This is a genomic window from Rhizobium sp. Root1204 (assembly GCF_001424965.1).
GTDB lineage: Bacteria > Pseudomonadota > Alphaproteobacteria > Rhizobiales > Rhizobiaceae > Pararhizobium.
This window is the reverse complement of sequence record NZ_LMCZ01000034.1, coordinates 109513-331213: the sequence shown is the minus strand read 5'-3', so window position 1 is coordinate 331213 and position 221701 is coordinate 109513. Positions and strand designations below refer to the sequence as shown.

The 221701-nt window shown below is 58.4% G+C and carries 238 protein-coding genes, 6 tRNA genes and 2 pseudogenes (2 of these 246 running past the window's edge); 88 read left to right on the top strand and 158 right to left on the bottom strand.

Annotated elements, in window-relative coordinates:
- From glmS to ASC96_RS22830, 10 genes are all read right to left on the bottom strand, one after another.
- A protein-coding gene (glmS, locus tag ASC96_RS22875; protein ID WP_060505387.1) for a glutamine--fructose-6-phosphate transaminase (isomerizing) crosses the window boundary here: on the bottom strand, positions 1-1095 show its 5' portion. 732 nt of this gene lie to the left of the window's left edge; only the first 1095 of its 1827 coding nucleotides appear in the window; the start codon lies at positions 1093-1095; its stop codon lies off the left edge, out of view.
- 158 nt (positions 1096-1253) lie between these two features.
- The gene (gene glmU, locus ASC96_RS22870) at positions 1254-2609 is read right to left on the bottom strand and encodes a bifunctional UDP-N-acetylglucosamine diphosphorylase/glucosamine-1-phosphate N-acetyltransferase GlmU (RefSeq protein ID WP_060505386.1); all 1356 of its coding nucleotides are present in this window, start codon (positions 2607-2609) and stop codon (positions 1254-1256) included.
- Between the two features lie 155 nt (positions 2610-2764).
- A complete protein-coding gene (locus tag ASC96_RS22865) occupies positions 2765-3058 on the bottom strand; it encodes a hypothetical protein (RefSeq protein WP_060505385.1) in 294 nt (97 codons plus the stop codon).
- Positions 3058-3561, bottom strand: coding sequence for a hypothetical protein (locus tag ASC96_RS22860; RefSeq protein ID WP_156393873.1), 504 nt, complete (start codon positions 3559-3561; stop codon positions 3058-3060). Before ASC96_RS22860 ends, ASC96_RS22865 begins: the two co-directional genes overlap by 1 nt.
- Entirely contained in the window at positions 3554-4081 is a 528-nt protein-coding gene (locus tag ASC96_RS22855; RefSeq protein WP_060505383.1) for a 3TM-type holin, read from the bottom strand. The genes ASC96_RS22860 and ASC96_RS22855 overlap by 8 nt, the downstream gene beginning before the upstream one ends.
- Positions 4078-4557 (bottom strand): hypothetical protein, encoded by a 480-nt coding sequence (locus ASC96_RS22850; protein WP_060641736.1) that lies wholly within the window; start codon positions 4555-4557, stop codon positions 4078-4080. Before ASC96_RS22850 ends, ASC96_RS22855 begins: the two co-directional genes overlap by 4 nt.
- A 60-nt stretch (positions 4558-4617) precedes the next feature.
- Positions 4618-4827, bottom strand: coding sequence for a glycosyl hydrolase 108 family protein (locus ASC96_RS22845; RefSeq protein ID WP_060505381.1), 210 nt, complete (start codon positions 4825-4827; stop codon positions 4618-4620).
- 86 nt (positions 4828-4913) lie between these two features.
- Positions 4914-5621, bottom strand: coding sequence for an FkbM family methyltransferase (locus tag ASC96_RS22840; protein ID WP_156397707.1), 708 nt, complete (start codon positions 5619-5621; stop codon positions 4914-4916).
- An 84-nt stretch (positions 5622-5705) separates the two neighbouring features.
- Complete coding sequence (locus ASC96_RS22835) at positions 5706-5975, bottom strand: hypothetical protein (protein ID WP_060505379.1); 270 nt, start codon at positions 5973-5975, stop codon at positions 5706-5708.
- 9 nt (positions 5976-5984) lie between these two features.
- A complete protein-coding gene (locus ASC96_RS22830; RefSeq protein WP_060505378.1) occupies positions 5985-6329 on the bottom strand; it encodes a hypothetical protein in 345 nt (114 codons plus the stop codon).
- Between the two features lie 209 nt (positions 6330-6538).
- On the opposite strand from ASC96_RS22830, the gene ASC96_RS22825 reads away from it, so the two are divergent.
- Positions 6539-8287, top strand: a complete 1749-nt coding sequence (locus ASC96_RS22825) for a hypothetical protein (RefSeq protein ID WP_060505631.1) — start codon at positions 6539-6541, stop codon at positions 8285-8287.
- A 3-nt stretch (positions 8288-8290) separates the two neighbouring features.
- On the opposite strand, the gene ASC96_RS22820 is transcribed toward ASC96_RS22825, so the two are convergent.
- The gene (locus tag ASC96_RS22820; RefSeq protein WP_060505377.1) at positions 8291-9937 is read right to left on the bottom strand and encodes a Na/Pi cotransporter family protein; all 1647 of its coding nucleotides are present in this window, start codon (positions 9935-9937) and stop codon (positions 8291-8293) included.
- 380 nt (positions 9938-10317) lie between these two features.
- On the opposite strand from ASC96_RS22820, the gene ASC96_RS22815 reads away from it, so the two are divergent.
- From ASC96_RS22815 to ASC96_RS32960, 6 genes are all read left to right on the top strand, one after another.
- On the top strand, positions 10318-12213 hold the full coding sequence (locus tag ASC96_RS22815) for a peptidylprolyl isomerase (protein ID WP_060505376.1): 1896 nt from the start codon (positions 10318-10320) through the stop codon (positions 12211-12213).
- Positions 12214-12229: 16 nt separating this feature from the next.
- Entirely contained in the window at positions 12230-13243 is a 1014-nt protein-coding gene (gene trpD / locus ASC96_RS22810; protein ID WP_060505375.1) for an anthranilate phosphoribosyltransferase, read from the top strand.
- Between the two features lie 11 nt (positions 13244-13254).
- Positions 13255-14070 carry an indole-3-glycerol phosphate synthase TrpC gene (trpC, locus tag ASC96_RS22805; RefSeq protein ID WP_060505374.1) on the top strand — a complete coding sequence of 272 codons (816 nt, stop codon included), beginning with the start codon at positions 13255-13257 and terminating at the stop codon, positions 14068-14070.
- Positions 14070-14564 (top strand): cyclic pyranopterin monophosphate synthase MoaC, encoded by a 495-nt coding sequence (gene moaC / locus ASC96_RS22800; RefSeq protein WP_060505373.1) that lies wholly within the window; start codon positions 14070-14072, stop codon positions 14562-14564. The genes trpC and moaC overlap by 1 nt, the downstream gene beginning before the upstream one ends.
- The gene (gene glp, locus ASC96_RS22795; protein WP_060505372.1) at positions 14564-15787 is read left to right on the top strand and encodes a gephyrin-like molybdotransferase Glp; all 1224 of its coding nucleotides are present in this window, start codon (positions 14564-14566) and stop codon (positions 15785-15787) included. Before moaC ends, glp begins: the two co-directional genes overlap by 1 nt.
- 78 nt (positions 15788-15865) lie before the next feature.
- On the top strand, positions 15866-16018 hold the full coding sequence (locus tag ASC96_RS32960) for a hypothetical protein (protein ID WP_156393874.1): 153 nt from the start codon (positions 15866-15868) through the stop codon (positions 16016-16018).
- 165 nt (positions 16019-16183) lie between these two features.
- Here the strand turns inward: ASC96_RS32960 and ASC96_RS22790 are convergent, their stop codons facing one another.
- From ASC96_RS22790 to pcsA, 12 genes are all read right to left on the bottom strand, one after another.
- Complete coding sequence (locus ASC96_RS22790; protein WP_060505371.1) at positions 16184-17461, bottom strand: hemolysin family protein; 1278 nt, start codon at positions 17459-17461, stop codon at positions 16184-16186.
- Positions 17462-17658: 197 nt separating this feature from the next.
- A complete protein-coding gene (locus ASC96_RS22785; RefSeq protein ID WP_060505370.1) occupies positions 17659-18423 on the bottom strand; it encodes a FadR/GntR family transcriptional regulator in 765 nt (254 codons plus the stop codon).
- Positions 18424-18435: 12 nt separating this feature from the next.
- Positions 18436-19404 carry a galactofuranose ABC transporter, permease protein YjfF gene (gene yjfF, locus ASC96_RS22780; RefSeq protein ID WP_060505369.1) on the bottom strand — a complete coding sequence of 323 codons (969 nt, stop codon included), beginning with the start codon at positions 19402-19404 and terminating at the stop codon, positions 18436-18438.
- Positions 19401-20426, bottom strand: a complete 1026-nt coding sequence (locus ASC96_RS22775; protein ID WP_060505368.1) for an ABC transporter permease — start codon at positions 20424-20426, stop codon at positions 19401-19403. Before ASC96_RS22775 ends, yjfF begins: the two co-directional genes overlap by 4 nt.
- Positions 20423-21946, bottom strand: a complete 1524-nt coding sequence (ytfR, locus tag ASC96_RS22770; protein WP_060505630.1) for a galactofuranose ABC transporter, ATP-binding protein YtfR — start codon at positions 21944-21946, stop codon at positions 20423-20425. Before ytfR ends, ASC96_RS22775 begins: the two co-directional genes overlap by 4 nt.
- 208 nt (positions 21947-22154) lie before the next feature.
- Positions 22155-23117: a galactofuranose ABC transporter, galactofuranose-binding protein YtfQ gene (gene ytfQ, locus ASC96_RS22765; RefSeq protein ID WP_060505367.1), complete on the bottom strand. Its 963-nt coding sequence runs from the start codon at positions 23115-23117 to the stop codon at positions 22155-22157.
- A gap of 163 nt (positions 23118-23280) precedes the next feature.
- The gene (locus ASC96_RS22760) at positions 23281-24351 is read right to left on the bottom strand and encodes a BMP family ABC transporter substrate-binding protein (protein ID WP_060505366.1); all 1071 of its coding nucleotides are present in this window, start codon (positions 24349-24351) and stop codon (positions 23281-23283) included.
- A gap of 39 nt (positions 24352-24390) precedes the next feature.
- Positions 24391-25311 (bottom strand): ABC transporter permease, encoded by a 921-nt coding sequence (locus ASC96_RS22755; protein ID WP_060505365.1) that lies wholly within the window; start codon positions 25309-25311, stop codon positions 24391-24393.
- On the bottom strand, positions 25311-26405 hold the full coding sequence (locus ASC96_RS22750) for an ABC transporter permease (RefSeq protein WP_060505364.1): 1095 nt from the start codon (positions 26403-26405) through the stop codon (positions 25311-25313). Before ASC96_RS22750 ends, ASC96_RS22755 begins: the two co-directional genes overlap by 1 nt.
- The gene (locus ASC96_RS22745; protein WP_060505363.1) at positions 26395-27969 is read right to left on the bottom strand and encodes an ABC transporter ATP-binding protein; all 1575 of its coding nucleotides are present in this window, start codon (positions 27967-27969) and stop codon (positions 26395-26397) included. Before ASC96_RS22745 ends, ASC96_RS22750 begins: the two co-directional genes overlap by 11 nt.
- A gap of 52 nt (positions 27970-28021) precedes the next feature.
- Entirely contained in the window at positions 28022-28999 is a 978-nt protein-coding gene (locus ASC96_RS22740) for a quinone oxidoreductase (RefSeq protein ID WP_060505362.1), read from the bottom strand.
- Between the two features lie 9 nt (positions 29000-29008).
- Entirely contained in the window at positions 29009-29734 is a 726-nt protein-coding gene (gene pcsA / locus ASC96_RS22735) for a phosphatidylcholine synthase (protein ID WP_060505361.1), read from the bottom strand.
- Between the two features lie 279 nt (positions 29735-30013).
- Here pcsA and ASC96_RS22730 point away from each other — a divergent pair, with 279 nt between their 5' ends.
- Positions 30014-31219: a UbiH/UbiF family hydroxylase gene (locus tag ASC96_RS22730; protein ID WP_060505360.1), complete on the top strand. Its 1206-nt coding sequence runs from the start codon at positions 30014-30016 to the stop codon at positions 31217-31219.
- Here the strand turns inward: ASC96_RS22730 and ASC96_RS22725 are convergent.
- A complete protein-coding gene (locus tag ASC96_RS22725) occupies positions 31187-32164 on the bottom strand; it encodes an AEC family transporter (RefSeq protein ID WP_060505359.1) in 978 nt (325 codons plus the stop codon). The two genes, ASC96_RS22730 and ASC96_RS22725, sit on opposite strands and share 33 nt — an antisense overlap.
- Before the next feature lie 31 nt (positions 32165-32195).
- Positions 32196-32945 carry a cytochrome c biogenesis CcdA family protein gene (locus ASC96_RS22720; RefSeq protein WP_060505358.1) on the bottom strand — a complete coding sequence of 250 codons (750 nt, stop codon included), beginning with the start codon at positions 32943-32945 and terminating at the stop codon, positions 32196-32198.
- 191 nt (positions 32946-33136) lie between these two features.
- Here ASC96_RS22720 and ASC96_RS22715 point away from each other — a divergent pair.
- Positions 33137-33212: transfer RNA gene (locus tag ASC96_RS22715), tRNA-Lys, on the top strand.
- Between the two features lie 272 nt (positions 33213-33484).
- Positions 33485-33736 (top strand): YMGG-like glycine zipper-containing protein, encoded by a 252-nt coding sequence (locus tag ASC96_RS22710; RefSeq protein ID WP_060505357.1) that lies wholly within the window; start codon positions 33485-33487, stop codon positions 33734-33736.
- A gap of 324 nt (positions 33737-34060) precedes the next feature.
- Here ASC96_RS22710 and ASC96_RS22705 read toward each other — a convergent pair whose 3' ends face one another.
- The 3 genes from ASC96_RS22705 to ASC96_RS22695 form a co-directional block, all read right to left on the bottom strand.
- The gene (locus ASC96_RS22705) at positions 34061-34393 is read right to left on the bottom strand and encodes a hypothetical protein (protein WP_060505356.1); all 333 of its coding nucleotides are present in this window, start codon (positions 34391-34393) and stop codon (positions 34061-34063) included.
- 160 nt (positions 34394-34553) lie between these two features.
- Positions 34554-35543 carry a GlxA family transcriptional regulator gene (locus ASC96_RS22700; RefSeq protein WP_060505355.1) on the bottom strand — a complete coding sequence of 330 codons (990 nt, stop codon included), beginning with the start codon at positions 35541-35543 and terminating at the stop codon, positions 34554-34556.
- Between the two features lie 180 nt (positions 35544-35723).
- Complete coding sequence (locus ASC96_RS22695) at positions 35724-36248, bottom strand: MgtC/SapB family protein (RefSeq protein ID WP_082512224.1); 525 nt, start codon at positions 36246-36248, stop codon at positions 35724-35726.
- Positions 36249-36495: 247 nt separating this feature from the next.
- On the opposite strand from ASC96_RS22695, the gene ASC96_RS32955 reads away from it, so the two are divergent.
- The 10 genes and pseudogenes from ASC96_RS32955 to ASC96_RS22665 all read left to right on the top strand — a co-directional run bounded on the left by ASC96_RS32955 (position 36496) and on the right by ASC96_RS22665 (position 43282).
- Positions 36496-36639 carry a hypothetical protein gene (locus ASC96_RS32955; protein WP_156393875.1) on the top strand — a complete coding sequence of 48 codons (144 nt, stop codon included), beginning with the start codon at positions 36496-36498 and terminating at the stop codon, positions 36637-36639.
- Between the two features lie 81 nt (positions 36640-36720).
- Positions 36721-37026: a hypothetical protein gene (locus ASC96_RS22690; protein WP_060505354.1), complete on the top strand. Its 306-nt coding sequence runs from the start codon at positions 36721-36723 to the stop codon at positions 37024-37026.
- Positions 37027-37149: 123 nt separating this feature from the next.
- Positions 37150-37269: pseudogene (locus tag ASC96_RS32200) on the top strand (IS5/IS1182 family transposase); the annotation flags it as partial.
- Between the two features lie 339 nt (positions 37270-37608).
- Positions 37609-37797 (top strand): periplasmic nitrate reductase, NapE protein, encoded by a 189-nt coding sequence (napE, locus tag ASC96_RS32195; RefSeq protein ID WP_082512222.1) that lies wholly within the window; start codon positions 37609-37611, stop codon positions 37795-37797.
- A 5-nt stretch (positions 37798-37802) separates the two neighbouring features.
- A complete protein-coding gene (locus ASC96_RS32190; RefSeq protein ID WP_082512243.1) occupies positions 37803-38303 on the top strand; it encodes a ferredoxin-type protein NapF in 501 nt (166 codons plus the stop codon).
- Entirely contained in the window at positions 38296-38559 is a 264-nt protein-coding gene (locus tag ASC96_RS22685; protein WP_060505353.1) for a chaperone NapD, read from the top strand. Before ASC96_RS32190 ends, ASC96_RS22685 begins: the two co-directional genes overlap by 8 nt.
- Positions 38556-41060, top strand: coding sequence for a periplasmic nitrate reductase subunit alpha (gene napA / locus ASC96_RS22680; protein WP_060505352.1), 2505 nt, complete (start codon positions 38556-38558; stop codon positions 41058-41060). The genes ASC96_RS22685 and napA overlap by 4 nt, the downstream gene beginning before the upstream one ends.
- Positions 41030-41530: a nitrate reductase cytochrome c-type subunit gene (locus tag ASC96_RS22675; RefSeq protein WP_060505351.1), complete on the top strand. Its 501-nt coding sequence runs from the start codon at positions 41030-41032 to the stop codon at positions 41528-41530. The genes napA and ASC96_RS22675 overlap by 31 nt, the downstream gene beginning before the upstream one ends.
- 3 nt (positions 41531-41533) lie before the next feature.
- A complete protein-coding gene (locus ASC96_RS22670; protein ID WP_060505350.1) occupies positions 41534-42232 on the top strand; it encodes a NapC/NirT family cytochrome c in 699 nt (232 codons plus the stop codon).
- 738 nt (positions 42233-42970) lie between these two features.
- Positions 42971-43282, top strand: a complete 312-nt coding sequence (locus ASC96_RS22665) for a hypothetical protein (RefSeq protein ID WP_060505349.1) — start codon at positions 42971-42973, stop codon at positions 43280-43282.
- 166 nt (positions 43283-43448) lie between these two features.
- On the opposite strand, the gene ASC96_RS22660 is transcribed toward ASC96_RS22665, so the two are convergent.
- Both ASC96_RS22660 and ASC96_RS22655 read right to left on the bottom strand, forming a co-directional pair.
- Positions 43449-43679, bottom strand: a complete 231-nt coding sequence (locus tag ASC96_RS22660) for a hypothetical protein (RefSeq protein WP_060505348.1) — start codon at positions 43677-43679, stop codon at positions 43449-43451.
- Positions 43676-44005 (bottom strand): hypothetical protein, encoded by a 330-nt coding sequence (locus ASC96_RS22655; RefSeq protein WP_060505347.1) that lies wholly within the window; start codon positions 44003-44005, stop codon positions 43676-43678. Before ASC96_RS22655 ends, ASC96_RS22660 begins: the two co-directional genes overlap by 4 nt.
- A 167-nt stretch (positions 44006-44172) precedes the next feature.
- Between ASC96_RS22655 and ASC96_RS22650 the strand changes: the two genes are divergently transcribed.
- The 6 genes from ASC96_RS22650 (at position 44173) to ASC96_RS22625 (ending at position 48389) form a co-directional block, all read left to right on the top strand.
- On the top strand, positions 44173-45030 hold the full coding sequence (locus ASC96_RS22650) for a Ku protein (RefSeq protein ID WP_060505346.1): 858 nt from the start codon (positions 44173-44175) through the stop codon (positions 45028-45030).
- A 3-nt stretch (positions 45031-45033) separates the two neighbouring features.
- Positions 45034-45837, top strand: coding sequence for a Ku protein (locus ASC96_RS22645; RefSeq protein WP_060505345.1), 804 nt, complete (start codon positions 45034-45036; stop codon positions 45835-45837).
- Positions 45838-45887: 50 nt separating this feature from the next.
- Positions 45888-46187, top strand: a complete 300-nt coding sequence (locus ASC96_RS22640; protein ID WP_060505344.1) for a hypothetical protein — start codon at positions 45888-45890, stop codon at positions 46185-46187.
- Positions 46184-46426: a hypothetical protein gene (locus tag ASC96_RS22635; RefSeq protein ID WP_060505343.1), complete on the top strand. Its 243-nt coding sequence runs from the start codon at positions 46184-46186 to the stop codon at positions 46424-46426. Before ASC96_RS22640 ends, ASC96_RS22635 begins: the two co-directional genes overlap by 4 nt.
- Positions 46427-46566: 140 nt before the next feature.
- A complete protein-coding gene (locus ASC96_RS34315) occupies positions 46567-47370 on the top strand; it encodes a hypothetical protein (protein ID WP_060505342.1) in 804 nt (267 codons plus the stop codon).
- Positions 47371-48002: 632 nt separating this feature from the next.
- The gene (locus ASC96_RS22625) at positions 48003-48389 is read left to right on the top strand and encodes a hypothetical protein (RefSeq protein ID WP_060505341.1); all 387 of its coding nucleotides are present in this window, start codon (positions 48003-48005) and stop codon (positions 48387-48389) included.
- Between the two features lie 17 nt (positions 48390-48406).
- On the opposite strand, the gene ASC96_RS22620 is transcribed toward ASC96_RS22625, so the two are convergent.
- The 11 genes from ASC96_RS22620 to ASC96_RS22570 all read right to left on the bottom strand — a co-directional run bounded on the left by ASC96_RS22620 (position 48407) and on the right by ASC96_RS22570 (position 60069).
- A complete protein-coding gene (locus tag ASC96_RS22620) occupies positions 48407-48814 on the bottom strand; it encodes a hypothetical protein (protein WP_060505340.1) in 408 nt (135 codons plus the stop codon).
- A 135-nt stretch (positions 48815-48949) separates the two neighbouring features.
- Positions 48950-49216 (bottom strand): hypothetical protein, encoded by a 267-nt coding sequence (locus ASC96_RS22615; protein WP_060505339.1) that lies wholly within the window; start codon positions 49214-49216, stop codon positions 48950-48952.
- Entirely contained in the window at positions 49213-50082 is an 870-nt protein-coding gene (locus ASC96_RS22610; RefSeq protein WP_060505338.1) for a hypothetical protein, read from the bottom strand. The genes ASC96_RS22615 and ASC96_RS22610 overlap by 4 nt, the downstream gene beginning before the upstream one ends.
- Before the next feature lie 207 nt (positions 50083-50289).
- On the bottom strand, positions 50290-50517 hold the full coding sequence (locus ASC96_RS22605) for a hypothetical protein (protein ID WP_060505337.1): 228 nt from the start codon (positions 50515-50517) through the stop codon (positions 50290-50292).
- Positions 50514-50768, bottom strand: a complete 255-nt coding sequence (locus ASC96_RS22600; protein WP_060505336.1) for a hypothetical protein — start codon at positions 50766-50768, stop codon at positions 50514-50516. Before ASC96_RS22600 ends, ASC96_RS22605 begins: the two co-directional genes overlap by 4 nt.
- Positions 50765-51454 carry a hypothetical protein gene (locus tag ASC96_RS22595; RefSeq protein ID WP_060505335.1) on the bottom strand — a complete coding sequence of 230 codons (690 nt, stop codon included), beginning with the start codon at positions 51452-51454 and terminating at the stop codon, positions 50765-50767. Before ASC96_RS22595 ends, ASC96_RS22600 begins: the two co-directional genes overlap by 4 nt.
- Positions 51455-51469: 15 nt before the next feature.
- Positions 51470-56515, bottom strand: a complete 5046-nt coding sequence (locus tag ASC96_RS22590) for a phage tail protein (protein WP_060505334.1) — start codon at positions 56513-56515, stop codon at positions 51470-51472.
- A 5-nt stretch (positions 56516-56520) separates the two neighbouring features.
- Positions 56521-56931, bottom strand: coding sequence for a hypothetical protein (locus ASC96_RS22585; RefSeq protein WP_060505333.1), 411 nt, complete (start codon positions 56929-56931; stop codon positions 56521-56523).
- Complete coding sequence (locus tag ASC96_RS22580) at positions 56931-57608, bottom strand: hypothetical protein (RefSeq protein WP_060505332.1); 678 nt, start codon at positions 57606-57608, stop codon at positions 56931-56933. Before ASC96_RS22580 ends, ASC96_RS22585 begins: the two co-directional genes overlap by 1 nt.
- Positions 57609-57616: 8 nt before the next feature.
- Positions 57617-58276 (bottom strand): hypothetical protein, encoded by a 660-nt coding sequence (locus ASC96_RS22575; RefSeq protein WP_060505331.1) that lies wholly within the window; start codon positions 58274-58276, stop codon positions 57617-57619.
- A gap of 2 nt (positions 58277-58278) precedes the next feature.
- Positions 58279-60069, bottom strand: coding sequence for a phage tail tape-measure protein (locus tag ASC96_RS22570; protein ID WP_156397706.1), 1791 nt, complete (start codon positions 60067-60069; stop codon positions 58279-58281).
- 386 nt (positions 60070-60455) lie between these two features.
- On the opposite strand from ASC96_RS22570, the gene ASC96_RS22565 reads away from it, so the two are divergent.
- Both ASC96_RS22565 and ASC96_RS22560 read left to right on the top strand, forming a co-directional pair.
- Positions 60456-60848 carry a hypothetical protein gene (locus tag ASC96_RS22565; RefSeq protein ID WP_060505329.1) on the top strand — a complete coding sequence of 131 codons (393 nt, stop codon included), beginning with the start codon at positions 60456-60458 and terminating at the stop codon, positions 60846-60848.
- Positions 60845-61201 (top strand): hypothetical protein, encoded by a 357-nt coding sequence (locus ASC96_RS22560; RefSeq protein WP_060505328.1) that lies wholly within the window; start codon positions 60845-60847, stop codon positions 61199-61201. The genes ASC96_RS22565 and ASC96_RS22560 overlap by 4 nt, the downstream gene beginning before the upstream one ends.
- Before the next feature lie 90 nt (positions 61202-61291).
- Here the strand turns inward: ASC96_RS22560 and ASC96_RS34310 are convergent, their stop codons facing one another.
- Genes ASC96_RS34310 through ASC96_RS22535 form a run of 5 tightly spaced genes read right to left on the bottom strand, consistent with a single transcriptional unit; the run spans position 61292 to position 64095 of the window.
- The gene (locus tag ASC96_RS34310) at positions 61292-62407 is read right to left on the bottom strand and encodes a M10 family metallopeptidase C-terminal domain-containing protein (RefSeq protein WP_060505327.1); all 1116 of its coding nucleotides are present in this window, start codon (positions 62405-62407) and stop codon (positions 61292-61294) included.
- Between the two features lie 57 nt (positions 62408-62464).
- Positions 62465-62770: a hypothetical protein gene (locus ASC96_RS22550; protein WP_060505326.1), complete on the bottom strand. Its 306-nt coding sequence runs from the start codon at positions 62768-62770 to the stop codon at positions 62465-62467.
- A 23-nt stretch (positions 62771-62793) separates the two neighbouring features.
- On the bottom strand, positions 62794-63195 hold the full coding sequence (locus ASC96_RS22545; RefSeq protein ID WP_060505325.1) for a hypothetical protein: 402 nt from the start codon (positions 63193-63195) through the stop codon (positions 62794-62796).
- 10 nt (positions 63196-63205) lie between these two features.
- Positions 63206-63688 (bottom strand): hypothetical protein, encoded by a 483-nt coding sequence (locus ASC96_RS22540; RefSeq protein WP_060505324.1) that lies wholly within the window; start codon positions 63686-63688, stop codon positions 63206-63208.
- A gap of 2 nt (positions 63689-63690) precedes the next feature.
- A complete protein-coding gene (locus ASC96_RS22535; RefSeq protein ID WP_244482269.1) occupies positions 63691-64095 on the bottom strand; it encodes a phage tail terminator-like protein in 405 nt (134 codons plus the stop codon).
- Between ASC96_RS22535 and ASC96_RS22530 the strand changes: the two genes are divergently transcribed.
- The gene (locus tag ASC96_RS22530; protein ID WP_210171874.1) at positions 64085-64345 is read left to right on the top strand and encodes a hypothetical protein; all 261 of its coding nucleotides are present in this window, start codon (positions 64085-64087) and stop codon (positions 64343-64345) included. The genes ASC96_RS22535 and ASC96_RS22530 overlap by 11 nt on opposite strands.
- Here ASC96_RS22530 and ASC96_RS22525 read toward each other — a convergent pair.
- Together ASC96_RS22525 and ASC96_RS22520 are read right to left on the bottom strand one after the other, a co-directional pair.
- A complete protein-coding gene (locus ASC96_RS22525) occupies positions 64302-64748 on the bottom strand; it encodes a hypothetical protein (protein ID WP_060505321.1) in 447 nt (148 codons plus the stop codon). The genes ASC96_RS22530 and ASC96_RS22525 overlap by 44 nt on opposite strands.
- Entirely contained in the window at positions 64748-65788 is a 1041-nt protein-coding gene (locus ASC96_RS22520) for a hypothetical protein (protein WP_060505320.1), read from the bottom strand. The genes ASC96_RS22525 and ASC96_RS22520 overlap by 1 nt, the downstream gene beginning before the upstream one ends.
- Positions 65789-65873: 85 nt before the next feature.
- Between ASC96_RS22520 and ASC96_RS22515 the strand changes: the two genes are divergently transcribed.
- Positions 65874-66518 carry an SLATT domain-containing protein gene (locus ASC96_RS22515; RefSeq protein ID WP_060505319.1) on the top strand — a complete coding sequence of 215 codons (645 nt, stop codon included), beginning with the start codon at positions 65874-65876 and terminating at the stop codon, positions 66516-66518.
- A gap of 4 nt (positions 66519-66522) precedes the next feature.
- Here ASC96_RS22515 and ASC96_RS22510 read toward each other — a convergent pair whose 3' ends face one another.
- The 9 genes from ASC96_RS22510 to ASC96_RS22470 form a co-directional block, all read right to left on the bottom strand.
- Complete coding sequence (locus ASC96_RS22510) at positions 66523-66879, bottom strand: hypothetical protein (protein WP_060505318.1); 357 nt, start codon at positions 66877-66879, stop codon at positions 66523-66525.
- A complete protein-coding gene (locus ASC96_RS22505; RefSeq protein WP_060505317.1) occupies positions 66879-67379 on the bottom strand; it encodes a DnaT-like ssDNA-binding protein in 501 nt (166 codons plus the stop codon). Before ASC96_RS22505 ends, ASC96_RS22510 begins: the two co-directional genes overlap by 1 nt.
- Before the next feature lie 3 nt (positions 67380-67382).
- A complete protein-coding gene (locus ASC96_RS22500; protein ID WP_060505316.1) occupies positions 67383-67724 on the bottom strand; it encodes a hypothetical protein in 342 nt (113 codons plus the stop codon).
- Positions 67725-67797: 73 nt separating this feature from the next.
- The gene (locus ASC96_RS22495) at positions 67798-68841 is read right to left on the bottom strand and encodes a major capsid protein (RefSeq protein WP_060505315.1); all 1044 of its coding nucleotides are present in this window, start codon (positions 68839-68841) and stop codon (positions 67798-67800) included.
- 11 nt (positions 68842-68852) lie between these two features.
- Positions 68853-69302, bottom strand: coding sequence for a hypothetical protein (locus ASC96_RS22490; protein ID WP_060505314.1), 450 nt, complete (start codon positions 69300-69302; stop codon positions 68853-68855).
- Between the two features lie 3 nt (positions 69303-69305).
- The gene (locus ASC96_RS22485; RefSeq protein ID WP_060505313.1) at positions 69306-70421 is read right to left on the bottom strand and encodes a hypothetical protein; all 1116 of its coding nucleotides are present in this window, start codon (positions 70419-70421) and stop codon (positions 69306-69308) included.
- Between the two features lie 6 nt (positions 70422-70427).
- A complete protein-coding gene (locus ASC96_RS22480) occupies positions 70428-71843 on the bottom strand; it encodes a phage portal protein (protein ID WP_060505312.1) in 1416 nt (471 codons plus the stop codon).
- On the bottom strand, positions 71840-73294 hold the full coding sequence (locus ASC96_RS22475) for a PBSX family phage terminase large subunit (RefSeq protein WP_082512220.1): 1455 nt from the start codon (positions 73292-73294) through the stop codon (positions 71840-71842). The genes ASC96_RS22480 and ASC96_RS22475 overlap by 4 nt, the downstream gene beginning before the upstream one ends.
- Positions 73258-73872: a terminase small subunit gene (locus tag ASC96_RS22470; protein ID WP_060505311.1), complete on the bottom strand. Its 615-nt coding sequence runs from the start codon at positions 73870-73872 to the stop codon at positions 73258-73260. The genes ASC96_RS22475 and ASC96_RS22470 overlap by 37 nt, the downstream gene beginning before the upstream one ends.
- A 557-nt stretch (positions 73873-74429) precedes the next feature.
- Between ASC96_RS22470 and ASC96_RS22465 the strand changes: the two genes are divergently transcribed.
- Positions 74430-74828: a hypothetical protein gene (locus tag ASC96_RS22465; RefSeq protein ID WP_060505310.1), complete on the top strand. Its 399-nt coding sequence runs from the start codon at positions 74430-74432 to the stop codon at positions 74826-74828.
- 501 nt (positions 74829-75329) lie between these two features.
- Here the strand turns inward: ASC96_RS22465 and ASC96_RS22460 are convergent.
- From ASC96_RS22460 to ASC96_RS22430, 7 genes are read right to left on the bottom strand one after another with little or no spacing between them, the layout of a single operon-like run.
- Positions 75330-75878, bottom strand: coding sequence for a transcription termination/antitermination NusG family protein (locus ASC96_RS22460; protein WP_060505309.1), 549 nt, complete (start codon positions 75876-75878; stop codon positions 75330-75332).
- 56 nt (positions 75879-75934) lie between these two features.
- The gene (locus ASC96_RS22455; RefSeq protein WP_060505308.1) at positions 75935-76150 is read right to left on the bottom strand and encodes a LuxR C-terminal-related transcriptional regulator; all 216 of its coding nucleotides are present in this window, start codon (positions 76148-76150) and stop codon (positions 75935-75937) included.
- On the bottom strand, positions 76147-76791 hold the full coding sequence (locus tag ASC96_RS22450) for a hypothetical protein (protein WP_060505307.1): 645 nt from the start codon (positions 76789-76791) through the stop codon (positions 76147-76149). The genes ASC96_RS22455 and ASC96_RS22450 overlap by 4 nt, the downstream gene beginning before the upstream one ends.
- The gene (locus ASC96_RS22445; RefSeq protein ID WP_060505306.1) at positions 76784-77254 is read right to left on the bottom strand and encodes a DUF1376 domain-containing protein; all 471 of its coding nucleotides are present in this window, start codon (positions 77252-77254) and stop codon (positions 76784-76786) included. Before ASC96_RS22445 ends, ASC96_RS22450 begins: the two co-directional genes overlap by 8 nt.
- A complete protein-coding gene (locus ASC96_RS22440) occupies positions 77247-77630 on the bottom strand; it encodes a DUF1064 domain-containing protein (protein WP_060505305.1) in 384 nt (127 codons plus the stop codon). Before ASC96_RS22440 ends, ASC96_RS22445 begins: the two co-directional genes overlap by 8 nt.
- Entirely contained in the window at positions 77627-77989 is a 363-nt protein-coding gene (locus ASC96_RS34060) for a hypothetical protein (RefSeq protein WP_060505304.1), read from the bottom strand. The genes ASC96_RS22440 and ASC96_RS34060 overlap by 4 nt, the downstream gene beginning before the upstream one ends.
- Positions 77986-78564, bottom strand: a complete 579-nt coding sequence (locus tag ASC96_RS22430; protein WP_060505303.1) for an MT-A70 family methyltransferase — start codon at positions 78562-78564, stop codon at positions 77986-77988. The genes ASC96_RS34060 and ASC96_RS22430 overlap by 4 nt, the downstream gene beginning before the upstream one ends.
- Positions 78565-78653: 89 nt before the next feature.
- Between ASC96_RS22430 and ASC96_RS22425 the strand changes: the two genes are divergently transcribed.
- Positions 78654-78887, top strand: coding sequence for a DUF982 domain-containing protein (locus ASC96_RS22425; RefSeq protein WP_060505302.1), 234 nt, complete (start codon positions 78654-78656; stop codon positions 78885-78887).
- Positions 78888-78922: 35 nt separating this feature from the next.
- On the opposite strand, the gene ASC96_RS22420 is transcribed toward ASC96_RS22425, so the two are convergent.
- Entirely contained in the window at positions 78923-79123 is a 201-nt protein-coding gene (locus tag ASC96_RS22420) for a hypothetical protein (protein WP_060505301.1), read from the bottom strand.
- Between the two features lie 65 nt (positions 79124-79188).
- Between ASC96_RS22420 and ASC96_RS33470 the strand changes: the two genes are divergently transcribed.
- Positions 79189-79365, top strand: coding sequence for a hypothetical protein (locus ASC96_RS33470; protein WP_200956647.1), 177 nt, complete (start codon positions 79189-79191; stop codon positions 79363-79365).
- A gap of 5 nt (positions 79366-79370) precedes the next feature.
- On the opposite strand, the gene ASC96_RS22415 is transcribed toward ASC96_RS33470, so the two are convergent.
- The 6 genes and pseudogenes from ASC96_RS22415 to ASC96_RS22390 all read right to left on the bottom strand — a co-directional run.
- Complete coding sequence (locus ASC96_RS22415) at positions 79371-81452, bottom strand: DNA cytosine methyltransferase (protein WP_060505300.1); 2082 nt, start codon at positions 81450-81452, stop codon at positions 79371-79373.
- Positions 81453-81576: 124 nt separating this feature from the next.
- Positions 81577-81966, bottom strand: a complete 390-nt coding sequence (locus tag ASC96_RS22410) for a hypothetical protein (protein ID WP_060505299.1) — start codon at positions 81964-81966, stop codon at positions 81577-81579.
- A 166-nt stretch (positions 81967-82132) separates the two neighbouring features.
- Entirely contained in the window at positions 82133-82351 is a 219-nt protein-coding gene (locus ASC96_RS22405; RefSeq protein ID WP_060505298.1) for a hypothetical protein, read from the bottom strand.
- Positions 82348-82551, bottom strand: coding sequence for a hypothetical protein (locus ASC96_RS22400; RefSeq protein ID WP_060505297.1), 204 nt, complete (start codon positions 82549-82551; stop codon positions 82348-82350). The genes ASC96_RS22405 and ASC96_RS22400 overlap by 4 nt, the downstream gene beginning before the upstream one ends.
- Positions 82552-82554: 3 nt before the next feature.
- Positions 82555-82902, bottom strand: a complete 348-nt coding sequence (locus ASC96_RS22395; RefSeq protein ID WP_060505296.1) for a hypothetical protein — start codon at positions 82900-82902, stop codon at positions 82555-82557.
- A 656-nt stretch (positions 82903-83558) separates the two neighbouring features.
- Positions 83559-83810: pseudogene (locus ASC96_RS22390) on the bottom strand (DUF2312 domain-containing protein); the annotation flags it as partial.
- A gap of 315 nt (positions 83811-84125) precedes the next feature.
- Here ASC96_RS22390 and ASC96_RS22380 point away from each other — a divergent pair.
- Together ASC96_RS22380 and ASC96_RS22375 are read left to right on the top strand one after the other, a co-directional pair.
- Complete coding sequence (locus ASC96_RS22380) at positions 84126-84866, top strand: S24 family peptidase (RefSeq protein ID WP_060505294.1); 741 nt, start codon at positions 84126-84128, stop codon at positions 84864-84866.
- Between the two features lie 3 nt (positions 84867-84869).
- Positions 84870-85940: a RelA/SpoT domain-containing protein gene (locus ASC96_RS22375; RefSeq protein WP_060505293.1), complete on the top strand. Its 1071-nt coding sequence runs from the start codon at positions 84870-84872 to the stop codon at positions 85938-85940.
- A gap of 37 nt (positions 85941-85977) precedes the next feature.
- Here ASC96_RS22375 and ASC96_RS22370 read toward each other — a convergent pair whose 3' ends face one another.
- Both ASC96_RS22370 and ASC96_RS22365 read right to left on the bottom strand, forming a co-directional pair.
- Positions 85978-86286, bottom strand: coding sequence for a hypothetical protein (locus ASC96_RS22370; protein WP_060505292.1), 309 nt, complete (start codon positions 86284-86286; stop codon positions 85978-85980).
- A complete protein-coding gene (locus ASC96_RS22365) occupies positions 86276-86515 on the bottom strand; it encodes a hypothetical protein (protein ID WP_060505291.1) in 240 nt (79 codons plus the stop codon). Before ASC96_RS22365 ends, ASC96_RS22370 begins: the two co-directional genes overlap by 11 nt.
- Positions 86516-86682: 167 nt before the next feature.
- Here ASC96_RS22365 and ASC96_RS22360 point away from each other — a divergent pair, with 167 nt between their 5' ends.
- The 23 genes from ASC96_RS22360 to ASC96_RS22265 are packed head-to-tail and all read left to right on the top strand — an operon-like array spanning position 86683 to position 95821.
- Positions 86683-86913, top strand: a complete 231-nt coding sequence (locus tag ASC96_RS22360) for a hypothetical protein (RefSeq protein ID WP_060505290.1) — start codon at positions 86683-86685, stop codon at positions 86911-86913.
- Positions 86910-87101 (top strand): hypothetical protein, encoded by a 192-nt coding sequence (locus tag ASC96_RS22355; protein WP_060505289.1) that lies wholly within the window; start codon positions 86910-86912, stop codon positions 87099-87101. Before ASC96_RS22360 ends, ASC96_RS22355 begins: the two co-directional genes overlap by 4 nt.
- Before the next feature lie 5 nt (positions 87102-87106).
- Positions 87107-87247 (top strand): hypothetical protein, encoded by a 141-nt coding sequence (locus tag ASC96_RS32945; protein ID WP_156397703.1) that lies wholly within the window; start codon positions 87107-87109, stop codon positions 87245-87247.
- Between the two features lie 18 nt (positions 87248-87265).
- Positions 87266-88285: a hypothetical protein gene (locus ASC96_RS22350; protein WP_060505288.1), complete on the top strand. Its 1020-nt coding sequence runs from the start codon at positions 87266-87268 to the stop codon at positions 88283-88285.
- Positions 88285-88539 carry a hypothetical protein gene (locus ASC96_RS22345; RefSeq protein WP_060505287.1) on the top strand — a complete coding sequence of 85 codons (255 nt, stop codon included), beginning with the start codon at positions 88285-88287 and terminating at the stop codon, positions 88537-88539. Before ASC96_RS22350 ends, ASC96_RS22345 begins: the two co-directional genes overlap by 1 nt.
- On the top strand, positions 88536-89498 hold the full coding sequence (locus ASC96_RS22340; protein WP_060505286.1) for a recombinase RecT: 963 nt from the start codon (positions 88536-88538) through the stop codon (positions 89496-89498). Before ASC96_RS22345 ends, ASC96_RS22340 begins: the two co-directional genes overlap by 4 nt.
- 2 nt (positions 89499-89500) lie before the next feature.
- The gene (locus tag ASC96_RS22335) at positions 89501-89911 is read left to right on the top strand and encodes a recombination protein NinB (protein ID WP_060505285.1); all 411 of its coding nucleotides are present in this window, start codon (positions 89501-89503) and stop codon (positions 89909-89911) included.
- Positions 89908-90204: a hypothetical protein gene (locus tag ASC96_RS22330; protein ID WP_060505284.1), complete on the top strand. Its 297-nt coding sequence runs from the start codon at positions 89908-89910 to the stop codon at positions 90202-90204. The genes ASC96_RS22335 and ASC96_RS22330 overlap by 4 nt, the downstream gene beginning before the upstream one ends.
- On the top strand, positions 90201-90377 hold the full coding sequence (locus ASC96_RS32940; protein WP_156397702.1) for a hypothetical protein: 177 nt from the start codon (positions 90201-90203) through the stop codon (positions 90375-90377). The genes ASC96_RS22330 and ASC96_RS32940 overlap by 4 nt, the downstream gene beginning before the upstream one ends.
- Positions 90374-90721 carry a hypothetical protein gene (locus ASC96_RS22325; protein ID WP_060505283.1) on the top strand — a complete coding sequence of 116 codons (348 nt, stop codon included), beginning with the start codon at positions 90374-90376 and terminating at the stop codon, positions 90719-90721. The genes ASC96_RS32940 and ASC96_RS22325 overlap by 4 nt, the downstream gene beginning before the upstream one ends.
- Entirely contained in the window at positions 90718-90906 is a 189-nt protein-coding gene (locus ASC96_RS22320) for a hypothetical protein (RefSeq protein WP_060505282.1), read from the top strand. Before ASC96_RS22325 ends, ASC96_RS22320 begins: the two co-directional genes overlap by 4 nt.
- A complete protein-coding gene (locus tag ASC96_RS22315; protein WP_060505281.1) occupies positions 90903-91109 on the top strand; it encodes a hypothetical protein in 207 nt (68 codons plus the stop codon). Before ASC96_RS22320 ends, ASC96_RS22315 begins: the two co-directional genes overlap by 4 nt.
- Positions 91106-91483: a hypothetical protein gene (locus ASC96_RS22310; RefSeq protein ID WP_060505280.1), complete on the top strand. Its 378-nt coding sequence runs from the start codon at positions 91106-91108 to the stop codon at positions 91481-91483. Before ASC96_RS22315 ends, ASC96_RS22310 begins: the two co-directional genes overlap by 4 nt.
- The gene (locus ASC96_RS22305; RefSeq protein ID WP_060505279.1) at positions 91480-91674 is read left to right on the top strand and encodes a hypothetical protein; all 195 of its coding nucleotides are present in this window, start codon (positions 91480-91482) and stop codon (positions 91672-91674) included. Before ASC96_RS22310 ends, ASC96_RS22305 begins: the two co-directional genes overlap by 4 nt.
- A 2-nt stretch (positions 91675-91676) precedes the next feature.
- Positions 91677-92012, top strand: coding sequence for a hypothetical protein (locus ASC96_RS22300; RefSeq protein ID WP_060505278.1), 336 nt, complete (start codon positions 91677-91679; stop codon positions 92010-92012).
- Positions 92009-92347, top strand: coding sequence for a hypothetical protein (locus ASC96_RS22295; RefSeq protein WP_244482264.1), 339 nt, complete (start codon positions 92009-92011; stop codon positions 92345-92347). The genes ASC96_RS22300 and ASC96_RS22295 overlap by 4 nt, the downstream gene beginning before the upstream one ends.
- Complete coding sequence (locus tag ASC96_RS22290; protein WP_060505277.1) at positions 92344-92760, top strand: hypothetical protein; 417 nt, start codon at positions 92344-92346, stop codon at positions 92758-92760. The genes ASC96_RS22295 and ASC96_RS22290 overlap by 4 nt, the downstream gene beginning before the upstream one ends.
- A complete protein-coding gene (locus ASC96_RS22285; protein WP_060505276.1) occupies positions 92757-93236 on the top strand; it encodes a hypothetical protein in 480 nt (159 codons plus the stop codon). Before ASC96_RS22290 ends, ASC96_RS22285 begins: the two co-directional genes overlap by 4 nt.
- Positions 93236-93640 (top strand): HNH endonuclease signature motif containing protein, encoded by a 405-nt coding sequence (locus ASC96_RS22280; RefSeq protein WP_060505275.1) that lies wholly within the window; start codon positions 93236-93238, stop codon positions 93638-93640. The genes ASC96_RS22285 and ASC96_RS22280 overlap by 1 nt, the downstream gene beginning before the upstream one ends.
- Positions 93633-93848, top strand: a complete 216-nt coding sequence (locus tag ASC96_RS22275; RefSeq protein WP_060505274.1) for a hypothetical protein — start codon at positions 93633-93635, stop codon at positions 93846-93848. Before ASC96_RS22280 ends, ASC96_RS22275 begins: the two co-directional genes overlap by 8 nt.
- The gene (locus tag ASC96_RS34055; protein WP_244482263.1) at positions 93841-94614 is read left to right on the top strand and encodes a hypothetical protein; all 774 of its coding nucleotides are present in this window, start codon (positions 93841-93843) and stop codon (positions 94612-94614) included. Before ASC96_RS22275 ends, ASC96_RS34055 begins: the two co-directional genes overlap by 8 nt.
- Positions 94611-94787 carry a hypothetical protein gene (locus ASC96_RS32935; RefSeq protein WP_156397701.1) on the top strand — a complete coding sequence of 59 codons (177 nt, stop codon included), beginning with the start codon at positions 94611-94613 and terminating at the stop codon, positions 94785-94787. Before ASC96_RS34055 ends, ASC96_RS32935 begins: the two co-directional genes overlap by 4 nt.
- Positions 94787-95821 (top strand): tyrosine-type recombinase/integrase, encoded by a 1035-nt coding sequence (locus ASC96_RS22265; protein WP_244482261.1) that lies wholly within the window; start codon positions 94787-94789, stop codon positions 95819-95821. Before ASC96_RS32935 ends, ASC96_RS22265 begins: the two co-directional genes overlap by 1 nt.
- Before the next feature lie 61 nt (positions 95822-95882).
- Here ASC96_RS22265 and ASC96_RS22260 read toward each other — a convergent pair.
- The 5 genes from ASC96_RS22260 to ASC96_RS22240 all read right to left on the bottom strand — a co-directional run bounded on the left by ASC96_RS22260 (position 95883) and on the right by ASC96_RS22240 (position 97774).
- Positions 95883-95959: transfer RNA gene (locus tag ASC96_RS22260), tRNA-Arg, on the bottom strand.
- A gap of 38 nt (positions 95960-95997) precedes the next feature.
- The gene (locus tag ASC96_RS22255) at positions 95998-96303 is read right to left on the bottom strand and encodes an ETC complex I subunit (RefSeq protein WP_060505628.1); all 306 of its coding nucleotides are present in this window, start codon (positions 96301-96303) and stop codon (positions 95998-96000) included.
- Positions 96304-96537: 234 nt separating this feature from the next.
- Positions 96538-96614: transfer RNA gene (locus ASC96_RS22250), tRNA-Pro, on the bottom strand.
- Positions 96615-96710: 96 nt separating this feature from the next.
- Positions 96711-97196, bottom strand: a complete 486-nt coding sequence (locus ASC96_RS22245) for a DUF192 domain-containing protein (RefSeq protein ID WP_060505272.1) — start codon at positions 97194-97196, stop codon at positions 96711-96713.
- On the bottom strand, positions 97196-97774 hold the full coding sequence (locus ASC96_RS22240) for a cold-shock protein (RefSeq protein ID WP_060505271.1): 579 nt from the start codon (positions 97772-97774) through the stop codon (positions 97196-97198). Before ASC96_RS22240 ends, ASC96_RS22245 begins: the two co-directional genes overlap by 1 nt.
- 196 nt (positions 97775-97970) lie before the next feature.
- Between ASC96_RS22240 and ASC96_RS22235 the strand changes: the two genes are divergently transcribed.
- The 4 genes from ASC96_RS22235 to ASC96_RS22220 all read left to right on the top strand — a co-directional run bounded on the left by ASC96_RS22235 (position 97971) and on the right by ASC96_RS22220 (position 100577).
- Positions 97971-98411, top strand: coding sequence for a VOC family protein (locus ASC96_RS22235; RefSeq protein ID WP_060505270.1), 441 nt, complete (start codon positions 97971-97973; stop codon positions 98409-98411).
- A 274-nt stretch (positions 98412-98685) separates the two neighbouring features.
- Entirely contained in the window at positions 98686-100101 is a 1416-nt protein-coding gene (locus ASC96_RS22230) for a D-Ala-D-Ala carboxypeptidase family metallohydrolase (RefSeq protein WP_060505269.1), read from the top strand.
- A 137-nt stretch (positions 100102-100238) separates the two neighbouring features.
- A tRNA-Glu gene (locus ASC96_RS22225) sits at positions 100239-100313 on the top strand.
- A 189-nt stretch (positions 100314-100502) separates the two neighbouring features.
- A tRNA-Glu gene (locus ASC96_RS22220) sits at positions 100503-100577 on the top strand.
- Positions 100578-100653: 76 nt separating this feature from the next.
- On the opposite strand, the gene recJ is transcribed toward ASC96_RS22220, so the two are convergent.
- The 4 genes from recJ to ASC96_RS22200 form a co-directional block, all read right to left on the bottom strand.
- Entirely contained in the window at positions 100654-102456 is a 1803-nt protein-coding gene (recJ, locus tag ASC96_RS22215; protein WP_060505268.1) for a single-stranded-DNA-specific exonuclease RecJ, read from the bottom strand.
- Positions 102457-102579: 123 nt separating this feature from the next.
- On the bottom strand, positions 102580-103902 hold the full coding sequence (locus ASC96_RS22210) for a homoserine dehydrogenase (protein WP_060505267.1): 1323 nt from the start codon (positions 103900-103902) through the stop codon (positions 102580-102582).
- 84 nt (positions 103903-103986) lie between these two features.
- Positions 103987-105204, bottom strand: coding sequence for an LL-diaminopimelate aminotransferase (locus ASC96_RS22205; RefSeq protein WP_037101088.1), 1218 nt, complete (start codon positions 105202-105204; stop codon positions 103987-103989).
- A gap of 122 nt (positions 105205-105326) precedes the next feature.
- Positions 105327-105665, bottom strand: a complete 339-nt coding sequence (locus ASC96_RS22200) for a hypothetical protein (RefSeq protein ID WP_060505266.1) — start codon at positions 105663-105665, stop codon at positions 105327-105329.
- 173 nt (positions 105666-105838) lie between these two features.
- On the opposite strand from ASC96_RS22200, the gene phaC reads away from it, so the two are divergent.
- From phaC to radC, 4 genes are read left to right on the top strand one after another with little or no spacing between them, the layout of a single operon-like run.
- Complete coding sequence (gene phaC / locus ASC96_RS22195; protein WP_060505265.1) at positions 105839-107692, top strand: poly(3-hydroxyalkanoate) polymerase subunit PhaC; 1854 nt, start codon at positions 105839-105841, stop codon at positions 107690-107692.
- A gap of 18 nt (positions 107693-107710) precedes the next feature.
- Positions 107711-108430 (top strand): DNA/RNA nuclease SfsA, encoded by a 720-nt coding sequence (sfsA, locus tag ASC96_RS22190; protein WP_060505264.1) that lies wholly within the window; start codon positions 107711-107713, stop codon positions 108428-108430.
- 30 nt (positions 108431-108460) lie between these two features.
- Entirely contained in the window at positions 108461-109288 is an 828-nt protein-coding gene (map, locus tag ASC96_RS22185; protein WP_060505263.1) for a type I methionyl aminopeptidase, read from the top strand.
- 8 nt (positions 109289-109296) lie between these two features.
- Positions 109297-110088 carry a DNA repair protein RadC gene (gene radC / locus ASC96_RS22180; RefSeq protein ID WP_060505262.1) on the top strand — a complete coding sequence of 264 codons (792 nt, stop codon included), beginning with the start codon at positions 109297-109299 and terminating at the stop codon, positions 110086-110088.
- A 12-nt stretch (positions 110089-110100) separates the two neighbouring features.
- Here radC and ASC96_RS22175 read toward each other — a convergent pair whose 3' ends face one another.
- Entirely contained in the window at positions 110101-111096 is a 996-nt protein-coding gene (locus ASC96_RS22175) for a magnesium and cobalt transport protein CorA (protein WP_060505627.1), read from the bottom strand.
- Positions 111097-111384: 288 nt separating this feature from the next.
- Here ASC96_RS22175 and sthA point away from each other — a divergent pair, with 288 nt between their 5' ends.
- Entirely contained in the window at positions 111385-112791 is a 1407-nt protein-coding gene (gene sthA, locus ASC96_RS22170) for a Si-specific NAD(P)(+) transhydrogenase (RefSeq protein ID WP_060505261.1), read from the top strand.
- A gap of 112 nt (positions 112792-112903) precedes the next feature.
- On the opposite strand, the gene ASC96_RS22165 is transcribed toward sthA, so the two are convergent.
- From ASC96_RS22165 to ASC96_RS22140, 6 genes are all read right to left on the bottom strand, one after another.
- Positions 112904-116044 (bottom strand): multidrug efflux RND transporter permease subunit, encoded by a 3141-nt coding sequence (locus ASC96_RS22165; protein ID WP_060505260.1) that lies wholly within the window; start codon positions 116042-116044, stop codon positions 112904-112906.
- A gap of 3 nt (positions 116045-116047) precedes the next feature.
- Entirely contained in the window at positions 116048-117190 is a 1143-nt protein-coding gene (locus ASC96_RS22160) for an efflux RND transporter periplasmic adaptor subunit (protein ID WP_060505259.1), read from the bottom strand.
- Between the two features lie 240 nt (positions 117191-117430).
- Positions 117431-118897 (bottom strand): trigger factor, encoded by a 1467-nt coding sequence (tig, locus tag ASC96_RS22155; RefSeq protein WP_060505258.1) that lies wholly within the window; start codon positions 118895-118897, stop codon positions 117431-117433.
- Positions 118898-119069: 172 nt separating this feature from the next.
- Positions 119070-119154: transfer RNA gene (locus tag ASC96_RS22150), tRNA-Leu, on the bottom strand.
- Between the two features lie 211 nt (positions 119155-119365).
- On the bottom strand, positions 119366-119947 hold the full coding sequence (locus ASC96_RS22145; protein ID WP_060505257.1) for a GDYXXLXY domain-containing protein: 582 nt from the start codon (positions 119945-119947) through the stop codon (positions 119366-119368).
- Complete coding sequence (locus tag ASC96_RS22140; protein ID WP_060505256.1) at positions 119944-121056, bottom strand: DUF2157 domain-containing protein; 1113 nt, start codon at positions 121054-121056, stop codon at positions 119944-119946. Before ASC96_RS22140 ends, ASC96_RS22145 begins: the two co-directional genes overlap by 4 nt.
- Positions 121057-122060: 1004 nt before the next feature.
- Between ASC96_RS22140 and ASC96_RS32180 the strand changes: the two genes are divergently transcribed.
- From ASC96_RS32180 to trmFO, 3 genes are all read left to right on the top strand, one after another.
- Complete coding sequence (locus tag ASC96_RS32180) at positions 122061-122204, top strand: DUF1127 domain-containing protein (protein ID WP_018325257.1); 144 nt, start codon at positions 122061-122063, stop codon at positions 122202-122204.
- 495 nt (positions 122205-122699) lie between these two features.
- Complete coding sequence (locus ASC96_RS34455) at positions 122700-122843, top strand: DUF1127 domain-containing protein (RefSeq protein ID WP_081927849.1); 144 nt, start codon at positions 122700-122702, stop codon at positions 122841-122843.
- Positions 122844-122988: 145 nt separating this feature from the next.
- On the top strand, positions 122989-124401 hold the full coding sequence (gene trmFO / locus ASC96_RS22130) for a methylenetetrahydrofolate--tRNA-(uracil(54)-C(5))-methyltransferase (FADH(2)-oxidizing) TrmFO (protein WP_060505254.1): 1413 nt from the start codon (positions 122989-122991) through the stop codon (positions 124399-124401).
- Here the strand turns inward: trmFO and ASC96_RS22125 are convergent.
- The 5 genes from ASC96_RS22125 to yajC all read right to left on the bottom strand — a co-directional run bounded on the left by ASC96_RS22125 (position 124398) and on the right by yajC (position 129180).
- Positions 124398-124838 (bottom strand): hypothetical protein, encoded by a 441-nt coding sequence (locus tag ASC96_RS22125; RefSeq protein WP_060505253.1) that lies wholly within the window; start codon positions 124836-124838, stop codon positions 124398-124400. The genes trmFO and ASC96_RS22125 overlap by 4 nt on opposite strands.
- Before the next feature lie 121 nt (positions 124839-124959).
- Complete coding sequence (locus ASC96_RS22120; protein ID WP_244482259.1) at positions 124960-125811, bottom strand: phytoene/squalene synthase family protein; 852 nt, start codon at positions 125809-125811, stop codon at positions 124960-124962.
- A gap of 27 nt (positions 125812-125838) precedes the next feature.
- Positions 125839-126225: an Mth938-like domain-containing protein gene (locus tag ASC96_RS22115; protein WP_060505251.1), complete on the bottom strand. Its 387-nt coding sequence runs from the start codon at positions 126223-126225 to the stop codon at positions 125839-125841.
- A 1-nt stretch (position 126226) separates the two neighbouring features.
- Positions 126227-128785 (bottom strand): protein translocase subunit SecDF, encoded by a 2559-nt coding sequence (gene secDF, locus ASC96_RS22110; protein WP_060505250.1) that lies wholly within the window; start codon positions 128783-128785, stop codon positions 126227-126229.
- 59 nt (positions 128786-128844) lie between these two features.
- Positions 128845-129180: a preprotein translocase subunit YajC gene (gene yajC / locus ASC96_RS22105; RefSeq protein WP_060505249.1), complete on the bottom strand. Its 336-nt coding sequence runs from the start codon at positions 129178-129180 to the stop codon at positions 128845-128847.
- A gap of 242 nt (positions 129181-129422) precedes the next feature.
- Here yajC and ASC96_RS22100 point away from each other — a divergent pair, with 242 nt between their 5' ends.
- Positions 129423-130295, top strand: a complete 873-nt coding sequence (locus tag ASC96_RS22100) for an ATP-binding protein (protein WP_060505248.1) — start codon at positions 129423-129425, stop codon at positions 130293-130295.
- Between the two features lie 55 nt (positions 130296-130350).
- Here ASC96_RS22100 and ASC96_RS22095 read toward each other — a convergent pair whose 3' ends face one another.
- From ASC96_RS22095 to ASC96_RS22030, 14 genes are all read right to left on the bottom strand, one after another.
- A complete protein-coding gene (locus ASC96_RS22095; protein WP_060505247.1) occupies positions 130351-131883 on the bottom strand; it encodes a LysM peptidoglycan-binding domain-containing M23 family metallopeptidase in 1533 nt (510 codons plus the stop codon).
- A 292-nt stretch (positions 131884-132175) separates the two neighbouring features.
- Entirely contained in the window at positions 132176-132832 is a 657-nt protein-coding gene (locus ASC96_RS22090) for a hypothetical protein (protein ID WP_060505246.1), read from the bottom strand.
- A 294-nt stretch (positions 132833-133126) separates the two neighbouring features.
- A complete protein-coding gene (locus ASC96_RS22085) occupies positions 133127-133780 on the bottom strand; it encodes a protein-L-isoaspartate(D-aspartate) O-methyltransferase (protein WP_060505245.1) in 654 nt (217 codons plus the stop codon).
- Entirely contained in the window at positions 133777-134547 is a 771-nt protein-coding gene (surE, locus tag ASC96_RS22080) for a 5'/3'-nucleotidase SurE (RefSeq protein ID WP_060505244.1), read from the bottom strand. Before surE ends, ASC96_RS22085 begins: the two co-directional genes overlap by 4 nt.
- 25 nt (positions 134548-134572) lie before the next feature.
- The gene (serS, locus tag ASC96_RS22075) at positions 134573-135856 is read right to left on the bottom strand and encodes a serine--tRNA ligase (RefSeq protein ID WP_060505243.1); all 1284 of its coding nucleotides are present in this window, start codon (positions 135854-135856) and stop codon (positions 134573-134575) included.
- Between the two features lie 69 nt (positions 135857-135925).
- Positions 135926-136744 carry a twin-arginine translocase subunit TatC gene (gene tatC / locus ASC96_RS22070; protein WP_037101031.1) on the bottom strand — a complete coding sequence of 273 codons (819 nt, stop codon included), beginning with the start codon at positions 136742-136744 and terminating at the stop codon, positions 135926-135928.
- The gene (tatB, locus tag ASC96_RS22065; RefSeq protein ID WP_060505242.1) at positions 136741-137364 is read right to left on the bottom strand and encodes a Sec-independent protein translocase protein TatB; all 624 of its coding nucleotides are present in this window, start codon (positions 137362-137364) and stop codon (positions 136741-136743) included. Before tatB ends, tatC begins: the two co-directional genes overlap by 4 nt.
- A 72-nt stretch (positions 137365-137436) precedes the next feature.
- A complete protein-coding gene (locus ASC96_RS22060; protein WP_060505241.1) occupies positions 137437-137643 on the bottom strand; it encodes a twin-arginine translocase TatA/TatE family subunit in 207 nt (68 codons plus the stop codon).
- Positions 137644-137876: 233 nt separating this feature from the next.
- On the bottom strand, positions 137877-138611 hold the full coding sequence (gene scpB, locus ASC96_RS22055) for an SMC-Scp complex subunit ScpB (protein WP_112834674.1): 735 nt from the start codon (positions 138609-138611) through the stop codon (positions 137877-137879).
- Positions 138604-139422, bottom strand: a complete 819-nt coding sequence (locus tag ASC96_RS22050; RefSeq protein WP_060505239.1) for a ScpA family protein — start codon at positions 139420-139422, stop codon at positions 138604-138606. The genes scpB and ASC96_RS22050 overlap by 8 nt, the downstream gene beginning before the upstream one ends.
- An 81-nt stretch (positions 139423-139503) precedes the next feature.
- Complete coding sequence (gene nagZ, locus ASC96_RS22045) at positions 139504-140538, bottom strand: beta-N-acetylhexosaminidase (RefSeq protein ID WP_112834675.1); 1035 nt, start codon at positions 140536-140538, stop codon at positions 139504-139506.
- 125 nt (positions 140539-140663) lie between these two features.
- On the bottom strand, positions 140664-143618 hold the full coding sequence (locus ASC96_RS22040) for an SPOR domain-containing protein (protein ID WP_060505237.1): 2955 nt from the start codon (positions 143616-143618) through the stop codon (positions 140664-140666).
- Positions 143619-143680: 62 nt separating this feature from the next.
- Positions 143681-145441: an arginine--tRNA ligase gene (gene argS, locus ASC96_RS22035; protein WP_060505626.1), complete on the bottom strand. Its 1761-nt coding sequence runs from the start codon at positions 145439-145441 to the stop codon at positions 143681-143683.
- Between the two features lie 105 nt (positions 145442-145546).
- Entirely contained in the window at positions 145547-146764 is a 1218-nt protein-coding gene (locus ASC96_RS22030; RefSeq protein WP_060505236.1) for a deoxyguanosinetriphosphate triphosphohydrolase, read from the bottom strand.
- 211 nt (positions 146765-146975) lie between these two features.
- On the opposite strand from ASC96_RS22030, the gene erpA reads away from it, so the two are divergent.
- Positions 146976-147308: an iron-sulfur cluster insertion protein ErpA gene (gene erpA / locus ASC96_RS22025; protein WP_060505235.1), complete on the top strand. Its 333-nt coding sequence runs from the start codon at positions 146976-146978 to the stop codon at positions 147306-147308.
- Positions 147309-147316: 8 nt separating this feature from the next.
- Here erpA and ASC96_RS22020 read toward each other — a convergent pair whose 3' ends face one another.
- Complete coding sequence (locus ASC96_RS22020) at positions 147317-148777, bottom strand: phospholipase D-like domain-containing protein (protein WP_060505625.1); 1461 nt, start codon at positions 148775-148777, stop codon at positions 147317-147319.
- Positions 148778-148922: 145 nt separating this feature from the next.
- Here ASC96_RS22020 and xth point away from each other — a divergent pair, with 145 nt between their 5' ends.
- Positions 148923-149711: an exodeoxyribonuclease III gene (gene xth, locus ASC96_RS22015; protein WP_060505234.1), complete on the top strand. Its 789-nt coding sequence runs from the start codon at positions 148923-148925 to the stop codon at positions 149709-149711.
- A gap of 18 nt (positions 149712-149729) precedes the next feature.
- On the opposite strand, the gene exoR is transcribed toward xth, so the two are convergent.
- The 6 genes from exoR to ASC96_RS21985 all read right to left on the bottom strand — a co-directional run bounded on the left by exoR (position 149730) and on the right by ASC96_RS21985 (position 159187).
- Complete coding sequence (gene exoR, locus ASC96_RS22010; RefSeq protein WP_060505233.1) at positions 149730-150533, bottom strand: exopolysaccharide production regulator ExoR; 804 nt, start codon at positions 150531-150533, stop codon at positions 149730-149732.
- 614 nt (positions 150534-151147) lie between these two features.
- Positions 151148-152374 (bottom strand): OmpP1/FadL family transporter, encoded by a 1227-nt coding sequence (locus tag ASC96_RS22005; protein WP_060505232.1) that lies wholly within the window; start codon positions 152372-152374, stop codon positions 151148-151150.
- A 475-nt stretch (positions 152375-152849) separates the two neighbouring features.
- The gene (locus ASC96_RS22000; RefSeq protein ID WP_060505231.1) at positions 152850-155690 is read right to left on the bottom strand and encodes a valine--tRNA ligase; all 2841 of its coding nucleotides are present in this window, start codon (positions 155688-155690) and stop codon (positions 152850-152852) included.
- Between the two features lie 127 nt (positions 155691-155817).
- Positions 155818-156663, bottom strand: a complete 846-nt coding sequence (locus ASC96_RS21995; protein ID WP_060505624.1) for a PopZ family protein — start codon at positions 156661-156663, stop codon at positions 155818-155820.
- A gap of 218 nt (positions 156664-156881) precedes the next feature.
- Complete coding sequence (locus ASC96_RS21990) at positions 156882-158213, bottom strand: TolC family outer membrane protein (protein ID WP_060505230.1); 1332 nt, start codon at positions 158211-158213, stop codon at positions 156882-156884.
- Positions 158214-158521: 308 nt separating this feature from the next.
- Positions 158522-159187 carry a protein-L-isoaspartate O-methyltransferase gene (locus ASC96_RS21985; protein WP_060505229.1) on the bottom strand — a complete coding sequence of 222 codons (666 nt, stop codon included), beginning with the start codon at positions 159185-159187 and terminating at the stop codon, positions 158522-158524.
- A 36-nt stretch (positions 159188-159223) separates the two neighbouring features.
- Here ASC96_RS21985 and ASC96_RS21980 point away from each other — a divergent pair, with 36 nt between their 5' ends.
- Positions 159224-160048, top strand: coding sequence for an acyloxyacyl hydrolase (locus tag ASC96_RS21980; protein ID WP_244482255.1), 825 nt, complete (start codon positions 159224-159226; stop codon positions 160046-160048).
- A 14-nt stretch (positions 160049-160062) separates the two neighbouring features.
- On the opposite strand, the gene exbD is transcribed toward ASC96_RS21980, so the two are convergent.
- The 3 genes from exbD to ASC96_RS21965 form a co-directional block, all read right to left on the bottom strand.
- Positions 160063-160488 carry a TonB system transport protein ExbD gene (exbD, locus tag ASC96_RS21975; RefSeq protein ID WP_060505228.1) on the bottom strand — a complete coding sequence of 142 codons (426 nt, stop codon included), beginning with the start codon at positions 160486-160488 and terminating at the stop codon, positions 160063-160065.
- A gap of 4 nt (positions 160489-160492) precedes the next feature.
- Positions 160493-161500, bottom strand: coding sequence for a tonB-system energizer ExbB (exbB, locus tag ASC96_RS21970; RefSeq protein ID WP_060505227.1), 1008 nt, complete (start codon positions 161498-161500; stop codon positions 160493-160495).
- A gap of 225 nt (positions 161501-161725) precedes the next feature.
- Positions 161726-164224, bottom strand: coding sequence for a ComEC/Rec2 family competence protein (locus tag ASC96_RS21965; protein ID WP_244482253.1), 2499 nt, complete (start codon positions 164222-164224; stop codon positions 161726-161728).
- A 312-nt stretch (positions 164225-164536) separates the two neighbouring features.
- Here ASC96_RS21965 and gltA point away from each other — a divergent pair, with 312 nt between their 5' ends.
- A complete protein-coding gene (gltA, locus tag ASC96_RS21960; protein ID WP_060505225.1) occupies positions 164537-165826 on the top strand; it encodes a citrate synthase in 1290 nt (429 codons plus the stop codon).
- 30 nt (positions 165827-165856) lie between these two features.
- Here gltA and lpxB read toward each other — a convergent pair whose 3' ends face one another.
- From lpxB to ASC96_RS21890, 14 genes are all read right to left on the bottom strand, one after another.
- On the bottom strand, positions 165857-167032 hold the full coding sequence (lpxB, locus tag ASC96_RS21955; RefSeq protein ID WP_060505224.1) for a lipid-A-disaccharide synthase: 1176 nt from the start codon (positions 167030-167032) through the stop codon (positions 165857-165859).
- Entirely contained in the window at positions 167029-167910 is an 882-nt protein-coding gene (locus ASC96_RS21950) for an LpxI family protein (RefSeq protein ID WP_060505223.1), read from the bottom strand. The genes lpxB and ASC96_RS21950 overlap by 4 nt, the downstream gene beginning before the upstream one ends.
- A 5-nt stretch (positions 167911-167915) precedes the next feature.
- On the bottom strand, positions 167916-168734 hold the full coding sequence (gene lpxA, locus ASC96_RS21945) for an acyl-ACP--UDP-N-acetylglucosamine O-acyltransferase (RefSeq protein WP_060505222.1): 819 nt from the start codon (positions 168732-168734) through the stop codon (positions 167916-167918).
- The gene (gene fabZ, locus ASC96_RS21940) at positions 168731-169198 is read right to left on the bottom strand and encodes a 3-hydroxyacyl-ACP dehydratase FabZ (RefSeq protein ID WP_060505221.1); all 468 of its coding nucleotides are present in this window, start codon (positions 169196-169198) and stop codon (positions 168731-168733) included. Before fabZ ends, lpxA begins: the two co-directional genes overlap by 4 nt.
- Complete coding sequence (gene lpxD / locus ASC96_RS21935; RefSeq protein ID WP_060505220.1) at positions 169191-170258, bottom strand: UDP-3-O-(3-hydroxymyristoyl)glucosamine N-acyltransferase; 1068 nt, start codon at positions 170256-170258, stop codon at positions 169191-169193. The genes fabZ and lpxD overlap by 8 nt, the downstream gene beginning before the upstream one ends.
- Before the next feature lie 48 nt (positions 170259-170306).
- Complete coding sequence (bamA, locus tag ASC96_RS21930) at positions 170307-172640, bottom strand: outer membrane protein assembly factor BamA (protein WP_060505219.1); 2334 nt, start codon at positions 172638-172640, stop codon at positions 170307-170309.
- A 247-nt stretch (positions 172641-172887) separates the two neighbouring features.
- Positions 172888-174021 carry an RIP metalloprotease RseP gene (gene rseP, locus ASC96_RS21925; protein ID WP_060505218.1) on the bottom strand — a complete coding sequence of 378 codons (1134 nt, stop codon included), beginning with the start codon at positions 174019-174021 and terminating at the stop codon, positions 172888-172890.
- A 28-nt stretch (positions 174022-174049) separates the two neighbouring features.
- On the bottom strand, positions 174050-174883 hold the full coding sequence (locus ASC96_RS21920) for a phosphatidate cytidylyltransferase (protein ID WP_060505217.1): 834 nt from the start codon (positions 174881-174883) through the stop codon (positions 174050-174052).
- Complete coding sequence (locus ASC96_RS21915; RefSeq protein ID WP_060505216.1) at positions 174883-175626, bottom strand: isoprenyl transferase; 744 nt, start codon at positions 175624-175626, stop codon at positions 174883-174885. The genes ASC96_RS21920 and ASC96_RS21915 overlap by 1 nt, the downstream gene beginning before the upstream one ends.
- A gap of 37 nt (positions 175627-175663) precedes the next feature.
- Positions 175664-176224, bottom strand: coding sequence for a ribosome recycling factor (gene frr, locus ASC96_RS21910; RefSeq protein WP_060505215.1), 561 nt, complete (start codon positions 176222-176224; stop codon positions 175664-175666).
- Between the two features lie 51 nt (positions 176225-176275).
- The gene (gene pyrH / locus ASC96_RS21905) at positions 176276-176998 is read right to left on the bottom strand and encodes a UMP kinase (protein ID WP_060505214.1); all 723 of its coding nucleotides are present in this window, start codon (positions 176996-176998) and stop codon (positions 176276-176278) included.
- A 189-nt stretch (positions 176999-177187) separates the two neighbouring features.
- Entirely contained in the window at positions 177188-178114 is a 927-nt protein-coding gene (gene tsf, locus ASC96_RS21900; RefSeq protein WP_060505622.1) for a translation elongation factor Ts, read from the bottom strand.
- A 256-nt stretch (positions 178115-178370) separates the two neighbouring features.
- Positions 178371-179138: a 30S ribosomal protein S2 gene (gene rpsB / locus ASC96_RS21895; protein ID WP_037100951.1), complete on the bottom strand. Its 768-nt coding sequence runs from the start codon at positions 179136-179138 to the stop codon at positions 178371-178373.
- Positions 179139-179332: 194 nt separating this feature from the next.
- Positions 179333-180160 carry a cell envelope integrity EipB family protein gene (locus ASC96_RS21890; protein WP_060505213.1) on the bottom strand — a complete coding sequence of 276 codons (828 nt, stop codon included), beginning with the start codon at positions 180158-180160 and terminating at the stop codon, positions 179333-179335.
- A 154-nt stretch (positions 180161-180314) separates the two neighbouring features.
- Here ASC96_RS21890 and ASC96_RS21885 point away from each other — a divergent pair, with 154 nt between their 5' ends.
- Genes ASC96_RS21885 through ASC96_RS21870 form a run of 4 tightly spaced genes read left to right on the top strand, consistent with a single transcriptional unit; the run spans position 180315 to position 183169 of the window.
- Positions 180315-180782, top strand: coding sequence for a RidA family protein (locus ASC96_RS21885; protein ID WP_060505212.1), 468 nt, complete (start codon positions 180315-180317; stop codon positions 180780-180782).
- Between the two features lie 14 nt (positions 180783-180796).
- The gene (locus ASC96_RS21880) at positions 180797-181522 is read left to right on the top strand and encodes a glycerophosphodiester phosphodiesterase (protein ID WP_060505211.1); all 726 of its coding nucleotides are present in this window, start codon (positions 180797-180799) and stop codon (positions 181520-181522) included.
- Between the two features lie 3 nt (positions 181523-181525).
- The gene (locus ASC96_RS21875; RefSeq protein ID WP_060505210.1) at positions 181526-182719 is read left to right on the top strand and encodes a GNAT family N-acetyltransferase; all 1194 of its coding nucleotides are present in this window, start codon (positions 181526-181528) and stop codon (positions 182717-182719) included.
- A 24-nt stretch (positions 182720-182743) separates the two neighbouring features.
- Positions 182744-183169, top strand: a complete 426-nt coding sequence (locus ASC96_RS21870; RefSeq protein ID WP_060505621.1) for an HIT family protein — start codon at positions 182744-182746, stop codon at positions 183167-183169.
- Between the two features lie 9 nt (positions 183170-183178).
- Here the strand turns inward: ASC96_RS21870 and ASC96_RS21865 are convergent, their stop codons facing one another.
- From ASC96_RS21865 to ASC96_RS21825, 9 genes are all read right to left on the bottom strand, one after another.
- Positions 183179-184108: a phosphatase PAP2 family protein gene (locus tag ASC96_RS21865; RefSeq protein ID WP_060505209.1), complete on the bottom strand. Its 930-nt coding sequence runs from the start codon at positions 184106-184108 to the stop codon at positions 183179-183181.
- 81 nt (positions 184109-184189) lie between these two features.
- Positions 184190-184534: an AzlD domain-containing protein gene (locus ASC96_RS21860; RefSeq protein ID WP_060505208.1), complete on the bottom strand. Its 345-nt coding sequence runs from the start codon at positions 184532-184534 to the stop codon at positions 184190-184192.
- On the bottom strand, positions 184521-185267 hold the full coding sequence (locus ASC96_RS21855; RefSeq protein WP_060505207.1) for an AzlC family ABC transporter permease: 747 nt from the start codon (positions 185265-185267) through the stop codon (positions 184521-184523). The genes ASC96_RS21860 and ASC96_RS21855 overlap by 14 nt, the downstream gene beginning before the upstream one ends.
- Before the next feature lie 80 nt (positions 185268-185347).
- The gene (gene clpA, locus ASC96_RS21850; protein WP_060505206.1) at positions 185348-187867 is read right to left on the bottom strand and encodes an ATP-dependent Clp protease ATP-binding subunit ClpA; all 2520 of its coding nucleotides are present in this window, start codon (positions 187865-187867) and stop codon (positions 185348-185350) included.
- Positions 187868-187876: 9 nt separating this feature from the next.
- The gene (gene clpS, locus ASC96_RS21845) at positions 187877-188230 is read right to left on the bottom strand and encodes an ATP-dependent Clp protease adapter ClpS (protein ID WP_060505205.1); all 354 of its coding nucleotides are present in this window, start codon (positions 188228-188230) and stop codon (positions 187877-187879) included.
- Positions 188231-188479: 249 nt separating this feature from the next.
- Positions 188480-188833, bottom strand: coding sequence for a phasin family protein (locus ASC96_RS21840; RefSeq protein WP_060505204.1), 354 nt, complete (start codon positions 188831-188833; stop codon positions 188480-188482).
- Between the two features lie 239 nt (positions 188834-189072).
- Positions 189073-189276: a DUF3126 family protein gene (locus tag ASC96_RS21835; protein ID WP_037100924.1), complete on the bottom strand. Its 204-nt coding sequence runs from the start codon at positions 189274-189276 to the stop codon at positions 189073-189075.
- A 97-nt stretch (positions 189277-189373) separates the two neighbouring features.
- Positions 189374-190201, bottom strand: coding sequence for a serine O-acetyltransferase (gene cysE / locus ASC96_RS21830; protein ID WP_060505203.1), 828 nt, complete (start codon positions 190199-190201; stop codon positions 189374-189376).
- A gap of 102 nt (positions 190202-190303) precedes the next feature.
- Positions 190304-191089: an alpha/beta hydrolase gene (locus ASC96_RS21825; protein ID WP_060505202.1), complete on the bottom strand. Its 786-nt coding sequence runs from the start codon at positions 191087-191089 to the stop codon at positions 190304-190306.
- Positions 191090-191253: 164 nt separating this feature from the next.
- Between ASC96_RS21825 and ASC96_RS21820 the strand changes: the two genes are divergently transcribed.
- Together ASC96_RS21820 and ASC96_RS21815 are read left to right on the top strand one after the other, a co-directional pair.
- Positions 191254-191499, top strand: a complete 246-nt coding sequence (locus ASC96_RS21820) for a zinc-finger domain-containing protein (RefSeq protein ID WP_018325189.1) — start codon at positions 191254-191256, stop codon at positions 191497-191499.
- A gap of 18 nt (positions 191500-191517) precedes the next feature.
- Entirely contained in the window at positions 191518-192678 is a 1161-nt protein-coding gene (locus ASC96_RS21815) for an FAD-dependent monooxygenase (RefSeq protein ID WP_060505201.1), read from the top strand.
- A gap of 3 nt (positions 192679-192681) precedes the next feature.
- Here the strand turns inward: ASC96_RS21815 and ASC96_RS21810 are convergent, their stop codons facing one another.
- Entirely contained in the window at positions 192682-193872 is a 1191-nt protein-coding gene (locus tag ASC96_RS21810; RefSeq protein ID WP_060505200.1) for a cystathionine beta-lyase, read from the bottom strand.
- Between the two features lie 346 nt (positions 193873-194218).
- Here ASC96_RS21810 and ASC96_RS21805 point away from each other — a divergent pair, with 346 nt between their 5' ends.
- The 4 genes from ASC96_RS21805 (at position 194219) to ASC96_RS21790 (ending at position 198491) form a co-directional block, all read left to right on the top strand.
- On the top strand, positions 194219-195244 hold the full coding sequence (locus ASC96_RS21805; RefSeq protein ID WP_060505199.1) for an amino acid ABC transporter substrate-binding protein: 1026 nt from the start codon (positions 194219-194221) through the stop codon (positions 195242-195244).
- Between the two features lie 97 nt (positions 195245-195341).
- Positions 195342-196535 carry an amino acid ABC transporter permease gene (locus ASC96_RS21800; RefSeq protein ID WP_060505198.1) on the top strand — a complete coding sequence of 398 codons (1194 nt, stop codon included), beginning with the start codon at positions 195342-195344 and terminating at the stop codon, positions 196533-196535.
- Positions 196536-196539: 4 nt separating this feature from the next.
- Positions 196540-197697, top strand: coding sequence for an amino acid ABC transporter permease (locus tag ASC96_RS21795; protein ID WP_060505197.1), 1158 nt, complete (start codon positions 196540-196542; stop codon positions 197695-197697).
- Positions 197698-197714: 17 nt separating this feature from the next.
- Positions 197715-198491, top strand: coding sequence for an amino acid ABC transporter ATP-binding protein (locus tag ASC96_RS21790; RefSeq protein WP_037100902.1), 777 nt, complete (start codon positions 197715-197717; stop codon positions 198489-198491).
- Between the two features lie 83 nt (positions 198492-198574).
- Here ASC96_RS21790 and ASC96_RS21785 read toward each other — a convergent pair whose 3' ends face one another.
- The 6 genes from ASC96_RS21785 to ASC96_RS21760 all read right to left on the bottom strand — a co-directional run bounded on the left by ASC96_RS21785 (position 198575) and on the right by ASC96_RS21760 (position 207657).
- On the bottom strand, positions 198575-200131 hold the full coding sequence (locus ASC96_RS21785; RefSeq protein WP_060505196.1) for a caspase family protein: 1557 nt from the start codon (positions 200129-200131) through the stop codon (positions 198575-198577).
- Positions 200131-201669, bottom strand: a complete 1539-nt coding sequence (locus ASC96_RS21780) for a caspase family protein (protein ID WP_060505195.1) — start codon at positions 201667-201669, stop codon at positions 200131-200133. Before ASC96_RS21780 ends, ASC96_RS21785 begins: the two co-directional genes overlap by 1 nt.
- On the bottom strand, positions 201670-202566 hold the full coding sequence (locus tag ASC96_RS21775) for an OmpA family protein (RefSeq protein WP_060505194.1): 897 nt from the start codon (positions 202564-202566) through the stop codon (positions 201670-201672).
- Positions 202567-202636: 70 nt separating this feature from the next.
- The gene (locus ASC96_RS21770; RefSeq protein WP_060505193.1) at positions 202637-205891 is read right to left on the bottom strand and encodes a c-type cytochrome; all 3255 of its coding nucleotides are present in this window, start codon (positions 205889-205891) and stop codon (positions 202637-202639) included.
- Between the two features lie 43 nt (positions 205892-205934).
- The gene (locus tag ASC96_RS21765) at positions 205935-207266 is read right to left on the bottom strand and encodes a ferric reductase-like transmembrane domain-containing protein (RefSeq protein WP_244482251.1); all 1332 of its coding nucleotides are present in this window, start codon (positions 207264-207266) and stop codon (positions 205935-205937) included.
- A 115-nt stretch (positions 207267-207381) separates the two neighbouring features.
- Positions 207382-207657 carry a hypothetical protein gene (locus tag ASC96_RS21760; RefSeq protein ID WP_060505192.1) on the bottom strand — a complete coding sequence of 92 codons (276 nt, stop codon included), beginning with the start codon at positions 207655-207657 and terminating at the stop codon, positions 207382-207384.
- Positions 207658-207792: 135 nt separating this feature from the next.
- Here ASC96_RS21760 and ASC96_RS21755 point away from each other — a divergent pair, with 135 nt between their 5' ends.
- Positions 207793-209274, top strand: coding sequence for a M10 family metallopeptidase (locus ASC96_RS21755; protein WP_060505191.1), 1482 nt, complete (start codon positions 207793-207795; stop codon positions 209272-209274).
- A gap of 108 nt (positions 209275-209382) precedes the next feature.
- Here ASC96_RS21755 and ASC96_RS21750 read toward each other — a convergent pair whose 3' ends face one another.
- From ASC96_RS21750 to cysG, 5 genes are all read right to left on the bottom strand, one after another.
- Positions 209383-210195 (bottom strand): ferredoxin--NADP reductase, encoded by an 813-nt coding sequence (locus ASC96_RS21750; RefSeq protein WP_060505190.1) that lies wholly within the window; start codon positions 210193-210195, stop codon positions 209383-209385.
- A 138-nt stretch (positions 210196-210333) separates the two neighbouring features.
- Complete coding sequence (locus tag ASC96_RS21745; RefSeq protein ID WP_060505189.1) at positions 210334-210831, bottom strand: DUF934 domain-containing protein; 498 nt, start codon at positions 210829-210831, stop codon at positions 210334-210336.
- 18 nt (positions 210832-210849) lie between these two features.
- The gene (locus tag ASC96_RS21740) at positions 210850-212523 is read right to left on the bottom strand and encodes a nitrite/sulfite reductase (protein WP_060505188.1); all 1674 of its coding nucleotides are present in this window, start codon (positions 212521-212523) and stop codon (positions 210850-210852) included.
- Positions 212524-212537: 14 nt separating this feature from the next.
- Positions 212538-212852 carry a DUF2849 domain-containing protein gene (locus tag ASC96_RS21735; protein WP_060505187.1) on the bottom strand — a complete coding sequence of 105 codons (315 nt, stop codon included), beginning with the start codon at positions 212850-212852 and terminating at the stop codon, positions 212538-212540.
- Between the two features lies 1 nt (position 212853).
- Positions 212854-214308, bottom strand: coding sequence for a siroheme synthase CysG (gene cysG, locus ASC96_RS21730; RefSeq protein ID WP_060505186.1), 1455 nt, complete (start codon positions 214306-214308; stop codon positions 212854-212856).
- 244 nt (positions 214309-214552) lie between these two features.
- Here cysG and ASC96_RS21725 point away from each other — a divergent pair, with 244 nt between their 5' ends.
- A complete protein-coding gene (locus tag ASC96_RS21725) occupies positions 214553-215140 on the top strand; it encodes a nucleoside deaminase (RefSeq protein ID WP_060505185.1) in 588 nt (195 codons plus the stop codon).
- Positions 215141-215145: 5 nt separating this feature from the next.
- Positions 215146-215979 carry a nucleoside triphosphate pyrophosphohydrolase gene (mazG, locus tag ASC96_RS21720; protein WP_060505184.1) on the top strand — a complete coding sequence of 278 codons (834 nt, stop codon included), beginning with the start codon at positions 215146-215148 and terminating at the stop codon, positions 215977-215979.
- A 62-nt stretch (positions 215980-216041) separates the two neighbouring features.
- Here the strand turns inward: mazG and hflX are convergent, their stop codons facing one another.
- The 5 genes from hflX to ASC96_RS21695 all read right to left on the bottom strand — a co-directional run.
- Entirely contained in the window at positions 216042-217367 is a 1326-nt protein-coding gene (gene hflX / locus ASC96_RS21715) for a GTPase HflX (protein WP_060505183.1), read from the bottom strand.
- Between the two features lie 78 nt (positions 217368-217445).
- Complete coding sequence (gene hfq / locus ASC96_RS21710; protein WP_018325164.1) at positions 217446-217688, bottom strand: RNA chaperone Hfq; 243 nt, start codon at positions 217686-217688, stop codon at positions 217446-217448.
- 111 nt (positions 217689-217799) lie between these two features.
- Complete coding sequence (locus ASC96_RS21705; protein WP_060505182.1) at positions 217800-218663, bottom strand: D-amino-acid transaminase; 864 nt, start codon at positions 218661-218663, stop codon at positions 217800-217802.
- A 37-nt stretch (positions 218664-218700) separates the two neighbouring features.
- Positions 218701-220065, bottom strand: coding sequence for a sigma-54 dependent transcriptional regulator (locus ASC96_RS21700; protein ID WP_060505181.1), 1365 nt, complete (start codon positions 220063-220065; stop codon positions 218701-218703).
- Positions 220055-221701, bottom strand: the 3' portion of a protein-coding gene (locus ASC96_RS21695; protein ID WP_060505180.1) for a PAS domain-containing sensor histidine kinase. The gene runs 627 nt beyond the window's last position; the window shows 1647 of its 2274 coding nt (coding positions 628-2274); the start codon falls outside the window, past its right edge — the gene reads right to left on this strand; the stop codon is at positions 220055-220057. Before ASC96_RS21695 ends, ASC96_RS21700 begins: the two co-directional genes overlap by 11 nt.

The following is a 221701-nucleotide window of genomic DNA, read 5'->3' as shown; positions in this document are numbered from 1 at the left end:
CAGGCCGTTTTCCTTGCAATAGCGCAGCGAAGCCAGCGTGTCGGCAGTTTCGCCGGACTGGGAGATGAAGAGTGCCGCCGATTGCGGCGACAGCGGGATATCGCGGTAACGGAATTCCGAAGCCACGTCGATTTCGACCGGCAGGCGGGCATAACGTTCGAACCAGTATTTGCCGACCAGGCCGGCGAGATAGGCGGTGCCGCAAGCCGAGATGGCAAGGCTCGGCACCTTGGCAAAATCGATCGCGGCGGCGATCGGATTGACCTTGTTCTCAATGAAATCGACGTAGTGACCGAGCGCGTGCGAAATCACCTCGGGCTGCTCGTAGATTTCTTTTTCCATGAAATGCCGGTGATTGCCCTTGTCGACCATATAGGCTGCGGCAACCGACACCTGACGCGGACGCGACACCGGATTACCGCTGTGATCAAGGATTTCGATACTGGTAGCTGTCAGGACGGCCCAATCGCCATCGATCAGATAGGTGATTTCGTTGGTGAACGGCGACAGCGCTATGGCGTCGGAACCGAGGAACATTTCACCCTTGCCGAAACCGACAGCAAGCGGCGGGCCGCTGCGGGCGGCCATAATCGTGTCCGGCGCATCCTGAAAGATGACGGCCAGAGCATAGGCGCCAGTCACACGTCGCAGCATCGCCTGCATGGCGTCCCTGTGGCTCATGCCGTCGCGGATCAGCTTCGCCAGCAATTGTGCGACGACCTCGGTGTCGGTTTGCGTCTTGAAGGTCGCGCCGGCAGCGGCAAGCTCGTCCTTCAATTCGGAAAAATTCTCGATGATGCCATTATGGACGACAGCCACGCCGTCAGTGAAATGCGGATGGGCATTGTTTTCTGTGGGGGCGCCATGCGTTGCCCATCGTGTGTGGGCAATGCCGGTCTGGCCGGCCAGCGGCTCGCCGCGCAGCCTGGTTTCAAGGTTGACCAGCTTGCCTTCGGCACGGCGGCGCTCGAGCACACCGTCATGGATCGTCGCGACGCCGGCGGAATCATAACCGCGATATTCGAGCCGCTTCAGCGCATCGACAAGACGCTCGGAGACGGGCTGGTTTCCAACGATACCGACGATGCCGCACATATATCTCTTCTCCGCAATTTTTTCGTGAGACCGGGACAGGCGTGACGCCGATCCAAATTCATTCTTCAGATGCCGCCTTGGTATCGAATTTCCAAAAATGCGCAATCGGCCCGAACCTCACTTTCGGTTTCAGGCTTTAACCGTGGCGCGACGGCAGGCTACTTCTTTTTGGCAGCCTTTTCCGCCTGATAGCGCTCACGCAGGATTTTCGCCCGCCCAGGCTTGATCTCCTGGCGCGCGCGCCCGAAAGCGACCGCGTCCGAGGGTACATCTTCGGTAATGACGCTGCCAGAAGCAACAAGTGCGCCATCCCCCACCGATACCGGCGCCACCAGCGACGAATTCGAGCCGATAAAGGCGTTCGCACCGATGCGGGTGATGTGCTTGTTGACGCCATCATAGTTGCAGGTGATCGTGCCTGCGCCGATATTGGTTTTCTCGCCGACGAATGCGTCGCCGATATAAGTCAGATGATTGACCTTGGCCCCGGCGCCGATCTCGGCCTTCTTCACCTCGCAGAAATTGCCGACCTTCGAATCCGGGCCGAGATTGGCGCCCGGGCGCAGCCGCGCGTAGGGACCGACGGCTGCCTCTGCTCCGACATGCGCACCTTCGAGATGCGAGAAAGCATGGATCACAGCGCCACTTTCAATGGTGACGCCCGGACCGAAGACGACGTTCGGCTCGATCAGGACATCCTGTGCAATTTGCGTATCAAAGGCCAGGAAAACGGTTTCCGGCGCGATCATCGAAACACCGGAGACCATCATCTCGTGACGGCGGCGTTTCTGCCAGATAGCCTCGATCGCGGCCAGTTCCGCCCGGTTGTTACAGCCGGTCAGTTCCGTCTCCGGTGCCTCAACGGCGATTGCCTTGCCGCCTTTGGCGCGAACGATTTCGACGATATCGGTGAGGTAGTATTCGCCCTTGGCATTGGCATTGCCGATCTTACCAAGCAATTCCAGCGCCTTGGCACCGTTGATCGCCATCAGGCCACCGTTGCAATAGGTGATCTTTCGTTCGTCCTCGCTCGCATCCTTCTGCTCGCGGATCGCCACAAGCGCGCCATCCTCGACGATGAGCCTGCCGTAACCGGTGGGATCAGCGGTCTGAAAGCCTATTACGACAACATCGTTGCCGTCGGCCAGCCCCTGACGTGCGGCCAGAAGCGGCGCCGCCGTGATCAGAGGGGTATCGCCGAACACGACGAGAATATCGTCATAGCCCTTCGCGATGGCTTCCTTTGCCGCAAGAACGGCATGGCCCGTCCCGAGGCGTTCGGTCTGGAGAAATGCTGCCGTGTCGATATCGTTGCGGGCGGCAGCGGCTTGAACCGCTTCGGCATCACGGCCAAGGACAAGCGCCACGGAGGAAATCGAAGCGTTGACCAGAGATTCCACCACATGCGCAATCATCGGCCGGCCGGCGACCGGGTGCAGCACCTTCGACATGGACGACTTCATCCGGGTGCTTTCTCCCGCCGCCAAGACAATCGCCAGGCATGTGCGCTTCATTCACGTTCTCCCGCTTTGGTGGCTGCCAGTTTCGAAACCGGCACGATTCCGCCCGCTACATAACAGGAAGTTCTTACCAAAACAAGTAAAAACAAATAGTTAGCAAAATGTCATGACTTGCGTTGGCGCCTACCTGCGTTGGCGAGCGGTGCCTGTCACTGTACGCTGACTTTGGCTGTCGGCGCTGTCGATCCAGTGAGCGTGACGAAGATATTACCCGATGTCCTGAACACGAGTTGGCGAATAATATCGCCATTGCTATCGACCTTGGCGACAGTCAATTTCGTGTCCGGAAGAGCGGTTTTATCTCCGTCGGAAACTTGCGAAAGGATCTGCAGCGTTCCGCCGCCAAGGCTGCCAGAGTAGGACAACGTGCGGTACCCCGCATCCGTCTGCCCTTGCAATCCAACATTCCATTCGGCATCAGCAGTAAATGACTTGACGGGCATCAACGTGTCTCCCTTGTCGCGTTGTTGGACTGGCGCTGCAGCAATTCCCGCACCACCTTCATGTCGCCAGCAAGATCGGTGACCGACTTCTGGACTTCGCGGATCGCCGCACTGTCGCCGACACGCCCCTGTTCGAGCACCTGGACGCGGTAGATCGCGTTATCGACCTTACGGCCGTCCGCCTCTGCATTTTGCTCGATCGCCACCAGGCGGGCGTTAATGGCCCCTTCCCGCTCGCGAACCTCTCCGTTGCGATCGGTGTGCATTTGCAGATGGCTTTCGCGCCATTTGTTTTCGTCGGCGAGCAGATCAGCGAGCGCCTTGGTCACCGATACCGAAAGAGCGGTGATCGCCTGGGCATTGCCCTCGATGCCGCGATCGGTGGCCTCCATGTAGCCGCCGCCTTTCCAGATCAAGCCTAGCGCACCAGCCACCAGCAGGCAGGTGTTGATCAGCGAACCGAACTCCTTCACGTATCCCAAAGCACGATTAGGCTCAGCCATCTTTTTTCACCGCCCGGATAACCGTGTTGCCGCCCATATAGAGGCCGGAATAGGTCATGAAGATCGTGAGGAAGGTAGGCATATCGATCCCCAGATCAACGGCCACCCGGCTACCCAGGGCCGCTAGCGTCGCGTTCACCAGCGGCCGCAAGACGACGTACCAGGCTACACAGGCAAGCATCAACCACATGCCGGCCGGACGCCAAAGCCAGCCAAAGCCGGTCTCCTTGTTCATTTCGGCAAGCATCAGCTCGTTGGCCATCCGCTGCCGGTCGTTATAGGCCAGGACCAGCTCCGGCGTCTCCGCCTCCACGGCCGCCACGGCCGCCTCAATCCGCGGAGCAGGCAAACTTGGCAATTCCTCCGGAGGAACGCCCGCCCTTGTCGCGATCGCGTCGATCACCGTTCCGCCGAGATCGCCGGCAACGCCGCCGACTTTCTCCTGCAGAATCCGCTTAACGAGCGGTGCGCCGACTTTTGCGGCAACGTCGATCAGAATGGATGTGAGGATCGCGCTCATGCGGCCACTCCCGCGTATGCTTCGGCCCGGGCCGTCGCAGCCCTTTGGCGAATGACGAGCAACACGGCGGCGATCGCCAGCACCACCGCCAGGCCGCCGAGGACCCAGAGCGCCGAGGCATCGACAGCCGAGGGATCGATGACGGGCGCGCCGGCGGATCCTGCGGCACCTGTCGCAGTCGTCTTTGCGGCCCTGTCGGCCGATCCCGCCGCTGTCTTCGCCGCTGCCGCTTCGCTCCTCGCATCAGCCTGGATCCGGCCGGGTGTGGCACCCATCGCCGCAAGCGCCATGGCAACGCCCCGAACCTCAATATCCGCCACGCGGCGGCCCCAGCCTTTGCCGAAGGTTTTCCAGATCTTCAAAGACTGCATGAACGAGAGACGCGCCCGGCAGATCTTTTTCACTGTGACAGAATGATCGTTACTGCCAGACGCGGCCTTCAGCCATTTGAGACCGCGCGAAACGCCGGAATTCACCGACGCATCATGAGTGGAGAGATCCACACCGGGAAAAAGCTGATCGCCGTTGATCTTGTCCTAGAATTCGGAGCGGTAAAATTTCAGCGCCTGGTCGCGCGTGATCAGACGGACAGGGGTACGTTTCCACCCCATCTTGTCCTGGTACTCGTGCCAGCGGGTTTCTGTGACGCCGTACATCGTCTTGCCGCCCGGGTCGGCCTTGTGATTGCTCCATCCGCCCTCCCAGGCGCCGGTGATGGACTGGCAGATTTCAAAGCGGTCGGACATAAAAAAGCTCCAGCATGGTCGATGCTGAAGCCTAGAGCCTTTCGGGTTGCGTCAAGTGCGGGCCGCGTAAAGCGAAATGCTCCCCGTTACCGGCGGAGCGCGCGCCTATCGATAAAGATGCAAGAGAAGTCCAACCGGGACACGAACGCGTAGTCCCTCGCTGTCATCAATCCATAGATTGGACTGGAAAGAACACTCACGACATCGGGATAGCCGAGCGTTTCTGTGATGATCATTTTCGGCCGATGTTTCTCCGCCATGCTTCGGATGATCCGATAATCCAGACCTTCCACGTCGATGCTCATCAGATCAATCGGCTGCTTGGCATGGGTCTCGATGATGTCATTGACGGTGCGACACTCAATCGTCTTTTGCTCTACGAGCACTTGTCCATTGTTGAGGTGGTGCTGCACATCCTTTTCACTGAGGAAACCATTCAGGCCCGGGTCAGTGAAGATCGAGAACAGCAGGCTTCCCGGCTCGTCGGAAACGCCAGCTTCGATATTCGTATCCTCGGGGCGAAGTGCATGGAATTCGTCCATCGCACCCGGCATCGCATCAACGTTCAGGCCGCGCCAGCCCTTCCGGTAAAAGTATGCTGTATTTGAAAGGTTGAAAGGGTGATGAGCCCCGACGTCAAGGTAATATCCGGTTTCGATCCCGAATGTGTCCATGAGGATTTTATTGGCAACAATGTCCTCCCCTTCCCACGAAAAACACGGCTGCAAGTTGAATCCCCCCCCCATAAGTTGCAAACTTGGATAACCCTCGCATGTAGTGTAAATATCGGTCAAGCTCCTGATAGAGGTTTTATTCTTACCTAACCCTTCTTCGAGGAAATTTCTTCGCCGCCGCCCTCTCTGGCCCGCAGGGAATGGCTAGGTAGGGTTGTTGACTGCATCCACGAAGGCAATGATTTCATTCGAAATAAGTCGCCACTTCACCTCGCCAACGCGCCAAGTGACAAAGCCGCATTCAGCGTCCTCTAATGTAAGAGCGTGATCTGCCGCCTCGATCACATCCAACACCTTGATACCGGTTCTGACCTGATCGATCGAATAACCGTGGTCAGGAGAAGCGACAACTAGTGATTTTAGCATCCCCTTAAATTCGTCGGATTTGTCCGAGGGGAAAGAGATGGTTTTCATATTGGCTCCTTATGCCACTCTTTGCTGGATTGCTGATCCATTTCGATAGAATTCACCCACAGCAACGCTGGCTGCTGCCGCTGCTGCATCATTTGCGTAGGAGTTTGCTGGCACGCCCATCTTCAGACCGAGGCCATTGCCCGGCGCATTTTTGATGCGAAACTTCTCGGCAGCGTTCGTCCCCAGGAGGAGGTCATAGGCCCCAGAGGTCATTACCTGACCGTAGTTGAGGCCATCCGTACTGAGAAACATCTTCGATGCGCCCGAAACCTGCAAATCCAGGCCGGGGTTGCCAGTTACCGCATTGATGGAACCTACCCGCCCCAGGGCCAACGGATTGCCGCCATCGCCCACATACAGATCTCCTGCAGTCGTCACCGCGTCCGTAGCAGTACGCACACCGATCGAAGTTTTACCTGTGTTAACGTTGAAGAGAGCGAAGATATTGCACAGAACATAATTCTTGCGCGAGCCGCCATGTTAACCCCGATAAAACCCGATCCTGTCATAAGCGGGAAATGACCGCGTTTGATGGCTCCGACGGCCGGGGAATGATACCGACAATGCAGGGTTTGAGCGAGACAGTGCCTTTGGGCAGGCGAAGCGGTATCGGAGCGATACTCGCACGGAAGCCCCTAATCGTCCTGGCATTGACTGTCGCCTGTTTACCGCTGGCACTATTGGTGACCGTGACCATGCCGATCGGCCCGATGTATTGGGATCATTACATCTACCTTGACGCAGCAAATCGTATCTTCGACGGCCAGATCCCTTCCGTCGATTTCTTTGCGCCCGTGGGTGGCCTCGGTTACTATCTCTTTGCCGGATGGCTTTATCTTTTCCCCAATGGCCACCCGCTGCTGCTTTCCAGCTGGTCGTTAATGACAGTAACGGCGCCCCTGATAGCGCTGGTCGTCCTGGACGTACAGAAACGCTCCCCGGCCATCGCGTATGGCTTGTTGCTGCCGTTCCTGTTCTTTTCTCTGCTGCCGTTCAACACCGGCGACTTCTACCCCTATCCGGGTTCCGATGGTTTCGGCATCTACAACCGCCAGATCTGCCAGCTGCTGTATGTACTGGCTGCCGCGCTGGTCTTCGTGCGCGGATGGAAAACACTGGCCGCGGTGACGGCGTTCGCCATGCTTGCGCTGCTGTTCATCAAGGTCACCGGGGTGGTTGCGGGCCTCGTCTTGTGCCTGATGGCCTTTCTGACTGGACGCCTGCCGCTTCGTGCGGCCCTTGTTGGCGGCGGCGTTTTCTTTGCCGCTATCGGATTTATTGAACTCACATCCGGCACGGTTTCAGCCTACGCCACCGATATTCTGTCGCTGGTTGTGATCAACGACACCAGCCTGTTGCCCCGCCTTCTGCAAGCCGCATCGATCAATTTCAGCGTAGTCCTGGCCGGCGGCCTGCTCGGCCTTGTCCTGCTCGGCAGTGAATTTCCCGCATTTTCAGCGGCAACCCGCGCCTTTGTCGCCAAGCCCAGCTTTCGGGCTATCGGCCGGATTGCCGATCAGTCCTTTCTGTGGATGGGGAGCTTCATTGCAGCCGGCCTGCTGTTTGAAAGCCAGAACACCGGTAGCCAGGCGTTCATCTTTCTGTGGCCGCTGCTACTTGCCATTCTCATCGAAACCTATCGCCACAAGGGATCGTCGGCATCATTTGCCATCGTTGCGTTTCTTGCTTTCAGCGCCGCCATTCCTCCCGTCGCCACAGTCACGCAAAAGGCAGCGCGCGCCTGGATCGGCAGCGTCAACAACAGGCCACTCGAACACGACAACCTGAAGAGCATGGGCGCTGTCAGCATCCGCGACATCCTGAGCCAGCGGGCACAGCGCCTGCAGACCAACTACGTAGCTTACCGTCCAGCCTATGATGCCTTAGCTGAAGCCGGTGAATTGCCATCTTTCCTGCTTTACAGCGACTTCGAGTTTCAGTCGCTATGGCTGCAGAGTGCCGATGATGCGGTCTCAGCAATCCGGGCGTTCGAAAGCGCCAACAAAGTACGGTTCGAGACGATCATGACGATCGATTTCACCAATCCCTTTCCCTGGCTGATGGATCGTCACGCGCCAAAATATATCGCAATCGGTGCCGATCCATACCGGGCCGTGCCGCAGCCGGGGCCACGCGTCAACGAGGCCGTAGCTGCCGTCGATCTGGCGCTTTATCCGACATGCCCGCCGACCACCGCGCGGCTGAAGCTTCTCGGTCTCTACCAGCCGGCACTTGCACCCGGCCATCACCGCATCACGTTGACACCATGCTACGATGCCTTCGTACGCAACGGTATTGCCACTGCACCTTAGGCGTCAGTGCGGCATCCGCAGCCGGCTTTCCGTCAGAAGGCCACTCTCATCGAGAATCGGATGCGCGACGGAAACGATATGGGCGTTGATCCGCTTCAGATCGCGCAAGATGTCCAAATGCAGGGAACTCGTCTGCAGGCTATCGGTGCGGCCGTCGCGTAGACGCTCCAGATGACGCTCGGACGAGCGTTTCTCCATATGGCGGACATCAACCTTTACCTCCATCAGATGGCGGGCAAGCTCGGCGTCGCGGGTGACAAAAATGGTCTGCGCGATGCGCAGATTGTCGATGGTCAGATTAAACAGTGTTGTCAGCTCCTGGTAGCCGTCCTCGGAGAATTTGAGTCCGTTGTCGATCTTCTTCTTGATCTCTTCTGTCAGGCCCTTTTCAATGATGTCACCGATATGTTCGAGGTTGATGGCATAGTCGATGATCACGATAGAACGGCGGCCATTGTCGTCGCTGAGACCGCTGCGCCCAAGCCGTGACAAGTAGAGTTTGACTTCCTGCTGCAGCAGATCCACCTGCTTTTCCAGTTTTCCGATATCCTGAAGCTGGAGACGATCATTGCTGTTGAACGCAGTCATCGTCGCGATCAGCATTTTCTCGATCAGATCACCGACGCGCAGCACTTCCCGGGTCGCGCCGGACAGAGCGATGACCGGTGTCGTCAGCGCCCGGTCGTCGAGATAGAGCGGCCCCGTCTCGGCCTTTGGCTCATCCGGAATAAGCCGCAACATGGCCGTTGAGAGCAGCGAGGAGAACGGCCACGCCAAAATGGCAAGCACAACATTGAAGATCAGGTGGATATCGACTGGAAGCTTTGCCGGTGAAAGCGGCAGTGTCTGGAGAAAAGCTGCAACTGGCGCTGCCACCGACAGCGCCAGCAGACAGCCGATGGCGCGAACAACCAGATTGCCCGCAGTGACCCGCTTGGCAGAGGCGGAAGCCGACAATGTCGCCATGACCGGCGGCACGGCCCCACCCAGGTTAGCGCCCAGCACGAGCGCGATCGTCAGGCCGGGCGAAAGAATACCAGCCGCTGCCAGCGACAGGATGAGAACGACCACGGCAAGGCTGGAGGATGAGACGAAGGCGAGCACCGAGGCGAAGATCATCGCGACAGGCCAGGCACTGTCGAGCATGGTGAGAAAACTTGCAAGTGCAGGCGATTCGCGCATCGGCTCGGTCGCGAGCCCGAGCAAGTGGAGCGACAACAACATCAAGCCGATCCCGACCAGGGCTGTGCCCGCGCCCTGCTTGGCGCTTGACCGCCCTGCCCGGTTAAGCATCACGCCAGCGAGAATGAGCAGTGGCGACAGCCAGTCGACACCGGTCGCGACGATCCAGGCCGTCACGGCTGTTCCGACATTTGCCCCGAGCAGGACGATCTGGGCCATGCGGGCACGAACCAGCCCCTTTTCAACAAACGACGCGATCATCAGTGCAGTCGCAGTCGAGCTTTGAAGCGCGACGGTTGCGACGAACCCACCCACGAACGAGCGCACCGGCCCACGGGTCCCTTGCGCCAATCCGGTTCGCAGCCTGATCCCGAAAGCGCGCGTCGCACCGTCCTTGACCTGCGACAGGCCAAAGAGCAGCAACGCGACGGCTCCGAACAGATTGACCATGACGATGATGGATTCCATGTCTGCACTCCGGCTTTCCCGCCAAGATTGCTGCTGATCAAGCGAGTCGGCATGTTCTGGCGGATCGATGCTAGCATTTCCATGGGCGAAATGACCCGCGTCACATCGATAGTGACAGATATTTTTTGATTGCCGGCTAACATTTCCGACATGTTTCAGCCTTCGAACGGCACCCGTCAGAACTGCGCGCGTTCCCCTCCTGCACCAAGCGGCACGGCATCACGAACAAATGACCGCCCGGTGCGCGCCGGTGCCGTCGTCCCGCTGATTTCCTCGACTTTTTGCGTGTTTGAACCCTTCAATTCCGCCGCGGATTGCTCTAAGGAACGACACCGGTTGCCATCCGGCGACCACGAAATTGCGACGAGGTATGCAGACCCATGCTTGAATTCCTGAGAAGAGGCTCCCGGACCTGGGTTGTCAAAGGACTGATGGTCCTTCTTGTTCTTTCCTTCGGTGTCTGGGGTGTGTCCACGTCGCTGGTAACGGGAACGGCCGACGCCGTTGTGACGGTCGGGGACGTAAAAGTATCTCCGAGCGATTTCCGTCTTGCCTATGAGCGCCAGCTCGCCCAGCTTTCCCGGCAGTTCGGTACGCGGCTGAGCCGTGAACAGGCCAAGGCCTTCGGTGTCGAAGCGCAGGTCTATTCCCAGCTCGTCGCTGGTGCGACGCTTGATCAGCTGTCGGAAAACATGAACCTCGGCCTGTCGCAGGACCGCCTCGCCTCGCTGATCAGTGAAGACCCGGCATTCAAGGGTGTCAACGGTCAGTTCGACCGGGGAACTTTCTCGAGCGTGCTGCGCAATGCGGGCTTGCGCGAACAGGATTACATCAACAACCGCAGCCAGGTTGCCGTACGCTCGCAAGTCGTCGAAGCCCTGTCGGATGGCTACACGCCGCCAAAGGTTCTGGGCGACGCCCTGCGCCAGTATCGCAACGAAACGCGTTCCATCGACTATCTGCTTTTGTCGAATGCCAATGTCGATCCGGTCAAGGCCCCCTCGGATGAGGTGCTCAAGCCCTGGTTCGAAACACACAAGGCCGAATACCGCGCGCCGGAATTCCGCAAGATCAGCTATGTGAAGCTGGAACCCACCGACATCGCCGATCCTGCGTCGGTCACGGAAGACGAAGTGCGGGCCGACTACGAAAAGCGCAAGAACAGCTTCAGCACGCCGGAAACCCGCACCGTCGAACAGCTCTCCTTCCCTTCGCGTGAAGAAGCTGACGCGGCGGCAGTCAAACTGTCCACCGGCACGACGTTCGACGCTCTGGTCACCGCTTCCGGCAAGACGGCAAGCGACGTGCTGCTCGGCGATTTCACCCGCGACCGCATGCCTGATGCCAAGCTGGGCGACGCTGCCTTTGCGCTTGTCGCCGATGGGCAGACGACGCCGGTCATCGATGGCGCCTTCGGTGCCGTTATCCTGCGTGTCACCAATATCAAGCCACAAACGGTTCGGGCCTATGACGAGGTTAAGGACGAACTGCGCCAGGAACTGGCGCTGAGCAATGCCGCCAACGAGATCATGGGGATCCACGACAAATTCGAGGATGCCCGCGTCTCTGGCGCCCCGATGAAGGAAGCGGCCGAACAGACCAACCTGAAGCTTGTGGTCCTCAACGCGGTCGATGCACGCGGCAATGACACGAATGGCGATGAAATCACCGGTATCCCCGAGGCAAAGACCCTGCTTGAAGAAGCCTTCAAGGCTGAAGTCGGCGGAGAAACCTTGCCAGTCAACCTTGGTCGCGACGGTTATGTCTGGTTCGATGTCGACGAAGTCACACCGGCACGCGATCGCACGCTGGACGAAGCCCGCGAAAAGGTCGTCGCAGACTGGACAGCGGAACAGCAGCGCAACGAGTTGGCTGCAAAGGCTGTCGAGCTGAAGGGCCGGGTCGAAAAGGGCGAAACACTCGCGGACATTGCGGCAGAACTCGGTATCGCCGTCGAAACCAAATCGGGACTTCGCCGCTCTGCAGAAGATGCAGCGCTTAGCCCCGCGGCGGTCGCAGCTGCCTTTGGCGGCGCAAATGGATTGGTTGCGAATGCACCGGGGATCGGCGGCGAAGGCCAGATCCTTCTGAAGGTTACCGAAGTCGATAACGACAACCCAGGCGATGCGCTTGACAATGACGATCGTCAGATCAATGCCATCGCCCAGGCCAGCGGCGACGACATACTCGATCAGATGGTCAGCGAGTTGCAGAAGGGCTACGGTGTTACGATCAACCAGCAGCTCGCCGAGCTTGCTCTGTCGCAGCAGCGGTAACGCAAAAGGGATCAGCATGCCGGACTTGAAGCCTTTCGTCGCTAAGGCCGCAACAGGTGAAGCGCTCAACCGCGATGACGCCCGCGCAGCCTTCGAAATCATCATGTCCGGCGAAGCGACCCCCTCGCAGATCGGCGGCTTTCTGATGGCGTTGCGCGTGCGCGGCGAAACGGTGGATGAGATCGTCGGGGCCGTCGGGGCCATGCGGGCACGCATGCTGACGGTCGAGGCACCGGCTGACGCCATCGACATCGTCGGAACCGGCGGTGATGGCGCCGGGACCTACAATATCTCGACGCTCGCAGCACTGATCGTCGCCGGTGCCGGTGTACCGGTCGCCAAGCATGGCAATCGCGCGCTCAGCTCTAAGTCGGGAACGGCCGACGCGCTCTCCTGCCTCGGCGTCAAGCTCGATATCGGGCCGGATGCCATTGCACGCTGCATTTCAGAAGCCGGACTCGGCTTCATGTTCGCCCAGCAGCACCATTCCGCCATGCGCCATGTCGGTCCAACCCGCGTCGAGCTGGGGACGCGGACGATCTTCAATCTGCTCGGCCCCCTGTCGAACCCGGCCGGCGTGACCCAGCAGCTTGTCGGTGTTTATTCGCCGCATTGGCTGTTGCCGGTCGCCGAAGTGCTACGCGATCTCGGCTCGAAGAGCGTCTGGGTCGTGCATGGCGAAGGACTGGACGAAATCACCACGACCGGCGTCACGCAGGTGGCGGCGCTTGAAAATGGCCAGATCAGAACATTCGAACTGACGCCATCCGATTTTGGTTTGGAAACCGTTCTGCTTGCCGATCTCAAGGGCGGCGATGGCGCGCACAATGCCGTGGCGCTGAAGGGCGTTCTGCAGGGTGATGCGACGCCCTACCGCGACATTTCGCTTGCCAATGCCGCGGCCTCGTTGCTGATCGCGGGACGCGCCGGTGATCTTCGCGAGGGCATGGAGCTTGCCCGCCGGTCGCTGACCAGTGGCAATGCCAATGCTACGCTCGAACGGCTCATCCGCGTTTCCAACGCGGCGTAAGGAGAAAATCGATGGCTGACATTTTGCAGAAGATCGAAATCTACAAGCGCGAGGAAATCGCCGCTGCAAAATCGCGCGTCAGCCTCGCAGACCTGAAGGCGAAGGCCGCCGGACAGGAAGCACCGCGTGGCTTTCTGAACGCCCTGAGAGCCAAGCAGGCGGAAGACCGTTTCGGCCTCATTGCCGAAATTAAGAAGGCCAGCCCTTCCAAAGGATTGATTCGGCCGGATTTCGATCCGCCACTTCTGGCAAAGGCCTATGAAATCGGCGGCGCGGCCTGCCTGTCCGTCCTGACCGACGGCCCGAGTTTTCAAGGCGCGCCAGAATTTCTGACGGCAGCACGCAACGCCTGTTCCCTTCCCGCCCTGCGCAAAGATTTCATGTTCGAAACCTACCAGGTCCATGAAGCTCGTGCCTGGGGTGCCGATTGCATCCTGTTGATCATGGCGTCGCTGAATGACAGCGATGCACAGAGGCTCGAGCACGAGGCGTTTTCGCTCGGCATGGATGTCCTGGTCGAAGTGCATGACGAGGAAGAACTCGAGCGGGCGCTGAAACTGAGTTCGCCGCTACTTGGTATCAACAACCGTAATCTGAAAACGTTCGAAGTCGATATCGCCCTGTCCGAAAAACTGGCACCGATGGTCCCGGCCGACCGGCTACTGGTCGGCGAGAGCGGCATCTTCAGCCATGACGACTGCGTGCGGCTGGCAAAGAGCGGCATTTCGACATTCCTCGTCGGTGAAAGCCTGATGCGCAAGGACGATGTGACCGCCGCAACCCGCATCCTTTTGACCGGATCCGCCGCAATTCTGGCTGCTGAATAATGGCTGCACCGTCCCTCACCCATGTTGGCTCGGACGGTCAGGCCAATATGGTCGATGTCGGAGACAAGGCAGAGACCGTGCGCATTGCCGTTGCCGAAGGCTTTGTGCGGATGCTGCCGGAGACGCTCGACCTCATTCTCAAGGGTAATGCCAAGAAGGGCGACGTGCTCGCCACCGCGCGCCTCGCCGGCATCATGGCCGCGAAGCAGACGGCCAATCTGATACCGCTTTGCCATCCGCTGATGCTGTCGAAGGTTTCCGTCGATATTTCCGCCGATGCCGCCTTGCCGGGCTTGCGGGTCGAGGCAATGGCCAAGCTCACCGGCCGCACAGGCGTTGAGATGGAAGCGCTTACCGCTGCCAGTGTTGCGTGCCTGACGATCTACGACATGGCCAAGGCCGCTGACCGGGAGATGGAGATCGGCGGCATCCGGCTCGTTCAAAAATCGGGTGGGCGTTCCGGCGACTATGCCCGCAAGGAAAGTCAGAGCTGATGGCATTGCTTCCGGTTTCAGATGCGCTCGACAGGCTGTTGAAAATCTCTGCACCGGTAGCTCGCTCGGAAATGGTTGATCTGCACGACGCAATGGGCCGCGTTCTGGCAAATGATATCTCTGCCCTCGTCACCCACCCTGCCTTCGACAACTCGGCCATGGACGGATATGCCGGACACCATGAGGATTTTGCCGAAGCTGGTACGGAGCTTGTTGTTATCGGCGAATCGGCGGCAGGCCGTGGTTTTGACGGTCAAGTTGCCCGCGGCGAGGCTGTCCGCATCTTCACTGGCGCGCCTGTCCCTGAGGGCGCGGATACAGTTCTTATTCAGGAAGATGCGGAAAAACTCCCGGATGGCCGTATCCGGACGACATTCGCTCTGGCCAAGGGCCGCCATATTCGCCCTAAGGGGCAGGATTTTACCCTTGGCGACATCGTTTTGCACGCCGGGCAGGTACTGGATGCCGGGCGTTTGACGGTCGCCGCCGGCATGAACCATCCGCAACTACCAACTCTCGCGCGGCCGAAGGTGGCGATCCTGGCAACCGGTGATGAATTGCGGCTTCCCGGCAGTGTTCCAGGGCCTGACCAGATTATTGCCTCGAACACCTATGGCGTTGCGGCAATTGCCCATGACAACGGTGCCGAAATTATCGATCTGGGGATCGTGCGCGATGACAAGGCGGCTATTGCGGCCGCAGTCTCCAGGGCGCAGGCCGCTGGCGCGGACGTGCTGGTGACACTTGGCGGCGCCTCAGTCGGCGATCACGACCTCGTCCAATCAACGCTGGTCGAAAGCGGCATGGTGCTGGATTTCTGGCAGATCGCCATGCGCCCTGGGAAACCGCTGATGGTTGGATCTCTTCAGCGCATGACAGTGCTTGGCTTGCCAGGAAACCCGGTCTCCAGCCTCGTCTGCTCGCTGTTGTTCCTGGAACCGCTGTTGCGCCATCTCGGCTCTCTGCCCCCGCGTGATCGCAGCGGCAAGGCAAAAACGCTGAGTGCGCTGGTAGCCAACGACAAACGGCAGGACTATGTTCGTGCCCGGTTGACGCGCGCCAATGATGGATCGTTGCAAGCCGAGACTTTTTCGCGCCAGGATTCCTCGATGATGCAGGTCTTTGCCCAATCCGACTGCCTGATCATCCGGCCGCCGCATGCGCCGGCGCTAGAGGCTGGCGCCCCTTGTGACCTGATGATTCTCCGCTCCCCAGGCAGCTGACCACTCGGCCGGGTACCCTTCCCAAACACCACTTCGCGCCTATCTATCCCTCGGCAAAACTGCCGTTGATGGAAGGGAATGAAATTGAATCGCAATGCGCTCTACATGCTTATCGGAGGCCTCGTCGTTCTGGTCGTTGGATTGGGCATCTATATCTACGACAAGGAATCCAAGCCCGACGGCGTTGAGGTGAAGATCGGCGAAGGCGGCATTTCGATCGAGGAAAACTGAGTTGAACGCAGTGGCTTTCACACCCGTCGCCATATTAACCATTTATTAACCAAAACAACCGATTATTCACCTCAGTTGACCTGACTACGGATGTACTAGCAGGCCAAGCATAGGACGACAGGCCGGGTAATCCCGGCCTTTTCGTTTTTCAGATGATCTTCAGAATCAGTGCGAAGCCCGCGAGACAAGGATTTTGTCGATACGGCGGCCGTCCATGTCGATGACTTCGAAACGATAGCCATAGGCTTCCGTAACGTCACCTTCCTCGGGGTTCTTGCGCAATTGCTGCACAAGGAAGCCGGAGATGGTTTCGTAGCTACCATCCGAATCGATTTCGTCGATACCGATCGTCAGGTGGATTTCATCGATCGGCGTGCGGCCGTCGACCAGATAGGATCCATCGTCGCGCTGGCGAATCAAAGCATGCTCGATATCGTCATAGTTCGACGGCAGAACGCCAACGATCGCTTCAAGAATGTCAGCGATGGTTATGATGCCTTCGATACTGCCGTATTCATCGACGATCATTGCCATGTTGATATGCGATGCCTTGAAGGCTTCAAGCGCCTTCAAGCAGGAAGCCGTTTCCGGCAAGGTATGGATATCCTTGACGAAGTTGCGGACCTGAAAGCCAGCCTTCACCGGCGCGTTCAAGATTTCCTTGACCTGTACCGCGCCGAGCACTTCACCCGCCGCATCCATGACCGGATAGCGGGAATGGGCGGTTTGCTCGACCTTGGCACGGATGGTCTCGAGCGTGTCGTTGACGTCGATGAAGCTGACTTCGGTGCGATGGGTCATGATCGACTTCACGTTGCGGTCGCCCAACCGGATGATTCGCCGCAGCATTTCGTGCTCTGACTTCTCGATCGCGCCACTTTCGACGCCCTCGGCCATGATCGCCTGGACCTCTTCTTCCGTGACATGGTCGCTATCGCTGGAAACACCAAAGATCCGCATGAACAGCGATGCCGACATCTCGAACAGATAGACGATCGGCGCGGCAAGGCGCGACAGAAACGACATCGGACCCGCGACGAACATTGCCACGCCTTCCGAGTTTTTCAGCGCCAGTTGCTTGGGAATGAGCTCGCCGATCACAACGGACAGGTAGGTAATCAGAGTGACGACCAGTGCGACGGCAACTGTGCTGCCATAGGGATTGATCCAGCTGATCGTGTCGAGCGTCGGCGCCAGCTTGTCGGCGATGGTGGCACCACCATAGGCACCGGCAAGCGTACCCACGAGAGTAATGCCGACCTGTACAGTGGACAGAAACTTGCCCGGATCTTCGGCCAACCGTAGCGCCAATTCGGCGCGGCTGTTGCCTTGTTTTGCCATCTGCCGCAACAGTGGCCGGCTTGCCGATACAATTGCCATTTCCGAAAGCGCGAAAAACGCATTGATCAAAAGAAGAACGAAAATAACAATCAGTTCGGACATAACCCTCGGACACCGTTGATGGGAGATACGCGCATCGGAAGCGATGCACGTCAGTTTCAGCCCTATCAAATAGGCGGAAGACGCAGTTGCAGCAAGGCGGCAACTGCAGATTTACGGTAGTTTTGGCTATGAGCGCGGTTTACCGGGCCCCAGATGCAGCGCAAATTTCGATCAAAGCGCCAGATAGAACGGCGGAATTACCGGGATGGAGCCTGGACGTCATCAAGTTCCTTGAGGGCGATCCGAACGCGCTCACGCCCGACGCGGATGACATTCTGCATCGCTGCCCTCGCCCCCGCCTCATCGCGCCGGCTGATCTGCTCGACGATCTTGATATGCGAACGCGACACCTCGTCAATGCCTTCGCGGCCCGATGCGGGCGAGCTTAACTTGAATATACCGACCAGTGCCGCCTCGATCAGGCTGCCGACGGTGCGCATGAATGGATTTCCCGAAGCTTCGACGACGGCAAGATGAAAGCGCAGATCGGCCATCGCCAGCGTTTCAGCGGTATGGTCGGGATCGCCCATCGCAACCGCCAGCCGCATCATGCCGCTGATCTCGGCTTCCGTGGCGTTGACGGCGGCAAGAGCTGCAGCGTGAGGTTCGAAGGCGAGGCGTATCTCGCTGAGATGATAGAGGAACTCTTCGTCGACGCCGCGATGGAAATGCCAAGTCAGAACATCGCCGTCGAACAGATTCCATTGATTTTTCGCCGTCACCCGGGTGCCGATACGGGCGCGCGGTACGATTAATCCCTTGGCAGCCAGCGTCTTCATTGCCTCGCGCAGAACCGTGCGCGATACCTTGAAACGTATCGCCAACTCCGGGTCGCCGGGCAAAATGGCGCCCACAGGAAATTCGCCGGACACGATGGCCTTGCCCAGTTCATCCACCACTTGCGCGTGGCTCGTGCGCGTTCGCGCACCGGTCAGGACGGTTTCGAGCAGACCTTTACGCAAGCAACTCCCCCCTCAGGAATACCTTCTGTTTTGGCGCGACAAAAACAGGATGGCCTTTTGCATCAATATGAAAGCAAACAGCAAGGCACCGATCAAAATTTTCGTCCACCAACTCGACAGCGAACCGTCGAAGGTGATGTAGGTCTGGATCAGTCCCTGAATCAAGACGCCGACGAGTGTTCCTCCGACAAACCCGGCGCCTCCTGTCAGAAGCGTTCCTCCAATCACCACCGCAGCAATCGCATCCAGCTCGACACCCACGGTGGCGAGCGAATAACCTGCTGATGTATATAGGGAATAAACGATTCCCGAAAGCCCGGCCAGAAAACCGGAAAGACCATAGATCATCATGGTCGTGCGGCCGACGGGAACGCCCATCAGGGCCGACGTCTGGGCACCACCGCCAAGCGCATAGACATTGGTACCGAAGCGGGTGCGCTGGGCAATGAGGATACCCGCCGCAAAGACCAGCAGCATCAGTCCGCCGATCAGCGTGATGCGGCCACCGCCCGGCAGCTTGTAGTAAAACGTCTTCATCGTTGCGTAGAACGGATGTTTGATCGGGATCGAATCGACCGACAGAACAAAGGCCATACCACGGGCCAGGAACATACCGGCCAGCGTAACGATGAAGGCCGGCATTTCAAGATAGTAGATGATCGCCCCCATGATCGCACCGAACAGCGTCGTGATCACGAGCACGAGCGCGAAGGCTGCGAGCGGATGGATGCCGGTATTCTGCAAGAGAACAGCCAGGAAAATACCCGTGAAGGCAATGACCGAACCGATCGACAGGTCGATACCGCCCGACAGGATCACGAAGGTCATGCCGACTGCTGCAATCCCAAGAAAAGCGTTATCTGTCAGAAGGTTGCCGATCACGCGGGTCGATAGGATGTTCGGATACTGCGCGGCACACGCCGCGTAGGAAACGACGAAGATGACGATGGTGGCGATGAGCGGGAGATATTTCTGGTTCATTGGGCGGACTGCTCTGCGGTCTCTCTACGGACGGATTTCCGGCCAAGGAACGTCAACCCGGCCTGCACGCGCGGCGACTGGATGACGAGGATGATGACGATGATCGCCGCCTTGATGATCAGGTTGAATTCCGGCGGAAAGCCCGAAGACAGGATGCCGGTATTGACCGCCTGAATGATCATGGCGCCAATCAGCGAGGCAACGATACTGAACCGGCCACCGAGCAGTGACGTGCCGCCGACGACGACGGCGAGAATGGCATCGAGTTCAAGCCAGAGACCCGCATTGTTGGCGTCGGCGCCCCTGATATCTGCCGTGACGATCAACCCGGCGACGGCGGCACACAGCCCCGACAGCATGTAAGCCGCCATCAAAAGCAGAGGCGTCTGTATTCCTGACAGCGTGCTGGCACGGCGATTGATACCGACGGCCTCGATCAGCATGCCAAGCGCGGTGCGCCGCACCAGCAAAGCCACAGCGATGCCGAACGCAAGCCAGATGACGACCGGCATCGGCAGGCCAAGGAAGGAGCCACTGCCGATGAAAATCAACCCGGGATCGTTGAAGGTCAGGATCGCGCCTTCCGTCACCAATTGGGCGATCCCTCTCCCGGCGACCATCAGCACCAGCGTGGCGATAATCGGCTGGATATTGAGCACCGAAACCAGAAACCCGTTCCAGACGCCGCAGATCAGGCCTGTGCCGACCGCCAAAAGCAAGGTCACTAGCAATGGATCCCCGCGTACGCTGGATGCGGCGGCCACGGCGCCGCAAATGGCCATGACCGCGCCCACAGAAAGATCGATGCCTTTCGTGGCGATCACCACAGTCATGCCGACAGCCAGAAGAGCGACCGGGGCGCCGCGATTGAGAATATCGATCAGGCTGCCATAAAGCCTCCCGTTCTGGATTTCGATCGAGAAGAAATCGGGAAAGACCAACCGGATCAACGCCAGAATCAGCGCTAGCGCAACGAATTGCGGCAACAGGCGGCGGCCGAGACGTTTTGCGTTGTCGATCATTGGGCGCCTCCTGCAACCGTTGCCGCAGCAATGGCATTGACGATATGTTCGGTGGTGATCTCGCTGCCAGTCAACTCCGCCACATGGGCGCGATCGCGCAGAACGATAATCCTCGAACTGTAAGCCACGAGTTCCTCAAGCTCGGACGAAATGACGATGAGCGACATGCCTTGTGCGCAGAGTTCACCGATCAGCCGGATGATTTCCGCATGGGCTCCAACATCGATACCGCGTGTCGGTTCGTCGAGAATGAGAAACTGCGGGTTGGTGGCCAGCCAGCGCGCCAGAATGGCCTTCTGCTGATTGCCACCGGAAAGCAACCGGATCGGCTTCTCCCGGTCGCTGGTGCGAATGTCCAGCGCCTTGATGTAGCGGTCGGCCAAGGCATTCTGCTCGGAGGCGGCAAGCGGCCTTGCCCAGCCACGCCGCGCCTGCAAGGCGAGAGCGATGTTTTCGCGCACGGACAATTCGCCAATGATTCCGTCAAGCTTGCGATCCTCGGGGCAAAACCCGAAGCCTTCGGCAATGGCAGCGCGTGGTGATGAGAGATTCGCCGTCTTGCCGCCGATATCGGCGCTACCACTGTCGGCCTTGTGCACACCGAACATCAATTCTGCGGTTTCGGTGCGGCCGGAACCAAGAAGGCCGGCAATACCGACGACCTCGCCCTTGCGGACATCCAGATCGAATGGGTTGATCTTGCCTGTCTTGCCGTATTTCGAAAACCGGAAATGAACAGGGCCGCTTGCCGTCTCAACCGCACCAACGGCCTTTTCGACAAACTGCAACTCATGGCCGAGCATCATCGTCACGAGTTCGCGGCGCGGCAAGGATGCGATGTCGCGGGTGCCGACCAACTGGCCGTTGCGCAGCACGGTGATCCGGTCCGAGAGATCGTAGACCTGTTCGAGAAAATGGGTGATGAAGACGATACCAAGTCCCCTCGCCCGCAAATCGCGGACAATGCGAAACAGCATTTCCACTTCCTGGGCATCGAGACTGGCAGTCGGCTCGTCGAGGATCAGCACCTTGCCAGAGAGATCGACAGCACGGGCGATGGCTACGACCTGCTGGATGGCCACGGAGTAACTCTCAAGCGCCGCGGAGACGTTGATATCGATGCCATATTGCGCAAGCAGAGCGTTTGCCCGCCTTTTCATTTCCCCGTTCTGAATGAGACCGAAACGACGAGGCTGACGCCCGAGAAAGAGGTTTTCGGCAACGCTCAGATTTCCAAGGAGATTGACTTCCTGGTAGACGGTGCCGATCCCCAGTTTCTGGGCATCGAGCGTGTCTCGTGGGTCGATCTCAGTGCCATCGAGGCTCAACTGACCAGCGTCGCGGCGGTAGGCGCCCGTCATGCATTTGATCAGCGTCGATTTTCCGGCGCCGTTTTCGCCCAGCAGCGCATGCACTTCGCCGCGCCGCAGCGAAAAATCGACCTTATTGAGCGCAATGGCGCCCGGAAAGGTTTTCACGATCCCGGCGGCGACAAGAATATCGTTTGAGCTGTTCTGCATGAAACCGGATTCTTCAACAAATGAGGTCAGCCATAGCTTACGGATTTGCGCCAGTTGCACCAGCGTCCGCATAAGGTGTGGATTGCCACGGTGCCGGGCATTCGGACGTAAGCAGTCCATCTGACAGTGACGTGCCGGCATCGCCTCGCGATCCACATCAACCGTCCAAAGACAGCGGATGTGCCCCTCGTGCAATGCCGGCAATCAATCAGTAGCCGAGGCCCTTCTTTTCTTCGTAGACCTTCTGCGGATCGTCAGCCTGGGTGTAGAGCTTCGATTCCGTCTGGATCCACTTGGCCGGCTTGGTGCCATCCTTCAGGAACGCATCGAGTGCATCGAATGCCGGACCGGCCATGTTCGGCGTCAACTCAACTGTGGCGTTGGCTTCACCAGCTGCCATCGCCTGGAAGATATCCGGAACCGCGTCGATGGAGACGACGAGAATATCCGTTCCCGGCTTCAAGCCGGCTTCCTTGATCGCCTGGATGGCGCCGACGGCCATATCGTCATTGTGGGCGTAGAGCGCGCAGATATTCTTGCCGCCGTCTTCCGCCTTCAGGAAGCTTTCCATGACTTCCTTGCCCTTGGTACGCGTAAAGTCGCCGGTCTGGCTGCGGACGATCTTGAGGTTGTCATAGCCTTTCAGCGCCTCTTCGAAGCCCTTCTTGCGGTCGATAGCCGGAGAGGAACCTGTGGTGCCCTGCAGCTCGACGACGTTGCATTGCTTGCCGCCGACCTTGTCGACCAGGAACTTGCCGGCAACGTTGCCCTCATGAACAAGATCGGATGTGACGGCCGTGAGGTAGAGATCGTCCTTCGAATCCACCGTGCGATCGAGAAGGATGACCGGGATTTCGGCATCCTTGGCTTCCGTCAGGACTTCATCCCAACCGGTGGCGACAACCGGGGCGATCAATATGGCATCAACGCCCTGTGCGATGAATGACCGCAAGGCTTTGATCTGGTTTTCCTGTTTCTGTTGCGCATCGGCGAATTTCAGGTCGATGCCGCGCTTTTCCGCCTGTTGCTTGGTCAAGGTGGTTTCGGCCGCGCGCCAGCCGGATTCGGAGCCGATCTGCGAAAAGCCGATCGTCAGGTCGGCGGCAGAGGCCGAACCGAACATGCAGGCAGCCAGAACCGTGGCACAGCTAAGTGCAGTCTTGATTTTCATGATTTCCTCCCAAAAAGCTGCTCCTCAGCAGCTTGAATAAAAAATCATACTATATTATTTATGTAAACAGTTTTTGCGCGTCTTTAAGCAAATTCACATAGTCCAGAATCGAAAAAGGGCGGCCTTGCGGCCACCCTTTCCGATTGCAACGATGGGTGCCGGATTATTGCGGCAGTTTGTCGTCAACGCCTTCGACGTAAAAGTTCATGCCGAGCAGCGTGCCGTCATCCGAGGATGCGCCGGCGGCCAGCCATTCGGAACCGTCCTGCTTCTTCAGCGGGCCGGTGAAAGGCTTCAGTTCACCCGACTCGATCTTCTTCTGGGTCTCTTCCGCCATCGCCTTCACGTCATCCGGCATGTTGGTATAGGGCGCCATGCTCAGGATGCCGTCCTTCAGGCCGTCCCAGCTCGACTGGGTTTCCCACTTACCGTCGAGGAAGAGCTGCGTGCGCTTGATGTAATAGGCGCCCCAGGTATCAACGATCGCGGTCAACTGTGTTTCCGGACCAGCCTTGATCATATCGGAGGCCTGGCCGAAAGCCTTGATGCCGCGTTCGGCAGCAACCTGCATCGGTGCGGTCGTGTCGGTGTGCTGCGTCAATACGTCGACGCCCTGGTCGATCAGCGCCTTTGCAGCATCAGCTTCCTTGCCGGGGTCGAACCAGGTGTTTGCCCATACGACCTTGATCTTGAAATCCGGGTTAATCGAGCGGGCGCCGGTGACGAAGGCATTGATGCCCATGACCACTTCCGGGATCGGGAAGGAAGCGATGTAACCGGCAACGCCCTTCTGAGAGATCTTTGCGGCGATCTGACCCTGAATATAACGGCCCTCGTAGAAACGGCTGTTATAGGTCGCAAGGTTTGGCGCCGTCTTGTAGCCGGTCGCATGTTCGAACTTAACATCCGGGAATTTTGCGGCAACCTTGACGGTCGCATCCATGAAGCCGAACGACGTGGTGTAGATCAGGCCGCAGCCGGAGCGTGCCAGGCGCTCGATGGCGCGCTCGGCATCCGGGCCTTCCGGAACGCTTTCGAGGAACTGGGTTTCGATCTTGTCGCCGAGCGCCTTTTCAAGCTCCAAACGGCCAATATCGTGTGCCTGAGTCCAGCCGCCGTCGGTCTTTGAGCCGACATAGACGAAGCAGACCTTTGCCTTGTCGGCAGCGTAGGCGCCGGCGGAAAAGCCGATGACCGCTGCTGTCGTGGCGAGTGCGAAAAGTAGTTTTTTCATTTTGACCTCTGTAGGTTTGGTTTACGTCGTTGTTCTTGTTTACCGGTCCGGCACAAAGGACTTGCCGAGCGACGCCGGCGTATTGATCAATGTCATGCGTCGATTGTGCGAGATGAGAATGAGTACGATAATTGTCGCCAGATAGGGAAGAGCGGAAAGAAACTGCGAGGGAATGCCGATGCCGAAGGCCTGGGCATAGAGCTGACTGATCGATACGGCGCCAAACAGATAACCGCCGGCCACGATCCGCCATGGCCGCCAGGAGGCAAATACCACTAGCGCCAGCGCGATCCAGCCACGCCCGGCCGACATGTTTTCCGCCCATTGCGGCGTATAGACCAGCGATAACTGAGCGCCGGCCAGACCGGCGCAGGCACCGCCGAACATCACGGCCAGATAGCGCGTGCGGATGACATTGATGCCGAGCGCATGCGCTGAAGCGTGGCTATCGCCGACGGACCGGAGTTTCAGGCCAGCACGGCTTTTGAACAGGAACCAGTTGACGCCGGCGACCAGCGCTATCGACAGATAGAAGATCAGATCCTGCTTGAACAGGACGGGGCCCAGAAACGGGATATCCGAGAGGACCGGAAAGACGATCTGCGGCAGTTTGATCCCGGATTGCCCGAGATAGGGTTCGGCGATCATGCTGGAAACACCGAGCCCCAGGATGGTCAAGGCCAGCCCTGTCGCCACCTGATTGGCAACCAACGTCAAGGTGAGGAAACCGAACAGCAGCGAAAACAGCGCGCCCGCCGCGATACCGGCGAGAATGCCGATATAGGGAGATCCGGTGACCTGCGTGGCGATGAAGCCGCAGGCCGCCCCCATGACCATCATGCCCTCGACGCCAAGATTGAGGACGCCGGACCGCTCGGTGACCAGTTCGCCGATCGCCGCGAGGACCAAGGGAGTCGCCGCCGTGATAATGGTCAGCAGCATCGCTTCGAAAATTCCCATCAGCGTATCCCCTTACCGGCCGTCTCGCTCAGGTCGTACCACATCATCCTGATCTTGTAGTGGATGAGCGTGTCGCAGGAGAGCACGAAGAACAGCAGGAGCCCCTGGAATACCCGGATCGGCTTGTCGGAAATCTGCAGCGAAACCTGCACCGCCTCGCCACCGAGATAGGTCAGCGCCAGCACAAGCCCGGCAACCACAATCCCGAGTGGATTGAGGCGTCCGAGGAAGGCAACAATGATCGCAGTAAAGCCGTAGCCGGGTGAAATCACCGGCCGTAGCTGCTGGATCGCGCCGCTGACCTCAGCAATGCCCGCAAGACCCGCCAGAGCGCCAGAGAGCAGCATGGAAAACCAGATCATCTTGCGCGACGAAAAACCGGCGAAACGCCCTGCCCGCTGCGATTGGCCAAGCACGGTGATCTCGAAACCCTTCAGCGTGTAGCGCATCATGAACCAGACCAGGATCGCCGCGATAATCGCGAAGCCAAAGCCCCAATGCGCCCGTCCGGACGCGATCATTTCAGGCAGGATGGCGGTTGCGTCGAAGGTCCGGGTTTCCGGAAAATTCATGCCGCCCGGATTGCGCCAGGGGCCGCGCACCAGCCAATCGAGAAACAGCTGCGCGACGTAGACCAGCATCAGGCTGGTGAGGATTTCGTTGGTGTTCAGATGTGCCTTGAGGAAAGCCGGAATGCCCGCAAACAGCGCACCGCCCAGCATGCCGAGCAGCATCATCAGCGGCAGAACCAGCGGCGATTGCCATTCATAGAACACGACGGGCAGGATCGACCCGGCGATCGCCCCCATGATGAACTGACCTTCGGCGCCGATATTCCAGTTGTTCGAACGATAGCAAACGGAAAGACCGACAGCGATGAGTATGAGCGGCGCTGCCTTGATCGCCAGTTCGTGCAGCGACCAGACCTCCGTCAGAGGCTCGATGAAGAAGCTGTAAAGGGCGGCGATCGGGTCCTTGCCGAGCATCATGAACATGATGCCGCCGAAAATGAGCGTCAGCCCGAGCGCGATGAACGGCGACAGGATGGAAAACAGCTTGGAGACGTCAGGGCGCCGTTCCAGTTCAATGCGCATGCGCCGTCTCCGCAGTCTCGGTCTTGCCATACATGCCGCCCATCAACAGTCCGATTTTTTCGCGCGACAGTTCCGATGCCGGATAGATATCGGAAAGTTTGCCTTCGCTGATCACCGCAATTTCCGTCGCCACTTCGAAGATTTCATCAAGGTCCTGGCTGATAACAAGGACTGCGGAACCGGATTTAGCCAGATCGACAAGCGCCTGCCGGATACGGCTGGCCGCACCTGCATCCACCCCCCAAGTCGGCTGATTGACGATCAACACCGTCGGCTGACGGTCGAGTTCGCGGCCGACAATGAATTTCTGCAGATTGCCACCCGACAGGGAACCGGCTGGTGGATTTTCGCCGCTCTTGCGCACATCCATTGCTGAGGAAATACGCTTCGCCGCCATTTTGACTGCATCCTGGCGGATCAGCCCGAGCGGACCGCCGCCGAGAAAGGCGCGCCGGTCGGACTGGCTACGGGCAAGGATGAGGTTGTCGGAGAGCGACAGCGCCGAAACGGCAGCATGTCCATGCCGCTCCTCCGGCACGAAACTCGCCCCCATCAGCCGGCGGGCATTGATGCCGCGCGTACCGACCGGTTTGTCCGAGATCAGAATGACATCATCGCTGGCGACAGGATATTCGCCGGACAGCGCGTCGAAAAGCTCTCCCTGCCCGTTGCCCGCAACACCGGCAATCGCCAGCACTTCTCCGGCATGCACCTTCAGACAGATGTTCTTCAGGGCAACGGCAAAAGGCGTTCTGGCAGCGGCGGACAGATGGCGAGCCTCAAGCTTGACGGTACCCTTTGAATTTGTGCCTTCGGCACTGACATGCGCGACATCACTGCCGACCATCATACGGGCCAGCGAGGATGGAGTTTCCTGGCGTGGATCGCAGGCGCCGGTCACCTTGCCATGGCGCAGAACAGTGGCGCGGTCGCAGATGCGCTGCACCTCTTCCAGCCGGTGGCTGATATAAAGCACCGAGCGCCCCTCGGCTTTCAGCTTGTTCAATGTTTCGAACAGCCGGTCGGCCTCCTGCGGCGTCAGCACCGAAGTCGGCTCGTCGAGAATGATCAGCTTCGGGTTCTGCAGCAAGGCGCGGACGATTTCGATTCTCTGGCGCTCGCCTACCGACAAGTCGGCCACATGCGCATGCGGATCGAGCGGAAGTCCATAGGCATGCGAAAGGTCGGACGCTTCCTTGGCGATCTTTGCCAACGACACGCCGGGATCCATCGACAGGGCAATATTTTCAGCGACGGTCAGTGCTTCAAACAGCGAAAAATGCTGAAACACCATGCCGATGCCGAGCTTGCGGGCGGCACTGGGGCTGGTGATGCGCACCGGCTGCCCCTGCCAGACGATCTGGCCGCTGGTGGGCGCAAGCACACCGAACAGCATCTTGACCAGTGTCGACTTGCCGGCGCCATTCTCGCCGAGAAGTGCGTGAATTTCGCCCGGTCTAATATCGAGATTGATTCCGTTACAGGCCGCGAATGTGCCGAACAGTTTTGTCAGTTGGCCAACAGCCAGCAATAGACTGTTGGCGGGTTGTCCCTCAGCCGACACGCCGCCCCTCTTTTCTCATTCTCTGCTGCCCTGGCTGCCTCTCCGGCTTGTCTCAGGGAATCAGCAATGTTGTTCCGCTCGTTTTTCTTGCTTCCAGATCTGCATGCGCCTGACTTGCATCGGCAAGCGCATACGTCTGGTTGATATTGATACGCACTTTGCTGCTTTGCACAACATCAAACAAGGAGTTTGCACATGCCTCCAGCGCCGCCCGTGTGGAAACATAGCTGAACAGGGTCGGCCGTGTTGCAAACAGCGAGCCCTTTTGCGCCAGGATGCCGATATTGACGCCCTCCACCGGGCCTGAAGAATTGCCAAAACTCACCCAGAGGCCGCGCGGCTTGATGCAATCGAGCGAGGCCGGATAGGTATCCTTGCCGACAGAATCATAAACCACGTCGACACCCTTGCCGCCGGTGATCTCCTTGACCGCGCTGACAAAATTGTCGGTGCGGTAGTTGATGACATGGTCGTATCCATGAGCCAGCGCCAGATCGATCTTGTCCTGCGAACCCGCAGTTCCGATGACCGTCGCACCGAGCGCCTTGGCCCATTGGCCAGCGATCAGGCCGACACCGCCCGCGGCCGCGTGAAACAGAAGCGTGGTTTCCGGCCCGACCTTGAAGGTCTGATTGAGCAGGTACTGCGCCGTCATGCCCTTCAGCATCATTGCCGCCGCCGTTTCCAGCGTGATGCCATCAGGCACCTTCACCAGCTGCGAAATCTCGATATTGCGCTCGCTCGCATAGGCTCCATCGGAGGATGCGTAGGCTACCCGGTCACCAACCGAAAAGCTGCTGACATTATCGCCGACCGCCGTGACAATGCCCGCGCCCTCTTTACCCGGAATGAAGGGAAGTCCTTCGGCCGACTTGTAGAGGCCTGTACGAAAATAGACGTCAATGAAATTCACGCCGACCGCGACCTGGCGGATCTGCACTTCGCCCGGCCCTGGGGCAGAAAGCGTTACACCTTCAATTTTGAGAACTTCCGGTCCGCCAAGTGTGCGCACCATGATGGCCTGTGCCATGAAACCTCCTCAACCCCGTCCAAGCCGGGGAAATATCTGCAAGACGAAACCGATGACATAGAGATAGATGCCGGTACCGACGACGCCGGCCACGACCCAGGCAGGAGTGTCGAAATGCAAAAGCAGCGCGTAGCCGCTGAGCACCGACCAGACAGCAAAGACGGCCAGATTGAGCGGCCGCAGGCGCTTGACGCGCACCGGGTGCAGGAAACTGATCGGCATGAAGGTCAGGACAACTGATACGGCGACGACGATCGAGGCCGCCAGTTCGCTGGCATCGATGACGAACAGCGTGAACACCACCATGTTCCAGACGACCGGGAAGCCGGAGAAGAAATACTCGTCCGTCTTCATACCCATGTCGGCATAATAAATCGCACTCGACATGACGATGGCACCGGCGGCAAAGAACGACCATGGTTCACCGATCATGCCGCTCTGATAGAGCGCAAAGGCAGGAAGAAGCACATAGGTGACATAGTCGATGACATTGTCGAGCGTATCGCCGGACCAGTTCGGCAGCACTTCCTTGACGCGAACCTTGCGGGCAATCGGCCCGTCGATGCCATCGACGGCAAGAGCCAGACCCAACCACCAGAACATATCGACGAATCGGTGCTCGGCTGCAGCAACCACGCCCAAAAAGGCGAGGAATGATCCGGATGCGGTGAGAATATGAACGGAAAATGCGCGAATTTCCGCGTAGGGCACGCGCTTGTAGTTAAAAAACTTCATCGGCAGACGCACCCTGTCCTTACTCTGCGCTTTCCTTGGAAGCATGCTGAACCGGCCGTTTCACTAGCCCACGCTCCCGTACCCGCACTGTTGCGCGGGTGTTGGCGGTAATATGCACCGTTTGCGTTTGGCTGCCAGCAAAAATCACCTAACGCCGCAAAAGCACAAGAATCAGCTGTGGATGCGACGTGCATCTGCGCCATTTCACCCCATTTCCTTCGCAGCCGCCGACAGTTAAGATCGAACCCTCAACAGATACATGCACGGGAAGCGGACGCCATGGAGCACTTTGAAATCGCAGTCGTCGGTGCGGGGCTCGCCGGATCTCTGGCAGCGCTTGCGGTTGCCGATACCGGCCGCAGCATCGCGCTGATTGCGCCGGTGGCTGGCAAAGCCGATGGACGGACTACGGCGCTGATGGATCAATCAATTGAGCTCGTGCGGAAACTTGGCCTCTGGCAGGCCGTTGCGCCATTGGCAGCCCCTCTTTCCAGCATGCGGATCATCGACGCAACAAACCGGCTGCTGCGCGCGCCGACAGTGACCTTTCACGCCGCAGAAGTCGGACTAGAGGCATTCGGATACAATATTCCCAACGCTCCCTTCCTTACCCTCCTGGAACAGGAAACAGCCAAACGGCCGACGTTCACGCGTCTTGTTGCGAGCCTGGCGCAGGTCGAATTTGAACCCGAGCGCGCCGTGCTGACGCTCGATGATGGGCGCACCATCACGGCCAGCCTTGTGATCGGCGCCGACGGCCGGAAATCCGGCGTACGCGCGGCCGCCGGTATCGAGGTGCGCAACTGGTCCTATCCGCAAAGTGCGCTTGTGCTCAATTTCTCCCATCAGGTGCCCCACCAGAACATCTCGACGGAATTCCACACACCGCACGGCCCGTTTACGCAGGTTCCATTGCCCGGTGGTTTGCGATCCAGCCTTGTCTGGGTTCAGAAACCGGAAGACACCGAAGCGGCGCTGGCCCTTTCGCCTGACGCTCTGGCATTGGCGGTGGAACAGCGCATGCAATCCATGCTCGGGAAAGTGGTTATAGAAGGTGCGGCCCAGTCATTCCCGCTCTCCGGCATGACTGCCCACGCCTTCGGCAAGGGCCGGGCGGTCCTGATCGGCGAAGCCGCCCACGCCTTCCCGCCTATTGGTGCACAGGGACTGAATCTCAGCCTGCGCGACATCATGGCCGCCCTATCGCTGCTCGGATACTCACCTGTTCCTGACGATTTTGGCGGCCGTTATGACCGCAAACGGCGCGCCGACATTCTCAGCCGCACCGTCAGCGTCGATCTGCTCAATCGCTCCCTCTTGTCTGACTTCCTGCCCGTACAGATGCTGCGTGCTGCAGGCCTGCAGGCTTTGGCAAGTGTAGCGCCGCTGCGCAATCTGATGATGCGCGAGGGGATCAATCCAGGCAGTGCGCTGCAATCCCTGCGTGGTGCGTTACGGGAAAAGATCGGCCGGAAGAGCGCCTGAACTGATCAGATAGAGCAGCATCGTCACCGTCGCCACCGAAAGGACGGTGGTGATCAGGATCGTTGCCGACGCCCGCTCCTGCCAGACTCCGTATTGCTGGCCGATGACAAAGACGTTGGTCGCCGTCGGCAACGCGGCCAGAAGCACAGCTGTCTGCACCCAGACCGGCTCGAAATTGCCGGCAAGGCTCATGACCAGATACATCAGCACCGGGTGCAGGATCAGCTTTGCGGGAACGATATAGCCAATCTCGGCAGGGATGCGTTTCAGCGGCCGCAGCGCCAGCGTCACGCCCATGGCAAACAGCGCGCAGGGTGCAGCCGCCTGCGCCAGATAATCGATCAGGCGTTGAACGGGCAGCGGCGGCTGAAACGCAAAATAGGCTGCAATCACGCCCGCAATTGTCGAGAGAATGAACGGGTGCAGCAGGATTTTTTTCGCAATCCCCAGCGTCAGCATGCCGGCTGGCCGTTTGTCGCCGCCAGCGAGCGCCATCATTGCCGGCGCCACCATGAAATGCAGCACGTTTTCGAAGCAGAAGATCAGCGCAACCGGCACTGCAGCCGGTTCACCCAGCGCCAGCAAGGTCAGCCCCGGCCCCATGTAGCCGATATTGCCATAGGCTCCAGCCAGCCCTTGAACGGTTGATTCCGCCAGCGAATTGCGGCGAATGAGGTAGCCTGCGCCGAAGACAAGCGCAAAAATCGTGTAGGTGACACCCATCGAGGTGAAGACGAAATCGAAGCGCGTCAACTGCTCGATCGGCGTCTTTGAAACCAGCTTGAAGAACAATGCCGGCAGCGACACGTAGATGATGAAGATATTGAGCCAGCCCATGGCATCGCCAGCGCCCTCGCCCGCCGGACGGCGAGCCAGCTTCGCAGTCAGATAGCCAACGAAGATCAGGCCGAAGAACGGCAGTACCAAACCCGCTATTTCAGCCATTCTACACTCGACCTCTGTTTGAGGTTCGTGCTTAACCGATTTGCATCAGGACTGGAAAGGTTTCCTGGAACCAGATCGCCATCGAACTGATGAAGCCGAAGACGAAGGCAAGGCCAGCGAGAATCAGCAGCACACCCATCAGCTTTTCCACCAGACCGAGATGGCGGCGGAAGCGCGACAGGAACTTCATGAAGGCGCCGGAAAACCCGGCGGCGATCCAGAACGGAATGGCCAGCCCCAGTGAATAGACCGCCAGAAGCATGGCGCCATCGGTCACCGTATCGCGCGCAGCAGCAACGCCAAGAATGGTGCCAAGCACCGGACCGATGCACGGCGTCCATCCGAACGCAAAGGCAAGCCCCATGATATAGGCGCCCGACAGCGTGGCCGGCTTGCCGTTGCCTTGAAAACGCGCCTCGCGCCCGAGAATGCCGATCCGGAACACACCGAGGAAATGCAGGCCCATAATGATGATGACGATACCGCCAATGCGCGAGAGGATGTCGATATGCTGGCGCAGTAGCAGGCCGATACTGGATGCCCCGGCCCCCAGCGCCACGAAAACAGTGGCAAACCCGAGCGTAAACAGAAATGCCGCACCAAACACCGCGCGCCGGGTGCCCGTGGACGCGACCTGCGTTTCGCCGCCACGGAACTGGTCGACCGATATGCCCGCCATATAACAGAGATAGGGCGGCACCAGCGGCAGAACGCATGGCGACAGAAAGGACAGCGCGCCCGCCAGAACGGCGGTCCAGATGGAAATATCAGCGATGGACACCAGTCAAAAACTCCAGCCTGCAATAAGCCCGGCCGTCTTAGCGCCGAAGCAGGTGTCAAACCAATCACCTTTTGGCGATCTCCTTGGAAAACATCGTTTTTGCACTTTTGCCCGTTTTTTTGGGTTGACCAAAACAAGCCCGCTGTGCATATGTCCGCCCACTTCCGCCGGACATAACAGACCGGTCTTGGGAGAGCGTAGCTCAGCCGGTAGAGCAACTGACTTTTAATCAGTAGGTCCAGGGTTCGAATCCCTGCGCTCTCACCATATTTTCCAAAATTATCAAGAGCATAAGTATTGGTGTTCGGATGTTTTCCCTCCGGATAACCTAGGTCGACGGTCCATAACCGGCGCGCCCGCCGATTGCTGCCGTGACGACATGCCGACCGCCCCCACGCCATAAGTGGTGCCTTCAGGATTCGCCCAAACTGAAAACCAAGCTTCGCCCCCAGCTTGCACCCGCACTGGACAATTGCACGCATTGCATGGATGCTGAGACCGTCTGGTGAAACTGTGAGTTTGGAGCAAAAGGAATTGCCATGAAGAAACTTGTCGCTGCGGTTGGAATCATTGTTGCTCTATCGTCCTGCACGGCGACGGAGCGGGGAACCGCGATCGGTGCAGGCTCCGGCGCCATCATCGGCGGCGCTGTCAGCAATAGCTGGGGCGGCGCGGCTATCGGCGCAGTGGCGGGTGGCGTTGTGGGCAACCTCATTGGCCGTTCCCAGGAACGTCAAGGCTATTGCATCTATCGTGACCGCAATGGACGGCGCTACGAGGCGCGCTGCTGATAGAAAATCGGCGTTTTTTTCTGGGCTTGCGCGAGCGGCGCCTCGAAGGGCGCCGCGCATGGCGTGAACAGTCCGCATGGACACTGTTGGGCTGGTGCTACCGCGATTTCGACCATGAGCCCACAGGCGAATGAAATCCAACCCTCCACCCACCGGCGTTCTTGGTAAAGGATCCGGCTATATAGCTTTGATCACTGACGACGCGATCCATGTCGCGTTTATAGACCCGTGAAAGAAAAACAGCGTCACCGGTAAGGTAACGCCGTTCATGTTTCCGTTGGCCTGTTTGACTGGGACAACTCCGGTCCGGGAACCTTTCGCCTGTCAGCCGCGGCGGTAGTAGCCCGGCCGTTCCGGGTTATATTCCGGAACTTCGCAGCGTGGATCATTGCGGCAGCGGCGGTCATCATCCCCCCGGCCCTCGCGGTCGCGCCAATCCGCGCGCCCTTCATTATTTCTGCGATCGCTACGGCGGTATTCCCGGTCTTCCGAATAGTCGGCTCTATCGCGCCAGCGCTCATTGCGGTTGTAGCGCTCGGAATAATCGCGCGGGCGTGAATAGTAGCCGTTGTCTTCGTAGGAAACGCCTTCGCTGACGCAGCCGGCAAGCATCAGGGTTGAAAGGCCGATTGCGGTGGCCACTATCAGTGTTTTCATTGTCGTTGCTCTCTCCATTCACGCGAGAGATATGGCCGCTGCAGGAGCACAGCAAGAGGCAATGATCATCGCCCCCTTTCTGTTTGAGCAATTCCCCAAAATTGGCGCAGCCTCCCAAGACGGCCAAGCGCGTGGATGGCCAAAGCAGACTACAGTCCCATCACCGGCGGCCTTGGCGCAATTTCATGGGGCTGCCGCCATATTGACGTTTGAAGGCGCGCGAGAAGGACGAAAGGCTGTCAAAACCGCAGCGAAGCGCGACTTCGCGGATACCGAGTTGCGTATCGCTGACCAGCCGGTGAGCCGTCTGCAGCCTCAGCCGCAGATAGTAACTTCCAGGACTGATGCCGAGCGCCCTGGCAAACCGCATTTCCAGCTGGCGCTGTGATTGCCCGGCCCGCAGCGCAAGGGCTGACATCGACAAGGGCCGGTCGAGTGTCCGTTCCATCAGGCGGATTGCCCGGGCAAGGTCCGGATCGCGCGCCTCCATGCGACCAAGCGACACCAGCGGCTGCGCATCCGTCGCAGCATGTGTCTCGTCGTAGACAAAGATGCTCGCCACATCGAGCGCGACCGATGAGCCAAATTGCTGCCGGATCAGGTGCAGCATCATATCGAAGGTCGGCGATGCACCGCCGGATGTCCAAAATTTTCCGTCGGTCACAAACCGGTCGGCCTTGACGGAAACATCCGGAAAAGTCAGAGCGAAATCCTCCAGTTCTTCCCAGTGGGCCGTCGCGGTGCGCCCATTGATCAGCCCGCAGCGCGCCAGGAGCCAGCATCCCGATTCGATGCCGGCGACGACCGAAAAATGCCGCGCGCTCGCCTGAAGGCTGGCGATGAACGGCTTTTGCGCATGGCGCTCCAGATTGAAGCCGCCGATGATCAAAAGGCAGTCCCCCTGTACCCGCGCCGAAAACGCCCCGGCCACAGCGATGACGACGCCGCAGGTGAGAAGAACAGGCTCGCCATCGGGAGACAGGATTTTCCAGTCGAACAGAGTTTTACCCGCCACCCGGTTGGCGGCGCGTATCGGGTCCAGCACAGAGGCCAGCGACATGATCGATGATTCGGGCAGCACCACGATCACGACCGTCACAGTGTGATCGGAATGCGCAGATGGTCGATCGGAAGTCGCAAGTGCAGACATCCGAAAAATGTCAAATTTTCTGCGCTTTATGTCAAATGAATTGGCATCACTCAGGCATGATGCCCATGTAAGACCTCCTGTCCGCAACACTAGCTGCGGATGCCTGGAAATTCCCCCTACCGACCTTTACCGGACGGGTCGAATGGCAGCGATGCCTTCGACCCGTTTTTTAACGTCATTTCACGGTTCGTCGTTTCCTTCGGTGGCCTTCTCCCGTTCCACGGCGGCCGGCTTCGACTTGACCGCGACCAGAATCTTGCCGACGGCAAAAAGCACCGTCAGTCCGGCAGCAAGCGCAAAGGCCGCGATCAACCAGTGGCCGAAGCCAAGAGCCAGGCCAATCGCACCGGCAAGCCACATGCCGGCCCCCGTCGTCAGGCCCCGCACCTCGCCGCGGGAAAGGACGATCGTTCCCGCAGCAAGGAAAGCCACGCCGGCGGTGACGGCCTCGACCACGCGCAGCGGATCAATGCGCACCTGCTCGTCTGAAAGACCGGGCATATGCACGCTCTCGATTGAAATGATGGCGAACACAGCCGATGCCAAGCTGATGAGAATGTGAGTCCGTAAACCGGCGGCCTTATCCTGCGCCTCGCGCTCAAAACCGATCAGCCCGCCGAAGAAGATCGCACCGCAAAAACGGGCGACGATTACCGGATAGGGAATTTGCGTGGCAGGAAACATGTCGGCGAAAATCTGGTCCATGCGGCCTCAACGCGTGACGCAAAACATGGTTCCGGAGGCCATCCGGCACGAAAGCGGTGTAAGAACGCGTCCCGGGCGTTGGATCGAGCATACCAGTGAAAGGAACGAATCCGGCGATAGCGCGTTACTGCACCGGTTCAACGGAGGAAATTCACATGCTGCGCGCTGGTCTTCTTTGGTTCATGGGGGTCCCCCTCGTCGTCGTCATCCTGATCTGGATGCTGTATTTTTAACGCTGGAGACCATGATGACCAATCCACCCGTCCAACTCCCCATGCCGGCACATCGCGACACATCGAGTTACCGCAATTTCATGGTGCGGGAATTGCTGATCTGGCTCGTCGGTGTTCCCGTCCCGATTGCAGCGATCATCGGCGTCTTTGTTCTTTAGCCCTCATAAGTTCGGACCGGATGACAGCGGGTTGACCTGTGAACACCCTTCGATCATCCTTGACCCAAAAGGAGGGCGATCATGATTACAGGATCCCAGTGCCGCGCCGCCCGCGCACTTGTTGAAATATCGCGCCAGCTCCTGGCAACACTATCCGGCATCGACGAAGACACGATCGCCCGCTTCGAACGAAAGCTGGAAACTCCGGCAGTGGAAACGATCGCTACACTTCAAACCACCCTGGAAAAAGCCGGAGCGATCTTCATACCGGAAGGTGAACGCGGCTTGGGTGTCCAGCTCAAATTCACCCGTTCGGAAGCCCGCCGTCTTTCCATTCTGGAAAGCGAAGGCGGCCTGGTCGCCAATGACGAGGTTCCCGGCGTTTAGATGAGTTGGCGCCCCCTCCAGGGCTCGAACGTGTGACAACCTGCTTAGAAGACCCGATAGATTAAGGGTCTTTCCAATTTGAGGTTTTTTATTCACTGGTGGCAGGAGGATTTGCCATGTGTGATCGAGTGCTGCTTTTGCAAACTCAAACAATTTCGGCGCATCGCCACACACGACGAGAAAACGGCGAGAAACTATCGGTCCATGATAGCGCTGGCGGTAACAATCCTATGGCTCAAATAACGATCCACACTTCCTAGGCCATCTTCTCTATCCGGGTGTGCCCAAAGGGATTCGCATCGCGCGGAGATTGCCCGGCGCCCTGCGACCATCACGGCCTTGGTGTGCCGAAGCGAGCGGGGGCCTTTGTCTTCGCACCATAAGCCAATTGCGGTCACCCATTCATCGGCGCATCGGATAACACCATATTCAATTGCTGTCTCACCGCCCAAACGGAAGTTGGAGACGGATTCTCACGACTGCGCCGATGAAAATAACATGAGTGTAAACTCCTAGTATTATTGTACTTTATTTACTCGGATACGTTGGTAGTATGAGCTAGGAATTGAACAGGGGCTGATTATGCAGGAGCCGTCCCACAGCAGTTCAGCGATAGTAAAATCGCCTACGAGGCGGCGTGAACTTCTGACGTTTTTTATTCTGGCGTTCGGCATATGGCCGATCATCGCGGTGGGTGTAGTGGCGAGTTACGGATTTGCCGTCTGGATATGGCAAATCATCTTCGGCCCACCCGGCCCCCTTGGGCATTGAAGGCGATGCGAACGGCGCCGACTACACGACGTTCGTTTCTGTTTGGCACATCGGCCAAGACAACCAACTTAATCTGTCCTCCAGGAACATCTCCACTCAGCCTTGAAGCGTGCACGGGCTGCGGCCTTTGTGTCGAACATTGTCCCACGCGGATCATCGTGTTGATCGATGACCTGCCAGCGCTCGACTTCTCGTCAGGCGAATGTACGTTTTGCGGTGAATGCAGTCTTGTCTGTCCTGAACCGGTCTTCGCTGCGGAGCCGCCGCATCGATTTCCCCATATTGCTGCCGTCACCGATGCCTGCCTTGCGAGGCGGGATATCGCTTGCCAGTCTTGCGGCGAGAGTTGCCCTGAGAGTGCCATCCGGTTTCGCCCGCGCCTCGGCAGCCCATTTTTACCTGAGATCAACGAGGAACTCTGCACGGGCTGCGGTGCGTGCATGCAGGTTTGCCCTGTGGGAGCATTCGAAACAAAGTCATGTGAACGGGACTCCGCCAATGCCTGAAGCACCCTCAAACTATCACATATCCAGTGCAGTGATCGCCACCTTGCCCAGGGCGACAGACCAACTCATCGCCGAACTGGCGAGAATGGAGAATGTCGAGGTTCACGGGCACGGAGGCGGAAAGATCATTCTTGTGATCGAAGGGACCAGCACCGGAATGATGGGTGATTGCCTAGCAAGGATATCGCTTCTCGACGGTGTCATATCCGCAAATATGGTTTTCGAGCATGTCGAAATGGAGAGCGTGGACAAATGACCGAAGGACTGACACGTCGTCACATTCTGAAGGCACATGCGGCCGGCATTGCCGCTGCCACCGCCGGCATCACCCTCCCCGCGGCCGCACAGCAAGTGCCCGGAGGGGTAGAGGCCTTGGAAATCAAATGGTCGAAGGCACCCTGCCGGTTTTGTGGAACCGGCTGCGGCGTGATGGTCGGCGTCAAGGAGGGGCAGGTTGTCGCCACCCACGGAGACATGCAAGCGGAGGTCAACCGTGGACTGAACTGCATCAAGGGCTATTTCCTTTCCAAGATCATGTACGGCGAGGACCGGTTGAAGACACCCCTGCTTCGCAAGAGTGGCGGGGTCTACGCCAAGGACGGCGAATTCGAGCCGGTGAGCTGGGACGAGGCTTTCGACGTGATGGCCCAGCAGGCCAAGCGCGTTTTGAAGGAAAAGGGCCCGACGGCGGTCGGCATGTTCGGCTCCGGCCAGTGGACGATTTTCGAAGGCTATGCCGCGACAAAGCTGATGCGCGCAGGCTTCCGCTCCAACAATCTTGATCCCAACGCTCGCCATTGTATGGCATCCGCCGCCGTCGCATTCATGCGAACGTTTGGCATGGACGAGCCGATGGGCTGCTATGACGACTTCGAAAACGCAGACGCATTCGTGCTTTGGGGCTCAAACATGGCCGAGATGCACCCGATTCTGTGGACCCGCATCGCCGATCGCCGCCTCGGCCACCCGCATGTTCGTGTCGCGGTTCTGTCGACGTTTACTCACCGCAGCATGGACCTCGCCGATATCCCGGTTGTCTTTACGCCCGGGACCGACCTTGTCATCCTGAACTACATTGCAAACCACATTATCCAGACCGGCCGGGTCAACGAAGCGTTCGTCCAGCAACACACCAAATTTGCCCGTGGCGCAACCGACATCGGCTATGGGCTGCGCCCGGACGATCCGGTGGAGGTGAACGCTGCCAATTCCTCCGATCCCGGCAAGACCGAACCGATGGATTTCGAGGCCTTCAAGGAATTCGTCGCCGATTACACGCTGAAGAAAGCCGCCAAGATGACCGGCGTGGAGCCGGAATTCCTCGAACAATTGGCAGAGCTCTACGCTGATCCGAAAACCAAGGTCATGTCGCTCTGGACCATGGGTTTCAACCAGCACGTCCGGGGCGTGTGGGCCAATCAGATGGTCTATAATATCCATCTGCTGACGGGCAAGATTTCTGAACCCGGCAACAGTCCGTTCTCGCTGACTGGCCAACCATCCGCTTGCGGCACGGCACGCGAAGTCGGGACTTTCGCCCACCGTCTGCCCGCCGACATGGTCGTCACCAATCCTGAGCATCGCAAACATACCGAGGAAATTTGGCGGATTCCTCATGGCATCATTCCCGAAAAGCCGGGATATCACGCTGTGCAGCAGGACCGGATGCTAAAGGACGGCAAGCTCAACTTTTACTGGGTGCAATGTAACAATAACGTCCAGGCCGCCCCCAACACCAGCAACGAGACCTATCAGGGCTATCGCAATCCGGAAAATTTCGTTGTCGTCTCAGACGCCTATCCGACAATCACGGCGATGAGCGCGGATCTCATATTGCCCGCGGCAATGTGGGTGGAAAAGGAAGGGGCATACGGCAACGCCGAACGGCGGACACATGTCTGGCATCAACTTGTGCAGGCATCTGGCGAGGCCCGTTCCGACCTCTGGCAGATGATGGAATTCTCCAAGCGGTTCACGACAGCCGATGTCTGGCCAGCCGAGATTCTCGAAACCAACCCCGGCTTTAAAGATAAGACGCTTTTCGATGTCTTGTTCCGCAACGGTGAAGTTGATCGCTTTCCTCTCAGCGAGGTCAATGCGGAGTACGACAATAACGAGGCAAAAGAGTTCGGCTTCTACGTGCAGAAAGGCCTGTTTGAGGAATATGCCGCATTCGGGCGTGGGCATGGTCATGACCTCGCGCCCTATGACGCCTATCACGAGGTCCGCGGGCTCCGTTGGCCCGTTGTGAATGGACAGGAGACAAAGTGGCGCTACCGCGAAGGGTATGACCCTTACGTGAAAGCTGGCGAAGGCGTGAACTTTTATGGTCAAAAGGACGGCAAAGCGATCATTCTTGCCGTACCGTACGAGCCGCCTGCGGAATCCCCCGACAAGGATTTCGATTTCTGGCTGGTGACGGGACGCGTGCTGGAACACTGGCATTCCGGATCGATGACCATGCGGGTACCGGAACTCTACAAGGCGTTTCCAGGCGCGCGCTGTTTCATGAATGCCGACGATGCGCGCAAGCGTGGCATAAATCAGGGCGCGGAAGTCCGCATCGTTTCCAGGCGCGGAGAAATCCGCACCCGCATCGACATCCGGGGCCGCAACAGGATGCCCGCGGGGGTTATCTTTGTCCCCTGGTTCGATGCCAGCCAGTTGATCAACAAAGTCACCCTCGACGCCACAGATCCCATCTCCAAACAGACGGATTTCAAAAAATGCGCGGTCAAGATTCAACTGGTCGTCTGATGCGGCCCGAATGGTTGGCAGTCATAGCCGGGATATTCGTGTTTATCGCGACGGCTGCGATTGCACAGGTTGCAACAAATAGCGTCCCGCAACTCCAGGGACAGACCCCTGCCATGGAGTCCGGAGCCGTCGCCGTCCTGCCCAAGTGGGTGGCGGACGACAAACGCAAGATGCGCGCCTATCCGGACCAGCCGCCGGTCATCCCCCATTCGATCGACGGCTACGAACTCTCGGTCAATGCGAACCGGTGCCTCACCTGCCACAAGCGGGAGTTCACTCAGGACTCCGGCGCGCCGATGATCAGCGTGACGCATTATATGACGCGGGATGGCCAGATGATCGCCGACGTTTCGCCCAGACGTTACTTTTGCACGGCCTGCCACGTCCCGCAGGCGGACGTACAGCCACTGGTACCTAACACCTTCAAAGACATGAGCGAGTTGGGATTCAAGCCGGCAGGAAGCGAGTAAGAAATGATCGCCTGGATCACGAAAATTGCCCAATGGGCACTGAGTATCATGACGACACCCGCCGGAACGCTCGGTCTTGGGTTCCTCACCTTGGGTGGCTTCATCGGCGGTGTCATGTTCTGGGGTGCGTTTAACACCGCTCTTGAAGTGACCAATACCGAGAAGTTCTGTACGGGCTGTCATGAAATGAAGACCAACGTGTATGAGGAACTGACGCGCACCGTCCACTTCTCCAACCGTTCTGGCGTGCGGGCGAGTTGTCCGGATTGTCACGTGCCACACAATTGGACGGACAAGATCGCCCGCAAGATGCAGGCGTCGAAGGAAGTCTGGGGCAAGATTTTCGGCACGATCAACACACGGTCGAAGTTTCTCGAACACCGTCTGGCGCTCGCGCAGAACGAATGGGCGCGGATGAAGGCCAACGACAGCCTCGAATGCCGCAACTGCCATTCATCCGTCGCGATGGACCTGCAGAAGCAGACCCAAAGAGCAGCGGACATCCATACCCAGTATCTGCTTACAGGAAAAGCAACGTGCATCGACTGCCATAAGGGTATCGCTCACGAGCTGCCCAACATGGAAGGTATCGACCCCGGCTGGAAAATGCCAAAGGAACTGGAGGGAAAGAAGATGGCCACAGATACGCCCGTCGAGGAGCTCCGGAAATTTGTGGCAGACGCACATGCCGGCTTGTTTTGAGCTTTTTATCTCCGCCGCTTGAGTATTACGAGAAGTTCGCTCGGAGAGCGTGCCACGGACGCCACAACTCGAATAGTAGACTGAGTGCTTCTAAGAACCGAAACTGTCGATATGAACGGCCAGCATGAAGGCGCGAGGCCGCCCGATCGAATTCCACACAAACATACCTTGTTCTGAGAAATGCGGCCCCGCTTTGCTGGATAACCATGGCGCGGGTTCGAATTTCCCGACCTGTGACGATGCTTCTATCGATTGCGAGATCGAACAGCGCGCGATCTCGCATACGGCCCCTCCCGGTCTCGGAAGAAGAAGGAGGAAGCTATGCTTAGGATCATCGATAAAACGAAGTCATACGCCGCGCGGGATTGGCGCAGAGCACTATTTGGCGACGCTGGAGGAAAGGGAAATTTCCGCTAGCAATTCAGACGCCGCCCAGACACATCGGCTCGCCAGGCGTTAGAAACGATCGGTGGATTGCCATCCCGTTCTATCCACCCACAAACAGCGCCACCAGCACCTCGTTGGTCACCGCAAATAGTCATTCAGATGCCGCGTTGCCTGTTGGCTACCCAGAAACTGCGGCTTGGTGGGCAATGCTAACAAACGCTTGAAATGAATGGCGACCCCTGCAGGTGTATGAGGATCGGCTGAAATCAATGGCTTAAAGAGTGGTGGGACTAAATACCGCCCCTTTGATTTTATTGACATCCCGGCAACAGCAAGTCTTACCTTTCCGGCATGACCGACTACCAGCCGAAATACAAATGGCACCGCACCCAGCTAGACGAGAACGACCCGCCTAGGGATACCGACTGGTGCGGCTTTGACGGTGACGCGCCGATCGGCAGAATCAGGAAAGAACTGCACGGCCCGACGAAGGGGCAATGGCACTGGGCTGGGAAGTTCCCGAAGCCCCACATAGGCACGCCACCGAAGCCTATCGCCGGCTATGCGGCCACGGCGCGACTTGCCACACAGAAGGTCGAGGAATACTGGGAGCTGTCTATGCGGGTGATGACGCCGCGCAACCCCAAAGGCACACAATCATGAGCGACGACAGAATGGTGCACCCAAACTCACCGGTGCATTTCGAACACTGGTGCGGGCATCCGGGATGCAAGCGCTGGGGATCGTTTGGTAAGGATCGCCGAGGCGTCATCGAGTGGCGGTGCAGCGAGCACTTGGCGGCGGACTATTGGGACAGCCGATCGCTGAATTAATGTGCAACGCCGCTTTGGCGGCTCGCCTGTTCTTGGATGGCTTCTGCGAGTGCCGCCCGGCGCCCATCTGGAAGCTTCAAGATGAAGGTATCCATGTCTCGCCCAAAATTCGACCACGCCTTGTCACCCGCTTGACCGCGATCTATCACGCCTGCCGTTTCCAGATCGGTACGATCCATGTTCACCCGGGCAAGCGAAATATGTAGGAGATCCGTTCCAGTGATCATTGCCCTACCCCTTGCTGGCTGAGATTCAGCGTTCCATGGCTCGACTGCCGGGGCGTCATGTCTGGCTCAGCGGCCTCTTCGTCCATGACTGCCTTGTGGTAGCAATCGCCGATATCCTGGGCGATGCCGTCCGCGTCATAAAGATACCCGTCCGTCCCGCCATCTGTCTCGATGATTTCGGCAATGGAGTTCATCATGACGCGACCAAGCTGTTGCAGGGCATCCCTGTGACGATCGGTGCCCCCGTTGGCGAATTCACGATTGGCCTCGTCCAACGCCTGGCGCATGGCCTGAAACGATCCGTCGATATGGAGTTGCGCATTCATTGCATCCCTCCTGCTTGGGACTACTGAAACAGAATCCCCTAACGCAAAACTCGTGGATAGGTTCACCTTACTATAGACAAGGCGCTAAATGCCACAATTGATTCGCGTATTAGCCGGAACAAACGTATCCTCTCTTCGTTGGATCCGCGCTCATCGGGAGAAACAATATGGCCGGACGTGCACTCTGGAAGGGCTTTCTCAAGTTTGCCGAGATCAGTTGCCCAGTAGCGCTCCATAGCGCCGCCTCGACATCAGAGCGCGTCTCCTTCAACACTCTCAACCGAAAAACCGGCAACCGTGTCAAGCGTGAGTATGTCGACATCAACACCTGGAAGGTCGTTGAAAAAGAGGATCAGATCAAAGGCTATGAGGTCGATGATAACCGTTATGTCCTGTTCGAGCCAGAAGAATTGGCTGCTGCGGTCCCCCAGAGCGATAAGACGCTTCGCATTCAATCCTACGTGCCCTTCGGCGAGATCGATGATCTCTACTTCGATAAGCCCTATTACCTCCTGCCCGATCGAATCGGCGAGGAGACGTTCGTTCTGATCCGGGATGCGATGAGAGAATCCAACGTCGGGGCGCTGGCCCAGGCAGTGTTGTTCCGCCGTCTCCGCACGGTTTTGATCCGGGCTCACGGCGATGGGCTCATCGCGACGACCCTCAACTTCGACTACCAGGTGCGTTCGGCAAAGGACGCATTCGCCGATATCCCGGCGCTGAAGATCGAGGGCGAGATGCTCGACCTGGCAAAGCACATCATCAAAACAAAGGCCGGATTATTTGATCCCAAAACATTCGATGATCGCTACGACGCTGCACTGGCCGAGCTGGTGAAGGCAAAGCTGGAAGGCAGGTCGGTTGCGGTGAAGAAACAGGCCAAGGTCGAGCCTTCGACAAACCTCATGGAAGCGCTGCGCATGAGTGCCGGCTTTGGATCGGCGCGGGCATCGAAACCCAGAACAGCGACAGCAAAGCGGGCCGCCCCGGCGTCACGACCGGCTGCTCGCAAGAAGGCAGGCTAAGCCATGGCCGCCGTCAAACCATACTGGAAAGGCTACCTGAAGCTTTCGCTTGTCACCTGCCCCGTGGCCCTCTCCCCCGCCACCAGTGACACCGAGAAGGTGCGCTTTCACACGATGAACCGTGCCACCGGCAACCGTGTTGCCTCGCGGTATGTCGACAGTCTCACCGGCAAGGAGGTCGATCCTGATGATCAGGTGAAGGGATACGAGCGCGGCGAAGGCGACTACATCATTCTGGAAGAAGAGGAACTCGATGCGGTCGCGCTTGAGAGCGTCCGGACGATTGAGATCGAGCTGTTTACGCCGCGCGACTCCGTCGAGTGGATTTGGCTCGAAAAGCCACATTACCTTGTCCCGAACGATAAGGTTGGAGAGGACGCTTTCGCGGTCATCCGTGACGCTATGCGCGCGGAGAACGTCGTCGGGATTTCCCGCCTGGTGTTCGGCCAGCGGGAGCGCGCAGTGATGCTGGAGCCTCGGGATGAGGGCATCGTCCTATGGACATTGCGCTATGGCGACGAGGTGAGACCGCAGGAAGAGTACTTTTCGGGCATCAGGGCAAAGCCCGAAGGTGGCCTTGCGCCGCTGATGAAACAGCTGATCAAGCGGCAGACAAAGAAATGGGCTCCGATCACAGATCCGATCCAAGATCAGTATCTCGAACTCATCGCGGCCAAAAAGAAGGCGATAAAGAAACCCACGAAATCGACGGCAAAAGGATCGCCAGTGGGGGGCAAGGACAACGTCATCGACATCATGGTAGCGCTGAAGAAAAGTCTTGAAGAGAGCAAGCAGCGTAGCCGTTGATGGAACCAACGAGATCGGCACCAGTTCTCCAGCGAAATGGAGGAGCCACGATGATCAACCAGCCCAAGTTCCCAGCATCTCACGAGGACCGCCATCTTCTATGCCAGGAGGAGGTAGACGGGCCGCTCCAAGACATACTCGACCAAGCCACCACGCATGGTTGGGGCACCATCGAGACAATCAGCGCAATGGAAGAAGTCCTGAAAAATATGCGGATCGCCTATGCCGAAGACCCCGATCCGGCCGAAGACCCACCGACCAGGGACAGCGGCGATGCCAATGACTTCGGCGCCTTCCCATCGGCCGATCGGCTCGTAAATGCCTATGTCAGAGAGCGAGGGAAATCATGACGATCTATGCTTGGACGATCGCAAAACCTGGCCGACAGGATATCAAACACGTCTCCGATTTGGCCGAGTTACATGAATATCTCCGCGTCCTTGACCTGCCAGGCGCTGCCCCTCCCGATTGGGTCACTATGGACACAGGTATCGCCGACCACGGCACATACACTTACAACGAAGGCAGCATGGACGAATGGTCGTTGACGTGGACGAAGGTCGATGAGGACACCGAGATTATAGACTGAATTCGCTAGCTCAGCGTGGCCTTAGCGTTCGCGGCAGGTTCAACGTGTGCCGCAACCCATCGACTAAATTGCCAATTGCCGCAGAGTCAGACAATAGTACCGACTCTAGGTAGAGTCCGCGCTCGTGAAGGATCCAAATATTGGCCAACCAGATAACAATCAGTCTTTTGTTTCCCCAGGGTGTTCCCGAGCGAATTGCGGTAGGCACAGCGATAGCAGAAATATCCGCTCCTGAGGGCTCGAACCTCACGTTAAGCCAGAACGCCTGGGTCGACTATAGGGGTATAACTGGTGAGTGGGAGGTGGGTACTTCGGTTTTCCGCATTGACGGCAATCGGATCGTTATTGATGCGGACCTCGACTACGACAGTTATCAGGGCAAGCCCTTCCGTTACGAGCTCTACATCTCAGGTCCCGATGGCGACAGCGCGTCAGTTTCGTTTGGGGTGCAAGACCTCGAGGATATTATCAGGGGCACCGCCAGTAGCGACATTCTGAAAGGCGACCGAGGCCAAGATAAGATTATCGCCAGCAATGGGGATGATCGATTGTATGGCGATGCCGGGAACGACGTCCTTTATGGAGGTTTAGGCCGCGATGTGCTCTCTGGTGGCAAGGGTGAAGATACCTTCATGTTCAAGTATCGAGCAGAGAGCACCGTTAAGAATCCCGATGTCATTACCGCTTGGGACAAACACACGGCGTACTCAAAAGGGGACACCATTGATGTCTCCGGGATCGATGCAAATGTAAAAGTGAGGGGTGACGAGGCGTTTTCCTGGATTAGTTCCAAGGCTTTCACTGGGAAACCGGGACAGTTGCGTTATGAAAAAGCCAATGGAGACACATTCGTATATGGCGATGTGGACGGTGACAGGAAAGCCGATTTCGCCATAAAGATCGACGCCTCTGTCACTCTTTACAAAGACGATTTTCTGCTTTGAGAATATGGCCCCGCGGCTTGTAATTGCGGCCTGTACGAATAAGTCAGAAGCCGTCATTCTGGAGTGGTGGTGCCGCAGTTAGTTGCATATTCCCTGCCGGCTGTCGTCGCCTCAATCTCATCGGCGAGAGGCCCGAGGACTGATATTCGCCCACCGACGGTTACAGCAAGCGTTCGCGTGTTGGGATGTTCCGTCCCAAACGGCGTTTCAAGGATATCCGACCCTTCCACATTCGCCTCCCATACCCATTTTTTCGGCGGTTGATGAAGGTAAGTTGGTCGCCTGGGAGGGCTGAGCACGTTCAACGAAGCTGTTTTGATAGGCTTTAAGCACGCAAAACAGCCCCCGCTGCTACCAGCGGGAGCTTAAATGCTTTCGTGCTCAAATGCACCGAGCGCCCTCCCTCACCCGACGCAACCAAATTGGCACATCTTCACCTCCGCTGCTCGTTTACCTCTTGTTAAGGTTATGCCGTAAGGTAAACAGCGAAGCCGCGCGGACTGGCCGCTGACCTGGACGAAGGTTGACGGCGAGACCAAAGTTATCGACCGAGGACATCCCTACTCCCAATAGCCAAATTGTCCCGTACATGCGTTCATGATGAGATACGCCATTCGAGAGGGAGTAGCGTTATGAAACAGATCACAATTGCATCTGCGGCTATGCTCATGCTTGCTGCAGGCGCTATCGACGCGGACGCCGCTGGGAAGGTGATGAAAGGCCCGCAATTGGAGGCCCTTCTGGCTAATGGCAAGGCAATCACCCTCGGCGGCAAAGGTGAAGGCTACGTTGGGACGCTGGTCCTGGCGAAGGACGGAACCGGCAGTGGATCGGCAAAGACGGACGATGGAAAAACAATAACACTGCGAGGGACGTGGAAGATAAAAGGCGACAAGTTTTGCCGAGCTTGGGAAGCGTTGGATTCCGGGAAAGAGGTTTGCGAAACTTGGCGAGTGAAATCGCCCTCGCAGGCTGAAGTCTTTGTGGGAAAGAAGCGTTCCGGCCTGAATTCCTGGTAGCAGGTGACGGTACGCGATCACGGGATTTTCAGCCAATGCCGGATACCGGAAACGGCCGTCTCGCTCATATAGGCAACGATCCCACCGATTGTCAGCCCAGCGAGAGCGATTAGCCCGCTGATGCCGACACCAAGTGTTTTCATCCGCTTCCATTCTTCCAGCGCCGGGGCGACGATGCCCTGATTCTTCTCCACCGTCTCTTTGAGGGCTTGGATTTCACCCCTCACTTGAGCGTCTATCTGCCCCCTGACTGCAATCGTCGTCTCCATGTGGGCGATCTGTTGCGCCTGGTTGTCGAGCCGCTGGTGGATAACCGAGCGACTTTCATGGGCCATTTGCTTTTCATCTTGGAAATCGGCCCGCAGGCGATCAACGCCTTCCTGAACCTTCCCCAGCGCGAGCATGATGTCATCGTTTGAAGCCATATCTATTTCCGACACCTGGGCTGCGCGTTGCAGGTTCTGTTGTGCCCTGCCACCTGCCGGCCGAACGTTTGATCATTGGCGACGATGAAAGCGCGGGTTTCAGGCGATGGTGTCAGCAGTTCGAAGCCGCTGCCATCAGTCACAGACGCGGTGCTCTGGCACCCAGCGGCCACCCAGCTCACGGCAAAGAGCACTAGAATCAAGAACACGTATTTCGGCATTGGTCTTTCCCCGCTGTTCGATGTTTTTCATGACCTGCTTGAGGATCGCGGATCGCTCGATCTCCCTGCCCTCGTTGACTGCCGCAGGGCGCCATACAGCAATGTTAATGAGATGGAAGAGCAGCAGGCCGAAGATGAGCCCGACGACGCCACCGGCTGCAAGGGAGGCGCGGGAAATCATGTCGCCTTGCTCCGGTTGATCGACCAGCGCCCAGAGAGGAACATGAAGGCCGCGAGGCTTGAGACTGCAAGCAGCGCCACAGCAAAGATAAGCGCGTAGACATTGTTGATGCCAGTGACGATCGGCACAGCCAAGCCGGTAGCGGCCGGAACAAGCACGGTGGTTATTGCCGTGCCGCTCTGGCCGGCGGGCTTGTCATCGGCCTTGGCATCCGCGTTAGTGACATCCACAGGCGGGAGAACTTCCCTCGCCGCTTCGAGGGCATCCATGAAGCTCTTGAAATAGCCTGCGATCAGCTTCGCTTTGTCCAACCGGTTGACGATGCGGCGAGCGCCAACCGGATCGTTTGCGATCTGTCCGAAATGGTCGGAAAGCTTTTCGCCGGTGAACAGGCCCTTGATCATGCCGTCGAACATGATGCGCACCGCCGTCACCAGGTTCATGCCGGGCTGCACATTGAATTTCTGGAAGTTCTTCTTTCCAGTCAGTTGTGGGAGGCCATCGCCACGATAGATCCATCCGTCGTCGGCCCCGGTGTTTCCCATGCGGCCGCCGTAAACCTTGTTGGCCAAGGCGCGTCCGTTGCGAACAAACGGCTGGGCGCTGGCAATGGAGGGAAACCGCGTGGGCCAGGTCTTTTTGATCTGGGCAGCGCTGGTGTAATTCATGTTTTCGCGAAGCGGCTGCATCTTGCCGCCGGTCTCATGAAACGCAGTCGCAAGCATGTAGGCCAGCCACCGATTATCAAGCAGCTTGCGCCTGTCCCATTCGGTTAGGATGGCAGTCATCCCGTCAATTTGTGCCTGTGTCAGGCGGCCACCGAAAGGCGCGCGCCTCGCGTATGCGAAGAACGTTGTTAGGTTCATATCGATGTCCTTTGATTAGACACGGACAAGCCATTGAGCCGAGATGATATCGCGCACTGGGCTCTCCTGTGATGTGGGGGATTGACCTTCTGCCGCGTCGCACCAAGTCTGTGCGAAACTGAGGGGCAGGAAATGACTTACGACTGGGATGGTAGGCGATATCGCCTAATGAAGGCGGCTCGCGCCACGGCAGCTGGAGCCTTAACGCTATTCGTGCTCGGGCTTCCGCTGCTGATCTTCGCCTGAAGTATCAATTGTGGGCTCGGCGCCGACCATCATCGCTGGTGTTGGATTCAGCTTTTCACGCAATGCCGCATTCTCCGCCTCTAGTGCGGTGATCCTCGCATGCTGTGCATCATGGGAGAGCCCGGCATTTTTGACCTGCTTCTGTAACAGCTCGATCTGATCTTCCATGAGGGGAATGAGGCAGCTCATATCGATATCCTTACGGTGCTGATTGAGCCCAAGGCGAGCTGCTCGGCAGTGATGGCATTTCCAAGGATTTTCGCCGTAACGACCGCGTTGGCCGAAATCCTTGTCGCGGTGGTCGCGTTTGCGCAGATGCTTTTGGCGGTTATCGCACCATCAACGATGAGTTCCGGCACGGCGGCAGCCTGCGCAACCTCAGGCACAATGGCCGCCAGTGGAGCACCGCACACTAGCGAGATAAACGAACGCCGGTTCATTCGCCTGCCTCCCAATTGACCGTGGCAGCTGCCGTGATCGCCTCGGCGGTCTCTGCCTCAGCCACGGCCTTTTTCGCAGCCATCCGCTTTCCTTCGATACCGGCGGAAATTGCCTGCCATGCCTCGAAAGTCGCGACGATCTGCTCTGCCTTCTCTGTCAGGCTGACCCCATCGATCGCCGCCTCGGCAACAATGTGTGGAATGGAGGCGTTCGGGATGCTTGCATTCGCCACCTTGGCCTTCGCCTCGGCCAGCTTCTGCTGATAGGCCATCACCTGGCCGGACCCGTTGGTGATGAACCGCAGACGATAGACCTCGGCCTCCCGGTCGATCTTGGCCACCGCATCGGAGCGCAGAACCGAGATGTCGACGGCCGGCGCTTCCGGGTCCCAGCCCGCGATATAGGCGACGAGATGCTGTGGCGTTTCCGGCCACTCGCTTGGTGCCTGCGCGACAAAAGCATCTTCAGCCTTGCTCAGCTGCGCACTCATGGCGGCGCGATCGGCGTCCGGCAGGGCTGCGGTCAGCTTGCCGGCCGTTGCGGCCCAGAAGTCCTGGGCATTGCCGATATGCTGGCGATAGAACCACCAGGCGAAGGCGCCCATCCAGCGTTCCACCTTGTTCTCCGTGCGTGCCTTGAAAAAGGCTTCCAGTGCCGTGTCATGTATGCTGTCGATCCGGTACATACCGAACTCCTTTGATTAGCGTTTTAGAACTTGAACCATCATGGTCATAAGGTCGGCACTGGACATCGTGCCGGCTGCCATTCTGAAAGTGTAAGTGGTGGACGACGTGCCGGAGCCTGGCGTGTGAACAGCGATGATTGTCCCGCTACCCTTCTTGCCTTGCGCCACATCTTCAGCGATGGCGTTTATCTGCCCGGTCGTGCGCATCGAAAATGTGATTGTTTTATCGCCATCGGTTGGATGTGCTGTAGCGCCGCCGGTCCCGAAGAGAAGAACGGTTGGTGACCCTGTCCCGTGGGCAACCGTGATACTCAGGTCTCTGTTCCCTCCAGACCACGCCCCAGCTGCGAGCGTGTCGCTGAAGGCTGCTGAAACGGCACCAGGCGCAATCTTATCCACCGTAACTCCGCCAAGGATCAGCTTATCGGTGGTGATGGACCCGGCCTGAAGTTTATCAGTGGTGATCGACCCCGCCTGAAGATGTCCGGCATTGATCGAGTTAGCCGCTATGGCAGCGGCAGTGACCGAGTTGGCGGAAAGGTGGTTGGCGATAATGCCACCATCAACGATCAATTCGCCAGCGTTTCGTTCGAAACAACCAAATGAACCAAAGTAAACAGGACCGGCTGTGGTGTTCCTCTGAACGTGACAATTAATGCGCGCCCGACGAGCGGTGTTTGGCGCCGTTAGCGTCACGTTGGAAGTATCTCCAGTACCTGCCGGTCCTGTGCGGTTTTGATAGTCCACGTAACTAATCTGATCGTCACTAGCATCATACCAGACCACTCTGATTAGGCATTCGTATGCATGATTGGAGTACGAAGAGCCAATGAGACGATACTGCTTTCCGCCCTTAACGGAGAACGGCAGACTGCTGGTCTTTGCTGTATATCCGCCGGAACCAAACGGACCATTGTATATCAATGTGCCAAGTGAGTCTGGAAACACGTTCAGGCCAGAAGCCGACCAGCCGTTCGCGTTAGACCAGGACACGCCTGAGTAATCCTGTATCTGGTTGTCGGGGACCAGATTGTTGAAATCGGTTATAACAAGCTGCTTTGCGGTGATTGCGTTGGCTGCGATGTGAGTGGCGCCAATTGTGTCAGCTGCAATCTTCGCGCCCGTGATCGTGGCCGCTGCGATCTCAGTAGCCGTCACAGAGCCCGCTTGAATCTTGCCTGCGGTAATCGCACCCGCTGCGATCTGAGCGGACGTAATTGAAAGGGCGACCAGCTTGTTAGCGTGGATGCTTCCTGTAACAACGTTGCCATCGCTTATGAGAGTTGTGACACCCGACGACCACATTGACGGCTCGGTTTGGTTCGGCTGTGCTTCGCCAAAATAAGGATGAGCAATCCAAGTGTAGCTGTCACTACCAAAGGCTGCGCTGTTGCCATAAACGCGGAAAAATAGTGAGGCGCTCACTGCTCCAGCTGGCGCAAGGGGGAACACGAACCCTCTTGTATAGTTGCCAAGATCTCTTTGCGGGTTGCCATTTTGGTGGGTGGCAACATCCACATAGTCATGGCCGATTATTACTCCGGCGGCTGTCAACCATTCAATATAAAATCGAGCATAGTTACTTCTATGCCCATAGGCATAGAAAGACGCCTCGTATCGTTTGCCCGGCGTTACTGCTAGAAGCAGCTTGTTTGTATCGTCAGGGTTTCTAACCTGGATATCGGCATACCGATCGTTGACCGGTGGGTTTTGCTGACATATTTGCAAAGAACCTGTCGGAATAGCGTACGAGTCATTTCTTATTAACAGAGGTGCCCATGTGCCCCCATTTGTATAGATTTGCACCCAATTGGTCGTTCCTGCACTGAAATCAGCGTTGGGAATCAGGTTGTTTGACGTGCCAATGGCAAGCTTGTCCGCAACCACCGAGCCGGCAGCCAGCTTGCCTGTGGTTATCGCACCAGCCGCAATCTCTGTTGCAGATACTGCGCCAGCGGCAATCTTACCAGCAACGACCGAGTTCGCGCCCAACTTGTCAGCGGTGATTGCACCAGCCATGAGCATGTTGGTAATGATGGAACCGTCGACAATTAGCTCTGCAGCGTTGCGCTCAAAGCAACCGATTGCACCAAAATACACAGGTCCGAGAGTGTTATCTCGTTGAACAAAAGTGTTTATAACCGCCGTAACGGCGTCGGTGGGAGCGGTCACGTTTGTACTGACAACCGCGCCGGTGAACGCAGCAGCAATACGAACGTGATAGTCAAAATATGATATCTCTGCGCCAGCCGCATTCACCCACGAAATTCTGGTTTGCGCTTGATAAGCGTGATTTGAATAAATGCCGCTACTGCAACGATATTCGCGTCCACCTTTTACGGGGAACGGTCGGCTGCTGTTGCGGACAGTGAATCCACCAGAGCCCCAAGGACCACCGTCAAACACCCAAGAATTCTTGGAACCATTAAACACGGTTTCAAGGTGCTGATGCCAGCCATTTGCCATTGACCATGACACGCCGGAACTGTCGAGCATTTGGTTGTCAGGGACCAAGTTGCTCCAGTCTGTCAGCACCATGTGCTTGGCGGTGATTGCGCTTGCAGCAATGACGCTCGCTACAACCGAGTTTGCCTGGAGCTTTGGTGTTGAAATTGCATCGTCCGCAATCTTGGTGTTTGTGACCGCGTTGTTGGCCAGCTTTGCAGCATCGACAGCGGCGGCAGCAAGCTTTGGATTTGTGATCGCAAGGTCGGCAATCTGGTTGCCGATGATCTGTCCGGTAATGTCTGAAGAGGCTACATCCACGACATAGGCAGTGCCATTCCAGCGATACAGCTTGCCGTTGACCGTGATGACGTCTGTCGTCTTGGTGGTCGGAACCGTGGTCCCGGGAATGATGCCAACAGGCTGGATGCCGGACGCGAACTTCGTAGCATCGATCGTCGCCGCTGCCATCTTGGCGCCGGTGACAGCGGCATCCGCGATCCTGCTGCCAATGACGGCCCCAAGGCCGATGCTCTCCGTAACTACCGCTCCGACCTGAATCTTCGAGGTGCTGACAGCAGCTTCGGCAAGTTTGAGGTTGGTGACAGCCTCATCCATGATCTTCGACGCAGTAACCGCTGCATCTGCGATCTTTCCCGCGACGATCGCGCCGTCGAGAATGTCGTCGGCGATCAACTGGATGTTCGGCGTGGTGACGTCTTTCCAGGCAGACGGTTCCGTGGGGCGGTTGCTAAACGGGATGAGCAGGCCGCTCACCTGGTATTGAGTTGCGGGCAACGTCCACTGGCCGCTGATGACCCATTCGAAAGGATCGACGTAAGGCGTCGCATCACTCTTGAACACCTCGGCACCGCTGGACTTCAAGCGAACGGTAACGCGTATGTTGCGCACATCGTCGAGATCGGCAGGGCATTTCACCTTGATACCGGGGCGGCGGTCTCGGCCGCTGGCATCCTTCACCGTGAAAGGCTCAACCATGAAGTCGTCCGGCATTGGCTGCGGTGCAAGTTCGATCGGGCCAAGCGGCCCGACACTGGTCGGCAGCTCGAAACTTGGCGACCAGTCATAATCGGACGGGTCAAGCTCGGTGAAGGCGACCCCTTGGTTGACGTTGTCCAGGTCATCCATTTCACCCATCAGGAAACGCTTGGTGGCATATCCATTCCTGACAGACGTCAACGTTACCGCATCGAGAGGCTCAATCAGCCATGCCTCCGGCGGCAGCACGCCAGTCTGCTTTCGGAAATTCCGCCCCTCACGAAGTAGAGTGCGGGTAAGGCGCTGCACCTGCTTGCCGTACGGCACCAAGGGATAAGCGATATCGAGCAAGAGGCGGTGGCCCGCGTCGGCCGCCTCATAGGTCGCATTGTAGCGCGGCGGCGCATCCTTGATCGTCCAGGCTTCGGAAGGCTCTGGATAGGTCGCATTCACACCGTTGACCGTGTCCTCTAGACCAGGGAACGGGTCGAGGGTTTGCGGCTCAGTGATGACCATGTCGTCGTCAGTAAACGCATAGACAGACGGTCCCGGCGCGCCGCAGATAGTCTTATAGATGCCACCGAGTTCGGCGGTGCGGCCGTTGCAGGACTTGTCGAGTTCCTTGCAGGCTTCGATGGGCTGATAATCCACGGTGATTTCGCCGCCGCAACGGAACTGCTTTTCCGTGCCGCCGCCAGCAAGCGCAACCTGACGGTCACATTCGTTCATCGCCGCCATCCAGTTGGATGCCGGCAGCTGGAAGGCGCGCATACCCTGACCGCCATAGACCCACTGGCCGTCGTAGTAGATGCCGCGCTTGATGTTGTAATCGATGACTTTCGGGTTGTCCGAAAACTGGTAGGTGGACTGCACGCCCCAGCGCTGCGATCCGATGCCGCCGGCCGTCGCATCCTTGCGCAGGTCATAGACCTTGATGCCCTGCAGCACGAATGTGCAGGACGGGCCAGAGGTCAGGATTTCCCGGTTCATCCGCGCCGTAACGACAGCATAAGCAATGCCGCGACCGATCATGTCGGCTTGCCACGGGCGATCACCGCCGGGAAAACAATCAAGCAGAAACTGGCTTGGCGCCGTCTGAGTGCCGTCAAAAAACAGCACCCACAAAAAGTCTTTGCCCTCGACGCGGTACTCCAGAACCGGATAGCCCTGCGCCACCGGCTCCGCTGACCAGTCAATCGTGCACTCTTTGCCGCTGATCCAGACCTTGTTTGACATGGCCGTGATGGGCAGATCCGACAGCGAAATAACCTGCGTCAGATAGGCGTTCGGCGTTTTGTTGGCCTTCCCCCAGGTGCCGACATATTCGAGCGATCCGGCCGTCGCGTAGGTGCCGACGATGAACGACAGCGGGTTATCGCCACCTGTCCGCAGCGACCCCTGCACGCCTGCCTGTTGCGGCTGGTTCTTTTTGGCCCTCGCGCGCTCCAGCAAAGACATGCCGACTTTGAGGCCGACACCGATAAGCAACTGGCCAACGGCGCCGATGCTGCTGATGGCACCGATCAGGCCGGTAATCAGCGAAACCGGATCGGCATGCGCAGCCGTTGTCGTCGCCAGCATGAACCATGCGGCGAGAAGAACCGTGATGAGTTTCATGGATATCAGACCCGGAAGGCTTTCGAGGCGGTTAGGAGATCGACGGTGGCCATGCCCTGCACATCCGGCCGGAGCACAAAGATGCGGGAGCCCTGGACAACACCGAGAGCAATGGCGCCGCCGCCCAGATCGATGGACGCGATGTCACCAATCTGCGCATGCGAGGGGTGAACCTCTTCAAACAAGGAGGCGGCAAACTCCCCATGATCAGCAAAGCCAAGTTTTTTGAGCTGGCGAAGGCCACCCATAAGCGTCTTGTATTTGCCGCGCAGCTCGAGGGACGGATCAACACCGGTTATCGCCTCGACAGCGCCGGCAGCGAACAGCGCACAGTCATGACTGCCATAGGCGAAAGGCGTCTGCCGGACAGCATCGATGTAGTCGGAGAGACGGGAGTGCCAGTCGGGAAGCCGCATCACGAACCCTTCTTGAAAACTTCTTTGGTGGCAGTCTTCACCACGGCATCGATCTTTCCGCGCTTCTCGCCCCACCAGAAATCCCACTGGTCGGCCACGCTAGAATAGCGACGGAACCGGTCACCGCTCCGCAGCTTCTGGCTTTCATCGGATCGCTTCGCAGTGTTGGTCCGCGTCAGCATGCGCGAGTGCGACACAACATCAACGGTCACACTGCCTTCGCCCTTTACGATGGGGGTCATGATAGGCGCCTTATTGATCCATCCGATGAAACGAATGACCGGAGGCGCGATGATGAGATGCGAGTCGAGATCGAGAAACCCGCGATGGATTTCGATGGGCGCCAGGCGTGTATCGTAACCCCGAAATAGTTGCTGGACGGCGGGGCTGATTTGGCTAAGCGTCAGCTTGATCGTGCGGATAGTGATCTCCGGCGAACGTTGTATCGGATCGATTTTGAGGAGAGAGCCCCACGCCGTATACGTCCGGGTAACCTCTTCCCCGGTCGTGCCACTGATGACCGTGACATCGACAGTATCGAGGCCATTCCAGAAGCCAGCGGACTCAACCGCGCCGGTTTCCCGGTTCTTCGCCGAAATCCAGACGAAGTTGCGCGGGATAACGCCCTTGCGCGCCTGCACATAGGCAGACGTGGTTGCATCGACTGCACGCACCATGATTTATCCTAAAGGGTTTGCTGTACTTGGAAGGACATGCCTTCGGTTCGTCTGGTCCCCGCCTGGCCGGTACCGGGCTCGAACGAACCCGGAATAAGTTTAACTTTGGCCGATGGGTTGATGAACTGAATAGCCAAACCAGTAGTGGCCCCTGGCCTGAAATGAGGCCTCACTTCGAAGGCTGGCGTCACGCCAGAGCCATTTGCCGTCACCGTCTCGACGATGCGATGAAGTGCCCGGCGAACCGGAGACGATCCATAGTCAAAGTGGAACATACCGCCGGCCGACAGGATGTAGCCTGCGAGTAAGCCGGACACTGTCAATGACTTGTTGTTGGCTCCAAGCGTCGCGATCACGGGTGTAGCCGACCCCATTAAAGTTCCGTCGGGATCCGCACGCGGATATCTCGCGCGAGGATCGTAAAGGTAAAAGCTGTTCATCGATCCATCCAGAGCCTCGATCCGCGACTGAATTTCAAGCGCATCGGCGTGGTAGAGTGGCGCAATTCGAACCTCTGCTTTCCACACCTTCGGGCCAAGGTCTGCGGAAAGAAACTCACCTGAACCGAGACCAGAGTATTCTTGTTGGCCTTCAAGCCACCACCGAACCGATTCAATGGGGAGCCGGTCCGCAAGAGCGGCGTTTGATAGTGGGAAAGAAAGGCTCATCCTTAAGCCCCCACTGCATATGGGTCTTCGTTGATCTGATTTACTCGGCCTGGCAGAACGTTCCTGCTGAACTGGTCAAAACCCTCCCGCAGTTGGGTTTGGGTGGCCTGCTGCATGCGCGACATAAGTTCTTTGTCGCCGTTCCCAGACACGGTCACATTCGAGTTGAAAGTGAAATGAGAATTGCCTTGGCCGCCGGACCCAGCATTGTTCCGATTGCTGGCCCGCAGCTTGTGGTTCGGGATGACCTCCTCCCCACCCTTGAAGCGAACGAGTTCAGGGCCTTTCTCACCCACCCAAGCAACACCGGGGCGAGCTGCAGGCGTACCCGCAGCGTACATGCCTATGCCGCCTGCCTTGGCGATCCCCATCTGGCCGCCGCCAAACAGACCGAGAATGCCGCTGAGCAGCCCCCCTCCCGAGCCAGAACCGGCCTTGTTGACCTCGAAGAGAGCATCAACCACATCGTTCAGCAGCTTGTCGGCAATCCGGTCGAGAACGCCAAGGGCAGCGTCACCGAACGATTCCCAGACAGACTTTCCGCTCTCAATGCTTGAGAAGAAGTCATCGAAGAAGCCCTTCGTGAGGTCCTTCGAGAACTCGATAGCCAAGCCCATTTTCTTGGTCTCAGCCTCTGTCTGAGCCATGACCTGGGCAAGCGCCGACAGTTCCCCTTTCTGTGCTGCGGTAAGAGTGATCCCCCGCTGCTGGGCTTGATTGAGGAACTCCGTTTCATAGCGGAGCGCCGCCGCGGCCTCTTCCGACAGGCCCAGAGCGTTTCTTTCCGCCTCAAGCGCAGCGATGCGACGTTCCGCACCGTCGACGATTTCGGAATATTTTTCCGTGTCGGACTTTCCGCCGGCCTTCTTCTTGGCCTTCGCGTCAACGTCTGTAAGACCCTTCGCCAGTTCCTTCAGCTTTTCCGAAGCAGCGGAGGCCCCCTTCGCAATCGCATCGGTCACGCCGCCAACATAGTCAGTGCCTTGAGCCGCCTTCATCTCCTCGAACAACTGGCCAGCAGCCTTTCCTGCCGCCCCTGGATAAGGGTTGGTAGGCTTGTCGATGGAGACTGCCGAAACGAAATCGACGTTGAGTGGTACGCCGATCTTGAGTGCGGCCATTTTGGCCTCGTTGATGAGGTTGTTTATCCCACCGATCGCGCTGTTGATCATGCTCTCGATCGCGCCGATCACAGCAGCAACCGTCGAATACACAACGTCACCTAGCACCGATGGCAGCATGCCCCAGATCGCTTTGATGCCGTTAAAACCACCCACGAAGGCCGCGATAATGAAGTTCACGCCTGCTTTGGCGTCGGCAACGATATCCCGGCCAAATATCTCAGCTAGTTCATCGCGAAAGATGTTTGCAGCAGCCACAGCCGCGACGATGCCGAGAACGATGGCGCCGGCAGGATTTGCCGCCAGCATTGCAGCGCCTGCCGTGACGGAAGCGACGGCCAGGCGAGCGAGCAATGCAATAACCGAGATGATGCCTCCGATAATGGCCGGGGCATAGAGCAGCGCCAGCGCAGCAGCAGCGGCGACAGCGTACGGTGCAATCTCGTCAAGTATGTCGGCGAGTGTATTCAATGCCGACTGTGCAAGTTTTGCCCAATTCACGGCCTGAATAAGCACGGCTACGAGCGTAGTGAAGCCTACAGCAATCAGAGTTATAGGCGAAAGCATCGCGAGAAGTGAAGCGCCAAGCTCCTTGGCAAAGCTGCCGTTGGACATCATCGCCACTTGAGCGATCTGCAGGCCTTGCTGCATACCGATCAGCCCGGCCTGCATGCCGCCGGCCGCAGTGGTGACGATGTCAAAACCCTGTGCAGCAAGATTTGCGGTGTTATGAGTTCTAGCAAGGCCAGCAGTGTTCTGGTTGGCTGCGCGGTTGGCCATCTCGATTTGCTTGGACGCAGAGGCCGCCGCTGCTCCTTCATTCGCATAAGCTTTTGCCGCAGCCGATGCCGCTCCCACGGCTCCGCGATTAGCGCCTGCAAGGCCATCGGTCGCAGCTTCGGCCCGAGCGGCCGCTCCGGAAAGCTTGTCCAGGCCGTCGGTGTTTTCCTTGACACCCTTGTTGGTCACCTGAATTCCAAGCTGGGCGACGTCTGACATAGCTTTACCTTTACGAAGCGCGCGCGGTATCGTCCGATTTTTCAATCGGAGGATGATTCATGCGTTGGTTGGCGGTTTTGGCATCACTGACTGCGGGCACTGCTGCAGCCAGCGACTGTGGCGCCCGAAATGATAAGCTCATTACGGTGATGGACTGGTCTGCTAAAGAGGGTGATTACAGCAGCGTGCAGGTGTCGATCGACTATCAGAACAATGGCGACAAGCAGATCCAGATGCTGAAGGCGACAGCTGTTTTCTCTGATCCATTCGGAGAAAACATCGCCAATCTCGCATTAGACCCTGATGTCGTTGTTCCGCCGAAGACAATTCACAAGGAACGCGGCAGTTGGAGTGCCGCACGGCTTCCAAAGGTCCGCAAGCAAGATGTAACCGCCATCATTTGTGTCTCGGCTGTTCTTTATGAAGACGGCTCCAAAGAGGAATTCAAATGAGGTACGTGGCAGCTTTGACAGTCTATCTGGCGCTCGCGCTGCCTGCGCATACTCAACAAATCCAGGTTCCCCCTGATAAACAGAAGGCCTTTCAAAAGGTGGTCATGCGCTTGGCGTTCGCGGATGGCTGCAACAAAAGGCTCGATCGGCCTGAAATCTTCAAAGACGCGACTGCTGCATTCCTGAGATTTGCGCAGAGCATTGAATTGCCAGATGCCGAAGGACGTACCGCGACCATCGCTAAGACGTTGGCCGATCGCCCTCAGGAAAAGGAAACCAGCAGCTTTTCGCTGTTTAACGAGAAGCTCTGCGGTGATTTAGCTGCCTCGCTAAAATCGGAGCTTTCCCAGTAACGTCCGCCCGAAAAGCAGCTTCCATGATCATTCTCAATTAGGAAGAGGCGGCCCGAAAGCCGCCTTTGCCATCGCTCCTGTTAGACGCCCTCAAAGAATAAAATATCCCTTTGAAAGCGCCACCGCATCATCGAGTTGGATGGCAAAATCCGCTTTTTTGTCGCCATTCACGTCGCCGTAGATGTAGGTGTCGGACTTGGCCTTCTCAAAACGGAGTTCCCCGCCTTTGCCAGTGAATGCCTTCGAGCCAAGGTAGACAAATGACTGATCTCCCTGCACCTTGGAGTTAGCATCAATCAACGAGAGGTCGATCTTATCTTTTTGGGCAAGGTTGAAATCGGTGATCATGTCCATCTGCTTGATTTTAGAATCGAGGATGGATTGGAATATGAAACGGTCGGCGCCGATCCCGCCAGTCAAGGTATCTTGTCCGACACCACCTATCAACTGATCCGCCCCCTCCCCGGCCAACAACTTGTCGTTTCCAGCAAGCCCACTAATTACGTCGGCCCCGGACCCACCGCGAAGTGTGTCCCCGCGAACAGAGCCTGTGATCTGATCAACGACATCGAGAATCTTGATAAAGAATGGCTGACTTGTGCTTTGACCGCTTGGATCCCTCACCTCAATCTGAATGATAATCTCTTTGAAGAATCCCATTTTTTCAAAGTCGAATGCCTTGGTCGTAACCAACTTATCACCGGCGATAGCAAATCCGGATCCCGTGCCATTGAGATGGTAGGTCAGGGCCTTTCCCTCAGGGTCGATTGCTGAGAGGGTCCCTACGATCGTCCCAACCGACATGTTTTCTGAAATGTTCTCGTTGGAAAGGGCAAGAAAACCTGGCGGCAAGTCAAGTTCTGGAAAAGTAGGGAAGTCAGGCTGTGATGGCTTATCTACTTCGATGATGCCGTCCGCAAACTGCAATATCTCCACGTCGCCCGTGATAAGTATGCCATCGGCAAAACTCGCCCTTAAATCTCTAAGCACTGCGCTGGATCCAAGGTAGCTGTCAAAAGACGTCACAATCGAGTAGTCGGATTTCCGACCACTAAGGATGAGCGTATCCCTGCCGGTTCCACCGTCAATCTTATCAGCTCCGCCGGACGCCAAGATGATGTCATCCCCACCTTCAGCGAAAATGCTGTCGTCTCCCCCGGTTCCGGCGAACGTCTCTGCAAAATCAGTTCCGAAATAAATTGCCATTCTAAACACCCCACATCAATGATCGTATATTGTGGGTTGTTGTGACTGAGTCAATTGCTACTCAGTCTCTCTTTCCCGGATAGCCTCGCTCTCCTTATCTATCTCAGCGCAATAGCGAGAACTCATCACCTTCAGTATGCGAACCTCCTCGCGCCGGACGATATTGCCGGTAATCCCGACCCAAGCCGTCAGTTCCTGATTGGAGACCGGCGCCGGGCCGGAGAACCCGGGGGCTGCGCTTTCGCGCAACTCCCAGAACCATTCCCAGAGGAAATAGCCGTTCTCCGGAACCTCAACGTCGGGACTATCGATCTCGAAGCTTTCGTTTCGCTCTCGCCGGGTCTCACCGTCCTTGTCTTTCACACAGTCGTATCGCGCGCTGAGCGCTACGACTTCGCAGAGCCTTTCCCCAAGCTCTTCGTAAAATTTGCGCGGTCTTCCGAGGCTGCGGCCACCTGGTCGTAGATCCAGCCGGCTTCTTCAACAACCTCACGCGCCATCTCGAAGGTCAGTTCCGGCTTGGAACCCTTCCAATCGTGATCACCCCAATCCCAGGAGGCGATCGAGGCTGCGGCCTTGTCGAGGTATTCGTCCTCGACCTTGGCAGTGGTCAGCTTCTTCTTCCGGCTGGCGAGGAATTTGTCGCTGTGCTGTCGGACAACCTTCTTCACCTCGTTGCTCTCGTTCGAGCGGATCATGAAGGTGATACCGACTAGTTCGTCGGTATCGGGGCCGGTGAGCTTGAGAGTGAAGAGGTCCTCGGAATTGACGAGCTTCGAAATGTCCATGTGCTGTTCCTTACGCCGCTACCGGATTCACGCGAACCGGAAGCTGATTGAGACCAATGGTGAAGCGTTCGAGCTCGAAATCATCCGAGCCGCCGCCGGGATAGAGGGGGCCGGACACAACGCCGCGGCTATAGAAAATGGTGTTGGTGAAGCCAGCGCCGCCGTCGTTGCGTTCAATCTTGATGGCCATGTTGTCCTGGTTGAGCGGGTCGCCGAAGGTCCGCAGGATCACCTGCCCCGCATCGGCCGCGACGGAAGCCACTTCAATCTGCGGGTCACCGGCGTTGGCCGTGCCCTTCTGCTTCTGGGTTACTGCCTCGTCGAGGGTGTTGTACGAATTCATCGTGCTGTCGGCGCCGAAGTCACCGACGTTCCCCACCTTGCCAACCTGAACCCAGGTCAACGCGGCATATGTGCTGCTGATGAGATCGCTGTTCTGGGCCGTGGCGCAGACATAGACCTTCGTGCCCTTCTTCGTTGCTTTGTTCGCCATGTTCAGCTCTCCTGTTCAAAGGCGTGATAGGGGATCGTGACCGGCACCTTCATGCGGTCGACGTCTTGGATTGGGCTCGATGCCCAGGGTTCGCTGCTGATCGTGATCCTCACGCCAGATGCGAATAGAGTTTGGTTCTTGAAGCGGTTGATGATCTGGCCAGCGACATCGAGCGCATCTGGGATGCCGCTGCCGATCGGCCACATGACCGACACCTGCAGGATGCCGACCTTCTGCTGCGGGTCATCGCCGAGCGTGATCTGACGTGTCCTGTTGGGCAGGAAGAGGAGTTCGAGAAACTTACCCGGCTTTGGCTGCCCTGCCGCTGGAAACCCTACGTTTGGCCCCGCGATTGGTAGGACGTCGGGCATGGTACGCAGGTGGGTTCCCAGCGCAGTGAAGATCATTGCGTCCGTGCTCGTCGCCATGTACCGATTACCTATGAAAGAGAAGCCGCCCCTATCGGACCGCGAGGTTCACGAACGCCTCCACGAGGCCTGGCTTTTGCTGGCCAAGGAAGACGGCGCGTCAGAGTTTGGAAACAACACGCTGAAGGCGGCCCGGCTCTCGCTCTTCACCTTCCAGATGACGCTGATGATGAAGATGGAAGCGCCTACAGCCCAAATGCCTTCCGAACCTTCTCAGCATTCCGATTGACGTGCACCGGCCAGTTCTGCGCTGCCAGGCGGACAAAACCCGCGGCGGGCCGACCGTTGGCACCGTATTCCTGATGACCCGCGTAGGCGGCCGTGTAGCCGAAATACAGGTCGTCCTCTAAAGACGCCCCCGCGATGACTGCCTCGATGATGCCGAAGTCGAACTTATACGTCCGCCCCTCGACCGGATTGGCTCCAGAATTGATGCTCGGCATCGTCGCCGTGGACGCCAACAGTGATTGTTGCAGAAATCCCGTCTCGAATGGCATCCGGCCACCCTCAATATCGAGGGTTTGCATTTCCTTGACTACATCGGCAGCGCTCTGGTTCCGCACAGCCTCGATGGCTTCCGGCACCTTCTCTGCGAAGTTGGCCACGGCGGCGGCAAATGACAGAGTGGCCATTAGGCAGCGCGTGCCCGATAACGGCGCAGGCCAGCGGCGATATAGTCGATGTCGTACTCAACCCGGCACTTGCAGCCGATCCGGTGCCTTGCCGGCGCCTTTGGATCATGCGGATACATCAGCATCGTCCCGTCAGGTGCCACGAAAGGCATGTCGAGCGGCACGGCATTCTGTGTGGCCATCTGGACATGCTGCATACGCGGATGTTCGGAGCCGGAATGCTTCCACTTCTTTGTCACCTCCTGAGCGGTGATCTTGCCCGCTTCCACCTGTTGGCGGATGGCATTGTCGCGAACCGAGAACAGAGCGGTGCGAGTTTCTTCAAGCCCGATCGTCTCGCCTCGGAGCAAAAGGTTCTTGTCGGAAAGGCGCATGATGATCTTGCGCGTCATTTCTGCGTCGACAGGCTTACCGTCGCGGATCGCTTTCGCCACGGTTCGGTCGAACCGCTTATCTCTGGTCTTAAGGTCAAGGTACTTGCTCATGGCCACCGGATCGCCGGATAAGAGGTTTTCCTTTGCTCTGGCGATGAATTCCACCTGTCGGCTCGTAAGGCCGATATAGCCGCCTTCCCGTCTACCGGTGATCCGGTTCACGCGCCCGACAACGTCCAAGGCTGTTTTCGTTGGGTTCTGGCCCTTGGACAGCCCCGCCTCGAAGCCCATGCGAAGGGCTTCCCGCTGATCATCAGTAATGTTGGTGACCAGTGTGGATGACTGCTCCCGGATAAGTCGCTCGCCCTCCAGGTTTCGCACCCCGAACTGAAACAGCACCCGCGTTCCGTCCGGCGATATCAACAACGGCAGGCTCTGAACCATGTTGATGCCGCCGGCGTTGAACGCTTCCCGTAGGGACAGTTCCAACGCGGCAAAAGCCTCGGGTTCAAACTGGACCGCTGCCACGGCGCCCGTGATATCGCCGCGCTCCAATCGCTCCACGATCGTCTTGAGGACGATGGAGGATTTGATCGCCTCGATGGCTTCGCGAAATGCCGCGGCAACCTTCGGCTCATACTGGGAAAGAAGCTCGTCGAAGGTCATGCAATTTTTCCTCGGAAATCCTGTCATTTGCGATTCATTCATCTCCGTCGCTTAATTGCAGGCGTAGCAACGTGGGATTGAGATGATGGAAAAGACAATTGCGGATCTACTCCGCTCCCTGAAGACGACAGCCGGCGCGCGCTTCAATGCATCAAAGAGGCTCAGTCACGTTGATAAGCGCCTCACGGCACTCACTGCATTTACTTCTGCCTTCATCATCGCACTTACCGTATTTCCGAAATTTGTTGTTTTGACGAAAACTGGACAAAGCTGGTTGGAGTTAACGACTATTGCGCTTTCGATCCTGCTTCTCGCATCGTCAGTCTTACAGTATGCCAGCAACCACGCAGTGAAAGCAGAACTCTTCCACCGCAGCGCGCTAGAAATGCAAGAGCTCAAGCGGGAACTCCAGTTTCGATCTGCGGGGTTGGACGAACCGCAGTTCATGGACATCTCTCGTAGATACAACGAGGTGTTGCAGAAGTATGCTTTGAACCACGATGACGTTGATTTCTGGCGGCAACAGCTCGACTACCGTCAAGACTTCCAGATGTCCCGATGGAGTATCGTGTGCAAAACCGTCAAGGTATGGTGCGCATACGTCTATCCATCGATCATCCTCTTCATCATTGCGGCGGGTTTAATCTTGGTCACCGCAGCGGCGCTGATATGGCCTGAAACCGAGGCAGTGCAAGCTGCAGTCAACGGCCTTGCATCGCCGGTGGACTGACAGACTACCTTCCTTGGCAGACGAAGACGACATTAGTCACGCCGTCAAAATTAATCGGGTCTGCGTTCATCACAAGATACTCAACGCCGCCACACAGCACGGTGTCGCCCACGGTTGGCTTGATCGGCAGTCCGACCGAGCTGATATAAATCTGCACGTCACCAGCTCGGATTGTCGTGCCGTCCAAATACCGCTGGTCGTACGCCATAGGCACGAGGACTGCCCCATAAGCGGTTTCCACCGGATCGCCGCCGTTCACCGGGTCTGGTGGGGCAATGCGCGTCACGGTGCCAGCTTGGCCGAACTCAGTGATCAGTTCAGCGGCAACGGCTTGGATCTCGGCATAGTTGAACGTAGCCATCAGCAACGGCCCCCGATCGACCAGATGCCGAAGCATTGAGCGTCGAGGTCTCGCAGGTATGGCGCCAGCATGCCGTCAACCACCGAAATCAATGGGGTGAGGAACGCGGCAGAGCCGTCTTCGCTGGACGATCCCTGATATTCTTTCTCGATCTGGCCGACCTTCACGCGCTTTACAGCTGTGGCCGAGGATCCGACGACCGAAAGGCTGCCCGGGTTCGTTGCCTCCTGGTAGGCGGCATAGAACGAGGCGTTGATGACAGCCAGAGGCACGACATCGGACGGGATAGCCACACCGCGGAGCGATGCCCCGGTGCGCGGCCACTGCCGTTCCTGATCGAAGGCAGCAATGAGACCGATGAACCGGTCACCATAGACAGCATCGATGTATTGGCTGCCGCGATTGCGGAGAACGGCGGGCGCCGGCGCGGTCACGGGCAGCGTGTAGCCGTTGTCGGTTAGCCACGCTGCGAACGTGGCGTCCTCGCCGTAGCCCGCCATTTATCAGGCTTCCTTCTTGTGCAGATCGACGAAAGCTTCCTTGTCCTCGTCGGACATTGTGTCGAAGCCCTCGACGTCGGCCTTGCGGAAGCTTTTGGTCACTTCCTCGCCGTCCTTGGTGATGACAAACCAAGCCCCGCCCTTGTCCTTCACGACATAGCCCGCCAGGTTGGTGATTGCTTCACTGCCTTCGACCGGCCCACCGGACAGAATGTCGTAGCGACCTGCCCAGCCCTTCGGCTCTTCGGCGACTTCCATTTCGTGACCGACCGGCATTTCTTCGCCGTTCTTGCCGTAGATACCGGTGGAGTTAAGCCCTTCCGGTGCTTTCAAACGAATCTTCATCGGTTCGGCCTCCTTTAGCCGTGATGATCGAGGGGGTGAAACGCTCCGCCCAGATGGTGAGCGGAGCGCTGGATCAGGTGTTGGTGGAGTAGAAGACGCCGCTCTTGCCGTTGTAATCGGCCCGGATTTCGAGGCCCATCGCACCCATTTTCAGGAACTGATAGTTCGCTGTGGGGTAAAGGCGCGGCATGGCCGTGGTGTTCACGGCCATGCCGATGATCGGGCGGATAAACTCGGACGAAGGGACGAAGCCGAAGAACTCGTTACCCGAGAGCTTGAAGGTCACCTCGATCTTGCCGATCCGGCGGTTGGTCAGCAGGTAGCTGAGCAGAGTGCCGCCCTTGAAGCCGTTCGCGCCGGAGTAGGAGCGGTCAAGGTTTCGTCCGATCTCCGGAGAGATGTAGATGTTGACCTTGCCAGTGATGAGCTGGGCGTCGAGCATGGCGCCAAGCGTCTGGGTGAAGAACGTATCGATCGCGTCGGACGTCGTGCTTGGCGACGTGAGATCGATGTTCGCACCGGCGGCGCCGATGTTGATCGCCTTCGCCAGAGGATTGCTGCGAATACCCGTGCCGGCATACCCCTGGAAGACGATCGAGGTGTCGCCGTTCAGGACATAGTCTGCCTGGTCCTTCTTGATCTTGGAGTTGGCGGCTTCCTCGTCGTCGGCGATCGCATCGAAGTTTTCCGACTGGAGCGTGTTCCATTCCCGCCATTCACGACCGTAGCCGTCCTGGAAGATCGGAACCGGCGTGCCGCGGTAGGCGTAAACGACCTTATCCATCGGAACCGGTACCTGGCCCGACATGGACCGGATGACCGGGTTCGCGGAGTCAGATGCCACGCGGGTCATGCTGACCAGCTTGCCGATGTTGATCGGGCGAGCCAGCGCCATGAGGTCGCGCATGTAGACTTCGCCTTCATCGTCGCGCAGAACGCGGCGAGTGATGCTGTCAATGTCCATCCACGCGTCACGGGGCAGGACAGCGGCGGCGTTCGAGAGCGATGCCATGTGCTCTTCCACCTGGTGGAAGTGCTCGCGGTTGATCGAAACGTCGGCCCACCATTCCGCATGCGGACGGGAGTTGGCAATGAGCTGTTCAGAGAAATAGCGCATCTGGGGTCTCCTTACGCCGCTGCCAGCTGGTTGCGGGCGACACGCGCCCGAACAAGCTGATCCGAGCCGGACGCGTTGTTGTAAGCCTCTTCGGCGATCATGATCACCCGCTGGCCTGTGGTTGCGAGGATGAACTTGCCAGCCGCATTGGTGGTGAGCTGAGCGCCACGGGCGACGTTGACGCCGGTCGGGATGCGAACGTTGAAGAACTGCTCATCGAGCATCTCCATCCCGACGATGCGGTCATTTGCGAGCCACGCATCATCAACGCCCTTCATCGCCAGGTAGTTGTCCTGAGCGATGTAGATCTTGGTGAGGGCGTTGGCGCCGGCCTGAGCAAAGCTCGTACCGGATTCGACCAGAGCGGTACCGGGCAAGATAGCAGCGGCGCAAAGGCGCTCCTGCACCTGCGGGAGGACCTCGGAGACCGGGCCCGCGAAAACCTTGTTATAACGGGCCATGGGTTATTCTCCCTTCGGCGGCTGAAAGCCAGGCTTGGTATCGCCGGACTTGAACGCGGAATTGAGCGGGGCAGCCTTGCCGGGCTCGGTTTTTGGCGCGAGAACGCGCAGCGTGTTCAGCGGGGTGGCCTTGGCGGTTGCCTCGTCGAGGAGGTTGGCCTTGACCACCTTGGCCACCAGCTCGGCGTGTTCAGCGTCGTCCTTGGCCTTCTGGTTGGCCACCATCTCCGCCTGCTGGTCGAGAACCGGCTTAAGCGCAGTGGTCACGGCGTTGGCGATCGTCTCACCGATCTTTCCCATGCCTTCCGAGAGGGTTTTGACCTCATCGGAAAGCGACTTGAACTGTTCGTCAGTGACGGACATATCGTCTTCCTTCGTGTTGGTTGAGGGTACCCGCCCGGAGCCGACGGCTTCCATGATCGCGGTTTTCACTTTGTCCCAGATGCCGATGTTCTCCCGGCGCCTGAGTGCCTCGACTAGACGGGTGCCCGCCCAATCGATTTCTTGGTCAGCAGCGTCCGTCAGCGACGAGTTGATGACCTGAATTTCTTCTTCTTCGCCCTTGGCGTTGACCAGCATGCCGACGCCCTGCTCGGGAGTGGCAGCGCCAGCCTCACCCAACAGAATGGCATCGTGGTCGAACACCATGTTACGGGCGACGTGCTTGTGATCCTTGGCGTCGTTGGCAGTATCGAGAGTGCAGAGCAGACCAGTCGAGGTATGGACAGCCTCGCCCTTCTCGATCGCCGCGAGCACCGACTTGCCGCCTTCGGAGCGGTTGGCGACTTCGACGTCAATCACCTTGTCGAGGAACACCCTGCCACCTTCACGCCGGACGTTCTCATTCCAAGCCCCGATGTATCCAAGGTTGATGCCCTCTGGATCGGAGGCGGAGACGAACTTGCCGTTGATGGTCGGGTGACCGAGCGGCGCCGGCGTCCGGTTCAGGCTGGTGAAGCTCTTCCCGATCTCATCGGCCGGATAGAGGATGCCGTTCATGATGACGTTGTCCGGCAGGGTTGCCGACGGGACGATCACGACGTCACGGCCATTGCGCTTTTCCTTGCGGACAGCCTTCACGTTCGCCAGTGACCTGACGTTGACACGTACCTGGGGCATGTTCGGTTATTCCTTGTTTGGTGCCGGTTTAGGGGCTGGCTTGCCGAGCGCGGCGGCCTGCTCATCATCCGTCGGCTCGTCGCGGTACTTGTCGGCATCACTTAAGGGCTCAAGCCCTACGACCTGTCGGATTTCCTCGTCGGTGAAGACATAGACGTTGGTGCCCATCTTCTGGTTGACGTCGGCCATCTTGACGGCGCGATCTACCTTCTCGACCATGGAGCTTTCCGTCAGGTCAGACTGATCGATGTACCAGTCCTTCTCCGGCAGGATGCCGAAGCGCTGCAGTCGGCTGACCAGGTCCATGATGTTCGGGTGCACGATGTTGGCCCGACGCGACATGCACGTCTGCGACCATTCATCAGCGTCTTCACTGGATGCCCGCTCACCCGTCTGCATACCGACGAGGATCTTCACCGGCATGTTGATCGAGGCTGCGAAATCCTGCTGCGCGATCCCGTAGAAATGCTCTGGCGATGGCAGCGTGACCGAAAGCGTCTTGGCCTGCATGCCCATCAGCATGAGCAGCTGGTCGAAGCCTGCGTTATAATCGGCGACCTGCTCGTTCATCTTGTCGGCGATATCTTCGACCGAAACGCCCATGACCTTGGCCATCTCGGTGATCTTGGCTTCCTTGTCGACCTCAAGCACCGGGGCAGACTTGGCGTTCTTCCAGAAGCCCTCGCCGCCGGCGCCTTTGACCTTCTCCATGTCGACCAGGGAGTTATAGCCGGGCTCAAGGATGGACTTGCCGTAGATTGTGCCGTCGTCAGACCAGATCACCACCCGGTCAGGATGGATGCGAAGCTGGCGATTGTTCTGCTGTCCGGTATCCACGGCAGATTCGTTGAACTGGTACATGACCGGTTCGCCGTAAGTCTCTGAGGTGGCGTCTGTATCGAACTCAGCGACTGTGAGCTGTGCAGCCCATACCGCGTCGATCTTGTAGAGTCCGTCCAGCCCACCGGGCACCTTGCCGACCGGCTTGTCGAATGCCTGCCCATCACGAAGTCGAAGGATCACACCAGAGTATCCGCCCACCATCGACATGCGATCGGCGGCGGCCAGCTTGGCCCATAGGCGCAGTGCGGCGAACTTCTTGCGGATCTCCAGTTCAAGCGGCGTCTCGTCGTTACCGTCGTCGGACTTCTTGCCCTTCTTCGTCTTCTTTTGCGAGCCGTCCCGCTCCTGCTCCAGCAGATATGGGATGTCCTGCCACGTCTTGATGGCGGTCTTATCCACCCCAGCCGCGGCGATGCCGTTGCGCAGGTACATTTTGTAGAGTTCGGAAAAGCCGAGCGTGGCCGGATACCCGAAGTCCTTGTAATGGTCGTGCTTGACGTTCGTGCCCGGAAAGAAACCCGGGAACATGCTGCCCAGGCGGCGTTGGGCATAGTTCGCCAGCCTTACAACTTGGTTCATCGGTGCTTTTTCCTCAGGAACATGGCGACGGCCGGGCCGGTGGCAATGTTGACGTTATCGGCCGCGATCACTGCGTCAGCCAGGTTGTGCGACTTCACGCCCAGGTCCTTCTTCAGCTTCAGCTTGGGAACGACGCGCTTCTTGCCTTCAGTCTCGACCCACCATGGCACGCATAGCTCGGTGAAGAGCGCGTCCAGCTTCTCCTTACCGATGGCAGACGAGAACGACAGAACGTCTTCCGGCTTGATCGCCTGCCCTCTGGTCACGGCATTGAAGGTCAACATGGCCTTGCGCGCCGTATTGGCCCATGCCTGCGCCTTCAGGTTCAGATATTCGTCCTTGTTGAGCGGGCTGTTGCCGTTCAGCGCATCGCTCGGCTTGTCAGGGTCCATCACAGCACCGCCGGCATGGAAGGCGAAATGCTCCACGCTGGCGCCGTTCGTCTCGTTCTGCTCATCGATGTAGCCACCAACGAAGGCGCCGACGCCGATCGTATCGTATGAGACCGTCGCTTCGGCGTGTTTTGCCTTGGCCCATACCCGCTTAGCGTTCTGGACGAGCTGATCCTTGCCGGATGACCAATCCTCGGCATCGGTGAAGATGCCGTCGATCTTGTCGGCCGTCGCGCTCTTGTCCTCGCCGTCGTCGGCCGGGTCGAAACCGATGATGTTCCGGCCGGTCAGTTCAATCTTAAGCACCTTGTGGGCATCAACACATGCGTCCAGCCAGCGGCGCTTGAAGATCGAAAGCTCACTGTCGCCGAGTGGCACGCCGCCGTAGATGTGCTCGAAGGTCTCGGGATCGCGCTCCTGCATCGCTGCGATGTCGCGCTTGGCCTTCTCCGAAAGGAAAGGGTTCGAAGTGTAGTTGATCTGATGCACCACACAGTGCGGCGGCGTGTTGATGACGAAGTTCTTCCAGACGTAGTCGGTGACCATCTTCGGGTTGAACAGAAGGATCGCCAGGCTGTCTTCCTTGCGGATCGTGGGCGCGATCACGTCCCATTGGTCGCCGGTAAGCTTTTCGGCCTCTTCCACCCATAGGATGTCGATATCGGACGTACCCTTGATTTCCTCAAGGTTGCGCTCGATGCCGTAGAAGATGAACTCCGCACCGCTCCGCCGGTGGATGATCGTCGTCTTCTGGACGTCGAAGGCATCCGTCAGGCCAAGGTGGCTGATCGCCCACTTCAGTTCGGTATAGACCGACTCCTGAATCCGGTTCTGAAAGCGCCGGATGCACATTACGCGCATCTTAACGCCGACGTGATCGACCAACCGGACCAACTGGCAGGCTGTATCTCGGGTCTTCGAGCTCGACCGGCCGCCATGAAGGACGGCGATATCGTTCTCTCCGAAGAATACCTTCTCCCAGAACTCAAACAGCGCCGGGTTGGTCAGCGTGGCGGCAGCAATCAGCCCTTCGTCTCTTGCCGCAGCACCTCTCGCCATGTCCTCGTCTCGGTCTGTATCGGAGCGCCGTCTGGTCCTGAGTGCTCGTGCCGTTCAACGAACATGCCCAGGTGCTTGCCGATATCGACCAGCGCACCCTTCTTGTCGTGGAGCTTGATCTTGATGCCGCCCGTGCTGTTCTGGCTGATCTCGGCAATTGCGCCGGCCGTGTCATCGTCGATCTCGTCGGAAGAGATCAGTGTCACGTTGTTGGTGACCACGTTCTTGATAACGAGGACATCACCGCCGTCGGGATTGTCTTCCTCGGTCACGAGAGTGCCCTGCCACTTGATGGCCTTGCGGATGTCGGCGAACCCGATCTTGGCAAGCTCTGCCAGGACGCGCTCTTTCGTGATGGCGAGCTTGTCTATGGCCTTCTCGGTGGCCTTACGCTCTACCGTTTGCTGCCACTCCAAAAGCTCGGTGACTCGTTGTCTGATGTTGTCTTTCTGCTGTAAGCGAGACGCGTTGCCGCGGTCAGGCTTGAAGCCTGCGGATGCATATGCGTCATCTGCTGTATTGCCTTTCGACAACTCTTGGGCGAACTTCTCGTGCCGGGTGTTTTTCAGGACTGGCATGAACGAACCTTAGGGGGCAGACGTGGGCTTTACCAAAGAGGAGATTACCGCTGAGATCAGACGTCGTGATGAGGCTAACCAGCGGGCGCGCATCGAGCAGACACTGGCATTGAACAACCCGAGCCTGCGAGGCGCGGACACCACCTGTATGCATTGCCTCAGACCGATGCATTCATGGCAGGCAACTGATTCAGATTACCCGCTGTGTGACATCTGCCTTTGATGTCTCGATCTCTACCCTCAGTGAGGACACAGAGCGGGACATCAGGTGGTGCCAAACTGGACATTTGCTGGGGCATCTCGAACCGGGCGTTTAAGCCCGGCTCTCCATTTCAGGACTGCGGGAGCGCTACCGCATTCGTTCCGGTTCGAGGGATAGCCCGTGGGTGTCGTAGCTCTCTCGGTAGACCGGCCGGAGATCGGCGATCTTGCGAAATTCGGTGACGCCGAAGGCACGCAGCGAGTGCCAGGTGTAGCCGGCGCCATAGCTTGATTGTCCACCTCTTCAGTTAGTGATATAAGCACATCCTAAAATTAAGTTTTTTAGGGGGTTCATCATGCGCAAAGCCGCGCTCTTCGGTTGCTTTCTCCTATATTCGGCGTCGGGGCTCAGCGCTTTGGCGATCGACCTGCCCAAGGACGCCAAAAAGGTTTCGATGGATGAATTTAAGGCACTTGCCGATGGCAAGCCTGTGTCCGTAGTTATCTTCGACCTTGGGATTCCCGTTACTGCCGGCCTGACGTGGGATTGGGCGAAGAAATCTATCACCGGCAAAGCGAATGCCAACGGTAAGGAGATCACTGTAAAGGCGAAACTTTCTTTTAAAGGTGACAAGGCCTGCGCCACGAACAAGGGGGAAAAGGCCACTTGCCACACGATCTACGTCGACGGGAACAAGTTCTACGAAGTGAGAGACGATATGCAGGTGCACGCTGTTTCTACCGTTGGTGGATAAAGCCAAAACAGTAACCGGCTCTCAGGACGGGCTTGGTTGGTACAGGCCTCCCAGTGAAACCCCGATGTCGTCCTGCCACGGTTCGACCGACCATAGCCGCCGCTCGTATCTCTATGCCGCCGCCTGCCGCTTCCCGTTAGCTCGCTGCAATCGCATGATGAGCCTGGCCGTGGCGCTCTTAACGCAACAAAAAAGGCCGGGGCGAAACCGCACCGACCTTCCTCATTATCGCTTAACTACCAGAGCCAGTACATCCGTGGTCAAAAGTGAAAAGCAACAACACGGCAATTGCGAGCGGCAGATTTATTCCAGCGCTCATCAGCAATGCCGATGAGAGTCATATAGTCGGTGATTGTGTCCAAAACAAGTACTTTACCTGATGTCGAGCACCGCGACCACAGGGCATGGCATTCCGAACGGAAGAACGCAAGTCGCGTTCTCTGGATTTCGTCGGCGTCGAGTTGACGCAAATCAGCCGAAGTCGCCCTACCCCGGTTTATACTACGCGGCAACAAGTTGATCAACTGCTATATTCACGGAACGTTCTCCTCCGAAAAGCGATATCAACACCTTTGCGTTCGGCCCATCCATGCCAAGAACAGGGACCACGAGGCCATCGAACGAGCCGCCGAGAATCTGGACGTTATCGCCTTCGGCAAACTCCTTGTGGGTCTCCATCCACTTCTGCTCCTTCGGTGCATCGATGGCGTTCTGATACAGGCGCATGATCCGCTCCATGCCGTCCTGGTCAAGCTTCATAGGTTTGCCGCTGATTCCGACAACGCCGGTGACGAGCGGGAGCTTGAACACGTCGAACCACATCGGGATACGCTTGGAGAATCCGGTGAACACGTACCGCGGCATGAGCGGATATGTGCGCAGCTCCTTGGTCTTCGTGTATTTGTTGCGCCGGCGCCATTCGCGGCGAACCGGAAGGAAGGTCGCCAGCCCGTTCCGGCGAAGGATGAGCTGCGCCACCTGCTCTTTCTGGGGCGGTACGCGCAATGCGAACCAGTGGAAGTTCTGAGCTGCTTCTGCTGCTGTGGTCATGGTGTTTCCTCGCTGTATGTTGAGCCGCCGCCGCGCTCAATTCTTGGTGGTGTAGGTCACTGGATCCAGCCCTCGCGAAGAGCCGTGGCGACGAGCGCGGTGTTCTTGCCCGCTCCGATCGCGTCCTTGGCTTGGGCGAGATGAGCTTGAGCCGTTCGGCGCTTGATGCCCATGATGATGCCGATCTCTTCAGCCGACTTGCCAAACGAAAGCCACTTGATGACTTCGAGCTGCCGGGCGCTGAGCGGGCAAACTGGAATGTGGATGTTCATCGTGGTGCTCCTTTCGCAATCCGGCTTTGAGAAATCTTGGATTTCGGTTCGGCTGGCCGGCGCTTCATGGCGTCGAGGCGGGCTTGCGTCTCGTCGTCGGTACCGGCATGGCGGTGATCGGTGGAGATGACGGCCGCCCCTGCTTTTGCCTTCCGAACCATGGCGGCCACCCGCTTCCTCACGGACGGGTCTGCCCGCTCGATCGCGATCAGCTCGCGCCGACGGTCATCTTCGGCGCGCTGGAATAGCCGCTCGGCTTCATTGCGGAGCCCTGCCCGCTCGGCTGCGAATGGCCGGACGATTGACCGGGCGTGCCTGGCGAACTCCGCGCAGGTTGGGACGAACTGGCCGGTGTGGTTTTCGACGCGACCCGCCAGGTAATCGTTGGCGGCTTCGGATACGACCCATTCCGGCAGATCGGCACAGGCCGCGCGGAACTCCGCGGCGAACTCGTCGACCTTGATTTCCGGCTGCGGCCGCAACTGGCCGCAAATTCGCAGCGCGGCGTCTCGGACGGCAATTGGTTTACCCGGCTCAAGCAGTCGGTCGATCTCGGCGACCCTTGCCGCGATCTGTCTTGCTCGACGGCGGTATTGTTCTGGAAGGCGATCGAAGATGTCTTTCGACACGAGGTCATGCATCGTTAAAAACCTCCATAATTGATTGGCGGGTGGACTTTTTTTGCGCGCTAGCGCTCTTTGAAAAAGAGTGTTTAGGTTTAGGTTCAGGGTAGCATTGCGTTCGCAATGCGTTCGCATCACCCTTTTCCTTGCCTTTCCAACGACTTGCAGCGCTATCGCGTGCTTTGGCCTTTTTGACCGATGCTTTTTCGCGTTCAATTTTGAGACGCTTCTGCACCCATCTTTTCCGGCGCTTATCGAGGGTCCAGAAGGCCATGACGATGGACTTCATCCCCTTCCACTTCGCCATCGACACACCGGCCTGACGGGAGAGCATGTCGTCATCGTCGGCCAGCGAGCAGTCGTGCGAGCGCCACGCCTGGAAGAGGAGAAGCAGGTATGCGCCGTGCTCTTCCGTCGTCAGGTGCTGGGTGTCGGCCAGATAGGCATCGGTCCAGAAGGGCATGCACGGGAGGTCAGCCATTTTTGACCACCTCGATTTCAATGCCGTAGCAAGCGCGCATAAGCTTGCGCTTCAGCTTAAATACATCGGTCTCAACACCTTTCACGTCTATGACGTGCCGGCGCTTGGTCCGATGGTCCCAATATCGAAAGTCCGCCTTGTAGATACAGACCATCAGCCCGTTTACCCAAAGCTCATACGGATGCTGACGATCAATTTCGGAGATCTCGCCCAGCCTCTCGCGCACTTTGAGGTCGATGTAATGGTCTCGTTCCGCGATGCTGTCGAAGCAGTATCCGTCATGGAGGACGCGCTTGGCGTTGTACTTGTTGCCGCGCTTTGTCTTCTTCTGGGAGAGGAGCTGGCGGCCCTCCTCGCGGGTGAGATGGATGTTCATGCCGCCTCTCCGATATTTTTCACGAACGCCGGAACAAATGTCTCACCTTCGCGTTCCGAGCCCGGGAGTGATTCGATTGGAGGAAGGCAATGCATCCGAATGAAATTCTCAACCCCACTCAACTCCAATGGAGCCCTGTGATCGTGCAGATGCCGGGCGGCCCTGTTCTGAAGGTTTGCGGCCCTCTTCAGGCCTTTGAAATCTTGAACCGACGAGCCTTGGGGAAACCTGGACGCCTTCACCTGCACGCACAGCAATGCTGCACGCTTGCTATGGAGCGAAAAATGTCTGCGGATCAGGCTCGGCAAGCTTTTGTCGCCGCAACGATGGATCATGAATTGCACGCGAGCTAAGGTCATGCGGCCTCTCCAAATTTGCCGGCTTCGTCGCCCCAAGCAGTCCACCCCCTGCGGTCGGTTCTGCTGAATAGGTCGAGCCTGTTCGCGCGAGGCATCAGCCTTTCGGCCTCGTGATAGGCCTCTTCTGGCTTCTCGGAGTGGCCGCGGACCTTTCCGTGAATGACCGACCGGGTGGATTTGGTCAGTTTTGGTTCGCCCCGCTTGGCGATGATGAACGGCTCATGCGAACCTCGCAGGCCGTAGCCCGTGCCAAACGACACCTTGCCGTGCTTGGTCATCTTCACCCACACACCCTCGGTGCAGTAGGTGAAACCCCATGCGCGGACGGTCGTCAGCTGCTGCGGAAGCATCGGCGCTGTGCACCAAAGCCAGAGCGTGCAGTTCGGCGCAGCAAGGTCGAGGACCGGCATAGCGTTGATCTCGTCGAGCGGCATGGTCTTGTAATGAGCCTGCGCAGACTTGCCCTCCCCCTTCTCCGAGCGCACGGCGAAACGCCACGGCGGATCCGCCATGATGAAATCGAAGCTGTGCGGGTGCAGGTCGCCGAAGGGCCATGTGTCTTGGAAGAGCCTCATGCTGCCACCAAGAATTGTGTCAGAAGCATTCGAGTGGAACAGTTCTCGCTAAAATACGTTTGTGGAACGCCGGACCTTCGGAGGACGCTATGATCAGCATCTGGGATGCGAACGTTGAGTTGAAGATTGAGGATCGTTTTCTCGTCATCAGGAACGCCCGAGAGGCGGTCGCGCTCCTGAAGAAGTCCTGGCCAGAGACCAAGAGCCCGAGTTACGCTGCAGCGCGAAAGGCATGCCTGGATGCAGCGAAGGGAGTTGTCCCGAACGCAGAGGCGCGGGCTGCGTTTGAGGCAGCGGCGAAGGAAGCCGGCATCCTGCGATAAGTGTGATGGAGGCAGTGTCTGGGGGAGAACCTGGATCATGCCGCCTGCCCCCGCCGCTCGAGCGCCTTCACATAGGCCGCACGGATTTCCTCGAACCGAGCGACGTCATATTCCTTGGTGGAAATCTCGTTTTCAGGACGAGGCCTCTTTGCCTCCCTGCCATGGTCTTCGAGCCAAAGGTTTGCGCTGGCGATGCGACGGTCGAGCCAGTCGATCATCTCGGTAGGTTCGGTCATGCCGCCCTCCCCGGAACATTGTGACCGGAGACGTGTTTGACGTGATCAACCAAGGAGAATTGACCATGACGATTCCCGTAAATCCCGGCCCAGATTTTCCCGGCCCGACCCCGCCCGTTCCGCCCATCGATGTACCCGATCCGGCGCCGGGCGATACCAATCCGGATCGCGCTCCCGACGACAAGCCGGGCCCGGGGCCAGACGAGCCAAGCATCCGTGACGTTCTGAAAGATTTGAGCTAACCGGATCATTCGGCAGCCTCGCGATACTCGACGAGGTGCTGGCAGTTGGCGGCGACAAGGGCGCGCGCCACCGGCGGCGATACGGAATTGCCGACGCATGACACCTGGACGCTCTTGCTGAACGGCTTGCCGTCGATGTCGGAATCAATCCGGTAATCATTGGGGAAACCCTGCGCGTTATAGAGTTCGCGCGGCGTCAGCATCCGCATACCGATATCGACGACGACGAAGGTCAGGCCGCCAATAGCAACCGTGACGAACTCCCGCTCATCCCAGAAGCCGTGTGACCGCATGAAATCGGCCACCTGTCGTGCCCGCTCCGCCTGATCCTCAGTAAACGGCGGGACGGCAATCTCGGCCTGCACATGGCCGAACCGATCCTTCGTCGTCACCGTGTGGTGAGGCTCGTCGAGGCGTGCCCCGTCCCCTGTGCCGTAGTATTTCTGCAGGTATGGCGTCACCAGCTGCGACTTGCCGGCACCATCGGCCATGACCGTCGCTGACGGCTGATCGATGGCCTGGCCGGTCGAGGTTCCGAACTGACGGGCGACGAAGGCAGAAATGACACCTTGCTGGCTTCCGGACTGCGTCACGGTCGAAAGCGGCTCCGCCATATCGCGGCCGGGATTGACCCCGCCTTCGCGGCGGCTGTCGTTATTGTGTTGCGCGACGAACGCGACGGCGGCGGCATGTTTTACGCCGCCAGCGACAATCGTGCCGAGAGGTTTGCCGACATCGAGGGATCTTGGCTGCTGGCCTTCACGCTCGCCATATCCAGTCTGGATCAGCGTCGGCAGGATGACCGAGTTCTGATCCTTGTTGCTGGCTGTGATAGTGTGGTGAGGCTCCTCAACGCTACGCACGGAACCGCCGTGTTGAGCTGCTGTCAGGACCGGCGCGACCAGTGTCAGCCCCGCCCCGCCCGCCGTGATCGTATGCGTCGGCTCATCGGCCCCGTTGAACGGCTTGCCGGCGTTGCGCATGGTCATCAGGTGCGGCGCGATCATCCCGAGCGGAGCACACCCGCCAGGCCGCTTGATATAGCTGTTGGCCGTGATCGTCGGCGCGGGCTCTCGCATGTCCGACCCTGTTGCGCCGGAATTAAACCGCGTGATCGACGGGGATATCACCGCCTTCTCGCCTCGGTTCGCCCCGGTGATGGTATTGAACGGCTCGGCCAGATCCTCCAGCCTTGCACCATGGGTCAGGTTGACGATGAACGGTCGCTCGGCATCGAGAACGTACCGCTTCATGCCACGGGCAACACGGGACATCGTGGCATCAGCGAGCGGACGAACGGCACGCAGCGCGTGCTTCGCCATGATCTGTGGCGATGTGTCGAAGATGGAAGGGCAAGCCAGCGACCAGTCGATGCACTCGGCAGCCGTGCGCCAAGGCAGCTTTTTCCCGGCGATGACGTCGCTGTCGGTCGGCTTGCCATGCGTCGGCTCTGGCCAGACTATTGGCAGACCGTCGCGGCGGGCAATGACGAACAAGCGCTTGCGGATCGTCGGGGCACCATAGTCGCAGGCGCGAAGCTCGCGGTGCTGCAACTTGTATCCGGCCCGGCGCATGGCCTTGCACCATTTCTGGAAAGTCTGGCCACGGCTATCAGGGCACGGCATCAAGCCACGCACTGTTTCCAGCAGCGGCCCCCATTCCTTCCACTCCTCGACGTTCTCCATGATGATGACGTCAGGCTTTGCCCGTTCTGCCCAGAGCACGATGATCCAAGCCAGGTCGCGGATGTTGCGCTCAACCGGCTTGCCGCCCTTGGCTTTGGAGAAGTGTTTGCAATCAGGTGAGAACCAAGCCAGCCCGACGTGGCGACCAGCGACATAGTCGAGCGGGTCTACCTTGAAGATGTTTTCCGAGAGGTGCAGCGTGTCAGGGTGATTAGCGGCATGCAGGGCCAGCGCGTCGGCATTGTGGTTGATGGCGATATCAGGCGAACGGCCCAGCGCCATCTCGATGCCGGTCGAAGCTCCGCCGCCGCCGGCAAAGCTGTCGACGATCAGCGGCGCACCACGGCCGACGGTTGCCGGATTGAAGGACAGAACATCATCAGTGAGCGGTTGCCTAAACATTGCTTGTCCTTCGTGCTGAAAAGAAAATCCGCATTTGCGCTGCAGTTGGGCGGCCGGGAGGAGTTAGCCGCCTGGTGGATCGTCGTCGGTCAACCAGTCTGCCCGGTCGGCCCATTTGTTGGCTCTAGCCCGCCATCGTCTCGCGATGAGCAGCCGCCGCATAACCGGCAAGCTTTTCATCCAGCGAAGCCAGACGGGCACGGAGTTCTCTTTGCTCACGGTGGCCTTCCTCCATAAGTGCGGCCTTCAAGGCTTCCATTTCTTCGGCATCGACGCGCTTTGCAGTTCCTTCCCAAAGGGAGCGGACGCGACGTTCGGTGAAGTCTTTCCGCACGCGACGAGAGATAAAGCGATGCGCCTCATAGAGCGCAGCCTTCACGCTTCCGTATCGGCGCTGTGGGAAAGCTTCCCTGAATAAGTTTTGAGCGTAAAACACGTCACTCATGCGTTTGCCCTTGTTCGACGTTTTCTTGTCACGCTTTGACAACACCTTGTCGGTCTCCTGTGCGATCATCTCCTTGTTGAACGGAGACTTGCGATGCGCAGGATTGGTACTTTGGAAAACGAGGCGGGGCTTTTTGACCTTGCAGGGTCATCTGACCCCGCCTCACTCAGGCCCGCCGCATGCGAACCCGTTATTATCGGCGATCTGGTCGCCGTGATCGTTTCCGACGCCGGGGCTATTGCAGCCGAGCGGCGTCTTCTGCGCGCCGGATCGAGGCGCGAATTTCATCGAATTTTGAGGGCGTAGACGCGATGCGCTTCTCACGCGCGGCATTAGCCTTCCAACGGTGAACCGCAGCCATGCCGACGAAGCCCAGCAGCACCAGCGCCAAGACTGACAAACCATAGAGACTGATGGCGAGAACAAGATCGGGAACGTTCGCAAATGAATTCACGACTTGATCTCCCCAAAGATGTGAGCGAGTTCATCGACGGCTGCTATCCTCGTGGCTTCCGTCCACTCGCTTGCCGGTCGGTCGAGAACGGGACGCGGTACCGCCGCACGAATGCCCGTCCCGTTCTCGACGGCCACCTGCGCCTGTACATCGATCGGATCACCGAAGATGCGGGCGAAATCTTTCTCGAAATCCCGCATGGCTCAGGCTCCCTCGAAATTGAGGGCGTCGGACGCCAGTCGTTCGGGCTGTTCATCTCCGAAGATCGAAAAGGCGCTGGATATGCTGAGGTTCATGACGCCTCGCCGACGTGCCGAGACGAGGCCACCAGCTTTACCGGCGGCCGACTTCGCAGGAGATTTCCCCGAGCGGCCATTGAAGAACCGGCCATGATTATTGGCGAACCGAGACACCGCGCTCTCTCGGCTACCGGGATACAACTGGACGCGCAGGTTCATTGCGACCTGTCGCGCAGTCATTCCCAGCGAGATACCGGCGTCGATCTGCTTCAGGCGATCTTCGGTTGATGCGTTCTTCCACCAGGTGCTCATGCTTCTTCCCTCACTTTTTCGACCGGCGCAGCAAGGCAGTCCCGGCAATGGGTTCGGCCTTGACCGCCGCAGGTCTCCTGACCGGGCCGCTTGCAGTTCGGGCGCAGGATCAGAGCGTTCGCGATCCTCAACTCGTCCATGGACAGCGCGGGCTTGGGAGTGGTGACGGCTTGTCCCGATTGAGCGTTGTCAATGCCGACGGTTTCGTCGGAACGGCCTGGATAGCGGTTAGAGCCACCATCCATTTTTGCGCCACCATCATCAGGGCTTGGTATGCTCGGTTCGCCGCCGGGAACCGCCAAGGCTGCGGGCCGGGTAACATCGTCTGCCGTTTCCGGCGAATTGGCGGGGAGACTACGTGCATCGGCCTCCCCTACGGGTACAGGAGCCGCAGCTACCTGTTCTTTGCCTCCCGTGCGGCAATCGTCAGCAAAGCCGACCGTCGAGGCGTGCTGACGCTCACGCACATCATCGGTCCTACTAGCCGGATCACTGGAAGCAGCAGCGGTCTTGCTGGTTGCCCCCTCCCCGACGTTCGCTACGGGATTGAACGCGGTCCTCTCGGTTACCGCCTCCGCCGCCTTGCGCGGGGATTGAAGTGCCATTGCTGCCGATCTGGTTGGCGTCGACGCGACAGGCTCGCCAGCGAAGAAATCAGGCTGCTCGATCATGCCGAGGGCGGCGAGATAAGTATCGAGGATCGCCTCGCGCTCCATACGCTCGTCGCGGTCCATCTTCCTGATCTTGATGACCTCTTTCAGGATCTTGGCATCGAAGCCCATACCCTTCGCCTCGCCGTAAACATCCTTGACGTCGTCGGCGATGGTCTTCTTCTCTTCTTCGAGACGTTCGATCCGTTCGATGAACGAACGAAGCTGATCTCTGGCTACGCCGTGTGCGTCACTCATGCTGATGCCCTCACCGCTGATGCATGGCGAGCAGCCAGCCATTTCCAATCGACGCCCCTAATCGCTTTGGCCGACGCCGCAGCGATGACGCCTGGCCAATGCTTCGGGGCGATGCTTTCCCGCAGGCGCATCTGGCGGGCGGCTTCGTATCCGCAACCGACATCGGATGCGAATTCGGCGATGGTGGGCCACTGATCAATGAGGGCCGAAATGGAAGAAGGTGAGTTGCTCATTCCTATATCGTACAAAAAGTACGACAGTAACGCAATAGCAAATCGTACACATTGCACGATGAAAATCGGTCATATTGTACGAATGACGGATCCGAAAAGCAGATTGAGAGAAGCGCGGGCGGCCGCAGGCTTCGCCTCGCCAACAGATGCGGCGAACGCTTTCCCTCGCGAGATCAATAAGAACACCCTGATCAGCCATGAAAATGGCAATCGGCCGATCTCCCGCAAAGCCGCAGAGAAATACGGTGACCTTTTCGGGGCAAAAGCCGGCTGGATACTCTTCGGCGAGAATGCTGCAGATGACGGCTCTACGCCTGCAAGAAAGCCCGAGGTGTCCCTATATCAATCCGGCCTGGTTGCGGCACGTGTGGCGGGCACTGTTGAAGCTGGAACGTTTCGTGAGGTCGACGAATTCGACCAGTCGGAGCCGGTGGAGATCCAAGTTCCGCGCGACGAGAAGTTTCCGAACGCCAGGCAGTTGCTCTTTGACGTCGGCGGCGATTCACTGAACGAGCTGCGCCCTCGCCCCATCCTATCCGGCGACCGGCTGGTTTGCCTGGCTTATGAAGACGTGGCCCACGAGGTTGAGCTCCGCGACGGCATGGTCGTCGTGGTGCAGCGAACCCGGGACAGCGGACATTTCCGTGAATGGTCGGTGAAGCAGATCGAGCTTTATAACGACCGGGCTGAATTTCACCCGCGATCATCGAACCCCAAGCACAAGCCGATTGTCGTGCATCATGACAGCGAGGCGGATGATGGAGTTTCGGTCGAGATTATCGCGCTCGTCAGGCGCGTCATGAATGAAATGCCGGGGTTCTGAACAATGGCATACGAAAAGCCGTCCTGCTCCATGAACCAGTTAGATAAGGGCTGCAGTCGACTGTTCGCTACCAATTGCAATGCCACCGAGTGGACCGATGGGCTTCAACTGCTCTCGAACTGGCGTGCCTCACATAGCTACCCACTAAATGCGCTCAACACGACCTTACGGAACCGGGTGCTGTCCGTGGATCAGACAGCCATTACGGCACAACGACTTAAGCGACTTGACTCTGTCCTGCGTAAGCTAAGGCGACGTCCGACTATGCAGATGTCCCAAATGCAAGACGTGGGTGGATGCCGGGCTGTAGTTGGCGGCATGAAAAACCTTGGTGAGGTTTTGCGCATGTACGTTGATCGGCCGCTAAAGCATACATTGCACAAGGTTGACAACTATATTGATAACCCAAAGTCCGACGGGTATCGCAGCATCCATATGCGATATAGGTTTGCAGGACGTGCCACAGCTTCGCCGTGGAATAATTTGCGCATTGAGGTTCAGATACGTACAAAGCTGCAGCACTCATGGGCGACAGCGGTTGAAACAATCGATGCCTTCACTGGAGAGAATATCAAATTTGGTGTTGGCACCGAAAAGTGGCGACGTTTTTTCGCGCTTATGGGGTCGGTGCATGCGTTGTATGAACGTCAAACTCCTGTGCCGCTTACCCCTTTAGACACCAAGGAGTTGCGTGAAGAACTTGCTGAACTGTCGGCCAGCCTTAACGTGCCATATATGTTGCGGTCTTACGCACGGATAGGAAAGCAGGTTCAAGGGTATAAAAACGGCAAGGACTATTGGTATCTTCTTGAATTGATGCCTAGCACCAGCGAGGTGCGGATGACATCCTATCCCACCCGCATGTCTGATCAGGCGAAGACTGATTACGCGGAAGCGGAAATGCGGTTCTCGAATTCGCTTAATCAAGCCGTGCTTGTGTCCGTAGATTCTATCAAAGACCTTCAAAAGGCCTACCCAAACTTTTTTGGCGATACTCGTCTCTTTCTGTCGAGTTTAGAAAGGTTTTTGAGCGATAATAATCTTCCGCGAAATAAAATGTTTCCAAACGTGTAGATTTTTCAATCCTATAGGCATTTGTTATTTCAACCTTTCACGCCGCGCACCCAGCTTTGCCGTAGTTTGTGAACGCCCTGCATACCTGCGCAATCTCCTGCATGAACCATCGTTTCGGCTCCTTGCACATGTAGGAATCGCCGTCGTCGCCGACGAAGTTCATGATCGGCAATACGCAAAACTCATCGCCCCCGCCTATCGGCGCAAACGGAGCGACCATGAACGAGTTGCCGGGAAACCTGCCGCCCAGGTAATGCTCAAGCCGTTCCTTCGATGCGATGATCTTATCCCGTTGCTCGAATGGCGGGACCACTATGTATTGAATCACGTCTCTCTCAGTAGGCATAGGGGTCTCCTCCTCCACTGATTCCGACTAGCCGGCCAATGACGCTATCGCAGGGTCGGCAGCGGAATGGGATTTTCTCCAAGAATACACTCTCGATCAGCTCGTCGGCGTCGCGCGGCACGTCGTCACCGACGGGCATCTCCACCACTTTGAAACTATCTCTCAGGCAGTTCTCGCACCGAATGTGGAGTGTGAACGGCGCGGCTGATTTCAGAACTGCATAGCCCATTTTGTTCTCCTTTCGTTCTATGAAAGCAGAACGTCGGCGGAGAGTCGAATCGATTCTTTGGCTCGGGCAAAAATACCAGCCCGCCGTAAATCGTACAAAATGTACTTTACACTCTATCGTACATAACGTACGTTCATCTCAACATACCGCTTTACCGGAGTTGGGACATGGACATCCAGGCAGCAGCAAAGAAGATCATCGACGAGGCGAACACTCGCAGCCCCGGCGCCGCTTCGATCTACCTCGCAGAGAACATCCGCTTCCATCAGGACAAGTGCCGGAAGATCGTCGCCGCTCGGGCAAAGCCTGCCGGTTGGACGCTCGGCAAGCATACCGAACTGATCCAGATGCTGATCTCGGCACAGTCTGAGCGCCATGCCCTGCAGGTGGCGGCATGAACACGCCTCTCCACTCCCTTTACGACAAGATCGAAGCTCTCGGCGGCGCCGTGAACAACGCTGAGGATCGCGCGCACCAGCAGGCAGTTGATGCCGCTCTGTCGATCCTTCGGGACGCCGGCTTCGGTCGCGGCTCCTTCATTTCTCAGGCTGAGCGTCCGCGCCAGTTCCAGATGGCGGCGGAGTAACGGCGATGACGCGTCCCGATCTGGTCATCCGCCCCTTTATCACGCTCACGCCGTCGGCAATCAGCCCGCGCGATCCGAACAACTGGCTGGCCATCGCCGCCACGATCTTCTTTGCGCTCGGCTTGGCCGTCGCAGTTCAGCTTTAACCCGAAAGGACCATCGCAATGAACGCAGTCGCAGCAGTGAACCTTTGGCATTGGTGGCAGGAAGCATGCGCGGGCCGCTTTGGTCCTATGCATGAGGGCCAGCCCGAGCAGGGATACTATCGGACCCGTTTCAAGGACGGCCAGTGGGAGCCGGTTGCTCTGTGGTTCGAGGGTGGCGAGTGGAAGGCGATGCGCGGCGAGCGCATGGTTGATCCCGCCGACGCCTGGAACTTCTGCCGGACCCACCCGATCAACTATGAGGCCTATCAGAAGGCTATCGACGGCGCTGGGTGGGACGACGAGCCGCCTGCCCCTGCAATCGGCCACAATCTGCCGACCGACCCGTTCGAAGCCCTCCAGGTGGAATACGCGGCCGAAAAGGAACAGGCCGAGGCGTTCATGAAGACGCCGATCAAAACGCAGGCCGAGGCCGATAAATCGGCGATCTGGTCGAAGCGGCTGGCGACCATCGCCAAGAAGGCGACCGACCTGCACAAGGTCGAGAAGCAGCCGCATCTCGATGCTGGCCGTAACGTGGACAACAAATGGCGCGACCTCAAGGAAGAGCCGGACGCGCTGAGCAAGAAGCTCAAACGCCATCTGGATTCCTTCCTGCAGGAGGAGGCCCGCAAGGAACGTGAACGGCAAGCCGCTGCCCGCGCCGAAGCCGATCGCATCCAGCGAGAAGCCGACGCCGCCCGTGCCGAGGCCGAAAAGGCAGCTGCCAAGCCGACTTTTGATCCGGTGTCCATCGCCGAGCACAACAACCGGCTCGCCGAGGCGGAACGGCTGGAAGAGCAGGCCGCGCAGGCCAACCGCGACGCTCAGGCGCGCAACGCTTCCGCAGGCCGGACCGGCGCCAAGGTTTCGCTCCGCACCTTCACGTTTGCCGAGATCACCGATTTCGACAAGCTCCTGATGGCGCTGAAGGATCGTCAGGAAATCCGCGAAGTCGTCGAGACCCTTGCCAACCGCGCCGCGAAGTCCGGCGTCGAGTTGGCCGGTATGGCGATCCGTTCCGAACAGAGGGCTGCATAATGACCGAGCTGCTCAACACCACCACTTCACTCGCCGTCGCTGCCATCAAGTTCAAATGGCAGAAGGATGAAAAGACCTATGACTATTTCATCCCGGAAGCCCTGACCGTCAACGTCGGCGACAAAGTCGTCGTCGAAACCGCACGAGGCGAAACCACCGTCGAGGTCATGGCGATCAAGCCCACCTCCGAAATGGCTCAGAAAAAAATCCTTCGCATCGTCGAGCCTGAAGCTGACAAGGGAGAAGTCGCATGAACGCTCATATTCCCGCTCTCGTCGGCGGTGGCCAGGTTATGGCCATCATCCCGCAGACCTTCGAGGAAACGTGGCGTGTGGCCAAGGCCGTCTATGTGGCTGGCCTCGCCCCGGCTGCACTTATCGGGAAGCTTGAAGGTGAGGACGCGATCAGCGCTGTAGCGGTCTCGATGATGTCGGGAGCCGAGCTTGGACTGAAGCCGATGGTCTCGCTTCGCAGCTTCACGGTCATCAACGGAAAGCCAGCGCTGTATGGCGATGGCCTGATCAACGTCGTCAGGCAGTCCGGAAGGGTGACCTATCTTCGAACCGGCTGCGACACGGTCAACGATCAAATGGTAGGTTGGTGTGAAGCGAAGCGCAGCGACACCGGAGAAGATAAACGCGTCGAGTTCAGTCAGGCTGACGCGGTTCGCGCCGGATTGTGGCCGAACAGCCCGACGATTCGCCGCAAGATATGGGAAAACAACCAGCAAGTCTGGAAGGATGTCCCGAACGACACACCCTGGGCTCGTTTCCCCCAGCGCATGCTGGCATGGCGCGCGGCAGGTTATTGCCTCCGAGAGCTGTTCGGCGACGTCTTGGGCGGCATTCGCGACGAGTTCGAGGTTCGCGAGATCGCTGACATGGAAGAAATGCGCGACGTCACGCCAGCGACGGCGGCGGTCACGAAACCGCAGCCACCGAAGCCTCCTGCCCCGCCTGCGCCGCCTTCCGCGAAGGTTATTGAGGCCGAACCCGCTCAGGCCGCCGAAGCCGAATTCAATCTCGGCGACTTCCTCGATCAGATCGAGACCTCGTTGGCCAGCGCCAAGGATGAAGCCGACGTCGAAGAACTCTGGACTGAATTCGACGCGCCGGCGGTCCTCGAAACCGAAGGACATGCCGACATGATCGATGCGGCCTATGCTATCCGCGACCGCCGCCTTTCCGCTCTCTCAACTGTGAGCGCTGGCTGATCATGGGCAGAGCGCTTCTCGTCCTGGCAAACGAAGCTTTCCGTCTGAAGGCTATCGATTGGATTCGACGCGCTCCATTGGATACGCGCGTCGAGTTCAAGGGCCCGAAGCGCACCATTCCCCAGAATGACCGCATGTGGGCAATGCTTACGGATCTGTCAGGACAGCTTGCGTGGCACGGCCAGCGCCTGGCACCGGATGACTGGAAGCTTGTCATGCTCGATGCCCTGCGGCGCGAGACGCATGAGCAGCTTCGCATCGTTCCGAACACCGACGGTACCGGCTTCGTCAATCTCAGCACGTCGTCATCTGATCTTTCCAAGGACGAGATGACGTCGCTCATCGAAATCATTTTCGCCTTCGGCGCTCAGCACGACGTCGTTTGGTCCGAGCCTAAGAGGAAAGTGGCATGAAAATCATTGGCGAGACCAAGGACGGGTACATCGTCCAGATGACCAAGGACGAAGCAGCGCAGGCGTCCGGATATTACAGTTCCTACAGCGACGACTGGCGCAAGCTGGGTGCAGGAGTGGGTACGGAAATCAAGTTCACTGCGGCCATCAGCTATCATTCGCAAATCAGGAAGCATCAAGACGAGGCTCGCAAGTCGGCCGGGATGCTTCGTGCGCTTGCCGATATGATGGACGGCGTCATGCCGGACGTGGTTATCCCTCCGGCTGATCAGACGGATGAGGTGGCGATATGAGCTTCTGCACCCTGACAATTCTGGCAACGCCTGAGACCGTTATGCGCCTCCGGGTGATCGCCATCGAACTCGGCCGCGATGTTGAAGAGCTTGCCGAAACCTCAGTAGCAGAGGCCGCACTCGAATATTTTCGCGGACGCAAGGATGACCCTGCGAAGGGCGGTGAAGCATGAGGCCGGATCTCCTGCACATCCTTCAGCACTCGCTCGGCCTCGATCAATATGGGCGGGGGACGTTCTATCGCAATCGGTTTGTCACCGGCGAAGGCAGCGTGGATCACGCCGACTGTATGGCACTTCTCGAACTCGGCTTTATGTCCCGCGTTGCCAACGTCAAACTCTTCGGAGGCAGCGATTGCTTCACTGTTACCGATGAAGGCAAGCAGGCGGCTGTCGCAAACAGCCCATCGCCGCCAAAGATATCCAGGAGCAAGCAGCGGTATCAGGATTATCTCGATGCGGACTGCTCGATGACGTTCATCGAATACCTCCGGTACCGCGACAGGAGGGCGTCATGAGCGACGAAATCAAAATCCAGAAAGCCAGTGCTGCGATTGCCTACCTGCTCAATCGCTCCAAGCGCGACGAGAAGCTCTATTACCAGATCGGCTTTGGCACTGAGGCGTTCCGTCTCCTGACCGATGCGCATGCCGCGCTGACGGGCGAGGAAGTCGCCGTCGTCGAGAAGAGGTTCGGCGCATGAATCCCTTTCTTGGCCTGCGCGTCGTCGAAGACCCTCGCATGATGCCAGGGGCTTACTTTTTCAAAGACCATCTCGGCCGCATTTTGGCGACCGGCCACATCAACATGGGCTTCCTCCCTCATGAAGACACCAAGGGCACGACGCAGATCGTCTGCTCTACGGCTGCCTATGAGGCGATCAAAGAGAAGGTGAAATCGGCATGAGCGATACACTGAACACTCCCGGCCCCTTCCTGATCTGCGATCTCCGCGTCGAGTGGAACCGGCGGCCCTACGTCACATTCTGGCGTCCGAATAACGCCAACTACGCTTATCCGCTCGTATGGGCAGGCGACTACACCGAAGCCGACGTCATGAAGGGCGGAGGCTACTACACGACCGTCGAGCTTGGTTCTTTGATCCGGTTCCCGATCCTGCGCTCGTTGGTAGAGCCGATGGCGGTAGCTCCGGAGCCGGGACGCATCGACGGCAATACCGGCCCGGTGATCCGCAACGATTCGAGAATGCGAGCCAAGTTGAGGAAGCTCGCTTATCAGCCGGCGCTCTTGGCTTTTGCCAATGCGGAGGCGTCATCATGAACCGGATCGTCCGTCAAATCTGCGACTGGTGGAAAGGTCGCAGCGACGCTCGGAAGCTCGCCCGAGCCCTGCCCGCCGTCGCCGAGCGAAAGCAGAAGATCGCCACGCTCCGTCGCCAGCACAAGCCGACAAAGCCGATCATAGCCGAAAACTACCAGGACATTCACGCTGCATTGCGCGGGGAGAAATAAACATGACCGAGACAATCCGCCTCCTGCCCGACAGCTTGTCCGAAGTGGAAGCGCTGACGTGCGAAGATCCGATCACCAGCCTAATCGCCAGGCTGTCCGTTTCCCCCGTTTCGTCCAATCTCGCTGATTTCGTGAACGCTGAACTGGAGCGTCCGAATCCGTGCGTCAATCACATCCTCATCGGCATGGCGGCCTTCATGGTGCAGATGCACGCGAGCCTTGCCGCATATATGATTGATGGCGAACACGCTGACGCGGTCTTGGCTCAGTTCCAAGCCGTCGTCGACAAGACCTATCGCTCCCACTTCGTCGACAGTGCCAAAGAGGTGGCAGCATGATCGATTGGCAGAAAACCGCATCAGCGGTCATTGGTGAGGTTCACCGTAACCTTCCGGCCGACGCCGATCTCGCCGCCCGCAAGAAAGCGCTGCGCGCCGCACGCCCTTGGGAGTTCGGCTCGACAAGCTGGGGCCGGAAAGTCTGGGCGAAACATTCCCGAAAGTATCTCGAGAAATTCGGTCTGCCGCCTATCAAGGCGAAGCCGGTGAAACAATTGTCTCCGCTCGAGCGGGCCAAGCGGGCCACGGAAGAACATCAACTGAAACTTCGGCTGTCTGGCCTTGGCTATCAGATTGACCACGCGCCAGCCGCATCGAAAGGCGGTGCAGCATGAGCAGCCGTCAACAGCGCATGGCCGCAAAATCCTTCGAGCGTCGCGGCCTTCGCGGTCACTGGGGAGAATGGCGCAAGTCTCCTCTTCCCGCGGGCATTCCCGGCAGTCGCATAGGCGGATGGTGCCAAGAAGTCCGCGAGACATGGGCCAATAACCTCTATGTCGTCCTGATCCGGCCGTTCCTCGACGATGACGGCAATGGAGTGATCCACCTTGCCATTCGCACCGCATCGAACCTTGAGCCGCCGTGGCGCGATATGCAGCGGATCAAGAACGAAATCTGCGGCGCTGAGGCCACCGCCGTTCAGGTCATGCCGCCGTCGTCGGAACTGATCGACGAGGCCGACATGTATCATATGTGGGTGCTGTCGAGCCGCCTGCCGTTTACTCTGGCGTACCGGAGGGCGGCATGACCTATCGAACCTGCACCGGTTGCGTCCATAGCTCTGGCTTCTGCCAAGCCCGCGAGGACGTCAAGGCCACCGTCAAGGGCATCGGCGTCACCTCGCTCAAATGGAAATGCAAGTGGAAGCGCCCCGTCTACCAACCCGGCGATGCCGTCTTTGTCGAAACGATCGGCTATGAGCCGGAAGGCGACGAGGATGTCTTCATCGGATCGTTCCCGGCCACCGTCATTCAGACCAAGGGCTCGAAGCTCGTTTGCTTCATAGAGCCGGGCGTAGAGGACGACATTCAAGGCGTTCCGTTTGAACCCAAGGCCCACGGCAATGGACATGTCAAAGTCCCCATGATTCGCGTGACGAAGCGCGACGGCATCCGGGAGAGCGTCTGTGAGTTCTGCAACCGGATAACTCGTCTGGTCGGCCATGAAGGCTACTGCCGGAACGCCCCGCCTGCCGAGCGCCGCGCGTGGGAGGGCTATTTCTGATGGCCCGCACAGTCTCCGAATGGTTAGGGAAGACCGATGATCACCGCGCGCCGGGAAGTGTCCGTGATCGGATCATCGCCCGTGATAACCGATGCCACCTTTGCGGCCTGCCGGTTGAAGGCAAGAAGTGGGACTTGGATCACGTCAAGGCGCTGATCAATGGCGGCGAGAACCGGGAATCCAATCTTCGCCCGTCGCATCGCAAGTGCCACAAAGATAAAACGGCTCAAGACGTCGCTGAAAAGGCGAAGGTCGCAGCCATCCGCAAAAAGCATCTTGGCATCACCCGCCCGGCGCAGTCGATCAAATCCGCTCCATTCCAGAAATCCGAGAAGGCCGCCAAGCGAGTGCCGAAGCCCGAGCTTCCCCGCCGTCCGCTCTACCAGGAGAACAACAATGGCTGACACCTTCATTCAAGAGAAGCTGAAAGACCCGAAGTGGGCGCCATTCTGCCTCGTCTGCGACACCATGGGCCGCATGACCAAAACCGAGTTCGGTTTTCGGTGCGATGGCATCGGCGACATGTTCGCCCGGCTGGGCTGCGGGAACACGATCGGGTTCGACATGAAGCATCATGACGCTACCGCATCGGAGGTCTCGGCTGATGCTTAAGCTTTCGCAGGAAAACAAGATCATTGATCTTCCGGACCTCAACCGCTTCCGGATCGGCGACGAGGTCATCGTTGACGCCAGCGCAGACAATGACCGTTTCGAAGGCATCATCATCGGTATCGAGCTCACCCGCCGATATTCGTTTGGACCTCTGGAACCGAGCATCACCCTCTTGCACGACGGATATGTCACTGACGGGTTCAAGCCGATCGACTGCCGCAAGGTCGATCTCCCATCTATCGCTCCAATTTCAAGTGGCATTGCGGCAGAAGTCCAAAGTGATAATGTGAACTCGGGCGGGGAGTGCCGGGGTGGACAGACTGATCAACCGTTAGCTTCGAATCTCTCTGCCCACCAAGATTTATCGGCATATCAGGCCCGTGTTGCAGCGGCCCATCATGCCCTCTTCCACGATGATCCAACGGACGTTGCGGAGCGTGTTGCACGTTTCTTCGAAGAGGCTGTGGAAACATGCCAGGCTTTTGGCCTGGATTTTGCCGACGCTCATCACCTGGTCAATTATACGTATGGCCGACCAGTCGGTGAGCCCACCAAGGAGATCGGCGCAGCCTTGCTGACACTGGCGTCCTTGTGCGTCGTCGCCGGATACGATTTGGCGGCCTGCGGAGAGGCGGACCTCGAAAAGCTTCAGCGGCCTGAAACCATCGCCCGTATCCGAGCCAAGCGGTCAACCCGCCACGGTCGCGGCCCACTTCCGGGCATTGATCCCGCCGCTAGCAAGGGCGCAAAGGAGCGGAAGGAATGACGGCTTCAGCTCTCATCAAAGAATCCGACCTGAAGCGCATGGCCAAGATAGCGAAGCGCGATGGTGTCACTGTGTGGATCGAAATAAACGGCAAACGTATCGGCGTTTCCCCCGATATCCCCGATATCCACAGCGGCGCGCCCGTTGCGCCGCCAGTCGAATATGATTTCTGATGGAAGACATGAGCCGTAAGCCATTCCTCTCCCATGAGAAAACCCGCCATGGAAAATTGGTTTGGTATTTCAAACGCAACGGTCGGCGCGTCCGGTTGCCGAGCACATATGGCTCGGCCGAATTCAATGCGGCCTACGAAAAGGCGCTAACCGGGTCATCGGCAGCCCCAGAGCCGTTGAAGGCCAAGTCAAAATCAGGTTCACTGAAATGGCTTGTCGACCAATACAAGCTCAGTGGTGCGTTTGCCTCACTCGCCCCGGCCACTCGACGACAGAGAGAAAACATTCTCCTGCAGGCGTTCAAGAAGAATGAAAACGACCCGTTCGCCGGCGTGACCAAAGCCGCCATCAAAAAGGGAATGGATAATCGGGCTTCAACGCCGAACGCAGCGAACAACTTCCTGAAGGCAGTAAGCCACCTGTTCAAGTGGGCGACGGAAGCGGAGCATGTATCCGTCAATCCGGTGATCGGCGTCACCAAAGTGAATGTGAAGACTGACGGTTTTCACACATGGTCGGTCGAGCAGGTCGAGCAATATCGGGCCAAACACAAAATTGGCACGCGCGCTCGCCTCGCCATCGACCTGTTGCTCTTCCTCGGACTTCGGCGCGGCGATGTGGTCGTCGTCGGCAAGCAGCACATGAAAGACGGCTTGATATCGATTCGGACTGGGAAGACTGGGGAGTGGGTATTCCTGCCAGTGTTCAAACAACTGCAGGAATCGATCGATGCCACGCCGACTGGGGATCTGGCGTTTCTGACGACATCGACGGGGAAGCCGTTCACATCGCCGGCTTCATTCGGAAATTGGTTTAGGGACAGGTGCGTGGAAGCTGGGCTTCCGAACGTATGCCGCGCTCATGGCCTTCGGAAGGCCGGGGCAACGATTGCCGCCAACGAGGGTTCAACAGCGCACGAACTGATGGCGATGTACGGATGGGCAAGGCTGTCGATGGCTGAGATGTATACGCGTCAGGCGGACAAAAAGAAGCTCGCCCATGGCGCATCGGAACGGCTCGCGAACAAAATGTAGGTCGCACCCAAATCCCCGAGCGGTCGCACCTTGAAAGAAATCAATTAGTTAAAGAGATGATTGGCGACCCCTGCAGGGCTCGAACCTGCGACAACCTGCTTAGAAGGCAGGTGCTCTATCCAGCTGAGCTAAGGGGCCGCTTGGAGGAGGTTTCCCTCCTGAACCGGCGTCCTGGATCAATGGGTCCAGGGCTGCGTACGGCTGAACCGGAAATTATCGCTGTAGGACACGCTTTTGCGGGTCGGTTCCTTCGGCGCGATGACACGGTATTCGATGCTGTTGCGCTCGGCATAGGCAACAGCCTGTTCAGCTGTTTCGAATGTCAGCTTGACCTGCTGACGCGTATCGGCCGAACTCGTATAGCCCATGATCGGGTCAATGGTGCGCGGCGTTTCCTGATCGAACTCAAGAACCCACAAATTCGTCTTGGCCTTGCCAGACTGCATGGCGGTTTTTGCGGGTCGATAGATTTTCGCGGACATATTTTTGGCGGCTCCACCATGGTTCACTGCTGCCGGCGGCGCAATGCGCAGCCGGTGTCTGCGCATTGCCATAGCGCAGAACGAATTAAAACGAAATGACCTTGCTGAGATATATCCGCCAATTTTGCCATCTGCGCCGTTTCGCAGCAAAAAGCGAGCGCTTCACAAGCGGCGCGTGAAGCCGAACAAGCAAAGGCCTCTTGCGCTACCGATGTAACAAATTGGGAAAATCAATGGTCGGAGTGGAGAGATTCGAACTCCCGACCCTCTGGTCCCAAACCAGATGCGCTACCAGGCTGCGCTACACTCCGTGACCCGTCGATGGCGGGGAGATACACGCTTCCCCCTGCCCCTGCAACACCTAAATTGCACAATTCCACAGATGCGCCAAAGGATTGACCGGATGGTCAGGGCTTCAAATCGGAGATGCGCTGACTATCGACAACATCGCCCGTCGCAATACCTAGGCGATTGACGGTGCCTGCATTCAATTCGAGAACGAAAGCGACCGGAACGCGCGAATCAATGATGGCTTCCGACAGCGGTACGGCGTTCTCACGAATCGTCTCTATCCTGCCGTCCTTGGCGATGAACAGCATGTCGAGTGGAAGATAGGTGTTCTTCATCCACATCATCACTTGCCGCGTCACACCGAAATCAAACAGCATGCCGTGGTCGCGCGCCATATGGCGTCGGTTCATCAGGCCCTGCGATCGCTGCTCGTTGTCCACTGCCAGTTCGACGGTGAATTTATGCACCTTGCCGCCAGTGGAGATGATCTGCAAAGGCGCGGTTTCGAAGGTGACGTCAGCGGCGGCAGCGAAAAAAGGAACAAGCCACAAAAAAAGCGCCACGAGGGCGCTTCCGGCGAGGCGCAGACAATAAGTGCGCATTAGTGTGCCCGGCCTACTGGTGCCGGTATGTCAGGATGAATTTCGGCGGCCATCAGACCCTTGTCCCCATCGCCGAAACGCACCAGAACGGTCTGACCGGGACGCAGTTCGGTAAGCCCGAAACGACGCAGGGTTTCCATATGGATGAAAATATCCTCTGTACCGTCGCCGCGCGTCAGGAAGCCGAACCCCTTGGTGCGGTTGAACCACTTGACCAGGCATCGCTCCAGCCCGCTGGTCGGCGTCACCTGAACGTGGGTCTTGACCGGCGGCAGCTGCGAGGGATGGATTGCCGTCGACTGATCCATGGAGAGAATACGGAAAGCCTGATAGCCGCGGTCACGCCTTTGAATGAGCGCAACCACGCGGGCGCCCTCAAGCACGGTCTGGTAGCCGTCGCGGCGCAGGCATGTGACGTGAACCAGGACATCCTGCATGCCGTTGTCGGGAATGATAAAGCCGAATCCCTTGGCAACGTCGAACCATTTGATGACGCCGGTTATTTCAACCAGATCGAGAGCGTCATTGGCAAAATCGTCATCCGGCGTGACGCCCTTTGCTGAAATTCTGTCCGCCATTGCCTATCCAGCCCCTCGATTACGCGTCACATCATTACGGTTAACTGATTCTTGACGATCAGAATAACATCGTCCCGCCGCACATGTGCAAGCCCCCGGATGAAATTTGCCGTCAAAGCACATTAGCCGCCGAGCCTTGCCTCTGGCTGGTTGTCGGCTAAATATACTCCATCTTCCGCAAAACAAGGATATACCAATGCGTTATCTGCACACGATGGTTCGCGTCAAAGATCTGGACGCTTCACTTCACTTCTGGGTCAAGCTGTTTGGCCTTGTGGAAATTCGCCGCTACGAGAATGAAAAGGGCCGCTTCACCCTGATTTTTCTCGCCGCTCCCGGCGATCTCGATCACGCCAAGGCAGAATTGTCGCCCTGCCTGGAACTCACCTACAATTGGGACACCGAGGATTACACCGGCGGCCGCAATTTCGGCCACCTGGCCTACGAGGTCGACGACATCTATGCGACCTGCCAGCATCTGATGGACGGCGGCGTCATCATCAACCGGCCGCCACGCGATGGCCACATGGCCTTCGTCCGCTCGCCGGACGGCATCTCCATCGAAATCCTGCAGAAGGGTGAGAGCCTTGCGTCGCAGGAACCCTGGGCCTCGATGGGCAATACCGGCGCCTGGTAAGCTCCGCACAATGCGACTGGGCGATATCTGCCACTGCTTTCCAGCACCGATGGTTGCTGGGCTGCACGTATCGCCTGCGTCAGCGCAGGTTTACAAATACCGGTACGTTCACTAATGTTTGAACGAAACGTTAAGGGAATAAAGGTGCACACAGCGTTACGCTGGCAGGCACTTTATCCCCGGTTGAACCGGTCAAACCGCAATGGAGGAGGTGTGGCGATCCTTTAACAGGGGCCACGCTGATCGTGCGGTTTGGCGCGTCTGATGAAAGGCCATGACGGCAAATGTCGCCCGGCCCGCATTGAGTGGGGATCCAACGTTGCGCCATATTTTGCAGAAAGCGGCGGCGATTCGCGGCCTTGGTTGTGCACTTGCGCTGAGCGTTTCAACAATGATGCTGTCGGGTTGCGTTTCCGCCGCAAAGGAAACGGCCGAAGCCGCGACAGCAGCAGAAGATGTGGTGCCGGAAATCGCGTCCACTGACGCCGGGCAAGCGGCGTCCGGTTCCTATCAGGATCAGCAGGTTTCCGCCATTGGCGCCAATGGCCAGCAACACCCCGCAACCCAAGCCACTGCGATGATGCCTGCCCCCAACAATGGACAGCCGTCATCGCTGACGATGCAAAACACCGGCCTGAATGCCACCTCGAACAGCATCTTTGCGGTCCAGACGCCGAACGCGGTGACGGCTCAGGGTGCCACGACAGCCACAGGCAATGCACCACTGCCGACCGCGCAAGCCACCGGCGTTAATCCCGCGACAAACAGTCTTTTCAACAGTGGCCAGCCGGCAGCAAGCCAGGTCCCCCTGCCGCTGGAAGGCGCGAGCAATGCCGACGGTGCGGCAACCGCTCAACAACAGGTGGCGAGCACGGAAATTGGCGCTGACGGCACGCCGCTCCCCGTTGCCGTGCCAATCCCGTCTAGCGGCGACGGCATGCGAAACGCCGATGCACAACAAACAGCAGCCCAGCAAACCGCATCCGCGGAGGGCGTCAACAGCGCGACGGCAATGATTTCCGATTCCGGAAATTCGCAGAACAGCGAGGATAAATCGGATGAGGCGGAAAAAACCCTGACGCTTGCCGGCCTGTTTGCTGCCAAGCGCAAGAACCGGAACCAGTTCAACAATGATCGCTTCGCCAAGGCTTCCGAAAAGAAGGCGCTCGTTGCCAGCAACCTGAAACCGCAGCAGATTGCCGCGCTCGGGTTCACCGCCCTGCCCGGCGTGCGAACCACGTCGATGTTTGCGACTGTCGATGATTCGCAACCGGGACACGACGACGATAGTCCTGCGGTGGAAATGGCGTCATTGTCGGGCCTCGCTCGCCTCGCGCCGAACGGGCTGATGCTGCAAACCGAAAAGGTGGAAACGGGCTGTTTCCAACCCGATTTGTTGCAGGTTCTGAAGGTCATTGAGACTCATTACGGCCGAAAGATCATGGTGACCTCCGGCTTGCGCGATCTGAAGCATAATGCCAGTGCCGGTGGACGCAAGCACTCGCTTCACACGACGTGCCAGGCCGCCGACATCCAGGTGCCTGGCGTCAGCAAATGGGATCTTGCCGAATATCTGCGTACTATTCCGGGACGCGGCGGCGTTGGAACCTATTGCCACACGGAATCCGTCCATATCGACACGGGCGAGGCCCGCGATTGGAATTGGCGCTGCCGCCGCCGCAAGGGTTAACGACAACCGTCTGTTTTAATTAGACAATTCCTCCAACCACTAAAAACCGTTCGTTATCAGAACTTTTTTACAGGAAAATGAAATTTGCCGCTTGCGGTATTCAAAACCCCTGACTATAAGACGCCCACACAACGGATGCGCCCTTCGTCTATCGGTTAGGACACCAGATTTTCATTCTGGGAAGAGGGGTTCGACTCCCCTAGGGCGTACCATTGTGATCCTCCTTTCCAGCGAAAATATATGCCTCGCAGACGCTTAAAACAGGCGTTGCGGGCGTTTTTGCGTCACATAAACTCAAGCCGTTTAACCGCTGATTTTGTTGTGAAAAATTCTTTCGAAAAATGCGATTTAGCGCTTGCAGCATTCATCGTGTCTGTCTATAAGACGCCCACACCACTGATGCGCCCTTCGTCTATCGGTTAGGACACCAGATTTTCATTCTGGGAAGAGGGGTTCGACTCCCCTAGGGCGTACCATGGTCTCTCATTCATCCACCCACATTGACGCATTTTCCGGCTTTCAAAGCTTTTAGCCTTGTTGCACGCCTCCGGTTCAGAATGCCTTTGCCGCGTCGATAATGCGCAGTTGCACGCGGCGTGTTCCCTGCCACATGTCTGCCGAGACAGAGGCGGCTACGTGTAGCGAAGTGCCACGCTCGGACAGCAGCAAGTCGCCCAGCGGTGTCTCCAGAGCACGGAACGCGATACCCTCGACCCTCGAACCGTCCTGGCCTTCCAGCGTCACCTTCACGTGATTGGCGCCGACCTGGCGCGAATCCCGCAGGCGGTGCGCCGGCAAGGCAAAGACGGGCTGCGGATGCCCTGCCCCGTATGGGCCTGCCTGCTCCAATTGATCGATTAGCGCCAGATTGGCGCCGGCGGCGCCCAAGGCGCCGTCAATCTTCAGCGTCTCGGCCGAGACGAGGTCTTTGACGGTATTCTGCGCCCTCTCGTCGAAGAAGTGCCTGAGCTTGCCGAGATTGGCGCGCTCGACGGTCAGGCCCGCCGCCATCGCGTGGCCACCGCCTTTGACCAGCAGGCCATTATCGACAGCCGCGCGAACGATTTTGCCGATGTCGAAGCCGCTGATCGAGCGGCCCGATCCCGTTCCCTTGCCATTGATATCAAACGAGATCGCAAAGGCCGGACGGCGAAACTTTTCCTTCAGGCGTGCAGCCAGAAGGCCAACGATGCCCGGGTGCCAGTTTTCACGGGCTGTGACGATGATCGAAGCCGATTCGCCGGTGCCGTATTCCGCCAGCGCTTCGGCCTCCGCCTCTGCCAGCATCGCCACCTCCATCACCTGCCGCTCTCGGTTGAGCTCGTCGAGTTTGGCGGCGATCTCTTCGGCGGCGGCCTCATCCTCCAGCGTAAGCAAGCGGCTACCGAGTGCCGCATCGCCGATACGGCCGCCGGCATTGATGCGCGGGCCGATCAGAAAGCCGAAATGATAGGGCGTCACCGGCCCGCCAAGCCCGGCCTTGCGAAACAGGGCCGACAGGCCCGGGTTCTGCATATGCCGTGCGGCAACCAGCCCCTTGACCACGTAGGCCCTGTTCAGCCCCTTTAGCGGCACCACATCGCAGACCGTCGCCAGCGCGACAATATCAAGCAAGGCGAGCAGATCGAACGAGGCGACACGCTTGTCACCGGCTTCACGCAACTGGCGCACGGCATTGACGAGAACGAGGAAGACGACACCGGCGGCGCAGAGATGCCCCTGCCCCGACAGATCGTCCTCGCGGTTTGGATTGACCAGCGCCACGCAGGGCGGCAGTTCCGCACCGACCTGATGATGGTCGATCACAACGACATCGATGCCGCGCGCCTCGGCAGCCGCCAGCGATTCGTGGCTGGTCGAGCCGCAATCGACGGTAACAATCAACCGGGCGCCATTATCGATCAGCTGGTTGATGGCAGCAGGATTGGGACCGTAGCCTTCAAAAATCCGATCGGGAATATAGATTTCCGCCGCGACGCCAAAATGGCGCAGGAAGCGGAACATCAGTGCCGAGGACGCGGCGCCATCGACATCGTAGTCTCCGAAAATGGCAACCTTTTCGCGCGCCGTGATCGCGGCGACGATCCGGGCGGCAGCCTTGCTACAATCGGTCAGCGTATCGGGATCGGGCATCAGCGAACGAATGGTCGGATCGAGAAATGCCACCGCGTCGTCCATGGTCACGCCGCGGCCCGCAAGTACCCGTGCGATGAGATCGGAAAACCCGTGAACCTGGCTGATGGCCAATGCGCGGTTCTGACCGGCCTGGTCGAGCCGCGATACCCAGCGCTGTCCGCTGACCGACCGCTCGACATTGAGAAACGCCCGCTGGACGGGATCTGGCACTTCAATCATCGTACACCCATGACTTTTGACCGTTCGTACGCGGGTTTTGCATCCTGTGCAAACAGCAACGAAAACGGCCCCATCCGGATACAATCCGGATAGGGCCGTAAGACATTCAATGGCAAAGGGGGATCAGGCTGCCTTCGGCCGCTCGATGCGGATAACCTGCGGTTCGCCGACCAGATAACCCTCGGCCTTGATCGACGCCACGGCCTTGCGCACCGAATCCTCGGTCGTCGCGTGGGTGACAAGGATGATCGTCTGCGGTTCGCCAGTATCCACGGGCTGCTTGGAGTGCTGGACGATCGATTCCAGCGAAATCCGGTTCTCTGCCATGCGCGTCGCAATGCTTGCAAACACGCCGGTCTTGTCGAGAACCTTCAGGCGGATGAAGTATCCGCCCTCATGGCTCTGGATCTGCGCCTGTTTGTACGGCAGCAACGCCGTGACAGGGCGGCCAAACGCCGGAACATGCTGGGCTCCCGGGCGGCTCTTGGCCAGATCGGCGATATCGCCGAGTACGGCGGATGCCGTTGCATTGCCACCAGCACCCGGGCCGACCATCAGCAATTCGCCAAGGATATCGGATTCGATTGCCACGGCGTTGGTGACACCATCAACCTGCGCAATCACCGAATCGAGCGGTACCATGGTCGGGTGCACGCGCTGCTCGATACCACTCTCCGTGCGCTGGGCAACGCCGAGCAGCTTGATACGGTAACCGAGATCGGCGGCTGCATGGATGTCGTCGATCGAGATATTGGTGATGCCTTCAAGATAAATGTCATCGGCAGCAATTGCCGTACCGAAAGCAAGGCTGGTGAGGATCGACAGTTTGTGGGCGGTATCGTTGCCCTCGATGTCAAAAGCGGGATCGGCTTCAGCATAACCAAGGCGCTGGGCCTCCTTGAGGCAGGCCTCGAACGACAGGCCTTCCTTTTCCATCTTGGTCAGGATGTAATTGCAGGTGCCGTTCATGATGCCGTAGACGCGCGAAATCGTGTTGCCCGTCAGCGATTCCCGCAGTGCCTTGATCACCGGAATACCGCCGGCGACGGCAGCTTCGTAATTCAGAAGCGCGCCATGCTCTTCAGCCAGACCGGCAAGCGCGATGCCGTGGGCTGCCAGCAGCGCCTTGTTGGCGGTGATGACGTGCACGCCGCGCGACAGGGCAGCCTTGACGGCGGACAGAGCCGGTTCACCGGCACCGCCCATCAATTCGACGAAGACGTCGATATCGGCAGTGCTCGCCAGCGAAAGCGCATCTTCGTGCCAGTCGATGGCGGAAATGTCGATGCCGCGATCACGGTTCCTGTCACGTGCCGTAACGGCGGTGATTTCGATGGCCCGGCCGCATGTCGTCGCCAGCGCCTCGTGGCGTTCCTGGAGAATACGCACGAGCGAGGCACCAACAGTTCCCAAGCCCGCAATGCCGATTTTAAGGGCATCTGCCATACACGTTTCCTAACATTAACATATCGAGAGCGCTCCGCCTGAAACGGCGGAGCAGATTTTGAGGAAACTGGAAAATCCAATGCCTCAGCGGTGAGCGTTCAGCGAGATGACGTTGTGCAACGTATCGTCGGCTGTCGACAGGAACTTCTTGAGGCTGCGGGCGGCCTGGCGAATGCGGTGTTCGTTTTCAACCAGCGCGATGCGGATGTAGTCGTCGCCCTGCTCGCCAAAACCGATGCCGGGTGCCACTGCGATATCGGCCTTTTCGACCAGGAGCTTGGAGAACTCCAGCGAACCGAGATGACGGAACTTTTCCGGGATCTTGGCCCAGGCAAACATGGTGGCGGCCGGCGGCGGCACATCCCAGCCGGCCTTGCCGAAGCTTTCGACCAGCACGTCGCGGCGGCGCTTGTAGATATTGCGCACTTCCGCGATATCCGAGCCGTCGCCGTTCAGCGCATGGGTTGCAGCCACCTGGATCGGCGTGAAAGCGCCGTAATCGAGATAGGACTTCACCCGCGTCAGAGCCGCAATCAGGCGTTCGTTGCCGACAGCAAAACCCATGCGCCAGCCGGGCATGGAAAATGTCTTCGACATCGAGGTGAACTCGACCGTGTTGTCCATGGCGCCTGGAACTTCCAGAACCGACGGCGGCAGAACGCCATCGAAATAGATTTCCGAATAGGCCAGATCCGACAGGATGACGATGTCGTGCTTCTTCGCGAAGGCGACGACTTCCTTGTAGAAATCAAGCGTTGCCACATGCGCCGTCGGGTTGGACGGATAGTTGATGACCAGCGCGATCGGTTTGGGGATCGAATGACGGATCGCCCGCTCCAGCGGCGGGAAGAACGTATCATCCGGCTCGACCGAGATCGAACGGATCACGCCGCCGGTCATCAGGAAGCCGAAGGCATGGATCGGATAGGTCGGGTTCGGGCACAGGATCACGTCGCCGGGCGCGGTGATCGCCTGCGCCATATTGGCAAAACCTTCCTTGGAGCCGAGGGTGGCGACCACCTGCGTGTCCGGATTAAGCTTGACGCCAAACCGGCGGGCGTAATAGGCGGCCTGCGCACGGCGAAGACCCGGTATGCCCTTGGAGGACGAATAGCGGTGAGTGCGCGGATCCTGAACGACCTCGCACAGCTTGTCGACAACGGATTGCGGCGTCGGAAGGTCCGGATTGCCCATGCCGAGATCGATGATGTCAGCTCCACCCGCTCGCGCGCTGGCTTTCAAACGGTTGACCTGTTCGAAAACGTAAGGCGGCAGACGCCGGACTTTGTGAAACTCTTCCATCTCTAAACCTCGTCTTGCGCCGTCCCCATGCCGGAATCATGCGTGCAAGGAGACGCGCGCGGTGCAATCAGGCCCACGCGGCCATGAAACGCTTTGCGTCCAAATCAGCCGAAACGCAAGCGCTATTTCTGTATCTCTTTCAGCGTATCGGCGCCGTGATTGGCGGCCAACAGCTGCAGCTCCTTCAGGCGGCGCTGATATTCGGCTTCGGAGATTTTTCCCGATGAGCGGGCAGCCCCAAGAGCAGTCAGCCGCGCCGACTGGCTTGCAGCCTCTTCATTGCTCATCTGGGCGCTCGCCGCCGGCAATTTTCCTTCGATGACCGGATAGACGTCAGCAGGGATCGGCTTGGCCATGGTGGCCGAATAGATCGACGGCTGCTCCTCGATTTTTGCCGAACTGCAGGCGGCAAGCGCAAGCACCAAACCTGCCATCCCAAAGGCCGTCACCATCCGCGTCATCACTGCTTTCCCCGACTTCGTCATCTCGCCCCTGCCCGGCCCTTTCGTTGAATCCTCGACCGAAACCGGTGGGCAACCAACGTGCCCCGAGTCCAACATGCGCTGGCACTTGTAATCATTTTAAGGCAGAATGTAAAAAGACAAAACAAACAAACATCTGTGGAGGAAACTGGGTGGCAGAAGACAGGAAGGCCGAGGGCCAGACCGGCGCCAGCACGGAAGGTTTTCCCGGTTTCGACCCGAAATCCGTCGAACCCTATATCGTCAAGGACCCGGAAGCCTTTACGATCAATCTTGCCCGCACTGTCGAGCAGCTTGGCAAGGCCGCATCCGCTTGGCTTGCCCCCCGCGAAAGCGGCGAAAAGACCGACATGGTCGCCGACCCGATGGTCGATATGGTCAAGACCCTCTCCAAAGTATCCGAATACTGGCTCTCCGATCCGAGGCGGACCTTGGAAGCCCAGACCCATTTGATGGGCAGCTTCTTTTCCATGTGGACGCGAAGCCTGCAGAAAATGAACGGCGAGGCGGTCGCCGATCCAGACGAGGTGCCCCGCAACGACAAACGTTTTGCGGATGCCGACTGGGTTGCCAATCCGTTCTTCGATTTCCTGCGGCAGGCCTATTTCATCACGTCCAGCTGGGCGGACCGGATGGTGCGCGACGCCGAAGGGCTCGACGAGCATACCAAACACAAAGCCGCCTTCTACGTCAGGCAGATTTCGAGCGCCCTGTCGCCTGCCAATTTCGTCACCACCAACCCGCAGCTTTATCGCGAAACGGTCGCCTCCAGCGGCGCCAATCTCGTCAAGGGCATGCAGATGCTGGCCGAGGACATCGTTGCCGGCAAGGGCGACCTGAAACTACGCCAGACCGATGTCAGCAAATTCGCGGTCGGCGAGAATATTGCCATCACCCCCGGCAAGGTGATTGCCCAAAGCGATGTCTGCCAGGTGCTGCAATATGATGCCTCCACCGACACAGTCTTGAAGCGGCCGCTGTTGATCTGCCCCCCATGGATCAACAAATTCTACGTTCTCGATCTGAATCCGCAAAAATCCTTTATCAAATGGGCGGTCGATCAGGGCCATACCGTCTTCGTCATCTCCTGGGTCAATCCGGATGAGCGCCATGCCAATAAGGACTGGGAGTCCTACGCCCGCGAAGGCATCGGCTTTGCGCTCGACACCATCCGCCATGCGACCGGCGAAGAGGATGTCAACGCGATCGGCTATTGTGTTGGCGGCACTCTGCTTGCTGCCACACTCGCGCTGCATGCGCAGGAAGGCGATACGCGCATCCGCTCTGCCACGCTGTTCACCACGCAAGTCGATTTCACCCATGCCGGCGACCTCAAGGTCTTCGCCGACGAAGAGCAGATCGCCCAGATAGAACAGCGGATGAAGGAGACCGGCTATCTCGACGGCTCGAAGATGGCCATGGCCTTCAACATGCTGCGCGCGTCGGATCTCATCTGGCCCTATTTCGTCAACAACTACCTGAAGGGCCAGGAGCCCTCGGCATTCGACCTGCTCTACTGGAATTCCGATTCGACGCGGATGCCGGCAGCCAACCACTCCTTCTATCTGCGCAATTGCTATCTGCAGAACAACCTGACCAAGGGCGACATGGTGCTGGCCGGCAAGAAGGTCTCGCTTGGTGACGTCAAAATCCCGATCTACAATCTCGCCACCAAGGAAGATCACATCGCTCCGGCAAAGTCTGTCTTCGTCGGCAGCCAGTTCTTCGGCGGCGATGTCACCTACGTCATGTCCGGTTCGGGCCATATCGCGGGCGTCGTCAATCCGCCGGACAAGAGCAAGTATCAGTTCTGGACCGGTGGCGCGGCCAAGGGCGACTTCGATGACTGGGTGATGTCAGCGAAGGAAACACCGGGCTCCTGGTGGCCGCACTGGCAAGCCTGGATTGAAACGCTTGATGGCGAGCGCGTTCCGGCGCGAAAGACGGGCGGAAACCTCAATTCTCTTGAAGAAGCGCCGGGCTCCTATGTCCGCGCCCGCGCCTGATCAGATAACGGACACTCCATGCTTTTCGACAGGCCGCTGGTGCCCGCCGTGCTCATTCAGCGCTACAAACGCTTTCTCTTCGATGCCGTTCTTGAGGACGGGCGCCAAATCACCGGCTCCTGCCCCAATACCGGATCAATGCGCGGGCTGACCACGCCGGGCTCGCGGATCTGGTTGTCCGAGCACGACAGTCCAACGCGCAAGTACCGGCACATGTTCGAAATGATCGAAGTCGGAGACACCGTCGTCGGCATCAATACCGGGCTACCGAACCGGCTGGCGGAAGAAGCGATCAGGGCCGGACAGGTCGGCGACCTTCACCTCTATGCGACCCTCCAGCGTGAACAGAAATATGGCCGCAATTCCCGCATAGACATGCTGCTGACCGATCCCGAGCGCGGACGCGCCTATGTCGAGGTCAAGAACGTGCATTTCAGCCGGACGGCGGGCCTTGGTGAATTTCCTGACAGCCCGACGGCACGGGGAGCAAAACATCTGGAAGAACTCGGCGATATGGTCGCTGAAGGCCATCGCGGCATCATGATCTACCTGATCCAGCGGGATGACTGCGCCACGTTCAGGATATGCGACGACCTCGACCCGGTTTATGCCGCGGCTTATCGCCGAGCCATACAGCGCGGGGTTGAGGCCTTTGCGATCAAGTGCCGGGTTTCGCCGCAGCAAATTGCGCCTGATGGGCTGATCCCGATAGACGAACCCGCCTGTGCTGATCTATGACACTTAAGAAAGACAACTGAAAGTATTGTAATGGTCACCTATATCGAGGCAGCGTCAGCGCCCTACAAGAATACCGGCGTCATCCGCCTCTATACGCCCCAGGATTTTGCCGGCATCAAGCGCGCCTGCCAGCTCACCGCGCGTTGTCTCGATGAGCTGGCGAGCCGCGTCAAGCCGGGTGTGACGACCGACGAGATCGACCGTTTCGTGTTCGATTTCGGCATGGACCACGGCGCCCTGCCCGCGACGCTCAACTATCGCGGCTACACAAAGTCGTCCTGCACCTCGATCAACCACGTCGTCTGTCATGGTATTCCCAATGAAAAGCCGCTGCGCGAAGGCGATGTCGTCAATATCGATGTCACCTATATCGTCGACGGCTGGCACGGTGATTCCAGCCGGATGTATCCGGTCGGCGAAATCAAGCGCGCCGCTCAGCGTCTTCTCGAAGTCACCCATGAATGCCTGATGCGCGGCATCGCCGCCGTCAAGCCCGGTGCGCGCACCGGCGCCATCGGTGAAGCCATCCAGACCTTTGCCGAAGCCGAGCGCTGTTCGGTGGTGCGCGATTTCTGCGGTCATGGTGTCGGGCGCCTGTTTCACGATGCGCCGAACATCCTGCATTACGGCCGCGCCAACGAAGGCCCGGAAATGCGCGAAGGCATGATCTTCACCATCGAGCCGATGATCAATCTCGGCCGGCCGCATGTGAAGGTTCTGGCCGATGGCTGGACTGCCGTTACCCGCGACCGCTCTCTTTCGGCGCAATACGAACATGCTGTCGGCGTCACCGCCACCGGCTGCGAGATTTTCACCCTGTCACCGGGCGGCCTCGACCGTCCGGGCCTGCCAACATAAGGTTTGCGATGACAAAGCCCCCATTTTCTTCCGAAGGCGATCATTCGCAACCGGCTGATGAAAGGGGCTTTTTCGCCGAACAGCAAGCAAAACGGCCGGCCTTGGCATTACCACCAGTGTCGCAAGACGATGCGCATTACCATGGCCATCGAGACCGGTTGCGGATACGCTATCGGGATCACGGTGATACGGCGCTGGCTGACTACGAAATCCTTGAGCTGCTACTCTTCCGGCTGATTCCGCGTCGCGATACCAAACCGATCGCCAAGGCGCTGCTTGAACGTTTCGGTACGCTGGCCGGCGTCTTTGGCGCCTCGCCTGCCTTGCTGCAGGAAGTGAAGGGGATTGGCGAGGCCGTTGCCCTCGATCTGAAGCTGATTTCGACTGTTGCCCATCGCACTCTCAAGAGCGAACTGAAGGGCAAGCAGGTGCTGGCCTCCTGGTCATCTGTAGTCGATTACTGCCATGCGGCGATGGCACACGAGACCCGGGAACAATTCCGCATCCTTTTCCTCGACAAGCGGAATGCGCTGATCGCCGACGAGGTGCAACAAACCGGCACCGTCGATCATACGCCGGTTTATCCGCGCGAAGTGGTCAAGCGCGCGCTCGAACTGTCCGCAACGGCGCTTATTCTCGCGCATAATCATCCCTCCGGTGATCCAACCCCTTCCCGGGCCGATATCGAGATGACCAAGATGATCGTCGATACAGCAAAGCCACTCGGGATCACCGTTCACGATCACATCATCATCGGCAAGGATGGCCATGCCAGCCTCAAGGGGCTGCGCCTGATCTAATCGTACCAGTTTTCAGAGCCACTTCGCTCGCCGGAACATGCGGTAGAGCATGCTGCATACGACAAAGATAAGCCCCAGGATAACAAAATAACCATACTTGAATTTCAGTTCGGGCATGTCGTCGAAATTCATCCCGTAAATTCCGGCAATCGCTGTTGGTACCGCCAGAATTGCCGCCCATGAGGCGAGCTTCCGCGAAATTTCGGTTTGTTCCGACTGGCCGATCATCAGGCTGGCTTCGAAGGTGAAGGCAAGCACCTCGCGCAACGTATCGATATCCTCCTGGACACGCCGCACATGATCGGTCACGTCGCGGAACAGCGCATGCAGCGTCGCGTCCATACCGGGTAAATCGAGATGCTCGTGGCGCCGGCAGACATCGACAAGCGGCACGACGGCGTTGCGCAGGCGAAGCAGGCTGCGGCGCAGGAAATAGAGCCGCTCGATATCCTTTTTGTCAAGGCGATCACGCAAGACCCGTTCTTCCAGTTCCTCCACTTCCGCATGAATGCCCTCAACGACCGGCATGTAGTTGTCGACGATAAAATCGAGGATGGAATAGAGAATGTAATTCTCGCCATGCGCCAATGCGGCTGGCGAAGCCTCGCAGCGTTGCCTGACCAAATTGTAGGATGTCGACGGCCCGTGACGCACCGAAACGACATAGCCGCGGCCGACGAACAGATGCGTTTCGCCGAAAACGATCTCATCGCCCGCCATATGGGCAGTGCGCGCGACGACGAAAATCGCATCGCCGTAGATTTCCAGCTTGGGGCGCTGGTGCGCGTGACCGGCGTCCTCGATCGCCAATGCATGCAAGCCGAACTCGACCTGCACCTCGCGGAGCAGCTCATCATCCGGCTCATGCAAGCCAATCCACACGACCGCCTTATCGCGGCCTTTCCACTTGTGCGCATCCTGGATTTCGATATCGCGGATGCGCTGGCCATCTTCGTAGACTGCGGCAGCAACCACTCCGGGACGGCTGCGCGGCTTGGCCGGTGGCATATCGGTGACGGTGGACGAAGCAGCCGTTTCGCTTTCTTGCCGGCTTCCAGCTTCCTGCAAAACCATGACACACCTCCCAGTGTTCAAGCGCCCAGTGACAGCGGATATAAACCTTCCCGCGGACCGCCGATTTCCCGACCAATATAATCGCTTTTGGTTAAATAAGCATCGGTAAGCCTGGGGCATGTTCCCAAGGCTTTATTAAACTGTAAGATTGACGATATAGACGCTTGCGGGCGACATTTATCGCAGCGCACAATGATTCTCCTCCATCACCGGAAACGCGTCATGAACCAGTACGATCTCGTGGTTGTCGGAAGCGGACCTGCAGGACGCAGAGCCGCCATCCAGGCTGCCAAACTGGGCAAGAAGGTTCTTGTCATCGAACAGGGAAAGCGCGTCGGTGGCGTCTCGGTCCATACCGGCACAATTCCTTCCAAAACGCTGCGTGAGACCGCACTCAACCTGACCGGCTGGCGCGAACGCGGCTTTTACGGCCGGGCCTACCGCGTCAAGGAAGAGATCAGCGCCGAGGATCTGCGCCGCCGTCTGCTAATTACGCTGGATCACGAGGTCGAGGTGCTGGAACACCAGTTTGCCCGAAACCGCGTGCAGCATATGCGCGGCAAGGCCAGCTTCGTCGATTCGCAGACGATGCAGATCGTGAAGGAAGACGGTGAGACCATCCAGGTTTCCGCCACCAGCATCCTGCTTGCGGTCGGCACGAAGCCGTTTCGCCCGGATTACATTCCCTTCGATGGAAAGACGGTGCTCGATAGCGACGAATTGCTTGAAATCGAAGATCTGCCGCGGTCCATGGCCGTCATCGGCGCGGGCGTCATCGGTATTGAGTATGCGACGATCTTCAGCGCGCTGGATACGCAGGTGACCCTGATCGATCCGAAGGCCACAATGCTCGATTTCATCGACAAGGAAATCGTCGAGGACTTCACCTATCAGTTGCGCGACCGCAACATGAAACTTCACCTCGGCCAGAAGGCCGAAAAGGTGGAGCGGCTGCCGGATGGAAAATGCTCGATCAAGCTCGACAGCGGCCGCATCATCATCTGCGAAATGGTGCTGTTTGCTGCTGGCCGCATGGGCGCCACAGATTCTCTTAACCTGGAAGCTGCTGGTCTTCAGGCTGACAGCCGTGGCCGCCTCAGCGTCAACCCCGAGACATTCCAGACGTCGGTTCCCAACATTTATGCCGCCGGCGACGTTGTCGGTTTCCCAAGCCTTGCTTCCACGTCGATGGAACAGGGCCGCATTGCGGCGCGCGTCGCCGTTGGGGCAATCGCCAAGGAACCGCCTAAATTCTTCCCCTACGGCATCTACGCCGTTCCGGAAATCTCGACCTGCGGCCTGACGGAGGAAGAGGTCAAGGAGCGCGGCATTCCCTATGAATGTGGCATTGCCCGGTTCCGCGAAACATCGCGCGGCCATATTATGGGGCTCGATTCCGGGCTTCTGAAGCTAATCTTCTCGCTCAAAACCCGCCGCCTGCTTGGCGTTCATATCGTCGGCGAAGGTGCCACCGAGTTGGTCCATATCGGCCAGGCGGTCTTAAACCTGAAGGGCACCGTCGAATATTTCGTCGAAAACACCTTCAATTACCCGACGCTGGCCGAAGCCTACAAGATCGCCGGTCTCGACGCCGGCAACCGGATGGGCGAGATCACGCCGAAGGTGTGAATGGGCGTCAGGACGGCGGCGTTTGGGCCATCAACCAACCTCCGCACATCGGAATCATAGATAGAGAAAAGCCGCCTCAACGGGCGGCTTTTCTTGTCAAAGGTTTCGCGGTTTATTCTGCCGGCTGACCTTCCGTTTTCCGGCCGATCGTCTTGGCCCTTTCGCGCAACCATTGGAAGTTCACGTAAAGCATCGGGATCAGGAAGATACCAATCAATGCCGCACCCAGCATGCCGCCGAAGACGGCCGTGCCAACACCACGGCGGCTCAGCATGCCAGCCCCTTCCGCAATGACCAGCGGCACCAGACCGGCAATGAAGGCGAAGCTGGTCATCATAACGGCACGGAACCGTTCGCGCGCGCCTTCGACAGCCGCGTCCGCAATACCCAACCCTTGCTTTCGTCGTTCCATGGCAAACTCGACGATCAGAATGCCGTTCTTTGCCGCAAGCGCGATCAGCACCACAAGGCCGATCTGGGCATAAAGGTTGTTGTCGAGACCCGCCACCTTCAGCCCCAGCATCGAGCCGGCAATGCCGGCCGTCACCGATAGCAGCACCGCTATCGGGATCGTCCAGCTCTCGTAGAGACCGACAAGGAACAGATAAGCAAAGAGCACGGCAAGCCCGAGGATCATCGTCGTCTTGCCGCTGGCCTCGATTTCCTGCAGGGCTGTGCCGGTCCACTCATAGCTATAGCCGGCAGGAAGCGTCTTGGCGGATACAGCCTCCATCGCCGCAATCGCTTCGCCGGAGCTGCGCCCCTCTGCTGGACCGCCGTTGATCGTCGCGCTGGCATAGTTGTTGTAACGGACGATCAGCTGTGGTCCGAGGATCAGGCGTGCCTGCGCAAACGCCCGGATCGGCACCATCTGGCCCTTGTTGTTGCGAACATTGATCCGGTAGATATCGTCAACCTTCGATCGCTCCGAAGCCTCGCCCTGCACCGTGACCTGCCATGTCCGGCCAAACAGATTGAAGTCGTTGGCATAGGCGCTGCCGAGCACAGATTGCAGGACATTGAAGACATCCGAGACCTCAATGCCGAGCGTCTGGACTTTCTCGCGATCGATATCGAGATAAAGTTGCGGGGTATTGGCCGCATAGGTGGTGAACACCTTGCTCAGCGCCGGGTCCTGATTGGCGGCAAACACCAAGCCGCGTGCCGCCTGGGCAACATCGCTGGCGCTGCCGCCGGTCAGGCTGAGCAACTGGTATTCGAACCCGCTTCCCGTTCCCAATCCGATGATCGGCGGCAGGTTATAGACGATAACGTTGGCATCCTTGATCGCCTGCAGTTCAGCGCTCAACTTGCCAAGCAGTCCGTTCACGGACAATTCCACCCTCGTGCGGTCCGCGAAGGGCTTCAACGTGACCACCAACAGACCGGAATTCGACTTCACCTGGCCATCGAGCAGACTATAGCCGACAACCGACATCACACCATCGACGCCATCGGTCTTGCGGATCATATCCTCGACACGCTTGGCAACCTCGTTGGTGCGGTTGACCGAAGCGCCATCCGGCAGGACGATTTCACCGAAAATAGCGCCCTGATCCTCCGATGGCAAAAAGCCTGTTGGCGTCGATTTGACCAGCCAACCGGTACCGGCCATGAGGCCGGCAAGAAGCACAAGCCCGAGGACAGCGAAGCGGACGAACCGCCGCACCAGCGATGCATAGCCATCGCGGGCATAATCGATTCCCTTCAGCACATAGCGGATCGGGCCGCGCTTGGGACCATGATGGGCCTTCAGAAGCACGGCGCAGAGTGCGGGCGACAGCGACAACGCGTTGATCGCCGAAATCACCATCGAGACCGAAACGGCCACCGCGAACTGGCGGAAAAGCTCACCGGAAATGCCCGGAATGAACGCCACCGGGATGAACACCGACAGCAGCACCAGCGTGATGGCGATAATCGGTGCCGTGATCTCTCCCATGGCAAGCCGCGCGGCTTGTGCCGGCGTGATGCTCGGGTCTTTCTCCAATTGGGCCTCGACCGCCTCGACCACGACGATCGCATCATCGACGACGATGCCGATAGCCAGCACGAGCGCCAGCAGCGAGACAGTGTTGGCTGAAAAGCCGAGCGCCATCATCACGGCAAATGTTCCGATCAACGAAACTGGTACCGCGATCAACGGAATAAGCGTTGCCCGAACACTTCCAAGAAACAGATAGACGACGATGACGACGAGAATGAAGGCCTCGACCAGGGTCTTGATGACCTCGTGAATGCTTTCCTCTACGAATTTCGTCGTATCGTAGGTGACTTTGTAATCGACGCCCTCCGGAAATGATGGCTTCAACTTTTCGAGCAGTTGGCCGATAGCCTCCGCCGTCGCAATCGCATTGCCTCCGGGAGACTGGTAGATGCCAAGCACGGCCGCCGGTGTGCCATCCTGCCGGCCGATCTGCTCCGCCGTCTTCGACGTCAATTCGACGCGCGCCACGTCGCGGATGCGGACAAAAGAGCCGTCCGGCTGGGCACGCAGAACGATGCTGCCGAATTCCTCGACCGTGCTGAGGCGCCCCTTCGTCTGGATGGTCAACTGGAACTGCTGGTCGGGCAGCGCCGGCTGAGCGCCGATACGGCCGATGGCCGCCTGGACGTTCTGCCGCTTCAGCGCGTCGACAATGTCATTCGGCGTCATGCCGAAACTGGTCAGCCGCTCCGGAGTCACCCAGATGCGCATGCTGTAGTCGGATGGCGTCAGCAGCGAGACGTCGCCCACACCGCTGATCCGTTTCAAGCCATCAATGATATTGATTGTCGCGTAATTGGAGAGGAAAAGCTGGTCCTGCTTGCCGTCTTTTGACGTCAAGGCGATGATCTGCATCAGCGCGGAGGATTTCTTCTTGACGTTGATCCCCTGCGACCGTGCTTCCTGCGGTAGTTGCGCCTCGGCAAGGTTGACGCGGTTCTGAACGTTGACCGCGTTGATATCGGGATCCGTTCCAACTGCGAAGCTGACGGTCAGTGTATAGCTGCCATCGTTGCCGCTGGTCGACTTCATGTAGATCATGTTGTCGACGCCAACGACCCGGGATTCGATCGGCTGGGCGACGGATTGCTGAACGATTTCAGCACTGGCGCCGGGATAGCTGACGGTTACGGACACCTGCGGCGGCACGATGTCCGGAAACTGGGCAATTGGTATGACGCTGAGCGCGACAAGACCTGCAATGGTGATGACGAGCGATATAACGACCGCAAGCCGTGGCCGATCGATGAAAATACCCGACAGCATGTTTTAGGATCCCGACTTGACTTCGAGCGGCTCTACAACCTGCCCAGGGCGAACCCGCTGTATGCCCTCGGTCACGATCCTATCACCGACGGCAAGGCCCTTGAGAACGGACAAATCGCTGCCTTCGGCCTGGCCCGGCTCGATACGGCGAACCTCGATCTTGTTTTCGCTGTTGACGACGAGGGCAAAAGGTCCTGATTGGTCGATCTGGATAGCCGCTTGTGGCACGACCAACGACTTTTCTGCAGCTCCTCCTTCGACAATCACAGTCACGAGTTGACCATCGACGAGGATGCGGTGCGGATTGGGAAATGTCGCGCGAACGGGCAACGTGTCGGTGCCCTGATCGGTGGTCACATCGACAAAACTGACCTTGCCGGGCTCGCCATAGCGCGTTCCATCGGCAAGATCGACATAGACGACTGCCGCATCCACGGTGCTGCCCAGCGTTCCCTTGCTCGTCAATTTTTCTCGAATGGCCAAAATTTCACGCTGGGATACCGCGAAGCTCACATAGATCGGATCCTGGCTGACGACCGTCGCGAGGACATTGCTTGATGGACCGACAAAGTTTCCGATGGAATAGACTGAGCGGCCGATACGGCCGTCGATCGGAGAGCGAATCTCGGTGTAGCCGAGATCAAGCTTGGCTTTGTCCAGCGCAGCGTTCAATTGCGTGAGGCTACCCTTGGCCTCATTCTGCCTGGCAATCGCCAAATCAAGCTGATTTTGTGCTGCAGCATTTTTCGCGACAAGAGTTGTCTGCCGCTGAACTTCGATATCCGCCAATTCCAGTACGGCTTTAGCCGACTCGATCGCCCCCTCGGCCTGGACAACCGCTGCCTCGTATTGCCCCTTTTCCATGACAAAGAGCAGATCGCCCTGCCTGACATCCTGGCCTTCGGTGAACAGCCGCTTTTCGAGGAATCCATCGACACGCGCCCGCAGATCGACCTTGTCTACCGCCTCCACGCGCCCGGTGAAGGATATGGCTGGCCTGATATCCTTTTCGACGACCCGGGTGACAGAAACCGAGGGCGCGGCAGCCGGTTTGGCAGCCTCCTGAGCCATGGCGCCGGTACCTATTGAAATCGCCGAGATGAACATCGCAGCAGTGACCAATGATCGATAGGCGCAACCTGCCATTGAATATCCCCTCAATCGCGTCCCATAACAACAACCTCACCTTCCTCTGTCGGATGGCAAGTGTCAATCTACGGACATCCTTGAAGTTTTCGCTTTTCGGATTGTTCCAATCGAGGACAAAACACCGAACTACAACGGCCGCGGGGCCAAAACATCAAACCGATGTTGCGGCCCCGCGAAAGCAGAAAAGCCGCCCCTTGCGGGACGGCTTCTCCAAAAATCATGCGACGATGCGCGGGCTTATTCGGCGCTGTCGTCAGCTGCCTTCTTCTTGGCCGGAGCCTTCTTCTTCGGAGCGGCTTCTTCGCCTTCCGCAGCTTCAGCCTTGGCAGCCTTCTTCTTCGGGGCCTTCTTCGTTTCCGAAGCGCCTTCCTCGTCGTCGGCCAGCAGTTCTTCCTTGCTGACGGTCTTGTCGGTAACCTTCACTTCGGAGAGCAGGTGATCGACAACCTTTTCTTCGAAGATCGGAGCGCGCAGCGATGCGGCTGCACCCGGGGTCTTCTGGAAGTAGTCGATGATCTGCTTTTCCTGGCCCGGGAACTGGCGCAGCTGTTCGAACAGCGAACGCTGCATTTCTTCGTCGGTTACCGTCACACCGGCCTTTTCGCCGATTTCGGAGAGAACCAGGCCGAGACGGACGCGGCGTTCAGCCAGCTTGCGGTATTCGCCGCGGGCTTCTTCTTCCGTGGTGTCTTCGTCGGCGAAGGTCTTGCCGGCCTGTTCTAGGTCGGTGTTGATCTGGCGCCAGATGTTGTCGAACTCGGCATCGACGAGGCGCTGCGGCGTGTCGAACTGATAGAGTTCGTCCAGCTGGTCGAGAATCTGACGCTTGACCTTCTGGCGGGTCATCGAGCCGTACTGGCTTTCGATCTGGCCGCGAACGACTTCCTTCAGCTTGTCAGCCGATTCGAGGCCGAGCTTGGTAGCGAGGTCGTCGTTGATTTCAACAGCGGCAGCAGCGGCAACGTCCTTGACGGTGATGTCGAAGGTAGCTTCCTTGCCAGCAAGGTTTGCAGCCGGGTATTCAGCCGGGAAAGTCACGGTGATGACCTTCTCGTCGCCAGCCTTCAGGCCAACGAGCTGTTCTTCGAAGCCCGGGATGAAACGGTTGGAGCCGAGAACCAGTTCAGCGTCTTCGTCCTTGCCGCCGTCGAAGGCTTCGCCGTCGACCTTGCCGAGGTAATCGATGGTGACGCGGTCGCCGTTGGCGGCCTTGCCCTTCTTGGTTTCGTAGGTGCGAGCATTTTCAGCGATCTTGAGGATCTGCTCGGTCACTTCGGCTTCGTCGATATCAACGACTTCGCGGGTCACCTTGATGCCGCTGATGTCCTTGAGTTCGATCGCCGGAATGATTTCGTAGGCCAGCGTGAATTCGAAATCGGCTTCAGCGCTGAGGATCTTGTCCGCTTCGGCTTCGTTTTCGGTCATCGCGATTTCCGGCTGCGTCGCAGACTTTTCGCCGCGCTCGGACAGGATTTCGGTCGGCTTTTCGCGAACGAGTTCGTTGACGAGCTCAGCCATGATCGACTTGCCATACATCTTCTTCAGATGTGCGAAAGGCACCTTGCCCGGACGGAAACCGTTGATACGGACCTTGTCCTTGGTTTCGGCGAGGCGCTCGTTCATACGAGCTTCCATGTCCTTGGCCGGGATAACGACCTTGAGTTCGCGCTTCAGCCCTTCAGCGAGCGTTTCGATAACCTGCATGTTCAAACCTTCATTTCACGTTGACAGGGCTCTGTCGGTGTTCTTGTACACGAGCACTTGAGCCGATCCATTTGCCGGGAGTGGCTTTACGCAAATCAGTCACCGTTTTGCAAGCAAAATGGCGCCGTCCTATCGATCGACGCCAAGGCAAGCCCTGGACGTCCCTTTATTCTGGTGCGGGTAGAGAGACTTGAACTCCCACGCCTTGCGGCACCAGAACCTAAATCTGGCGTGTCTACCAATTTCACCATACCCGCGTTCAGAAAAACCGCAGCGCCTGCTCGCATCGGCACAGAAAAGTCTATAGCGAGCCGCCAAAGACAGACCTGCACCGGGTTCAGGGCGTTCCCGAGCGCGGCGTCTCTATATCACCCGTTTCCAAGGGATCAAAGGAAAAATGGGGATCGGCGGAAAAATGCGGTTTTTGTCGTATTCCCATCACCTGCCCGGCAAGAAACCACCTCCCGATCAATAAAGCGGCTCCTCATAGAGCGGCTTGCCGTCAATCGCGATCAGGCGAATCTGCATCCGGCCCTCATCATCCACCCGCGCGGTCACCGACAAGGCACTGGCATTGCGCGCCTCCTCGAGAACCTTGCCCTCGCCTTCCGGCACATAATAACGCTCGATACCGTAATCGACATTCAGCGAAGACTGTGCGCCGTCCGGCGCTGGATAAAAATAGAATGGCGCGCTGCGGGCAATGATGCTGCCCGCCTTTGGTGCAAGAGCATTGAACGAGGCTTCCGCAACACCCCAGAATCCGTCCGGCTGCTTTTCAAGCCGTACGGAGAGCTGCGCGTCAGTCGCCTCGGCGGGAAAACCGCCGGCCACCTTGTCGGCCGGAATGGTCGAGATATCATAGGATAAGATGACATAGTCGCCGCGCAAAAGGTCGCGTGGATCGACGGGAACGGTCTTCAGCACCACATCGACCCCGTTGCGCAGGATCGAGGCGCGGCTCTCGATCATGTAGCCTAGGAAGGCGGTCTGCAACAAAGCGACCAGGATTGCCGCAAACAGCGGTCTGACCAACGGATTGCTGCTCATGCCACGCTCCCTTCGGCTGCGGTTTTAGATGACAAGCGCTTTTCCAGCCGGATGACCAGCCAGGCGATCAAAGCGACGACGACACCGGAAATCAGGAAAAAGCCGGATGTGCCAAGGATGCTGCCCAGTGTCTCGGACGCCAGATAAAGGGTTTCGGCCGCGAAAACCGCGTAACCGAGAAAGCGGACCGCACCATTCAGCCGGCCGGCGATGGCAATACCACCGAGCGCCACCGCAAGCGTCGTTGCTCCGATTGCGATCTCCTGGCCAATGCCATCAACCTCGTCATGCAAGGCCGCCAGCCCCATCACGGCAAGCGCAAAGCTATAAAAGACGGGAGCCGCTCCGGCCTCGCGGGCGAAACGATAGAGCGGCGACAGGGGAATGCTGGTCACCAGGAACGCTACGACACCTGCCCCGAACAGGAGGCTCGCGACCCAGACCTCCGGCAGCTCGACGTAAAACCAGCCGAGCCAGGCCAGGGCGAGAAGATACGCAAGGTGGCGGGCGATGCCCGCATTGGTGTATCGCACCAATGCAATCACGATGACGATCAGCAGCGGCACGAGGTAGATATAGCCGTTCCCCTCGAAACTGGCATCATTGTCGACCATCAGTTCGCCGAAAATCGCCCAGGCCAGGAAACCGCAAAACACCGCAAGGGCGGCGGACCGAAAGGCCACCGCGGTGACGCAAGCCGCCGCAAACCAGACGAGCAGCGCGTCGGTCGCATCGCCCGACAGGTGATACATCTGTCCGACCAGCGCAATTGCGCCACCAAAGGTCATCGTCGCCAGAACCAGCAACGCGGCGCCCATGGCCTTGAAACCACGGCCAAGGCAAAAGGCGGCGGCCAGATAAAACGCCCAGATCAGGCCAACGATACCGGCGACGCGCAGGATGCGGGGAATAGCTTCCCAATTGGCCGCCACCAGAAGCAGGATTGCAGCGGATACGAGGATCGCCGCCAGCACGAGAAGAACCCGGCCGGCGCTGAAGACGGTCTCGCGGCCATCATACTCCGCCAGCATGGCTTTTGCCGCCCCAGAATCAAGCATGCCCTTGGAAACCCAGATATTGAAGTCTTTTTCGATCCGTCCCCGGTACATCGGCCGATCCCCTTGCATGCGCGTGTTGGGCCACACATATCATAGGCGTTCCTGATTCCTAGATGACGATCAGGCCCGGCGCTCCCTCTTTGCGGCGTCAGCGGCGCGGTCATCGTTAACGAAGCATGAAGGGTTTCGTGCGAATCTGGAATCGGAAGAGAACTGCAGGGCGTATCGCCGGGCTTATGCGGAATTTGCATGTCATCCATGATGATATTGCACTGCACAAATCGCCATCGGTCACCTATCTTGTTCTCAAGAAGACGGAACGAGATCAGCGCAAGCGATCGGGACCGTCAGCGGCATGGCCAGCCGCTTTCGCTCAAGAAGCGGAAAAGGCCAGCGAATTTAAAAGGTTCGCTTCATAGAATTCGGAGTGGCGCACTCCTCCTCCCAGCGCCGCTCCGATCCGATGGGCAACACTCCTCCTCCCAGTTGCTCATCACCGTAAATGACGCCCGCTGGACCTCCTCCCCCAGCGGGCGTTATTCGTTTCAGCCCCCCCGACACATCATCGTATTTCTGCGGTCGCAACTGCGCGGATGATCAAAATTCAGGCATCCGTGTCGCAAACGACGAGTCTAGCCATGCAACAGTGGAATAGGTGCCATTCGCCATTGGCTCTACCCATTTGCGCTCGGCGGATTTATATTCAGGACAACTTCGGGGCAGCGCACTCCTCCTCCCAGCGCGCCCTGATGGGATCGGTAACACTCCTCCTCCCAGTTGTCGATCAGAACAAGCAACGCCCGCCGGACCTCCTCCCCCGACGGGCGTTGTTTTTTATTCGGCACCCTCTCCAAAAATCGGCACTTCAATTGCGGCGGTCACGCACTCGCATCGACTTTGGCCGAACCGTGACCAACGGGCGCACCGAGACTTGCAAGAAGCGCATGGGTGCGATGCAGCATTGTCTCTGTAATTTCAGGGCGGAACGGCCTATATTCCAACCATCAGATGAGGGCCAGCAAAGAGTGCTGGCAAACCTAGAAAGGACCAGCATCATGAATATCGCTCGCTCATTCAACAATTGGCGCAAGTACCGTCAGACCTGCAACGAACTCGGCCGCATGACCGACCGCGAACTGAACGACCTCGGCATCGGCCGTGGCGACATCCAGTACGTTGCCCGTCAGGCAGTCAAGTAAGCCTCGCGACCGGCTGGTTCTTCCAGCCCGATGCGCAGCCACCAAACGCCCTCCGGCTCAAACCGGCGGGCGTTTTTTTCGTTCAGGTGCCGCTTACAGGCTTTGAATGGACGGACCACTCCGATTACAAATCAACCATAGCTTTCGACGCAGTGCAGCATAACAGCTTCTGCCTATTTTCGTTGCAGCATCGTACTCAGCACGCCTTGGCAGGCAATCAGGGCAGAGACTCGCTCCGCAACACAATTTCGCCACACAAAACACATCCGAAAAACAAACGGTTAAACGGATTCCGGCTTGGCGAACCATGCCGTTAACCTATGGCTTGTTTTTCATCAGGCACCCAAAATGCTCAGCGAAACAGCATCGCATTGCACAAATGCATAGCAGATGCATTTTCTTTGCACTCCATCTTTTCCCGCGAAAGGCGTACAAGGATCTCAACGAAGCAGGCAATCACTGCACTGCTCATTTGTAAGTCTCAAGGAAAAGATCATGAACCCGATTCGTATCGCAAAAAGCTGGATCAACTACCGCCGTACCGTTGCTGAACTTGGCAACCTGTCCAACCACGCCCTGACGGACATCGGCATCACCCGCTTCGACATCCGCAACATCGCTTCGCGTTCCTTCCGTTAATCGGGCCAGTCCGTTGACCGGACCGGGAATGTCGAGGAACTAAAAACGGCACCACACGGTGCCGTTTTTGATTCCGGGCCTTGCATTGATATCAACCGCACGGAACCGGTTTCTTTCCTGGCCGCGTTGCTCTAGTAAATGGCCCATGACAGATACATCTTCGCACTCCCCCATTCACGTTATCGGCGGCGGCCTCGCCGGCTCCGAAGCCGCCTGGCAGATCGCCGCGGCAGGCATCCCGGTCATTCTTCACGAGATGCGCGGCGTCCGCGGCACGGATGCCCACAAGACCGACGGCCTTGCCGAGCTGGTCTGCTCCAACTCGTTCCGCTCCGATGACGCTACCAGCAATGCCGTTGGCGTCCTGCACGCCGAGATGCGGCTTGCCGGTTCGCTGATCATGGCTTGCGCCGACAAGAACCAGGTTCCGGCCGGTGGAGCGCTGGCGGTTGATCGCGATGGTTTCTCCGATGCAGTGACTGCGGCGATCGACGCCCACCCGCTGATCACCGTCGCGCGCGAAGAAATCAGTGGCCTGCCACCGAAGGATTGGGACCTCGCCATTATCGCCACCGGGCCGCTGACGGCACCTTCGCTTGCCAGCGCCATCCAGGCGGAAACCGGCGCCGATGCGCTGGCCTTTTTCGACGCTATCGCCCCCATCATCCATACCGAGAGTATCGACATGGATGTCTGCTGGTTCCAGTCGCGTTACGACAAGGTCGGTCCGGGCGGCACAGGCAAGGACTATATCAACTGCCCGATGGACGAGGCGCAGTACAATGGTTTCGTCGATGCGCTGATCGCCGGTGACAAGACCGGTTTCAAGGAATGGGAAGGCACGCCCTATTTCGACGGCTGCCTGCCGATCGAGGTCATGGCCGAACGCGGCCGCGAAACCCTGCGTCACGGCCCGATGAAGCCGATGGGCCTCACCAACGCCCATAACCCCACCGTCAAGGCCTATGCCGTCGTGCAATTGCGTCAGGACAATGCGCTTGGCACGCTCTACAACATGGTCGGGTTCCAGACCAAGCTGAAATACGGTGCGCAGGCGGAAGTGATCCGCATGATTCCCGGACTGGAAAATGCCGAATTTGCCCGCCTTGGCGGCCTGCACCGCAATACCTACATCAATTCGCCTGTCCTGCTGGATGGATCGTTGACGCTGAAGTCCCGGCCCGGACTGCGATTCGCAGGCCAGATCACCGGCTGCGAAGGCTATGTCGAAAGCGCCAGTATCGGCCTGCTCGCCGGCCGTTTCGCTGCTGCAGAGCGCAAAGGCCAGCCATTGCCGCTACCGCCCGAAACAACGGCCTTCGGTTCGTTGCTCAACCATATCACCGGCGGCCATATCGTTTCGGATGACGAGCCGGGAAAACGCTCGTTTCAGCCGATGAACATCAATTTCGGCCTGTTTCCGCTGCTGGAGCCCGGCGCTATCGTCAAGCCCGAGGGCGTCAAGCGCTTCCGCGGCAAGGACAAGACGGTAATGAAAAAGCAACTGGTGGCGCAGCGGGCGCTCGACGATTGCGCAGCCTGGCTGAAGTCGGTCTAATTCTCCGGAAGGGTAGCACGTTCCGACTGCGGCTTGAAACTGCCCAGCAGCCAGAGGGAAACCTCGGCTGCTATTTCCGGGCTTGCAAACTCATAGACGCCGTCGAGATATGAGAAATCGGTGAAGTGGACCCTCAGGCCACGTCCGCTGCCGGCGTTGCCGACATTCACCTTGCCGGCTTCGATCAGGTGGCAGACGAAATGCGTGCCATGGGCTGCCATAAAACCGGCCTTGCCATCGTGCAGGCGGACGAAATAGGCTTTTTCATCGGCGGTCGCATGAATGGCCCGGATGGCTTCATCGGGAAAAGCGCGGCCAAAATCGAGGATCGCCGTCCCGGTGTCCGGCTCGCGCCTGTCCTTGTCGGCACGAGCCTTCATTCGCATGTAGAAAAGACCTGCGATCAAGATGCAGATGATGACAATCGGCCAACCCATGGCGCCGACTCCCTTTTACACAGTTCCTGATAATAACACGGGAGCGACTCTAAAAGGCGAACCTTGCGCCAATGTGCCCGCACTCGCCAATATTGGCACAGACGAAGGCGCCGTCAGTGTTCTACCATCTGCCGCTGCGCGCGGCCCGCCACATCCACCACTGCCGACGCCACTGCGGCGGTACGATCGAATGCTCAAAGAGTTTCGCGCCTGCCCGCTCGGCGCGATCGAACACCGGTTCTGCCAGTGCCAAGGCGGTAAACGCATAGCGGTTGGCCGGGGAGATGCTCGCGGCAGCCGCACGGGCCTTGGCAAGGTGCTCGCGGCCAAGGCCAGCAAATGCACAGATTGCCAAGCTGACGGACTGTTCGTTCTCGCCCGAAAGGAAGCCATCACGGTCAAGCCCGGTCGCGGCCAAGAGCTCGGCCGGAAAATACACTTGCCCGCGCCGGCGATGCAGCGGCAGCAACAGCAGCAGCCCGGCGATCGCCTGGGCAACGCCGGCATGACCGGCAGCAGACGCCGAGTTCTGCGCCTCTGCGGGATCGAGAATCAGGCTTGCAAGCTGAATGAGTGCCGACGCGGTCTCACCCGCATATCCTTCAAGCGACGCGCGGCTTTCCATCGGATCGTCATAGAGATCGAAGATACGGGCATCGATCATGTTCTGCAGCACCGGCACGGGCAGCTTGTGGCTTTTCACGCAGGCCAGCAGCGCCTCGGCCAGCGGATTGCCCTCGCCGCTTACGCCCGTTGGGTCCTCGAGCACATCACGCCACCATTGCAGCCGGATTTCACCGGGCAAGGGTTCACGCACGAGATCGCGCACCCGGGCAATCTCGGCATGGAACGCATAGAGTGCTGAGAGCGGGCCGCGTTTATCCTGCGGTGACAACAGGCAGGCAAGATAGCGGTCACGGTCGCTGTCGCGCAGTGCAGCAAGGCTGAAATCGTAGGCAGGCTGAAGAGCCACGGCGGTATTTTCTGGCATGGTCATCGTTCAAACGACAATGAAGGCGGCGGCGACGGCGCGTTCTTCGGCAAGCATGATGTTGTAGGTTCGGATGGCAGCACCGGTGCTCATCGGATCGGATGAAATTCCGTGTTCCTTGAACACCGCCCTCAAGGCCGCAGGCAAAGGTCTGATATCCTTGCCGGTGCCGACAAGAAGAACCTCGATGTCAGCGGCCTCTTCCAGAACGCGCTGAAAATAGTCCACCGTCAGCGGATCGCCCTCCACCATGTCCCAGCCGTAGATGCCCGAGGGCAGCATCAGCAGTGAGCCACGATGCGACATTTCCGCGAACCGGAAGCCGCCATTGCCATAACTGTCGATCGGCGCCCGGCCCGGAAAATGAGCCTGACGGATTTCGATGGGTTTTCGCATGCTACTGCGCTCCCTTGACCGGCTGGGCACCAACGCCACCGGCTTTTTCCGCGTCGCCCGGTGTCCCATGCCGCAGCTTGAACAGGATGAGAACCGGACCCGCCACATAGATGGACGAGAACGTACCGACAGCCACGCCGAACAGCATCACGAACGCAAAGGATTGAATCGCCTCGCCACCGAAGACGCACAGCGCCGCCAGCGCAAGCATCGTCGTAGCGCCGGTGAGCACGGTGCGAGACAGGGTCTGATTGATCGATGTATCGATCAGGATCGGCAAGGGCATGCGCGGATATCGCCTGAGGTTTTCGCGGACACGGTCATAGACGACAACCGTATCGTTGAGCGAGTAACCGACGATTGTCAGCAGGGCCGCGATGCTCGTCAGATTGAACTCCATGCCGGTCACGACAAACAGTCCAATAGTCAAAAGCACGTCATGCAGCGTCGCGACGATGGCGCCTGCGGCAAACTGCCATTCAAACCGCACCCAGATGTAGATCAGGATCGCCAGAAGTGATGCCAGGACGCCAATGGTGGCAGCCGTGGTCAGGTCGCCCGAAACAGACGGCCCGACGACTTCGACGCGGCGGAATTCGTATTCCTCCTCAAGCTCGCCCCGGATCATGATCACCGATGTCTGCTCGGCATTTTCGCCGCCATCACGCGAATGGACCCGGACCACCACATCCTGCGCCGAACCGAACGGACTTACCGTGACGTCACCAATATTGAGCTCGTAGAGACGGCCACGAATGTCCTCGAGATCAGCATTACCCTCCCGGGCTTTCAGCTCGATCACCGAGCCACCGGAGAAATCGATGCCGAGATTGATGCCAAGCGTACCAAACAGAAGCATGCTGACGACGGACAGGAGAGCCGTCAGCGAGAAGACATAATTGCGGATCGCCATGAAACGCAAAGCGGCACCATCGAACATGCCGGTGCGGATACCATCCGGCAATGCCGTCGGATTACGCCGGTCGACCCAGATTTCCAGCATGACCCGTGTCAGGGTAAAGGCGGTGAAAAGCGTGGTGACGATACCGATGGCAAGCGTCACGGCAAATCCGCGGACGGAACCCGTCCCCAGGAACAATAGAATGATCGCGGCGATCAATGTCGTGATGTTGGCATCGACAATGGCAGCAAACGCCCGCGAGAAACCATATTGCAGGGCGTCCCGCACCGAGCGGCCCTGCCGCACTTCTTCGCGGATACGCTCGTAGATCAGCACGTTCGAATCGACCGCCATGCCGATCGTCAACACGATCCCGGCAATGCCCGGCAGTGTCAAAGGCAGCCCGGTGGCAGTCAGGACAGCAATGATCATCACGACGTTGAGTGCGACGGCAAGGCTCGCAACCGCGCCGAACAACCCGTAAAAACCGATCATGAAGGCGATCACCAGGACGGCGCCGATTGCACCGGCGGTCATGATAGAATGGATAGAATCGGCGCCGCGTCCCGCCCCGATCGACCGTTCCTCAACGACTGTAAGAGGTGTCGGCAAGGCTCCGGCGCGCAACAGCAGCGCCAGATCGCCGGCTCCTTCCGGGCTCATGTCCGCGGCAAGCTGCACGGTCCCATCCGTAATCGCCTTGCGCACCAGAGGCGTCGCAATCACCGCCCCGTCCAGAACGATGGCAACGGTCGTTCCGGAATTGTCCGTCGTTGCCTGGGCAAACCGAGCGGTTCCTTCCGGTCCCAGCCGAAGGTTGACCACGGGATTACCGGATTGGGCATTGACCGCCGATTGAGCATCGATGATGTCACTGTTGTCGATAATGGGCTGGCGGCGCAGCAGATAACCGATCGGTGGATCGTCTGCCGAATAGAGAATTTCCGAATTGACCGGCGGCTGGCCGTTGACCGCGTCTTCAACCGGCATCGACATATCGATGCTGCGAAATGACAACATTCCGGCCTGACCAAGGATGTATTTAATCTGTTCGGGATCATAGCGCCCGGGTATCTGGACGATGATCCTGTCCGCACCCTGTTTGCGGATCTTCGGCTGCAGAGAACCGAGTTCTGTCAGGCGCCGGTGTAAAACAGTGATCGCGCTGTCGAGTGTGGCGGAAATCCTGTGGTTGATGCCGTCATCGGTGACAGCGACAGACAAGGCGCCATCGGGGGAATTGCCGACGGTGACTTCGCTGAAATCTTTCTTCGTCAGGCCAGTGGCTTTGACCAGATCGGTCAGGGGCTTCAATGCCGCCCGTGCAACATCGGCCTGAGCGGCATCGCGAAGACGAAGCTGGATCGCCTGCCCGGTTCCAGACAGTCCGGAATAACCGATGCCGGCAGCGCGAAGGCGCGTGCCGACATCGTTGATAACAGTTTCAAGCCGCGCCTTGACGACATCTTCCCGCTCGATCTTCAGAGTGATCTGCGATCCACCCTGGAGATCGAGGCCCAGCATCATCTGCTTCTTGGGAAGCCAGTCCGGTAGTGTGGCCAAGGTCGCGGTCGGAACCGCGTTCGGCACGGCGACCAGGATGCTGAACAGCACGACGAGCCAGACGATGATGGTTTTCCAGCGGGAAAAATACGGCATGAAGCTCTCAAAGACACGTCGTTACAAGGTGGCCAGTGTGCCCCGGCCTCCCTGCAAGCTTATTCCTTGACAGGTTCGCCCTTCACACGGACTTCGGATACACCACTGCGTACCACACGAATCTTCACACCGTCAGCAATTTCGACTTCGAGTTCGTTGTCATCAACGACCTTCGTCACCTTGCCGACAATTCCGCCACCGGTAACAATCTGATCGCCGCGGCGGATGTTCTTCAGCAGTTCCTCGCGGCGCTTCATGTTGGCGCGCTGCGGACGGATGATCAGGAAGTACATCACGACGAAGATCAGCAGGAACGGCAGGATCGACATGAGAATATCAGCGCCGCCGGCGCTTGCGCCGGGTGCCGTCTGGGCGAATGCCTCGGTAATGAACATCAATCACTCCTTGAATGCGGTTTGGCGGACAGATGCCCGCGTTTCGGATCGCCGGACTATAGGAAAGGTTGATTTCAATGCAACATCAGACCAACCGGCTTCTGCCTTCAGCCTCATACATGAAATCGGCCCAAGGAGAAGCTCTTTCTACTGGATTTCACGCCTTTTACCGTTAGATCAGCCATGCTACCGGACAGCTTGGCCCCACAGCCAAAACCACAGCCATCATCGGGGAAACTCTCATGCAGGACACAAAAATCGACCTTCTGATCGCCGAAATGCGCAAGCTATCGGAGGCAATCGAGCGGATCGCCGGTCCAGCCCCTGCCGTGAACGACTGGGATTCTGCGGAATGCTTCGTCTGGGCGCCTCAACGGCTGCACCTTCAGCCGGTGACCAAGCCAAACCGGGTGGAACTCAAGCTGATCCAGAGCGTCGATCATGTCCGCGATATTCTGTTCGATAACACGCTGAGATTTGCGCAAGGCTTTCCGGCCAACAACGTATTGCTCTGGGGCGCACGCGGCATGGGCAAATCCTCATTGGTCAAGGCGGTGCATGCCAGCGTCGCTGCCGATGCAGGTATCCGCCTGAAGCTGGTCGAGGTGCATCGCGAAGATATCGCCACGTTGCCAACCCTGATGGAAATCCTCAAGACCGCCCCTGTCCCGGTCATCGTCTTTTGCGACGACCTGTCCTTCGATCATGACGACACATCCTACAAGTCGCTGAAAGCGGTCCTTGACGGCGGCATCGAAGGCCGGCCTGCAAACGTGCTGCTGTATGCGACATCCAACCGCCGGCACCTGTTGCCGCGCCATATGATGGAAAATGAGCAATCGACGGCGATCAACCCATCCGAGGCAGTCGAAGAAAAGGTCTCGCTGTCTGATCGCTTCGGGCTCTGGCTCGGGTTCTACAAGTGTAGCCAGGACGACTATCTGGCGATGATCGATGGCTATGCCGCGCATTTCGGGTTGGAGACCGACCCGGCAAAACTTCACGCCGATGCACTGGAATGGAGCACGACGCGCGGCGCCCGCTCCGGCCGCGTCGCCTGGCAGTTCATTCAGGATCTGGCCGGCCGCTCGCAGAAAAAGATCGATCTGGTCTAAACGCAGAAAAGCCCCGGAAGGGGCTTTTCTTTTGATGATTGGCGGCAGCTTCAGACTATTCCAGGAAAGTGGCCGGATTGACCGCGCTGGCGTTCTTGCGAACCTCGAAGTGCACCTGCGGCTGCGTTGCCGTGCCGCTCATGCCGGACGCTGCAAGCGTCTGGCCGCGCTGGATCTTCTGGCCGCGCTGAACCTTCAGTTCCGACGCATTGCCGTAGACCGTGACAGTGCCATCGTCATGGCGAACCAGGACCGCATTGCCAAGCTCCTTCAGGCTGCTGCCGGAATAGATGACCACGCCATTTTCTGCGGCCTTGATCGGCGTACCCTCGGGAACCGAGATGTTGATGCCGTCGTTGCGGTTGCCTTCGACGTTGGCGCCATATCCGGCAATGACTGCGCCACGAACCGGCCAGCGGTACTTGGCGATCCCTGTTGCCTTCGGCGAGGCCTCGGTCGTGTCCTCTTTCGAAGCGACTTCCGTTACCGACTGCTTGGCCACCGGCGCCGTATATTCGGCCGGCTTTGTGCTGTCGGCCTTGGCAACCTTGGTGTCGGCCTTCTTCGGAACCGAGGCGGTGACGACTTGATCTGCAGCCGAGGCATTGCCGCCCGGGATCTTCAGCGTCTGACCGATGCGGATTGCAGCACTGGTCAGGCCGTTTTCCTTGCGCAGCGCATCGACCGATACGCCGTTTGCCTTGGCGATCCGGTTGATGGAATCACCCGCCTTGACAGTGTACGTGCCGCCCTGACCGTTGCCGTCGCCGGAAACCGGCTGCTTGCCGGCGGCCATATCGGTGCGATTGACACCCTTTTCGCGGGACTGCGATTGACCGGGCAGGATTGCCACATCGCGGCTGTCCGGCTGGATCGGGATATTCTTCTGCTTATCGACATCAAGGCTCGCCGCGGCGTCCGATGCCGATGCCTTGGCAGCGCTGCTGGCTACACCGAAGGTCGGGATCAGAATGCGCTGACCCGGCTCCGCCTGCGATGAAGACGTCAGACCGTTCGCCTTGAGAATTTCCTTTTCCGGCACGCCGAACCGCTTCGAGAGCGTTGCGACGGTATCGCCCTGACGAAGCAGAACGGCAGGAGCGTTCGCCGTTGACCAGCCGCCCTTGGATGTCGTCGCCGTCGAGATCGGATCGGCATTAAGCTTCTGCTCGGCCTTCGCCAGGTTGCGAGCCGCTGGCATGGGCTGTGCCAGCGATGTATCACGCACCTTCGTAGTCGAGTCCGCCAGCGCGACACGCTGAACATTGATCGGCGTCGAAGCTTCCCGGGCGCGCGAAATCGGCGTCGATGCGGTATTAACCGGATCAGGGAAAGGCTGACTGACCGCTTCCTGGCGATTGACCTGCCCTACCGGGGCAGCCGCTAGGCTACCACTCTGCACATCGCTGCGCGGAATGGGAACATTGCTGCTGGAGATTGAGTTGGTCGTTAGATTGTCGGACTTCGAAAAAAGCCCGCCAAAGCGGCTTGCATCGGAGCTACATCCTGTCGCTACGCTTGCCAGCAATATTGCTGCAAGCAGGCGGACAGCGGACTTTCCCACACTCGACGAAACTCTAATACGCATGACACTTTACCCACTTGGAACACAACTCGGTGTAAAATGATTAAAACGCATTAGAGTTACCGCACGGTTAAAACCGATATTAGCTTCCACTTTTTTTGATGAATTGATAACCATGATCGCAGACCGCCGTCCCGCGTGCCCGCGATTGACCTAGCGTATCCCGGCAAACGGCACCCGCCGGGACGGCGCGAAGCGCTTCAAATACGGGCACGCCTGCAGGCCGCCTCGGCGATCATCAGAGCAGCGGTTTGTGGCTTTTACCCGGCAGCTTCAATTGACTACGGCCGAAAGCTCAAAAACTTTCCCTGTAGAATTTTTCGATCTCGGAGAGGCCGCTGCGTGTCTGTGACACGTCCTCATAGCTGATCGTACCGGTATCCCAGCCGAACATATCACCGGTGATCATACCGCCGGTATCCTGCGCAGCGGTCAATTCCGACTGCACCTTGTCAGCATCGAGCAGAACACTGACAAGCGTCTGAAACCCCGATCCACCGTCCATACCGCTCTCGTCGCTATAGGCGACAGAACGCGCACCGGCGATGGCCGCATCGCGCGTGCCGAAATAGCGCAAGCTGTTCTGGTCTTCCGGGCGGAGGTTGTCGTAATACTCGATGAAGGCGCGATAGTAGGCCTTGTGGTCGCCAGTCTCGCTATATTTGCCAAATGCCTGGTATTCGCGGGCAGCCAGCTGCGGCGAAAGCTTGTTGCTCCATTCATCTCTGGTCAGCGCCGGGTATTTTTCCTGAACGCGCTTTGTACGGCCCAGAAACAGCAGCGCCTCCGCAGACAGCGAAACACGCGAGGAAGGGTCGTAGCCTCCGGTCAGCGACACGGATGTGCCGGAATCCTCCCGATTGCCGGAGGCACCCTGCGCTGCCGCACGGCCGGCAAGATTGTTCATCCCATCTCCGGCTGTCGCCGAGGCCAATCTGTTCGCGATCTGCATCTGCCGCTCCTTGCGTTTCTACGCCTGGAATAGAACTGACAAACACGCATCACTTCAGGGGTCAGCTCAGGTCTATGACTTTTGTGCGCAGAATTCGGTTAGGCCCCGAAACTTGCGCGAAACTGACCGCCGTTAACGAGAGGTTAACGCCCTGTTTTTCCATGGAATATACGAATAGAGAAAGCAGGCTGAAAACGATGCGCCGAACTGCAGCAACAGTCGAGGGAATCAATTCACGGAAGGGGTGCTTTTAGTCTTTGGGACAAACACGCGGCTGAAGGTCTGCCTGGACAATCAGAGAAATGAAGCGACTTGCGGGACGAACGGCAGATAGGGCGCCTCGAACAGATCCTCCCGGTCAAAGCGGCTACCGGTGCGCGTCAGCCGGACGATGCGGCATTCGGTTTCGCTCATCATGATCGGCACGATGAGGACGCCGCCCGACACGAGGTGATCGGAAAAGACCCGCGGCAGGCTGGAGAATGCGGTCGTCACCAGGATTCGGTCAAAGGTCCCCTCACCCGTCGGTCCGATGCTGCCATCCGCGTGGCGGACGATCACATTGCGGATACCGGCCTTTTCAAGATTTCGCTGGGCGCTGGTCGCAAGCGTCTTGTAACGCTCGATCGTCAGCACCCGCTCGGCCATCCGCCCCATCACGCCAGCCGTAAACCCGCTGCCGGTACCGACCTCAAGCACGCGTTGGCCCGCCTTGACATTCAGGCAGTGCAAAAGCCGCACGGCGAAATCGAAGCCTTCCATGAAGGCGCCGCAATCCAGCGGAACGAGCCGCGAGGAATAGGCATTCTCCTGATACTGCGGTGGGGTAAAGATCGACCGTGGCGTCTGCTCGACGGCGTTGAGCAGCTCCTTGTTGGAGATGCCTTCGGCCCGTAAACGCAGCACCAATGCGGCAAACCCTTCCTGCTCGATAACGCGCGGGCTCAATCGGCCTCTCCATCAAGAAGCGCGCTGGCGACCCCTTCCTGTACCGCGTAGTCGGTCAGATCGAGCTTCAATGGCGTCACGGAAATCTTGTGCTCGCGGATCGCATGGATATCGGTACCTGCCCTGAAGTCGCCGAAGCGCTCGCCGAAACGAAGCCAATAGTAAGGATGACCGCGTCCATCGGAGCGCTCATCGATCGACAGGCCGAAATCAAGCTTGCCCTGACAGGTCACTTCGGTGCCGGTCACCGCATCGGCCGAACAGTTCGGGAAATTCAGGTTGAGAAACGTCCCGTCCGGCAGATCAAGATTCATCAGCTTCCTCAGAAGCTTGGGCGCGTGGGTTTCCACAACATCCCAGGGAACGATACCGCCATCTGCGTGGCGAAAGGCCTGGCTGAGGGCAAATGAACGGATGCCCTGCAGCGTTCCTTCGATGGCTCCGGCAATCGTGCCGGAATAGGTGACGTCGTCGGCCATGTTGGCGCCGACATTGACACCCGACAGGATGAGATCCGGCTTGACGTCCAGAACCTTGCGCACGCCCATGATGACGCAATCGGTCGGCGTCCCGCGCAGCGCGAAATGCTTTTCCGAAATCTGCCGCAGACGCAGGGGCTCTGACAAGGTCAGAGAATGCGCAAGGCCGCTCTGGTCCGTTTCCGGCGCCACCACCCAGACATCGTCGGAAAGCGTCCGGGCGATCCGTTCGAGCACGGCAAGGCCTTCGGCATGGATGCCATCGTCATTTGTCAGCAGAATTCGCATCTTAACCCCTGCCGCCAGACGCGGCTCAACCGGCCTTTTCGATCTTCGTGAGGCCGCCCATGTAGGGCAACAATACGTCCGGGATGGTTACCGATCCGTCTTCATTCAGATAGTTTTCGATGACGGCGATCAAAGCGCGGCCGACAGCGGTACCGGAACCGTTCAGGGTGTGAACGAACCTCAGGGCCTTGTCGTCCTTCGTCCGGTAGCGGGTGTTCATCCGCCGGGCCTGAAAATCGCCGCAGACCGAGCAGGACGAGATTTCGCGATAGGCGTCCTGCCCCGGCAGCCACACTTCCAGATCGTAAGTCTTGCGGGCACCAAAGCCCATGTCGCCGGTGCACAGCGTCATGACCCGATAGTGCAGGCCGAGGCGCTTCAGCACTTCCTCGGCGCAGCCCGTCATGCGCTCATGTTCATTAATCGAATTGTCGGCATCGGTAATCGACACGAGTTCGACCTTGTTGAACTGATGCTGGCGCAGCATGCCGCGGGTATCGCGGCCAGCGGAACCTGCCTCGGAACGGAAGCACGGCGTCAGCGCCGTAAAGCGCAGCGGCAGGGCATCGGCCTCAAGGATCTGTTCGCGCACCATATTGGTCAACGGCACTTCTGCCGTCGGGATCAGCCAGCGGCCATCCGTGGTCTTGAAAAGATCCTCGGAAAACTTCGGCAGCTGCCCCGTTCCATACATGGCCTCGTCGCGGGTCATCAGCGGCGGCTGGACCTCAAGATAGCCGTGTTCGCCGGTATGCAGGTCGAGCATGAACTGGCCAAGCGCCCGCTCAAGGCGCGCCAGCTGGCCCTTGACGATGGTGAAGCGCGAACCGGCGATCCTGGCAGCGCCTTCGAAATCGAGCCAACCGAGTTCTTCACCGATTTCGAAATGTTCTTTCGGCTGGTGATTCCAGCCGGGCTTCTGGCCATGGCTGTGCTTGACCACATTGCCGTGCTCATCGCTCCCGACCGGAACATCGTCGAGCGGAATATTCGGAATGCTGGACAAGGCCTCGATGAGGGCGGCGTCCGTCAGCCGGTTTTCCTCTTCCAACGCCGGCATCGTGGTCTTCAACTCGGCCACTTCCGCCTTCAGCTTATCGGCAAGCTCGCTGTTCTTCTGCGCCATCGCGGCGCCGATTTCCTTGGATGCGGCATTGCGGCGCGACTGCATGTCCTGCAGCGACTGAACGAGAGAGCGGCGCTTTTCATCGAGCGAAATCAGTGCAGCCGACAGGGGCTCGGCGCCGCGCTTTGCAAGGGCGGCGTCCAGGGCTTCGGCATTATCCCTAATCCATTTGATATCAAGCATGGTCGTTCAGGTCCTGATCGGTCTTGGTAAAAACTGAGACCCGAACGCATTGGCTGATACACAAGCGTATCAGCCGGCGTTTTCCTCCGCCTCGGCAACCTCGCGCGCAGCTGCGTCGCGCGCCCGTTGCCGTTCGATGAGTCGGGCCGTGTAGATGGAAATCTCGTAGAGAAGGATGGCGGGCAGAGCAAGGCCGATCTGGGACACCGGATCCGGCGGCGTCAGGATGGCGGCGGCGATGAACGCAATGACGATCGCATATTTCCGCTTTTCCTTCAGGCCATCCGCCGTGACAAAACCCACGCGCGCAAGCAGCGTGGTGATGACTGGCAACTGGAACACCAAGCCGAACGCGAAGATCAGCGACATGATCAGGCTCAGATATTCAGACACCTTTGGCAGAAGCTGGATCGACACCTGTCCGTTGCTGCCATCCTGCTGCATAGCCAGGAAGAACCACATGACCATCGGCGTGAAGAAGAAATAAACGAGGCAACCACCGAGAATGAAGAGAATGGGCGATGCAATCAAAAACGGCAGGAAAGCCGCGCGCTCGTTCTTGTAAAGCCCGGGCGCGACGAATTTGTAGACCTGCGAGGCAATCACCGGAAACGCGATCACCAGCGCGCTGAACATCGCCACCTTGATCTGGGTGAAGAAAAATTCCTGCGGCGCGGTGTAGATCAGCTCAACCGAACCATGATTGAGACCAGCCCAATCCACCGCCCACTTGAAGGGCTGGACAAGAATGTTGAAGATACCCTTGGCAAAATAGAAGCAGACGAGGAAGGCCACGAAGAACGCACCGACGGCCCACATCAGGCGGGCGCGCAGTTCGATCAGGTGCGCCATCAGCGGCTGGGGCTTGTCTTCGATATCGCCGCTCATGCGTCACCTTTTTTCTTCGTCGTCTTGGCTGCTGACTTGCTGGCGGCCGGCTTGACATCGGCCGAAACAGCAACCTTCGCCTTTTTCGCCGGTGTCTTTACAGCGGACACAACAGCGGGCTCAGGGGCTACCGTCTTCGGCTTGGCAACACGTTTCGGCTTGGGCTTTTCAGCCTCGGCGGCACGATCCATCTGCTTGGCAGCCGATGCGATTGCAGCAGCGGCAACAGGATCAGCCTTTGGCTGCTCCTGCGGAACTGCGGCCTCGGCTGAAACGGAAGCGGGTGGCGGGATATCCGCCTTTGGCGCGGGGTCAACCGCCGTCGCCTTCTGCAGATCGGCCTTGATATCATTGCCCATCTGCCTGAGCGGGTTCATCGCCTCGCGGATGGTGTTGGCCGGGTTGAGTTTTTGAGCGTCGCTCAGCGTCTTTCGCACGTCGTCGAGGTCGGCTTCCTTCAGCGCTTCGTCGAATTGTTGGCGGAAATCGTTCGCCATGCCGCGCATCTTCGTCATCATCTTGCCGAAGGTTCGCAGCATCGGCGGCAGATCCTTCGGACCAACCACAATGATCAGAACGATGGCAATAACGACAAGCTCGGTCCAGCCGACATCAAGCATTCTCAGGAACTCCACAAAACCGAAGGCGGCAGGGCCTGCCCGGACGGGTCAGGCCCTGAACAATATGCATGATTAGCGGACTTCGTCGGATTTGTGTTCGACCGTCTTGCCATCGACGGTCTTGTCGGCCGATGCCGTCTCGTCGTCGGTCATGCCCTTCTTGAAGCTCTTGATGCCCTTGGCAACGTCGCCCATCAGTTCCGGGATCTTGCCACGGCCGAACAGCAGCAGAACGACGACCAGAACGATCAGCCAATGCCAGATACTAAAGGAACCCATATTCTTACTCCCTTGAAGCCTGTAACCCCGATTTAAGATGCTCAACCATCTTTTTCAAACAGCAATCCATTTCGCTGGTTAGCGGAAAGGCGTCCGTCGCGCAATCCTTACACCGAGACTGCGGCGGAGATACAGCCAACTGTATGAATCGCCGAACTTTCCAGCGTATTCTGGCCACGAAGTCACGAGGACGTGACCAGAAAAGCAGTAAGGGGCGAGACGAAAGCGCCGCTCTACTCGCCATCCCCGCCGGATGGCGGCAGAAGGCCGAGTTCTTCGAGATCGAGTTGCGTGATCGGATCCTCGTCCTCGCCAAACCCATCGTCACCGAGCGGCACAGGGATCTGGAAATTTGCCGGGATGCGTCCGGACAGCAACCCTGCCCCCTTCAACTCCTCAAGGCCTGGGAGATCGCGCAGTTCCTCCAGCCCGAAGTGATCGAGAAAGTCCCGCGTACTGCCGAATGTCACCGGCCTGCCCGGCGTGCGGCGGCGGCCGCGAAAGCGGATCCAGCCCGCTTCCATCAGCACATCCAGCGTCCCCTTGGACGTCTGCACGCCGCGAATATCCTCGATCTCGGCTCGCGTCACTGGCTGATGATAGGCAATGATCGCCAGAACTTCGAGGGCAGCGCGCGACAGCTTGCGCACCTCGTTTTCATCGGTCTGCACGACGAACGAAAGGTCGGCGGCCGTGCGGAACGCCCAGTGATCGGCGACCTGCAACAGGTTGACGCCACGGCCGGCATAAATGGATTTCAGCCGCATCATGATGCGCCGAACGTCCGCTCCCTGCGGCAGGCGTGCGGCGATATAGCCCTCCGAGACCGGTTGGGCAGAGGCAAACACCAGCGCTTCAGCGATGCGCTCGACTTCCAGCTCAGTGCGCGGATCAATCAAGGGAATGGTTGTCTCTGCGCCGTCCTCTTCCTCAATCATCCCCGGCAGACGCTCTTGCGGCTCAATCACGCCCCGCCTCCATGGCCGCTAGCCCTTCGGGCGTGAGCGGATTTGGTCCCTGGCGGAGATAGATCGGCGCAAAGGCACCATCCTGGCGGATTTCGAGGCGCCCTTCACGCACCATTTCCAACGAGGCGGCAAAAGAACTGGCAATTGCCGTGGCGCGTTCCTTCGGGCTCGTCATGTAGCGCAGCAGAAAATGATCCAACGCTGTCCAGTCGACCATATCGCCAATCAGCCGCGCCAGCACGAGCCGCGCATCGGCAAGCGACCAGACCTGCCGCTTCTCGATCGTCACCTGCATCACCGCCTCACGCTGGCGCAGCGACGCATAGGCATGGAGCAGATCGTAAAGCGAAGCCTCGAACGCCGATTTCTTTTCGACCGGAATATGTTCCGGCGCACCACGGGCAAACACGTCGCGGCCGAGCCGGTTGCGGTTGATCAGGCGGGTGGCTGCCTCGCGCATGGCTTCAAGCCGCTTGAGGCGGAACGCCAGCGCCGACGCCATCTCCTCGCCTGATGGGCCTTCGTCCTTGGCCTGCTGGGGAATCAACAGACGAGACTTGAGGAACGCCAGCCAGGCGGCCATCACCAGGTAATCAGCCGCCAGTTCAAGCCGGATGCTGCGGGCACGCTCGATGAAGGCGATATATTGCTCGGCAAGCGCCAACACGGAAATACGCGAGAGATCAACGCGCTGATTGCGGGCAAGATGCAGCAAAAGATCGAGCGGACCTTCAAACCCGGCGATATCGACGACCAGCTCTTCCTCGTGCAGGCCGCGATCGGAGGGGTCATCCTGCCACAGAGAATCCATCGGCGCCCGTGTCGCCGGTTTCTTCTGCGTGTCGCCGGCGTTACTCACGATTGCCCTGCCCCTGAAATCAGCTCATGCCTCCTACGCTATAGCCAGCATGCCGTTAAATTCTTCCCGCAGCGCTGCTTCGTCCGAGGCGTCGGGCTTAGCAAAGCCAGCCTCGACAGCCTGCACACGGCGCAGCCTGTCTCCGGAAATGACCGGCACGACCCGCGCGACCTGATGCATTTCATCCATGATGCCATGGCAATGCAACACCAGATCGAGCCCGGCAGCAATAATCCCGCGCGCCCGCGCCTCGATATCGCCGGCCAACGCATTCATCGAGACATCGTCCGACATCAACAGACCATCAAAACCGATATGGCCGCGGATGACATCCCGCACCACCTTCGCCGAGGTCGTTGCCGGATTATCCGGATCGATGGCAGTGAAGACGATATGGGCCGACATGCCCATCAGTTCGTCCTTCATGGCAACGAACGGCAGAAAGTCGCTGTTGGCCAGTTCATCGAAGGAAACGTCGACCACGGGCAGCTTATGATGCGAATCGACAAAGGCCCGGCCATGGCCCGGCATATGCTTCATCACAGGCAGCATGCCGCCGGCCTTGAGGCCAGCCGACGCAGCGGCGCCGATTTCGGCAACGGCGCGCGGATCGTAGCCGTAAGCGCGATTGCCAATGACGTCACTGCTGCCTTCGATAGGCACATCCAGTACCGGCAGGCAATCAATGGTGATACCGAACCGCATCAGGTCAAATGCATGCAGCCGCGACATCAGCCATGCGGCGCGCAGACCCTGTTCACGATCACGACGATAGATTTCGCCGATGGCCGCACCATTCGGATACTGCGCCACGATCGGCGGGCGAATGCGCTGGACGCGGCCACCCTCCTGGTCGATCAGCACCGGCGCATCGGGATTGCCGATGCTGTCGCGCAAGGACGCCGTCAGATCAGCAATCTGGTTGGCTTCGCCAATATTGCGTCCAAACAAAATGAAGCCCCACGGACGCTCGTCCGCGAAAAAGGCTTTTTCGTCCGGGGTGATGGTCAGGCCTTTGCAGCCCGAAATGAATGCTTTTGATTCGGTCATGCCGTATGATAGCCGCAGCCCTTGGCAAGACGAAAGCCGGTTTCTCGTCTTGTCTCAGCATTCGCAACGCTTGCGGCCAGCCTCGGACATGAAAAAGGCGCGACCAGTGGCCGCGCCTTTTGTGGGCTGGTCATTCGACCAGATTATCGTGTCACGAGGCAGCTGCCGCCAGCGCTCTTGTACTGTGCGCACATCGCGTTGGCGGCGTCGCGGGAGCCTGCCGGAATACGAACCCGGTAATAGGTGCCCTTGCCTGCGATTTCGGCCTTCTTGATATCGACACCCTTGCCGCCAATCACGCTGCCGAACTTGCCGGAGAGCGTCTTGTAGGACGTCTGGGCTTCGGCTTCGGACGGCAGCGAGGCGATCTGGATCACATAGGTACCAGGCGCAATCGAGGCTGTTTCGACCGGCTTTCCTTCGGCAGCAGGCTGCGTTGCAGCGATATCGTTCTTGAAGGTATCGACAACCTTCTGCTCTGCGGCCGGACGCGTCTGCGGTAGCGGGTTCGCATCGGCTACATCCGTCGTCTTGACGGGGCGGACCGGCGCGGTTTCATTAACCGTTACGTCTGCGGCCTCAGCAAGTGCGCTCTTCTGTCCCTGCTCGGCAAGCTGTTCGACAACAGGCTGCGACTTCGGCGTCGAAGCGGTCTCGATCGGCTTGGTCAAGGTTGTCGTCTTGACGACATTGACCTGCGGTTCGCCATTGTTGGCAGCAACATTTGTCTGCGGCTCGGCCACCGGCTCCTCGCGGGCTACCAACGTCCCGTCAGGCTTGACGATCATCGTGCGAACCTTGCGCGGCGATACAGCAGGCGACTGTTCTGCGTCAGCTGTGGCATTGTCCGCCGTCTGTCCATCCGGCAGAAGCCGGGCGCTGCCATCGTCGTCCACCGGCATCACGCCGGGAAGGTCATCATCAGTGCCTTCATTTGGCAGATTTTCCGGTGTCAACGTCCGCTGAACCACATCAATCGGTTCTTCGGTGGAGGAAACCAGGGTCCCCTGCTGAGGCGTCGTGTCCTGCGCACCGGCAACACGGTCATAAACGGCCTTGTCCTGGTTCGGAACGGTCTTGCCGCCCTTCTCCACCGGCACCATCTTCACCGGCGACTTGTCCGCCAGAATGATTTTCGGCTCGCCGCCGGACAGCGAGGAACCCGTACCGCCCATGAAGGCATAGACGCCAACGCCGCCAAAGATCGCCAGACCGGCAACGGTTGCGGCCAGCAGCGCCAGACGGCGGCGGCCCGAACCGCGGCGCTCGTCGTCATAATCGTTGTTGGCGGCATAACCGGAACCAACGGCCAAACGGTCGGAGGACGGATCATTGTCCTGCGGCTGGCTCAGCGACCGGCGGAAGTCCTCTTCCATCGCCTTCTCGAACTCGTCGAAATCCTCTTCGACGCGAACATTCGACGATTGAACAGGTGCTGCAGCTTGCGTCGCATTGGCACTGCGGTCGACACTCTGTGCGGTGCGGCCCGGAGCGGCAAAAAGCTGAGCCATTTCAGCATCGATATCAAGATCGTAATCCGGGTGATGAACAGCCGGGCGCTCCTGCTCGACAACAGGCAATTGGGGAACGTTAAGGTCGGCAATCGCCGTCAGGCTCTCTTCCGTTTCCGAAATCATCGCCGGATCAAAAGCCAAAGCGCTTTCCGGCTCCTCGCGAACTTCTTCCACAGCCTCCGGAATGTAGGCCGCAGGCGCTACCGGGGTGAAAGCGGCGACGACTGGTGCGGCTGCAACAGGTTCGGCGGCGGTAAAGGGGATCTCCTGTGCCGCCGGCTCAAAAGCCGGAGCATCGGCATCCAAATTGATATCGATATCGGAAAGATCCAGCTCGAACGTATCGAGATCGAAATCAGGCTCGGCGTTGACGGCCGGCTTCAGGGCTGCAGCGGCCTCGATCACCACCGGTTCGGCGGCGGCTTCTGCCGGTTGATAGGCAGCCTCAGCGACAGCGACGGCCACTGGTGCGGCCACCACGGCTGCCGCCAGCGGCGTTGCATAGGCTTTCTGGGACGACACGCCGCCGTTCGTGGCGACGGGCGTCGCACGGCTGAACGTCGGTGTAAACGGGTAGTTGACTTTGCGCGCAACCTCCACCGGAGACGCAACCTCCGCCTTGGGCGGCACGGGAAAACGCTCGATGTCGGCCAGAAGGGCATCAATGCCGTGGGTATCCGCAGGCGAAATAACGATATTGCCGGATGTCGGCGCCGGTGTATCCCGCCATTCCGGCAGCTCGGCCTGCATCAAAGCTTCAGGATCGGCAACAGGCTGCGCGGCTTCGGGTGGGGAATAGTCCACAGCTTCGAACGCAACCGGGCTCTCGAACACAGGCGCAGCAACAATTGGCTCGGCAACACTTGCGAAACCCGCTGCGGAAAAGTCCTGTTCCGGCTCGAAGTGAGGCGCCTGACGGATATCTGCCTGCTGCGCTTCGTCGTAGCTGATCGACAGCTCCAGCTCACGCTCCAGGTCCGCACCGTCAAAAGCCGGCTCGCTCCATTGCTCGACGGCCCAACCATTATCGATTTCGGGGGCAATGTCGGCTTCCGGGGCGACCGCCTCCGGTTCCTGTGACCAGGATTGCGCCACGGAATGCTCAGGCACCATCGCCTCGAAGGCAATGTCCTGCTCGAAAACCGGCTGCTCGACAGCAATCGGCTCGATGCTTTCGGCCGGCGCGACCACATCGACAACGGGCGCAGCGACCTCTACGGCCTGATATTCGACGGCAGGCTGCTCAGCGGGCTGCGAAAGAGCAGCATGATACTCTTCATCGAAAGGCGCGAAGGAAACAGGCTCTTCGATATTAACCGGCTCGGCAACATGAACAACTGGAGCAGCCTGTGGCGCATCGTAGACATCGAACTCGCGCAGGAGTTCGTCTTCGAGATCGAGAACCGGCTCAGGAAGCACAGATTCCCTATTTACCATCTCACGATGCCGCTCGAGTTCCTGCAGCTGTTGAACTGCAGGCCGATTGTCATAGCCGACGATGCGGGCGAGTTCTGCCAATGGATCATCGTCCGCCAAAACGTTGAAATCCGCAGCCCCGCTTCGTGCCAATTGTTTCTCTGCCATCCGCTCCACTCACAACTACTAGCCAGTCATTGCCAGTGCATTGTGGGTAAATGGTGACAATACTATCGCATCTCGTTTGGTGCAGCGGTACCTGTAATAGACAGGCCCGATTTCAACACCGAGGCGACAGCACGCACCAGCCCAAGTCTGGCAATGGTCAATTCTCCATTTTTATCGTTAACAAAACGTAATTCCGGAGACTCTTTACCTTTATTCCAGTGCGCGTGGAAGGCGCTGGCAAGATCATAGAGGTAAAATGCGATCCGATGAGGCTCCTGGGACAGTGCGGCTGCCTCGATAATACGCGGATATTCTGCCAGCTTGGCAACCAGTTGCAGCTCGTTCGAATCAGAGATGTTGCCTTTGATAGCGCCGGCGAGATCGGCGGCCGCGAAATCAACGTCCGGAAACGCCTCTGCCGCCTGACGGAAAACCGACATGCAGCGCGCGTGAGCATATTGCACGTAGAAGACCGGGTTATCCTTCGACTGTTCTGTGACCTTGGCAAAGTCGAAATCGAGCGGCTCTGAACTCTTGCGATAGATCATCATGAACCGCACCGAATCGCGGCCAACCTCTTCGACGACATCCCGCAGCGTGACGAAATCGCCCGACCGCTTCGACATTTTCACCGGCTCACCGTCGCGATAAAGCTTAACCAGCTGACAAAGCAACACGGTCAGCTTCGACGCGCCGCCGGACACCGCCCGCGCCACGGCTTCCAACCGCTTGACGTAGCCGCCGTGATCGGCACCGAGAACATAGATCATCTCGTTAAAGCCGCGATCGAACTTGTCCTTGAAATAGGCAACGTCGGCGGCGAAGTAAGTATAGGTCCCATCCGACTTGATCAGTGGCCGATCGATATCGTCGCCAACCTCGGTCGAGCGGAACAGCGTCTGCTCGCGATCTTCCCAGTCTTCCGGCAACTGCCCCTTCGGCGGCGGCAACGTGCCCTTGTAGACATGGCCCTTGAAGGTCAGATCGTTGATGGCGTTGCGAATGCGTGTTGCGCCGTCCGCATGCAGCGTGCGCTCGGAGAAGAACACGTCATGATGAACGTTGAGTGCTGCCAAATCCTCGCGGATCATCACCATCATTGCGGCGATGGTGCGCTCCTTGACGAGCGGCATCCATTTGTCTTCCGGCATGATCCGCAGGCTCGATCCGAACTCGGCAACCAGTGCCTCGCCGACCGGCACAAGATAATCGCCGGGATAGAGCCCTGCCGGGATTTCCCCGATCTTTTCGCCCAGAGCTTCGCGGTAGCGCAGGAAAGCCGAGCGGGCGAGCGTGTCGATCTGCGAGCCCGCGTCGTTGATGTAATATTCCTTGGTGACCTCATAGCCGGCGAACTCAAGCAAGTTGGCAAGCGTGTCGCCGACGACGGCGCCACGGCAATGGCCGACATGCATCGGGCCGGTGGGGTTGGCCGAGACATATTCGACATTGACCTTGCGGCCGGCCCCGACGGCACTCCTGCCATAGTCGGTGCCTTCGCCGATCATTGCGGTCAGCAGCTTCTGCCAGTACGCGATCGAAAGCTTGACGTTGATGAAGCCCGGGCCTGCGACGGAAACGTCAGCAACTTCCGGGTCTTCCTTGAGCTTGGCGACAATCTGGTCGGCCAGTGCACGCGGGTTGGTACCGAGCGGCTTGGCCAGTACCATCGCGGCGTTGGTCGCGACATCGCCATGGCTCGCATCACGCGGCGATTCCACGCTGATTCGGCTGAAATCAAGCTCTGATCGGTTTTCACGCACGATATCAAGCGCTTCCAGCACGTTTTTAATTCTTGATCCGAAGTCAGTGAAGAGATTCATGGCACCCATCCGCTCAGCTCCGCCCAAAGGCGCGAGACCGCGTTCCTATCGTTCACATCAACGGCAACCCGATATGCTCGATGCTGCCGCCAACCGGCGCGGTGACTACCGCAAATCAGGGGTATGGTCAAACAAACGCCTGTGCACGGAGATTGCATAGGTATCCGTCATCCCGGCCAGATAGTCGCCGACATGGCGCGCCTTGGCCGGTTCTGCCATGCCGGGGATCTGGTCAATCCAGTAGTGTTTCAGCATCTCGCGCGGATCGGCCATGAAGGCCTTGTAAAGATCGGTGACGATCAGGGCAGCATCCTTGCGCACCCGCATCACGTCCGGATGCCGGTAGATCCGCGTCATCAGCATCTTCTTGATCTGCTTGTCCGTCTCGGCCATGGCCTTTGAGAAGGTCGCAATCACCCTACCCGCGTTGCGCACATCAGGAGCACTCTGCGGCCGGATGTCTTTCAGATTATCCTGCGCAACGGTGATCACGTCCTCAACCATGGCGGTGATTTGCCGGCGCATGATTTCATGGGTGAAGCGGCTGGCTTCCAGCCCCGGGTAGCGATCGCCGACCTCACGCATCAACCCGGCGAGGAACGGTATTTCCTCCAGCATCTCGAACTTGAGATAGCCGGAGCGCAACCCGTCATCAATATCATGCGTGTTATAGGCGATATCGTCGGCAATCGCCGCCACCTGCGCTTCGAGGCTTGCAAAACTTGCCAGTTCCAGATCGTGCAGCGCGCAATAGTCGCGAATGGGCTGAGGCACCGGACCGCGCGTGCCCTCGCCGTTGGCAGCCACAAGTGGCCCATTGTGCTTGACCAGCCCTTCGAGGCTCTCCCATGTCAGATTGAGACCATCGAACTCGGCATAGCGGCGCTCGAGTTTGGTGACGATCCGCAGCGACTGGGCATTGTGATCGAAACCACCATAGGGCGCGAGCATCTCGTGCAACGCGTCTTCGCCGGTATGACCGAACGGCGTGTGTCCAAAATCGTGGACGAGCGCCACGCCCTCGGCCAGATCCTCGTCCAGTTTCAACGCCCGCGCCAGCGCCCGGGCGATCTGGGCAACTTCGATCGTGTGGGTCAGCCGGGTGCGATAATGATCGCCATCGGCGGCAATGAAGACCTGGGTCTTGTGCTTCAGACGGCGGAAGGCCGTGGTGTGAACGATGCGGTCGCGGTCGCGCTGGAAATCGGAACGCGTCGGGCTGCCTGTTTCGGGATAAAGCCTCCCGCGGCTGGCCCACGGATCCGAGGCGAAAATCGCGCGTTCACCGGCACCAAAACCAAGCGCATGTCTGTCCAATGTCATTTCCCGTTCAGCATCCCATTGACGCGGTATTAAAGCCTTCATACCTATAGTGGGCGCTGCAGGAAAGCACCGAGTGGACATCGCTTTTGGCGATGAACGAAATCAAGGGCTTGCCGCGCGAATTGATCCTTCCCGTCCGTCGGCACGACTTGGGCAACGGGTGACGTAAACAGCGAATCTCTCCGGTTCTTGACCCCGGCAGGAGGTAGATATGACAATAGAAACCGTAACTCTCTCGGACTCGGCGGCAAAACGCATTGCCGTGATCCTGAAATCGGATGCCGAGAAAAAGGCCATGCGCGTTTCCGTAGAAGGCGGCGGATGTTCGGGCTTTTCCTATAAGTTCGATCTGGTCGGCGATGCCGATGACGACGATCTCGTTCTGGAAAAAGGCGAGGCCAAAGTTCTGATCGACAGCCTGTCACTGGTTTATATGAGCGGGTCCGAAATCGATTTCGTCGATAATCTGCTCGGCCAGTCGTTTCAGATCAAGAATCCGAATGCCGTCGCAAGCTGCGGATGTGGCACAAGTTTCTCGGTCTGACAGCGGCCCTAAAGATAGGGCGATCCCAACCAGAATATCTTGTTGAGCAAGCGCGTCGTAAACGGCGTGGCGCGCAGATCAGCCAGTGTCACGGGCTGGGCGGTGCTCAACACGCCCTGTAGTCTGTGGCCTACGGCGCTGGCAAAGCCGGCGTCCAGCACCTCCAGATCGATCTCGAAATTGAGCCGCAGAGAGCGCGGATCGAGATTGGAAGAGCCGGCATAGGCCCAGCGATCGTCGACCGTCATCAGCTTGGAGTGATTGAACGCACCTGTGGCGCGCCAGATGCGGCACCCGCCCTTCAGTGTCTGGTCGAACTGCGCCGTCATCGCCCGATCCACCAGCACCAGGTTGTTGACGGCAGGCACGATGATATCGACCTCAACCCCACGCATCGCTGCCGTCACCAATGCGCTGATCAGCTCCCGGTCAGGCAGAAAATAGGGTGACATGATGCGGATGTTGCGTCTGGCGACGGAAAAGGCCCCCATCATCATCTTGTGGTTGGATTCGTTGGCGCGGTCCGGCCCGGAGGGCACGGCCCGCATCAGCATGGTGGGCTTCTGCTGAGAGGGCGCAACAGAGATTTTCCATGCCGGCCCATCCAGCGCCTCGCGGCTCGAGAACCGCCAGTCTTCGGATGCTACCTGAAAAAGATCGGCAACGACGGGACCAGTGACGCGAAAATGCGTGTCACGTGCCTGTCCTTCGCCGGCAAACTCGCCCGTAAAACCAGAGCGGATGTTCATGCCGCCGGTGAAGGCGACGGAGCCATCAACAATGAGAATCTTCCGGTGAGTGCGCAGGTTGGCATAGGGCAGCCGCAGCCCCATGATGATGTTGCCATTGAAAACCTTGGCGGTAACGCCGCCTTGCTGCAGGTAACCAACGATGCTTGGCACCGAATAGCGCGCTCCAACGGCATCGATGAGCACCCGTACAGCAACGCCGCGCCTGGCAGCGGCGATCAAGGCGTCGGCGAACCGCAACCCGATTGGATCGCGATCGAAAATATAGGTTTCGAGAAGCACAGAGCGCGTTGCACCGCCGATCTGCTCCAGCATCATCGCATAGGCAGCATCGCCGCCCTCCAGCATCGTGATGCCGTTTCCGCCACACATGCGATGCCGGCTGACACGATCCCCCAGCAACTTCATTGCACCGAATCGCTGCCCGAACCGCTCTGCGATGACCGTGCTGGAAACATCGAACTTGCCCATGGCATCCGGTCCGCGCTCGCGGAACAGTGATCGCTGCTGCCCGATCGACGAGCGGCGGATGCGATTGATGCCGGCAATCCCGTAGATCAGCGCTCCGACGATGGGCGACAACAGGATCACGCCAACCCAACCAAGGGCCGAGCGAACCTCGTCCTTGGTCATCGTCGCGTGAATGGCGGCAGGAACGCCAAGGATGATGGAAAGCGTCGCCAGAATATGCGGCCAGTAGGTTATCAGCAGATCGATCATGCGCAGAACTATAACGGGCCGGAACCAGGAAGCAATTCGGCCGCCATCCACACGTCTTTTACCCTCACCGGGTTTGTGAAAAACACGCGCAGCGGCTAAAAGCAGAACAGGCCTCTGCGCCGCCAGCCAAAAGGACGTCCATCGCATGAAAATCGTTACCTGGAACATCAATGGCGTTCGGGCCCGCATCGACGTTCTCGTGGCCTGGCTGAAAGAATCGCAGCCCGACATCGTCTGCCTTCAGGAAATCAAGACAATGGATGAGGGCTTTCCCCGCGCCGAGATCGAAGCGCTGGGCTACCATGTCGAGACGCATGGCCAAAAAGGCTTCAACGGCGTCGCCATCCTGTCGAAGCTGAAGCCGGACGAAATCAATCGCGGCCTGCCTGGCGATGCGGCCGATGAGCAGTCACGGTTCATCGAGGGTGTGTTTTCGGTCAAGGACGGGGCAATCCGTGTCTGCTCGCTCTATCTGCCCAACGGCAATCCGGTCGAAACAGAGAAATATCCTTACAAGCTATCCTGGATGGAGCGCCTGGCTGCCTTTGCGCAGAGCCGCCTTGCTCTGGAGGAGCCTTTGATTCTTGCCGGCGATTATAATGTCATTGCCGAGCCGCATGATTGCTGGGACGTTAAAGTCTGGCAGAACGACGCGCTATATCAGCCGCGCACCCGTCAGGCCTTCCGCCGGCTCGAAAACCTGGGCTTTGCCGACGCCGTCCGTTCAACGACGGATGCGGCGCCACTCTACACATTCTGGGATTATCAGGCCGGTTGCTGGCCGAAGAACTTTGGCATCCGCATTGATCACCTGATGCTGTCGCCGGAGGCGGCCGACCGGCTGATCTCGACGGATATCGAGAAGCACGTGCGCGCCTGGGAGAAGCCGTCCGATCACGTGCCGGTGGCAGCGCAGTTCAATTTTGCTGCTTGAATGAAGGAGCCCTACGGCTCAATCGCTATCGCTGTCGAGATGAATGCTATGCGCCATCGCGACGGCCTTGCGGCGGTCATCTTCTCCGGCGATCGAGAAGGCCTGCTCCTGCAGGGATTGCAGCCAGGGTCTTTCCTTCGGAGTACACTGGTCAAGCGCTGCGGTCATATAGGCCAGCCCACGCGCCGTTTGGCCTTCCTGGAAGATCACATTGCCAAATACGCCCATGGCACCGGCGTGACCGTTCTTGCGGGCACGGTTGAGCCATTTCTTCGCCTGCTGGACATTAACGCTGCCGCCGTCACCGGAAAGAAGCATTTTGGCAAGCTGAAACTGCGCCTCGGGAACACCGAAGGTGGAGGCGGCTTGAAAATAAAGTTGGCGAGCTTGACCGAGGTCGCTTTTGACAGGGCTGTCGGGAATGCCGCGGCGGTAGTACCCAGCCAATGAAATCAGTGCATTGACGAAATATCCAGTATCCTCGGAGCCGGGCTCAACCCCCTTCTCGGCGATCTCGTTATAGATCTTGAAGGCTTCCAGATCGTTTTCAGCAACGCCATCGCCATAGGCATACATGTTGGCGAGCGCCCAGCGCGAGCCCGTATGGCCCTTTTCGGCGGCGTATCGGTAGGCTTCAACCGCCTCGTCCTTGCGGCCATTCTTATAGGCGGAAAATCCAAACTTGAAGAGGGCGAAAGGGCCCGATTCCTTGGTGATGCCGGCATTCGGATCGAACGCATAAGCCATGCGATTCTCAGCGGTCAGCGTGAGCGCTACACTCAAAACAAGAAACGTCAACGACCGGTAACCGCGTATCAGCATGATAGTCTATTTCTTCCGTTCAAACCCAAGAGCCGGTTCACAAAAGGTCCCGATAAGCCTCTGTCGAAAGCGCCGCTCAAACCGGCATTTTTCAAACAGTAATCAGCGTTTCCGGCAAGAGTGCGGCCTGCCCCGGCCGCCTCATCCACCACACGCCCCTGCGACCATTCAAGCAGCTTGCGAAAGCTGCAGCAAAGCCACGTAACATCAGGGGAGGCATGGATTTTTTCGAAAATGCTATGACTCATCTTACCTCAAACGCCGCATGCTCAAAACTTACCGGCACGTTTGTCAAATCCATCGGTGCTCCCAGTTTGTGGCGGGAAATAGACACAATCGGCAGCCAGCAGGCCGTTGCAGACTATAGAAAGAATGTGTTGCTGAATCGTCACAAAGTGTGATGCCGGAAACATAGAAATTTCAACGAGCGCCATTGAATTTTTTGATCACGAAACTACGGCAAGCGGCCTGAGCCCGCCATTGGTCGCGTAGCAATACTCAACGCCTGCTGCAGGAGCCGCAAAATCAGAGCCACCCTTCCCTGACGGCCACAAACGCATGCAAAAAAAGCCCGATGCGAGCACCGGGCTTTTTTCTTGCACTGTCCTGGATGATCAGAACTTGACCTTCAGCGACGTGGAAATGGCGGTGACGATGTCGTTGCCGAAATCGTACGTCACTTCCTCACCAACCGAACTGCCACTTGTCAGAACGCCGACGGCGCCAGCGAGCCGCAGTTCAACATTTTCGGTCGGCGCATACGACACACCTGTTCCGAGCGTCCAGGTGTCGGTCTGGTTGCCGTAACCATGGCTCGTGCCGCGATCCCAGGTCAGGCTGGCCGCGCCGCTCCATTGATCGTTGAATTTATGGCCGACGCCACCCGTCACGGTCCAGCCGTCGCGGTAGAGAAGGGTGAGGCTCGACGGTAGATTGCGTGGATCGAGCGTGCTGTTCGGCGTGATTTGAATGACCTGCAGTTGACTCCAGTCTGTCCACTTGACCGATCCAAAGACAAGCCAGCCGGGCGCGATACCGGATTGAACCTTCAGCTCAAGGGAATCAGGCATGGACGCAAAGCTGGAGACATCGTACCGGGTGCCCGGAACAAAACCACCTGCGCCGTTGGGGAGGAGAACCTTGGTCAGGTCGATCGTTCCCCCTAGATTGTCGAGATCCACGGCACTGTTGTAGACGAGACTCGCACGAAACGCATATTCCGGAATTTCGTATGCAGCGCCAGCGCGCCACCCCCAACCGCTGCCATCCAGATCGAGACGGCCAACGCCGTCAAAACCCCCACCGAAGACTGGGGTCACAAGACGTTCCTTGAAGCCGCCGACTTCCTGGTAGAAGCCGCCACCGATGATCCGGAACTGACCTTTCCCCATATCCCACTTGTAGGAGCAGGTGGCAGCGTAGTTGTCGCTTTCAATCTTCGTTTCGATATTGTCATTGGCACCCATCCAGCTCGCGCCCGGCTTGGTATGCGCACCCCATGGCTGCGAATAATCGGCCATGCAATCGACGCTATCGCCAAAGCCGGCTTTGACGCCGATACGCGGCACCCAATAACCTTCAGTTTCGCCGATTCCATTGGTTTGGCCGGCTCCGCGGCCGTTCGAACCGATACCGTTTGCCGGATTAACATCTACCACATTGTCGAGTTCGCGCTGCGGATTGACGTAAGTTGCTGCAGCTTCTGCCGCATAGGTCGATGGATCAAACAGCAGATCGATGTTGTAGCCGCCCCGCTCCAGACCGCCGGCGCTAGCGGCCGTGCTGGTCAACAACACAGCAAGCGCCGCGGTGATCGTCGCCTTGATTTTGGTGTGAACCATCCGTTTTCTCCCCCTGAATACAGATCATTGGCCGACGTAACCGCCAACCTGTTGGAAAGAACTATCGACCGGGAACGGCGGATGGCAAATACCTAGATTTAGCAACGGGTCACGTCAGCGCACCAAAAATTTACGTAAGAAAACCGAATTTCGTATTAGAACGAGAAAAATGGGTAAATAATTTCACCAAAAAATCCAATTTCTGTAAAAATAGGAATAATATTCCATAAATATTGATAGCTGTAACCTCGACACAACAATGCCATTTTTTGGAAGATGTGCCGCGATGACAGTGAAATAAGTTGGCGTCAAAAGGTAGAGCTGCCGCATTTTTCCGTGTGAACGGCCATCGCGCCCAAAAAGAGAATCAAACAATATAAAAAAGGCGGCCAGAACCGCCTTTTTTTGTCATTTTTATACAAATTATGGCTGCAGAGGCATCCCGAATGGCATGCCTCTCGCAGTTGTATCGACATCAACCGGCGTCGGCGACCCTGGCCAATGCGACCGCGAGAGATGCCTTCTGGCCATCCAGTTCGGCCAGGCGTTCACGCTCCGCATCGACCACATCGGGACGGGCATTGGCAACGAACTTCTCGTTCGACAGTTTGCCGAGGATACGCTCGCGCTCCTGCTCGACCTTGCCGATCGCCTTTTCCAGCCGCAGCTTTTCAGCCGAAAGATCGATCAGGCTGCCAAGCGGCAGGCAGACCGTTGCCTCGCCAACCACGATCTGCGCGCTCCCCTTCGGCGCAGCCGCAGCCAAGTCGATCGCATCGACACGCGCCAGCCGGCGGATAGCGGCGGCATGACGCTCCAGACGTTCCTTAGTCAGCATGCTGGCTTCAACGACGACCAGAGGCGCGATTGCAGCTGGCGGGACGTTCATTTCCGAACGGACCGAACGGATGCCCGATACCAGATCGATCAGCCAGTTGATCTCACCGGCGGCGGCATCATCCGCGTAGGAGGCGGCCGGCCACTCGGCGTGGCAGAGCAGGCTGTCGCGTGTGGTACCCTCGCCCGCTGTCTGCGCCCAGAGCTCTTCCGTCATAAACGGCATGAAGGGATGCAGGAGCTTATAGGTCTCGTCGAGAATGTAGGCAACGCAAGCCCGCGATTCAGCTTTTGCAGCCTCGTCCTCGCCACCGAAGACAGGCTTCAGCAGTTCCAGATACCAGTCGCAGACCTGATTCCAGACAAACCGGTACAGGCTGCCGGCGGCCTCGTTGAAACGGTAGTTCTCGATCGCCTCGGTAACGTCGCGAATCGTGCGCGACAGTTCGGTAAGGATCCAGCGGTTGATCGTCAGCGAAGAGGTTTCAGGCACGAACTTCGGATCGTTGGCAACGCCGTTCATCCCGGCAAAGCGCGTCGCGTTCCAAAGCTTGGTACCGAAATTGCGATAGCCTGCGATGCGGGCCGGATCGAGCTTCACGTCACGTCCCTGCGCCGCCATGATCGCCAGCGTGAACCGCAACGAATCGGCGCCGTATTCGTCGATCAGGTCGAGCGGATCGATGACGTTGCCTTTGGACTTCGACATCTTGGCGCCGTTCTTGTCGCGCACCAGGGCGTGAACATAGACCGTATGGAACGGCTCGACAGGCGTACCGTCGCCATCCTTCATGAAGTGCAGGCCCATCATCATCATCCGGGCAACCCAGAAGAAGATGATGTCAAAGCCAGTCACCAGGACATCTGTCTGATAGTACTTGTCCAATTCCGGCGTCTTGTCTGGCCAGCCAAGCGTCGAAAACGGCCAGAGAGCCGACGAAAACCACGTGTCGAGCACGTCTTCGTCACGAACGAGAATTTCACCTGGCCGGAAATTCTCCAGCAGATCCTCGACATAGGCCTTCATCGGGCCTTCATGCGACAGATAGTGCTGGATCGCGGCGTGCAGCGCCTCCTCTTCCGTCTTCTCAACAAAGACCTGGCCATCCGGTCCATACCAAGCCGGAATCTGGTGACCCCACCACAATTGCCGGGAAACGCACCAGGGCTGGATGTTTTCCATCCATTCGAAATAGGTCTTTTCCCAGTTCTTCGGAACGAAGTTGGTCCGGCCCTCGCGAACGGACGCCATCGCCGGCTTGGCGAGCGTCTTGGCGTCGACATACCACTGTTCCGTCAATCGCGGTTCGATCGGAACACCGCCGCGGTCACCATGCGGAACGGTGTGCTTGTGGGGTTCGATCTTGTCGAGCAGACCACGCTCCTCGAACATCGTCACGATCGCCTTGCGCGCAGCAAACCGCTCGACGCCATCAAGCGCCGAGACCAGGGCTTCCAGTTCATCGGACGCCGGCAGGCCTTCCAGGAATTCCTCGTTTCCAGCAAGCGTGATGTGGCCATCAATCGTCAGGATGTTGACCTGACGCAGATGGCGGCGCTTGCCGACCTCAAAGTCGTTGAAGTCATGGGCAGGCGTCATCTTGACGGCGCCGGTACCAGCCGTCGGGTCTGGATACTCGTCGGCGACGATCGGGATGAGGCGGCCAACCAGCGGCAACACGACATGCTTGCCGACGATGGCCTTGTAGCGTTCGTCATCCGGATGAACAGCAATGCCGGTGTCGCCCAGCATGGTTTCCGGCCGCGTGGTGGCGACGACCAGATAGTCGCGCGTCTCCCATTCCGTCGCATTGCCGTCAGCGTCAAAAGCGATCGGATGCTGGTAGGTAACCCCCTCTTCCAGCGGATAGCGCAAATGCCAGAGGCTGCCTGTCATCTCAATCTGCTCGACCTCCAGATCAGAGATCGCAGTCAGGAGCTTCGGGTCCCAGTTGACCAGACGCTTGTCCTTGTAGATCAGGCCCTCTTTGTAGAGCGAAACGAAGACTTCGAGTACAGCCTTCGACAGGCCCTCATCCATGGTGAAGCGCTCACGGGACCAGTCGCAGGAGGCGCCGAGACGTTTCAGCTGATTGAAGATCAGCCCGCCGGATTCAGCTTTCCATTCCCAGACCTTGTCGATGAAGGCGTCGCGGCCCATTTCGCGGCGATGCTGCTGGCGCTCCATCAACTTGCGCTCGACAACCATCTGCGTGGCGATGCCGGCATGGTCCATGCCCGGCTGCCAGAGCACATCCTTGCCGCGCATGCGCTCGAAGCGGATCATGATGTCCTGCAACGTATTGTTCAGTGCATGGCCCATATGGAGCGAACCCGTCACGTTCGGTGGCGGGATGACCACGCAGAAGCTGTCGGCGCCCGATTTTGCCCCTGCACCTGCACGGAAGGCGTCCTCGTCATCCCAAATCTTGGCGATACGCGGTTCGACAGCGGCGGAATCATAGGTTTTTTCAAGCATTTTGGAGCCAAACTTGCTGATTGATATCGATGGTTTGTAAATCGGAACGGGGCATTGCTGTCAACAATAACAGCAAAAAAGCCGCCAGTGTGATTGCTGGCGGCTTTGAAAGAAAGAAATGCGTGGTCTAGCGCCTCGGGCCCCGCGCAACACGCTCGATTTCCTCCCGCACCAGCCGCTCGACCAGCGTTGGCAGATTGTCATCCAGCCATTCCTGCAGCATCGGACGCAGCATATCTTCGGCAATCTCGTCAAAGGAACGCCGCGCGCCACTATCAACGGCCAGCGCCAGATCGCCAAAAGAACGCGCGACCTGTTCGCCGACGGCAGGCGAAACAATCGCGGCCACGTCTTTTTCCGTCACGATGGACAATGGCTGGCGCTGTTCAGGCGCCAGTTCGAGAGGAGCAGCGGCAGGCTCGACCACTTGAGGAGCAACAACCGGCGGAACAAGGGAAATCGCTGCAGCCATTGCTGCGTCCTGCTTGATCTCTGTATTCAAAGGTAAGGGCGATGGCGCCATACGCGATGTGACTGTCGGGTTATCGGATTTGGTGCGGGTGGCGGCAGGCTGATTTTCCGGATCGCGCAACGGCGCCGAATGCCGTTCGGACGCAGCACGAACACGCGCAGCAACATCGGCAAGAGACATCGGCGGCGGCGATACGGCAGGTTTTACGCTGACACTCTCCGTATCTCGCAACTGCGGTTCCCGCACCGGCGGCTCCACAGCTATGAAATTCTTCTGTTCTTCGGCTTCGAATTCCTTTGCAAGAACCTCATCGTCGATCGTCAGGTGAATGTCTTCACCAGCATCGTCCTCGTCATAGCCGCGAAACGCATTGTCAGAAGCAGGACCGAGATCATTGGCGGGAAAGCCGGGAATGCCGGGCTCGTTGCTTTCGATGATCTTTCGAATGGAAGCCAGAATTTCGTCCATCGAAGGTTCACGCGCTACATTGGGCTGTGCCATCATTATCCCCGTTTCTGCGGTCGCGCTCGATCGGAACATTACCGCCAGTCATTGGCGCGGACTGTATGCGAGTTCGGCGCCGAACAAAACGTTGCGAATCATCTACTGGGAATCTTGCACAGATTTGTTGGCGGCGTCACCTACCCCCAATCCCACGGCAGAAGCGCTCGCGGGGGGTACCAGGCAACACGCGATAAAATAGGGATGAGCGCTGGCGGTCAGCGGCCGTCGACGGTCCGCAATCCGAACCATTTGTCCTTGACGGCCTCATAGTGTTCCTCGGCACGGTATTCGACCACCTGCAGGCCCTGGCTCTGGATTGTCAGCCGCCCCATAGCCGCGAGCAACGAGTAGCTGGCAACGACGGCGTTGCGTTGCGATGCCACGAGGCTTTCTTCAGCGACCAATACGCTCTGCTGGGCATCAAGTACGTCGAGCGTCGTGCGCTGACCAACCTTGCGCTCCTCGATGACGCCCGCCAATGCCTGGTTTGCGGCGCTCACCTGGGATTTGTTGGCCACTGTTGTCGCAAGCGCCGCTTCAAACTGGGCATGCGCCGTGATGATGGTCTGCTGAACTTCGGCACGAGCGGTATCGACCATGATGCGTTGCTGCCCAAGACGTTCCTTGGCCTGGCGAATCTGGCCATATTCGGCGCCACCCTGATAAAGTGGAACTTCAAGCCGGGCGGTAATGGAGGCGTTCGCAGTGTCGCTGTTGCGGTCGCGGTCGGTGGTGTTGCGCGACGCTGAGCCTTGGATCACGACGCCCGGTAGCATCGTTCCCTCTGCTGATTTGACCCTGAAACCGGCAGAATCGACATTGTACTGCGCAGCGGCGATCGTCGGATGATCGCGCAAACCGGCCGCAACAGCCTGATCCAGGCTTTTCGGCAGTGCTTTGGATGCAGGCGCTGGCTGCTTGATGCCCTTTGGGGCATCGCCGACGATCTGGACATAGACGGCCTCGCTCTGCTTCAGTTGCGAAACGGCATTGACGAGAATTGCCTGGGCTCCCGCCAGTTCCGCCTCGGCCTGACTGACGTCGGTACGCGTCCCCTCGCCGACATCCAGACGCGACTTCGCGGCGCTCAACTGTTCCTTGAGAAAGGCAAGGTTCCGCTTGCGGATCGATACGACGCGCTGATCACGGGCGATATTGGCATAGGATTGCGCTGCCGCCAGAAGGATGGAGATTTCATTCGCCTTCAGCGTCTCACGGCTTGAAAATACGTTCGCCTCGGCAGCCCTGACATTATTCAGGGTCTGAAAGCCGTCGAAAATTTGTTGAGTGATGGTGATACCGGCAGATCCGGTGGTGTAATCTTCGGCGAGCATCGGCGTACCTCGCCGAAACAGGCTCTCCGTGCCCAACCGTGTCGCTGAACCGGTAACGGTAGCCGAAATCTGCGGCCGGTAGCCGGACTTGGCGATCGGCACACCTTCGTCGGTAGCACGAAGCCCGGCGCGCGCCGCATTCAGTTCCGGATTATTCTGGTAAGCCTTTGCCATCGCATCGGAAATAGTTTCAGCGAAGACAGCATGCGGCATAAGCCACAAGGCGGATGAAAGGGCGGCCGCCGCAGCTGTTTTACGAAGAAACGACACTAAACTCACTCCAAAACAAAGGCCGGTAGGGCGCGCAAATTGCGAAAACGTGGCGCTCCGGCGCCGCCGGATGTGATTGTCACGTCTTGTCCCGTTCCGATATCGAGGAAAAATGGTCAAAATGTCGCCGCGTGCGAATACCTACATATTATTTTAAGCTAATATTCAATCGCGTGAATGCCGCTCTGCCAGATTACAGTTCGGCCATTCACGCGCCAACAAGCGGGCGCCTAATCGTCGAATGAGACGTATTAAAATACAAATTCGCGCGCCAGGCGGAAGCCCGGTAGCGGCTTGACGGCGGTATTGAACGCCAGGCGCTCCGATGTCCTGCCGTTTTCACGTAGGAAAAGCTGGGCTCTCGATGCATTGCCAAGTCCAACCACGGCAACAAGGCGGCCACCGTCGTTCAACTGGGACAACAGCGAATCCGGCACCGTCTCGACAGCGCCGTGAACAAAGATCACGTCATACGGTGCGCCTGCGGCATGGCCCTTTTCAAGATCCCCAGTAATGACCGAGACATTCGCGTGCCCAAGGCGGCCCAATGTTGCGGTTGCCTCCGCCGCAAGAGCGGCATCGCTTTCAAGTGCTACGACCGAGGCCGCAAGCTCCGACAGAATTGCCGAGGCGTAGCCGGTGCCGCAGCCAATCTCCAGAACCTTGTCATCCTTGGAAATTGCCGCCAGCTGAAGAAGCTTTGCCAGAGGCGACGGTTCCATCAGGTAACGCCGCTCGCCTTCAGCACTTGCAGCCAGTTCAATATCGCTGTCGATATAGGCAAGAGGCTTCAGTGCGGCAGGCACGAATTCTTCCCTCGGGACCGATAGGAATGCCGCGAGAACGGCGTGCGACGTCACATCCGTCGTGCGGATCTGGTTGTCGACCATCTTGATGCGTGCTGCTTCGAAATTCATCTTGCCTGCCTTCGTAAATCCGGATCGTCTTCCGGCGTGTGCGCGCTTTTGGCTTGCGCAGATAAAACAAACCGGTGGCGCTTCAGCCGGCCGGGCATGGCCAAGCTCATAAATCCGCGCATCTGCCGTTTCAAGCTATGGAATGCAGTTCTTGCAAAAAAGCAAGCTTCACAAAAGCCGGTCAACATATTCTACCCTTTCCGGAAGCAGGAAATCCGGGCAAATTTGCATTACCGCATATACAGCGAATCACCGGGACTGGAGATTTTGAAAGTGGCAGTACGTCTCAAACAGCCAAACAGCTCAACTTTCCGGCTCCTCCTTCTATCGTCGGGTTTGCTTCTTTCCCTCTCAAGCTTGAACAACGCGATTGCAGCCGAACAGATTTTCGACGAACTGCGGTTCGGCACCAGCGCATCCATCAGCGGCAGCAATTCACACGAGTCGGGCATCGTTCCATCGGCCACCCTCTTCTTCGATCCCCTGTCGAGCGGCACGGCGGCAACGTGGCAGCAAACCATTCTGGAACCACGGATTTATCTGGGTGCTTCGGTGGGCACGGGTGACGGGGTGGATCAGATTTTCGGCGGCTTCAGCTGGACCGCCGATATCACAAGCCGCCTCTTCGTTGAACTTGGGCTTGGCGGAACCGTTCACAACGGTAAACTGGATGGCGGCGGCGGCAAGGGACCGGACCTCGGTTGCCGCCTGCTGTTTCGCGAACAGATCGCACTCGGTTATCGCGTAACGGACAATTGGCAGATGCTTGCGACAGCCGACCATTCGTCGCACGCCAATCTCTGCGATGGGCCGAACGACGGTCTCAGCCACGCCGGCCTTGCCATCGGCTACAAGTTCTAAGCGGACTGCCAGCGTCAGCCGGCAGGCGCTGCTTCCAGACCGACCAATCCGATTTTGGTATAACCGGCCCGTTGAATGAGGTTCATGACTGTCATCAGCTCGCCGTAGTCGACGGCCTTATCGGCACGCAGAAGAATGCGTGTCTCCATGTTGCCCTCGGTCATGCCGTTGAGTTCGGCAACAAAACCGTCACGACCGACCTCATTGTTCCCAAGGGCCAGCGAGAGGTCCGCCTTGAGGGTCACGAAGACCGGCTTGTCTTCACGCTTTACCGGCGCTGCCGCCGATTGCGGCAGATCGACCTTCATGTCGACAGTGGCAAGCGGTGCCGCCACCATGAAGATGATCAGGAGAACGAGCATGACGTCGATGAAGGGCGTGACGTTGATTTCGCTGTTTTCTTCGAGGTCACCGCCACCTTCGCTGATTTTGCTGGCCATGATCTTATCCGATCCGCGCTATGGCGGCCTCCGAATGCACATGGCTTTCGGGCTTGCGCGGCGCCAAGCGGCGTGCCTGCCGGAAATCGAGATCGCGGCTGACGAGGCGTTCAACCGCAGCCGAAGCATCGGCCAGGATCAGGCGGTAGCCGCCGATCGAGCGGGCGAAATAATTGTAGATCATGACGGCGGGAATAGCTGCAACCAGACCGATAGCCGTTGCCAGCAGCGCTTCAGCGATGCCCGGCGCGACGATCGCAAGGTTTGTCGTCTGCGCCTTGCTGATGCCGATGAACGAATTCATGATGCCCCAGACAGTCCCGAAAAGACCGACGAACGGCGAGATCGAGCCGATCGTCGCGAGAATACCGGTACCGCTGGCAATCCGCTTGCCGGCACCCGCCTCGATACGGGAGAGCTGCGATGCCACGCGCTCCTTGACCCCTTGCGTCGAGACAATGTCGAGTACCGCCTCTGATTTCGACAGTTCGTCATTGGCGGCCGAGATCATCTCCGCAGCCGGCCCTTTTTTCACCGTCAGCGCCTCACGCATGTCCCGCAGCACAACGGCATCGGACAAGGCCCTTACTGCGCGCCGTGCATTCCGCTTGGCGGCAGCAAGTTCGAAGGACTTGACGAGCAGAATGGCCCAGGTTGCGACCGATGCCAGAGCCAATGCCGTCATGACAGCTTTGACGACCATGTCGGCGGCCATAAACATGCCGAACGGCGACAGATCGTGCGGCAACACCGGGTTTGGCAACGTTGCCTGCGCGTCAACGGCTGCGGCGTCATTGGCTGGAGCCGACTGCTCGTTCACCGGCGCTGCGGGGGTTCCTTCATTCGTGGGCGTAACCGGCGCTGCGTCAGCTTGCGGCGTCACCTGAGCCGGCTGCTGTGTTTCATTGACGGCCGCAGCCGGGGTTTCCTGCGCGCGAAGCGCTCCGGCATTCGAGAACGCCAGCAGCACGGCCGCCAGCATCATCCATTTCGGCATTGCACGGTTCGGCATGACCTATCCTACCTCGTCATCGCCCGCCAATCCTTGGGAGGATAAGACGGCGGGAACACGTAAACACATCATTTGACGCCCGGCGCCGAACGCGCCTGCATCAATCGCGGCTTCATATGACATACTATGGCGGAAAGACAAGTATTTGTGGAGTGCTTTAATCAAGAATAAATGATCATTCGAGAATTCCACTTTTCTCGCGCATGCCGGACGGATTTGAACAGGTCAGTCATTCATCCCCCGCGCATCGAACAGGCCGGTGCGCCAATCATAGGTCCGGTGTTGCGCCCAGGGACGTTGCAATTGTTCCTGCGCAAAAACGACCCGCATCCCGGCATGGCCGGCCACGCCGTCCACTGTGCGGTTCTCGACGCCATAAATCTCGACTGCGCCGGTGCGGCGCAAACTCTGGCCGCTGAGCAACACCGCACCCGACCGGCAGTTACGAAAACGCAGCATGACCGGCGTCACAATGATATCGGCCTCTTCGCAGGCGACACCGATGAAACGCGCATCATCGACAGTGACGATGCGCCAACCGTGCTGCGCCGTTGCCGCGCACCATTGCGTTGGGGCGCAAGCGAAACGGTCAGGCGCTGCCTCAGCCAAAAGCCTGCGGATGACAATACGCGCCGCGTCCTTATCGATGGGCGGCTTTGATTTTCGTGCCTCCGGGGCTTCTTCGACGTCTGATCCTGCTTCAACGGCATCCCTGATCACCAGTTCAGGCCGTTGCTGTGGCTTTTGATGCTCCTGCAGGCGTAAAGCGCGCTGCCACTGGGAAAACACGAAATCGGGCGGCTTTGCCCTGTTGCTCGCAGCCTCCGCCTCCTTGATCATGGCAACCAGACGGCCATCCTCGGCGACCACCATATCCGGTCGCGCAACAGCGCTCATCGATGCCGCCATGAGGCCGGCTGCGATGACAACGAGACCAGAAGCCGCCAGCCATGTCCGGAACAGGCAGGCCAGGACACCACCGGCGGCGATCAGCGTGAAGGCGTGATCAGGAATGCGGCCCGTTGTCACTTCCCCGTCCCATGAGGAGACCATGCGCGCGATGGAGATCATCCAGTCGAGCCCCTGCCCCATGACCAGCAACGGGTAACGGTCGAGACCAAGGGGCATCAACAGCATGGCCAACAGACCGAAGGGCATGACGAAAATACTGATGATCGGCATGGCCAGAATGTTGCCGATCAAACCATAGGTGGCCAGCCGGTGGAAATGGCCGGCGGAGTAAATCATCGTCGACAGGCCGCCGATCAGCGAACTGAGCAGCAGACCGGCAAAGAAACCGCCAGCGGCCTTCAAAGGACCAATCGCGCGGCTTGTTGGAAGAATATCGCGGCTAGGCCGGTCCCGCCAATGCGCATAGCCCGCGACCAGAGCCAGCGTTGCAGCAAAGGACATCTGAAAACCCGGCCCCGTCACGGCAGACGGTGTGACGATCAGGATAATCAAAGCCGACAAAGCCACATTGCGCAGGCTGATCGACGGCCGGTCGAAGAAAACGGCAATAAGCATGATGGAGATCATGATCCAGGACCGGACCGCCGAAACGGCGCCTCCCGAGATCAGGATGTATGCGAATACCATAATGAGTGCGCCGGCAGCGGCGAATTTCTTGATCGGAAAACGGTGTGCCAGCCCAGGAACAAGGCTGAGCAGCGTGCGTGCACCGACCAGGAAGGTTCCGGCGGCCAGAACCATGTTCAGGCCGGAGATCGCCAGCACATGCGCAAGCCCTGCCTCGCGCAGCGCCTCGATCGTCGGCCGGCCGATAGCGCGTTCTTCGGCGGTAACCAACGCGGCCGCTATGGCCCCGGCGTCGCCTCCGATGGTGCCGCGAATACGCGCGCCAATCGCCTCGCGCCAGCGGGCGATTGTTTCCCCCATTTCAGCACGCCAAGCGGCAACCCTGCTTCTGGCTACGTCTTCCACGGCTGATACCGCCTGCGGTTTTCCGTAGAAATAGCCGACAGCACCGATACCCCTGAAATAGCTGTCGAAGGCAAAATCATTGAGACCGGGAAGCGCGGCCCCTGATGGCGGCGATAACCGCGCCCTGCCCTCGATACCCTCACCAATCCCCACAGGCGTTTCGCGGCTGCGGGATAACAGCGTGACCTTGGCTGGCGGGCGCTTCAATTCCGGCTCCGAGGTCCGGCTGACTGCGACAGTATATCGCCAGTAGCCCCGATCCGTGGTTTCCCGCGCTGTGACGGTGCCAATAACCCGTGTGGTGACTGGTGTGTCAAGCACCACCGTATCAAGGCGCGCCGTCTCCAACGCAGCAAGCCCCATGCCTGCAGTCGATAAAGCGACAATCAGCATGCCCGTGGGCAATAGGCCTGAACGGTACCGAAGTGCGAAAGCCGCCATGCCGAAAACGCAGATCAGCAGTGCAAGTTTGAGATGGCCCGGCGTATAAGGGAGCCAAAACCAGACAAGCGCGCCTAGCCCCAGAAAGACCGGAACAAACAAAAAGGAATGCCCGAAGGCCTGTTCCTCTGCCACAGCCTTTTGGAAAGCGGCATACCAGCGGATGGTTCGTAGCCGCTTGAATGCCGCTGAGCGGCCCGTAAGGTAACCTGACCAAGCCCGGTTTTCCAGTTCTTTCCCCACAGCGACGGGGATATGCGGAGCACTCGCAAGGACGCGGTTAAACGCATCGTCAGACCGCGCGCGTGACGCCACTCCTGGCTGCTGCCCCTCTTTCATGGATGTTGTTCCAACCGTCCACGCCCGGCTGCATTCTGCAACCTGAAAGAACGGAATGCAACCGACGAGATTGATGCACAAAAAAGATGCAAAACCATTCTGCACCTGGAAGCTTGGTCAGTTTGCGGACAATTATGTCATTGGACATATGGCTCGAACGTGTAATTATTGCGTCGCCATATGCCTATTTTTGCATCGCACAATTTGCCTTTCGTTCAACTTGGCAGCCGTGATTAAATCGGATAGCACATGGTCGGCGTTAATATCTGCGGCATAATTGTGTGCCAATTTGCTGCAAACGGAGGATCCCCCATGACAGGAAAAAGCGCAGTCGTAACCGTGGACAACAAAACGGTGGAATTGCCGGTACGATCAGGGTCGATCGGTCCGGATGTGGTCGATATCGGTACGCTCTACAAGCAGACCGGCCAGTTCACCTACGATCCCGGCTTCACATCGACCGCATCATGCGAATCCAAGATCACCTATATCGATGGCGATCAGGGTATCCTCTTGCATCGCGGTTATCCGATTGAACAGCTCGCAGAGCACGGCGACTTTCTTGAAGTCTGCTACCTGCTGCTCTACGGCGAACTGCCGACGGCAGCGCAGAAAAAGGACTTCGACTATCGCGTCACGCACCACACGATGGTGCACGAGCAGATGTCGCGCTTCTTCACCGGTTTCCGCCGTGATGCCCACCCGATGGCTGTTATGTGCGGCTGTGTCGGCGCACTGTCGGCCTTCTATCACGACTCGACCGACATCACCGATCCGCACCAGCGCATGGTTGCAAGCCTGCGCATGATCGCCAAGATGCCGACGCTCGCAGCCATGGCCTACAAATACCATATCGGCCAGCCCTTCGTTTATCCGAAGAATGACCTCGATTACGCATCGAACTTCCTGCGCATGTGCTTTGCCGTTCCTTGCGAGGAATATACGGTCAATCCGGTGCTTTCGCGCGCCATGGACCGCATCTTCATCCTGCATGCAGATCATGAGCAGAACGCCTCGACCTCGACCGTTCGCCTCGCCGGCTCGTCGGGTGCCAACCCGTTCGCCTGTATCGCTGCGGGCATTGCCTGCCTTTGGGGTCCGGCTCACGGCGGCGCCAACGAAGCAGCCCTCAACATGCTGTCGGAAATCGGCTCGGTCGATCGCATTCCGGAATTCGTCGCCCGCGCCAAGGACAAGAACGATCCGTTCCGCCTGATGGGCTTTGGCCACCGCGTTTACAAGAACTACGACCCGCGCGCCAAGATCATGCAGAAGACGACGCATGAAGTGCTGGCCGAACTCGGCCACAAGGACGATCCGCTGCTCGAAGTCGCGATGGAACTGGAGCGCATCGCGCTGACCGACAGCTACTTCATCGAGAAGAAGCTCTATCCGAACATCGACTTCTATTCCGGCATCACGCTGAAGGCGCTCGGCTTCCCCACGACCATGTTCACAGTGCTCTTCGCACTCGCCCGTACGGTCGGCTGGATCGCACAGTGGAATGAAATGATCGAGGATCCGGAACAGCGCATCGGCCGTCCGCGCCAGCTCTACATCGGCGAACCGGAACGCGATTACGTCCCGGTTTCCAAGCGCTAAGCTGCGGAAATAACGATTGAAAAAGCCCGGTCAGAAATGACCGGGCTTTTTTGCATTGAGAACATCGAGAACGACACCAGCGGCTGCCTCGCCAGGCGGTTGCTCTGTCGCCATGCGTTGCCAGACGGTGTTGTATCCCGCGAGCATGGCTTGGCGTTCCGGCGTGTCGCCTGTCAGGCGCTCCATCCAACGCGAAAGCGCACCGGCCCGAATGGCTTCGTTCAAATATTCCGGCACGATGGGGTAATCTGCCACCAGATTGGGAATGGCCGCCGTCCAGATCTTGATGCGCTTGTGCATCAGGCGAATGATCCAGTCGGCCTTGTAGGTCGATACGACCGGGATCCCGGCCAGCGCAAGCTCCAGGATCACCGTACCCGAAGCTGCAACCGCAGCATCGGCTTCAGCGAAAGCCTGCCATTTGGCGGCGGCTCCGACCGTGATGTCCGGCTGGACCGGCCAGGACGCCGTTATCTGGCGCACGAGGCTTTCTTGGCGCGGAACTGTGGGGAGCAGGAACCGCATATCTGGATGCCGGGTGCGCAATTCCTCGGCTGTCTCGCCAAACGCCGGCAGGAGGCGGCTGATTTCGCTGCCCCGAGACCCCGGCAGAAGCAGGCATGTCTTTGCCTCCGGGCTGCCACGCTTCTCCGCCTGCCGCGTCCGCACGGCAAGCACATTGACGTCGCTAGCCAGCCGGTGTCCGACATAGGTCGTCGGCGGTCCGCCAAGGCGCTGCATGACGTCTGGTTCGAATGGCAGCACCGCCAGCACGTGATCGACATAGGGCCGCATGTTGACAGCCCGCTCCGGCTTCCACGCCCAGACACTTGGGCAAACATAATTGACAATAGGCAGACCGGGCATGGATTTGCGAACGATCCGCGCGACACGATGCGTAAAATCCGGGCTATCGATGATGACGAGAATATCGGGTTTGGCGGCAATGATCGCCCTGGCCGTCTGGCGAATCCGCAGGATCAGTTTCGGCAGCCGGGCGAGAACCTGGGAAATCCCCATGATCGACAGCTCGGAATAGTCGAACAGCGACCTTAATCCCTCTGCCTCAAGTCCCTCACCACCAACGCCCACCAGGGAGAGCTCGCCCTTCACCAGCGGCCGCAGCGCCTTGACGAGATCAGCGCCAAGCAGATCGCCGGACACTTCTCCAGCAATAACCGCAAGTTTGAGCTTGTTTTCGCTCATTGCCCACCTCGCAAGAGGGCGCGGTCCACACCAGTGACGAAAAGGCCGGTTTCATTGGCAAGCGCAATCATTTCTTCCCGATCAAGGACCAGCGCCCGGCCCGCTTCGACGGCAATACCAGCGAGTCCGGCGGCCTGTGCGCCCTTGATTGTCGATGGCCCGACAGAGGGAAGGTCGGCGCGCAAATCCTGCTGCGGCTTGCAAAGCTTGACCAGCACACCACGGCGGCGGCTGGAAATGCGTCCGTCGGCTTTCAACCGCGCCACCCGTTCCAGCATCGCGTCTGTGCCCTCCGGCCCCTCAAGCGCCACGACGCGCCCGCCAACGGCAACAGCGCCCTGCCCGACGTCGAGATGGCCGAGCGCGATGGCTGCGGCTTCCGCAATCTCGATATCCACCTGATCCTCGACACCTGGCGCGCGGGCGCTCAACGTGCCGACTTCGGCCAGAAGTTCCGGCACAATCTCCTGCACGCCGATAACCCGGGCGCCATTGGTCTCGATCAGTTCGATCGCCATTTTCAAAACGGCATCGTCGCCACCGGATAAAAGCGTGCGCAGAACACTCGGTATTTTCACGAGGCTTTTCAGCGTCGGCTTGATATCGCGCCAATCCGGCCGGCGGTGCACAGCGCCCGACATGACCACACGGCCAATGCCGGCATCGCGAAAGGTGCCGCTGATAGCCTTGAAATTGCCGATCCCGAGCGTCGTGTGATCGAAGGACGACCAGTCCCGGTCCGACTCGTTGGCAAGTGCGATGATGAAAGGGTTTTCGCCGTGGGTCCGTGCGGCTTCAGCGACATGCAGCGGCAGCAAGCCGCTACCGGCGATGATTGCCAGCCGGTCTTTGATCTCTGGCCGGCTGTGCATGCTCATTTGCCTCAGCCCTTGCTGCCCCGTGTCGGAGACGACAGCGCCCGATCGCTCTCGGCTGCAATAAAATCGAGAATCTCAAGCGCCGGCGGGCAATCCGCATAGTCAGCGCGAATTGCAGCCGCATTGGCGCGAATCGATTCCGGGCCTTCGAAAATCTGCTTGTAGGCACGGCGCACGGCGTGAATGACCGGCTTCTCGATGCCGGAACGGCTCATACCGACAACATTCAGACCGCCAAGCAGGCCGGGATTGCCATTGAGCATGCCATAAGGAATGACATCGTAGGCAACGGCCGAAAGCCCGCCGATGAAGGCATGGCGGCCGATACGGGTAAACTGATGCACCGCCGAGCCGCCGCCGAGAATGGCGCGGTCACCGACAGTGACGTGCCCGGCGAGCATGACATTGTTGGACAGGATGATGTTGTTGCCGAGACGGCAATCGTGGGCAACGTGAGAATAGGCAAGGAACAGATTGTTGTCGCCAACGATGGTGGCGCCGCCATATTCGACGGTGCCGGTGTTCATTGTCACGCCTTCGCGAATGGTGCAATTCTCACCAATCAGCAATGTCGTATCGACGGCGCTGTGATGCACGCTCTGCGAATCGCCGCCGATCACCGCCGACGGGAAAATCTTAGAACCTTTGCCGACCGTCGTGCGCCCGAGAACGACGACGTGGCTGATCAGTTCGACATTCTCTGCGAGCGTCACCTTCGGGCCAACGTGACAGAACGGTCCGACAACAACATTGTCACCGATCACCGCTCCGTCTTCGATGACCGAGAGCGGATGAATCTTCGCAGTGGAGGCAATCATGTTCAGGCGTCTTCCTTGCTGATAATCATCGCGCCGATATCAGCTTCTGCGACAAGTTGCCCGTCAACTTTTGCATCACAATGAAATTTCCAGATATTGCCGCGCTGCTTCTGCTTGACGACATGGAACTCGACGCGGTCCCCCGGAATGACCGGCTTGCGGAAACGCGCGTTGTCGATGGTCATGAAATAGACGAGGTTGCTGCCCTCGCCATTCTTGCGTGCGCAGATCGCGCCGGCAGTTTGCGCCATACCTTCGATCAGCAGAACGCCCGGCATGATCGGCTGCTCCGGAAAATGCCCGGTAAAGTGCGGCTCGTTTGCGGTGACGTTCTTGATGCCGATCGCCGAATTGTCGCCATCAATCTCGATGATCTTGTCGACCAGCAGGAACGGATAACGGTGCGGAAGAAGCTTCAAGATTTCCTTGATGTCAGCCGTACCAAGAACGGTGGTTGCAGCTTCACTCATCTTTGCCTCCTGATTTTTTTTGCCTGTTGTGCGCCCGTGCCGTTATCTCTGCAATTTCACGCAGGAAATCACGCATCGGACGCGCTGGAATGCCACCATAGCGCTCTCCGGCCGGGACATCCGATGCGACACCGCTCATGGCGCCGATCTGAGCCCTGTCACCGATGGTGATATGTCCATTGATCGCGGCAGCGCCGCCGATCAAAACGCCGTCGCCAATGCGCGTGCTGCCAGCAATACCGACCTGTGCGGCGATGCCGCAATGACGGCCAACGCGAACATTGTGGCCGAGCTGGACGAGATTATCGATCTTGGTGCCCTCGCCGACCACCGTATCGTCCATCGCGCCACGGTCGATCGTCGTATTGGCGCCAATCTCAACCCTGTCTTGCAGGATGACGCGGCCAATCTGGACGATTTTGATCATGCCCCCCTTTGGTCCCGGCGCGTTGCCGAAACCGTCCTGGCCGATCCGGGCGCCGGGATGAATGATAACCTCGTTGCCGACAAGCGAATACATCACGCTTGCCCCAGCCGAAATCGTGCAGTCCCGGCCGATACGGACGCCTGGTCCGATAACGGCGCCGGCAGCGATCCGCGTGCCTGTGCCGATATGCGCACCAGCGCCAACGACGGCGGTCGCCTCGATATCGACATTGTCTTCGATCTGCGCAGTCGGATCGACAAAAGCAGCGGGAGATATTCCGCCCAGCCCCAACAGGTTCTGTTCAGGCCGCACGGCCTGCGGATGCAGAATTGCACCGGCAACCGCAAAAGCGGTGTGAGGGTGTCGTGTCAGGAGAACCGGAATATGCGGCGGGACAATTGCGGCTATCGTAGCATCGCAGATGATAGCGCCGGCTTTTGATGTTTCAAACTCGTCGCGAAAGCGTCGCTGCAGCATGTAGCAGACATCGGACTCACCGGCCCGATAGGTCGGCGCTACAGACCGGACAAGCCGGTCGCCCAACTCGGGCGACTGTAGCACCGCACCGATCTGATCCGCCAGATCGCTCAGGCGGATCCCATCATGTGGTGGGAAGAACCAATTGTTTTCCATGGCCAACACTCCAGAACAGTTTTGGCAGGCAGTTCTGGACTGCAAGGATCAGAAGGACGACGAAATACCGAACTTGAGGTTCTGTACGCGGTCGAAATCTTCCTTGGCGATCGGGAACGCATAGTCGACGCGCAACGGACCAAAGGGCGATGCCCAGATCAGACCCAGACCGACAGATGCACGCAGCGAACTGTTGGTACCCTTGATCTGATCGTCAGCCGTCGTATCGACTTCGTTGCCATACAGTGTACCTGCATCTGCAAAGATTGCGCCGCGGAAACCGGCATCACGCGACACGAATGGCAGCGGGAACGTGGCTTCGGCAGAAGCTGTGAAGTAGGTCGTGCCGCCGATGGAGTCGCCGTACTTGCCGCTACGTGGGCCGATGCCGTTACGCTCGAAACCACGAATATCGTTCTGGCCCAACTGGAATTGGTCGAAGACTTCCATCTTGCCACCGGTGTTGAACACGTGGCCCGCGCTACCAGCAAGCGATGCGATGATATCGGCATCGTCGTTCACGGTATAGTACCACTTGGCCTTACCGGTCAGCTTGTAGAAATCGGAAGTACCACCAAGACCGGCATATTCCTGCGTTGCCGAAGCGAGAATGCCTTCGTGCGGCAAGTTCGCGTCATCAAGCGAATTATAGGTCAGCGTCTGCGAGATCGACGAACGTGTCCAAGGCGAGCCTCTGACCACACGGTCATACGGGCTCGACAGATCGGCTGTATCGCCGCTGTAGTCCATCTGCGTCAGGTTGTAACGGAATGTCGTCGATACACGCTCGGTGATCGGCGCCGTTACACGCAGGCTGAAGCCCTCGTCTTCATAGCTATAGTTGTCGTCATCATAGTCGTTTTCGTTCTTGAAGATATCGAAGCCAGCGGCCAAGCGATAACCAAGGAAATAGGGCTCGGTGAACGAAACGTTATAGGTACGGCTGTCTTCGCCACGGCCTGCAGCAAGACGGATGTACTGGCCACGGCCAAGGAAGTTCTTTTCCTCGATCGAAGCTTCCAGCAGGAAGCCGCCGCCGCTACCGGCCGAATAGCCGGCACCGATACCGAACGAACCGGTCGACTGGTCCTGCACATCAACGATGACGACGACGCGATCGGAAGCGCTACCAGGCTGGGTCGAGATATTGACGGTGGAGAAGTAACCAAGTGCATCCAGGCGGCGCTTGGCCGTCGTGATCATTTCCTGGTTGAACGCATCGCCTTCACTCATGTCGAATTCGCGACGGATAACGTAATCACGCGTGCGCGTGTTGCCACGGATTTCGATGCGCTCGATATAGGCGCGCTCGCCCTGGTCAACAAGATAGTCAACAGCGATCGTACGGTTGCCAAAATCGCGGTTACCACGTGGCGTTACGCGAGCAAACGGATAGCCCTGCGATGCAACGCGCTTGGAAATCGCGGAAATGCTGTCCTGAACGTCCTTTGCCTTGTAGATTTTCCCTTCCGAGGTCCGTACGAGCCCCTTCAGTTCTTCGGCATTGACGCCCTCAACGGTCGATTCAACATTAACCGTTCCGAAGTCGTAGCGCTCGCCTTCTTCGACAGTGATCGTTACCGTGTATTCGTTGGTGGCTTCATCCAGCACCGCATCCGAGGACACGACACGGAAATCGGCATAACCGCGGTTGTAATAGAACTGGCGCAGCAGCTCTTCGTCAGCGCGCAGCTTGTCGGCGTTATAAACGTCCTTGCGGTTCAGGAAGGAGAAGATTCCCGATTCCTTCGTCGAGATCACAGCCTCAAGACGGCCGTTGCTATAGGCATTGTTGCCGACAAAATTGATCGCAGTGATCTTGGTGCGATCGCCTTCATTGATAACAAAAGCCAGATTGACGCGGCCTTCCGCGATCGGAACCACCTGCGTTGTCACAGTCACATCTTCGCGGCCGATTCCAGCATAGGCATCCTTGATGGCCTGAATATCGGATTCGGCAGTCGCCTCGCTGTACGGACCGAGCGAACGCGTGCGAACGACCGCCTGCAGCTTGTCGTCCTTGATCTTGCGGTTACCGTTGAAGACAACCTGGTTGACCAGCTGGTTCTCGCTCACGGTGACGACGAGCGTGCCACCGGAGACATTGATGCTAACATCAGAGAAATAGCCTGTGGAATAAAGACGCTTTACGGAAGAATCGATGTCGCCATTGCTGAAGCTTTTGCCGGGAACGATCGTGATGTTTGCACGGACCGTCTCAGGGCTGACGCGGGTAGCGCCGCGCACTTCGACACGGTTGATCGTTGCAGCTTCAGCGACAGTCGCACTTGCAAGCGTTACGATGCCAGAGCCTGTTGCGACCATACTTGCAGACAGCGCAACCGCCGACACCGCGTTCAAAAATCTTGAACCAGCTTTCATAAATCTTACCTTCTTCCAAATGCCCCGCAGCGAACTCGTACCGACTCCGGTCAGGTTGCCGTTTTAACCGCTTTTCCTATACAAGCAAGCCAGCTCGTTAATTTCTGTTTACTTCAATTGAAACCGTGTCCTAACGGCCACTACACAATTGCTTTATCGTAAACAAACCCTTTCAACCAACCCGTTGAAGTCTAAACGAAGCCGGTTCACTCTCCTGCGCCTGCATGTCCGCCGCAGGCCTGTAATATCAGCCTAAAAGCGAACTTATGTCGTTCCATGTGGCAAACACCATCAGCATCAACACCATGGCAAAACCGATCCGGAAAGCGACATCCTGTGTACGCGGCCCCACCGGTTTGCCCCGAAGGGCCTCAACCGCATAAAACATCAGATGCCCGCCATCAAGTACGGGAACCGGCATTAGGTTAAGAAGTCCAATGGAAACTGACAGAACCGCCGCCAGCTGTAAAACGGCGGCGATACCGATCGTCGCCATCTGGCCGGAGGCCTGGGCAACCCGGATCGGACCACCCAGCTGATCCGCTTTCATACGGCCGGTCACGAGATTGGCAAGATAATTGAACGTACCGGTGACGATATGCCAGCTTTCGACGGCACCCTGCCCCACGGCCTCGAGCGGACCAAACGTTTCCAGACGGAAATTGCCGGTTTCCTGATTCGTCACGATACCGATAATGCCGAGTTCCATCTTGTTGCCGAACTGATCCGTGATTTCGGTGCGCTCAGGCACCATAGGCAGATCCAGCAATTCGCCCTTGCGCTTGATCTGGATGGTGATCGGCGTTTCCGGACGGATACTGACATACCGACGCACATCATCGAAGGTGGTGACGTGCGCACCGTCGATGGCCACAAGCAGATCGCCCGGCAATACACCTGCCTTGGCGGCGGCACTGTTTTCCTTGACCTCGGCAACGACCGGATCCGCAACCGGCTTGCCATAGACCGTAAACAGCACGGCGAAGATAGCGATCGCGAGGATGAAATTGGCAATAGGCCCGGCAGCCACCGTGGCCGCCCGCTTCCAGACCTTTGCGCCCAGGAAGGTCCGGTCACGATCCTCGGCCGAATATTGTTCAAGCCGGCTGTAATCAGGAACGCTCGCAGCATCCTCGTCGCCGAAGAATTTCACATAGCCACCGAGCGGGACGGCGCAGAACTTCCAGCGTGTTCCATGCTTGTCGGTATAACCGAACAATTCCGGGCCAAAGCCGACTGAAAAGGCGAGGATGCGGATGCCGGACCAGCGGCCGACGAGATAGTGTCCCATCTCATGCACGAAGACGAGCAGCGTCAGCACCAGCAGGAACGGCACGATGTAGCCGGCAATCAGTTGAAGCGTATCGGCCAGGTAAGCCATAAGGTCCTCGATCAGCTATGCGGGCGTTTTACGGCGCCAAAAGGATTGCCCCCAGGGGCACATTCTGTCCACCGGTGGACATGACTTGCACCAAAGCAATCAAAAGCGCGGCAAAACAGGCAAAAACAAGTCCATCGACGCGGTCCATAACGCCGCCATGCCCGGGAATGAGCTTGCTCGAATCCTTCACTCCGAACCGGCGCTTGATGTAGGATTCGAACAGATCGCCGATCTGGCTGGACACCGAGAGCGCCAGCGCCAGAAGCGGAATACGCACATCGTTCAGTGGAAAATAACTCATGAACACTGCGACGCCGGCGATTACCCCACAGATGGTACCGCCGATTGCGCCAGACCATGTTTTTCCGGGCGAGATGCGCGGTGCGAGCTTCGGCCCGCCGATCGCCCTGCCGGTGAAATAGGCTAGGATATCGGTTGCCCAGACCACGGCGAAGATGAAGATCATGGCGATCAGCCCGATATCGCTCTCGCCACGTATGGCCGAGAGCGAAATGCCCGTCAGGCCGGCATAGACGATACCACCCGGCAGCCACCAGGTGCCGCCCCGCAAAAACACCCAGAGGGCTGCGACGGCCGCAAACCCGGCCAGCACGAGCAGAGTGACATGAGCGCCATCAAACAGAATGAGCCCGGAAATCACCGCCTGTGACAACCAGCCGAAAGCGTTGCCCTGGAAATCACGTTCGGCAAGCCGGGTGATCGTCGACCATTCATAATAGACAAGCACTGCAATCGCCACGGCGAGAAGCTCGAACACGGTTCCACCGGCCCAGGTCGCACCGAGGGTGACTATGGCAAGAATGATACCGGAGATGATGCGCAGTCGCAGTTCGCTCTGCATCAGGAACCAACCGCAAGCGTCGGCTGCGACAGACCACCAAACCGGCGCTCCCGTCCGGCATAGGTTTTCAGCGCATTGAGGAAGACTTCGCGGTTGAAGTCTGGCCAAAGCTCGGGAACAAACAACAATTCGGAATAGGCGGCCTGCCAGAGCAGGAAATTGGACAGCCGCTCCTCGCCACTGGTACGCAGGACAAGATCAGGGTCAGGAATGCCGGCCGTATCGAGCTTGCTGGCTATGCGCTCCGGCGTGATCTGATCGGCCGTCAATCGCCCCTGGGCGACATCAACCGCCAAAGCCTGCACGGCGCGGGTCATTTCATCGCGGGAGCCGTAGTTGAAGGCGATAACCAGTGTGATACCCGTATTGTTGCGCGTCGTATCCTCTGCCTCCAGAAGCAGAGGCAGGATATCGCCGCGGAGATTGTTCCTGTCGCCGATCACCCGGATGCGAACATTCTGCTTATGCAGGTCCGCCAGGTCGCGCCGGATGAAGGCTTTGAGCAGCCCCATCAAATCGGAGACTTCCGCCTCAGGCCTGCTCCAGTTTTCCGATGAAAAAGCAAAGAGCGTCAGGTAACGGATGCCGGCCTCGCCCGCAGTACGAACGGCCTCACGCACCGATTCAACGCCCTTGCGATGCCCCATCGTTCGCGGCAGCCCGCGCGAATTGGCCCAGCGTCCGTTGCCATCCATGATGATGGCAACGTGCGTGGGAACATTTCTAAGCAATGGGTTTGACATCGGTGACCCGAAAAACAGAGACTCGGAAAAAGACAGACTAGACCTGCATGATTTCCTTTTCCTTATCGCCGAGCAAGCGGTCGATGTCGGAAATCATCTCATCTGTCATTTTCTGGACCTTTTCGGACTGGCTGCGGCTGACATCCTGACCGATATCGCCATCCTTTTCGGCTTTTTTCAGACTATCCATACCATCGCGGCGCACGTTGCGCACGGCGACCTTGGCTTTTTCGCTATAGTCATGCGCAACCTTTACCAGCGACTTGCGGCGCTCTTCGTTCAGTTCCGGCAGCGGAATGCGCAGGTTCTGGCCATCAACGATCGGGTTGAGGCCGAGATTCGATTCCCGGATGGCGCGATCGACAGCATTGACCATCGACTTGTCCCAGATGGAAACACCGAGCATACGGGCTTCCGGAACCGTAATATTGGCAACCTGGTTCAGCGGCACGCGTGAACCATAGGCTTCCACCATGACCGGATCGAGCACGTTGGCCGATGCGCGTCCCGTGCGCAGCGATGCGATATCGCTCTTGAACGCGGTGATGGCGCCATCCATGCGGCGCTTCAGGTCACTCAGGTCAATACCTTCACTCATGGATCAAACTCCCGTTTTATCGCGACAGTCTTACGACCGCCCTTTAACTGCTCAATTGTCTGTAACGATGGTCGCCCGGCCGCCGCCGGTCAAGATTTCCGCAAACCCGCCCTTCTCGTGGATCGAGAAGACGATGATCGGGATGCTGTTTTCGCGCGCCAGCGCCACGGCTGCAACGTCCATGACCGCGAGCCCCTTTTGCAGGACTTCGCTGTGTGTCAGGCGATCGAAGCGGGTGGCCGTCGGATCCTTCTTCGGATCGGCGGTGTAAATGCCGTCAACCTGCGTGCCCTTGAAGATCGCTTCTGCACCCATTTCCGCAGCGCGCAGTGCGGCTGCCGAATCGGTGGTGAAGAAGGGATTGCCGGTGCCGCCTGCAAAGATCACCACACGTCCCTGAGACAGGTGAAACAGCGTGGCGCGCTGCGAGAAGCTTTCACAGATTTCCGGCATGGCGATAGCCGATAGAACAACAGTATCGACGTCGAGTTTGCGCAGGGAGGTCGCCAGCGCCAGCGCGTTGATGATGGTCGCCAGCATGCCCATGTGATCGCCGGTCACCCGATCGCCGCCCTTGGAGGCAACCGCAACACCGCGAAAGATGTTCCCGCCGCCGACGACGACCCCGACTTCGACGCCCATGGCGCGAGCTTCGGCAATGTCGGAGGCAATCCGGTCAGCGACCGCGACATCAATCCCGAACCCCTGGTTGCCCATCAGCGCTTCGCCCGAGGCCTTCAACAGCACACGTTTGTAGAGAGGTTCGGCCGGCATCGTCACTCCTGTCCAAGAAGGCACATATGCAAGATATGTGCTTAAACTGATCTGTTCATCCCTGCGCGGCCGATATCATCCGGATATTCCCCGAAGGAGCCTGCGCCAATGTGATGATGATGCCGGATACACGAAGGGCACCGCGTTGTCACGCGATGCCCTTTTGTTTTCCCAATCAGGATGAAGAAATCAGCCCTTGGCGACAGCCGCAACTTCGGCTGCGAAGTCGGATTCTTCCTTTTCGACGCCTTCGCCGAGAAGCAGGCGGGCCATGCCGACAACTTCGATCGGGGCACCAACGGTCTTTTCAGCTTCCTTGACGGCAGCTTCGACGGTCAGGTCGGGGTTCATGACGAAAGCCTGCGACAGAAGTGCGACTTCTTCGAAGAACTTGCGCATGCGACCTTCGACCATCTTTTCGATGATCGCTTCCGGCTTGCCGGATTCGCGGGCCTGCTCGATGAAGATGTTGCGTTCGCGTTCTGCAACAGAAGCGTCAACTTCCGTCGAACGGATGGCCAGTGGGTTGGTCGCTGCAATGTGCATGGCAACCTGGCGACCGATGGCGTTCAGGGCATCCTTGTCGCCGGTCGACTTCAGCGCGACGAGAACGCCGAGCTTGCCGAGGCCGTCAGCAACGGAATTGTGGATGTAGGTGGCAACAACACCGTCTTCGACCGACAGCAGGGCCGAACGGCGCAGAGCCATGTTCTCGCCGATCGTTGCGATCGCGTCGGTGATGCTCTCAGCGACCGACTTGCCGGTTGCCGGATAGGTCGTTGCGCTGATGGTTTCGACGGTACCGTCCGTGCCGACTGCAACAGCTGCAACGCCACGAACCAGATCCTGGAAGGCATCGTTACGAGCAACGAAGTCGGTTTCGGAGTTCAGCTCGATAACAACAGCCTTGGTGCCGCTGCTGGCGATGCCGACGAGGCCTTCAGCTGCTGCGCGGCCCGACTTCTTGTCGGCCTTGGCGATGCCCTTGGCGCGCAGCCAGTCGATCGCGGCTTCCATGTCGCCATTGGTTTCGCCGAGGGCCTTCTTGCAATCCATCATGCCTGCGCCGGTCTTTTCGCGCAGTTCCTTCACCATTGCTGCAGTAATAGTGCTCATCTTTTTTGCCTCTTCGTTTTGTTCGGCTGGTGCGCTGCCAGAAAGCCGGCGCGATACCAGGAGGATGTGGCAGGGCATGACCCCTGAATGTGACATCGTGATGAAAGGGTCCATCACGGTGGTAGGCATCGTGACAACCAGTGCCTCATGGGCCGGTTCGATGCAAAAGAACAAGGCCGTTCACTTTTTCAGTCGTAAACGGCCTCGTCCTGATCTTGTCTAAAGGAGCGGCGGTGTTATCCGCCGTCCCGCCTTATCAGGCTTCAGCGGCTTCTTCGAGAGCCGGCTCAAGCGGCAGATCGGAAGAGGCGCCGAGGTCGCGGCCCGACGAGCTCTGCTGACGGGCGATGCCGTCGAGGGCTGCACGCGAGATCAGATCGCAATAGAGCGAGATCGCACGCGAAGCGTCGTCGTTGCCGGGGATCGGGAAGTCGATACGGTCCGGGTCGCAGTTCGAATCGATGATCGCAACAACCGGGATGCCGAGACGCTTTGCTTCGTCGATAGCAATCGATTCCTTGTTGGTGTCGATGATGAACATCAGGTCCGGAACGCCGCCCATATCGCGGATACCGCCCAGTGCGCGGTTCAGCTTTTCGCGTTCGCGCTCAAGGTTCAGGCGTTCCTTCTTGGAATAGCCCGAGCCTTCCGAAGCGAGGATTTCGTCGAGCTTGCGCAGGCGCTGGATCGAGTTCGAAATCGTCTTCCAGTTGGTCATCATGCCGCCGAGCCAGCGGGCATTGACGTAGTACTGGGCCGAACGCTTGGCAGCGTCGGCGATGATTTCGGATGCCTGGCGCTTGGTGCCGACGAACAGAACGCGGCCACCCTTGGCAACCGTGTCGCTGACAACCTGCAGCGCGCGCGACAGCAACGGAACGGTCTGTGCGAGGTCGATGATGTGAACGTTCGAACGATCGCCGAAGATGTACGGCTTCATTTTCGGGTTCCAGCGGTGAGTCTGGTGACCGAAGTGAACGCCAGCTTCCAGAAGCTGACGCATGCTAAAATCAGGCAATGCCATGCCTTTTCTCCTTTTCCGGTTGAACCTCCGCAAGGCAAACAGCACTTTCTTCGAAAGCGCCACCGGGTGGAACTGCCCGGATTTCTCCCGGACGGTCCCAAACCTTACGTGTGGAATGCGGTGCCCTTACCCCTTGGCGCCCGATAAATCAAGGGCAAACGAAGAAAATAGCAGCAGCGGGCGGCCGTTCTGACCTACTTGCACTTTTCCTGCTTGAAGATTTCCAGATCGGCGAGCTTGCCCGACAGGACGAAATCGCCGTAATCCATGGTCAGGTCACGGGTGATACCGTTTTCATAGAGTTTGAACTCCATGCGGTAGATCGGCAGCGCGTCACCGGTCGCGTTGTCGTTGAAATAGGAAATGGTCACCGGCCAATAGGGCTTTCCCGCCACGGCCACTGCCTTATCAGCGTCGGCATCACCAGCCGTTGCCTTCTGCGGCTTGCCGATCATGGTGGTGGTGATCAGCGTCTTGTCGCCAGCATCGGAGCCGTCGAAGATACGCGATTCAAACAGCGTCTCGCCCTTCTTTGCCCGGTCGATGACATCGAGCATGTGCTCAGTCGGAAACAGGCCCTGGGCAAGATCGACCTTACGCTTGTCGGGCGAGGTCAGGTCGACGGTCAGCCCTTGCTTGGCCTCATGGGCAGAGCCGCGCACTTCCTTGTCGAGCTTCTCGTCGGTGAACGAGCGCGTCAAGAAGCGGAAGTTTCCGTTTTTCAGGTCCTCGTAAGTGGTCGTCTGCTGGTCCGTCAGCTTGACCTCTTCACCCGTATCCACCTTGGTGACAAACCGGAAACTGACGGTATAGCCCTCGCAGGCCGAGCCATTGAATTCATAGACCATGCGGCCGTACATTCCGGAAATTCCGGAGCGCTCCGATGCGTCCTTGAGTTCCAGATCGTAGACAGCGCGGTGAGGCACCAGGATGTTGGCTGACGCAGCGGAAGCGCCGCCGACCGTCATACCCGATAAACACGCCCATGCCAGGATGGCAGAGGCAAAGCTTGAACGAAACATCCGTTTCCTCCTGTTGGATTCGCTGCCGATGCTATAAGAACACATCAGGCAAAAGCGAGGCATCAATGTTCAAGATGCAGTATTTTACCACTTCATGAAACATGCTGTGCATGCAGCATTTGACGGCAAAACACAACAATGACCGGAGTTATCCATGTCTGCAGAGATTGAAGCACGCATCAAGGAACTGGGAATCACATTGCCGCAGGCGGCAGCACCCGCCGCCAACTATGTTCCCTTCGTCATCAGTGGATCGCACCTTTATATCTCCGGCCAGCTACCGATGGAAAATGATAAGGTCGCGATCACCGGTCACCTCGGCGACGACGTCGATGTTGCCACCGGCCAGCGCGCTGCCGAACTCTGTGCCATCAATATTCTTGCTCAAGCAAAAGCAGCCTTGGGCGGCGATCTCTCGCGCATTCGCCGCATCGTCAAGCTCAACGGTTTCATCGCCTCCAAGCCGACCTTCATCGAGCAGCACCTGGTCATGAATGGCGCCTCTAACCTGATCGCCAAGGTTCTGGGCGACGCCGGTATCCACGCGCGCGCCGCTGTCGGCATGGCCTCCCTGCCCTTCAACGCCGCCGTCGAAATCGACGCCGTGATCGAAATCGCCTGAGCGGAAGAGTATTCATGAAAGACCTGTCCTGGCTGACGGCGCAACCGGTCGCTCATCGCGGCTATCACGACATGAACCACGCCATCTGGGAAAACACGCTTTCAGCGTTTTCCCGCGCAGCGGAAAATGGCTTCGCCATCGAATGCGACCTGCAATACACCGCCGACAGCGTGCCGGTGGTTTTCCACGATGACGACATGCAGCGACTGTGCGGCATCAAGGGCGACATCCGGGAAAAGACCGCCGGCGAACTGGGCCTGATCGCCATCGGCGGCACGACCGACAAGATCCCGACACTCGGGCAGCTTCTGAGACTGGTCAAGGGCCGGGTTCCGATCGTGCTTGAGCTGAAGGGACGCCTCGGCGACGACGAAGGTTTTGTTGATGCGGTGCTGGAGGCTCTTGAAAGCTACGAGGGACCCATTGCCCTGATGAGCTTCGATCATTGGCTGCTCAAGGACCTCAAGGCGCAGGACCCGCCCTACCCGATCGGCCTGACGGCGGGTGGCAACCAGTCGGAGCAATTCCTCGTTCACGAGGAAGCGATGCAGCTCGGGCTTGATTTCATTTCCTATTTCTATGGGGATTTGCCAAACTCGTTCATCACCAAGCAACGTTCGCTTGGCCGTGCGATTTTGACTTGGACCGTGCGCGATCAGGCGGGCGTCGATCACACCTACAGCCACGCCGACCAGATGACATTCGAAGGGTTTGACCCGCGTGAAAGGCTTACCGCTTAAAGAATGACCGGCGACGTTAAAATCCGTGTCGAGACGTCCTTTCAGGATATTTCGAAGGAAAGCTGGGACGGACTGTCAGGGGCCGCCAAGGGGCAATACGGCGGCCTCTACAATCCGTTCATTTCGCATGCCTATCTGTCTTCGCTTGAGGAATCAGGCTCAGCGACGGCCGATACCGGTTGGCTCGGCCAGCATCTGCTGATGGAAGATGGCAAAGGCAGGTTTTCCGGCGCATTGATCTGCTACCTGAAAAACCATAGCCAGGGCGAATATGTTTTCGATCACGGCTGGGCCGACGCCTTGGAACGGGCGGGCGGGCGCTATTATCCAAAACTGCAATGCTCGGTTCCGTTCACTCCCGCCACCGGACCGCGGCTGCTGACCGCTGTGACAGCCGATCCCGCCCGTGTTCGTGTTTCACTCGCGGCCGGTCTTCAGGAACTCGCCCGCCGTCACAATGTGTCCTCTGCGCATGTGACGTTCCTGCCGGAAGACGAAATTCCCACATTCGAACAGGCCGGGTTCCTGCACCGGACCGACCAGCAGTTTCATTTCCTCAATGCGGGCTATTCATCCCACAACGACTTTCTCGAAACGCTGGCATCGCGCAAACGCAAGGCACTGAAGAAGGAACGCCGCTCGGCGCTTGAAGGCGGCATCAGCATCGACTGGCTGACTGGCAAGGACTTGACCGAAAACGTCTGGGATCAGTTTTTTGCCTTTTATATGGACACTGGCAGCCGCAAATGGGGCCGGCCCTATCTGACGCGCAAATTCTATTCGCTGATCAGTGAACGCATGGCTGACGACATCCTGCTTGTCATGGCCAAGCGCAACGGCAAGTACATCGCCGGCGCCATCAATTTCATCGGCAGCGATGCGCTTTATGGCCGTCACTGGGGCGCCATGGAAGATCATCCCTTCCTGCATTTCGAGGTCTGCTACCATCAGGCCATCGATTTCGCCATCGCCAAGGGATTGAAGCGCGTCGAAGCCGGTGCCCAGGGCGAGCACAAGCTGGCACGCGGCTATCTGCCGGCAACCACCCATTCGGCGCATTTCATCGCCCATCCCGGATTGAAGCGCGCCGTTGCCGATTACCTTGAACGCGAACGGCAGGAGGTGGAGCAGATGAGCGATATCCTGGCCGAACACAGTCCGTTCCGCAAAGGCGAACGGCAAGAGACCGACGACTGATTGAGTTTTTGAGGAGAAATGCAGATGCCCAACGCCGCCTATGACACCAACAACATCTTCGCCAAAATCCTGCGTGGCGAAATTCCGGCCCACAAGGTTTATGAGGATGCCAATGTCCTTGCCTTCATGGATGTCATGCCACAGGCACAGGGCCATGTCCTGGTCGTCCCGAAGGCCGCTTCGCGCAACATTCTCGATGCCGATCCGGCAACGCTTGGCGCTCTCATCGCGACCGTCCAGAAAGTGGCGATAGCCGCAGAGGAAGCCTTCGAAGCGGACGGCGTGACGATCATGCAGTTCAACGAAGCGCCGGCTGGACAATCGGTCTTCCACCTGCACTTCCATGTCATCCCCCGCCACGAGGGCGTGCCGTTGCGGCCGCATTCCGGCAAGATGGAAGATGGGGCCGTGCTTGCGGCGAATGCCGAGAAAATCAGGGACGCCCTCTGACGGCAGCGCTCAGACGGTCTGCGGCTCACTAATCTTGTGATAGGCGTTGCTTAACCTACGCATTGTCATACCTGACAGCGCGTAGGCCATCGCAAACACGCCGACGCCGCCGATCATATCGATCAGATGATGGCCGCCTTGCACGAGAATGGCCACCGCCATGAAAGCGTTAAGGCAGAAGATCACCGGCATTAAAATCAGATGACGCGGCACGAAACAGACGGACATGCATGCCATGACGGTATGAAATGATGGAAAACCGATCAAACCAAGGACGTTCTTCGGAGAGAGATAATCTACCCCATCACGGCTCAAGGCCAGCAACGCATCACCATAGGCCGGAGTGACAGCGATTGGGAATGCCTCCAGCACCGACTGTGGCAGAACATGAAAGCTCTTGGCACCAAAATTGGGAAACAGCGCCCAGATCACGATCGCCAAAAGCGCACCGATGACCCCGGTCAACAAAAAGCGATGCAACGCCTGCGCCTGCCCCATGAAGCCCAAAACCAGGATAATGACCAAAAGCTGTGGCAGGGACGTGAAATAGACCTGATACAGGAAAGTCCCGAACCAGGGGTAATGCGATATCCAGGTCAGCAATGACGGCCAGTGGTATCCCATTGCCGCATCGACCTGCATCAGAAAATCATCGATGGGCGCGAAGGTATTGGGAAGGAACATATAATTGAAAACCGAGCCGATGATGGTGAACAGCACAAACAGTCCGGCTGCGACCAGAGCCAGTGCCAGGCGGCCTTCATTCCGAACGACGCGATAATATTGTCCCGCCGCAACCAGAAACAGTCCAATCCCAATCACGCTGACATAGCCAACAATATCGACGGGTATGTTCTTGAAATAGAGCAAGACGGCATCCAATGCAGCCAGCACCAAAATAATTCGGACGACGAACCATTCTCCCGGCAAAAAACGCACCTGCTGCTCCCTGTGAAATCAGGCAACACATACGCCATGGGATTTAAGATTCGCCTAAGCCGATTGTCGTGAGAACCCTTATCAGAACCCGAGCGCATAGAGCCCGATGGCCAGCACAGCGATGGCCGTGGCGATGCCAACGGCCGGTTTTTGGCGGCCAATAAAGAAAGCAGTTACACCGGCAGCTATCGATCCAAGCCTGAGCCAGAGCGGCGAATGCTCGAGGACTCCGGTCGGATAGAGAATGAGTTTGGCGATGACGGCCGCCACCAAGGCCGTTGCGACCGCCCTCACCCAATTGAGGACTTCGGAATCGTCCCGTAGCCGGTTGCCGGCGAGAACGCCGAGCCAGCGCCAGAGGTCGGTCGCCAACCATCCGGCAATTGCGATAAACACATAGGGCCACCAGCCTTCAAACACTGCCATGCCGGCCCTCCCCGCGCTTGCGCCATTGGCGCTCGGTCAGCCAAGCCAATGTTCCGCCACCAACGCCCGCCAGTAGGATATCGAACTCGGGCGCCAGCCAGTAGAAGAACGGCCCGGCCACAAGACCGCTGATCAAGGCCAAATAGATCACCGGATGACGGGCGGAACTCCAGATTGATGCCAAGAAATAGACCGGCGTCAGGAAAAACAGGCAACCGGCGACAATCGGCGGAAACTCCGTGACGTACTGATAAACTGCGGCCACCAGAAGCATATTGGCTACAACAAGCGTGATGCCGAAGCCCGCGAAGAACGTAACCCGATGTTCGCGGGGCACTGTTCGCACGCGCTCCATCGCAAACACCCAGGCGGTGATCGCCACGAAATGCGACAGGAACAGCAGGAGCCAGGTGGGGGTTTTTCCAGTGCGGATTTCAGGAACAAGCGCCGCGACCATCGGCATCAGACGGATAGAGGACAACGTAACGGCGATAAAGGCGGCGAGCAGATTGGCGCCGCTCAGCATCGAACTGACGAGGATGACCTTGGCTGGCAGCGCCCAGACGGCACCGACCATGAACACGGTCTGCTCGACAGGAATACCGGCCTGGGCAGTAAACGCACAGAAGCCGACGAAGGACAGCATCAACATCAGTGCTGGCAGGCTGAAAATGCCCCGCATGCCAGCCAAGAACCATGTCCGCCCGGAGCCGATCGCCTGGCCGTCATCCATCAAAACATCCGCCTGTTCGCCGCCACAAAAAAACGGTGCCGGACGATCAGGTCCGGCACCGTATCTCAATCTGGAATGCGTTATTTCTTGCGCGGCACCTTCGGAACCGTGCTGCCCTTGCGCGGCGGCTCGGCTGCCTTGGCGCTCACCGCTTCGTCAGCCTTGGCGGCTTTCGCTGCCTTCTTCGGCTTGGGAGACGCATCCGGTTCAGCGCCAACGCTTTCCAGCTCCTTTGGCTTTGCAGTCTTTGGCGCCTTCTTAACCGGGGTAACAACCTCAGCCTTCGGCTTGATCCGTGCCGTCTCCGGCACATAATCGAGCAGCAGGCCCTTGGCGCCATCCGGCTTGATGCCGACCCTCACCTTGACGACGCCACCCTTCTTCAGCTTGCCGAAGAGGATTTCATCGGCCAGCGGCTTCTTGATGTGTTCCTGGATGACGCGCGCCAGCGGCCGCGCACCCATCTTTTCATCATAGCCCTTGTCCGACAGCCAGGCGATGGCTTCCGGCTGCAGGTCGAAGGTGACGTTGCGTTCGGCCAGCTGGGTTTCCAGCTGCATGACGAACTTCTGCACCACCTGGTGGATCACCGGTGTCGGCAGCGAAGCAAACGGAATGACCGCATCGAGACGGTTGCGGAATTCCGGCGTGAACAGCCGGTTCAGCGCCTCCACATCGTCGCCTTCGCGCTTGGCAGAGCCGAAGCCGAATGCAGCCTTTGCCATTTCGGACGCACCCGCATTGGTCGTCATGATCAGGATGACGTTGCGGAAGTCGATCTTTTTGCCGTTATGGTCGGTCAGCGAGCCGTGATCCATGACCTGCAACAGAATGTTGAACAGATCCGGATGCGCCTTCTCGATTTCGTCGAGCAGCAGAACCGAATGCGGGTGCTGATCGATGCTGTCGGTCAGAAGGCCGCCCTGGTCGAAGCCGACATAGCCGGGAGGTGCCCCAAGCAGACGCGAGACCGTGTGGCGCTCCATATATTCCGACATGTCGAAACGGATGAGCTCCACACCCAGCGACGCCGCCAGCTGCTTTGCGACTTCGGTCTTGCCGACGCCGGTCGGGCCGGAGAAGACATAGGAGCCGATCGGCTTGTTCGGTTCACGCAGACCCGCACGAGCGAGCTTGATCGCCGATGCCAGCGCCTCGATTGCCAGATCCTGGCCATAGACGACCGACCGCAGTTCCTTTTCCAGATTGGCGAGAACAGCCTCGTCATCCTTAGAAACGGATTTCGGTGGAATGCGGGCCATCGTTGCGATCGTCGCTTCGATTTCCTTTTCCGTGATCAGCTTGCGCCGCTTGCTGACGGGCAGCAGCATCTGGGCCGCACCGGTCTCGTCGATCACGTCGATCGCTTTGTCCGGCAGCTTGCGGTCATTGATGTAGCGGGCCGAGAGCTCAACAGCCGACTTGATCGCCTCGTTCGAGTATTTCAGCTTGTGATAATCCTCGAAATACGGCTTCAGGCCCTTCATGATTTCGATGGCATCGTCGATCGTCGGTTCGCTGACGTCGATCTTCTGGAACCGGCGCACGAGCGCACGGTCCTTTTCGAAGAACTGACGGTATTCCTTGTAGGTGGTCGAACCGATGCAGCGGATCGCGCCCGAAGACAAAGCCGGCTTCAAAAGGTTGGACGCATCCATGGCGCCGCCGGACGTTGCCCCCGCACCGATGACGGTGTGGATCTCGTCGATGAACAGCACGGCGCCCGGATATTCCTCGAGTTCCTTGACCACCTGCTTCAAGCGCTCTTCGAAGTCACCGCGATAGCGGGTACCAGCGAGCAGCGTGCCCATATCGAGCGAGAAGATCGTCGCGTCCTGCAACGCTTCGGGAACCTTCTTTTCGACGATGCGCTTGGCCAGACCTTCGGCGATCGCCGTCTTGCCGACGCCGGGATCGCCCACGTATAGCGGATTGTTCTTGGAACGGCGGCACAGGATCTGGATCGTCCGGTTGACCTCGGCGTGACGGCCGATCAGCGGATCGATCTTGCCGACCTTGGCCTTCTCGTTGAGATTGACGCAATAGGCCGTCAGCGCATCCTGCGGCTTCTTCGGGCCGTTTTCGTCCTGTTCGCGCGATGCCTTCTGTTCGGATTCCGGCTCGTCGGCGCCACGCGGAGGACGCGCCTCGGATGCGCCAGGACGCTTGCCGATACCGTGCGAGATGAAATTGACGGCGTCGTAACGCGTCATTTCCTGCTCCTGCAGGAAATATGCGGCATGGCTCTCGCGTTCGGCAAAGATAGCGACAAGCACATTGGCGCCTGTTACTTCCTCGCGCCCCGATGACTGGACATGGATGACCGCACGCTGGATGACGCGCTGGAAACCCGCTGTCGGCTTGGAATCCTCATCATACCCCGTCACCAGGTTGCCGAGTTCATTATCGACATAGTCGGAAACTGTCTTGCGCAGGGCGTCGAGATTGACGTTGCACGCGCCCATGACAGCCGCCGCATCAGCATCGTCGATCAATGCCAACAGGAGGTGCTCCAGGGTCGCATATTCGTGATGGCGCTCATTGGCCAGCGTCAGGGCCTGGTGCAGGGCTTTTTCAAGGCTTGTTGAAAATGTTGGCACGTCAGTTCCTCATTTCTTTTCCATGACGCATTGCAGCGGATGCTGATGCTCGCGGGCAAAATCCATCACCTGCGTCACTTTGGTTTCGGCAACTTCGTAGGTGAAAACACCACACTCACCCACGCCGTGATTGTGAACATGCAGCATGATCAGAGTTGCCGCTTCGCGATCCTTCTGAAAAAAACGCTCCAGAATGTGGATCACGAATTCCATCGGCGTATAGTCGTCGTTCAAAAGCAGGACACGATATAGGCTCGGCTTCTTGGTCTTCGGCTGTGTCCGGGTAATGACGGACGTGCCACGGCCGGCTTTGCCCCCATCCCCGTCGCTGTCTGTTTGCATCCGGACCGGCATGGCGATCATTCTACTTCATTCCCTTGTCCAGCCGCAAATGCTTGGGAGGAATTTGCGGCCTGTTCGTGACACATAATCTAGTGGTTCTTTTTCAGATTTTAAGGCTGTTCGTCTGCACTGCAATCACATTTGCGTCGTCAAGCACAAGATTGATCAACTTTCTTCAGGCCGCCTATCGCCAATCTGCCAGATAGACAACAAAAAACCGGCTGCGGAGGGCGCAGCCGGTTGTTCATCATTTAAGGTATTGAATTTGAGTTAAGCGGCGACCGCAGTCTTGGCAGCTGCCGTTGCCTTGGCAACCGGCGCTTCGTAGGGCTTGTAGGCGTCCTTGGCCAGATCAGCGTACATTTCACCGATCTTGGTGGCTTCGGCGACGTAGCCTTCATAAGCGGTCTTCACGTAGCTCGTCTGCAGCTCGAAAGCGGCTTCGACGCTCTTGACGGTGCTGATCTTCTCGATGTGGGAAACGCTGTCTTCAAAGGCCTTCTTGGAGTAGTCGGCAGCCTCGGTGGCAATCGCCTGAAAAGCCTTCGTCAGCGACGCATAGCTCTTCAACAACGTATCCAAGTTCTCTTTGCTTTTCTTATTTGCATCTTCGAAATTGAACATCAGGCTGCTCCTTTTGTGACGCTCGCAATGGCAATATTTTATGTGCACTGCACAATAAAGTCAATGTATGCGTGCGCCGCAATAAAATCCTTTCATTGCAACAGCTTGATGAAAAATCGCGAAATATCGCGAAATCACGCCAATTCTTCGCAAAAAATAATCAAAAAGTATGATTTTAACAAAAAACCCGGCCTGAGGGTCAGGACCGGGTCGAGTTCAATTGCAACGATAGAGTGCAATCAGAGATCGATATCGAGGATCGCCATCGAGAAGTTGTAGGACAGTTCGCCGTCTTCCTCGTCCCGGAAGATCACGCCCAGAAATTCGTCACCCAGATAAACCTCGGCGGATTCGTCCTTCTTCGGACGCGGCTTGATGACCATGCCTTCATTGAAGGTACGCTTGAAATAGGCTTCGAGTTTTTTGACTTCTTCGGGCTTCAAGTCACTTCTCCATGACGGTTTTGATTTGCGCCGCTTCTGGCACAGAGATTCAATCGGTGTAAACCCCTGGCTGGCAGCCAAGCGGCAAATCGCCGGTTCAAATCTCGAAGGAAACCAGCAACTGATCCATTGAACGGGACGGTTCCGAGCAACCGGCTTCACCGACGACACGCGCCGGAACGCCGGCAACCGTGGTCTTGGAGGGAACCTCCTTGAGCACGACGGAACCCGCGGCAACCCTGGAGCAATTGCCGATGTGGATATTGCCGAGAATTTTTGCGCCAGCGCCGATCAGCACGCCATTGCCGATCTTTGGATGGCGGTCGCTGCCCTCTTTGCCGGTACCGCCGAGCGTCACACCGTGTAGAATGGAGACGTTGTCGCCGATAACGGCAGTTTCGCCGACCACAAGCCCGGTGGCGTGATCAAGGAAGATGCCCTTGCCAATCCGCGCCGCAGGGTTGATGTCGGTTTGGAAGACGGACGAAGAACGGCTCTGGAGATAGAGCGCGAAATCCCGGCGCCCACGATTCATCAGCCAATGGGCCAGACGGTGGGTCTGGATGGCATGGAAGCCCTTGAAATAGAGGATGGCTTCCAGAAACCGCGTGCAGGCCGGATCCCGATCATAAACGGCCTGGATATCGACCCGCAGGATGGTGCCCCATTCCGGCCAGTCCTCAAGCATCTCGGAAAACGTCTGGCGCAGGAGATTGGCTTGCAGATCGGGATGGTCGAGCCGCTCGCAGATCCGGTAGATGACACTGTCTTCCAGCGAACGCTGGTTAATGATGGTGGAATAGAGAAAAGCCGCAAGCAGCGGATCCTGCTGGGCAGCAAGCCGCGCCTCTTCCTGCAGACTATCCCAGATCGGGTCCATGATCTTCACGGTTTCGGTCGGGCGTATGTCAGTCCTGGCGACCATCGCCACTCTCCTTCGTAGTCCGTCTGTCCATCAGGTATAGGCCAAATCGCATTGGATATAAATGGCCGCGCGTAAATAGACGCTCAAAACGCTGGGCGGGCGTTACGCTTGCCCGACCTTTGCCCAAAACTCAAGCGCGGCCTTCTTGAAGACCCTGTCGCCCACGGCAAGCATATGATCGCGGCCCGGAATATCCAGCGCAATGGCATCGGGAATGAGAGCGGCCAGCTCCTGCGGCGAGCCGGCAATGTCATCCTTGGTCCCGACGGCGATCAGAACCGGCACATCGATGCGCCCCATATCCTCGACGGAGAGCAGGTCGCGCGATGTCGAAATACAGGCGGCGAGCGCCTTGCGATCGCTTTTCGTCTGGTCGGCAAAGGCGCGAAACATCCGGCCACGTTCATGGGTGACCACATCGAGAGAAGACGCATTCAGCGCATCGGCGATCGGATCCCAATCACCGACGCCGGTCACCATGCCGATACCCAAACCACCGAGAACAAGGGACCGCACGCGGTTCGGATGCGCCAGCGTCAGGAACGTCGAGATGCGGGCGCCCATCGAATAGCCCATCACATGGGCCTCGGCGATGCCGAGATGATCGAGCAGCGCCACGGCATCGCCCGCCATCGCTGGCGGGTGGTAGACCGCCGGATCGTGCGGCTTGTCGCTGGCACCATGGCCACGATTGTCGAGCGCGATGACCCGGTATCCGGCATCGCCCAGCGTCTTCAGCCAACCCGGATAGACCCAGTTCACATTGGCGCCGGAGGCAAATCCATGGATCAGCAAGATCGGATCGCCGGATGGATCGCCCTCATCGAAATAGGCGATAGACAGACCATCATGGGTGAAGGTCGAAAAGGCGGGCGGGTTCAGATCCATGGCATGCGTCCTGTTTTGAGCGAACCTATGACAGCGGCAGCGCCGGGAAAACCCCGGCACACCAAAAAACCCGCAGGCGCGGCATCTTTGCCGCTACACTTTTGACGCAAAGCTTTCTATGGTGCGGCCAAATTCGACTATTCTTCTATACGACGGAGCATGACATGGCCGGGCACGGTATTCCCCACTTTCAAAACGATGGCGGCCACGCGGTCATCGAGATCGGCGTCAAGGAATTCATGTGCACGGGTGCGTCTGTGCCCTTCGATCATCCGCACATCTATATCGACATGGGCGACGACAACGAAAAAGTCTGCTCCTACTGCTCGACGCTGTATCGCTACAACGCCAAGCTCCATGCGGACCAGACGGTCCCGGACGGCTGCACGTTCAATGCAAAGGCGGCCTGAGCGGCAAACGCTCCCCGCATGAACAGCCACCAGCCCGTCGTGATTGCCGGCGCCGGCATAGCCGGTCTGACGGCTGCCCTCAGTCTTGCCCACAGGGGCATTGCCTCTGAGATCTTCGAACGGACGGCCGTCCTCAGCGAGGCGGGCGCCGGGCTGCAGCTATCTCCCAATGCAACGCGAATCCTGACGAAGCTCGGGCTTCTTCCGCAAATGGAAAAGGTGTGGAGCGAACCGCAGGCAATCACCCTCGTCAGCGGTGTATCGCTGCGGACGATCGCTTCCGTCCCATCCGGCCAGTTCGCGCGCAATCGCTGGAAATCGCCTTATGGCGTTCTACACAGGGCCGACCTGCAGCAGGCGTTGCTTGACGCGGTAACGGCTAATCCCCTGTGCACCCTTCATCTCGGCACGGCAATCGACGATACCGCGCAACACGGAATCGCACGGATGACAGGCATCCAACCGCGCCTTGTGGTTGGAGCAGATGGCGTCTGGTCAAAAGTCAGGAAAACCTTAGAAGGAACTGGAAAGGCAGTCTTTTCCGGAAATGTCGCCTGGCGTTTTACGCTCGGTGAGGCCGAGGCGCCGGCATTTTTCGACGCGACCAAAGTCACCGCATTTCTCGGCATCGGCTCGCATCTTGTCGTTTATCCCTTGCAGCGCGCGCGCAGTTTCAACGTGGTGGCGATTACCAGCGGCACCAATCCCGGAGAAACATGGGACAGCACCCTGCCCCCAGAAACAAGCCGGCAGCGGTTGCTGGGAGCCTTTTCCGGCTGGCACCCTCAGATTGCCGATTTGTTGCGGCACGCGGTCGAGCCGGTCATCTGGCCACTCTACGAAGTGACTGCCGGTGCCTGGTATCGCGGCGACGAGGTTGCCCTGATCGGTGACGCAGCCCATGCGATGATGCCGTTTGCCGCGCAGGGCGCCGCGATGGCGATCGAGGATGCCTTCGAGCTTGCATCATTCGTGGCCGGCGGAAAGCCACTTGCCGCCTTTGCCGACCACCGCAAAAGCCGCGTGGCACGTGTCCGCTCCCGCGGCGCCTTCAACCGTTTTGCCTATCACGCCCGCGGCCCCATACGGCTCGGGCGTGATCTTGTCCTGTCGTTGCGGCGGCCGGAAAGTCTGGCCGCCGATTTCGACTGGCTCTATGGATACGAGCCAAAAGACTGACGATCAGACGGCCTTTGCCGCCGCAAATCCCGCTTCGATGTCTTTGCGCAGGTCAACAACATCCTCAAGCCCGATCTGCAGCCGGATGACCGGGCCTTCGCTTGGCGCCTTGCAGACCTTGCGGTCGGACAGGCCGACGTGAACAGCAAGGCTTTCAAAACCACCCCAGGACCAGCCGAGCCCAAAAAGCGACAGCGCATCGAGGAAGGCATGGGCCTTTGGTTTGAATTGTTCCGGGCTACCGGCCTTGAGAACGAAGGAGAAGATGCCGCTGGAGCCGGTAAAATCCCGCTTCCACAGGTCATGGCCAGGAAAGCTCGGCAAGGCCGGATGCAGGACGCGCGCCACGTCGTCACGCTCTTCCAGCCAGCGGGCGATGTTGAGCGTGCTTTCCTGGTGGCGCTCAAGACGGATGCCCATCGTGCGCAGCCCGCGCAGGATCTGGTAGCTGTCATCGGGTGCGCCGCAAATGCCAAGAGCGCCGTGCGCCTCCAGCAATTGCTCCCAATGTGCGGCATTGGCAGACACCGTTCCCATCAGGATATCGGAATGACCGGACGGATACTTCGTCGCGGCATGGATCGATATGTCGACACCATGATCGAGCGGCTTGAAATAAAGCGGCGTCGCCCAGGTGTTATCCATCGTCACCACGCAGCCATGGCGATGGGCGACAGCTGAAATCGCGCGAATATCCTGCATCTCAAAAGTGTTGGAACCCGGTGCTTCTGTGTGAACCAGCTTGGTGTTGGGCTTGATCAGGCTTTCGATGGCAGCGCCAACCATCGGATCGTAATACTCGACGGCGACGCCAAGCCTTTTCAGCATCGTGTCGCAGAAATGCCGGGTCGGGAAATAGACCGAATCGACGATCAACGCATGATCACCGGCCGACAGAAAAGCCAGGAAAGGTATGGTGACGGCAGCCAGGCCAGACGGCACAAGGATCGTGCCCGCCGAACCTTCCAGAGCGTCGATCGCTTCGCACAACGCATCCGTCGTCGGCGTTCCACGCGTGCCATAGGTGTATTTCTGCGACTTGGTTTCCATGGCTTTTGCGTTTGGAAACAAGACAGTAGAGGCGTGCACCACGGGTGGATTGACGAAACCATGAAAGTCGGATGGCGAATTGCCGATATGCGACAGCCGGGTGTTCACGCCGGCGCCGGCGAGAAGATCATTCTTTTCTTTCATGGGAAGGTCCGCTTGTGAAATTTCATGTCCGGACACTCTTCCGCCTCCCAGACGGAAGGGTCAAGGGACTTCCGTCACGGCCCCCTGGCGCAAGCGTGGAAAATTGAATTTCTGGCGGATTTTTGAACAAAAACGTGCATCAAACAGTCAAAAACTGCCTAAACATACGGCGCAATCAACGATTATGCCGGTGCAGCCCGGAAAATCGGCAACGTGTCTTGACCCTGCGCTGTTTTGAGCATGAGATAGACAGTACTCGCGCCAGGAGGGTGGCGGGGGCCGTAGCTTCGCCTACCAAGCGCAGCCGTGGGGATTAAGAACAAAGACAACAGAAAAAGGTTCTAAAATGGCTAAAAGAATTCTGACAGCGCTGATCGGCGCTGCCGTCATGGGGATTGGCGCCCAGGCAGCATCGGCAACGACGCTCAGCGACGTTAAGGCGAAGGGTTTCCTTCAATGCGGCGTCAACACTGGCCTGACCGGCTTCGCCTCCCCGGACGCGTCCGGCAACTGGAGCGGCTTCGACGTCGATTATTGCAAGGCGATTGCTGCCGCCATTTTCGGTGACCCGACCAAGGTCAAGTACACACCGACCTCCGCCAAGGACCGTTTCCCGGCTCTCCAGTCGGGTGAAGTCGATGTTCTGGCCCGTAACACGACCTGGACAATCAACCGCGATACCGCGCTCGGCTTCAACTTCCGCCCGGTCAATTACTATGACGGCCAGGGCTTCATGGTCCGCAAGTCGCTCAACGTGAAGTCGGCGCTTGAACTGTCCGGCGCTGCCGTTTGCGTGCAGACCGGCACGACGACCGAGTTGAACCTTGCCGACTACTTCAAGGCCAACAACCTTCAGTACAACCCGGTTGTTTTCGAAAAGCTCGAAGAAGTGAACGCTGCCTATGACGCAGGCCGTTGCGATGTCTACACGACCGACCAGTCGGGCCTGTATTCGCTGCGTCTGACGCTGGCTGCCCCGGACGATCACATGATTCTCCCGGAAATCATTTCCAAGGAGCCGCTTGGCCCGGCCGTCCGCCAGGGTGACGACCAGTGGTTTGACATTGTCAGCTGGGTTCACTACGCGCTCGTCGGTGCGGAAGACTTCGGCATCACTTCGGCTAACGTCGAGGAAATGAAGAAGTCGACAAACCCGGACATCCAGCGCTTCCTCGGCGTTGAGGCAGATACCAAGATCGGTACCGACCTCGGCCTCGAAAACGATTGGGCCGTGAAGATCATCAAGGCCGTGGGCAACTATGGCGAAGTATTCGACCGCAACATCGGTGCAGGCAGCCCGCTGAAAATCGAACGCGGCCTGAACGCGCTTTGGAGCAAGGGCGGCATCCAGTACGCACCGCCAGTCCGTTAAGACCATTTGACATCGGGAAAGCGGCTCCGGCCGCTTTCCTTCCCAAAAATAAGAATCGCTCGAAACAGGGCGATCAGGGGAATGAAGAGGCTCTATTATGTCGATTGACGCCACGACTCCGTCCGGGAAGGACAAGCCGGCCGGTTCAATTCTGAACGATCCCAAAATCCGCGGCTTTATCTACCAGGCCGTGACATTACTGCTGCTGGTTCTCTTCATCTATTGGGTGACGGCCAACACCATCGAAAACTTGAAACGCGCCAATATCGCATCAGGCTACGGCTTCCTGAACGGACGGGCCGGCTTTGATGTGGGGCAATCGCTGATCGCTTATTCCAGCGATTCGACTTATGGCCGCGCACTCGTCGTCGGTTTTCTCAACACCATTCTCGTTGCTGTTGCAGGTATTATCACCTCCACGATCATCGGTTTTCTGGTCGGTATCGGCCGTCTGTCGAAGAACTGGCTGATTGCCAAGCTGTCGATGGTCTATGTCGAGGTGTTCCGCAACATACCGCCGCTGCTGGTTATCTTCTTCTGGTACTCCGGCGTTCTCGCTGTTCTCCCACAGCCACGGGAATCGCTGGCGCTGCCATTTGACATGTATGTCAACAACCGTGGCTTGGCGTTTCCGCGGCCGGTTTTCGATAGCGGCTCGCAGTACATCCTTCTTGCGCTTGTCATTGCGGTGATCGGCAGCGTCCTGTTTTCGCGCTATGCGAACAAGAAGCAGATGGAAACAGGTCAACGCATGCCGGTGCTGTGGACGGTACTTGGCCTGGTGATCGGCCTGCCGTTGCTGGCCTACTTCGCGGCGGGAATGCCGATTTCCTTCGATGTGCCGGTTGCCGGCAAGTTCAACCTGACCGGCGGGTCCGTCGTCGGGCCTGAATTCCTCTCGCTGTTCCTGGCGCTGTCGTTCTACACGGCCTCGTTCATCGCCGAAATCGTTCGGGCCGGCATTCGTGGCGTCAGCCATGGGCAGTCGGAAGCAGCACACGCGCTTGGTATCCGGCCAGGGCTAACCACTCGCCTCGTCGTCGTTCCGCAGGCCATGCGGATCATCATTCCACCGCTGACCAGCCAGTATCTCAATCTGACGAAAAACTCGTCGCTTGCCATCGCCATCGGCTATTCCGACCTCGTATCGACCGGAGGCACCATCCTCAACCAGACCGGCCAGGCGATCGAAGTCGTCACCATCTGGATTGTCGTCTACCTGACGCTCAGCCTGTCGACATCGTTGCTCATGAACTGGTTCAACGCCAAGATGGCACTGGTGGAGAGATAAGATCATGAACACGCACCAGACCAATTTCGTCCGCACCGCCATGATCGACCAATCGGCGCCACCGGTACTCGACAAAGGCTATATCGCCTGGATCCGCAAAAACCTGCTCGCAACACCGCTGGATGCGGTGATGACGATCATCGCCGTCCTGGCACTTGCCTGGTTTCTGCCGCCCGCCATCAAATGGCTGTTTATCGACGCGTCCTGGACCGGCGGCGGGCGGGGTGTTTGCGCGACCGTCGCCCAAGGCGGCTCGCAGCTGGAGGGCTGGAGTGGCGCATGCTGGGCTTTCGTCACCGCAAAATTCGATGTGTTCATGTTCGGGCGCTATCCGATCGATGAACGCTGGCGCCCCATGTTGGTCGGCGTCTTGTTCGTGACGCTTCTCGTCCCGATCCTGATCCCGAAAATCCCGTATAAGGGACTAAACGCCATCCTGCTGTTTGGTGTCCTTCCGGTCATATCGTTCTTCATCCTGATCGGCGGCGTGCTTGGTCTTCCCTATGTGGAAACTGCGCTTTGGGGTGGCCTGATGGTCACGCTGATCCTGTCCTTCGTCGGTATCGCGGTGTCGTTGCCGCTCGGTATTGTTCTGGCGCTTGGCCGGCGATCGACGATGCCCGTCATCCGCCTGCTCTGCACCACGTTCATCGAGCTCGTCCGCGGTATTCCGCTGATCACCGTGCTGTTCATGGCCAGTGTCATGCTGCCGCTGTTCCTGCCGCAGGGCATGACCTTTGATAAATTCCTGCGCGCACTGATCGGCGTCTCGCTGTTTGCCTCCGCCTATATGGCGGAAGTGGTGCGCGGCGGCCTGCAGGCAATCCCGAAGGGGCAGGCCGAAGGTGCTGATTCGCTGGGCTTGAGCTACTGGCAGAAGATGCGGCTGATCATCCTGCCCCAGGCGCTGAAACTGGTCATTCCGGGTATCGTCAACACGTTCATCGGCCTGTTCAAGGATACATCGCTGGTGTCGATCATCGGTATGTTCGATCTGCTCGGCATCGTCCGCCAGAATTTCTCGGACGCCAACTGGGCATCGCCGGTCACGCCGCTGTCGGGACTTGTTTTTGCCGGATTCGTTTTCTGGCTTTTCTGCTTTGGCATGTCGCGCTATTCAGGGTTCATGGAACGAAGGCTCGACAAGGGTCACAAAAGATAACAATGAGGGAGAATATTATGGCCGCTGAAGCCAAACCGCTAACAATGGAAGTGTCATCCACGGATGTCGCCGTCGAAATCGCCGGCATGAACAAGTGGTATGGGGATTTCCACGTTCTGCGCGACATCAACCTGAAGGTCATGCGCGGCGAGCGCATCGTCGTTGCCGGCCCGTCCGGTTCGGGCAAATCCACGATGATCCGCTGCATCAACCGGCTGGAAGAACACCAGAAGGGCAAGATCGTCGTTGACGGCATCGAGCTGACGAATGACCTGAAGAAGATCGACGAAGTGCGCCGCGAAGTCGGCATGGTGTTCCAGCACTTCAACCTCTTCCCGCATCTGACCATTCTGGAAAACTGCACCCTGGCGCCGATCTGGGTGCGCAAGATGCCGAAGAAGCAGGCGGAAGAAGTCGCCATGCACTTCCTCAAGCGCGTCAAGATCCCTGAGCAGGCCCACAAATATCCGGGCCAGCTGTCCGGCGGTCAGCAGCAGCGTGTGGCAATTGCCCGATCGCTCTGCATGAATCCGCGCGTCATGCTGTTCGATGAGCCGACCTCGGCGCTCGACCCGGAAATGATCAAGGAAGTGCTCGACACCATGGTCGGCCTTGCCGAAGAAGGCATGACGATGATCTGCGTGACGCACGAAATGGGCTTTGCCCGCCAGGTCGCCAACCGCGTGATTTTCATGGACCAGGGCCAGATCGTCGAACAGAACGAGCCGGCGGCATTCTTCGACAACCCGCAGCATGAACGCACCAAGCTGTTCCTCAGCCAGATCCTGCACTGAGGCTGAGTAGTTCCATCGTTGAATCAAAAAGGCCCGCGGCATTCACCGCGGGCCTTTTTTGATTCCAGACTCGTTTGCGGCCATTACTCGACCGTGTATTTCAACGTTCCCAAAGACCAGCGCACGCCGCGGTTTTCGGCATCTCCAGTCCAGGCTGTCTGAAGTCTTGCGATAATTTCGCTCAGAGAATGCCGGGCATCGAGTTCGGCTGTCAGGCCCTGCGCCGATGGGACGGTATCCTTCAAATCCACCGGATCGCTGACAACGATGGCGACCAGCATATTTTCGCCTTGACCGTCAGCCTCGAAATCGAAGCCGTAATAGTCATCCGGTATCGTCAATGTCGAACCGGCCGAAAGCGGCGTGATTTTCTGGGCCATGTCGTTCGGGAAGATTTGCGTCGCCATGCCCTCGCGGTTCACGTCCAGAAGGACGAGGTTGCCGTCATATTGGCTCGTGACAGAAATCTTGAATGGCTGCCCCTTCTTCAGCTTCGAGCCGGTATCGAGCGACACCGTGACGTCGCCGGTATCCGCCTTGCCGACGATATCTCCAATCGCAGTGACGGGATCGGCATCGACATAAGCCGGGACTCCACCAGCCTCGACCTTGGCCTCCTGATAAACCGGCTCGGGCTTGTCGTGACGCTGATCCGCCGCCGCCTGTTCTGTTTTGTATGGCTCCGGCTTGGCGATGCTTACACCGAGGACGTCCGGCACGCTTTCCAGCTGCGGATCGAGATTGTCGCAATCCTCCAGCGTCAAGCAATACTCCTTCGATTTCCGGGTCACGTATTCGAAGAGCTCGGCATTGCTGACAAGGCCGTTGCCATTCGCATCGGATTCTCCCGGTGCGTAGCCGGCTATGTAAGCGGATGTAAAAACACCGTGCCGGTCTTCGATCGGCAACCGGACATCGTCCCAGGCGACCTGATAGGCAGCGGCGGCACTCCACGCGGTCAGGCCACCGGCCGTCAATTGCGTGGGTTTATCGACAACGCCGAGATCGATGCGAAGGCCCCGGGTCGACGGTTGCTTGTCTGCCTTGGCAAACGGGCGCGGCAGGTAGCGCGCACCTTGCAAGCCGGACACCGCCTGCGGCGACAATGACCGCGATATCGTGCCGGAATGGCAGGCATCGATCACCAGCGTCACCGCCCTGCCCTTCAATTTCTCCAGAACCGCCTCAAGCTCGTCATCGAGAATGACATTCGTCCAGTCGTCGTCGCCGGCCTTGATATCATAGGTCGAAATGGCCTCATCCATTCCGTCTTCCTCATCACCGCCGGTGTCCTTGACCTGCAGGCCATGCCCGGAAAAATAGAGATAGACGCGGTCGCCGGGGGCTGTTCCGGCAACCAGCCATTCGTCCATGGACGACAGCATTGCGTGCCTTGTGGCCTTTTCATCCGTCAGAACCCGGATCGCCTCGGGCTTGAAATTCAACGTGCCCGTCAAAAGCGCCTGAATTGCCTTTACGTCGTTTTTCGGCCCATGCAGAAACATGTCCTGCGGCAAGTTTTCGTAGGTGCCGATGCCGATCACCAGCGCCCGATCTTCCGCCTTTGCCGCTGTGGTTAGCGCGGCCAACGATGCCAGGCACCACAGGCCTGCAGAGACAGTCATGCGGAAACCGGTCATCACAGCCTCTCCCGCGTATAGAGCGGCTGGATGGCCACAGTGGTGTCGGTGCCGTCGATGCGGCTGGTGAGAAGCTGCAAAACCGTGGCCGCATCGATGCTCTTGCTGGCCAGTGCCGCGCCAATCGCATCAACCGGTTCATTGGTGGCGATCACGATCAGATGGTCGGCGCCAAACGGTTCGACAACCTGCAGATTGCTGAGCTTGAACTCAGCACTTGCCGTCCCTTCCGACTGGACGTCCAGCAACTGCACCTGCCCGGTATTGGCAAGATTGAACACCACCATGTTCCTGTACCCTGACGCTGGCGCATCGAAGGAGATCTTGTCGCCACCGGCATAGATGTCCTTTTGCGGGATCAGCGACACCATTCCCGGGTTCTGGCTTGCCATGATTTTCAGAAAATCAAGCAGGATGAACTTGTTGACGACCGCTTGAACCATACTGGCATCGATATGTTCACCAGCAACGTCGCCATTCGGGGTGTAAAAAATACCGCTGGCGGCATCCCAGCGATAGGGCACACCTGTACCGCCGGTATTCTCCAGCACAATATCAGCCTCCTCGACTGACAGCGCCAGCTTGCCATTCCAGCCGGTTTCGCGAACGGTTTTATAGGTCTTTTTTGCCGCTGGTTGGATTGTGGCGGCCACGCTCCGACTTAGTGGCATCACCACCTCATCCTCGGATCGCGGCAGTTGCGGCGTGAAATTCGGCACCTGCAATGCCTCCGACTGGGTCTTCACATTGGCGAAGACATAGTCTTCCAACTCGACGCGGGAAAGGCGGCCGTCGCCATTGCGGTCCGCCGACCCTTCCACCGCGCGGGCAAAGCTCCAGCTTAGGGCACCGCGCGGCTCGCCGTCGATGATGACCTCAGGCGACGGCTGGCTCTCCAGGGAAGCGGCAAGGACCGTCACATTGCGGAACTGCGTCTCTCTTACCTCGGCACCCGACACCGCCTCCTCCGATGGCGGCGGCAATTTGACCGTGACCGCCTGGGCAAGCCGTGTCTTGCCGGAAAACGACCGGCTCATACCGCCGGAATGGCAACTGTCGGAGACAAACAGAACCTGCACGCCCTTGGCCTCGGCTTCCGAAAACCAGGCATTCAGCTCATTGTCGACGATGATTTCATGTTCTGTTTCTTCGGCGCGGCTGCGGTCGAAGCCCGGCAGCTGCAGAAATTCGTCCAGCCCGTCCGCCTCATCACCGGCAACAAGCTCTGGCATTTGCGAACCATGTCCGGCATAGGTGAAGATGATCGTGTCACCCTTGACCGCACCGCCGACGAAGCCGGCCCAGGCGGCGCGAATGTCGTCCTTGCGGGCGGCGGCATCAAAAAACGTCGTCACCTGATCGACGCCTGCCCGTCTTAGCGCACCTTCCACGTCCTTGGCGTCCTTGACGGCGCCATCCAGGCTGACTTCGTAGGGATAGGCATCAATGCCGACGATCAAGGCAAAGGTCTTGGCCGATGCGGCACCGAGCGGCACAACAGAGATCAGCAGAGCAAGAGCCAGCCGGCGCAGCATCATTCAGTTCTCCACATCGACTTCGACACGCCGGTTCATCTGATTGAGGGTTTCCTCATCATAGGCGCTGGCATCATCGGCCTTGAACGGCTCGTCCTCGCCCTTGCCAATCGTGGTCCAGGTGCCTGCGTAGCCTTCTGCAACGAGATAGTGCGCCAGCGCCTCGGCCCGTTGCAGCGACAGCACCCGGTTTGCCTCGGCCGTGCCGATCGGGTCCGTATGACCGATCAGGGTGATTGCTTTCGGCTTGACCGACTTCAGGCATTCCGACAGGTCTTTCGCCGATTCCACTCCTTCCGGCGTGAACTCCGCCGTGCCGAACACGTAGCGCACCGGCGTCGATTTTTTCTTCAGCGACACACCGCGATAGCTGATCTTGCAACCGCCGCGCATGGCAAGCTTGACGGGCTTAGGGGCCGCCAGCCGCATTTCGGTGGCCATATGATCCAGCCGGACGATATAGGACTCATCCGGCGCCATCCACTGCGGCGTCAGCATTTCATTGGCGGCATCCTCCAACGCCAACTGGTAGTAGCGTGCCGCCGTTTCATAATCCCGCCGGTCGCGATTGATATCACCAAGCGCGTCAAACACTTGCCAGGGAGCCGAATTGCTGGTGCGGATCGTCTCTAGTTCGTGCTCGAAATCTGCCAGATTGGCACCTTGCCCGACAGCACCGACGATCCGGTTGAAGGAGGCGAGCGCCGCCACACGGTTGATCATCGCCTTGTGGTCATCTGTGCAGCCGGGCTTTGGCATCCCGGCGATCTGTTTTGCCAGTGCCTCGTTTCCGGCATTGGTGGCATCGGCAATTTGCGCCAAGGCATCGCAGGCCGCAGACGCCGTCCCAGCGAAGAAAAATGCCAGCAGCGATGCCCCTGCCAAAACCTTCAATGTCATCACATGTATTCCCAAGCTATTCCAAATAATTGCAAACTGGCCGGACGGCATTCGGCGTCCGGCCAGTCCGCTATTGCCTGATCTCAAACGTCACCACCTGCAGGCCGCTCGCGCCCTTGTCGTCCTGCGCCTTCTTGGCGAGGTTGATCGCCAGTCCGCGCGTCGGCGGCAGATGCGATTGCGCCACCAGCTGGCGCGCCCGCTCGACCGAGAGTTTCTGGTCGCCCAGCCCTCCTTCGCGGCAATAGGCGATCATGGTTTCGGCCGGTGCCGGTGTGTCGAACGTCAGGTTGCCCGTCCCCGGCTGCGGGATCTGCCGCTTTTCGCCCGTTTGCAGCGTCGTGTTGCCAATCATTTCATCGGGGATGACCTCGACATTGCCGGTCTCCTCGACATAGAGGATCTGCAGTTCGCAGGCCTTGTTCGTGCTCAACTCGAACGACAATTGATCACCGACTTTTGCAGTGGTCGTCGCGACATGCAGCGCCAGTTCGAGCTTGTTGCCACCTGCTGGCTGTTCCTGGCGGTAGGCCGGTATCGCGGCTGCAACCGTCTCAGGCTTGACATAATCCTGCTGCGCCGTCTGACCTGCGACCTCCTGGCTTTGGCTGGTCACCGCCAAATGGACGGTGGTCGTATCGAGCGGCTTCAACTGCATCAGCGGATGCAAAAGCAGCGGAAACTGCTGTTCGACTTCGGCGCGCGGGATGGTGCCACCGGCTTCCAGCGTCGTCACCCAATCGATACCGAGCCGTAACGTATCGACATCCTCCACCCGCCGGATCGCTGCGGAAAGCTCAGCCGGGGTCATGTCGAACTCGGCGGCCAGCGCATCGAAATCGAGCTCGTCCTCATACTTGTCGCCGAAATAGGTGACGAGCTCGGCATTGCCCGGAGCCTGCATGCTTTGGGCGCTGCCGTCCGGCGTCGGCTCGGTTACCCCCAGCTTGACCAGTGCCTCGACGAAGCGCTGCCGGTCCTTGTTATACGCCGCATCAAGCTCTTCCTGCGGCACATACATGTCGAGCAGAATGGCCTGCTGATCCTTGCTGAACAGCGTCGATGTCTGGATATGCTCGCGCAACTGATCACGCTTCGACAGGATACCATTGGCATGGCAATCAAAGCACGAGCGGGCGTTGACGATCTCGACGCCCTTGCCGATCGGCCGCTTGCGGAAGGACACGATCGAGGTCGGACCGATATCCAGCTGCTTGCCTGCCGCCGTCGACAGGTAATAGCCCTGCAGCCCGTTCGGCAGCGAGAAGATCATTTCGCCGCCATCATGTTCGAACGCCGTCAGCCCGCCGTCGAACGGTTCCAGTTCCTTCGGCCCCTGCGGAAAGCGCTTCAGAACCTGACGTCCGACATCGCCGCCGAAATCGTAGGATTTCCAGTAATAGCCGCCGAACGGCATCTCATGACGCTCAAGCATGCGGTTATGATCGGAAACACCGGACGATCCGTCGGCAAACCCCGCACGCAACACCTGGCGGCGGCGGATATTGTCGTCCACGTTGATCTGGAACCGCTGTTCCAGCTCGCGGATATGGGTCGGAAGCTTCATCAGCTGGTTGTAAATCTTCGGCTTGGCCGCATTGGCCATGAACCAGTCGATGCGCATGACCGGCAGGACGGTATCCGTCTCCTTGGTCAGCGCCAGAAGCGACGCATCGCTGCCGGGATCGATACCATAGACATATTGCGAGATCAGGAAATTATAGTCGTCGGCAGTCCATTGCAGGTCGCGCAGATCGACCCGCACCATCAGTCCGTTGGTGCCCTCCACTTCCTGCGGCAAGACCAGTTTCGGACCATAAGACAGCGAATTCAGCAGTTTCTTGAAGCCGCCAGCCAGAACGTCCATGCGCTTCATGAACGTCTTGTCCTCCTCGCAGCCCATCATGCCATTGTACTGGTTGCGGTAGGAGAAATAGCGCATGTATTGCCGGTCGAGATCGTTGACCTTGGAAATATCCTTCAGCCCGGCCTCGATGAAATCGCGATAGGAGAGCATGGGCCGTGTACGCTCAGGCTTGCTTGCCGCCGTCTGCGGCAGGTCGGATTGTTTGAGCGAGTTGATCCAGTCCTCGAGGCTTTTCACCTCTTCGGCGGTCGGACGCTTGCCGAGCGGCATGCGGCCGCTGGTCACCGAGGTGAACAGGCGGGATTTTGCAGCATCGCCCGGAACAACGAAGGCCGCATCGGCCGCAATCGAGCTGAGATCGCCGGCCGGATAGGATCCTTGCGAACTTTCACCCGGACCATGGCAATTGCGGCAATATTTGCCGATGAAGGCATCGGCCTGCGTTGCAAGGCCAGCATTGTCACCGGCGAGCGCAGATGCGGGTGTGCTTTCCTTGCAGACGGCGGTTGCCGATTGCGCCACCGGCTGCGGTGGCTTGACCTCACGGTCGGACAGAAAGGCGTAGATCGCCGTACGATCCTTCTCGGTCAATGCGGAAAGCCCATGGGCGATTTCGCGCATCACCGGATCGGTCAGCGGCGCACCCGACAGCTTTTTACCTTCATCGATCAGCCCGACGGTAAACACGTCCGGCGAGGCAAGGCCTGCCATACGCGTCTTGGAAATGTCCGGGGCAACAGCACCTGTCAGTCCCTTTTCCCCCGTATAGGCGTTTTCCATGTCGAGACCATAGGTCGTGGTGCGCGGCGTGTGGCAATCGCCACAACCGCCGACGTTCTCGACGAGATAGCGGCCCCGCTCCATCTGCGTTTCTTCACGAGACTGATATTCCGGCACATTGAAATGACTGCGCTTCCACAGCGTAATCGTCGTCTGGCGGCTATAGGGAAAAGCGATCTCATGGTCCTGCGACACGGCATCGGATGCAATGAGCGTGTCGATATAGGCCTTGATGTCGAGCACATCCTCCGGCTTCATGCCGCCATAGGCGGTATAGGGCATGACCGGATAAAGATTGTTGCCCTCGCGGTCGATCCCTTGCATCACCGCATTGAGGAACTGGGCATTGCTCCAGCCGCCGATGCCATTGGCATGGGGCGAAATATTCGGCGCGTAGAATTTTCCGATCGCCGTATCCATCTCAAGTCCACCGGACAGGACCTCGGAATTCCTGACAGACCCATGGCAAGCGGCACAACCGGATGCGTTGAACAGATATTTGCCGTTGTCGGTATTGGCCTTGTAGGTCGCATAGGCATCGTCAGAAAAAGCATCGCGGGCCGATACGGCGCTTGGACATTGGGTCAACGCCAGCACGATAGCCCCTATCGCTAGAACATGACGCGACAGGCTGGGACTATGGGTCATTTTACCGGACAATTGATCGAACATGCGCATGGCTTGTTCTCCTTGCTTTCTCAACCGACAAATACGTTATGCCTTATCGGAACTCGAACTGCTCGAACTCGACCCGTCTGGGTCTTTTGCCGAGCTCCGTCAGTCCCTTCTCAATGGTTTTTCGCAGCAATGGCGGCCCGCAGAACCAGAGGTCCGCCCCTGCGGGATCGATCGCAGTCGATGCCGCGAGCTTTGCCGCATCGAGCCGTCCATCGGTTTTGGAATCGTGTAAAGTAAAACTGAAATTCGAAAGTTTTTCCGCCTGCGCCTCAAAGGTGTCGAGGCCGATGGCCTCGCTCCGTTCGCGCACACAATAGACCATGTGAATGTCCTGCCCCTCATCCCCCTTCAGGCTCCCCGCCATCGCCAGGAACGGCGTAACACCAATGCCGCCGGCGAGCCATATCTGTTTCTTGCCGCCGCGGCGATGATTGAAATGACCATAGCCGCCCTCCAGCGTCAGCCGGTCGCCAGCGGCGATGCCCTCGCGCAAGGCCTTGGTATAGTCACCCAGAGGCTTGATCGCAAAGCGGACGACGCCGTCGTCATCCATGCCGGCAATCGTGAAGGGATGCGGCTCACGCAGACCCGGTTTATTGACCCGGAAAAACCCGAACTGGCCGGGCCTGGCGCGCAACGGACGCCGGATTGGGCGGGCCGAAATGATCGTCGCACCCTCGTGACGCGTCACATCGGAGACCTCGTAGGTCCGGGTACGCAGCCAGGGGAAAAGCTGGGTGTAGATGTAGCTCAACGTTCCGATCACGGCGAAAATGTTGAGATAGGTCGCCAGCATGGCCGTGCCGTCATAGGGCCGCTTGATGAACGTCTGATGGAAAGCAACCATAATGAACAGCAGACCGATGAAACGGTGCGTCAAGCGCCAGAAATGATAGGGTATCTCGATCTTCGTCTTCGGGATGATCTTGACGATGCTGAGAACCAGCAGGATCACGAGGGCATAGAAGGCATATTCCCCCGCGGACGCCGCAAGTTTATTCAAAGCGCCAGTCAGCGACAGCCCCTTGAAATCCGGCGTGACGAAATAGTGCACGAGGATCAGGACAAGCACTGTGATACCGACGCGGCGATGGGTCTGGTAGATACGGTCGAGACCACCGAAAAGCCGCTCAACGAAAGGCGGACGGGTGGCCATGAACAGCGCCAGCGCCATGCCGGTAAAGGCCATGGACGATGCCATCAGCGAAAACGTGGTGCCCGCATTGGTGTGACTGACCGCGGGGATGGCCAAAAGCCCCGCAAATCCCATCAATGACCAGACAAGAACAGCACCCGCGCTCACGCAATATCCCTCACCAATCCGCAGCTGCAGAGCCCCGAAGGCAAGACTGGCAAGGCCCTCAAGCTTCGTCAACTGCTATTGTAGAACATACGATTTTGCGGCGGGCTTTATTCGACGGCCCCCAAGCTTCTGTGTTTACATCGGAAATAGGCCCGGCGACATTTCCGGACAAAAAAGCAACTCGCGATTACTGAAACTTTCTCGACGCAAGCATCTCGCGTGCCTTCTGTGCCAGCGGATGCTGGGGATGGCGGCGGATAAAGCGCTCGTAGGCTTCGCGCGTCCCCTTCTTTTCAACGCTGTCATATTCGGCCTGAACGGCAGCCTCGGGATCCGGCGCTGGCGCCATGATGCCACCGGCACCTGCCGGTTTTTGTGCCGCCAGAACCGACCCGCCGAAAAACCCTGCTATTGCCCCAAAAAGAGCAAGGAGCGGCCATTGCCTGCGAAATACGACTAGCATATCAATGCCTCTTCAGTTTTAAGAAAGTTATACGTGCGATTGGTAGCATAGACTGGTTCCGGTTGCTTTTCGAAGCGGCAGTCTTCCAGAAATTTGGTTATTTCAGCTTCATATTCTCCACCGAAAAGGGCAAACATGACGGGTATTAGCAAAACGACAAAAACCATTGCTGCGACAGGCGACCAACTCGTTGATGGGGTAATCTCAACTTATGCCTGGGGTGGCACTTCCGTCACATACGCGTTTCCTACGCTGACCAGCAACTATACGTACACAGACGAAACTTCAAACAATTTCGCCGCCGTTTCGACTGCCCAGAGAGGCGCCGCACTCTTTGCCATGGAGAAGTCCTATGGCTCAGCTGCGAATGACGGTTTTTCGGTGGAAGGCTTCACGAATCTGAATTTCTCCGCTGGCAGCGCCAGCACAGCAACCCTCCGTTTTGCGCAATCGGATACCCCGGACACCGCCTATGCTTACTATCCGGGCACTTACGATGAGGCGGGTGATATCTGGTTTGGCACAGAATATGCTGGTACTTCCGAGGATTATCGTACCCCAACAGCCGGCAACTACGCCTGGCACACCATGATCCACGAACTTGGCCATGCGCTTGGACTTAAACACGGGCATGAGACTGACACTTTCGGTGCACTGCCCTCTCAAAACAATTCCGTCGAATATTCTGTGATGACATACAACAGCTACATCGGCGGTAGCGGTTATTATTATGAACAATTCGGTGCACCGCAAACCTTCATGATGGCCGATATTGCGGCGCTTCAGCATATGTACGGCGCCGACTACACTACCAACAGCGGCAACACGGTCTACAAGTGGACACCGACAAGCGGCAATACACTTGTCAATGGCAAGGTGGCGATCGAACCCGGTGCCAACCGCATCTTCGCCACGATCTGGGATGGCGGCGGCAACGATACGTACGATCTGACAGCTTACAAGACCGGCATGCAAATAGATCTTCGCGCCGGTGGATTTTCAATGTTCAACAAGGACCAATTGGCCTGGCTGGGCGGCGGGCCGAACGATGGCCACTCACGCGGCAATATCTTCAACGCATTGCTCCATGAAGGAAATCTTGCGTCACTGATCGAGAACGTGAAAGCTGGCTCCGCCAACGACAAGATTGTCGGTAACCAGGCTGCAAACGCGCTTTACGGCAACGGCGGAAATGACACGCTTCTCGGGATGACCGGCAACGATTCTCTGTTTGGCGGCGCTGGCTCTGACAGCCTGAATGGTGGAAGAGGAGCTGACAAGCTCACCGGCGATGCCGGCGCTGACACATTCGTTTTCACGTCTATTTTGGATTCCACGAATATCGCGTCCAACCGTGACACGATCTTTGATTTCCGGGGGTCTGAGCGAGATCGGATCAATCTTTCGGGAATCGACGCCGACACTACGATTGCGGGCAATCAAGCGTTCAAGTTCATCGGCACGAGCGCCTTTTCCGGCGCCGCAGGCGAGTTGCGTTACGTCAAGAAAGCGTCCGATACCTACATCTATGGCGACGTGAACGGCGACAGGAAAATCGACTTCGCCATTCATCTCGACGACGCCATCACCATGCAGAAGGGTTACTTCCTCCTTTGATTGGTCAGCAATAGAGAAGGCCGGATCAAGAAAACATCCGGCCTCTCAATGCAGAAGGGCGGCCCACGGGCCGCCCATTTTTTTTACAACCGATCTCAAGTGCGAAATTTAGCCAACGAATGCGCGTTCGATGACGAACTCGCCCGGCTTGTTGTTGGCACCTTCGTGCAAACCGGCCGCCTCGAGAATTTCCTTGGTTTCCTTCAGCATTTCGGTCGAGCCGCAGATCATGCCGCGATCGACGGCCGGGTCGAACGCCGGAAGACCGAGATCCGAGAACATCTTGCCATCGCGCATCAGGTTGGTGATGCGGCCCTTGAAGGGGTAATCCTCGCGGGTGACCGTTGCATAGTGGCGCAGCTTGTCGCCGACCAGTTCGGCCAGGAACTCATGGTTGCGGATTTCCTCGATCAGATCGAAGCCGTACTTCAGTTCGGCCACATCGCGCGTGGTGTGCGTGAGGATGACCTCCTCGAATTTTTCGAATGTTTCCGGATCGCGGATCAGGCTCGCAAACGGCGCGATGCCTGTTCCTGTCGAAAACATATAGAGGCGCTTGCCGGGGGTCAGAGCGTCAAGCACAAGCGTACCCGTCGGCTTCTTGCGCATCAGCACCTGATCGCCGGGCTTGATGCCCTGCAGATGCGACGTCAGTGGGCCATCAGGAACCTTGATCGAGAAGAACTCAAGCTCATCATCCCAAGCCGGGCTGGCGATCGAATAGGCGCGGTAGATCGGCTTGCCATCGACCATCAAGCCGATCATGGCAAACTCGCCCGAGCGGAAACGAAATTCGGTCGGCCGCGTCATACGGAAGCTAAACAGCCGGTCCGTATAATGCGTGACCTTTGTCACCGTTTCAGCAAACACGCCGGCAGGTACGGTTGCGGCAAATTCTTCGATCTTGGCAGGAGCGTTCATTTCGGCGTCAGGTCCTGTAATGATGAGTAATGCTTTCAGGTATCAGCGGATATTCCAAAAGGCGCTGATTTGGAAGCAATTCCGTTCCAATTATAGCGCCTTTTGCAGATTGATGCGTGCTTCAGACTGTCGCGGGCCCTAAGAAACCCGCCGCCAGCTGTAGGATTTCGCATCCGTCGATGGTTTCGCCGTCGGCTGGTAGTGATTGTCGATCCCCGGCAACCGGCCTTCGGACAGGCGCTTGAGTGCGGTTTCGTTGGAAACGGCAAAGCTGTCGACACCACAGCGCAGCATCAGCGGCACCTGGTCGATCAGCACATCACCGACAGCGCGGATTTCCTTACCGTAACCCAAACGAACGCGCAACAGCGAGGCGTGGCTGAACGCCCGGCCATCATTGAAAGCGGGGAACGCCACCGCAATCAGCGATACCTGCTCCAGAAACGGTTGCAACCGCGTCACATCATCGGCCGGATTGATCAAAACACCGAGGCCGCTATCGCCTGATGATGCTTTTTCAAGAAAAGCATCAATGCCGAGAATGGCTTTTTCATTCGAACCGGCCTTGGTTTCCTCGGTTTCTACAACCCAGGGATCGTCGGTCACGAAGCCGGTTTCTTTCCAGATTTTCGTCATGTCTTTATCCTTGCCTTCTCAGGCGGCTTCCTGGGCGTTGCCACCGTAGAGGGCGTCCTTGAAGGGCTGCGGCCCGACCCGGCGATAGGCATCGAGAAAAATCTCCGAGGCATCGTTGCGCAGGCCGAGATAGGTGTTGACGATGGTCTCGATCGCGTCCGTCACCTTTTCCGGCTCAAACCCGCGGCCGATTATTTCGCCGATCGACGTGTTCTCATCGCCGGAGCCGCCAAGGGTGATCTGGTAGAGCTCTGCGCCCTTCTTCTCCACGCCCAGAAGGCCGATATGGCCGACATGATGGTGGCCGCAGGCATTGATGCAACCGGAAATCTTGATCTTCAATTCACCGATTTCAGCCTGCCGATCGGCGTCACCGAAGCGCGTGGAGATTTCCTGCGCCAGCGGGATCGAGCGCGCATTGGCGAGCGCACAATAATCCAAGCCAGGACAGGCAATGATGTCGGTGATCAGGCCGGCATTGGCCGTCGCCAGCCCAATCGAAACGAGACCGCGATAAAGCGCCTCCAGATCGGCCAGCGCCACATGCGGCAGGATGATGTTCTGCTCGTGGCTGATGCGGATTTCATCGAAGGCGTATTCTTCCGCCAGGTCAGCAATCGCGTCCATCTGGCTGTCGCTGGCGTCACCTGGAATGCCGCCGATCGGCTTCAGCGATACGGTCACCATGCCGTAGTCCGGATGCTTGTGCGGCTGGACGTTCTGCTGCACCCAGCGGGCAAAGTCCGGATCCGCCTTCTTCCAGCCTGCGAGATTGGCCCAGCCTTCTGCACGGTCGGTCAGCGGCGGAAGGGCGAAATAGCTGGTGATGGCCTGGATATCCCCTTCCGGCAGCTTCAATTCAGTATTCTTCAGCTGCAGGAACTCCTGCTCAACCTGACCGGTCAGAACTTCGGCACCCGTTTCGTGCACGAGGATCTTGATGCGGGCCTTGTACTTGTTGTCGCGGCGGCCGTGCAGGTTGTACACGCGCATGACCGCTGTCGTGTAGGATAACAAATCTTCTTCCGGCAGGAAGTCGCGGATCTTCTTGGCGATCATGGGTGTACGTCCCTGCCCGCCACCGACATAAACGGCAAAGCCGATCTCGCCCTTGTCGTTCTTCTTCAGGTGCAGGCCGATGTCATGCACCTGAATAGCCGCACGGTCGCGCTCGGCGCCCGTGACGGCGATCTTGAACTTGCGCGGCAGAAAAGAGAATTCCGGGTGAACGGACGACCACTGGCGCAGAATTTCGGCGTAGGGACGCGGATCGGCGACTTCGTCAGCAGCGGCACCGGCAAAATGGTCAGCGGTGACGTTGCGAATACAGTTACCCGACGTCTGGATGGCATGCATTTCGACAGACGCCAGTTCCGCCAGGATATCCGGCGTGTCCGACAGCTTTGGCCAGTTGTACTGGATGTTCTGGCGCGTGGTGAAATGGCCATAACCGCGATCGTATTTGCGGGCGATATGAGCGAGCATACGCATCTGCTTGCTGTTCAGCGTGCCATAAGGGATCGCAACGCGCAGCATGTAGGCGTGAAGCTGGAGGTAGACGCCGTTCATCAGCCTGAGTGGCTTGAAGGCATCCTCAGCGAGCTCGCCGGAGAGGCGGCGGGTTACCTGATCGCGGAACTGCGCGACACGGCCGGCAACAAACGTATGGTCGAATTCGTCGTAACGGTACATCGGTCTTCTTTTCCTTAAGCCGCGTGCACGGGGCCGCTCAGCCCCTTGTATCCCGGTGCATAGTCGATCGTCGGGCCTTCGGCGCGGACGCGTTCACGCATACGCAACGGCCGCAGCACGCCTGCCACTTCTTCAATATCGATAACGTTCACGTCAACCACCTTGTTATCGGCAAAGGCGGCCTTGCCAGTTGCTTCCAAAGCTGTGACCGCTTCGGCATGGCGAGCGATAAAGGCGTCCTGCAGCGATTCCACCCAATTGCCCGAGGCATCAAGCCAGACGGAAATGCCGTCGGACAGGCGGTTTGCGGTCAGTACCTTGTCGGCCATGTCAGTTCCTCACTTCGTCAGTCTGTTTGTGCGCCGCCACAGTTTTGGTGCCGGTATTCTTCTGGGCGACAAGCGGCTCAGACCGCTCGAAATTCGCACCCGCAACCGCATCGCCGATGATCACCATGACCGGACCATCCAGCTCGTAGCGATATTGCAGGTCCGGCAGATCCTTGAGCGTGCCATGCAACAGCTTGCGCTCCGCGCGGCTGGCATTCTCGATCACCGCAACAGTGGTCTCTTGCGGCAAACCAGCCTCGATCAGGCGCGCGGCAACGGAGGCTGCCACCGTGCGGCCCATATAGACGGCAATGGTGGCGCCGGAAATGGCAAGACGCGCCCAATCGGGCAGAACGTCACCGGTCAGGTCGTGGCCGGTGGTAAAGATCAGCGAGGAGGCAACACCGCGCAGCGTCAGCGGCAGTTCGAAATCGGCGGCAGCCGCAAAGGCAGACGTGATGCCGGGGACAATCTCGTAGGTGATACCGGCTTCGCGAAGCGCCGCCATTTCTTCCCCCGCACGGCCATAGACCAACGGATCACCCGATTTCAGCCGGACAACACGCTTGCCGTCCTGGCCGAGGCGCACCAGCAACTGATTGATTTCGTCCTGCGATTTCGAATGGCAGCCCTTGCGCTTGCCGACAGACAGACGCTCGGCGTCGCGGCGGCCCATATCGACGATCGCCTGCGGCACCAGCGCATCATAGACGATCACGTCTGCTTCCATCATCACGCGCTGCGCCCGCAGGGTCAAAAGGTCTTCGGCACCCGGACCAGCGCCAACCAGCCAGACGTGACCGGGAACGCGATCGACCGACTGCAGCAACCGCGATGCTTCGCGGCGAGCTTCAGTGACGTTTCCGAGCGAGACCTGGTCGGCAACAGGGCCGGAAAAGAAGCGGCGCCAGAAAACCCGGCGAGAAACACCACGCGGCAGAACGCGGTCAGCCGTATCACGGTAAGCCTGCGCCAGTGAGGCAAGCGCACCAAGCGAGGGAGAAAGCAGCTGGTCGATCTGTGCGCGGATCATCTGCGCCAGCACCGGGCCTGCCCCTTCCGTACCTATAGCAACGGCAACCGGCGCACGATTAACCAGCGCCGGCGTCAGGAAATCGCAGAATTCGGGCTGATCGACCGCATTGGCCGGAATTTTCTGAGCGCGGGCGGCGGCCACGATCAAACGGTCCTGCAAGGCATCGCCGGTCGCAGCAAAGACCAGTGTCGCGCGATCGACCTGGCTCGCCTCGAAACGCTCTTGCACAAGCCCTATGGCATTGGCGGAGAGAAACGCCGCAAAATCTGTTTCGGGCTGATCCGCATAGACAACGATCCGCGCCTGCGTGTTCAACAGCAACCGCACCTTGGCAAACGCCTCGTCGCCATTGCCAAACACCGCCACGCATTTCTGCGCAACGCGGAAGAAGGCCGGAAAGACGGTCAGTTGCTCGGTCATAACGTGGGATTCTGATCCTTTTACAGGTTCTGCGGAATATCCCCTTTATAAGGCGAACATTGAAGAAACAGAAATTCCGAAGCCTTTGCAGGCGGATATTCTTTTGCTCGACTCCAGCGTAATTTGAGCAAATCTCTCCGGCGATCCAGCCATCGAGCGCGGCAAGATCGAGTCTGCAAGCATTGCCTATGACGGCCGAAATCCGCTAAATGCCACAAACCCTGTTGTCCGGAGCCATGACCTGATGAACAATTCCAAGCTTGCAGAACGCCTGCTGACCGTCATCGAATCCGATGTCCTGCCCCTGACGGAACAGGGTGTCGCTGCCGGCAACAAGGTTTTTGGCGCGGCGATCCTGCGCAAATCGGATCTGTCGCTGGTGATTGCCGAAACCAACAACGAAACGGAAAATCCGCTCTGGCATGGCGAAGTGCATACGCTGAAGCGCTTCTACGAGCGCGCGGAAAAGCCTGACACCAAGGACCTGATCTTCCTGTCGACCCACGAACCCTGCTCGATGTGCCTGTCGGCGATCACCTGGGCAGGCTTCGACAATTTCTACTATCTGTTCAGCCATGAAGATTCGCGCGACGCGTTCTCGATCCCGCACGACCTGAAAATCCTGAAAGAGGTTTTCCGGCTCGATCCCGGTGGTTATGCCAAGACCAACGCTTTCTGGCGCTCGGCATCGATCGCCGATCTGGTGGCAACATCGGATGAAACCGACAAGGCAAAGCTGCGGGCGCAGGATCAGCGCATCCGTGCACGATACCAATCGCTGTCGGATGACTATCAGGCCGGCAAGGACGACAACGCCATTCCGCTGAATTGAGCCCCATGCAGCCCTCCAAGGATATCAACCGCCTGCTCGACATCATGGAAGCCCTGCGCCAGCCGGTGACGGGCTGCCCTTGGGACATTGTCCAGACCTTCGAGACCATCAAGCCCTATACGCTTGAGGAAGCCTATGAAGTTGCTGACGCCATCGAGCGCGCTGACATGGACGATCTCTGCGACGAGCTCGGCGATCTCCTGCTGCAGGTGGTTTTTCACGCCCGTATGGCCGAGGAATCTGGCGATTTCGCTTTTGGCGACGTGGTGGAAGCGATCACGCGAAAGATGATCCGGCGCCATCCGCATGTGTTTGCACGGTCCGATGCGGACACGCCGCAAGCAGTGAAACTCCAGTGGGACGCTATCAAGCAGGCGGAAAAGGCCGAGCGCCGCGAGCGGCGGGCGAAACGCGGCCTACCAGAAGATGTCAACAAGGGACATCTCGGTTCCGTCCAGCGCAGTTTCCCGGCGCTCGTGGAGGCGCTGAAATTGCAGGAGCGCGCTGCCAAGGTCGGCTTCGACTGGTCTTCGCCCGAACCGATCCTCGACAAGATCGAGGAAGAGATAGCCGAACTGCGCGAGGCTTTGGCGTCGAACGACAAGGCAAAGGTAGCGGACGAACTTGGCGACCTGATCTTCGCCGTGGTCAATATCGGCCGCCATGTCGGCGCCGATCCCGAAATGGCATTGCGCGGCACCAACACCAAATTCCGGCGCCGTTTTGCGCATATCGAGACGGAGCTGGAGGCCGTTGGCGAAACGCTTGAGGACGCTACGCTTGAGCGGATGGAAGACCTTTGGCAGGCGGCAAAGGCGATCGAGCGGCAGCTGACCTGACATTCTGCTGCGCATTGACGTGACGTAACGGCATGCCGTTACGTCAACACTCATTTCAAGGACTACCAGTCCTGTGCCGCGGCTTTTGGGCCATTGCCGAGCCGCCGGTCGAGTTCTTCCGATTCGCTGGGCGTCATGCGGAGATCAAGGCTGACCGAACCGTCTTCCAGGTCTTCCCGGCCATCAACCATCGTGTGCTCGTAGATCCAGGACAGTAATTTCAGCTTGCTGGCCGGCAGCACGACATTGCATTCCATCAGGACACCAGACAGACGCTTGTTGATCTCGTCGAGAAGGTGATCGACGCCCTCGCCCGTAACAGCCGAAACAGCAACGGTATTTTCCGAGTTCTCTGCCTTCTGGACGAGACTGTCATGCGCATCGGCATCCAAGAGATCGATCTTGTTCCAGGTCTCGATGATGCGCTCGGAGCGAGCCTTCTCATCGATGCCGAGATCGTCGAGAATGCGAATGACATCCTGCGCTTGCACCTGATTATCCGGATCGGAGAGATCGCGCACATGCAGGATCAGGTCGGCTTCCAGCACCTCTTCCAGCGTCGCACGGAAGGCAGCAACCAGATGGGTCGGCAGGTCGGAAATGAAACCGACGGTGTCGGACAGCATGACCATGCGGCCGTGCGGCAGCTTCATCCGGCGCAACGTCGGATCGAGCGTCGCAAACAACATGTCTTCGGCGAGAACGCCCGCACCGGTGATCCTGTTGAACAGCGTCGACTTGCCGGCATTGGTATAGCCGACGAGGGCGACGATCGGATGCGGAACCTTCTTGCGCTTGGCGCGGTGGAGCTGGCGGGTGCGACGCACCTGCTCCAGCTCCTTCTCGAGCTTGACGATCTTTTCCTGCAAAAGCCGGCGGTCGGCCTCGATCTGGGTTTCACCCGGACCGCCCATGAAACCTGCGCCACCGCGCTGGCGTTCCAGGTGGGTCCAGCTGCGAACAAGACGGCCCTTCTGATAGTTCAGATGCGCCAACTCGACCTGCAGCGTGCCTTCCTTGGTGGACGCACGGCGGCCGAAGATTTCCAGGATGAGACCGGTCCGGTCGATGACCTTGCAGTTCCATTCCTTTTCCAGATTGCGCTGCTGAACCGGGGTCAGCGGATGATCGATGATCACGAGACCGGCATTATGCTCGCTGAGCAGATGGCCGATCTCCTCGATCTTGCCGCTGCCGAGCAGTGTTCCAGGCTTCGGCTGGGCGACAGGCACGATCATGCCGTGCACGACTTCGAGATCAATGGCGAGTGCCAGACCGATCGTTTCTTCCAGCCGGCTTTCATCGCTGCGCGTCGAGGTGGCGGCAATGATCTCGGCGTTCTGTCTGCCCGTCTTTTTCAGGACTGGGACGATGACAACGGCGCGCATGTCATCACGAAGCTTTTCAAGCTCCGGGATGATCGACGCCGATTTGGTATCACGTTTGGTAATGTGTCTTGTATCCCGTCAGGATGCGGATTCTTCGCTCTCGAACATCTGCATCGGCTGGCCCGGCATGATTGTCGAGATCGCGTGCTTGTATACGAGCTGGGAATGCCCGTCACGCCGCAAAAGCACACAGAAATTGTCGAAAGACGTAACAACGCCCGTCAGTTTCACACCATTGATAAGAAATATCGTCAGAGATATCTTCTGCTTGCGGACGGTGTTGAGAAAAAGATCCTGCAAGTTCTGAGAACGTTCCGCCATAGCGCCGCTTCTTTCTTATTGTCCGGTCCGATTTAACCGGTTGATTATACGATCTGAATAGCCCGAACGCTGAAAAAAACTGGTCTTTTAAGCGTCCCCCCGGATTTGGTATCAAATCGCGGTCTTTTCCGCAATGTCGAAAAAGGCTTCACGAATTTTCTGTGACACGCTGCCCGGATGACCGTTTGCGATGGTTTTACCGTTAACGGCAACGACCGGAAAACAGATGCTGGTGGCTGCCGTGATGAAGACTTCGCGGGCCTCCAGCATGTCCTCGACGGAAAACGCCTGTTCGACGATTTCAAGCCCGATCGCGGCAGTCACGTCCTTCAAGGTCGTGCGGGTAATGCCGCGCGGAATGCCGTGTTCGGCGTGGCGCGTCCGCAATCGGCCCTCCTTGTCGACAATCCAGACATTGGTCGCCGCCCCCTCCTTCACCGTGCCATCGGTCTCGACGAAGATTGCCTCCTGGGCGCCCTGCTCCTTGGCGGCCTGCCGGGCCAGCACGTTCGGCAGCAATCCGACAGACTTGATATCGACGCGATCCCAGCGGTTCTCCGGCACCGTGATGGCGCTGATGCCGGATGCATTCTTTTTGGCAATCACCGACGCATCGGTCCGCTTGGCCGTCACCACGATGGTGGACGGGGTATCCGCTGCCGGAAAAACATGATCGCGCCGCGCGGCGCCACGCGTGACCTGCAGATAGAACAGGCCGTTTTTCACACGATTGCGTCGCGCCACTTCGCGGATGATCAGGATGAGCGCGGCGCGTGTCATCGGCCATGCCATGCGCAGTTCGCTCAACGACCGGTCCAGCCGGTCGAGATGGCGCGTCAGGTCTACGATGTATCCGTGACGGATTTCACAGACTTCGTAGACGCCATCGGCGAGCTGGAAACCGCGATCCTCGATATGGACAGCAGCTTCACTATGGCGCTGGTAGGCGCCGTTGACATAGGCAATGCGCGACATAGATTGATGATCCGTCTCGAAAGGATGGAAGCGTTTTTCAGACGCCGAGCGATTTCAACTTGCGATGCAACGCCGAGCGCTCCATGCCGACGAATTCCGCGGTGCGGGAAATATTGCCGCCGAAACGGTTGATCTGTGCGATCAGGTAATCCCGCTCGAACATTTCGCGCGCTTCCCGCAGCGGCAACGTCATGATGTGATGATCGCCCTGCGCCGAAATTTTCGGCAGGCTGTCGCCGACTTCGCTCGGCAGCATGTCGGCCGAGATCGCCGTATCCGGACCATCGCTGCGAGCGAGAATCATCAACCGCTCGATATTGTTACGCAACTGCCGGATATTGCCCGGCCAGTCATGTGATTGCAGTACCGCCAGCGCATCGTCGCCGATCTTGCGGGTGCGGATACCCGCCTGCTCACTGATCTGGCGCATGAACATGTCGACTAGGAACGGAATGTCCTCACGCCGCTCCGCCAGCGGCGGCACACGTACGGGGATCACCGCCAGCCGGTGATAGAGGTCCTCGCGAAAAGCGCCTTCGGCGATCTGGCTTTCCAGATTGTAGGCAGTCGAGGAAATGATGCGGACATCGACCTTGACGCGCTTGGAACCACCAACCCGTTCGAACTGCTGATCGACGAGAACACGCAGGATCTTGTTCTGCGTCTCGCGCGGCATTTCGCCGACTTCATCGAGGTAAAGCATGCCGCCATGGGCTTCCTCAAGCGCACCGGTCTTGCGCGGCTGGCCCGGAGTTCCCTCAGTGCCGAACAACGCAATTTCCATGCGATCGGGCGTGATCGCCGCCGCATTCAACGCCACGAACGGACCCCCGGCCCGCGAAGACTTGCGGTGGATCATCCGGGCAACCAGCTCCTTGCCGGAGCCGGATGGGCCGTTGATCATGATGCGGCTGTTGGTCGGCGCAACCTTCTCGATGGTCTGGCGCAGTTGAGAAACGGCAACCGAGGTTCCGATCAGCTCGACGGGATCGCCGGAGCGCTTCTTCAGCTCGGAGACTTCCTTCTTCAGCTTGGAATTTTCCAGCGCCCGTTCGGCAATCAGGATCAACCGGTCTGCCTTGAAGGGCTTTTCGATGAAGTCATAGGCGCCACGGCGGATTGCCGAAACGGCCGTCTCGATATTGCCGTGACCCGAAATCATCACCACCGGCAGATCCGGATAGCGGCTCTTGATCTCGTCGAGAAGCGCCAGGCCATCGAGCCGGCTGCCCTGCATCCATATATCCAGGAAGACAAGGCGCGGCACGCGATCGCTGATGGCGGCAAGCGCGCTGTCGCTGTCGAACGCGGTACGGGTTTCGTGCCCTTCGTCGGACAGGATGCCGGAGACGATCTCGCGAATGTCTTCTTCGTCGTCCACAACCAGAATGTCAGCCGCCATAGGAAGTATCCTTGTCTTGTCTGTCTTCAGTGCCACTGCTCTGTCCGGCCGGCGGCAAGATAATGCGAATCATGGCGCCTTGGCCGCGATCGAAATCGGCGGGTGCGTCATGCAGTTCCAATTGCCCGCCGTGGTCCTCGATGATCTTCTTGACGATCGCGAGGCCAAGGCCGGTGCCTTTTTCGCGCATCGTCATGTAGGGCTCGAGAATACGGTGTCTATTTTCGGTCGGCAGTCCCCGACCGTTGTCGATAATATCAACAACGAATTGGCCGCTCGTTTCATTCAATCGTGACCGCACCATCACCTTTCGATCGCCGCGAACAGCGTCTGCCGGCAAGGCCTCGATCGCCTCGACCGCGTTCTTGATGATGTTGCCGAAGGCCTGGCCCAGCATGCGGCTATCGAACGTGCCGTCGAGCGGTTCTTCACCGAGATCGCGGATAAAGGTCACATGGGTATTGCCCATCTCGCGCAGGAAGATTGCATCCTTGAGGATGTTGCGCAGATCGGCCTTTTCCTTGGTCGGCTTCGGCATGCGGGCAAACCCGGAGAATTCATCAACCATCCGGCCGATATCCTCGACCTGGCGGACGATTGTATCCGTACACTGGTCAAACACCGTGCGATCGTCCTGGTTGATCTGCTTACCATAGCGGCGCTTCAGCCGTTCGGCCGACAGTTGGATGGGCGTCAACGGGTTCTTGATTTCATGGGCGATGCGGCGGGCGACGTCGGCCCAGGCGGTCGAGCGCTGGGCGATCACGAGGTCGGTAATGTCATCGACGGTGATAACGTAGGAATCCTTGGCGTCGTGCGATTCCTCGCGCGTTACCTGCACATTCAACGTCCGCTCGGTGCCACCGCGCATGATGTTGATCTGCTTGCGATAGTCGTTGCGATGGCGGCTGGCGGCCTCATTGAGGACCTGCTCGATCTCGGGCGCTACATCAGCAAGCTTTTCACCGACCAGTTCCAGCGTCGTACGCGACAGGAAATGCTCCGAGGACGGATTGGCGATGGTGATGCGCCGGTCATCCTCGACACCAATTACGGCTGCCGTCACGCCTGAAAGCACAGCCTCGATGAACCGCCGCCGGTCATCCATCTCATCCTTCGCCTCAAGGATCTGGTCGCGCTGCGTACGGATTTCAGCGATCATCTTGTTGAAGGTGCGCGAAAGGCTGCCGACATCGCCATCCACTGCATGCACGGGCACGATGACATTCAGATTGCCGCTGGCCACGCTATCGGCGGCTCCGATCAGAAGCCGGATCGGGCGGACGATACGGTCGGCAACCGCAATAGCGGTCCAGATCGCCGCCAGAAGCACGATCAGAGCGAAACCGAGATAAAGCACCCCGAACGCCACCTGCAACGATGTCCGGCCAGCCTCGAGATTCTTATATTCGGCAGTATTCTCCTCCATCAGCCGCATCGAGCGCATGACCTTCGGATCGACGCTGCGCACGGTATAGAGATAAGCACCTTCGATATTGTCGATCGGGATGATCGCGCCGACAAGGTTGGTCACGCCAGGCGGAATAAGGGTCGGCTGGCCGGATACGGTGCTCAACAGCGCATCCTTCGGAATGGCCGGCAGCGGCCGCTCGGTCGGAATATTGGCCTGAAGGAT

What these genes read in the sequence shown, in the direction of transcription:
- glmU (WP_060505386.1), bottom strand. Translation starts at nt 2,609, where the DNA reads ATGAAGCGCACATGCCTGGCGATTGTCTTGGCGGCGGGAGAAAGCACC.
- ASC96_RS22865 (WP_060505385.1), bottom strand. Translation starts at nt 3,058, where the DNA reads ATGCCCGTCAAGTCATTTACTGCTGATGCCGAATGGAATGTTGGATTG.
- ASC96_RS22860 (WP_156393873.1), bottom strand. Translation starts at nt 3,561, where the DNA reads ATGGCTGAGCCTAATCGTGCTTTGGGATACGTGAAGGAGTTCGGTTCG.
- ASC96_RS22855 (WP_060505383.1), bottom strand. Translation starts at nt 4,081, where the DNA reads ATGAGCGCGATCCTCACATCCATTCTGATCGACGTTGCCGCAAAAGTC.
- ASC96_RS22845 (WP_060505381.1), bottom strand. Translation starts at nt 4,827, where the DNA reads ATGTCCGACCGCTTTGAAATCTGCCAGTCCATCACCGGCGCCTGGGAG.
- ASC96_RS22835 (WP_060505379.1), bottom strand. Translation starts at nt 5,975, where the DNA reads ATGAAAACCATCTCTTTCCCCTCGGACAAATCCGACGAATTTAAGGGG.
- ASC96_RS22825 (WP_060505631.1), top strand. Translation starts at nt 6,539, where the DNA reads ATGCAGGGTTTGAGCGAGACAGTGCCTTTGGGCAGGCGAAGCGGTATC.
- ASC96_RS22820 (WP_060505377.1), bottom strand. Translation starts at nt 9,937, where the DNA reads ATGGAATCCATCATCGTCATGGTCAATCTGTTCGGAGCCGTCGCGTTG.
- ASC96_RS22815 (WP_060505376.1), top strand. Translation starts at nt 10,318, where the DNA reads ATGCTTGAATTCCTGAGAAGAGGCTCCCGGACCTGGGTTGTCAAAGGA.
- trpD (WP_060505375.1), top strand. Translation starts at nt 12,230, where the DNA reads ATGCCGGACTTGAAGCCTTTCGTCGCTAAGGCCGCAACAGGTGAAGCG.
- trpC (WP_060505374.1), top strand. Translation starts at nt 13,255, where the DNA reads ATGGCTGACATTTTGCAGAAGATCGAAATCTACAAGCGCGAGGAAATC.
- moaC (WP_060505373.1), top strand. Translation starts at nt 14,070, where the DNA reads ATGGCTGCACCGTCCCTCACCCATGTTGGCTCGGACGGTCAGGCCAAT.
- glp (WP_060505372.1), top strand. Translation starts at nt 14,564, where the DNA reads ATGGCATTGCTTCCGGTTTCAGATGCGCTCGACAGGCTGTTGAAAATC.
- ASC96_RS32960 (WP_156393874.1), top strand. Translation starts at nt 15,866, where the DNA reads ATGAAATTGAATCGCAATGCGCTCTACATGCTTATCGGAGGCCTCGTC.
- ASC96_RS22790 (WP_060505371.1), bottom strand. Translation starts at nt 17,461, where the DNA reads ATGTCCGAACTGATTGTTATTTTCGTTCTTCTTTTGATCAATGCGTTT.
- yjfF (WP_060505369.1), bottom strand. Translation starts at nt 19,404, where the DNA reads ATGAACCAGAAATATCTCCCGCTCATCGCCACCATCGTCATCTTCGTC.
- ASC96_RS22775 (WP_060505368.1), bottom strand. Translation starts at nt 20,426, where the DNA reads ATGATCGACAACGCAAAACGTCTCGGCCGCCGCCTGTTGCCGCAATTC.
- ytfR (WP_060505630.1), bottom strand. Translation starts at nt 21,946, where the DNA reads ATGCAGAACAGCTCAAACGATATTCTTGTCGCCGCCGGGATCGTGAAA.
- ytfQ (WP_060505367.1), bottom strand. Translation starts at nt 23,117, where the DNA reads ATGAAAATCAAGACTGCACTTAGCTGTGCCACGGTTCTGGCTGCCTGC.
- ASC96_RS22760 (WP_060505366.1), bottom strand. Translation starts at nt 24,351, where the DNA reads ATGAAAAAACTACTTTTCGCACTCGCCACGACAGCAGCGGTCATCGGC.
- ASC96_RS22755 (WP_060505365.1), bottom strand. Translation starts at nt 25,311, where the DNA reads ATGGGAATTTTCGAAGCGATGCTGCTGACCATTATCACGGCGGCGACT.
- ASC96_RS22750 (WP_060505364.1), bottom strand. Translation starts at nt 26,405, where the DNA reads ATGCGCATTGAACTGGAACGGCGCCCTGACGTCTCCAAGCTGTTTTCC.
- ASC96_RS22740 (WP_060505362.1), bottom strand. Translation starts at nt 28,999, where the DNA reads ATGGCACAGGCCATCATGGTGCGCACACTTGGCGGACCGGAAGTTCTC.
- pcsA (WP_060505361.1), bottom strand. Translation starts at nt 29,734, where the DNA reads ATGAAGTTTTTTAACTACAAGCGCGTGCCCTACGCGGAAATTCGCGCA.
- ASC96_RS22730 (WP_060505360.1), top strand. Translation starts at nt 30,014, where the DNA reads ATGGAGCACTTTGAAATCGCAGTCGTCGGTGCGGGGCTCGCCGGATCT.
- ASC96_RS22725 (WP_060505359.1), bottom strand. Translation starts at nt 32,164, where the DNA reads ATGGCTGAAATAGCGGGTTTGGTACTGCCGTTCTTCGGCCTGATCTTC.
- ASC96_RS22710 (WP_060505357.1), top strand. Translation starts at nt 33,485, where the DNA reads ATGAAGAAACTTGTCGCTGCGGTTGGAATCATTGTTGCTCTATCGTCC.
- ASC96_RS22705 (WP_060505356.1), bottom strand. Translation starts at nt 34,393, where the DNA reads ATGAAAACACTGATAGTGGCCACCGCAATCGGCCTTTCAACCCTGATG.
- ASC96_RS22700 (WP_060505355.1), bottom strand. Translation starts at nt 35,543, where the DNA reads ATGTCTGCACTTGCGACTTCCGATCGACCATCTGCGCATTCCGATCAC.
- ASC96_RS22695 (WP_082512224.1), bottom strand. Translation starts at nt 36,248, where the DNA reads ATGGACCAGATTTTCGCCGACATGTTTCCTGCCACGCAAATTCCCTAT.
- ASC96_RS32955 (WP_156393875.1), top strand. Translation starts at nt 36,496, where the DNA reads ATGACCAATCCACCCGTCCAACTCCCCATGCCGGCACATCGCGACACA.
- ASC96_RS22690 (WP_060505354.1), top strand. Translation starts at nt 36,721, where the DNA reads ATGATTACAGGATCCCAGTGCCGCGCCGCCCGCGCACTTGTTGAAATA.
- napE (WP_082512222.1), top strand. Translation starts at nt 37,609, where the DNA reads ATGCAGGAGCCGTCCCACAGCAGTTCAGCGATAGTAAAATCGCCTACG.
- ASC96_RS32190 (WP_082512243.1), top strand. Translation starts at nt 37,803, where the DNA reads ATGCGAACGGCGCCGACTACACGACGTTCGTTTCTGTTTGGCACATCG.
- ASC96_RS22685 (WP_060505353.1), top strand. Translation starts at nt 38,296, where the DNA reads ATGCCTGAAGCACCCTCAAACTATCACATATCCAGTGCAGTGATCGCC.
- napA (WP_060505352.1), top strand. Translation starts at nt 38,556, where the DNA reads ATGACCGAAGGACTGACACGTCGTCACATTCTGAAGGCACATGCGGCC.
- ASC96_RS22675 (WP_060505351.1), top strand. Translation starts at nt 41,030, where the DNA reads ATGCGCGGTCAAGATTCAACTGGTCGTCTGATGCGGCCCGAATGGTTG.
- ASC96_RS22670 (WP_060505350.1), top strand. Translation starts at nt 41,534, where the DNA reads ATGATCGCCTGGATCACGAAAATTGCCCAATGGGCACTGAGTATCATG.
- ASC96_RS22665 (WP_060505349.1), top strand. Translation starts at nt 42,971, where the DNA reads ATGACCGACTACCAGCCGAAATACAAATGGCACCGCACCCAGCTAGAC.
- ASC96_RS22660 (WP_060505348.1), bottom strand. Translation starts at nt 43,679, where the DNA reads ATGATCACTGGAACGGATCTCCTACATATTTCGCTTGCCCGGGTGAAC.
- ASC96_RS22655 (WP_060505347.1), bottom strand. Translation starts at nt 44,005, where the DNA reads ATGAATGCGCAACTCCATATCGACGGATCGTTTCAGGCCATGCGCCAG.
- ASC96_RS22650 (WP_060505346.1), top strand. Translation starts at nt 44,173, where the DNA reads ATGGCCGGACGTGCACTCTGGAAGGGCTTTCTCAAGTTTGCCGAGATC.
- ASC96_RS22645 (WP_060505345.1), top strand. Translation starts at nt 45,034, where the DNA reads ATGGCCGCCGTCAAACCATACTGGAAAGGCTACCTGAAGCTTTCGCTT.
- ASC96_RS22640 (WP_060505344.1), top strand. Translation starts at nt 45,888, where the DNA reads ATGATCAACCAGCCCAAGTTCCCAGCATCTCACGAGGACCGCCATCTT.
- ASC96_RS22635 (WP_060505343.1), top strand. Translation starts at nt 46,184, where the DNA reads ATGACGATCTATGCTTGGACGATCGCAAAACCTGGCCGACAGGATATC.
- ASC96_RS22625 (WP_060505341.1), top strand. Translation starts at nt 48,003, where the DNA reads ATGAAACAGATCACAATTGCATCTGCGGCTATGCTCATGCTTGCTGCA.
- ASC96_RS22620 (WP_060505340.1), bottom strand. Translation starts at nt 48,814, where the DNA reads ATGGCTTCAAACGATGACATCATGCTCGCGCTGGGGAAGGTTCAGGAA.
- ASC96_RS22615 (WP_060505339.1), bottom strand. Translation starts at nt 49,216, where the DNA reads ATGATTTCCCGCGCCTCCCTTGCAGCCGGTGGCGTCGTCGGGCTCATC.
- ASC96_RS22610 (WP_060505338.1), bottom strand. Translation starts at nt 50,082, where the DNA reads ATGAACCTAACAACGTTCTTCGCATACGCGAGGCGCGCGCCTTTCGGT.
- ASC96_RS22605 (WP_060505337.1), bottom strand. Translation starts at nt 50,517, where the DNA reads ATGAGCTGCCTCATTCCCCTCATGGAAGATCAGATCGAGCTGTTACAG.
- ASC96_RS22600 (WP_060505336.1), bottom strand. Translation starts at nt 50,768, where the DNA reads ATGAACCGGCGTTCGTTTATCTCGCTAGTGTGCGGTGCTCCACTGGCG.
- ASC96_RS22595 (WP_060505335.1), bottom strand. Translation starts at nt 51,454, where the DNA reads ATGTACCGGATCGACAGCATACATGACACGGCACTGGAAGCCTTTTTC.
- ASC96_RS22590 (WP_060505334.1), bottom strand. Translation starts at nt 56,515, where the DNA reads ATGAAACTCATCACGGTTCTTCTCGCCGCATGGTTCATGCTGGCGACG.
- ASC96_RS22585 (WP_060505333.1), bottom strand. Translation starts at nt 56,931, where the DNA reads ATGCGGCTTCCCGACTGGCACTCCCGTCTCTCCGACTACATCGATGCT.
- ASC96_RS22580 (WP_060505332.1), bottom strand. Translation starts at nt 57,608, where the DNA reads ATGGTGCGTGCAGTCGATGCAACCACGTCTGCCTATGTGCAGGCGCGC.
- ASC96_RS22575 (WP_060505331.1), bottom strand. Translation starts at nt 58,276, where the DNA reads ATGAGCCTTTCTTTCCCACTATCAAACGCCGCTCTTGCGGACCGGCTC.
- ASC96_RS22570 (WP_156397706.1), bottom strand. Translation starts at nt 60,069, where the DNA reads ATGCAGGCCGGGCTGATCGGTATGCAGCAAGGCCTGCAGATCGCTCAA.
- ASC96_RS22565 (WP_060505329.1), top strand. Translation starts at nt 60,456, where the DNA reads ATGCGTTGGTTGGCGGTTTTGGCATCACTGACTGCGGGCACTGCTGCA.
- ASC96_RS22560 (WP_060505328.1), top strand. Translation starts at nt 60,845, where the DNA reads ATGAGGTACGTGGCAGCTTTGACAGTCTATCTGGCGCTCGCGCTGCCT.
- ASC96_RS34310 (WP_060505327.1), bottom strand. Translation starts at nt 62,407, where the DNA reads ATGGCAATTTATTTCGGAACTGATTTTGCAGAGACGTTCGCCGGAACC.
- ASC96_RS22545 (WP_060505325.1), bottom strand. Translation starts at nt 63,195, where the DNA reads ATGGACATTTCGAAGCTCGTCAATTCCGAGGACCTCTTCACTCTCAAG.
- ASC96_RS22540 (WP_060505324.1), bottom strand. Translation starts at nt 63,688, where the DNA reads ATGGCGAACAAAGCAACGAAGAAGGGCACGAAGGTCTATGTCTGCGCC.
- ASC96_RS22535 (WP_244482269.1), bottom strand. Translation starts at nt 64,095, where the DNA reads ATGATCTTCACTGCGCTGGGAACCCACCTGCGTACCATGCCCGACGTC.
- ASC96_RS22525 (WP_060505321.1), bottom strand. Translation starts at nt 64,748, where the DNA reads ATGGCCACTCTGTCATTTGCCGCCGCCGTGGCCAACTTCGCAGAGAAG.
- ASC96_RS22520 (WP_060505320.1), bottom strand. Translation starts at nt 65,788, where the DNA reads ATGACCTTCGACGAGCTTCTTTCCCAGTATGAGCCGAAGGTTGCCGCG.
- ASC96_RS22515 (WP_060505319.1), top strand. Translation starts at nt 65,874, where the DNA reads ATGGAAAAGACAATTGCGGATCTACTCCGCTCCCTGAAGACGACAGCC.
- ASC96_RS22510 (WP_060505318.1), bottom strand. Translation starts at nt 66,879, where the DNA reads ATGGCTACGTTCAACTATGCCGAGATCCAAGCCGTTGCCGCTGAACTG.
- ASC96_RS22505 (WP_060505317.1), bottom strand. Translation starts at nt 67,379, where the DNA reads ATGGCGGGCTACGGCGAGGACGCCACGTTCGCAGCGTGGCTAACCGAC.
- ASC96_RS22500 (WP_060505316.1), bottom strand. Translation starts at nt 67,724, where the DNA reads ATGAAGATTCGTTTGAAAGCACCGGAAGGGCTTAACTCCACCGGTATC.
- ASC96_RS22495 (WP_060505315.1), bottom strand. Translation starts at nt 68,841, where the DNA reads ATGCGCTATTTCTCTGAACAGCTCATTGCCAACTCCCGTCCGCATGCG.
- ASC96_RS22490 (WP_060505314.1), bottom strand. Translation starts at nt 69,302, where the DNA reads ATGGCCCGTTATAACAAGGTTTTCGCGGGCCCGGTCTCCGAGGTCCTC.
- ASC96_RS22485 (WP_060505313.1), bottom strand. Translation starts at nt 70,421, where the DNA reads ATGCCCCAGGTACGTGTCAACGTCAGGTCACTGGCGAACGTGAAGGCT.
- ASC96_RS22480 (WP_060505312.1), bottom strand. Translation starts at nt 71,843, where the DNA reads ATGAACCAAGTTGTAAGGCTGGCGAACTATGCCCAACGCCGCCTGGGC.
- ASC96_RS22475 (WP_082512220.1), bottom strand. Translation starts at nt 73,294, where the DNA reads ATGGCGAGAGGTGCTGCGGCAAGAGACGAAGGGCTGATTGCTGCCGCC.
- ASC96_RS22470 (WP_060505311.1), bottom strand. Translation starts at nt 73,872, where the DNA reads ATGCCAGTCCTGAAAAACACCCGGCACGAGAAGTTCGCCCAAGAGTTG.
- ASC96_RS22465 (WP_060505310.1), top strand. Translation starts at nt 74,430, where the DNA reads ATGCGCAAAGCCGCGCTCTTCGGTTGCTTTCTCCTATATTCGGCGTCG.
- ASC96_RS22460 (WP_060505309.1), bottom strand. Translation starts at nt 75,878, where the DNA reads ATGACCACAGCAGCAGAAGCAGCTCAGAACTTCCACTGGTTCGCATTG.
- ASC96_RS22455 (WP_060505308.1), bottom strand. Translation starts at nt 76,150, where the DNA reads ATGAACATCCACATTCCAGTTTGCCCGCTCAGCGCCCGGCAGCTCGAA.
- ASC96_RS22450 (WP_060505307.1), bottom strand. Translation starts at nt 76,791, where the DNA reads ATGCATGACCTCGTGTCGAAAGACATCTTCGATCGCCTTCCAGAACAA.
- ASC96_RS22445 (WP_060505306.1), bottom strand. Translation starts at nt 77,254, where the DNA reads ATGGCTGACCTCCCGTGCATGCCCTTCTGGACCGATGCCTATCTGGCC.
- ASC96_RS22440 (WP_060505305.1), bottom strand. Translation starts at nt 77,630, where the DNA reads ATGAACATCCATCTCACCCGCGAGGAGGGCCGCCAGCTCCTCTCCCAG.
- ASC96_RS34060 (WP_060505304.1), bottom strand. Translation starts at nt 77,989, where the DNA reads ATGACCTTAGCTCGCGTGCAATTCATGATCCATCGTTGCGGCGACAAA.
- ASC96_RS22430 (WP_060505303.1), bottom strand. Translation starts at nt 78,564, where the DNA reads ATGAGGCTCTTCCAAGACACATGGCCCTTCGGCGACCTGCACCCGCAC.
- ASC96_RS22425 (WP_060505302.1), top strand. Translation starts at nt 78,654, where the DNA reads ATGATCAGCATCTGGGATGCGAACGTTGAGTTGAAGATTGAGGATCGT.
- ASC96_RS22420 (WP_060505301.1), bottom strand. Translation starts at nt 79,123, where the DNA reads ATGACCGAACCTACCGAGATGATCGACTGGCTCGACCGTCGCATCGCC.
- ASC96_RS33470 (WP_200956647.1), top strand. Translation starts at nt 79,189, where the DNA reads ATGACGATTCCCGTAAATCCCGGCCCAGATTTTCCCGGCCCGACCCCG.
- ASC96_RS22415 (WP_060505300.1), bottom strand. Translation starts at nt 81,452, where the DNA reads ATGTTTAGGCAACCGCTCACTGATGATGTTCTGTCCTTCAATCCGGCA.
- ASC96_RS22410 (WP_060505299.1), bottom strand. Translation starts at nt 81,966, where the DNA reads ATGATCGCACAGGAGACCGACAAGGTGTTGTCAAAGCGTGACAAGAAA.
- ASC96_RS22400 (WP_060505297.1), bottom strand. Translation starts at nt 82,551, where the DNA reads ATGCGGGATTTCGAGAAAGATTTCGCCCGCATCTTCGGTGATCCGATC.
- ASC96_RS22395 (WP_060505296.1), bottom strand. Translation starts at nt 82,902, where the DNA reads ATGAGCACCTGGTGGAAGAACGCATCAACCGAAGATCGCCTGAAGCAG.
- ASC96_RS22380 (WP_060505294.1), top strand. Translation starts at nt 84,126, where the DNA reads ATGACGGATCCGAAAAGCAGATTGAGAGAAGCGCGGGCGGCCGCAGGC.
- ASC96_RS22375 (WP_060505293.1), top strand. Translation starts at nt 84,870, where the DNA reads ATGGCATACGAAAAGCCGTCCTGCTCCATGAACCAGTTAGATAAGGGC.
- ASC96_RS22370 (WP_060505292.1), bottom strand. Translation starts at nt 86,286, where the DNA reads ATGCCTACTGAGAGAGACGTGATTCAATACATAGTGGTCCCGCCATTC.
- ASC96_RS22365 (WP_060505291.1), bottom strand. Translation starts at nt 86,515, where the DNA reads ATGGGCTATGCAGTTCTGAAATCAGCCGCGCCGTTCACACTCCACATT.
- ASC96_RS22360 (WP_060505290.1), top strand. Translation starts at nt 86,683, where the DNA reads ATGGACATCCAGGCAGCAGCAAAGAAGATCATCGACGAGGCGAACACT.
- ASC96_RS22355 (WP_060505289.1), top strand. Translation starts at nt 86,910, where the DNA reads ATGAACACGCCTCTCCACTCCCTTTACGACAAGATCGAAGCTCTCGGC.
- ASC96_RS32945 (WP_156397703.1), top strand. Translation starts at nt 87,107, where the DNA reads ATGACGCGTCCCGATCTGGTCATCCGCCCCTTTATCACGCTCACGCCG.
- ASC96_RS22350 (WP_060505288.1), top strand. Translation starts at nt 87,266, where the DNA reads ATGAACGCAGTCGCAGCAGTGAACCTTTGGCATTGGTGGCAGGAAGCA.
- ASC96_RS22345 (WP_060505287.1), top strand. Translation starts at nt 88,285, where the DNA reads ATGACCGAGCTGCTCAACACCACCACTTCACTCGCCGTCGCTGCCATC.
- ASC96_RS22340 (WP_060505286.1), top strand. Translation starts at nt 88,536, where the DNA reads ATGAACGCTCATATTCCCGCTCTCGTCGGCGGTGGCCAGGTTATGGCC.
- ASC96_RS22335 (WP_060505285.1), top strand. Translation starts at nt 89,501, where the DNA reads ATGGGCAGAGCGCTTCTCGTCCTGGCAAACGAAGCTTTCCGTCTGAAG.
- ASC96_RS22330 (WP_060505284.1), top strand. Translation starts at nt 89,908, where the DNA reads ATGAAAATCATTGGCGAGACCAAGGACGGGTACATCGTCCAGATGACC.
- ASC96_RS32940 (WP_156397702.1), top strand. Translation starts at nt 90,201, where the DNA reads ATGAGCTTCTGCACCCTGACAATTCTGGCAACGCCTGAGACCGTTATG.
- ASC96_RS22325 (WP_060505283.1), top strand. Translation starts at nt 90,374, where the DNA reads ATGAGGCCGGATCTCCTGCACATCCTTCAGCACTCGCTCGGCCTCGAT.
- ASC96_RS22320 (WP_060505282.1), top strand. Translation starts at nt 90,718, where the DNA reads ATGAGCGACGAAATCAAAATCCAGAAAGCCAGTGCTGCGATTGCCTAC.
- ASC96_RS22315 (WP_060505281.1), top strand. Translation starts at nt 90,903, where the DNA reads ATGAATCCCTTTCTTGGCCTGCGCGTCGTCGAAGACCCTCGCATGATG.
- ASC96_RS22310 (WP_060505280.1), top strand. Translation starts at nt 91,106, where the DNA reads ATGAGCGATACACTGAACACTCCCGGCCCCTTCCTGATCTGCGATCTC.
- ASC96_RS22305 (WP_060505279.1), top strand. Translation starts at nt 91,480, where the DNA reads ATGAACCGGATCGTCCGTCAAATCTGCGACTGGTGGAAAGGTCGCAGC.
- ASC96_RS22300 (WP_060505278.1), top strand. Translation starts at nt 91,677, where the DNA reads ATGACCGAGACAATCCGCCTCCTGCCCGACAGCTTGTCCGAAGTGGAA.
- ASC96_RS22295 (WP_244482264.1), top strand. Translation starts at nt 92,009, where the DNA reads ATGATCGATTGGCAGAAAACCGCATCAGCGGTCATTGGTGAGGTTCAC.
- ASC96_RS22290 (WP_060505277.1), top strand. Translation starts at nt 92,344, where the DNA reads ATGAGCAGCCGTCAACAGCGCATGGCCGCAAAATCCTTCGAGCGTCGC.
- ASC96_RS22285 (WP_060505276.1), top strand. Translation starts at nt 92,757, where the DNA reads ATGACCTATCGAACCTGCACCGGTTGCGTCCATAGCTCTGGCTTCTGC.
- ASC96_RS22280 (WP_060505275.1), top strand. Translation starts at nt 93,236, where the DNA reads ATGGCCCGCACAGTCTCCGAATGGTTAGGGAAGACCGATGATCACCGC.
- ASC96_RS22275 (WP_060505274.1), top strand. Translation starts at nt 93,633, where the DNA reads ATGGCTGACACCTTCATTCAAGAGAAGCTGAAAGACCCGAAGTGGGCG.
- ASC96_RS34055 (WP_244482263.1), top strand. Translation starts at nt 93,841, where the DNA reads ATGCTTAAGCTTTCGCAGGAAAACAAGATCATTGATCTTCCGGACCTC.
- ASC96_RS32935 (WP_156397701.1), top strand. Translation starts at nt 94,611, where the DNA reads ATGACGGCTTCAGCTCTCATCAAAGAATCCGACCTGAAGCGCATGGCC.
- ASC96_RS22265 (WP_244482261.1), top strand. Translation starts at nt 94,787, where the DNA reads ATGGAAGACATGAGCCGTAAGCCATTCCTCTCCCATGAGAAAACCCGC.
- ASC96_RS22255 (WP_060505628.1), bottom strand. Translation starts at nt 96,303, where the DNA reads ATGTCCGCGAAAATCTATCGACCCGCAAAAACCGCCATGCAGTCTGGC.
- ASC96_RS22245 (WP_060505272.1), bottom strand. Translation starts at nt 97,196, where the DNA reads ATGCGCACTTATTGTCTGCGCCTCGCCGGAAGCGCCCTCGTGGCGCTT.
- ASC96_RS22240 (WP_060505271.1), bottom strand. Translation starts at nt 97,774, where the DNA reads ATGGCGGACAGAATTTCAGCAAAGGGCGTCACGCCGGATGACGATTTT.
- ASC96_RS22235 (WP_060505270.1), top strand. Translation starts at nt 97,971, where the DNA reads ATGCGTTATCTGCACACGATGGTTCGCGTCAAAGATCTGGACGCTTCA.
- ASC96_RS22230 (WP_060505269.1), top strand. Translation starts at nt 98,686, where the DNA reads ATGACGGCAAATGTCGCCCGGCCCGCATTGAGTGGGGATCCAACGTTG.
- recJ (WP_060505268.1), bottom strand. Translation starts at nt 102,456, where the DNA reads ATGATTGAAGTGCCAGATCCCGTCCAGCGGGCGTTTCTCAATGTCGAG.
- ASC96_RS22210 (WP_060505267.1), bottom strand. Translation starts at nt 103,902, where the DNA reads ATGGCAGATGCCCTTAAAATCGGCATTGCGGGCTTGGGAACTGTTGGT.
- ASC96_RS22205 (WP_037101088.1), bottom strand. Translation starts at nt 105,204, where the DNA reads ATGGAAGAGTTTCACAAAGTCCGGCGTCTGCCGCCTTACGTTTTCGAA.
- ASC96_RS22200 (WP_060505266.1), bottom strand. Translation starts at nt 105,665, where the DNA reads ATGACGCGGATGGTGACGGCCTTTGGGATGGCAGGTTTGGTGCTTGCG.
- sfsA (WP_060505264.1), top strand. Translation starts at nt 107,711, where the DNA reads ATGCTTTTCGACAGGCCGCTGGTGCCCGCCGTGCTCATTCAGCGCTAC.
- map (WP_060505263.1), top strand. Translation starts at nt 108,461, where the DNA reads ATGGTCACCTATATCGAGGCAGCGTCAGCGCCCTACAAGAATACCGGC.
- radC (WP_060505262.1), top strand. Translation starts at nt 109,297, where the DNA reads ATGACAAAGCCCCCATTTTCTTCCGAAGGCGATCATTCGCAACCGGCT.
- ASC96_RS22175 (WP_060505627.1), bottom strand. Translation starts at nt 111,096, where the DNA reads ATGCCACCGGCCAAGCCGCGCAGCCGTCCCGGAGTGGTTGCTGCCGCA.
- sthA (WP_060505261.1), top strand. Translation starts at nt 111,385, where the DNA reads ATGAACCAGTACGATCTCGTGGTTGTCGGAAGCGGACCTGCAGGACGC.
- ASC96_RS22165 (WP_060505260.1), bottom strand. Translation starts at nt 116,044, where the DNA reads ATGCTGTCGGGTATTTTCATCGATCGGCCACGGCTTGCGGTCGTTATA.
- ASC96_RS22160 (WP_060505259.1), bottom strand. Translation starts at nt 117,190, where the DNA reads ATGGCAGGTTGCGCCTATCGATCATTGGTCACTGCTGCGATGTTCATC.
- tig (WP_060505258.1), bottom strand. Translation starts at nt 118,897, where the DNA reads ATGCAGGTTATCGAAACGCTCGCTGAAGGGCTGAAGCGCGAACTCAAG.
- ASC96_RS22145 (WP_060505257.1), bottom strand. Translation starts at nt 119,947, where the DNA reads ATGAGCAGCAATCCGTTGGTCAGACCGCTGTTTGCGGCAATCCTGGTC.
- ASC96_RS22140 (WP_060505256.1), bottom strand. Translation starts at nt 121,056, where the DNA reads ATGTACCGGGGACGGATCGAAAAAGACTTCAATATCTGGGTTTCCAAG.
- ASC96_RS32180 (WP_018325257.1), top strand. Translation starts at nt 122,061, where the DNA reads ATGAATATCGCTCGCTCATTCAACAATTGGCGCAAGTACCGTCAGACC.
- ASC96_RS34455 (WP_081927849.1), top strand. Translation starts at nt 122,700, where the DNA reads ATGAACCCGATTCGTATCGCAAAAAGCTGGATCAACTACCGCCGTACC.
- trmFO (WP_060505254.1), top strand. Translation starts at nt 122,989, where the DNA reads ATGACAGATACATCTTCGCACTCCCCCATTCACGTTATCGGCGGCGGC.
- ASC96_RS22125 (WP_060505253.1), bottom strand. Translation starts at nt 124,838, where the DNA reads ATGGGTTGGCCGATTGTCATCATCTGCATCTTGATCGCAGGTCTTTTC.
- ASC96_RS22115 (WP_060505251.1), bottom strand. Translation starts at nt 126,225, where the DNA reads ATGCGAAAACCCATCGAAATCCGTCAGGCTCATTTTCCGGGCCGGGCG.
- secDF (WP_060505250.1), bottom strand. Translation starts at nt 128,785, where the DNA reads ATGCCGTATTTTTCCCGCTGGAAAACCATCATCGTCTGGCTCGTCGTG.
- yajC (WP_060505249.1), bottom strand. Translation starts at nt 129,180, where the DNA reads ATGTTCATTACCGAGGCATTCGCCCAGACGGCACCCGGCGCAAGCGCC.
- ASC96_RS22100 (WP_060505248.1), top strand. Translation starts at nt 129,423, where the DNA reads ATGCAGGACACAAAAATCGACCTTCTGATCGCCGAAATGCGCAAGCTA.
- ASC96_RS22095 (WP_060505247.1), bottom strand. Translation starts at nt 131,883, where the DNA reads ATGCGTATTAGAGTTTCGTCGAGTGTGGGAAAGTCCGCTGTCCGCCTG.
- ASC96_RS22090 (WP_060505246.1), bottom strand. Translation starts at nt 132,832, where the DNA reads ATGCAGATCGCGAACAGATTGGCCTCGGCGACAGCCGGAGATGGGATG.
- surE (WP_060505244.1), bottom strand. Translation starts at nt 134,547, where the DNA reads ATGCGAATTCTGCTGACAAATGACGATGGCATCCATGCCGAAGGCCTT.
- serS (WP_060505243.1), bottom strand. Translation starts at nt 135,856, where the DNA reads ATGCTTGATATCAAATGGATTAGGGATAATGCCGAAGCCCTGGACGCC.
- tatC (WP_037101031.1), bottom strand. Translation starts at nt 136,744, where the DNA reads ATGAGCGGCGATATCGAAGACAAGCCCCAGCCGCTGATGGCGCACCTG.
- tatB (WP_060505242.1), bottom strand. Translation starts at nt 137,364, where the DNA reads ATGCTTGATGTCGGCTGGACCGAGCTTGTCGTTATTGCCATCGTTCTG.
- ASC96_RS22060 (WP_060505241.1), bottom strand. Translation starts at nt 137,643, where the DNA reads ATGGGTTCCTTTAGTATCTGGCATTGGCTGATCGTTCTGGTCGTCGTT.
- ASC96_RS22050 (WP_060505239.1), bottom strand. Translation starts at nt 139,422, where the DNA reads ATGGATTCTCTGTGGCAGGATGACCCCTCCGATCGCGGCCTGCACGAG.
- ASC96_RS22040 (WP_060505237.1), bottom strand. Translation starts at nt 143,618, where the DNA reads ATGGCAGAGAAACAATTGGCACGAAGCGGGGCTGCGGATTTCAACGTT.
- argS (WP_060505626.1), bottom strand. Translation starts at nt 145,441, where the DNA reads ATGAATCTCTTCACTGACTTCGGATCAAGAATTAAAAACGTGCTGGAA.
- ASC96_RS22030 (WP_060505236.1), bottom strand. Translation starts at nt 146,764, where the DNA reads ATGACATTGGACAGACATGCGCTTGGTTTTGGTGCCGGTGAACGCGCG.
- erpA (WP_060505235.1), top strand. Translation starts at nt 146,976, where the DNA reads ATGACAATAGAAACCGTAACTCTCTCGGACTCGGCGGCAAAACGCATT.
- ASC96_RS22020 (WP_060505625.1), bottom strand. Translation starts at nt 148,777, where the DNA reads ATGATCGATCTGCTGATAACCTACTGGCCGCATATTCTGGCGACGCTT.
- xth (WP_060505234.1), top strand. Translation starts at nt 148,923, where the DNA reads ATGAAAATCGTTACCTGGAACATCAATGGCGTTCGGGCCCGCATCGAC.
- exoR (WP_060505233.1), bottom strand. Translation starts at nt 150,533, where the DNA reads ATGCTGATACGCGGTTACCGGTCGTTGACGTTTCTTGTTTTGAGTGTA.
- ASC96_RS22005 (WP_060505232.1), bottom strand. Translation starts at nt 152,374, where the DNA reads ATGGTTCACACCAAAATCAAGGCGACGATCACCGCGGCGCTTGCTGTG.
- ASC96_RS22000 (WP_060505231.1), bottom strand. Translation starts at nt 155,690, where the DNA reads ATGCTTGAAAAAACCTATGATTCCGCCGCTGTCGAACCGCGTATCGCC.
- ASC96_RS21995 (WP_060505624.1), bottom strand. Translation starts at nt 156,663, where the DNA reads ATGGCACAGCCCAATGTAGCGCGTGAACCTTCGATGGACGAAATTCTG.
- ASC96_RS21990 (WP_060505230.1), bottom strand. Translation starts at nt 158,213, where the DNA reads ATGCCGCATGCTGTCTTCGCTGAAACTATTTCCGATGCGATGGCAAAG.
- ASC96_RS21985 (WP_060505229.1), bottom strand. Translation starts at nt 159,187, where the DNA reads ATGAATTTCGAAGCAGCACGCATCAAGATGGTCGACAACCAGATCCGC.
- exbD (WP_060505228.1), bottom strand. Translation starts at nt 160,488, where the DNA reads ATGGCCAGCAAAATCAGCGAAGGTGGCGGTGACCTCGAAGAAAACAGC.
- exbB (WP_060505227.1), bottom strand. Translation starts at nt 161,500, where the DNA reads ATGCCGAACCGTGCAATGCCGAAATGGATGATGCTGGCGGCCGTGCTG.
- ASC96_RS21965 (WP_244482253.1), bottom strand. Translation starts at nt 164,224, where the DNA reads ATGAAAGAGGGGCAGCAGCCAGGAGTGGCGTCACGCGCGCGGTCTGAC.
- gltA (WP_060505225.1), top strand. Translation starts at nt 164,537, where the DNA reads ATGACAGGAAAAAGCGCAGTCGTAACCGTGGACAACAAAACGGTGGAA.
- lpxB (WP_060505224.1), bottom strand. Translation starts at nt 167,032, where the DNA reads ATGAGCGAAAACAAGCTCAAACTTGCGGTTATTGCTGGAGAAGTGTCC.
- ASC96_RS21950 (WP_060505223.1), bottom strand. Translation starts at nt 167,910, where the DNA reads ATGAGCATGCACAGCCGGCCAGAGATCAAAGACCGGCTGGCAATCATC.
- fabZ (WP_060505221.1), bottom strand. Translation starts at nt 169,198, where the DNA reads ATGAGTGAAGCTGCAACCACCGTTCTTGGTACGGCTGACATCAAGGAA.
- lpxD (WP_060505220.1), bottom strand. Translation starts at nt 170,258, where the DNA reads ATGGAAAACAATTGGTTCTTCCCACCACATGATGGGATCCGCCTGAGC.
- bamA (WP_060505219.1), bottom strand. Translation starts at nt 172,640, where the DNA reads ATGAAAGCTGGTTCAAGATTTTTGAACGCGGTGTCGGCGGTTGCGCTG.
- rseP (WP_060505218.1), bottom strand. Translation starts at nt 174,021, where the DNA reads ATGGCTTACCTGGCCGATACGCTTCAACTGATTGCCGGCTACATCGTG.
- ASC96_RS21920 (WP_060505217.1), bottom strand. Translation starts at nt 174,883, where the DNA reads ATGCAGAGCGAACTGCGACTGCGCATCATCTCCGGTATCATTCTTGCC.
- ASC96_RS21915 (WP_060505216.1), bottom strand. Translation starts at nt 175,626, where the DNA reads ATGTCAAACCCATTGCTTAGAAATGTTCCCACGCACGTTGCCATCATC.
- frr (WP_060505215.1), bottom strand. Translation starts at nt 176,224, where the DNA reads ATGAGTGAAGGTATTGACCTGAGTGACCTGAAGCGCCGCATGGATGGC.
- pyrH (WP_060505214.1), bottom strand. Translation starts at nt 176,998, where the DNA reads ATGCCGGCCGAACCTCTCTACAAACGTGTGCTGTTGAAGGCCTCGGGC.
- tsf (WP_060505622.1), bottom strand. Translation starts at nt 178,114, where the DNA reads ATGAGCACTATTACTGCAGCAATGGTGAAGGAACTGCGCGAAAAGACC.
- rpsB (WP_037100951.1), bottom strand. Translation starts at nt 179,138, where the DNA reads ATGGCATTGCCTGATTTTAGCATGCGTCAGCTTCTGGAAGCTGGCGTT.
- ASC96_RS21890 (WP_060505213.1), bottom strand. Translation starts at nt 180,160, where the DNA reads ATGTTTCGTTCAAGCTTTGCCTCTGCCATCCTGGCATGGGCGTGTTTA.
- ASC96_RS21885 (WP_060505212.1), top strand. Translation starts at nt 180,315, where the DNA reads ATGTCTGCAGAGATTGAAGCACGCATCAAGGAACTGGGAATCACATTG.
- ASC96_RS21880 (WP_060505211.1), top strand. Translation starts at nt 180,797, where the DNA reads ATGAAAGACCTGTCCTGGCTGACGGCGCAACCGGTCGCTCATCGCGGC.
- ASC96_RS21875 (WP_060505210.1), top strand. Translation starts at nt 181,526, where the DNA reads ATGACCGGCGACGTTAAAATCCGTGTCGAGACGTCCTTTCAGGATATT.
- ASC96_RS21870 (WP_060505621.1), top strand. Translation starts at nt 182,744, where the DNA reads ATGCCCAACGCCGCCTATGACACCAACAACATCTTCGCCAAAATCCTG.
- ASC96_RS21860 (WP_060505208.1), bottom strand. Translation starts at nt 184,534, where the DNA reads ATGGCAGTGTTTGAAGGCTGGTGGCCCTATGTGTTTATCGCAATTGCC.
- ASC96_RS21855 (WP_060505207.1), bottom strand. Translation starts at nt 185,267, where the DNA reads ATGGATGACGGCCAGGCGATCGGCTCCGGGCGGACATGGTTCTTGGCT.
- clpS (WP_060505205.1), bottom strand. Translation starts at nt 188,230, where the DNA reads ATGATCGCCATGCCGGTCCGGATGCAAACAGACAGCGACGGGGATGGG.
- ASC96_RS21840 (WP_060505204.1), bottom strand. Translation starts at nt 188,833, where the DNA reads ATGTTCAATTTCGAAGATGCAAATAAGAAAAGCAAAGAGAACTTGGAT.
- cysE (WP_060505203.1), bottom strand. Translation starts at nt 190,201, where the DNA reads ATGGTCGCCAGGACTGACATACGCCCGACCGAAACCGTGAAGATCATG.
- ASC96_RS21825 (WP_060505202.1), bottom strand. Translation starts at nt 191,089, where the DNA reads ATGGATCTGAACCCGCCCGCCTTTTCGACCTTCACCCATGATGGTCTG.
- ASC96_RS21820 (WP_018325189.1), top strand. Translation starts at nt 191,254, where the DNA reads ATGGCCGGGCACGGTATTCCCCACTTTCAAAACGATGGCGGCCACGCG.
- ASC96_RS21815 (WP_060505201.1), top strand. Translation starts at nt 191,518, where the DNA reads ATGAACAGCCACCAGCCCGTCGTGATTGCCGGCGCCGGCATAGCCGGT.
- ASC96_RS21810 (WP_060505200.1), bottom strand. Translation starts at nt 193,872, where the DNA reads ATGAAAGAAAAGAATGATCTTCTCGCCGGCGCCGGCGTGAACACCCGG.
- ASC96_RS21805 (WP_060505199.1), top strand. Translation starts at nt 194,219, where the DNA reads ATGGCTAAAAGAATTCTGACAGCGCTGATCGGCGCTGCCGTCATGGGG.
- ASC96_RS21800 (WP_060505198.1), top strand. Translation starts at nt 195,342, where the DNA reads ATGTCGATTGACGCCACGACTCCGTCCGGGAAGGACAAGCCGGCCGGT.
- ASC96_RS21795 (WP_060505197.1), top strand. Translation starts at nt 196,540, where the DNA reads ATGAACACGCACCAGACCAATTTCGTCCGCACCGCCATGATCGACCAA.
- ASC96_RS21790 (WP_037100902.1), top strand. Translation starts at nt 197,715, where the DNA reads ATGGCCGCTGAAGCCAAACCGCTAACAATGGAAGTGTCATCCACGGAT.
- ASC96_RS21785 (WP_060505196.1), bottom strand. Translation starts at nt 200,131, where the DNA reads ATGACCGGTTTCCGCATGACTGTCTCTGCAGGCCTGTGGTGCCTGGCA.
- ASC96_RS21780 (WP_060505195.1), bottom strand. Translation starts at nt 201,669, where the DNA reads ATGATGCTGCGCCGGCTGGCTCTTGCTCTGCTGATCTCTGTTGTGCCG.
- ASC96_RS21775 (WP_060505194.1), bottom strand. Translation starts at nt 202,566, where the DNA reads ATGACATTGAAGGTTTTGGCAGGGGCATCGCTGCTGGCATTTTTCTTC.
- ASC96_RS21770 (WP_060505193.1), bottom strand. Translation starts at nt 205,891, where the DNA reads ATGCGCATGTTCGATCAATTGTCCGGTAAAATGACCCATAGTCCCAGC.
- ASC96_RS21760 (WP_060505192.1), bottom strand. Translation starts at nt 207,657, where the DNA reads ATGCTAGTCGTATTTCGCAGGCAATGGCCGCTCCTTGCTCTTTTTGGG.
- ASC96_RS21755 (WP_060505191.1), top strand. Translation starts at nt 207,793, where the DNA reads ATGACGGGTATTAGCAAAACGACAAAAACCATTGCTGCGACAGGCGAC.
- ASC96_RS21750 (WP_060505190.1), bottom strand. Translation starts at nt 210,195, where the DNA reads ATGAACGCTCCTGCCAAGATCGAAGAATTTGCCGCAACCGTACCTGCC.
- ASC96_RS21745 (WP_060505189.1), bottom strand. Translation starts at nt 210,831, where the DNA reads ATGACGAAAATCTGGAAAGAAACCGGCTTCGTGACCGACGATCCCTGG.
- ASC96_RS21740 (WP_060505188.1), bottom strand. Translation starts at nt 212,523, where the DNA reads ATGTACCGTTACGACGAATTCGACCATACGTTTGTTGCCGGCCGTGTC.
- ASC96_RS21735 (WP_060505187.1), bottom strand. Translation starts at nt 212,852, where the DNA reads ATGGCCGACAAGGTACTGACCGCAAACCGCCTGTCCGACGGCATTTCC.
- cysG (WP_060505186.1), bottom strand. Translation starts at nt 214,308, where the DNA reads ATGACCGAGCAACTGACCGTCTTTCCGGCCTTCTTCCGCGTTGCGCAG.
- ASC96_RS21725 (WP_060505185.1), top strand. Translation starts at nt 214,553, where the DNA reads ATGAACAATTCCAAGCTTGCAGAACGCCTGCTGACCGTCATCGAATCC.
- mazG (WP_060505184.1), top strand. Translation starts at nt 215,146, where the DNA reads ATGCAGCCCTCCAAGGATATCAACCGCCTGCTCGACATCATGGAAGCC.
- hflX (WP_060505183.1), bottom strand. Translation starts at nt 217,367, where the DNA reads ATGCGCGCCGTTGTCATCGTCCCAGTCCTGAAAAAGACGGGCAGACAG.
- hfq (WP_018325164.1), bottom strand. Translation starts at nt 217,688, where the DNA reads ATGGCGGAACGTTCTCAGAACTTGCAGGATCTTTTTCTCAACACCGTC.
- ASC96_RS21705 (WP_060505182.1), bottom strand. Translation starts at nt 218,663, where the DNA reads ATGTCGCGCATTGCCTATGTCAACGGCGCCTACCAGCGCCATAGTGAA.
- ASC96_RS21700 (WP_060505181.1), bottom strand. Translation starts at nt 220,065, where the DNA reads ATGGCGGCTGACATTCTGGTTGTGGACGACGAAGAAGACATTCGCGAG.